Source organism: Enterococcus sp. DIV1283b (assembly GCF_051710965.1).
In the GTDB taxonomy this organism is placed as follows: Bacteria; Bacillota; Bacilli; order Lactobacillales; family Enterococcaceae; genus Enterococcus_B; species Enterococcus_B lactis.
Window position 1 is genome coordinate 288,357 of sequence record NZ_JBIOLR010000001.1, and the last position, 179,144, is coordinate 467,500.

General features: G+C 38.2%; 158 protein-coding genes, 2 rRNA genes, 2 pseudogenes and 1 other annotated feature (2 of these 163 cut by a window edge). Of the genes and pseudogenes, 122 read left to right on the forward strand and 40 right to left on the reverse strand.

What is annotated here, in order from left to right; translation table 11 throughout:
- A protein-coding gene (locus IGJ53_RS01415) for a glycoside hydrolase family 78 protein (protein ID WP_259742040.1) crosses the window boundary here: on the forward strand, window positions 1-2,138 show its 3' portion. 445 nt of this gene lie to the left of the window's left edge; 2,138 of the gene's 2,583 nt are visible here — the last part of the coding sequence; its start codon lies off the left edge, out of view; the stop codon is at window positions 2,136-2,138.
- Window positions 2,139-2,314: 176 nt separating this feature from the next.
- Here IGJ53_RS01415 and IGJ53_RS01420 read toward each other — a convergent pair whose 3' ends face one another.
- Complete coding sequence (locus IGJ53_RS01420; protein ID WP_259742039.1) at window positions 2,315-2,875, reverse strand: TetR/AcrR family transcriptional regulator; 561 nt, start codon at window positions 2,873-2,875, stop codon at window positions 2,315-2,317.
- A gap of 141 nt (window positions 2,876-3,016) precedes the next feature.
- On the opposite strand from IGJ53_RS01420, the gene IGJ53_RS01425 reads away from it, so the two are divergent.
- From IGJ53_RS01425 to IGJ53_RS01480, 12 genes are all read left to right on the forward strand, one after another.
- Window positions 3,017-3,631, forward strand: coding sequence for a GNAT family N-acetyltransferase (locus tag IGJ53_RS01425; RefSeq protein WP_259742038.1), 615 nt, complete (start codon window positions 3,017-3,019; stop codon window positions 3,629-3,631).
- A gap of 190 nt (window positions 3,632-3,821) precedes the next feature.
- Window positions 3,822-5,702: a heavy metal translocating P-type ATPase gene (locus tag IGJ53_RS01430; protein ID WP_010731814.1), complete on the forward strand. Its 1,881-nt coding sequence runs from the start codon at window positions 3,822-3,824 to the stop codon at window positions 5,700-5,702.
- A 78-nt stretch (window positions 5,703-5,780) separates the two neighbouring features.
- Window positions 5,781-6,008 carry a heavy-metal-associated domain-containing protein gene (locus IGJ53_RS01435; RefSeq protein WP_002328330.1) on the forward strand — a complete coding sequence of 76 codons (228 nt, stop codon included), beginning with the start codon at window positions 5,781-5,783 and terminating at the stop codon, window positions 6,006-6,008.
- Window positions 6,009-6,012: 4 nt separating this feature from the next.
- A complete protein-coding gene (locus tag IGJ53_RS01440; RefSeq protein ID WP_002375152.1) occupies window positions 6,013-6,555 on the forward strand; it encodes a ferritin-like domain-containing protein in 543 nt (180 codons plus the stop codon).
- Window positions 6,556-6,798: 243 nt separating this feature from the next.
- The gene (locus IGJ53_RS01445) at window positions 6,799-7,506 is read left to right on the forward strand and encodes a DUF4767 domain-containing protein (protein WP_259742037.1); all 708 of its coding nucleotides are present in this window, start codon (window positions 6,799-6,801) and stop codon (window positions 7,504-7,506) included.
- 341 nt (window positions 7,507-7,847) lie between these two features.
- Window positions 7,848-9,068, forward strand: a complete 1,221-nt coding sequence (gene sstT / locus IGJ53_RS01450; protein WP_002316020.1) for a serine/threonine transporter SstT — start codon at window positions 7,848-7,850, stop codon at window positions 9,066-9,068.
- 151 nt (window positions 9,069-9,219) lie between these two features.
- Window positions 9,220-9,855 (forward strand): DUF998 domain-containing protein, encoded by a 636-nt coding sequence (locus IGJ53_RS01455; RefSeq protein ID WP_002375148.1) that lies wholly within the window; start codon window positions 9,220-9,222, stop codon window positions 9,853-9,855.
- A gap of 219 nt (window positions 9,856-10,074) precedes the next feature.
- Window positions 10,075-11,715 carry a BglG family transcription antiterminator gene (locus IGJ53_RS01460; protein ID WP_098041290.1) on the forward strand — a complete coding sequence of 547 codons (1,641 nt, stop codon included), beginning with the start codon at window positions 10,075-10,077 and terminating at the stop codon, window positions 11,713-11,715.
- Window positions 11,712-12,143, forward strand: a complete 432-nt coding sequence (locus IGJ53_RS01465) for a PTS sugar transporter subunit IIA (protein WP_002292322.1) — start codon at window positions 11,712-11,714, stop codon at window positions 12,141-12,143. Before IGJ53_RS01460 ends, IGJ53_RS01465 begins: the two co-directional genes overlap by 4 nt.
- A gap of 12 nt (window positions 12,144-12,155) precedes the next feature.
- A complete protein-coding gene (locus IGJ53_RS01470) occupies window positions 12,156-12,437 on the forward strand; it encodes a PTS sugar transporter subunit IIB (protein WP_002292323.1) in 282 nt (93 codons plus the stop codon).
- Window positions 12,438-12,441: 4 nt separating this feature from the next.
- A complete protein-coding gene (locus IGJ53_RS01475) occupies window positions 12,442-13,692 on the forward strand; it encodes a PTS ascorbate transporter subunit IIC (RefSeq protein ID WP_010731818.1) in 1,251 nt (416 codons plus the stop codon).
- On the forward strand, window positions 13,693-14,433 hold the full coding sequence (locus IGJ53_RS01480) for a sugar isomerase domain-containing protein (RefSeq protein WP_002375142.1): 741 nt from the start codon (window positions 13,693-13,695) through the stop codon (window positions 14,431-14,433).
- A 164-nt stretch (window positions 14,434-14,597) separates the two neighbouring features.
- Here IGJ53_RS01480 and IGJ53_RS01485 read toward each other — a convergent pair whose 3' ends face one another.
- Window positions 14,598-17,318: a YfhO family protein gene (locus IGJ53_RS01485; protein WP_259742036.1), complete on the reverse strand. Its 2,721-nt coding sequence runs from the start codon at window positions 17,316-17,318 to the stop codon at window positions 14,598-14,600.
- 194 nt (window positions 17,319-17,512) lie between these two features.
- Between IGJ53_RS01485 and truA the strand changes: the two genes are divergently transcribed.
- From truA to IGJ53_RS01530, 9 genes are all read left to right on the forward strand, one after another.
- Window positions 17,513-18,256: a tRNA pseudouridine(38-40) synthase TruA gene (gene truA / locus IGJ53_RS01490; RefSeq protein WP_002375139.1), complete on the forward strand. Its 744-nt coding sequence runs from the start codon at window positions 17,513-17,515 to the stop codon at window positions 18,254-18,256.
- Between the two features lie 241 nt (window positions 18,257-18,497).
- On the forward strand, window positions 18,498-19,301 hold the full coding sequence (gene msrA, locus IGJ53_RS01495; RefSeq protein ID WP_086323696.1) for a peptide-methionine (S)-S-oxide reductase MsrA: 804 nt from the start codon (window positions 18,498-18,500) through the stop codon (window positions 19,299-19,301).
- A 139-nt stretch (window positions 19,302-19,440) separates the two neighbouring features.
- Window positions 19,441-20,397, forward strand: a complete 957-nt coding sequence (locus tag IGJ53_RS01500; RefSeq protein ID WP_002348342.1) for an aldo/keto reductase — start codon at window positions 19,441-19,443, stop codon at window positions 20,395-20,397.
- A 278-nt stretch (window positions 20,398-20,675) separates the two neighbouring features.
- The gene (locus IGJ53_RS01505) at window positions 20,676-21,374 is read left to right on the forward strand and encodes a FadR/GntR family transcriptional regulator (protein WP_002316012.1); all 699 of its coding nucleotides are present in this window, start codon (window positions 20,676-20,678) and stop codon (window positions 21,372-21,374) included.
- 148 nt (window positions 21,375-21,522) lie between these two features.
- Entirely contained in the window at window positions 21,523-22,839 is a 1,317-nt protein-coding gene (locus IGJ53_RS01510) for a PTS sugar transporter subunit IIC (RefSeq protein WP_016853121.1), read from the forward strand.
- Window positions 22,840-22,855: 16 nt separating this feature from the next.
- Window positions 22,856-24,271 carry a glycoside hydrolase family 1 protein gene (locus IGJ53_RS01515; RefSeq protein ID WP_002375132.1) on the forward strand — a complete coding sequence of 472 codons (1,416 nt, stop codon included), beginning with the start codon at window positions 22,856-22,858 and terminating at the stop codon, window positions 24,269-24,271.
- Between the two features lie 314 nt (window positions 24,272-24,585).
- Window positions 24,586-24,906 carry a PTS sugar transporter subunit IIB gene (locus tag IGJ53_RS01520; RefSeq protein WP_010731821.1) on the forward strand — a complete coding sequence of 107 codons (321 nt, stop codon included), beginning with the start codon at window positions 24,586-24,588 and terminating at the stop codon, window positions 24,904-24,906.
- 24 nt (window positions 24,907-24,930) lie between these two features.
- Window positions 24,931-25,248 carry a PTS lactose/cellobiose transporter subunit IIA gene (locus IGJ53_RS01525; protein ID WP_002292496.1) on the forward strand — a complete coding sequence of 106 codons (318 nt, stop codon included), beginning with the start codon at window positions 24,931-24,933 and terminating at the stop codon, window positions 25,246-25,248.
- A gap of 28 nt (window positions 25,249-25,276) precedes the next feature.
- On the forward strand, window positions 25,277-26,530 hold the full coding sequence (locus IGJ53_RS01530) for a PTS sugar transporter subunit IIC (RefSeq protein ID WP_002310633.1): 1,254 nt from the start codon (window positions 25,277-25,279) through the stop codon (window positions 26,528-26,530).
- A 97-nt stretch (window positions 26,531-26,627) separates the two neighbouring features.
- Here the strand turns inward: IGJ53_RS01530 and IGJ53_RS01535 are convergent, their stop codons facing one another.
- A complete protein-coding gene (locus IGJ53_RS01535; protein ID WP_002375128.1) occupies window positions 26,628-27,365 on the reverse strand; it encodes a class I SAM-dependent methyltransferase in 738 nt (245 codons plus the stop codon).
- Between the two features lie 214 nt (window positions 27,366-27,579).
- Between IGJ53_RS01535 and IGJ53_RS01540 the strand changes: the two genes are divergently transcribed.
- A complete protein-coding gene (locus IGJ53_RS01540; RefSeq protein WP_086311223.1) occupies window positions 27,580-28,038 on the forward strand; it encodes a GNAT family N-acetyltransferase in 459 nt (152 codons plus the stop codon).
- A gap of 125 nt (window positions 28,039-28,163) precedes the next feature.
- On the opposite strand, the gene IGJ53_RS01545 is transcribed toward IGJ53_RS01540, so the two are convergent.
- Window positions 28,164-28,478 carry a YrhK family protein gene (locus IGJ53_RS01545; RefSeq protein WP_002292499.1) on the reverse strand — a complete coding sequence of 105 codons (315 nt, stop codon included), beginning with the start codon at window positions 28,476-28,478 and terminating at the stop codon, window positions 28,164-28,166.
- 30 nt (window positions 28,479-28,508) lie between these two features.
- The gene (locus IGJ53_RS01550) at window positions 28,509-29,642 is read right to left on the reverse strand and encodes an alcohol dehydrogenase catalytic domain-containing protein (RefSeq protein WP_002292500.1); all 1,134 of its coding nucleotides are present in this window, start codon (window positions 29,640-29,642) and stop codon (window positions 28,509-28,511) included.
- Window positions 29,643-29,932: 290 nt separating this feature from the next.
- On the opposite strand from IGJ53_RS01550, the gene IGJ53_RS01555 reads away from it, so the two are divergent.
- A complete protein-coding gene (locus IGJ53_RS01555; RefSeq protein WP_259742035.1) occupies window positions 29,933-30,793 on the forward strand; it encodes a hypothetical protein in 861 nt (286 codons plus the stop codon).
- Between the two features lie 38 nt (window positions 30,794-30,831).
- Here IGJ53_RS01555 and IGJ53_RS01560 read toward each other — a convergent pair whose 3' ends face one another.
- Together IGJ53_RS01560 and IGJ53_RS01565 are read right to left on the reverse strand one after the other, a co-directional pair.
- Window positions 30,832-32,526, reverse strand: a complete 1,695-nt coding sequence (locus tag IGJ53_RS01560; protein WP_002375119.1) for an oleate hydratase — start codon at window positions 32,524-32,526, stop codon at window positions 30,832-30,834.
- Window positions 32,527-32,582: 56 nt separating this feature from the next.
- The gene (locus IGJ53_RS01565) at window positions 32,583-32,711 is read right to left on the reverse strand and encodes a hypothetical protein (RefSeq protein ID WP_002287569.1); all 129 of its coding nucleotides are present in this window, start codon (window positions 32,709-32,711) and stop codon (window positions 32,583-32,585) included.
- A 524-nt stretch (window positions 32,712-33,235) separates the two neighbouring features.
- Here IGJ53_RS01565 and cas9 point away from each other — a divergent pair.
- From cas9 to IGJ53_RS01595, 6 genes and pseudogenes are all read left to right on the forward strand, one after another.
- Window positions 33,236-37,257, forward strand: a pseudogene (gene cas9, locus IGJ53_RS01570) (type II CRISPR RNA-guided endonuclease Cas9).
- On the forward strand, window positions 37,258-38,124 hold the full coding sequence (gene cas1, locus IGJ53_RS01575) for a type II CRISPR-associated endonuclease Cas1 (protein ID WP_259742033.1): 867 nt from the start codon (window positions 37,258-37,260) through the stop codon (window positions 38,122-38,124).
- Entirely contained in the window at window positions 38,121-38,465 is a 345-nt protein-coding gene (cas2, locus tag IGJ53_RS01580) for a CRISPR-associated endonuclease Cas2 (RefSeq protein WP_002310648.1), read from the forward strand. The genes cas1 and cas2 overlap by 4 nt, the downstream gene beginning before the upstream one ends.
- Window positions 38,455-39,117, forward strand: a complete 663-nt coding sequence (gene csn2, locus IGJ53_RS01585; protein ID WP_025476983.1) for a type II-A CRISPR-associated protein Csn2 — start codon at window positions 38,455-38,457, stop codon at window positions 39,115-39,117. Before cas2 ends, csn2 begins: the two co-directional genes overlap by 11 nt.
- Window positions 39,118-39,546: 429 nt before the next feature.
- Window positions 39,547-39,912: a DUF1622 domain-containing protein gene (locus tag IGJ53_RS01590; RefSeq protein WP_259742032.1), complete on the forward strand. Its 366-nt coding sequence runs from the start codon at window positions 39,547-39,549 to the stop codon at window positions 39,910-39,912.
- Complete coding sequence (locus IGJ53_RS01595; RefSeq protein ID WP_002292507.1) at window positions 39,909-40,274, forward strand: DUF1622 domain-containing protein; 366 nt, start codon at window positions 39,909-39,911, stop codon at window positions 40,272-40,274. Before IGJ53_RS01590 ends, IGJ53_RS01595 begins: the two co-directional genes overlap by 4 nt.
- Window positions 40,275-40,434: 160 nt before the next feature.
- Here IGJ53_RS01595 and IGJ53_RS01600 read toward each other — a convergent pair whose 3' ends face one another.
- Window positions 40,435-41,862, reverse strand: coding sequence for a helix-turn-helix domain-containing protein (locus IGJ53_RS01600; protein WP_259742031.1), 1,428 nt, complete (start codon window positions 41,860-41,862; stop codon window positions 40,435-40,437).
- A gap of 705 nt (window positions 41,863-42,567) precedes the next feature.
- Between IGJ53_RS01600 and IGJ53_RS01605 the strand changes: the two genes are divergently transcribed.
- Window positions 42,568-45,120: an HAD-IC family P-type ATPase gene (locus tag IGJ53_RS01605; RefSeq protein ID WP_259742030.1), complete on the forward strand. Its 2,553-nt coding sequence runs from the start codon at window positions 42,568-42,570 to the stop codon at window positions 45,118-45,120.
- A gap of 6 nt (window positions 45,121-45,126) precedes the next feature.
- Here IGJ53_RS01605 and IGJ53_RS01610 read toward each other — a convergent pair whose 3' ends face one another.
- Window positions 45,127-46,566: a helix-turn-helix domain-containing protein gene (locus IGJ53_RS01610; RefSeq protein ID WP_259742029.1), complete on the reverse strand. Its 1,440-nt coding sequence runs from the start codon at window positions 46,564-46,566 to the stop codon at window positions 45,127-45,129.
- Between the two features lie 143 nt (window positions 46,567-46,709).
- On the opposite strand from IGJ53_RS01610, the gene IGJ53_RS01615 reads away from it, so the two are divergent.
- On the forward strand, window positions 46,710-47,072 hold the full coding sequence (locus IGJ53_RS01615) for an MmcQ/YjbR family DNA-binding protein (protein ID WP_259742028.1): 363 nt from the start codon (window positions 46,710-46,712) through the stop codon (window positions 47,070-47,072).
- A gap of 185 nt (window positions 47,073-47,257) precedes the next feature.
- Here IGJ53_RS01615 and IGJ53_RS01620 read toward each other — a convergent pair whose 3' ends face one another.
- Window positions 47,258-48,115, reverse strand: a complete 858-nt coding sequence (locus IGJ53_RS01620) for a LysR family transcriptional regulator (protein WP_259742027.1) — start codon at window positions 48,113-48,115, stop codon at window positions 47,258-47,260.
- A gap of 119 nt (window positions 48,116-48,234) precedes the next feature.
- Between IGJ53_RS01620 and IGJ53_RS01625 the strand changes: the two genes are divergently transcribed.
- From IGJ53_RS01625 to IGJ53_RS01790, 34 genes are all read left to right on the forward strand, one after another.
- Complete coding sequence (locus tag IGJ53_RS01625; RefSeq protein ID WP_002292521.1) at window positions 48,235-49,146, forward strand: ACP S-malonyltransferase; 912 nt, start codon at window positions 48,235-48,237, stop codon at window positions 49,144-49,146.
- A 6-nt stretch (window positions 49,147-49,152) separates the two neighbouring features.
- Window positions 49,153-50,799: a malonate decarboxylase subunit alpha gene (gene mdcA, locus IGJ53_RS01630; protein WP_002375084.1), complete on the forward strand. Its 1,647-nt coding sequence runs from the start codon at window positions 49,153-49,155 to the stop codon at window positions 50,797-50,799.
- 101 nt (window positions 50,800-50,900) lie between these two features.
- Window positions 50,901-51,200: a malonate decarboxylase subunit delta gene (locus IGJ53_RS01635; protein ID WP_002292523.1), complete on the forward strand. Its 300-nt coding sequence runs from the start codon at window positions 50,901-50,903 to the stop codon at window positions 51,198-51,200.
- Window positions 51,190-52,866 (forward strand): biotin-independent malonate decarboxylase subunit beta, encoded by a 1,677-nt coding sequence (gene mdcD / locus IGJ53_RS01640; protein ID WP_259742026.1) that lies wholly within the window; start codon window positions 51,190-51,192, stop codon window positions 52,864-52,866. The genes IGJ53_RS01635 and mdcD overlap by 11 nt, the downstream gene beginning before the upstream one ends.
- A gap of 3 nt (window positions 52,867-52,869) precedes the next feature.
- On the forward strand, window positions 52,870-53,463 hold the full coding sequence (locus IGJ53_RS01645; RefSeq protein ID WP_259742025.1) for a malonate decarboxylase holo-ACP synthase: 594 nt from the start codon (window positions 52,870-52,872) through the stop codon (window positions 53,461-53,463).
- A gap of 23 nt (window positions 53,464-53,486) precedes the next feature.
- Complete coding sequence (locus tag IGJ53_RS01650) at window positions 53,487-54,572, forward strand: acyltransferase family protein (RefSeq protein ID WP_010731850.1); 1,086 nt, start codon at window positions 53,487-53,489, stop codon at window positions 54,570-54,572.
- A 21-nt stretch (window positions 54,573-54,593) separates the two neighbouring features.
- Window positions 54,594-55,463, forward strand: coding sequence for a triphosphoribosyl-dephospho-CoA synthase MdcB (gene mdcB / locus IGJ53_RS01655; protein ID WP_002375078.1), 870 nt, complete (start codon window positions 54,594-54,596; stop codon window positions 55,461-55,463).
- 111 nt (window positions 55,464-55,574) lie between these two features.
- Window positions 55,575-56,339: a TIM44-like domain-containing protein gene (locus IGJ53_RS01660; RefSeq protein WP_438749393.1), complete on the forward strand. Its 765-nt coding sequence runs from the start codon at window positions 55,575-55,577 to the stop codon at window positions 56,337-56,339.
- A 244-nt stretch (window positions 56,340-56,583) separates the two neighbouring features.
- Window positions 56,584-56,814 (forward strand): type II toxin-antitoxin system PemI/MazE family antitoxin, encoded by a 231-nt coding sequence (mazE, locus tag IGJ53_RS01665; RefSeq protein WP_042956876.1) that lies wholly within the window; start codon window positions 56,584-56,586, stop codon window positions 56,812-56,814.
- Window positions 56,814-57,155 (forward strand): type II toxin-antitoxin system PemK/MazF family toxin, encoded by a 342-nt coding sequence (locus tag IGJ53_RS01670; protein WP_259742023.1) that lies wholly within the window; start codon window positions 56,814-56,816, stop codon window positions 57,153-57,155. Before mazE ends, IGJ53_RS01670 begins: the two co-directional genes overlap by 1 nt.
- Window positions 57,156-57,872: 717 nt before the next feature.
- Complete coding sequence (locus IGJ53_RS01675; RefSeq protein ID WP_010731854.1) at window positions 57,873-59,954, forward strand: BglG family transcription antiterminator; 2,082 nt, start codon at window positions 57,873-57,875, stop codon at window positions 59,952-59,954.
- Window positions 59,955-59,989: 35 nt separating this feature from the next.
- Window positions 59,990-60,292, forward strand: coding sequence for a PTS sugar transporter subunit IIB (locus tag IGJ53_RS01680; RefSeq protein WP_002292534.1), 303 nt, complete (start codon window positions 59,990-59,992; stop codon window positions 60,290-60,292).
- A gap of 25 nt (window positions 60,293-60,317) precedes the next feature.
- Window positions 60,318-61,607: a PTS sugar transporter subunit IIC gene (locus IGJ53_RS01685; protein ID WP_002341041.1), complete on the forward strand. Its 1,290-nt coding sequence runs from the start codon at window positions 60,318-60,320 to the stop codon at window positions 61,605-61,607.
- Between the two features lie 18 nt (window positions 61,608-61,625).
- Window positions 61,626-62,033 (forward strand): hypothetical protein, encoded by a 408-nt coding sequence (locus tag IGJ53_RS01690; protein WP_010731855.1) that lies wholly within the window; start codon window positions 61,626-61,628, stop codon window positions 62,031-62,033.
- 22 nt (window positions 62,034-62,055) lie between these two features.
- Window positions 62,056-62,925, forward strand: coding sequence for a class II fructose-bisphosphate aldolase (locus tag IGJ53_RS01695; protein WP_002310673.1), 870 nt, complete (start codon window positions 62,056-62,058; stop codon window positions 62,923-62,925).
- A 1-nt stretch (window position 62,926) separates the two neighbouring features.
- Window positions 62,927-63,547: an AAA family ATPase gene (locus IGJ53_RS01700; protein WP_259742022.1), complete on the forward strand. Its 621-nt coding sequence runs from the start codon at window positions 62,927-62,929 to the stop codon at window positions 63,545-63,547.
- A 329-nt stretch (window positions 63,548-63,876) separates the two neighbouring features.
- Window positions 63,877-64,482 carry an NUDIX hydrolase gene (locus IGJ53_RS01705; RefSeq protein ID WP_010731857.1) on the forward strand — a complete coding sequence of 202 codons (606 nt, stop codon included), beginning with the start codon at window positions 63,877-63,879 and terminating at the stop codon, window positions 64,480-64,482.
- A gap of 136 nt (window positions 64,483-64,618) precedes the next feature.
- Window positions 64,619-65,071 carry a MarR family winged helix-turn-helix transcriptional regulator gene (locus IGJ53_RS01710; protein ID WP_010731858.1) on the forward strand — a complete coding sequence of 151 codons (453 nt, stop codon included), beginning with the start codon at window positions 64,619-64,621 and terminating at the stop codon, window positions 65,069-65,071.
- A gap of 36 nt (window positions 65,072-65,107) precedes the next feature.
- Window positions 65,108-65,605, forward strand: a complete 498-nt coding sequence (locus IGJ53_RS01715) for a GNAT family N-acetyltransferase (RefSeq protein ID WP_193754170.1) — start codon at window positions 65,108-65,110, stop codon at window positions 65,603-65,605.
- Window positions 65,606-65,622: 17 nt separating this feature from the next.
- A complete protein-coding gene (locus tag IGJ53_RS01720) occupies window positions 65,623-66,333 on the forward strand; it encodes a B3/B4 domain-containing protein (protein WP_010731860.1) in 711 nt (236 codons plus the stop codon).
- Between the two features lie 140 nt (window positions 66,334-66,473).
- Entirely contained in the window at window positions 66,474-66,896 is a 423-nt protein-coding gene (locus tag IGJ53_RS01725; RefSeq protein WP_002375060.1) for a glyoxalase, read from the forward strand.
- 19 nt (window positions 66,897-66,915) lie between these two features.
- Window positions 66,916-67,140 (forward strand): hypothetical protein, encoded by a 225-nt coding sequence (locus IGJ53_RS01730; protein ID WP_010731862.1) that lies wholly within the window; start codon window positions 66,916-66,918, stop codon window positions 67,138-67,140.
- Between the two features lie 140 nt (window positions 67,141-67,280).
- Window positions 67,281-68,834, forward strand: a complete 1,554-nt coding sequence (locus IGJ53_RS01735; RefSeq protein ID WP_438749399.1) for a hypothetical protein — start codon at window positions 67,281-67,283, stop codon at window positions 68,832-68,834.
- 293 nt (window positions 68,835-69,127) lie between these two features.
- Entirely contained in the window at window positions 69,128-70,441 is a 1,314-nt protein-coding gene (locus tag IGJ53_RS01740) for an NCS2 family permease (RefSeq protein ID WP_002292548.1), read from the forward strand.
- A gap of 326 nt (window positions 70,442-70,767) precedes the next feature.
- Window positions 70,768-72,405, forward strand: a complete 1,638-nt coding sequence (locus tag IGJ53_RS01745) for a glycoside hydrolase family 13 protein (protein ID WP_259742020.1) — start codon at window positions 70,768-70,770, stop codon at window positions 72,403-72,405.
- 148 nt (window positions 72,406-72,553) lie between these two features.
- Entirely contained in the window at window positions 72,554-72,988 is a 435-nt protein-coding gene (locus tag IGJ53_RS01750) for a MarR family winged helix-turn-helix transcriptional regulator (protein ID WP_259742019.1), read from the forward strand.
- A 119-nt stretch (window positions 72,989-73,107) separates the two neighbouring features.
- Window positions 73,108-74,196, forward strand: a complete 1,089-nt coding sequence (locus IGJ53_RS01755) for an NADH-dependent flavin oxidoreductase (protein WP_259742018.1) — start codon at window positions 73,108-73,110, stop codon at window positions 74,194-74,196.
- Between the two features lie 215 nt (window positions 74,197-74,411).
- Window positions 74,412-75,707, forward strand: coding sequence for an FAD-dependent oxidoreductase (locus IGJ53_RS01760; RefSeq protein ID WP_438749403.1), 1,296 nt, complete (start codon window positions 74,412-74,414; stop codon window positions 75,705-75,707).
- On the forward strand, window positions 75,697-77,157 hold the full coding sequence (locus IGJ53_RS01765; protein ID WP_010731868.1) for a helix-turn-helix domain-containing protein: 1,461 nt from the start codon (window positions 75,697-75,699) through the stop codon (window positions 77,155-77,157). Before IGJ53_RS01760 ends, IGJ53_RS01765 begins: the two co-directional genes overlap by 11 nt.
- 136 nt (window positions 77,158-77,293) lie before the next feature.
- Window positions 77,294-78,790 carry a glycerol kinase GlpK gene (gene glpK / locus IGJ53_RS01770; RefSeq protein ID WP_010731869.1) on the forward strand — a complete coding sequence of 499 codons (1,497 nt, stop codon included), beginning with the start codon at window positions 77,294-77,296 and terminating at the stop codon, window positions 78,788-78,790.
- 13 nt (window positions 78,791-78,803) lie between these two features.
- The gene (gene glpO, locus IGJ53_RS01775) at window positions 78,804-80,627 is read left to right on the forward strand and encodes a type 1 glycerol-3-phosphate oxidase (RefSeq protein ID WP_010731870.1); all 1,824 of its coding nucleotides are present in this window, start codon (window positions 78,804-78,806) and stop codon (window positions 80,625-80,627) included.
- Window positions 80,628-81,344 carry an MIP/aquaporin family protein gene (locus IGJ53_RS01780; RefSeq protein ID WP_002292560.1) on the forward strand — a complete coding sequence of 239 codons (717 nt, stop codon included), beginning with the start codon at window positions 80,628-80,630 and terminating at the stop codon, window positions 81,342-81,344.
- 482 nt (window positions 81,345-81,826) lie between these two features.
- Window positions 81,827-83,755 (forward strand): endonuclease MutS2, encoded by a 1,929-nt coding sequence (locus IGJ53_RS01785; RefSeq protein ID WP_010731871.1) that lies wholly within the window; start codon window positions 81,827-81,829, stop codon window positions 83,753-83,755.
- Between the two features lie 120 nt (window positions 83,756-83,875).
- A complete protein-coding gene (locus IGJ53_RS01790; protein ID WP_010731872.1) occupies window positions 83,876-84,430 on the forward strand; it encodes a CDP-alcohol phosphatidyltransferase family protein in 555 nt (184 codons plus the stop codon).
- Between the two features lie 650 nt (window positions 84,431-85,080).
- On the opposite strand, the gene IGJ53_RS01795 is transcribed toward IGJ53_RS01790, so the two are convergent.
- The gene (locus IGJ53_RS01795) at window positions 85,081-85,395 is read right to left on the reverse strand and encodes a DsrE family protein (protein ID WP_010731873.1); all 315 of its coding nucleotides are present in this window, start codon (window positions 85,393-85,395) and stop codon (window positions 85,081-85,083) included.
- A 13-nt stretch (window positions 85,396-85,408) separates the two neighbouring features.
- Entirely contained in the window at window positions 85,409-85,669 is a 261-nt protein-coding gene (locus IGJ53_RS01800) for a metal-sensitive transcriptional regulator (protein ID WP_010731874.1), read from the reverse strand.
- A 169-nt stretch (window positions 85,670-85,838) separates the two neighbouring features.
- Here IGJ53_RS01800 and IGJ53_RS01805 point away from each other — a divergent pair, with 169 nt between their 5' ends.
- The 6 genes from IGJ53_RS01805 to IGJ53_RS01830 all read left to right on the forward strand — a co-directional run bounded on the left by IGJ53_RS01805 (window position 85,839) and on the right by IGJ53_RS01830 (window position 92,978).
- Window positions 85,839-86,153, forward strand: coding sequence for a rhodanese-like domain-containing protein (locus tag IGJ53_RS01805; protein ID WP_010731875.1), 315 nt, complete (start codon window positions 85,839-85,841; stop codon window positions 86,151-86,153).
- A gap of 1 nt (window position 86,154) precedes the next feature.
- Entirely contained in the window at window positions 86,155-87,810 is a 1,656-nt protein-coding gene (locus IGJ53_RS01810) for an FAD-dependent oxidoreductase (RefSeq protein ID WP_438749407.1), read from the forward strand.
- 82 nt (window positions 87,811-87,892) lie between these two features.
- Window positions 87,893-90,028 carry a HelD family protein gene (locus tag IGJ53_RS01815; RefSeq protein ID WP_259742113.1) on the forward strand — a complete coding sequence of 712 codons (2,136 nt, stop codon included), beginning with the start codon at window positions 87,893-87,895 and terminating at the stop codon, window positions 90,026-90,028.
- Window positions 90,029-90,202: 174 nt separating this feature from the next.
- On the forward strand, window positions 90,203-90,712 hold the full coding sequence (locus IGJ53_RS01820) for a hypothetical protein (protein ID WP_010731878.1): 510 nt from the start codon (window positions 90,203-90,205) through the stop codon (window positions 90,710-90,712).
- Complete coding sequence (locus tag IGJ53_RS01825) at window positions 90,709-92,013, forward strand: glycosyltransferase family 2 protein (protein WP_259742112.1); 1,305 nt, start codon at window positions 90,709-90,711, stop codon at window positions 92,011-92,013. Before IGJ53_RS01820 ends, IGJ53_RS01825 begins: the two co-directional genes overlap by 4 nt.
- Window positions 92,014-92,120: 107 nt before the next feature.
- The gene (locus tag IGJ53_RS01830; RefSeq protein ID WP_438749410.1) at window positions 92,121-92,978 is read left to right on the forward strand and encodes an LPXTG cell wall anchor domain-containing protein; all 858 of its coding nucleotides are present in this window, start codon (window positions 92,121-92,123) and stop codon (window positions 92,976-92,978) included.
- 110 nt (window positions 92,979-93,088) lie between these two features.
- On the opposite strand, the gene IGJ53_RS01835 is transcribed toward IGJ53_RS01830, so the two are convergent.
- Window positions 93,089-93,409: a putative heavy metal-binding protein gene (locus IGJ53_RS01835; RefSeq protein ID WP_002292575.1), complete on the reverse strand. Its 321-nt coding sequence runs from the start codon at window positions 93,407-93,409 to the stop codon at window positions 93,089-93,091.
- A gap of 152 nt (window positions 93,410-93,561) precedes the next feature.
- Here IGJ53_RS01835 and dhaM point away from each other — a divergent pair, with 152 nt between their 5' ends.
- From dhaM to IGJ53_RS01885, 10 genes are all read left to right on the forward strand, one after another.
- The gene (dhaM, locus tag IGJ53_RS01840) at window positions 93,562-93,957 is read left to right on the forward strand and encodes a dihydroxyacetone kinase phosphoryl donor subunit DhaM (protein ID WP_002304157.1); all 396 of its coding nucleotides are present in this window, start codon (window positions 93,562-93,564) and stop codon (window positions 93,955-93,957) included.
- On the forward strand, window positions 93,932-94,942 hold the full coding sequence (gene dhaK / locus IGJ53_RS01845; protein WP_179189797.1) for a dihydroxyacetone kinase subunit DhaK: 1,011 nt from the start codon (window positions 93,932-93,934) through the stop codon (window positions 94,940-94,942). The genes dhaM and dhaK overlap by 26 nt, the downstream gene beginning before the upstream one ends.
- Window positions 94,943-94,970: 28 nt before the next feature.
- On the forward strand, window positions 94,971-95,576 hold the full coding sequence (dhaL, locus tag IGJ53_RS01850; protein WP_259742110.1) for a dihydroxyacetone kinase subunit DhaL: 606 nt from the start codon (window positions 94,971-94,973) through the stop codon (window positions 95,574-95,576).
- Window positions 95,577-95,703: 127 nt separating this feature from the next.
- Complete coding sequence (locus IGJ53_RS01855) at window positions 95,704-96,363, forward strand: glucose-6-phosphate 1-dehydrogenase family protein (protein ID WP_259742109.1); 660 nt, start codon at window positions 95,704-95,706, stop codon at window positions 96,361-96,363.
- Window positions 96,364-96,745: 382 nt separating this feature from the next.
- Entirely contained in the window at window positions 96,746-97,267 is a 522-nt protein-coding gene (locus tag IGJ53_RS01860) for a hypothetical protein (RefSeq protein ID WP_259742108.1), read from the forward strand.
- Window positions 97,267-98,628, forward strand: a complete 1,362-nt coding sequence (locus IGJ53_RS01865) for an Mbeg1-like protein (RefSeq protein ID WP_259742107.1) — start codon at window positions 97,267-97,269, stop codon at window positions 98,626-98,628. The genes IGJ53_RS01860 and IGJ53_RS01865 overlap by 1 nt, the downstream gene beginning before the upstream one ends.
- A 16-nt stretch (window positions 98,629-98,644) precedes the next feature.
- A complete protein-coding gene (locus tag IGJ53_RS01870; RefSeq protein WP_259742106.1) occupies window positions 98,645-98,956 on the forward strand; it encodes a hypothetical protein in 312 nt (103 codons plus the stop codon).
- Between the two features lie 18 nt (window positions 98,957-98,974).
- A complete protein-coding gene (locus IGJ53_RS01875) occupies window positions 98,975-99,238 on the forward strand; it encodes a hypothetical protein (protein WP_259742105.1) in 264 nt (87 codons plus the stop codon).
- 234 nt (window positions 99,239-99,472) lie between these two features.
- Window positions 99,473-99,592, forward strand: a complete 120-nt coding sequence (locus IGJ53_RS01880; RefSeq protein ID WP_259742104.1) for a cadmium ABC transporter ATPase — start codon at window positions 99,473-99,475, stop codon at window positions 99,590-99,592.
- 51 nt (window positions 99,593-99,643) lie between these two features.
- The gene (locus IGJ53_RS01885) at window positions 99,644-100,303 is read left to right on the forward strand and encodes a Crp/Fnr family transcriptional regulator (RefSeq protein ID WP_259742103.1); all 660 of its coding nucleotides are present in this window, start codon (window positions 99,644-99,646) and stop codon (window positions 100,301-100,303) included.
- A gap of 79 nt (window positions 100,304-100,382) precedes the next feature.
- Here IGJ53_RS01885 and IGJ53_RS01890 read toward each other — a convergent pair whose 3' ends face one another.
- Both IGJ53_RS01890 and IGJ53_RS01895 read right to left on the reverse strand, forming a co-directional pair.
- Window positions 100,383-101,993, reverse strand: a complete 1,611-nt coding sequence (locus tag IGJ53_RS01890; protein WP_259742102.1) for an ABC transporter permease — start codon at window positions 101,991-101,993, stop codon at window positions 100,383-100,385.
- A 12-nt stretch (window positions 101,994-102,005) separates the two neighbouring features.
- Window positions 102,006-102,887, reverse strand: a complete 882-nt coding sequence (locus IGJ53_RS01895) for an ABC transporter ATP-binding protein (RefSeq protein ID WP_010731890.1) — start codon at window positions 102,885-102,887, stop codon at window positions 102,006-102,008.
- Between the two features lie 253 nt (window positions 102,888-103,140).
- On the opposite strand from IGJ53_RS01895, the gene IGJ53_RS01900 reads away from it, so the two are divergent.
- A complete protein-coding gene (locus IGJ53_RS01900; protein WP_002292597.1) occupies window positions 103,141-103,740 on the forward strand; it encodes a TetR/AcrR family transcriptional regulator in 600 nt (199 codons plus the stop codon).
- A 68-nt stretch (window positions 103,741-103,808) separates the two neighbouring features.
- Here the strand turns inward: IGJ53_RS01900 and IGJ53_RS01905 are convergent, their stop codons facing one another.
- Window positions 103,809-105,110, reverse strand: coding sequence for a polysaccharide deacetylase family protein (locus tag IGJ53_RS01905; RefSeq protein WP_010731891.1), 1,302 nt, complete (start codon window positions 105,108-105,110; stop codon window positions 103,809-103,811).
- A 262-nt stretch (window positions 105,111-105,372) separates the two neighbouring features.
- Window positions 105,373-105,578, forward strand: a binding site (T-box leader).
- Window positions 105,579-105,682: 104 nt separating this feature from the next.
- Between IGJ53_RS01905 and tyrS the strand changes: the two genes are divergently transcribed.
- From tyrS to IGJ53_RS01935, 6 genes are all read left to right on the forward strand, one after another.
- Complete coding sequence (gene tyrS, locus IGJ53_RS01910; protein WP_002315946.1) at window positions 105,683-106,939, forward strand: tyrosine--tRNA ligase; 1,257 nt, start codon at window positions 105,683-105,685, stop codon at window positions 106,937-106,939.
- 290 nt (window positions 106,940-107,229) lie between these two features.
- Window positions 107,230-109,107, forward strand: coding sequence for a tyrosine decarboxylase (gene tdc, locus IGJ53_RS01915; protein WP_002286400.1), 1,878 nt, complete (start codon window positions 107,230-107,232; stop codon window positions 109,105-109,107).
- Between the two features lie 266 nt (window positions 109,108-109,373).
- A complete protein-coding gene (gene tyrP / locus IGJ53_RS01920) occupies window positions 109,374-110,771 on the forward strand; it encodes a tyrosine-tyramine antiporter (RefSeq protein ID WP_002316652.1) in 1,398 nt (465 codons plus the stop codon).
- A gap of 108 nt (window positions 110,772-110,879) precedes the next feature.
- A complete protein-coding gene (gene nhaC / locus IGJ53_RS01925; RefSeq protein ID WP_010731892.1) occupies window positions 110,880-112,247 on the forward strand; it encodes a Na+/H+ antiporter NhaC in 1,368 nt (455 codons plus the stop codon).
- A 243-nt stretch (window positions 112,248-112,490) separates the two neighbouring features.
- A complete protein-coding gene (locus IGJ53_RS01930) occupies window positions 112,491-113,087 on the forward strand; it encodes a hypothetical protein (protein WP_010731893.1) in 597 nt (198 codons plus the stop codon).
- A 91-nt stretch (window positions 113,088-113,178) separates the two neighbouring features.
- Window positions 113,179-113,877, forward strand: a complete 699-nt coding sequence (locus IGJ53_RS01935) for a hypothetical protein (RefSeq protein WP_010731894.1) — start codon at window positions 113,179-113,181, stop codon at window positions 113,875-113,877.
- A gap of 209 nt (window positions 113,878-114,086) precedes the next feature.
- Here IGJ53_RS01935 and IGJ53_RS01940 read toward each other — a convergent pair whose 3' ends face one another.
- From IGJ53_RS01940 to IGJ53_RS01960, 5 genes are all read right to left on the reverse strand, one after another.
- Window positions 114,087-115,841 carry an RNase A-like domain-containing protein gene (locus tag IGJ53_RS01940; protein WP_438749417.1) on the reverse strand — a complete coding sequence of 585 codons (1,755 nt, stop codon included), beginning with the start codon at window positions 115,839-115,841 and terminating at the stop codon, window positions 114,087-114,089.
- A gap of 377 nt (window positions 115,842-116,218) precedes the next feature.
- Window positions 116,219-117,244, reverse strand: a complete 1,026-nt coding sequence (locus tag IGJ53_RS01945) for a LacI family DNA-binding transcriptional regulator (RefSeq protein ID WP_010731896.1) — start codon at window positions 117,242-117,244, stop codon at window positions 116,219-116,221.
- A 21-nt stretch (window positions 117,245-117,265) separates the two neighbouring features.
- Window positions 117,266-118,273, reverse strand: a complete 1,008-nt coding sequence (locus IGJ53_RS01950) for an aldose epimerase family protein (RefSeq protein WP_010731897.1) — start codon at window positions 118,271-118,273, stop codon at window positions 117,266-117,268.
- Window positions 118,266-118,931 (reverse strand): beta-phosphoglucomutase, encoded by a 666-nt coding sequence (pgmB, locus tag IGJ53_RS01955; RefSeq protein ID WP_010731898.1) that lies wholly within the window; start codon window positions 118,929-118,931, stop codon window positions 118,266-118,268. Before pgmB ends, IGJ53_RS01950 begins: the two co-directional genes overlap by 8 nt.
- Window positions 118,924-121,218 carry a glycoside hydrolase family 65 protein gene (locus tag IGJ53_RS01960; protein ID WP_010731899.1) on the reverse strand — a complete coding sequence of 765 codons (2,295 nt, stop codon included), beginning with the start codon at window positions 121,216-121,218 and terminating at the stop codon, window positions 118,924-118,926. The genes pgmB and IGJ53_RS01960 overlap by 8 nt, the downstream gene beginning before the upstream one ends.
- Window positions 121,219-121,476: 258 nt before the next feature.
- Here IGJ53_RS01960 and IGJ53_RS01965 point away from each other — a divergent pair, with 258 nt between their 5' ends.
- Complete coding sequence (locus IGJ53_RS01965; RefSeq protein WP_010731900.1) at window positions 121,477-123,642, forward strand: PTS transporter subunit IIBC; 2,166 nt, start codon at window positions 121,477-121,479, stop codon at window positions 123,640-123,642.
- Window positions 123,643-123,829: 187 nt separating this feature from the next.
- On the forward strand, window positions 123,830-124,660 hold the full coding sequence (locus IGJ53_RS01970) for an endonuclease/exonuclease/phosphatase family protein (RefSeq protein ID WP_010731901.1): 831 nt from the start codon (window positions 123,830-123,832) through the stop codon (window positions 124,658-124,660).
- A 101-nt stretch (window positions 124,661-124,761) separates the two neighbouring features.
- On the opposite strand, the gene IGJ53_RS01975 is transcribed toward IGJ53_RS01970, so the two are convergent.
- Complete coding sequence (locus IGJ53_RS01975) at window positions 124,762-126,462, reverse strand: hypothetical protein (RefSeq protein WP_080114400.1); 1,701 nt, start codon at window positions 126,460-126,462, stop codon at window positions 124,762-124,764.
- Window positions 126,463-126,924: 462 nt separating this feature from the next.
- On the opposite strand from IGJ53_RS01975, the gene IGJ53_RS01980 reads away from it, so the two are divergent.
- Window positions 126,925-128,085 (forward strand): class C sortase, encoded by a 1,161-nt coding sequence (locus tag IGJ53_RS01980; protein ID WP_010731903.1) that lies wholly within the window; start codon window positions 126,925-126,927, stop codon window positions 128,083-128,085.
- A 15-nt stretch (window positions 128,086-128,100) separates the two neighbouring features.
- Window positions 128,101-128,544, forward strand: coding sequence for a GNAT family N-acetyltransferase (locus IGJ53_RS01985; protein WP_002373302.1), 444 nt, complete (start codon window positions 128,101-128,103; stop codon window positions 128,542-128,544).
- Window positions 128,545-128,894: 350 nt separating this feature from the next.
- Here IGJ53_RS01985 and IGJ53_RS01990 read toward each other — a convergent pair whose 3' ends face one another.
- Window positions 128,895-129,425 carry a phenolic acid decarboxylase gene (locus IGJ53_RS01990; protein WP_002314051.1) on the reverse strand — a complete coding sequence of 177 codons (531 nt, stop codon included), beginning with the start codon at window positions 129,423-129,425 and terminating at the stop codon, window positions 128,895-128,897.
- A gap of 104 nt (window positions 129,426-129,529) precedes the next feature.
- Here IGJ53_RS01990 and IGJ53_RS01995 point away from each other — a divergent pair, with 104 nt between their 5' ends.
- Window positions 129,530-130,084: a PadR family transcriptional regulator gene (locus IGJ53_RS01995; protein ID WP_002373300.1), complete on the forward strand. Its 555-nt coding sequence runs from the start codon at window positions 129,530-129,532 to the stop codon at window positions 130,082-130,084.
- A gap of 156 nt (window positions 130,085-130,240) precedes the next feature.
- On the opposite strand, the gene IGJ53_RS02000 is transcribed toward IGJ53_RS01995, so the two are convergent.
- Window positions 130,241-130,714 (reverse strand): MerR family transcriptional regulator, encoded by a 474-nt coding sequence (locus IGJ53_RS02000; protein ID WP_010731904.1) that lies wholly within the window; start codon window positions 130,712-130,714, stop codon window positions 130,241-130,243.
- 137 nt (window positions 130,715-130,851) lie between these two features.
- Here IGJ53_RS02000 and IGJ53_RS02005 point away from each other — a divergent pair, with 137 nt between their 5' ends.
- The 3 genes from IGJ53_RS02005 (at window position 130,852) to IGJ53_RS02015 (ending at window position 133,546) form a co-directional block, all read left to right on the forward strand.
- On the forward strand, window positions 130,852-132,324 hold the full coding sequence (locus IGJ53_RS02005) for an MDR family MFS transporter (RefSeq protein WP_010731905.1): 1,473 nt from the start codon (window positions 130,852-130,854) through the stop codon (window positions 132,322-132,324).
- The gene (locus IGJ53_RS02010; protein ID WP_010731906.1) at window positions 132,321-133,031 is read left to right on the forward strand and encodes a DUF4811 domain-containing protein; all 711 of its coding nucleotides are present in this window, start codon (window positions 132,321-132,323) and stop codon (window positions 133,029-133,031) included. Before IGJ53_RS02005 ends, IGJ53_RS02010 begins: the two co-directional genes overlap by 4 nt.
- A 230-nt stretch (window positions 133,032-133,261) precedes the next feature.
- Window positions 133,262-133,546, forward strand: coding sequence for a DUF1905 domain-containing protein (locus tag IGJ53_RS02015; RefSeq protein WP_002373296.1), 285 nt, complete (start codon window positions 133,262-133,264; stop codon window positions 133,544-133,546).
- 228 nt (window positions 133,547-133,774) lie between these two features.
- Here IGJ53_RS02015 and IGJ53_RS02020 read toward each other — a convergent pair whose 3' ends face one another.
- From IGJ53_RS02020 to IGJ53_RS02030, 3 genes are read right to left on the reverse strand one after another with little or no spacing between them, the layout of a single operon-like run.
- Window positions 133,775-134,194, reverse strand: a complete 420-nt coding sequence (locus tag IGJ53_RS02020; RefSeq protein ID WP_042956878.1) for a hypothetical protein — start codon at window positions 134,192-134,194, stop codon at window positions 133,775-133,777.
- 1 nt (window position 134,195) lies between these two features.
- Complete coding sequence (locus IGJ53_RS02025) at window positions 134,196-134,780, reverse strand: UbiX family flavin prenyltransferase (protein ID WP_010731908.1); 585 nt, start codon at window positions 134,778-134,780, stop codon at window positions 134,196-134,198.
- A gap of 46 nt (window positions 134,781-134,826) precedes the next feature.
- Complete coding sequence (locus IGJ53_RS02030; protein WP_259742286.1) at window positions 134,827-136,302, reverse strand: UbiD family decarboxylase; 1,476 nt, start codon at window positions 136,300-136,302, stop codon at window positions 134,827-134,829.
- 179 nt (window positions 136,303-136,481) lie between these two features.
- On the opposite strand from IGJ53_RS02030, the pseudogene IGJ53_RS02035 reads away from it, so the two are divergent.
- A pseudogene (locus IGJ53_RS02035) lies at window positions 136,482-136,792 on the forward strand (hypothetical protein).
- 221 nt (window positions 136,793-137,013) lie between these two features.
- On the opposite strand, the gene IGJ53_RS02040 reads toward IGJ53_RS02035, so the two are convergent.
- Window positions 137,014-139,350: an ABC transporter ATP-binding protein/permease gene (locus tag IGJ53_RS02040; protein WP_010731911.1), complete on the reverse strand. Its 2,337-nt coding sequence runs from the start codon at window positions 139,348-139,350 to the stop codon at window positions 137,014-137,016.
- Between the two features lie 141 nt (window positions 139,351-139,491).
- Here IGJ53_RS02040 and IGJ53_RS02045 point away from each other — a divergent pair, with 141 nt between their 5' ends.
- The 3 genes from IGJ53_RS02045 to IGJ53_RS02055 all read left to right on the forward strand — a co-directional run bounded on the left by IGJ53_RS02045 (window position 139,492) and on the right by IGJ53_RS02055 (window position 142,105).
- Window positions 139,492-140,160 (forward strand): response regulator transcription factor, encoded by a 669-nt coding sequence (locus IGJ53_RS02045; protein WP_010731912.1) that lies wholly within the window; start codon window positions 139,492-139,494, stop codon window positions 140,158-140,160.
- 2 nt (window positions 140,161-140,162) lie between these two features.
- Complete coding sequence (locus IGJ53_RS02050; RefSeq protein WP_002373288.1) at window positions 140,163-141,206, forward strand: HAMP domain-containing sensor histidine kinase; 1,044 nt, start codon at window positions 140,163-140,165, stop codon at window positions 141,204-141,206.
- Window positions 141,207-141,580: 374 nt separating this feature from the next.
- Window positions 141,581-142,105, forward strand: coding sequence for a hypothetical protein (locus IGJ53_RS02055; protein WP_259742431.1), 525 nt, complete (start codon window positions 141,581-141,583; stop codon window positions 142,103-142,105).
- Between the two features lie 262 nt (window positions 142,106-142,367).
- On the opposite strand, the gene IGJ53_RS02060 is transcribed toward IGJ53_RS02055, so the two are convergent.
- Window positions 142,368-143,249, reverse strand: coding sequence for a LysR family transcriptional regulator (locus IGJ53_RS02060; RefSeq protein ID WP_010731915.1), 882 nt, complete (start codon window positions 143,247-143,249; stop codon window positions 142,368-142,370).
- Between the two features lie 161 nt (window positions 143,250-143,410).
- On the opposite strand from IGJ53_RS02060, the gene IGJ53_RS02065 reads away from it, so the two are divergent.
- From IGJ53_RS02065 to IGJ53_RS02110, 10 genes are all read left to right on the forward strand, one after another.
- On the forward strand, window positions 143,411-144,139 hold the full coding sequence (locus IGJ53_RS02065) for a DUF554 domain-containing protein (protein ID WP_010731916.1): 729 nt from the start codon (window positions 143,411-143,413) through the stop codon (window positions 144,137-144,139).
- Between the two features lie 155 nt (window positions 144,140-144,294).
- On the forward strand, window positions 144,295-144,612 hold the full coding sequence (locus IGJ53_RS02070) for a PadR family transcriptional regulator (RefSeq protein WP_002293224.1): 318 nt from the start codon (window positions 144,295-144,297) through the stop codon (window positions 144,610-144,612).
- The gene (locus IGJ53_RS02075; RefSeq protein ID WP_002373283.1) at window positions 144,605-145,213 is read left to right on the forward strand and encodes a DUF1700 domain-containing protein; all 609 of its coding nucleotides are present in this window, start codon (window positions 144,605-144,607) and stop codon (window positions 145,211-145,213) included. Before IGJ53_RS02070 ends, IGJ53_RS02075 begins: the two co-directional genes overlap by 8 nt.
- Before the next feature lie 14 nt (window positions 145,214-145,227).
- Window positions 145,228-146,058: a DUF4097 family beta strand repeat-containing protein gene (locus IGJ53_RS02080; RefSeq protein ID WP_010731917.1), complete on the forward strand. Its 831-nt coding sequence runs from the start codon at window positions 145,228-145,230 to the stop codon at window positions 146,056-146,058.
- A gap of 137 nt (window positions 146,059-146,195) precedes the next feature.
- On the forward strand, window positions 146,196-146,684 hold the full coding sequence (locus IGJ53_RS02085) for a DUF5348 domain-containing protein (RefSeq protein WP_002293229.1): 489 nt from the start codon (window positions 146,196-146,198) through the stop codon (window positions 146,682-146,684).
- A gap of 49 nt (window positions 146,685-146,733) precedes the next feature.
- Entirely contained in the window at window positions 146,734-147,606 is an 873-nt protein-coding gene (locus IGJ53_RS02090; protein WP_002293231.1) for an SPFH domain-containing protein, read from the forward strand.
- 173 nt (window positions 147,607-147,779) lie between these two features.
- Window positions 147,780-148,142, forward strand: a complete 363-nt coding sequence (locus IGJ53_RS02095) for a YxeA family protein (protein WP_002373280.1) — start codon at window positions 147,780-147,782, stop codon at window positions 148,140-148,142.
- An 8-nt stretch (window positions 148,143-148,150) separates the two neighbouring features.
- On the forward strand, window positions 148,151-148,903 hold the full coding sequence (locus IGJ53_RS02100; protein ID WP_002373278.1) for an ABC transporter ATP-binding protein: 753 nt from the start codon (window positions 148,151-148,153) through the stop codon (window positions 148,901-148,903).
- A 13-nt stretch (window positions 148,904-148,916) separates the two neighbouring features.
- The gene (locus IGJ53_RS02105) at window positions 148,917-150,719 is read left to right on the forward strand and encodes an FtsX-like permease family protein (RefSeq protein ID WP_010731919.1); all 1,803 of its coding nucleotides are present in this window, start codon (window positions 148,917-148,919) and stop codon (window positions 150,717-150,719) included.
- Between the two features lie 275 nt (window positions 150,720-150,994).
- A complete protein-coding gene (locus IGJ53_RS02110; protein WP_438749429.1) occupies window positions 150,995-152,044 on the forward strand; it encodes an aldose epimerase family protein in 1,050 nt (349 codons plus the stop codon).
- 47 nt (window positions 152,045-152,091) lie between these two features.
- Here the strand turns inward: IGJ53_RS02110 and IGJ53_RS02115 are convergent, their stop codons facing one another.
- The 6 genes from IGJ53_RS02115 to IGJ53_RS02140 form a co-directional block, all read right to left on the reverse strand.
- On the reverse strand, window positions 152,092-154,248 hold the full coding sequence (locus tag IGJ53_RS02115; protein WP_259742428.1) for a glucosaminidase domain-containing protein: 2,157 nt from the start codon (window positions 154,246-154,248) through the stop codon (window positions 152,092-152,094).
- A 359-nt stretch (window positions 154,249-154,607) separates the two neighbouring features.
- Entirely contained in the window at window positions 154,608-155,981 is a 1,374-nt protein-coding gene (locus tag IGJ53_RS02120; protein ID WP_010731922.1) for a PTS transporter subunit EIIC, read from the reverse strand.
- The gene (gene rbsD, locus IGJ53_RS02125; protein WP_002373273.1) at window positions 155,981-156,376 is read right to left on the reverse strand and encodes a D-ribose pyranase; all 396 of its coding nucleotides are present in this window, start codon (window positions 156,374-156,376) and stop codon (window positions 155,981-155,983) included. The genes IGJ53_RS02120 and rbsD overlap by 1 nt, the downstream gene beginning before the upstream one ends.
- 21 nt (window positions 156,377-156,397) lie before the next feature.
- The gene (gene rbsK, locus IGJ53_RS02130) at window positions 156,398-157,321 is read right to left on the reverse strand and encodes a ribokinase (RefSeq protein ID WP_010731923.1); all 924 of its coding nucleotides are present in this window, start codon (window positions 157,319-157,321) and stop codon (window positions 156,398-156,400) included.
- Window positions 157,322-157,429: 108 nt separating this feature from the next.
- On the reverse strand, window positions 157,430-158,443 hold the full coding sequence (gene rbsR, locus IGJ53_RS02135) for a ribose utilization transcriptional repressor RbsR (RefSeq protein WP_010731924.1): 1,014 nt from the start codon (window positions 158,441-158,443) through the stop codon (window positions 157,430-157,432).
- An 80-nt stretch (window positions 158,444-158,523) separates the two neighbouring features.
- Window positions 158,524-159,123 carry an isochorismatase family protein gene (locus IGJ53_RS02140; protein ID WP_259742427.1) on the reverse strand — a complete coding sequence of 200 codons (600 nt, stop codon included), beginning with the start codon at window positions 159,121-159,123 and terminating at the stop codon, window positions 158,524-158,526.
- A 184-nt stretch (window positions 159,124-159,307) separates the two neighbouring features.
- Between IGJ53_RS02140 and IGJ53_RS02145 the strand changes: the two genes are divergently transcribed.
- From IGJ53_RS02145 to treC, 3 genes are all read left to right on the forward strand, one after another.
- The gene (locus IGJ53_RS02145; protein WP_010731926.1) at window positions 159,308-160,009 is read left to right on the forward strand and encodes an ABC transporter ATP-binding protein; all 702 of its coding nucleotides are present in this window, start codon (window positions 159,308-159,310) and stop codon (window positions 160,007-160,009) included.
- A 9-nt stretch (window positions 160,010-160,018) separates the two neighbouring features.
- Window positions 160,019-162,730: an FtsX-like permease family protein gene (locus IGJ53_RS02150; RefSeq protein ID WP_010731927.1), complete on the forward strand. Its 2,712-nt coding sequence runs from the start codon at window positions 160,019-160,021 to the stop codon at window positions 162,728-162,730.
- 344 nt (window positions 162,731-163,074) lie between these two features.
- Entirely contained in the window at window positions 163,075-164,703 is a 1,629-nt protein-coding gene (gene treC / locus IGJ53_RS02155) for an alpha,alpha-phosphotrehalase (protein WP_259742426.1), read from the forward strand.
- A gap of 61 nt (window positions 164,704-164,764) precedes the next feature.
- On the opposite strand, the gene IGJ53_RS02160 is transcribed toward treC, so the two are convergent.
- On the reverse strand, window positions 164,765-165,946 hold the full coding sequence (locus IGJ53_RS02160; protein WP_438749435.1) for an AI-2E family transporter: 1,182 nt from the start codon (window positions 165,944-165,946) through the stop codon (window positions 164,765-164,767).
- Between the two features lie 249 nt (window positions 165,947-166,195).
- Here IGJ53_RS02160 and IGJ53_RS02165 point away from each other — a divergent pair, with 249 nt between their 5' ends.
- Window positions 166,196-167,719 (forward strand): zinc ABC transporter substrate-binding protein AdcA, encoded by a 1,524-nt coding sequence (locus IGJ53_RS02165; protein WP_010731930.1) that lies wholly within the window; start codon window positions 166,196-166,198, stop codon window positions 167,717-167,719.
- 67 nt (window positions 167,720-167,786) lie between these two features.
- Here the strand turns inward: IGJ53_RS02165 and IGJ53_RS02170 are convergent, their stop codons facing one another.
- From IGJ53_RS02170 to IGJ53_RS02180, 3 genes are all read right to left on the reverse strand, one after another.
- Window positions 167,787-168,515, reverse strand: coding sequence for a LytR/AlgR family response regulator transcription factor (locus IGJ53_RS02170; protein ID WP_002373260.1), 729 nt, complete (start codon window positions 168,513-168,515; stop codon window positions 167,787-167,789).
- Window positions 168,516-168,527: 12 nt separating this feature from the next.
- Entirely contained in the window at window positions 168,528-169,808 is a 1,281-nt protein-coding gene (locus tag IGJ53_RS02175) for an ATP-binding protein (protein WP_002373258.1), read from the reverse strand.
- Between the two features lie 140 nt (window positions 169,809-169,948).
- A complete protein-coding gene (locus IGJ53_RS02180) occupies window positions 169,949-170,551 on the reverse strand; it encodes an accessory gene regulator B family protein (RefSeq protein ID WP_002293263.1) in 603 nt (200 codons plus the stop codon).
- Between the two features lie 244 nt (window positions 170,552-170,795).
- On the opposite strand from IGJ53_RS02180, the gene IGJ53_RS02185 reads away from it, so the two are divergent.
- Both IGJ53_RS02185 and IGJ53_RS02190 read left to right on the forward strand, forming a co-directional pair.
- Window positions 170,796-171,002 carry a hypothetical protein gene (locus IGJ53_RS02185; protein ID WP_002293266.1) on the forward strand — a complete coding sequence of 69 codons (207 nt, stop codon included), beginning with the start codon at window positions 170,796-170,798 and terminating at the stop codon, window positions 171,000-171,002.
- A 184-nt stretch (window positions 171,003-171,186) separates the two neighbouring features.
- A complete protein-coding gene (locus tag IGJ53_RS02190) occupies window positions 171,187-171,906 on the forward strand; it encodes a deoxynucleoside kinase (protein ID WP_002321450.1) in 720 nt (239 codons plus the stop codon).
- Window positions 171,907-171,985: 79 nt separating this feature from the next.
- On the opposite strand, the gene IGJ53_RS02195 is transcribed toward IGJ53_RS02190, so the two are convergent.
- Entirely contained in the window at window positions 171,986-172,669 is a 684-nt protein-coding gene (locus IGJ53_RS02195; protein ID WP_010731931.1) for a YoaK family protein, read from the reverse strand.
- A gap of 219 nt (window positions 172,670-172,888) precedes the next feature.
- On the opposite strand from IGJ53_RS02195, the gene IGJ53_RS02200 reads away from it, so the two are divergent.
- The 5 genes from IGJ53_RS02200 to IGJ53_RS02220 form a co-directional block, all read left to right on the forward strand.
- Window positions 172,889-175,075: an ATP-dependent helicase gene (locus IGJ53_RS02200; protein WP_010731932.1), complete on the forward strand. Its 2,187-nt coding sequence runs from the start codon at window positions 172,889-172,891 to the stop codon at window positions 175,073-175,075.
- A gap of 348 nt (window positions 175,076-175,423) precedes the next feature.
- Window positions 175,424-175,834, forward strand: coding sequence for a Spx/MgsR family RNA polymerase-binding regulatory protein (locus IGJ53_RS02205; RefSeq protein WP_002286258.1), 411 nt, complete (start codon window positions 175,424-175,426; stop codon window positions 175,832-175,834).
- Window positions 175,835-175,847: 13 nt separating this feature from the next.
- Window positions 175,848-176,204 (forward strand): Spx/MgsR family RNA polymerase-binding regulatory protein, encoded by a 357-nt coding sequence (locus tag IGJ53_RS02210; RefSeq protein ID WP_002310798.1) that lies wholly within the window; start codon window positions 175,848-175,850, stop codon window positions 176,202-176,204.
- 674 nt (window positions 176,205-176,878) lie between these two features.
- Window positions 176,879-178,439: ribosomal RNA gene (locus tag IGJ53_RS02215) — 16S ribosomal RNA — on the forward strand.
- A gap of 229 nt (window positions 178,440-178,668) precedes the next feature.
- A 23S ribosomal RNA gene (locus IGJ53_RS02220) occupies window positions 178,669-179,144 on the forward strand (it continues 2,439 nt past the right edge of the window).
- The 16S and 23S rRNA genes sit together here, the layout of an rRNA operon.

Below are 179,144 nucleotides of genomic sequence, written 5' to 3' on the forward strand. Positions count from 1 at the left end.
GATTAGGATACTATACAACTTATATCAATGGGAAAAGAATAGATGATTACTATTTGAATTCAGATGTAACGAACTATGGTAAACAAGTGTATTATGATACTTATAAGCTTAATCCTTTTGTGGAAGAAGGTTCAAATGAAATTATAGTAGAATTGGCAAATGGTTGGTACAATCCTGCCCCGTTGAAATTATTAGGGAAATACAACATGAGACATCGCCTTTCCATTGGTAAGCCAATGCTCATTTGTTCAATCAGCGAATTGGCGAATGGCAAACAAAGAAATATCGTTGAGAGTAATCATGATTGGTTAGCTGAAGGAGGGAAAATTCTATTCGACAATATTTATATTGGCGAAAGAGTTTCGTTTGTTGAAAATGAGGAAAGTAATCCTGATTCAACTACTCGAGTAAATATGAGGGTAACGGAAATCGTTGGTCCAGCTGGAAAACTTGTGCCAAGTACTATACCAAAAACGAAAAGATTGAAAAAAAGAAAACCAAATGTAATAAAGAAAACAAAATATGGTTATTTGATTGATTTTGGAAAAATTATTTCAGGGCAGATTTCTTTAACTATTTCTTCAAAAAAACAAAATATAAAAATTAATTATGCTGAGAGCCTCAATGATTCACAAACCGAATTGGACTATTCTACCACAACTACAAGCATATATGGAATCAATGATCCGGAACAGGGGATTAATGAATCAGATACAATCATACAGGAAGATCAGTTTCTATGTGGGGACGGTAAAACGACATTTGAAAATATGTATGTTTATCACTCATTTCGATATATGAAAGTTGAGGGAGAATGCGCTATTTTTGATATCAATGATTTACATGCATTTGATACTTATGCTGATCTTACAATAACAAGTGAATTCAATACTTCTAATCAGTTGTTGAATGATCTTCAACGTATTGCGATTCAAACCAAAAGAAATAATATCCGTTCATATTATGAAGATTGTGCTCGTGAAAGACTAGGATATGGTGGAGATATTGTCGCATTAATAGAATCTCAAATTTATTCATTTGATTCGGAACAATTATTGAAAAAAGTGTTGCTTGATTTTATTTTCGATCAAACCCTTGAAGGAGGAATAACACAAACTGCTCCATTTATGGGTATCCAGACGTTTGGACCTAGTAATAACGCTGGTTCGTTAGGATGGCAATTAGTGCTTCCGGTCATTGTCTTAAAATATATGAAATATTATGGAATGTCCATTATTGAGGACAAAAGAATTTCAGTATCTTTGAATAGACATCTGAATTATCTTTTGAAATTTGATTATGAGTACATTAAGTATTGTTGTTTGGGTGATTGGGGTTCTGTAGATACTGTTCTTATTAATAACAAAGAAACACCGCCAGATAAAGAATTTTGTTCAGCAGCAATGTATTTAATAGTATTGCAAAGCTATCAAAAATTAGCTGTGTTTACCAAAGGAATGAGCTTTGAAACAGAAAAGTTAGAAGAAAAAATCAGGTATGTAAAAGAAAAACTAATAAAGGAATATTACAATTCTAAAGGTTATTTTCAAGGTGGCAGCCAATCAAGCTATATTTTTTCTCTCAAAGCTGGATTAGATAAAGAATTCCCAGAATTATTACAAAAATTCAAAAACCAAATTAGGGAAGATGATGGTGTCTTTAAGATGGGGATTTTTGGCATGGCGTGGTCATATGAAATTCTAGATGATCAAGATTTAATTTATCAATGGCTCACAAGGAAAAGTTATCCAAGTTTTTATTCTATGGTATCTAATAATAGTGAAGCGTTGGGCGAGTATTTTAAAAAAATGGATGGATCTTCTTTAAATCATGCTATGTTCACATCATACAGTCAGTGGTTTATCTCTGCTTTATTGGGAATCAAATTTGATCAAGAGACACAAGAGTCTACTGATTTATTAATTGATCCTTATATTCCTGATGATATAGAATTTGCAGAAGGGACTTTAAGAACGATTCATGGAGAAATTGGAATAGGATGGAAAAAAACGCAAGAAAAAACGATGATAAAAGCCCAGATTCCTTCAACTATTAATTATAGATTCTCAAAAGAATTTAAAGTAAACTCGAAAACAATCATCGATAGCAGTTGGTTAATTGAAGCCATCAAAAGATAATTAAGTAATAGTGTACAATCATTATTTTTGTTACAAAATTTGTATGGTTGAAGCAACTAAATATATTTCACTCTTATAAAAAAATTCGAAAAACAGCATAGTTTTTCAAGAATTTTTTCATCTATTATTACCGGAAAAAGGGGCTGCGACAAGATTTTTGTCACAGCCTTTTTTATTCAAGGCATGATTTTCTCTATGTGATCATTCAGTTTCTGTAAGAGTTCTAATAATTCTTTTTTAGAGTACTTGTAACTGCTTTCTACCCACCGATTGAGAACGGATAGACAACCTTGGACGTGGTACGTAGTGAAGAATCTCATTTCTTCTGTGATAATCGTTTTCTTGTCTTCGTATAGCCATATGTTCAGATAATTTTCTTCAATAACTTGTTTAACCTTCTTCTGAAACGAAATATCACCATGGTTGAGGATAAACAAGCGATATAAAAAAGTATTTGCGTAAACATAGTCGATCAAGCGAGTGTATAGTTCCTCATAGCTATGGGCTGGATCATAAGAGAGAATTTCAGTTAGATCCCGAAAAAAGTTGCTTTCTAATTGATCATATAGATCATAGATATCCTTATAATGTGTATAAAAAGTCGAACGATGTACGTCTGCCGTTTCTGTTAGCTCGCGTATAGTGATTGCTTGAATCTTTTTATTTACTAATAATGTGGATAGTGCTTCAGCCAAAGCTTTTTCTGTTTTTTTGACGCGTCTATCTGTCTTTTTCATTTACCTATCTCCTTATCCGACATATCGAAGCAAAGCTGTCGCTTAATCGACAATCTTATAGATGATTGATTATAGATAGTAGACACTGTGTCTATTATAATGTAAGTATAACACAATCATTGAAGTTAAGGAGGCGAAATGATGAAACTAACTTTTAAACCCTTAGAAAAGAAAGATTACAAAAAAGCGATCTATTTTGCTGTTGAAGGAATGAATTTTGAGAGATATATGAAAAATGAACTTCTGCTGAATCTTTACGGAAGATATTTTTTGTATATGGAGTTGAATCGAGCTACTCAAATTCTTGCTTTGTATGCAGAGGACGAGTTGGCAGGTGTTTTGCTGGCGGAGATAAAAGGAGAAAAAAAGAAACATCGTTCTTTTGGACAGCAAATATATGTTAAGATATTCGATTTTTTACAAAATATATTTGCTAAAGAAAGTAAAGGAGCTTACGAGATAGCGAATGAACAAATGCTTGCAGCATATTTAAAAAAGCATTCGCCAGATGGAGAGATCATTTTTTTAGCTGCAAATCCTGATTTGAAAATAAAAGGCATCGGCACCCAGTTGCTAACAGAATTTGAAAAAAGAGAGAAAGGAAAAGAAATATTCCTTTTTACAGATAGTGGCTGTACGTATCAATTCTATGAACGACGTGGATTTGAAAGACTAAAGGAAAAAATTAGCAAGATAAAAATCTTAGATAAAGAAATAGATCTCCGATGTATGCTGTACAGGAAAATCATTCAATGAAAATTTCGATAGAATCGACAATAGTTGGCAAGAACACTTTTAGTGAGTCTTCTTGCTAACTATTTTTTTGTAGTGTATTCTGCCAAAAGAAAACCGCCTTTTTGACTAAACTTGATAGTGGTCAATTTTTTATGATGGATAAGTATCTATACTTAGTCTCGTAAGAACGAAAAGGAAAAGAGGGAGAAAAATGAAATTTCAAAAGTGGATCCAAGAGCATCGAAATCATATTACCGCCTTATCAGCTGTGTTGATTATTTTTGGTTTTATCGGAAAATTTACTGGATTTGTCTTGTTCTATAACATTGCTCTAGCCATAGCTTCTATTATTGCGGTCATACCTATTATGATCCATGCGTATCAGGCAGTAAAAGTCAAAGTTATCTCAATTGATTTACTCGTTACTATTGCTGTGCTTGGTGCCTTTATGATCGGAGAATACAAGGAGTCAGCTATCGTTACATTCTTGTTTTTGTTTGGTAGTTATCTGGAACAAAAAACATTGACCAAAACGCGGGAATCAATCAAGGCTTTGACCGAGATGGCCCCATCGACTGCCAGCGTTGTCCAAGAAGATGGAACAACCGAAGAAGTGGAAATCGATGACGTGGAAGAAGGCGATATCGTCTTAGTAAAAACTGGTGGAGCTATTCCTGTGGACGGACGAGTCATTGACGGGAAAGGGTATGCGGATGAAGCCGCAGTGACGGGTGAATCACGACAAGTCGTCAAAATCAGTGGAGATGACGTATTTTCTGGAACGATTTTAGCAGATGGCTACGTGACGATCGAAGCAACTAAGGTCGGAGATGATACGACCTTTGCCAAAATTATCGAATTAGTTGAAGAAGCACAAGATACCAAATCCCATGCGGAAAAATTCATTGATCGATTTTCTCAGTATTATACTCCAATCGTTTTACTTATTGCGTTGCTTGTTGGTCTGATCAGTCGTGATTTTCGTTTAGCAATCACTGTTTTGGTTCTTGGTTGTCCTGGCGCTTTAGTCATTGGTGCGCCTGTTTCGAATGTAGCAGGAATCGGTAATGGAGCGAAACGGGGCATCTTAGTCAAAGGCGGTGAAGCAATGGATACTTTTGCCAAAATCGATACTTTTGTCTTTGATAAAACCGGTACATTGACCAAAGGAACTACTGCTGTATCCACTATCAAGAACTATACAGAGGATGAAGGGGACAGCTTAGCTTTAGTGGCTCGATTAGAAACGTTATCCGATCATCCTCTGGGGCGCGCCGTGATCCATTATGCTCAGGAGAAAGACATTGATTTTCAACAATTAGCAGTCAAAGATAATCAGACGATCAAGGGACAAGGAATCACAGCTGAGATTGATGGTCATGCAGTTTGTGCGGGCAACACCAAATTGATTGCCGCTCACAAACTTTCTCTCACACCAAATCAAGTACAAGATTTACATCAATTACAACAAACAGGCAGCTCGGTCATTATTGTAGCAATCGACAAAAAAATCACTCAAATCATTGGTGTGTCAGATGTGATTCGACCAGAAGTCGCTGAACAATTAGCTGAGTTGAAACAAGCAGGAGCAAAACAGTTAGTGATGCTGACAGGTGATAATCAGATGACTGCTGATTATGTAGCTGATATGTTAGGTATTGATGAAGTCCATGCTGAATTATTACCAGACGAAAAGGTTCAATTTGTGAAAAAATACCAAGAACAAGGATTGCGCGTTGCTTTCATTGGAGATGGAATCAATGATTCTCCCTCTTTGGCTGCGGCTGATATCGGGATTGCTATGGGATCAGGAACGGATGTCGCTATCGAAACGAGTGACGTTGTCTTGATGCAATCTAGTTTTGGATCGTTGGTTCATGCCTACCGTTTGGCTAAGAAAACTGTTTTGAATACCCGTGAAAATGTAGTGATTGCCATTGGTGTCGTCTTATTTTTACTCATCGGCTTATTTGCCGGGTTTATTTACATGGCTAGTGGGATGTTCGTTCACGAAGCTAGTATCTTGATCGTTATCTTTAACGCGATGCGTTTATTGTATTTTGGACACGAAAGCAAAGAAGAAAAATCGTAAAACTTGATAAGAATCAATTTTTTTATGGAAGCTGTAATCTAGAATAAGACTATCAAGAAAAAGGAAGGAAGAACTACGATGAAAAAAATTATTATGCAATTAGATACACTAGCTTGTCCAAGCTGTATGCAAAAAATCGAACATGCGGTTTCTCAACAGCCTGGGGTAAGCAATACGAAAGTTTTGTTTAATGCGAGCAAAATCAAAGCAAACTTTGATCCAGATGAAGTCCACCCTGAACAATTAGCTGCAGTTGTGGAAAAATTAGGTTATGAAGTCCAATCAACAAAAGTAAAAGAGGCGTAAATCAATGAATATAGTGGAAGAAAAATTTGCTCAAGAAACAAAACAAGCAGATATCGACCATCATAAACCAACTGCTGGCGCCATGGTGGGGCATGTATTAGCAAATTTTAAATTAGAAGAAATGAAATTGATCCAAGCACAATTGTATGTTTTGGGTACATCTTCGCAAGAATTAAGTACCCTTTTTTCAGAATATGCTGATCAAGAAGCGAGATGGTTCAATAAAATCTCTCATGAGTTAGTGATTGATAATGAAATCGTTCCGTCTACTTTAGAAGAAGTCATGCGTTATGGAAAAATTTACGAACATGGTCAAAACAAATATTTACCAGCTTCAACAATGTTGGAAAACTTTGCAAAAGATTTTGATTTCCAAAATGTCTTTATCACACGGGCAATCAAGTTAGCTGAAAAAGAAGAAAAATATGGCTTGCAACAATTGCTTGTTGAACTTTTAAGTTTCAATAAAGAAATCATCTACCAAGTACAAAGACTCCAAGGAAAAACTGTCCGACAAGATTTGGATGAGGAAGACGATGATGACTAAAAGTCTATGTTTCTTCAAATACAAATATAAAGTGTGAGAAAAACAGGAAAAAAACACGAAGTTTTGTCTTAAAAATAAAATAAAAAGAAGCACCCGCTGATGTTGTCTATAAGACATCAGCGGGTGCTTCTTAGTGTTTAAATGGTTTAAAAGATGGATGAGAAAATACAACAAATCAATAAAATCACATTGCTTATTTGATAGAATAAAGAAGTGGGGGAGTAATCGAAAGGAGTTTTTTAATTGAAAAAAAGGATTTTATTAACAATGGGTCTAGCTTTTTTGTTAGCTGGTTGTACCAACGGGAATGATCCAAGAAAAGAATCAACAAAAGAAACAGCGAAAACAACAATTGCAACTACTACAACGACTAGCACAGAGAGCAAGTCAACTGCAACAAGTACAGAAACAGCAGATACCTCTACTTCGTCAGAGTCTTCCAAAACGACTGAAACAACTCAAACATCTACTTCAAGTTCTTCTGTAGAGGCTTCATCTTCCTCTTCAGAAAGCAGCGAACAAGTCGAACAAACACTGTGGAATGCAGACAAAGCCGCACAATTAGAGGCATTTATGACCACATGGGGCCAAACAATGGGACAACAATACAAAAGTTATACGAATCAAATGAGTGTGGACTTATATGGTCTTAAAGTCCCTCAAGCTATTTTGAATGGGGAGTGGAAGATGGCTATTGGTGGAGTGCCTGTTTCTGCAGAATGGTCAGAAAGCGGGACAGGTCAAGCAGATTATCAAATCACAGCCGTCTATTCCGATGCAGAGACAGAACCATATCTGAAAAAGCACGTCTATCTATTCGGGTTTCAGCAAAATCAGCCAAAAGTATTGGTGACACAACAAAATCAGGGGAATCCCGATAATTATCTTTACTTCAACGAGACAGCGAATAATGAATTGAAAAATGGCTTTAATCAAATCGTTTATGGGTAAGTAAACCAGTGAGAGTGAGAGAAAAAAGAGTCTCAGTGGAAAATATTAATTGATTGCTATGTCTAAGAATTAAGATGAAGGATGAAATTTCTAGTTTCATCCTTCATCTTAATTACGTTTTACTTGGATAACTTTAATAATAACGATAAATAGTTTTCTCTCGACTTCTTTAGAGATTGAATAAACCCTCCAATACTAAAATTGAATGTTGTAAGAGCATGAATTGCCAATTATATTATTAGAATTTTTAGAAAATTGCACCTTTAGTTTCTTTAGATAAAATGATACAATGATTGTTAAAATTGTGAAAGGGTGGTCATTTGTTAGAGAAGTTTTTGGATATGTCGTTAGTTCAACGTATTGTTGTTGGTATTTTAGTCGGAATATTGTTTGGTATCTTTTTCCCCACGTGGACATTTATTTCAATATTGGGGACGTTGTTTGTCAGTTGCTTGAAAGCAATTGCGCCTCTTCTAGTTTTTTTCTTGACGATGGCTTCAATTGCCAAACATAAAATAGGAAATAAGACATTTGTGAAGCCTATTTTAGTCTTGTATTTAGTAGGAACATTGCTTTCTGCACTTGTAGCAGTGATTATAAGTTCAATTTTTACTGTTCCTATTACTTTACAAGAAACAGTATCTGAACAAGCACCGCAAAATTTGGAAAGTGTTTTATCTACGATGTTGACAAATGTCACACAAAATCCTGTTCAATCGCTCATTGATGCGAATTATCTTGGTGTCTTATTCTGGGCTGTGTTGTTAGGTCTAGCTTTTCGAGCCCGTTCAGAATCGACAAAAGAATTGGTGGATCAAATATCTGTAGCATTATCACAAGTCGTACAAGTGATTATTGCATTCGCTCCGATAGGGATTTTAGGATTGGTTTATCAATCGATTGCCACGACTGGAATCGCTGGATTGGCAGAATATCTGCAGCTTTTACTTGTGTTGATCGGCACGATGCTGTTTGTCGCATTAGTTGTGTACCCGTTCCTCACGTTTTTGTTTATTAAAGAAAACCCCTATCCATTGATTCTCTTTTGTTTGAAAGAAAGTGCGCTTCCCGCTTTCTTTACCCGAAGTTCTGCCGCAAATATCCCGATAAACATGATGCTGGCTGAAAAATTGAAATTGACGAAAGAGTCTTATTCCATATCGATCCCATTAGGTGCTACGATCAATATGGGCGGTGCTGCGATTACTATTTCCGTGATGTCATTGACGGCTGTACATTCCTTAGGGATTGAAGCACCATTTGTTTTGAAAGTCCTTTTATGTATTTTGTCTGCTTTAGCTGCTTGTGGGGCTTCAGGTGTTGCGGGCGGTTCACTGTTATTGATTCCATTAGCATGTAGTTTGTTTGGTATCTCTAATGATGTTGCGATGCAAATCGTCGGTATCGGATTTATTATCGGTGTTATCCAAGATTCAATGGAAACTGCCTTAAATTCGTCAAGTGATCTGTTGTTTACTGCAATAGGAGAATTAGGCGCGCGTAAAAGAAGTGGAGAAAAAATCAAATTGAAAGACCGATTAGACGGATTAAATGAACGTTGAACATTAGATATTTAGGGATGAACCTTAAGACGATTCAAATTTTTAATGAGTTATATAGATGATCCTGTAAAATAGAGGTTCCTGTTAAATCGAGATAAAGTCGTTTATAATAACAATTAAAAGCATAGGTAATTGTTATTGGAGGCGCATCATGGATTTTTTACGTAAATTTGGTTTTTTCTTTTTACTATTAGGCGTGTTGAGTGATTTTTTGACTCCGTACGTATTAGGATTGTATTATCCTGAATTAGATCAAATGAAGAGTGTGATCAGTGTATTTGGAGAGATTTCCAGTCCTGTAAGAAAGGCGTTTCTTATTTGGTCAGTGGTTTCAGGGATTTTTTTCATCCTGTCATTGCCTGCATTGTATGCTGCATTTGCAAGTACATCTCGTGTGCTAGCTACCCTAGTTACAGCATCTATCGGTTTTTATGGTATAGGTGATTGTATCTTTACAGGTTTGTTCAGTATCAATACCCATGAATCTTCGTGGAATGTCTCGACATGGGTCCATAATATCGGATCAGGTTTAGGTTACAGTGGTTTTTTATTGTTTCCAATTCTTCTTTTCTTGATCTATCGAAAAAATGGGCAAATGGACGTAAGCCACTTATACCTTGGACTGTCTGTGATCAGTTTGCTTTTTGCGGCGATTTATGGTCTGGCAAGAATTCCTTCTATAAATTCTTGGCCATTACTGAATAAAATAGGATTTTGCCAAAGAATCAGTTTTTTCTTTAATTATGTGCCCATTGCCTGGTTGAGTATCTTGCATCTCAAACAGTAAAACTTGAGCCGTCAAATTGAACAGTCAGCGGACATTTCGTCCGTTGGCTGTTTTTTTGTTTTTCTGAAATAAAGTTCCATAAATTTCTTGTAGAGCTTTTGTTTTAGCGTATATTAACTGAGAAAGAGTAGTGTATGATTTCTCAGGTTATTTTAATCTTTTATTTGGTCTAGTTCTCCTTATAAGAAAAAATTATAGTGAATATAGAAGGTGATGGAAATGAGTGTAATACAATATCAAGAAAGCAAACTTCGAAGAGTAGCGATCCTGAACAGACTGTCCAATTTCGAGCATGTAAGTTACCAGCAACTTTCTGAAGAATATTATGTTTCCAGAAGCAGTATCGCAAATGATATTTCTTACATCAAATATGTATTTGCGAAAGAAGGGTTGAATCTCAGTTTTGATCGTTTCGGGACATATTTTGAAGGAAATGAAATACAGGTTCAGAAGGTACTAAAGCGTATGATCCTGAATCATTTTGATGAATTGGAGATCGTAAGAGAAATAGTGGATCGAAAGCTTCTAGCAATAGTCGAACGATCTTTTCGCGAGAGCATTGCAGACAAGCAAATTGAGATACCAGAAAGCTACTTTTCAAGTATCATTGTTTCGATCTTATTGATGATCCAGCGTTCAAGAGAAGGGAAGAAAATCAGTTTAAAAGGTAAAAATCAATATGGAAAGTATTTTTTAGAATTCAACAAATATCCCCTCGTTTGTGAATTGTTACATCAGTTAGAGGAACAGCGTATTTACCAATTTTCGCAAGAAGAAGTACAGTATTTGACTTATGTTATTGTGGGAAGTGGTTTACGCTTTTTCATGAAAAATGAAACGATCCCTTTAGTATTTAGAGAAAAAATCCGGCAATTGATCCAAAAAGTGAGTAGAGGCATTCAGATAGATCTTACCCAAGATAGTCGTTTAGAAGAAGATCTGCTTGTACATCTGTATCAGCTGCTTTTACGTATTGAGGCTCAAACGACCATCGTAAATCCTTTGATAGATGAGATAAAACAAAATTATCCTTCTTTGTATGGTGTTGTCTGGTTTGCGTTAAATGATTTTCGCTGGCCTTATCAAGTAAGCTTGTCCGAAGATGAAGTAGGTTTTGTAGCTATCCATTTCCAAGCAGCAATCGAGCGTGTCAAACGATTAAATAGACTCTTATTCGTATGTCCCAATGGCATGGGAACCAGTTCATTTGTTTCTGCAAAAATCAGAAGAATCTTACCTGATATCGATAGTATCGAAACAGCATCTGTCGATAAATTGAACAGACTAGATTTGTTTGACGTAGATTTGATTATCTCCACTGTCGATATACCTAAACAAATTAGACCAGTAGTAAGAATCTCGCCAATGGTTACTGCTAGAGATATGAAACGTATCATGAATCATTATATCGATCTGGTCATAGATAACGAACAAATAAACATCGAAGGCTCGATATCTGAAAAAGTGAAACATCTTATTTCCTCTAATGTCTATTTTGATCACTTTGATTCAAAAGAAGCTGCTATCCGTTTTTTGGTTGATCAGCAACAGTTTGAGAATGAAGATTCGAAACAGCGATTTCTCCACTCTATTTTTGAACGTGAGGAAATCCAATCAACATACTTGGAGAATGGTTTTGCTATTCCTCATGGCAATCCTAATGTCGTAGAACAAACTTCGGTTGCTGTATTGATAGCAGACAAGCCATTTTCATGGGGATATCAAAAGGCAGATATCGTTGTTCTGCTAATGATCCGAGAAGAAGATGTGAAAGAAGTCGAACCTGTGATGAAAATGGTCATGCAAGGAATAGAGGATAAAAATTGGTTTATTTCAAAAATGTTGGAGGTCAGAGAATGAGTACTATCAATAAATTGCTGCCGAAAAATCAAATCCAAGTAATAGAAACGGCTGAAAATTGGATGAAAGCAGTCGAAATCGCTAGCAATCCATTATTAAAAAACAAAATGATAACGCATACGTATTTAGAAAACATGATCAGAAGTGTAGAAGAAAATGGACCATATATGGTGTTGGCTGATTATTTTGCGCTGATGCACGCAAAACCAGGTCTTGGAGTAAACGAGCAAAGTATGAGTCTTTTAGTCGTAAAAGATGCCGTGGATATGAAAGGGAAACCAATCCATATTTTTTTGGTTTTAGCTGCCAAAAACCACGAAAGCCATCTGGAGAGATTAAAAGATATCATGGAAATATTTATGGACAATGAAAAGTATCAAACGATTTTATCAGGAAATAAAGAAACAATCATTCAGTTATTTGCATAAGGAGGAAGAAAAATGAAAATTTTAGCAGTATGTGGATTTGGTGTAGGGAGTTCTATGGTTTTGAAAATGTCTCTTGATAAAGTAATTAAGGAGCTTGGTTTAAAGGCGACAGTGGAAAATACAGATTTATCCACTGCCAAAGCAACGATGGCAGATGTTTATTTTACAAGTCATGAATTACTTCCAGAACTAAAAGCTTCTGTAAAAGCGCCTGTTTATCCTATAAAAAAGTATATGGATACTTCAGAAATAAAGGCGCAATTGGAACAATATCTAGCTGATAAGGGGGAATAAAAGAATGAATTTCATTAGTGAACACATCTTGAAGAATCCGCCCGTCTTGTTAGGTTTGATTGCGATGCTCGGGCTGATCATCCAGCGAAAATCATTTTCAGAAACGGTTAAGGGAGCTTTGACCGCTGCATTTGGTATGGTTGCTTTGACCGCCGGAGTCAATATGCTGGTCGGTACGATTTCTCCAATCAATATAGCTGTCCAAACACAGTTGGGTGTAGAAGTGACAGAAGGACTATCTGATGTGACGTTTACTGCAGAATATGGCGGGACGGTCGGATTAGCTATGTTTTTAGGATTGATTATCCATTTATTGATTGCTCGGTTTACACCTGTGAAGACGATCTTTTTAACAGGTCATATGCTTTGGTGGTTTCCTTTCGTATTTGTATCAGCTGGTGTGGAAGCAGGACTGTCAGGGGGAGCATTGATTGGAATCAGCGGGATTTTATCGGCTTGTTATTGGTCTTTCATGCCGTGGATCATGCGCAAATATGTCTGGGATGCTACGGGAGATGATTCTTTCCTGATTGGTCATCCAACGGGTGTTTTGTCTTTAGTTTCAGGATTTGTAGCAAAACGAGTAGGAAATAAAGAAAAATCGACAGAAGATATCAAAGTACCTGAGAATCTTTCATTTTTCCGAGAAATCTCAATTACAGGTGCACTCGTCATGTTCTTGATGAATACCGTAGTTGGGATCATCGCACCTGTTTTGATACCAGAAGGGGATAATCTCCTGATGTTTTCGATTGAAGCAGGGTTGAATTTTGGTGCAGGACTACTCATTATGCTATATGGTGTCCGACTACTGATCAATCAAATCATTCCAGCGTTTCAAGGGATTGCAGAAAAAGTCGTACCGGGAGCGAAACCAGCATTTGATGTGCCTATTTTATTCAATTATCGACCAAATGCAGTGATTATCGGTTTTATCGTGGCAATGATCACTTCTACGATTTTAGTTGTTTTGGCGAATTCATTCCATCTATTCGGCGTGTTGCTTGTGCCATTAGTAATCACAAGTTTCTTTGAATGTGGTGGTGCAGCAGTCATCGGTGAAGGTCAAGGTGGCTTTCGTGGAGCGGTTGTCGGAACAATCGCAGCTTCATTTGTCATGGTCGTATTAGCTGGTTTTTCAGCTATTGTTTTTAGTACGACGATCCAAAGCTGGATATTGATTTTCGGCGGAAATGATTTGTCGTTATGGGGAATGATCGGTAGAGGATTCAGCGGTTTGTTTGGAGGGTTCTAGATGTTCAAATATATGGATAAAATCAAACAGTTATTAGATTTGGTTGAAAAGGAAGAAAAAAAGTCAATCAAAGAAGCAATCGATGTATTGACCCAAGCGAATCTGCAAAAAAGTTCGGTCTATATTTTTGGTGCTAGTCATGCTGGTATCTTAGCGGAAGAGATGTATTATCGGGCAGGTGGGATGATGACCATCAATGCTATCTTTGGACGAGAAGTAATGCTAGATCGTTCCCCTATCACCTTTACCAGTCAAATGGAACGTTTAGAAGGATATGGAACGAATTTAGCAAAAACAGTTTCATTTAAAGATCAAGATGTATTGATCCTTCACTCAGTATCGGGAAGAAACCCAATCATTATTGATTTAGCGTTAGCTGCCAAAGCGAAGGGCGTAAAAATCATTAGTTTGACGAATGTCCAATATTCACGATCGGTGACTAGTCGTCATTCATCAGGGAAACGATTGTTTGAGGTTTCTGATATAGTTATCGATAACCATGGGGATATAGGAGATGCTTGCTGTGAGCTGACAGGTATCGTACAAAAAGCCGGTCCTTCCTCTACTGTAATCGGTGCAGCCATCCTCAATACGATCATCGTGGAAGTTTGCGAACAGCTTATTGCAAATGGGATAAAACATCCTCCTATATTTTATTCGGCGAATTTAGACGGGGGCGATCTGCGAAACGCAGAATTATATGAGGAATATAAAGAAGTGATTCATTATGAATTCATGTAATTCATAATGGCAATTTATCTTTTAGAATATAAGTGAAATAAAATGGGACTGCGACAAAAGTATTGTCACAGTCCCTTATTCCGAACAAAGGGTGTTCCAGAAGTATCTTTTGGAAATAAACCCAAATTTCTTGAAGTTGCCCACTTCTGACACAATTTCTTGAATTATTTAAAAGGAAATCGTTTTTTCAAGATAATAGTGAATAAGAAGATGATCCATCCAACGATAGTGAGTATCCAACCTGTCATTAAACCAGGTGTATGATAGATCAGTTTGATTTGATGATTACCTGGATTGAGGAGTAATCCTGTATACATATAATTCGATTGGATAATTGGTATTTTCTTTCCGTTATCATAAGCAGTCCATCCTTTTTCATAAGGGATGGTTAATAAAAGCAGTTTTTCTTTTTCCAGATTTAGTTCACCAGATACTTCATTTGCCGAAAAATGAACATTCTGAAGTGTGTTTTCCCTTAATTTAGCTATTTCCGTACTTAATTGACTATAGTCACGCGTATATAACTCAATAGAATCAAATGTATAGACTCCTTGATTTCTAAAGCTGACTTGAATAGTTTGATTAGGTTGCACTGCCCCTAAATTAAGTAAGGAATTTTTGATCCCTACGTACCATCCTTGATATTGATTTCGAAAATTAAACTCTTTTGACAGTTGTCCATAAGTTACTTTTAAATACGTGGCAGTCTCAGTTGGAAGAAATAATCCTGGTTGTGTATTAGGATAATTTATTCCCTTAAACCGTAGAAACAAATAATTATTTGTCAAATCAGATGGAGCGTCTACAGAGAACGTAACAGTTGCATTGTTCTTAGAAACGATATACTGATTTCCTTTTATCTCTACTCCATCCGTTTGCTGTATATGATCGTTCAGTTTTTTGATTCCTTTATCGGTAATCTGATTTTTCTTTAGACCAGAGATATCTTTATTTACAATAACACTTTTTGTCATACTATCCATAATAGCTAATGAACTAGTTTGAGTATCATTTTGTTTGATATAGGAATCGTACGTATAGCCAAAAGGTAGGAAATTTGTATTCTGATAGATTTCTACATCTTGACCATTTTTATTGATTGTTTGTAAATAAGTATAACCAAAAGGAACATCTTGATTAGTGTCAGTTTTTAGTTTTGCGTAATATTTGCTATTTGCTAAAGTGCCCAATTCTGCACGACTATCTAGCCCATAATATTCATAGTCACTGTTGATATTGTTCTCAATAGACTTATTGAAGGAAAAAATATTTTTATTTGCTAAACTAAAATAAAAATTCGTACTATTTATTCCCCTTAACAAAGCATTGTTTTCTTCGGAACGAGGATTTCCAGTTTTAGACAATTCATACCGAGACCAGTCAGTATCTTTATTGATAATATCTGAGATAGCTGAACTTTTTGGTGCCCAATAATCATTTTCTACGATATTTTTATCAGTATAACTGTTAATGATAAGGGGATTGATTTTGATATTTGTTTGAAAGGCTCCATAAACTAGAGCATTCAAAAATACCAGTATACTCAACGCGATTTTTGTTTTTTTTGAATTAGCAAACAATAAAAAGATAGTTGAATAGAGCAACAGGAAGATCAAACCGATATAAGGCGGTACATTTCGCTTATAGTTTGCAAAAGTGAAAAGGATAAAGAAAAAGAAAACAATAGAAGAAATATGCACAAACCGTTTTCTTTTTGATAAATCAGTTGCGGATTCAACTAAAACAGGTAAGTATTTTGCTGTTAGAAAAGCCCAAAAGAATGCATAACCAAACATCCAACGATTCGTGCTATAAGAGAATCCGTTGAAAAGACTACCAAAAAATGGAAAGAATAAGAAAATAGTCAACAAGCTAATGGCAAAAAGATCAAGTCTTGCAAAATTACTTTTTTGCTTAGAACGATATAAAATAACGGATAATACAAAAATGATGATTGGGAAAAAGGCTGTGACAGTTGAGGCTTCTCCTCCGTAAACTGGTGAAATAAAGTTTTTCACAAAATTCAAATAAAATGATTTCGTGTAAAAAGGTAAGAGCGTTGAATGAATCTCCCCGCGTCCAGCATTGAAAAATTGATTAATTACGGGAATGAAAATAACGGAGCCCATCATTATTCCTAATACGTAACTACCAATAGATTTGAATAAAAGAGAAAACAACACTTTATAGTCTTTTAAAGTATAAAGTTCAAAATATCTGTAAACAGCGTATAAAAAGATTAAGATAGAAAGCATATAAAAGAAATAAAAGTTGCTGATAACAGAAATGAAAATCATAAACGTAAAGAATTTATATCCTCTTTTCTCGAAGATATACTCAAGCCCCAAACATAGCAATGGTAGATAAATCATCGGATTGATGAAGTAAGGGTGTTTCCAAGCAGAACTTAGTACGAAACCAGAGAATACATAAATGAATGTGGCGATAAAAGTTTGATAGTTGGCCATTTTCTTATATCGAAGAAAGATCGATATAGAGATTCCGGAAAAGAAAATGCGTAACATGATTGCTAATGAAAAGGCAAATTCTGCATACTTTGGTTTAGCAAATACTGCTAATAGTGAAAAAGGATCACCAATGATATAGTAATGTAATGTTCCTAAAATATCTTGACCATAACCAATACTAAAATCATAAGTTGGGATAGAAAAGTTATGATCAATCAAAATATTTTTGATTATTTCCCGAATATATTCGCCAAAATAAACAAATGAAACAAAGTGTTGGGATTGACCATCCCATAGCTCAACAGGGGCTTTTCCAGCAATAGGCCACCACATATAAAGACTAACGATAACGACCCATAAGCAGATGCTTAAAATAGAATAGTAAGTGAAAGCATCTTTTTTTAACAGTTTTTTCAAAACAAGTTCCTCCGATAATAGATTAAAGAATATATATCAAGTATAGACAATGAGAATTAGGAAAACTAGCATTATTTTAAAATGAGTATCTGAAAATCAAGGAGACATCAATAGTTTGCAAGCTACGCTATTTAGATTATGTTATACTCATGAAGCAAATAAATTGTAACTGATCATAAAGGAGTTAAATAAATATGAGAAACATCAAGTTGACAATCGAATATGACGGAAAAAGATATTCAGGCTGGCAAAGACTTGGAGATGACGATAAAACCATCCAAGGGAAAATCGAAAAAGTGTTGCATCAGATGACAAATGAAGAGATAGAAATTATTGGATCAGGAAGAACAGACGCCGGCACGCATGCGCGAGGACAAGTGGCAAATTTCAAAACAAACACAGAAATTGGACTGGCAGAAATGATCGACTTTATGAATCGTTACCTTCCGCGGGATATTGTCATCAAAAGAATCGAAGAAATGCCCGAGCGTTTCCATGCAAGATATAATGCGGTGGGCAAAAAATACAGCTATTATGTTTGGAACAACGTGATTCCTTCAGCATTTGAACGAAATCACAGCTTTTATTTTCCTCAAGAGTTGGATATGGATAAGCTGAATGCAGCTTGCGAAAAATTGATGGGTACACATGATTTCATTGGTTTTTCTGCATTGAAAAAATCCAAAAAATCTACGGTACGTACGATTGATGAATTATCTATCGAACGAAAGGGAGAAATGCTTCATTTTACTTTTGTCGGAGACGGATTTCTATATAAAATGGTGCGAATCATCATGGGAACATTACTAGAAATCGGTACAGGTGCCATGCCGATAGAAACAATCGATGAAATATTCGAAAGCAAAGTGCGGCAGCATGCAGGAGAAACCGTCCCTGCACAAGGTCTGTTTTTGGATGAAGTTTATTATCGTTCATAAAAAAAGAATCATCTTTACTCGACTTCTGAGAACTGGAGAACATCCCTTTTTTCAGAGGTCGTTTTTTAGTTAAACCAAACCATAGACCATAGAGTATGCTTTTTAAGATAAAGATCATCTTATATCATCTGAAGCCGCTTATCTTCTTTGAATAAATACGATTCAATCGCTTATTTCCTCACTTTATGATAAATTACAGCTAAAGTCACTAGCTTGTCTTCTTCGGAAAGGAGGAGAGTCTATGGATAAGGAACAAGTATTCATTCAAACACTTTATAATCTGATTTTAAATCCGAATACACGAGATTGGGAACGAAAAGTATTGATTCAGACAAAGAATGACATAAGAGAAAATACATCCGCTAAAGAACAGTTAACAAAACTAGAAGCAACACTACGTCCATTAGCTATCCGGATGAATCTAACGCCTGACGTAATGGATTTTTATTTATTGCTTACAGAAGGAGTTGACACGCAGCAAAAATATGACTTTTCCAAGCATGCTATGCAAGATGCTGACTATCAAGAACGTGCAGTATTTGCAGGGGGATGTTTCTGGTGTATGGTCGAGCCGTTTGAATCGAAAAAAGGGATCCTATCTGTTTTGTCAGGATACACGGGCGGACATGTTGAAAAACCAAATTATGATCAAGTGAGCGGTGGCTACACAGGTCATATGGAAGCTGTGGAGATCATTTATGATACGAGAGAGATAAGTTATAGCGATTTATTGACAATCTATTGGCAAATAACTGATCCCACAGATGCCTTTGGACAATTTCAAGATAGAGGGAAGCAGTACCGTCCGGTGATTTTTTATCAAGACGAACGTCAGAAAAAATTAGCGGAGCAATCGAAACAGGAACTAGTCAGTTCAGGAACGTTCCGCCAACCAATCGTCACAAAAATTGAACCAGCTGGTACGTTTTGGTCAGCAGAAAATTATCATCAGCAATTTTACAAAAAACAACCGAAACGCTATAAAAAAATTCAGCAAGCACGTAAGCAATTTCTGATTTATCAACGAATAAAAAACAAATGGTAAAAAAATACAAGAAAAAAACATTTTGACTAACTCCTTTTCTTTAAAATGTAGTAAACTAAAAGCAGAATAAAAGAAAACGTTTTAAAAATGGTAAGGAGGAGAAAATTTGTATATTGCAGATAGTGCACGTTATGAAAAAATGGAATATCGTAAATCCGGTCATTCAGGTTTGAAATTACCGATTTTATCTCTCGGATTATGGCAAAATTTTGGTGATTATGATCCTATCCATAACCAAAGAGAGATTTTGAGAGGCGCATTCGACATGGGAATTACCCATTTCGACCTTGCGAATAATTATGGAGGCCCTGCTGGAGCTGCAGAGAAAAACTTCGGGCGTATTTTTAGAGAAGATTTTCAAGCCTACCGTGATGAACTGATTATTTCTAGCAAAGCAGGTTATCATATGTGGGAAGGTCCATACGGAGAATGGGGCTCTCGTAAATCTATCATTTCAAGTTGTGATCAGAGTCTCCAAAGAATGGGGCTAGATTATGTCGACATCTTCTATCATCATCGTCCAGACCCTGATACACCTTTGGAAGAAACAGCAGAAGCATTGATGCAACTTGTAAGACAAGGAAAAGCATTATATATTGGTATATCCAACTATAATGGAGAAGATACCAAAAAAATGACTGAAATTTTAAAAAGAAAAGAAGCACCATTCATTATTCATCAGATGCGCTACAATATGTTTTCTCGTGAACTACTAGAAGACGACTTATCTCCAGTATTAGAAGAAGAAGGTCTAGGAGCAATCACGTTCAGCCCGCTTGCCCAAGGTTTGCTGACAAATCGTTATCTGCATGGGATTCCTGAAGATTCTAGAGCACATCGTAAGGAAATACCATTCCTTTCAGAAGAACAGGTTGGATCAACTCTGGAAAAAATCAAAGCACTGCAGACAATCGCCGTATCACGAGGGCAATCATTAGCGCAAATGGCCCTTGCATGGAATTTGCGACAAAAATCTGTTACGAGTGTACTGGTTGGCGCAAGTCGGTTAAGTCAGTTACAAGAAAGTGTTCGAATGATGGATAATTTAGATTTTTCACCAGAGGAAGAATTGAAAATCGACCAAATTCTAGAATAGATACGATGTAATCAAATTTTTTATCCATCTATCAAAAAATGTCATCAAGAATCGAATGAAGATCATCTATTATTGAACATCATACGTTTTGTCGTTCAAAATAAAAATGATCGAAGGCTAGGAGTGAATTTTATCCTAGTCTTTTTTTATGGTAAATAGCTTCGTTTGTATATCCATGAACGGATTAATCGATTTTTTTATACAAAAAATCATCAGATGATTCAAACGTGTTATAATAATTACGAAAAAATACGTCAGATGAAAAGGAGGTATGTGGTTTGGAAGAAAATAAAACCCTAGTAGAAGTAACCACGGACAAGATCCTTAGATATTTAAAGGAAAAGCAGTTGCAAGTAGGGGATAAGTTGCCGAATGAATATGAGTTGTCCGATTATTTAGAGGTAGGACGCAGCACGGTGCGAGAAGCTGTCCGAGCGCTTGCTTCTAGGAATATTCTTGAAGTTCGGCAAGGAGCGGGGACATTTGTCAGTGATAAGCGAGGGATTGCTAATGATCCGCTCGGTTTTTCTTTGATTGAAGATCAGGACCGGATGATACGAGACTTGTTTGAGCTGAGATATTTACTGGAGCCAAAGATGGCAGGGTTAGCGGCGGAATATGCAACGAAAAATCAAATCAGCCGAATGAAAAGCTTAACGCAAAAGATTGAAACGTCTTTTCGAGAAGGTACACAAGATCATGTTCAATTAGACATCGATTTTCATACGACGATTGCAGAAGCTAGCGGAAACGTAGCGTTACTGCATATCATTCCAATCATTAATGAATCGATTGCTTTATTTAACAAAAATTATGATATCCAGCATTTGAAAATCGAGACGATCGATATCCACACAGAAATCGTTCAGGCTATCGAGAGGCGGAATGTACTTGCGGCATTTGATGCGATGACTGTCCATATGGCAACAAATCGGAGAGAATTACAGAAAATAATTGGGAAGAAAGAAACTAATTGACAGTTCATCTGATGTATTTTATGATAAATACATCAGATGAATTTTTGTTTTATATTTGGTAAAACGGACAAGCAAATAGTTTTTATTCACCGAAATGTAAGCGCTGACTAACAGGCAAAAAGAGATGACGCAAGGAGAAGAAGCAGGAATGAGGGGATCTGGAATGAGTTTTATGGATAAATTAGCCAATGTTTTAGGGAACGTGGCAACGAGAATCAATAATTTAAGGTATATCATGGTGATAAAAAACGCATTTGCTGCATTGATTCCGGTAATTATTACGGGTGCTTTTGGCACGTTGTTTTCAGCAATGGTCTTTGATTCGGAAAATGGGTTAGCACAGATAAGTTTTTTGCGTTTTTTAGAAGAATTAAAACCTATCGCATCTGCCATCAGCTATGTCACACTAAGTTTCTTGACCATCTATGCTGTTTTTCTGATAGGGATCGAATTAGCAAAGCTGAATAAAGTGGATGGTGTATTCCCTGGTATCATCGCAGTGATGTCTTATTTATCTGTTAATCCAACTGTTTATGAATTAGTGAATGAAAATCAGACTGTTATAGTCGAAAACGTATTGGCTAAACAATATACAGATACGAAAGGGTTATTTTTGGGAATGTTGGTCTCCATCCTTTCCATTGAACTTTATTGCTGGTTGAGGAAACAGAAGAAACTACAGCTGAGAATGCCTGATACCGTGCCAACGAATGTTTCTGCCAGTTTTTCTGCGTTATTTCCCACGATTCTGACAGTATCAGGTATCGCGGCTGCGGGATTTATCATCAAAGAACTTACAGGGATGTACCTTTATGATATCATTTACAATGTCGTGCAACGACCATTAGAAGGTGTCGTTCAAGGGTTACCGGGTATTTTGTTACTGATGTTCATTGCGCAAGTCTTTTGGGTGATTGGTATCCATGGGAATCAAATGGTGAAGCCAATTCGAGAACCGTTGCTTTTAGCGGCAATTGCTGTAAATACGGAAGCTTTTGAAGCTGGAAAAGAAGTACCAAACATTATCACTATGCCATTTTGGGATATGTATATGAGTATGGGCGGGTCTGGAGTCACGATAGGTCTACTGATAGCAGTATTGCTAGTGGGAAAGCGAGAAGATATGAAACAAATCACCAAGTTATCTCTTGCTCCTGGGATCTTCAACATCAATGAACCAGTTATTTTTGGTATGCCGATCATGCTGAATCCTATTTTAGCTATCCCGTTTATCTTAACGCCGCTTGTTACAGGAACGATCGGTTATTTTGCAACCGCTTTAGGGTTTGCGGCAAAAGCAGTTGTAATGGTTCCTTGGCCAATGCCGCCGATCGTCAATGCTTATCTGGCCACAGCAGGAAATATCGGTGCAGTTATTACGCAACTTGTTTGTATTGTTGTTTCTATTTTGATCTATCTGCCATTCGTAAAAGTAGCAAATCGTGTGGAAAATGATGGGATCTAAAAAACAGGAGGAAATCATGAAAATTACTATTCCGGAAAATTTTATTCTTGGTGCAGCATCTTCTGCTTGGCAAACGGAAGGTTGGAAAGGAAAAAAAGAGGGACAGGATTCGTTTATAGATAGCTGGTATAAAAATGAACATTTTGTTTGGCATAATGGGTATGGTCCAGCCGTAGCAACTAATTTTATGGAGCAGTACCAACAGGATGTAGATTTGATGAAATCCATCCATCTGACACATTATCGGACTTCTATCAATTGGGCTCGTTTTTTCACTGATTACGAGAATTGTATAGTAGATGAAGAATATGCTCAGCATATAAGTGAAATGATCGACTCTTTGATCGAAGCAGACGTAGAACCGATGATTTGTTTAGAACACTACGAAGTCCCTGCTTTTCTTTTGGAAAAATATGATGGCTGGTCTTCAAGAAAAGTGGTTGATTTTTATGCTAAGTACGCAAAGATTGCTTTTGATCGTTACGGTGACAGGGTAAAAAACTGGTTTACATTCAACGAACCAATCGTTCCCCAAACGCGTTGCTATTTGGATGCTGTTCGCTGGCCGCATGAACAAAACACAAAAAAATGGATGATGTGGAATTATCACAAAGTTTTAGCAACGGCTAAAGCTGTAGAAATTTACCATAGTGGCAATTATGGCGGAAGGATTGGCTGTATTTTAAATCCTGAGATGGTCTATGCTCGTTCCAGTTCTCCAGAAGACCAAAAAGCTGCTTATATGTATGACCTGTTTTATAATCGAGTATTTTTTGATCCGATGGTAAAAGGGTACTACACAGAAGAGTTCTTGGAGTTGTGTCGAAAACAATCGATTTATTTCGATCCTGCAACAGAGGATTTAGAAACGATCCAACATCATACAGTAGATTTCCTTGGGATCAATCAATATTACCCTAAACGCGTTCGTGCTCCTCGTTACCAATGGAATGAAGAAACACCGTTTCATCCAGAACGATATTATGAAGTCTTTGATTTGCCTGGGAAGAAAATGAACAATTCCAGAGGGTGGGAGATCTATCCAAAAATCATGTATGATATAGCTATGTATCTAAAAGAAAATTATCGTAATATTCCTTGGCTGATAACAGAAAACGGTATGGGAAGAGAACATGAAGAACAGTATATGGATGAGAAAGGGATCGTGCAAGATGACTATCGTATCGAATTTATCGGACAGCATTTGCGTTATTTGATCAAAGCAGCAGAAGAAGGTGCCAATTGCGAAGGCTATATGCTATGGGCATTCACTGACTGTGTTTCACCAATGAATGCATTTAAGAATCGATATGGATTAGTTCGAATCGAATTGAACGATGAACGAAGCAGAACATTGAAAAAGTCTGCTTCATGGTATCAATCTCTGATTGATAAGAGAGAATTAAGTTTACCTGATGAAGCCTATAAATAACTAGAAGTTTTTCGAAGATATTGATTGTATTTGCTGGTTATTTGAAATAAAAGAGGTTGTGAAAGTAGCATTTTAACCTCTTATTCAAAAAAAGTTATGACAGAAGACTTGTCATAACTTTTTTTGTGCACGTTAAAAGAAATAAACACAATAAAAAAGAATTTGTGTGTTTAGTGTGCGCTTTCTTTTTTAGTGTGTATGCAACTTGGTATAGACCATAAACGTGATAATATCAACTTTTTAAAGCGCTTTTAAAGTTGGCACACTACTTGCTTTATATACAAGTGTAAGAAATAGAAAGGAACGTGTTTAAAATGGAAAAGAGAACAATCATGCTTGTATGTTCAGCTGGAATGAGTACAAGCCTCCTAGTCACAAAAATGCAAAAAGCAGCAGAAGCAAAAGGAATAGAAGCAGATATCTTTGCTGTCTCTGCCTCAGATGCAGATAATCAACTAGAATCTAAAAATGTAGACGTTTTACTTTTAGGTCCGCAAGTACGTTTTATGCAAAATCAATTTGCTGAAAAGCTAGCACCTAAAGGTATTCCTTTAGATGTGATCAATATGGCTGACTATGGCATGATGAATGGTGAAAAAGTACTCGACCAAGCAGAAAAACTAATAAACAAATAATAAAAATATCGGAGGAAACAAGAAATGGAAGATCAAAAAAATCTAGAAGCCATCATGGGTCTGATCATGTTTGGCGGAAATGCAAAAAGCGATGCAATGGAAGCGATTGCTGCTGCGAAAAAAGGAGATTTCACTTTAGCAGATGAAAAAATCAAAGATGCAGAGGAATCTTTAGTCCAAGCACATCACTCTCAAACAGAGATGCTGACGCAAGAAGCACAAGGAAACCACGTTGAAGTAACACTTTTGACAGTCCACAGCCAAGATCACCTGATGACATCTATTGCTTTTACAGATTTAGCAAAAGAGATCATTGACCTGTATCGTCGGTTGGACGCGTAATCCACAGTAAAGAAAAGAGGGAAGATTTATGGATAAATTTGTTGCATTTATGGAGAAACATTTTATACCTGTCGCATCAAAAATTGGTGCACAACGGCATTTAGTTGCGATTCGGGATTCATTTATGGTGAGTATGCCGTTAATGATTTTAGGAGCATTAGCAGTAATGATCAATAACTTACCGATTCCCGGATTCCAAGAATTGATGAATTCAATTTTTGGCGGTGAATCATGGAAAGGATTCGGGGCTGCAGCTTGGAACGGCACATTTGCCATTCTTTCTGTCTTGATTGCTTTCTTACTTGCGTATCATTTAGCTAACGGCTACCGAAAAGACGGTGTTTCCGCAGGTGTGATTTCTTTAGGCTCTTTCTTTGCTTTAGGCGGAGCGTTAGGTATGAGCTCAAACGGTTTGTTTATTGCTATTATTGTTGGGATTATTTCAACAGAAATCTTTGTACGTTTAAGCGGAAATGAAAAATTGATCATCAAAATGCCTGATGGTGTGCCACCAGCAGTTGCGAAAGCATTTGCTTCATTACTGCCAGCAATGATCACTATCTCTGCCTTTGCTTTAGTTGCTGCAATTTTTGCTGCATTTGGGGTTGATGATATCGTAGGTTCGTTCTATACAGTGGTCCAAGAACCATTTATGGGACTTGCGAACTCTTATCCATCTGCATTATTGCTTGCATTTATCACACCATTCTTATGGTTCTTTGGTTTACACGGGGCGAATATGGTCGATCCTTTGATGCAAACGATCAATGCGCCAGCAATCGAAGCAAATGTCAATGCGATCGCAGCTGGACATAGCGCACCATTTATCGTGAACAAACCTTTCTTCGACAGCTTTGTCAATTTAGGAGGAACAGGTGCAACATTAGGTTTACTGTTAGCTATTTATTTAGTAGGACGTAAAAACAAACCGTATATGGTTGTAACAAACTTGTCGATTGCGCCAGGTGTTTTCAATATCAATGAACCAACGATGTTTGGTTTACCGATCGTATTGAATCCAATTATGTTCATTCCATTTATTTTGACACCAATGGTCTTAGTTAGTGTTGCGTACTTTGCGACTTCTACAGGTTTAGTGCCAGCAGCTACTGTTATGCCACCATGGGTAACGCCACCAATTATTGGCGGTGTATTGGCAACGAAGAGTATTGCAGGTGGTGTACTGGCCGCTGTCAATCTGATTCTTTCTATTTTGATCTATCTGCCGTTCGTCAAAGTAGCTACGATCCAAGAAAGAAGAAAAGAAGCTTTGGATGCTTAATGAAAAAAGAAAGCAGAACCGGTTATCTGGTTCTGCTTTTTCTTTTGGTATAGTCAGTGTAAAAAAACGAATCGTGCATATTGCAAAACAGTTTTTACTAGCGTTTCTTATTCACAGCAGAAATGATCAGCATCATTGGGCGGCGCAATTCGTCTTTCATTCCTGGTTGTTCCAACATGTTTTCTGAGGGAATGGGCTCTGCTACATGTTGAATATGAAAGTCGTTAGATAAAAGAGCTTCAAGATAGGTTGTCAACGTTCGGTGATATTTTTTTACAGGCGAATCTAAGAAATTTGTTAATCGTTCTCCTTCATAGAAATAGTCATTTATAGGAAAGTGTTTTATGTTGCCATCTTCGTCATATATCCAATCCTGTTCAGCAATAGAAGTGAATACTGGATGTTCAACTGAAAAGACAAAATGACCGTCTGCTTTTAAATAATTTTTGATTTTTTTGACAAGTGGTTCAAACGATTCGACGTAATGGAAAGCCAGTGAACTTATGACGACATCAAATTGATTTTCTTGAAAATCAACCAGAGAAATATCTTCGTGAAGATAGTCAATAGTTGTAAAAGGTGTATTTTCTTTGGCAACTTGCAACATTTTTTCGGACAAATCAACACCAATCACTTTTTTCGCACCGTTTTCTGCAGCATAACGACAGTGCCAACCGTACCCACATCCTAAATCCAATACTTGCTTATCCCTGAAATCAGGGAGTAATTTTTTCAAGACATGCCATTCCCCAGCGCCTTGCAGTCCTTGTTGGCTACGAGCCATTTGTTTGTATTGTTCAAAAAATTCTTGATTATCGTAGATTGTTTTTTTCATTCATTTTTCCTCCATGCAATAGTTTTTAGATCTAAGAAAGTAGTATTGCATGGAGCAAATCTCTTTTATGTGCAATCATTCTGATCACCCTTTCTTCTGTATTTTAACGAATTTTACGCTACATTTGCAATTAGAATAAAAAATCAAGCGATTGAAAAGCTATTTGAAATACAAGGTGCTATAATAGACCAAATATGAATGGGAGAGAGTACAAATGGAAAGAAGAACAGTCATAAAATTGCGGGATCGACCGACGTTGATAAAAGAAACAGCCGAATGGTTTGCTTCAAAATGGCATCTGCCAGTTGCTGTTTATGAAGAAAGTATCCAAGCAAGCACGAGAAAAAACACATCGGTTCCGCAATGGTATGTGGTGTTGGATGAATTGGGAGAGATTATTGCAGGTGCAGGTGTTGTTGAAAATGATTTTCATGATCGAGTAGATTTGACTCCGAATGTCTGTGCACTGTTTGTTGAAAAAGACTACCGAAACCAACGGATTGCCAAAATGATTTTAGAAACGATTAAGCAGGACTTTGCAGAAATGGGCGTAAAGATGCTTTATCTTGTGACGGATCATACGGATTTTTATGAAAAATACAATTGGCAATTTATCGGGATGGCTCAGGATAATGAAGGAATTCCTGTGCGAGTGTACCAAATGACGCTGTAAGAGTAGGTACATGAAACAGCATATAGAGAAGGAAACCGCAAAATTGTTCTATACTTAGAAATTTTTTCGAATCGCAGTATGCGAAATATGCACAACCCAAGAATAACAAAAAAGCATGGAGAAGGCTAAACTGCCTTCCCATGCTTTTTCCTTGTTCTTTTCTCGTCGTAAATAAAAATGTTCCTAACGATTCTGAGAATAGGACGAATCGTCAAGAAAACAGCACCAGCCAAATAAAAATAGGTGCCATATCGATCGGGGATTTTAGTTAAGGAAGCAAGGCTTCCAAAAATATAGAAAATCCCGGTTAATAAATCGACAGCTAGTGAGATCAATGTGTAACGGTTTTGGAAATAGAAGCGGAAGCGTCGTCCTCGTATTTCGATATCTTCTTCTTTTCCTATTTCGATCTCATGGGTATTTCGTTTGATTTTGGGCATAAAGAAAATCACCTGTATTTTTTACTGATTTCAAGGTTTCAAAACAACTTTTATATTTTTATCTTCTTTTTTGTCAAAGATCTCATATGCTTGTGCGGCTTCTTCCAGTGGTAGCGAATGAGTAATGATTTGTGTAGGATCAAATAGTCCTTCTGCAATCATTTCGTAGATTTTCGGCATCAGATGGATAATTGGTGCCTGTCCATGCTTGACCGCAATATCCCGCATGAAAAACTCTTGAAGCGGGTAAGAAGAAGCTGGCGTCATATACACACCAGTTACTTGGACGGTTCCGAATTTTTTGACAGCTTGCGAAGCCATCTGTAATGGAGAAATCGTGCCGCTTTGTAGGCTCACCAAATTTTTTGCTTTTTCTTTTACAGGCTCTAACCCGTCCATTCCTACACAATCGATGATGACATCGGCACCACCTTTAGCTAACTCATATAATTCCGTTCCAGCTTGGGCCGTGTCTTCTAAGAAATAAGTTTCCACGCCGTTGTAATTAGCCGCTTTATCTAAACGATGTTGTACTGGATCCACTGCAATCACGCGCTCTGCTCCAGCCATTACAGCGAATTTTTGAGCAAATAGACCGACTGGACCAGATCCTAGAATCACAACTGTATCACCTTTTTTTACGCCTGCATTTTCAACGCTCCAATAAGCTGTAGGCAAAATATCTGATAAAAACAAAACTTTTTCATCAGGAAGATTATTATCTGGAACGACAAACGAAGTAGAGTCTGCATAAGGTACTCTTAGGTATTCTGCTTGCCCACCCCAATGATTGCCATTCAACTTGCCAAAACCGAAAAGCCCACCATATAACTGATCTGGATTTGATTCATCACATTGGCTTTCCATGTGATTCAGGCAGAAATGACAATGACCACAACTGATATTAAAAGGGATAACCACTCGTTGCCCTTTTTTCAATGTTTGAACTTGTGATCCTACTTCTTCGACGATTCCCATAGGTTCGTGACCTACAACATATCCTTTTTCCAAAACTGCTTCACCATGATGGTAAAGATGCAGATCGGAGCCGCAAATGGCGGTTGCTGTGATACGGATGATTGCGTCTGTTGGTTCTAATATTCTTGGATCATCTACGTTTCTGATTTCCATTTTTTGTTTTCCTTGCCAAGTGACTGCTTTCATTGGAGATGCTCCTTTCAGATTCACAAAATTGTCTGCATTATTGGTACTACAGATACTTTCATTCTAAAGGAGTTCTTATCTTTTTGATAATGAAACGCTTTTTTCTCAACATAAAAATCCTCAAAAAAGCAAGAGTTCCAAAATTTTTTTTTATTAGAAAAAGAAGGAGTGTGCCTTCATTGTATCCTTACGTACAGTAAAGTATAGTTGAACTATTGAATCATTTTAACTATTTAAACAATAACCAACCATCATTCGTTTCAGTGAAAAAACAAATACGAGGAGGCGTAATGAAACAAATTCAAAATAAATGGAATAAACGGATCATTGTTATGATTAGTTCTGTCTGCCTGTTTTGCCTGACTGTTATGCTTTGTTTAATAAGCACCTTGGCAAATCAACATTTTATGTTAGAGCAAAACATGCAATCGGACTATGCGAAAAAAGTAGCTGCTGAGATCAATCGAGAGATCCAAAGCTATCATTATGAGATCGGAGCTCCGGCTGAAGCATTGGAAAAGATTGTTTCTGAAGAACTAGTACAAAAAAATATCGAGCTTTTCATCCGCAACAGATATGAAAAAGAACCAGTAGAACTGATCGGAGAAAAAGAAGTAGAAGAAAAGCTCCAAGAGATAATCAATACATACAAACAAGAAGAAGCAGAGGATGATCCATTTGCTAGTGAAGAAAACAATTTACTCATCTATATGACTTCTGGGATTTTTCGGCGAGGAATACAATCCATTTATTTGATGTCATTCATCGATCAGATATTGACGATACGAGAGCGAATGGTTTCTTTTCTTCCAGTGATCAGCAGTATCTTGCTTGTATTGCTGAGCGGAGTGTTTTACTTATACAGAATGTCTTGGAAAAAAGTTCTTTGGTCATTTGCAGTGGTGATAGGAGGTGCGGGCTTCCAATTATTAAGTCTGTCAGTCAGTCTCTATTTGTACGATATGGCCAGTCAGTTAGATATTCGAACCCAAGCACTGCAACATTTGTTAGACACATATATTTTGTCATTCATCCAATTTTTTAGTGTAGTAGCAATCGTTGAAGTAGTGATAGCAGCTGGGTTATGGTGGATTGGCAAGAGAGTGAATACTGAAAAAAAGGTTTTTTCAAAAAGAAACGAATATAAATAATAAGAGGTTGTGACGTGAAATCTGTCACAACCTCTTGATTATTCAAACATTTTTTTTGCGGCACGAGCTAGAGTAGGGATGTCTTTGTCGTAACGCGGTGTTTTGACAAGACGGGACATAGGGATGCCCGCAAAATGGAAAGCAGCGATTTCTCCAGAACGTACAGCACTTTGTTCAGTAAAGATCATCTGATAAGGCTGCTCAACAAATTCTCCTGTAAAGGCCAGATTGGTTGAATGTTTAGGAATGACTTTTGGTCGATCACTTTTTGCACGGTTATTGAACAATGCGGAAGCATAAGGCATATAGACAGGGATATTATTTATTACGCTGTCGAAAATCTCTGTTTCTTTTTCCCGAATATTCACTGGACCAGGATCTACTTTTGAAAGTTGTCCAATCAGTTCTTCCAACATTTCTTTTCCGTTCATCTTAATATACTGTTTATCCACAAATTCGCCACGTCGTCTTGGATAAAGGAAATAACCCCAAATAACTGTTTCATTTGGTTTTTGAGACGTAAAATGCGGTTGATGATGCACGACGATAGACATATTGACATCTTTTTGGCCTAATGGCGTGATCGGTGTAGTTGAAATAAATGAATTCAAGGCATTTCCTGGTTCTTGAGTCGTGATACGGGTGATTTCATTCAATAACAGGTGGTTTTTCGTCGTCAGAGTAAAGCTGACCCATTCGCTCGCATCTCGATCCGCGAAAAATTTGTCGGGATTTCCTAAGTTATAGAAACGTTCGCTGGCTTTTTTCCAGAGACTAGAAGCTGCACCATAATCCATATTTTCTACAGCTGGTGTTTCGTAATCTCCCAAAGTAGCTGAATCTGTAATAGAACCATTAGTGAAAATAACCGCTGTATCTTCATCTACCGTGACATGCTCCTCTTCCTGAGTCAATGTATTAATCATTTTCAAACCAGTGACAGTGATTTCATCTTGCATCGGTGTATCTTTGAATTCCCAGTCAGTGACACGGCGGTTCAAAATGATTTTGCATCCTTGTTCTTTCAAGTACTCGATCAAAGGAAGCATGATACTTTCGTACTGATTATAGCGTGTTCGATTGACGCCCACTAAATGTTCGATTTGAGTGAATTCATAAATCATTTGATGCATATAGCGACGCAATTCTTGAGCAGAACTACGTGTTCTGAAAGCAAATGTTGTTTCCCACATAAACCAGAAGTTTGTTTCAAAAAAGTGTGGATCATCTTTGAAATATTCTTCGATAGTGATATTGTCTAGTTTTTCTTCTTCTGAATCAGGCATGGCAATCAGTTTAGTCAGAAGAATACGGTCCTTGTTGTTGAAGCCCAGTTTTCCACCGTCAATGATTCCTTTACCACCTTCCATCAAACGTGCTTTGTCAAAGGTACGGTGTTTTGCATCAAAATCTCTCGTATCTTCTTCAGCAGTCATCCCTGGCTCAGTAACAGAAGGTATTCGACTTAATAGATCCATCAAATCTACATAGGTACGGTAATTAAGCATACGACCGCCCCGAGCAATATAGCCTTTTTGGTTTTCTAATGGATGATTTTTATTCCAATATTCATCCACTACAGTGTCGGTCGGTGCACCATCATTTGAACCGTGATCATCCAATGAATAAAAGGTGATCTGATCCCCTTTCCATTTGCCTTCTTGAATCAAATAAACAGCCGCTGCCATATTGGCAATACCGGCACCAATCATTATTGCTTTACTTTTTCTCATTGTGATTCCTCCAATGTCTTCCAAGTATGTCCGTAGTGATTCAACGAAATAGGATGCTAGATGGATTCAAATTCATCATATAAATGACTATCATCTTCGAATAGCCCTGTTTTTTTTCCTAGATATGCAGCGCCAAGGGCAAGCAAACCTAAACCGATGCCGACTTTGATTAATTTTTTACTCATGAAAAACGCCTCCTTGTTTTCTCTTTCTATATCCAAGGATAGTTCGTTTTTATGAGAATGCCAAATGATAGGGTGAGAAGAAAAAGGAAATTTTGACAAAAAAGAAGAAGTGTCTGAATGCCGTGTAAGAAAACAAGAAGATGGAAGAAGGAAAATAGTAGAAAAGGACGTATAAAAAATAACAATTAATATTTTTGATGAATGATAAAACAACGTACAAAAAGTCTGAATAACAGAAAAAAGTGAATCATATTAAAAAAATTATATGATATAATTTTAGTGAAAATGGCTTCCTGTCTGGCAGGAAGATGAAGGAATGATTTTGAAAAGCAAAGCACAAAAAAAAGCGCCGAGAACAGCGCTGCTTTAAAAAAAGCTGATGACGGACAAAGCCTTATTTTAACTTGCTATATTGATTTGAATGCTACCAATATATTTATTATAGCAAAAATCACAGCTTTTACAATAGGTGTTTTCGTTTTTTCAATTATGATGAGCTGTTGGATGAAAGGATGATTTAGCGCATGAAGAAAGAGTATACGATCGGATTAGATATCGGGACTAATTCCGTCGGATGGTCCGTATTGACAGATGACTATCGATTGGTTTCCAAAAAGATGAAAGTAGCAGGAAATACAGAAAAGAGTAGCACGAAGAAAAACTTTTGGGGTGTTCGACTTTTTGACGAAGGCCAGACTGCCGAAGCAAGAAGAAGCAAGCGGACTGCGCGCAGGAGGTTAGCGAGACGCAGACAACGAATCCTTGAACTGCAAAAAATATTCGCACCAGAGATCTCAAAAATAGATGAACACTTTTTTGCTCGACTGAATGAAAGTTTTTTAGTCCCAGATGAAAAGAAACAGTCGAGACATCCGGTCTTTGCTACGATCAAGCAAGAAAAAAGCTACCATCAGACTTACCCGACGATCTATCATTTGAGACAAGCGCTAGCTGACTCTTCAGAGAAGGCGGACATCCGTCTCGTTTATTTAGCAATGGCTCATCTCTTGAAATATCGGGGACATTTTTTGATTGAGGGTGAATTGAATACGGAGAATTCCTCAGTGACAGAGACTTTTCGACAATTTCTGAGCACATATAACCAGCAATTCAGCGAAGCAGGCGACAAACAAACAGAAAAATTAGACGAAACGGTCGATTGTTCTTTCGTTTTTACAGAAAAGATGTCGAAAACAAAAAAAACAGAAACGCTCCTGAAATATTTTCCTCATGAAAAATCCAATGGCTATCTCAGTCAATTTATAAAATTAATGGTAGGGAATCAGGGGAATTTCAAAAATGTATTTGGATTAGAAGAAGAAGCGAAACTGCAATTTTCAAAAGAAACATATGAAGAAGACCTTGAAGAATTGTTAGAAAAAATCGGAGATGATTACATCGATCTTTTTGTCCAAGCGAAAAATGTTTATGACGCTGTCTTGTTATCTGAGATTCTTTCTGACAGTACGAAAAATACGCGAGCGAAGCTTTCAGCAGGGATGATCAGTCGCTATGACGCACATAAAGAAGACTTGGTCCTTCTGAAACGATTTGTGAAAGAGAATCTGCCGAAGAAATATCGCGCCTTTTTTGGGGATAATTCAGTCAACGGATATGCAGGGTATATCGAAGGGCATGCGACACAAGAAGATTTCTATAAATTTGTCAAAAAAGAACTGACAGGTATCCGAGGCAGCGAGGTGTTCCTGACAAAGATCGAACAAGAGAATTTTTTGAGAAAACAACGTACATTTGATAACGGTGTGATCCCGCATCAGATCCATTTGACCGAGCTGAGAGCAATTATTGCAAACCAGAAAAAGCATTATCCTTTTTTAAAAGAAGAACAAGAAAAGCTGGAAAGTTTATTGACCTTCAAGATACCGTATTATGTTGGTCCGTTAGCAAAAAAACAGGAAAATAGTCCATTTGCGTGGCTTATCAGAAAATCAGAGGAAAAGATCAAACCTTGGAACTTACCTGAAATAGTGGATATGGAGGGCTCTGCTGTCCGGTTTATCGAACGAATGATCAACACAGATATGTACATGCCACACAACAAGGTATTGCCAAAAAACAGCCTGTTGTATCAGAAATTTTCGATCTATAATGAGTTGACTAAAGTAAGATATCAAGACGAACGTGGTCAGATGAACTATTTTTCCAGCATAGAGAAGAAAGAAATCTTTCATGAATTGTTCGAAAAGAATCGAAAGGTAACCAAAAAAGATTTACAAGAATTTTTGTATTTGAAATACGATATCAAACACGCGGAACTGTCCGGCATCGAAAAAGCATTCAACGCTTCCTATACAACGTACCACGATTTTTTGACCATGAGTGAAAATAAAAGAGAAATGAAACAATGGCTGGAAGATCCTGAATTGGCATCAATGTTTGAAGAAATCATCAAAACGCTGACTGTTTTTGAGGATCGGGAAATGATTAAAACAAGGTTGAGTCATCATGAAGCGATTTTAGGAAAACACATAATCAAGAAACTTACAAAAAAACATTACACTGGTTGGGGTAGATTATCGAAAGAACTGATCCAAGGAATCCGAGACAAACAATCGAACAAAACAATCTTAGACTATTTGATCAATGATGACGATTTTCCTCATCATCGAAATCGTAACTTCATGCAGCTGATCAATGATGATAGTTTATCGTTCAAAAAAGAAATTAAAAAAGCACAAATGATCACAGACACAGAAAATCTGGAAGAAATCGTCAAAGAATTAACAGGCAGTCCGGCTATCAAAAAAGGTATCCTCCAAAGTTTGAAGATTGTAGATGAAATCGTTGGCATCATGGGCTATGAACCGGCAAACATCGTGGTCGAGATGGCCAGAGAAAATCAAACGACGGGCAGAGGACTCAAAAATTCACGGTCGCGGTTGAAAGCTTTGGAAGAATCACTTAAAGAGTTCGGCAGTCAATTGCTGAAAGAGTATCCGACCGATAACAGCTCCCTGCAAAAAGACCGATTATATCTCTATTATTTGCAGAATGGTCGAGATATGTATACAGGTGCGCCTTTAGATATCCATCGATTATCAGATTACGATATCGACCATATTATCCCAAGAAGCTTTACGACCGATAACTCGATCGATAACAAAGTTTTAGTTTCCTCAAAAGAAAATCGTCTGAAAAAAGACGATGTACCAAGTGAGAAAGTCGTGAAAAAATGAGCAGTTTCTGGTACGACCTTTATTCGTCTAAGCTGATCAGTAAAAGAAAACTTGATAATCTGACAAAAATCAAATTGACGGAAGAAGACAAGGCAGGATTCATCAAACGGCAGTTGGTGGAAACGCGTCAGATTACCAAGCACGTAGCCGGTATTTTACATCATCGGTTCAATAAAGCAGAAGACACAACTGAACCGATACGTAAAGTTCGGATCATCATGCTCAAATCTGCACTAGTCATTCAATTCAGAAACCGTTTCGGGATCTATAAAGTACGTGAGATCAATGAATATCATCACGCACATGATGCATATCTGAACGGTGTGGTCGCTCTTGCTCTTTTGAAGAAATATCCGCAACTAGCACCGGAATTCGTTTATGGCGAATATCTGAAGTTCAATGCGCATAAAGCAAACAAAGCGACGGTAAAAAAAGAATTTTATTCGAACATCATGAAATTTTTCGAAAGTGACAAACCGGTTTTCGATGAAAATGGTGAGATTTTCTGGGACAAATCAAAAAGTATCGCACAGGTAAAAAAAGTCATCAATAGCCACCATATGAATATCGTGAAAAAAACAGAAATTCAAAAAGGAGGCTTCTCAAAGGAAACAGTTGAGCCTAAAAAAGATTCTTCTAAGCTGTTACCTCGGAAAAACAACTGGTATCCAGCTAAATACGGCGGGTTAGGTAGCCCAAACGTTGCTTACACAGTCGCTTTCACTTATGAAAAAGGAAAAGCGCGCAAACGGACAAATGCGGTAGAAGGCATCACAATCATGGAGAGAGAAGCATTTGAACAGTCCCCCGTTTTATTTTTGAAAAACAAAGGGTACGAACAGGCAGAAATTGAGATGAAATTGCCTAAGTACACGCTATTTGAACTAGAAAACGGGCGTAAACGAATGGTCGCAAGCAATAAGGAAGCACAAAAAGCCAATTCATTTCTCTTGCCGGAGCATCTAGTCACACTTCTTTATCATGCAAAACAGTACGATGAGATTTCTCATAAAGAAAGTTTTGATTATGTGAATGAACACCACAAGGAGTTTTCAGAAGTGTTTGCCCGTGTCCTCGAATTTGCAGGGAAATATACCTTGGCAGAGAAAAATAGTGAGAAACTGGAAAAAATTTACAAAGAAAACCAAACGGATGATCTAGCTAAACTAGCAAGTTCTTTTGTCAATCTCATGCAGTTCAATGCGATGGGCGCATCGGCTGATTTCAAATTTTTTGATGTGACGATCCCGCGAAAAAGGTACACTAGCTTGACTGAGATCTGGCAGTCAACGATTATTCATCAATCAATCACCGGATTATATGAAACTCGTATCAGGATGGGGAAATAAATGGGATGGCGCACAGTAGTGGTCAACACACATTCCAAATTAGCATACGTAAATAATCATTTGATTTTCAAAAATGCTGAAAAAACCGAACGTCTCCATCTGTCAGAAATTGATGTGCTGTTATTGGAAACCACAGATATCACTATCACAACGATGCTCTTGAAACGATTAGTCGATGAGAAAATACTCGTGTTGTTTTGTGATGACAAACGACTTCCTGTTGCTAAGCTGTTGCCGTTCTACAGTCGACATGACAGCAGTTTGCAGTTAACGCGACAATTGGCGTGGTCTCCTGAAAAAAAGGGGCAGGTATGGACAGCAATTATTTCCCAGAAAATCCAGAACCAAAGTAATTTCTTGCAAAAGCAATCATTTACTGAAAAAGCAGAATCAATACAAGAATTGCACGAAGGTTTACTTGAATTTGACCCAACGAATCGCGAAGGCCATGCTGCAAGAATCTATTTTCAAACATTGTTCGGCACGAAGTTTACTCGTGAAGAAAACAATGAGATCAATGCAGGATTAGATTACGGATATACACTGTTATTGAGCATGTTTGCCCGAGAGATCGTCAAAAATGGTTGCATGACACAATTTGGATTGAAGCATGCGAATCAATTCAATGATTTTAATTTGGCTAGTGATTTCATGGAACCATTCCGACCGGTCATAGACGAGATTGTTTATCGCTACCGCAACTGCGACTTTCCTGTGATCAAGCGGCGTTTGTTTGATTTATTTACCAATAAATACAGTTATGGAAAAAAAGAAATGTTTCTTACCAACATCGTATCGGATTATACGAGTAAAGTAATCAAAGTATTGAATAACGAAACGGAAGGAGTCCCTCAATTTCGGATATGAGTTATCGTTATATGAGAATGATCTTAATGTTTGATATGCCTACTGAAACAGCCGATGAACGAAAAGCATACAGGAAATTCAGGAAATTTTTATTGAGCGAAGGATTCATCATGCATCAGTTTTCCGTGTACAGTAAATTATTGCTGAATCCTACAGCTAGCCAAGCGATGCTGAAACGATTAAAAAGCAATAACCCTAAAAAAGGATTTGTCACACTACTCACGGTAACGGAAAAACAATTCGCGCGTATGGTTTATTTGAGTGGGGAAAGAGATACAAGTGTGGCTAATTCGGATAAGCGAGTCATTTATCTAGGGGAGGACGAAGATGCTGAATCTTAATTTTCCATTATTGGAACAGCCTCTGCCACTGGAAAAAGCTACATTTTTAATCGTAGAAGATGTCACTGTGTTTGCAAAAGTCGTGAAATGGTTCTATCAGTACAGTGAATCCCATGAACTAAAGCTGTTCAACGATAAATACAAAGAATTAAAAGAGTCAGATTTACTGATTATCACAGATGTTTTAGGTTTTGACATCAATTCGGCATCGACTTTAAAATTGATCTACGCAGATTTGGAGCGCCAGCTCAATGAAAAAGTAGAAGTGAAATCAATGATTGATAAACTGACAGCGACGATCAGTGAGCTGATCGGGTACGAGTTGTTGGATCACGAACTCGATTTAGAAGGAGACGAGATCACGGTCTTGGAATTATTCAAAGCATTGGGTATCAAGATCGAGACAAGAAGTGATACTATTTTTGAGAAATTACTTGAGTTGCTTCAGGTTTATAAATACTTGTCTAAGAAAAAATTATTGGTTTTGATCAATGTGTGTTCCTATCTCACGGAAGAAGAAATCAGCGAAGTGCAAGATTATATTTCGTTATATCATATGGAAGTGCTATTTGTAGAGCCGCGTTCGATCAAAGGGATAAAACAATTTGTCTTGGATAAAGACTATTTCTTGAACTTGGAAAACATGGTATAATGGTAAAAAAGAGAAGCGTTCAAAGCTGAAGTTTTGCTATGAACGAGTAGCGTGATTATGAAACATTGACGGAAAAATTTTTTCTGCGAGGTTTTAGAGCTATGCTGATTTGAATGCTTCCAAAACAAAGATCCTAGCGGAGAATGGTTCTTTACTGTTTTAGAGCTATGCTGATTTGAATGCTTCCAAAACCCATCACACACCACCCCACACATGCCCCACGTTTTAGAGCTATGCTGTTTTGAATACTACTCTAGCCAAAACAGCCTTGCACTTATCGAAAGAGGATTAGTGTCAAGGCTGTTTTTCATATGAGTGGACGGAAATATCTGTTTTCTTTTACAATAGATAACAGATACTTTGCTGTATAGTCAGTAGCTGATATAAAAGTATCGGCTCTTAAATGGAAAAAAGATAGGTGGCGACGCAATGTTTAACACACAATTGATCGGTTATCTAGAATGGATCATTGCTATTTTAAATATTTGTTCTATCGGTATCTTAGTTGCTGGGATCGTTCTTGTTCTATTCAAACTCTTTGATTGGTCTCATGTCAAGAAAAACTATGCAGAACGTAATACTCGTAATGCAGATACAAGAAAACTGTTAGCAAGTTATATCTTGTTAAGCTTGGAAGTGCTAGTCGTTGCTGATATCATCGAGTCAGTTATCAAGCCGACTTGGACAGATATTTTGAAGCTTGCACTTATTATTATCATTCGAACAGTCATTTCTTATTTCTTGAATCAGGAAATAGAAGACAAAGAGAAACAAAGAAGAGGAGAGGTAGGATGACGACAGAGTTGATGCAGTTTCTTCTTCCATATTTTGAAAAACTTGTACTGGGACTTGATATTTTTGCTATCTGTTTATTGATTTGGGGAGTTTGTCTGTCGATTAAGGATTTCTTGAAATACTTATTTGTCCATACAGAAGCGAAAAACGACCGAGTCAGTGAGAACAATGCTATTAAAAAGATGTTGGGAGGTTATATACTCCTAAGTTTAGAAATTCTTGTTTCGGCTGGGATCATCGAATCGATTATCAAACCTACTTTGCAGGATATTTTCCAGCTAGCTGCATTGGTAGTTATCCGAACGATCATTTCTTATTTTTTAAATAAAGAAATCGGACCAGTAGACGTCCCAAATAAGTGAGGTTGTGAGCCCACCGTTTATCGAGAGGTTGTTAAGAAGTGGGCAGATTCAAGGAATAAGAAGAAATTTACGGAAATTTCGGCTTATTTCCGAAGAAGTTGCTTCTGGAATATTGTTTACTCAGAATAAGAGGCTGTGACATGATGTTTGTCACAGCCTCTTATTTATTTTGCACAGCTGAAACGATTGCTCGTTCGATCGTATTGATTGAAATAGGAATAATATTCTCATATTGGACTGCATCCGGTGTATATAGTGTACGTTCACATAACACTCGGTTCGAGGGTTGCTGTGCATACTTCTTTATATCAGATATACTTGCATAGATTGTTGGTGCAACTTGAAAATCGAAAGTAGTTACAGCTTCCAAGGCTTCCCGATAAATCAGATAATGAACATCCGAATTTGTGACGATATAGATAGTCAGACGCTCTTTTGTCAGACGGAGAATTCCACTCAATTCGATGACAAAAGCTCGCATGCAATTAGGATTAAACCGTAGATCATAAGGGAGCCGTTTGGCCCAACTGGAAACAAGAGTTTGGACTTCTTTATACAAATTTGCCTGTTCCTCATTTAGAAGATAAAATTTTTCCGGCATGAATAATTGATAGTTATCCCAAGCCGAACGCATCAGATGAATCAGCGCACGTTCAAATGGCTGATTCCCGAATAATTCTTGATGGAAATGAGTTTCAAAGGTAGCAACTAGTTCTTTTATTTCGGGAGTATTGTCAATAAACACTTGGTGTAGCTGTTGAAAATCTTCCGCAATCAACTGATAAGAATGGAAACCATAATTACAAAGATTGAACAGTGTCAAAATAAAGACAAATTCTTCTTTTTTATAATAGGTTTGGAAATCAGTGGTTTCCCATGCTGACTCGACATAATTGTAAATAGGACGTTTTTTGATTTCTTCGATAAATGTTGGATCTATTGTCACAGTACACAATTGCTGGCGCAAAAAACTAATAGCAAAACCAATCGATAAGATTTCTTTATTTTCTTTATCATAAAATCTACCGCTATTCTCCGTTACAGATTCAATGAAACGATCCGCACGTTTAAAAAACGATTCAGGTAGCTCCCAGGACTTAAAGCTGCCTAAGCGATAAGCCACATTAAGAAGCAACAGACGTCTTTCCATTTCAGTGAATCGAGGGGAGTAGCGGTCGATTTCGATCCCACAATCATGAAAATAAGCCAATACTTGTTTTTTTAAGGAGTAAGCTTTGCTGACAGAGATGAATTCACACTCAGTTAATTGGAGATAATCAGGTTCATCTTCTTCCAAATAAAGCAGGCAAGTCTTTAAAAACAACGAATTTTGAGTTAATTGCTGCATGATCTTACATCGAGGTATATGTTCTGAAAAATATAAAGTGTAACAATCCTTTTCCCGATGCGTATAAACAATTTGTTCTTCAAATTCTTTTTTTATGTTATTGATATCATTGAGTAAAGTGGTTTTGCAAACATGTAGAAGATTGGAGAGCTTTTCTAGATTGACTTCTTTATTTACATAGAATTGCCCACATAAAAACAGCTGTCTCAAAATATTCTTCTCAATATATTCTTCAATCATAGTAAAGCCTCCATTTTGTAATTTTTTGCACAATATGGAAAATATTATGACATGTTTTCTTTTTGAAATCATCAGTTAATTTCTGAAAAAGCCTATAAATTCCGTTAATAAAAGATTTTTATGTTATAAAAATTGAAAAATAAATATTTTCAGTAGAAAATAGATTGTGAATTTCTAACAAGGGAAAGGAATGCAAATACAGTTGATGAATGAATGATGGTCATTTAAGTTATTTGTTCGTTTTTTTTAGACTATCCATTTTAGAAGTCTGATTTATTAAAAAATTGTTCGTTTTTCTACGTGAAATTATCAGAAAAATCCGACTTTATTTATTTTTGTTTGAAATATTCTACGTGAATCTGATGTTATAAAAAAAATTTTCTCATTTTTGGCGCTATAGTGAAGAGGTGTTACAGATAAGCACATGTATCTGCGAGACATTGACCAACGAAATATGGAGGGAAGAAACATAATGGAAAATAGACAACTGGTTATTCTGGAAAATTAGCTGTATTCCCCCTGTTTTCCATCTATTTTTCCCACGAGATAAGTGCCGTTATCCTATAAGAGGCAACAAGCGCCAATCTAATATTTATGTTTTTTGCTTGGCAAAACGAATTATTTCAGACTTCTCTGAAATAATCGATACGCCTGAAAAATCTCCCTACGTATAATAAAAGTATCAATTAAGTAGGAGGGGATAGGATGAACTGGTACAAATTGACGGTAGAAGATACATTAAAAAACTATCAAACATCAACAGAAGGCTTGTCGCAAGAAGAACGGCAGAAACGCCTGACTGATCAAGGATATAATGAGATAGAAGCAAGACAGCAGACAAAACGATGGAAAAAAATAGCAAAACACTTTACTGATCTGCTGATGATCGTGTTGATCATTGCCTCTTTTTTGAAATTTGCTTCGAGCGAATACATCGAAGGAAGTATTATTTTATTCGTAGTGATCGTCAACGGATTCGTTAGTTATTGGCAAGAAAGAAAAGCAGAAGAATCGTTGAATGGTTTGAAGCAGCTGATGGGACAAGAAGCGATAGTACTATCGAACGGGATGCAAGAAAAAATCCCTGCGAAAGAACTAGTAAAAGGAGATGCCATTGTCTTACGTGCCGGAGACGTCGTTCCAGCAGATGTTCGGTTGATCGAAGTACATGATCTACTAGTAGAAGAATCGATTTTGACGGGAGAATCAGAAGCATCTGAAAAAAATCATTCCGTTTTGGCAGCAGAAGAATCAATCGGTGACCAAAAAAATATGGCTTTTTCAGGAACGCTTGTACAATCTGGTTCTGCAGTCGGTGTCGTTGTAGAAACAGGAAACACGACAGAAATCGGTAAAATCAATCAAGCACTGCAATCGGTCGAACAACAAACGACGCCTCTGATCAAGAAGATCAACCGATTGAACAAACAAATTTTTCAAGGCATACTTTGTTTGATCTTGTTCTTAGTTGTTTTTACAACATTCCGCTATGGCATGGATTGGCATATCCTTCTTTCAGCTATGATCGCTTTGGTGGTGTCAATGGTACCCGAAGGATTGCCAGCTGTGTTGACCATGATCCTATCTGTCGGAGTACATGAAATGGCAAAAGAAAAGGCGATCATCAAAGGACTGCCTTCTGTAGAAACATTAGGTTCTATGACAGTGATCTGTTCAGATAAGACAGGGACATTGACAAAAAATGAAATGACAGTTGTGGATGTAGCAACAAAAGAAGAAACTCGCGTACTGTCTATTATGAAAAATTGTCAGGAATTAAAGACGAAAGAAGAACAGAAAACAGAAAATTTAAGTGGCAATCCGACAGAACTTGCACTGATTCGACACACCGAAACAGCCAATCTGCCTTTGAAAAAAATAGAAGCAAAGATTCCGTTCAGCTCTGAATACAAATATATGGCAACGATGCATACGGAGGAAAAAGGAGCGGTGATTTACGTCAAAGGTGCGCCAGAAGTATTATTGGCTAAATCAACTCTTTCTTCTTCAGAACAAGAAGCATGGGGTCAAACAGCCACAGCGTTTGCGAAAAAAGGTCAGCGTGTTTTAGGATTTGCTTACAAAAAAGTAGATTCGAAACAGGAACTCACGCATGAGTCTTTAACCCAATTAACTTTTGCAGGGATTGCCGGGTTGATCGATCCGCCAAAAGAAAGTGCAGTCAAAGCTGTAAAGGAATGCCAACAAGCAGGAATCTCAGTGAAAATGATTACGGGGGATCACAAAGATACAGCAAAAGCGATTGCGGAACAAATTGGCTTAAAACATACTGCTAAAGTTTTAGAAGGGATCGATTTGGATCTTATGTCTGAAGGAGAGTTGATACGACAAGTACCAAAAGTCGATGTCTTTGCTCGAACGACACCAGAACACAAACTGCGAATCGTGAAAGCTTTGCAGAAAAATGGAGAAATCGTCGGAATGACCGGAGACGGCGTAAATGATGCACCTGCTTTGAAAAGAGCCGATATAGGAATCGCGATGGGAATCAAAGGTAGTGAAGTAAGCAAACAGGCAGCTGATATGGTTTTAGGAGATGATAATTTCCATACGATCGCAAAGGCCGTAAAAGAAGGTCGGCGCATTTTGGATAACTTGCAAAAGACCATCAATTTCTTCTTACCAACTGCGTTAGCTCAAGGATTGATCTTGATTTGGGCGCTGATACTGAATCGGCCGCTACCTTTGTCCCCAGTACAGATTTTATGGGTCAATATGGTAACGACAATCACTTTATCTTATGCATTAGGGTTCGAGTCGCCAGATCCAGAAATCATGAAGCGTCCACCAAGAGACCCAAAGCAAGGAATCCTATCAGGTTATCATTTGTTTCGGATCATCTATGTCGCACTACTGATCATGGTTCCTGCCTATTTATTGGCTATGCAATTTGAAGGGCAAAGCTTACAGCAAACCATTCTTCTGCAAAATATCGTCTTAGCTCAAGCTGTTTACATGATCAATTGCAGAGAGTTGTCCAAGCCGTCATTGAACCAAGGTCTTTTGCAAAACAAATCGCTTTTTCTTTCATTGGGTATCCTTGCTTTATTGCAGGGGATGGTTATTTTTCTGCCAATCGGCCAGCAGCTGATCGGTACAGTAAGTTTAACGATGACACAACAGTTATTGATTGGGGCAAATGTGATTCTTCTATTCTTAGTTGTAGAAATAGAAAAAGGGATCATGAATAAACTGTTTCGCAAAAAAGAAAAAACAGCTAGAGAATTCAGTCGCTAGCCGTTACTATAAAAAAGTTTTGAAAGTGAGTTCAGTCAAACGATTGAGCTCATTTTTCGTTGGAATAGAAGAAATGTATACAATAGGGATATCTAGAGAATCCAGCGGGAAATTGGAAATCAAGATATCTGTTTTTTCAAAAGAAATAGTGGAAAGATCGGTTAGTTCGATAGGTAAGAAGCAGACACGTTTTCCTAAGTAATCTTTTAATTCCTGCTGCAAGAACGCCTTCCAGGAAGGTTCTCCTTGGAAAATAAAATAGACATTGAACAAATTCGGTTTGATAGAAAAAATCGTTTGTTGGATCAGTAAAGATAAGAGTTGAAGGAAGAAATTCGGTTCATTGATTTCCATTTCTTTTTTTAGATCGTTCAGTAAATTCTCTTTCTGCTGATACAAGTGTGCATATTGCTGATCATATGTTTCTAAAAAACGATGGTATTGACGGTCCAATGCTTCAATCAATATCGGCGATTCATGATATTTTAATACGAGGAGAGCCAAGTTATCAGTCAGAGATGTTTTTTTTAGTTGATCAAGAGACAACTCTGAAGCTAGTTCCTCTACAAACGTTTGGAGGACCTCTAAAAACGGAGAATGATGCAGGCAGCGAGCGGTTTCTTGTCCATAGTTATTGTTGTAATTCCAACTTTCCAGAAAGCAGAAAGAAGCAAAAGAAAGCTCAGTGTCTTTAAGATAAATACCTTCCGTTAAATACAATTTTTTCAATGCAGAGTCATACAGGGAGGAGAGTGTGCTGTTGATATAGATAGAAGAATCTAATCGGCAATTCGCTTTTATACGGATCGTATTGATAAAGAACCAACATGTTCCGAAAATCTCTTCTGTTTCAACAGCTAGTTCAGTTTGACTGAGGTTTCTTAAAAATTGAAAATAATGGGATTCATGGATCGAATAATCCTCGAAAAAATAGTTGTTATGAGTGAAAGGAATCAGCAATCGATGATAGAAAGTACGAATCGCACGCTCTTTTCCAAGAATACAAGCTGTATATTTCGTCAAATCGATCTGCAAGTCGTAACTTGCTAAACGCTGATTGATTTTAGTCACATGTCTTTTCAATGTTCCATAAGAAAGCCCATGGTCGGCTAGAAAATCAGGGACAGCAACTTTTTTTGTAAAAAGCAGATTTTTCAGCAGTTCGACACTGACTGATTGTTTGAAAAAAATCTCCCAAAGGTCATTTGTTAATAAATTTTGCTGGTTTTGCAAACTGATCCCTGCTTGATCGCTGAGGATGTCCCAGCCTTCGGGCAGCTGAGAGCGAATAGATTGAAGGTCAGAAAAAATCGTTCGTTCGGTTGTCCCTATGATTTCAGCTAATTCATTTACGGTTATCTTTGTATGATTCAGCAATTGTTCGACTAAAGAAACATGACGTCGAATATCTTTTTCGGTAATGATTTTTTTCATTAGTGAATACATAAATCAGACTCCCTTCTATTCTAAGAATACGGAGAAAATAAACGGTGGTCAAGTTTCATCTGATTTTTCAACCAGTATTCATTTTCCTATTCTTACGTGGTATCTTTGAATAAAGAGAATCAATAAGAAAGAGATGGAAGCAGATGCTAACGAAAAAAGAACTAATCGATTACATCGATGAAACATACAATGTGTCTCCAGAATATATTTTTAAAAAATTCCCTGATTATTGCGTATTCAGACATCAAAAAAGCAAAAAATGGTTTGGGGTACTGATGTCTGTTCCAGAAGAAAAAATCTATGATGATGCAAGTGACCATAGAATCATCGACATCCTTGATTTGAAGGTAGATCCTGAACTTGGCGGAATTTTGCGAGGAAAAGAGGGGTATTTTCCAGCCTATCACATGAATAAAGAACATTGGATCTCTATTGATCTACGTAAAATAGAAAAGCTAGATGAACTAGCAGATTTGATTGATGGAAGTTTCAAATCAACGCAATGAATGTCTAGGAAAAATAGAGAAGAGGTTGTAACAGAAATGTTTAGCTTCAAGAAATAAGAAGGAATTTACGAAAATTGCTTCTCAAATTTTTGGGAAATTTGGGCTTATTTCTGAAGAAGTTACTTCTTGAACACCGTTTATTCGAAAAAAGAGCTGCGACAAGAATTTTGTCCCAGCTCTTTTTTTTATTTTCCTAAATAAAATTCCCGCATCGTTTTTGCAATCATTTTGATCAAAGGATGATCTTCTGTGAAGCTAGAAGATAAATAAATTGTTCGTGTCAAGGGCAAATCTTTGATTTCCCGCAAGACGAAAGGATCATTTTTATCGTAAGACCAAGAAACTTTTGGGAAAAAGCTAACAGCTAATCCTTGCTTGACAATAGAACGTAATGTCGCAGGATCATCTGTCGTCGAACTGATCGTCAATTCGATACTTTTCGCTTCAAGTGCTGCATCCAGTGTATGACGGAAGGCATTGCTCTTTGACAGCATCAAGATGGGGGTGCGTTGGATATCTTCTAATTGCAGATATTCTTTTTTCGCAAGAGGATGTTTCTTAGGAATGGCTACATAAACAGGTTCTTTCATGATAGGAATATTGGTCATGCCAGGCTTCATCTCCGAAGTGATGTACAGTACAGGGTCGGTAATATCATCTGGTAAATGATGTTGCATGATCGTTAATTGGATATCAGGATGCTTTTCCATAAAAATTCGGACTAAGTTCGGAATAGAAACAGAGGCTACTTCTAAATACAAAATGACGGAAGTAACAATCTTCTCATTGACCGAAGACAATAATTTGATTCCTTCTTCTAATGTGTCTAATGTCTTGACTGCATATGGATAGAATTCTTCTGCATAAACAGTTGTCTCAATGTTTCTGCCGCTATGGTAAAACAAAGGGACACCTAATTCGTTTTCCAAATGTTTGATCGCACGGCTCAAGGCAGGTTGAGAAATAAATAATTCTTTGGCTGCTTGGGTAACATTTTTTGTTTCGAACACTTTTTTAAAATACTGTAGATGAAGCAATTTCATAATTATCCATCCCATCCATACCTTTTTGTTATGGTTTTTTCTTTTTTTGGCATTTTTTATTATAGCAGAAATTGACTAAGATAGCAGTGGAAAAAGTAAGTGCTAAGGAGGCGAGGCTCATGAGTACAGGTTTCTTATTTCCTGGGCAAGGCAGTCAGAAGTTAGGGATGTTAGCAGATATCCCTGAAATGTACATGGAACGTTTAGAAAATGTGACGGGGTATCGGTTAGTTGATAAAGAAGAAAACTATCAAGATACGGTTTTTATCCAGCTAGCATTACTGACAAAAGCAGTATTTTATTTAGATGAAATGGAAAAAAACGGTATTCAGCCTGATATTGCAGCAGGACATTCGATCGGTGCTTTTTGTGCAGCTGTTGCTTGTCGATCTTTGACATTTGAGAATGCAGCGGAACTAGTCTATCACCGCGCAGTCTTAATGAAAGAAGCTTATCCAAGCGGTTATGCAATGGGCGTAGTAGTAGGTGTGACGAGAAGCGAAGCAGAGGAAATTGTAGCAAAAACGTTTGATCCTGACCACCCAGTCTATCTGTCAAATGAAAATTGTCCGATGCAACATACGTTATCTGGGAGTATCGAAGGTTTATCCGTTACGTTGGCAGAAGCCAAACGGCACCAAGCGCAAACAGCGAAGCTGCTGAAAGTTCCTGTGCCATCTCACTGTCTCTTGATGAATGATACGGTCAAGAAATTCAAGCCGTATATGCAGTCTGTCCATCTATCTGATGCTAGATGTTTGTATATAAAAAATACGGATGGAAGAGCCACTCAGGACGCAGAAGAGATTCGTAAAGACTTGTTGGAAAACCTAGCTTTCCCTGTGCAATGGAACCAAATGATGGACTTGGCAAAAGAATTAGGAATGGATCTGACGATTGAATTTCCCCCCGGCAATACTTTGACAAAGCTGATTCATACAAAATTTGGTGTAGATAAAGGGATCCGTACGATCAATCTAGACCAACATGGTATTGATGACGCCACGTTTCTATATCAAAAATGGAGATGACTAATTATGGAAAAACCAAACCGCAACTGGGCTTCTAAACGCGAAAAAAAAGCGCAGCGATTGGAAAAAATCAGCAACTTGCTCAATGGCAAGTATGTAGAAACTGAAAAAATCGTAGAAGTAATGGAAAAACTGATTGCTCCCGGCGACAAAGTTGTATTAGAAGGCGACAATCAAAAACAAGCAAGTTTTCTTTCAGAAAGTCTTGAAAAAGTAGATGCAGAAAAAGTGAATGATCTGCATTTGATCATGTCTAGTATCTCACGACCAGAACATTTGAATATTTTTGAAAAAGGAATCGCAAGCAAGATCGATTTCTCTTATGCTGGTGCACAAAGCTTGCGTGTCGCCCAAATGATTGAAGACGGCACAATGAAATTAGGAGATATCCATACTTATTTGGAACTTTATGGACGCTTATTCATCGATTTGATTCCAAATGTTGTTTTAGTAGCTGCAGATAAAGCAGATAAAGACGGCAACTTGTACACAGGTTTCAACACGGAAGAAACACCAACAATCGTCGAAGCTGCAGCTTTCAAAGATGGTATCGTGATCGTTCAAGTCAACGAAGTTGTCGATTCTTTACCACGTGTAGATATCCCTGGTGACTGGGTAGACGTTGTCGTGAAAGCAGATAAACCTTATCAATTAGAAGCTTTATTCACACGAGATCCTCAAAACATCACAGAATTGCAAATCCTAATGGCAATGATGGCAATCAAAGGAATCTACGCAGAACACGGCGTACAATCTTTGAATCACGGTATTGGGTTTAATACAGCAGCTATCGAATTGTTACTGCCAACTTATGGCGAATCACTAGGGTTGAAAGGGAAAATCGCGAAGAACTGGGTATTGAACCCACATCCAACGATGATTCCAGCCATCGAATCAGGTTGGGTTGAAAGCATCCATAGTTTTGGTGGCGAAGTTGGTATGGAAAAATATATTGCTGCTCGCCCCGATGTCTTTTTTGTCGGTAAAGACGGCACGATGCGCAGTAACCGAACATTATCACAAGCTGCAGGACAATATGCCATCGATATGTTTATCGGTTCAACCTTGCAATTAGATTACGAAGGAAACTCTTCTACCGTAACAAAAGGACGTTTATCTGGTTTTGGCGGTGCGCCTAACATGGGACATAATCCTGGCGGTCGTCGTCATTCTACACCAGCATGGCAATCACTTCGCGACAATGATGATCCATTAGGGAAAGGCCAAAAATTAGTTGTTCAAATGGTTGAAACATATGGTTCAAATAAAAAACCAGTCTTTGTCGAAGAATTAGATGCATTAGCTGTTCAAAAACAAGCAGGCTTAGCCAATGCTCCAGTGATGATCTATAGCGAAGATACTACACATATCGTGACAGAAGAAGGAATTGCTTATTTGTACAAAGCAAAAACAAAAGAAGAACGACAAGCAGCAATTGCAGCCATCGGCGGTGTCACACCTCTTGGGATGACAAGCACCAAAGAATCACTAGACCGTTTGCGTGCAGCCGGCATCGTGAAATTACCAGAAGATTTAGGCATCAAACGTAGTGAAGCGAAACGTTCATTATTAGCTGCACAAACCATCGATGATTTGATCGAATGGTCAGATGGCCTATATGAACCACCAATGAAATTCAGAACTTGGTCATAAAATTGGCGAGGAAAACCTTTTGTCGCCATTTACCCAGATGGAAGAAGAAAGACGAATAAGCAGAACGTGTATGCTCTGTTTTACAAAAAGGGGAGAGATCCATGGAACAATTAGCTTATAAATATCCAACGAAACAGCCGATCAATAAGAAAATCCATGTAGGAGTGGTCGGTTCAGGTGATTTGGAAATCTTGATGTTTCCAACAGAAAAAAAAGAATCTACTGTAAAAATCTGTACAGGAAGCGATGGCTTCGGCGAAGTATGGAACAACGTATTAACGAGATTTTTTGATCGTTATCCAATTTCAGCAGATATCGTGATCAATGACTTCGGTGCTACACCAGGAGTTGTGTACCTACGATTGACGCAAGCAATGGAGGAACTTTCAGATGAAAAATAGTTTTGTAGAATTAAACGCCAGAGAACGAGTGAACGCTCTACTTGACAATGGACGTGAATTGATTGGTCCATTCGATCAAATCATCGCGCCAAGTTTGCCAGCACAAGGAATCGTCCCTGAAAGTGATGACGGGATCGTTGTCAGCCGTGGCACGATCAATGGTAAACAAGCAGTAGTAATCGCTATGGAAGGAAAATTCCAAGGTGGCGGTATCGGTGAAGTTTCCGGTGCAAAAATCGTTGCTGCACTCGAACATGTATTAGAAGAAAACAAAAAAGGAAATGAAATTTTTCCAGTCATCGTACTAGATACAGGCGGTGTTCGTCTGCAAGAAGCGAACTACGGACTGTTATCTATTTCAGAAATCGGAAATGTAATCATTGCTCTAAAACAATATGTACCAGTCATCGGTTTGATTCCAGGACGTGTAGGATCATTTGGCGGTATGTCGATTACTTCAGCATTGATGAGTTATTTAATCGCAACAAAAAAAGCGAGAGTCGGTTTGAATGGACCAGAAGTTATTGAACAAGAAGCAGGTGTTCGAGAATTTGATTCTAGTGACAAAGACTTGATTTGGAATACATTAGGATCTCGTCAACGGGTAGAATCAAAAATCATTGATGAATTAGTGACTGATAGTGTAGAAGCAATCAAAGCTGCTGTCATCGCAGCAATGGACGAACGAAAAGACACGCATCGCAGTGAAAGCTCAGCATTTTATTTATCATTACTTGATTCTTTGGATCTTTCAAAACCAATGTCCATTGACGATTACAATGAAGCAATTGCTAACCATCAAGCAAAATCAATGGACTTACCAGAAGTATCAGAAGGAAATGAACCAGCTGCAGCAAGTGTTGGTTACGATTGGTTTGCGGCACTAACTGGCATGAAAAATCCAACTTCTTCTATTAGTACTGTGTATTATGGTAAATCAAGTAAATTCATAGAAGAAGCCATCGTGACATCAATCGTACCTGATCCTAAAAACCCGATGTACCGTGTACGAAACGGTGAAGTTGGTTTAGTTGAAGGTTTCCGCATGGGACAAATTTTGGATCACGTTTACGAAGAAGATAAAGATAAAAAAGTGAAACGGCCAATCGTCGTTGTGATCGATGTACCAAGCCAAGCATACGGCTATAACGAAGAATTAATTGGTATTCATGTGGCTTTGGCTAATAGTGCTGCTGCTTATGCAAAACTCCGTCAAGCTGGACATCCAGTTATTGGATTGATTGCAGGAAATGCTATTTCAGGTGCATTTTTAGCGCATGGATTACAATCAAGCCGCTTGATTGCTTTAAACAATAAAGAAATCACTGTCCAAGCGATGTCTAAAGAAAGTGCTGCACGTGTGACAAAACGTTCGGTTGCTGAAATCGAAGCAGCTGCTGAAAAAGTTCCAGCTATCGCTTACGATATCAATAATTATACAAAACTAGGAGCGATCTATCATTTCCTAGAAGATATCACCGACCAAGCTGCTTCAGAACAAAATGTCAACAAAGTCATCGAAGCAATCAATGAAGCCATTCAAGATGTCCGCAATACAAATGACACGATGCTGACAAATCGATACACGAACGAAACAGCCAAAACATTCGGACGTGTCGAAACAAATAAAGTCCGTGCTAAAATGGACGAAGAATGGGATGCATAAAAAATGATTCAAGCACATGATATTGTTCTTTTTGATAAACATGAAATAGAAAGGTTCCCCTTGCCTGAATGGGTCGTTCTAACTGAAAAGATGTTCGGAACAGTCCGTCGTGCGTCGACAGATCACGCCGAAATACTACCGATTGGATTACGTGGCCCTGCCCGCAATCAGAGATGGGCAACAGAAATCTCAAAACATGCTGTCAAACAAGTCATTCATCCGTGGGACATCATCGAACAAGAATCGTATAGACAAGAGAAAATCATGGATTATCCTGTTTATCAGCAATTTCATGCTGCTAGAAACATATTATCAGGATGCAAGTGGGGAATCGGCGGCAGCTTAGGATTTGAATTATCAACTGGGATTCCGGCAGTAAAAGAAACCAGTGATTTTGATTTGCTGCTGTACGCAGATTCACCGATTGAATTGCCAATTCAGGCAATTCAATCGCATCCTGCTTTTTTTGAGCAATTCGATACCCAAGTAGTGACTCGGCAAGGCGGTTTTTCACTAAAAGAGTATTTGAGAGAGCCAGAGAAAAAAATTCTATTGAAAACAGTCGAAGGACCTAAATTAACCAAAGAACTTTGGTAATAAAGAAAAAGAGAGAGAAAGAGATGTTTGAAAACAAAAAAATCAAAATCAACGTAAGTGACTTCCAGAAAGTATCAGCTGTAACGGCTGTTATGATGCAAACGATATTGAGCTTTGCTTTGGCAAACAGCCACAGCGCAACAAATACAGCTTTTCTTGGTACCTTTTACGTCATCGTTAAATACACAGCACCAATGTTTATTTTTGCAATTGTCTATAATATGGTAAAAACAAGTCAGCATTTGTCTTATTGGGAATTTTTGAAAGAAAAGTTTTTTGAACTAGTCGTTCCGTATCTTCTATGGACGACGGCTTATCTTTGGCTATTTCCAGCAGTCCAACAACAAACTCCGTATACGGATACTGCAAGCTTTTTACTGAAATATGTCACAGGTGATGGAGCGCCTCATTTATGGTATACCGTGATGATGCTGCAGATTCAATTGTTCATGCCGTTTTTTGTTTGGCTCGGTTACAAAGTATTTGCTAATAAAAAATATGTATGGCCAGTATTGATTGGTTCAACGATTTTATATGTTGCATGGTATCTGTTCTATCAAACACAAGTATTGACTGGTCCTTATCATGACAGCTGGTACTTGTTAGATCGGTTTGTTGCTAGTTTCATGATTTACGGGATTTATGGGGTAGCCGCATTTGTTTATCACGAAAAAGTCTATCAATATTTGGACAGAGTACGTTATCTTTTCTTACCTGTTGGCTTAGTTATCGCGTTCTTTTCTGTCCGTTCATTGCTCGCACATCCAGGAGACTTGAGCTTTGCGAATGCGCCTTACTTGAATACGATCCAAAGTTTGTACAGTTTAGTCATCATCTTTGCTGTCTTCATGGGCGCTTCAAAAATGATTGTAAACGATTCGCCAAAATTACCATTGTTTAAATGGTTGTCTGTTTATGCTTACCGTACGTATTTAGCCAATGTATTTGTTTTCCAAGTACTGTTGTTATTGTTTAAAGATAGTTGGCTGCAGTTACCTTCAGGAGTCATGATTCTTGTAGCTTATCTAATGACGGCAAGTTGTGCATTTGCTTTAAGCTGGTTGCTTCACATCATTTGGGTAGCCATCAAAAAAGGGTTCAACAAGTAATAGAAAGAAGGAGTGAGTGTCATGATAAATGACGAACGAAAAAAAGCAGTGACTCAGCAACTCGCTGCGTTGGTAGAGGAAGCATTGCTCGCAGAAGTAACATTAAGCCCAAAACCTGGATTAGTGGATGCACTGGATGCGGGTGCACATTCCGATATGGACTATGCTTTATTTCTTAAGTCTGCGAAGACGCTGACTCCTTTTTTTGAAGAAATGGCTCAAATAGCATGGCAACATGCTATCGATCAGGAGTTAAGAGAAAAGATTGCTGAGATTGGACGGAAAGCGGAAAAAGCAATGTTGATTGCTACAGATGGCATCAATACCCATAAAGGAGCGATTTGGGCAATGGGGCTATTGACCAGTGTGACTGCACAAAAAATCAGTATGGAACAGCCTTTTTCTTTAACGGAAATACTCGGTGATGTCAGCAAGCTTGCTGCTTTTCCTGATACAAAATATCGTCATAAAAAAACAACTCATGGGCATACGGTGAAGCAAAAATACGGCGTAAATGGTGCATATGAAGAAGCAGTGTTGGGTTATCCGCATATCAGGCTTGCAATCCAAGCTGCTAAGGAGCTAGATAATGATTCTGATGTACAGAAACAAATGCATATGTTGTTAGTTTTGATGAGTTCCTTAGATGACACCTGCGTATTGCATCGCAGTGATCAGAAAACGTTAGTGGAAATGCAAAAACTTGCTCATGCTGCTAGTCAAAGTGCTTTACCAAATCGTCCATTTATAGCACTGTTGCACTTTTGTCAGGAAAACCAAATCTCTCCTGGAGGAAGCGCAGATCTTTTGTCTGCCAGTTTGTTCATGCTGAAGATAGAGGAAATATGGACTGCCAACACATATGTCTGTCCGATGTCACTCAATGAGTAAATTAAGACAAAATTGCTAAAAAAACAGTTTATGCATCTGGTTATTGACTCTTCTTTTCGGCAAGGCTATGATAAAAATAGTTTTTTGTAATAAAAGATAACGAGGAAGACAATGAAAAAAATCAATTATTTAGCAATCATTTTGTTCGTGGGCCTATGTTTGTTTGCTCTGCCGACCCAAGGATTCGCTGTCGCGGGTGGTCATGGCGGCGGAACATCTAGCGGTCGAAGTTCGGGCAGAAGTTCATTTGGCGGTCGTTCATATGGGGGCAGTTATTTTGGCAGTCGTTCTTACGGCAGAGATTCTTATGGGTATTATGGTCCAAGTACAGGTACTTCTAGTTATGAGCAAACGGGATTTCTTGCATTAGCTGTTTTGTCAGTAGGAGGGGTTTCTGCATTTTCTATCGTCAAGAATAAAAGACAAAAGAAAAGGCTGAAAGCGGAGATATTGTCCCGCATGTCAGGAACGGTTAAAGAAAAGAAAGCACAGTTTCTGGAAATCCAAAAGATATTCATGAAGATCCAATCCGCTTGGGAAGAAGAAACTCCTGAAAAAGCCAGATGCTGTTATACAGACAAGCTGTTTGCCGAACATCAGAAAGTTCTGCAAAAAAACAAAGCAGACGGTGTAAGAAATCATACTAAAAAAGTAACTATTCAGGAAGTAGGAAATTATCGACAGATCCACGAGAATAGTTTTGCCATCCGAATTGATTTCAGATGCTGTGATTATTTAGTTGATCGAAAAGATGGACGATTGATCTCAGGAAGTATGACGCAACGACAGTATTTCTCTCAGATATGGTATTTTGATTTTTCTGAGAAAGAAAAAAGATGGCAGGCCGATTTTATTCAGCCGATTATGCTGGATTGACAAATAAATAAAACAGCTCACTAAAAAGTTGAGCTGTCAGACTGTAGACAAAGGTATCCCTTGCCTCTTTACGAAGAGTGTAGGTTGTTACTTTTGTCTATTTTTGTATAAAAATAGAAAACATTTGTCTCCATTTCCAAGCTGCTAATTTTTTAAAGTGCACCATTTCTCCATCTAGTTTACAAAGTGTGCTTTTGCGTTACTTAGTGTTGTGTAGTATACTTTTATTGAAGAGGTGATGATGATGCTTGTTACAAAATCTAGATTACAAGGAAGTTCTGTAGTGGTTACTTTACCTTCTGATAACGGAAAGAAACCTTCAGAAAACCAAGAATATATCGTTGTATATTCTGACGATGGGACAATTACGTTAGTTCCAAAAATTGAAGATCCATTTAGTGGTGGAGAAGAGGCCGAATATTATGAAAAAGACGAATGGGAAGATTTAACTCCTGAAGGGAGAGAAATGTTATAGTGTCAGAAGAAAGAATTTATATTCCTAAAAAAGGTGATATTGTGTGGATTGATTTTGATCCTTCGGTAGGAAAAGAAATTCAAAAAAGACGACTAGGACTAGTCGTCTCTCGTTATGAGTTTAATCGTAAAACAATGTTTTCGGTCATATGTCCGATTACTTCCACGATAAAGAATTTACCGACACGTTACTCATTACCAGAAGAGCTAGATATAAAAGGACAAGTACTTATTTCTCAAGTAAAATCACTTGATTTTAAGGAACGAAGACTCAAAAAAATAGAAAACCTGCCATTGCAAGACATGGCTAAAATTGATCAGATTATACAGTATATGTTTTAAGCGTTGTAACTAAACTCTACAATATTTTTATATGCTAAATTTAACAAAATTTTTTGACATTTAAAAAGAAAAGTGACAATAAAAAAATAGCATCTAAATAGCAATGCCCCCAAAATTTAACTCTTGGGGGGGACATTTCAAAAGGGATGAGAAAACAAACATTCTCGTCATATCTGACTAGTGAAAAAGATGGCAGGCCGATTTTATTCAGCCGATTATGCTGGATTGACAGGAAATATTTATGAAAGGAGCTGTGACAAAAATTTTGTCGCAGCTCCTTTTTCTGAATAAACGGTGTTCCAGAGATAGCCTATCGGCAATAAGGCACGATTTTGTAAAATATGGGAAGCTATTTTTCAAAATCGCTTCTTATCGCTCAAGGCTGAACATCTCTGTCACAACCTCTCCACTAAATGGTGTTCAAAAGCTTGCATCTGCGGTAATAAGCCCAACCAAACGAAAAATAGGAAGCACTATTTTTGTTTGGCTGTTCTTATTACTTGATGCAGGACAGCTTTTTCATGACCTCTTTTTTGTATAGATGGGCAAAATTTTTGTAATAATAGGCGTATGTCTTTTTCGTTGAGAAGTTGAAAAAGCATACGGCTTATTTTTTGTTTGCCATGCTTACTTTCTTTCCACTTCAAGTGGCAGAAATATCTACTTTTTATTATGTAAGCGGAACCATATACTTGAAATCAGAAGGAGATCATTTCTATGAAAACAAGAACAATTGAAATACTTCACAGAATCATGACAGCCCAATATCCAGTAAAAGCGGAACATCTAGCAGCTGAGTTCAATGTCAGTCAGCGGACGATCCGTCAGGAAGTTCTTGAAGCGAATATCTGGTTGAGCAGTAAAAAGCTTCCGGAAATCAGAACAATTCGCAACAAAGGTTTTTTGTTGAAACTGGAGAATGACAAGCAAGTTCGATTAGAAACTGAAATAAAAGATGTGAAAGACGGCTTTTTGAATCGGCGGGAACGTATTTTTGATTTAGTTTTAGCCATTGCTTACAGCCGAAACCCGATCCATCTAAACAAAAAAGAAGAAGAATTTCAAATCTCTAAAAGTACGCTAGATGAAGATATGAGACGATTACGAGCAACACTGGTCAGTTATGGAATCGAGATCGTCAGTTATGGAAAGCAGGGACTGGTTTATAAAGGTTCAGAACGATCTATCCGTACGATGATCTATGATTTTATCAATCAGAATCTGGGGATGACCGACTTCTTTATGAATCAAGATGCACAACTAACACCGGCTCAAAAAATCTTTTTTCATTATTTTCCTTTGGTGGAAATCAAAAAAATAGAGGAGATCTATTCCAATAAGTTGTTAAAACAAGAGGATGATATTTATAAAAAGCAAATTCTGCTTTTTACATTGATCTGGATCCAGCGAATCAGGAAACATGAATTCATCTCTGCCATTAATTGGAAAAATACAGAAATAAAAGACAGCAGCTTCTCTGCATTTATTGACTACATGATCACGGAATTTCAATTGGACAATGTCCCACAAGTAGAAAGAAATTATCTTCGTTTCACTATCGAGACGTTCAATGCTAGAGATATTTCCAATTCGATTGAGTGGGTACAAGCTCAACTACTAACGATCCAATTGATCCAATTTGTAGAGAACGAGACACACATACCTTTTCATCTAAAAGAAGAAGCTTTATTCGAAAATCTCTATAAACACATGGCTGCACTAATCATAAGAATCAAGCATGCTATTCAAGTCATGAATCCATTGAAAGAAAACATCCGAACAAATTATTTTCCAATCCACCGCGCAGTCACTCATTTTGTTCCTACGATCGAAGAAGTAATTGGCGGCAAGATACTGGAGGACGAGATAGCTTTTCTTGTCATCCACTTTTCGACGATTGCCAGTGTGATCAAGCGAGACCTGAATTATGTTTATCAATCAGTTGTTGTCTGTAATCACGGCATGGCTACCGGGAATCTGTTAGCAGAAAATCTGAAAGAAAAATTTCCTCAAATCGAGATTACTGCAGTTTTAAGTTCAAAAGAAATCGAATTAGTGGATAAACTGGATGTCGATCTGGTTTTCAGCACCTTTCAATTGAATTATCGAAATAAGCCGCTTTTAGTTGTCGATCCAATTTTGACTGAGACGAATATTTTAGTTATAGAAGACTTTTTGAAAAGAAATGAAGAACTGCAGCGGTTAAAACCTAACAGTCATGAATCGACGCAGTTATTCACTCAAATAATCGGTGTCATGGAAGAAAGTGGTGGCCGAGTGGACCGCATCATCTATGGCAAGTTGGAAAAATTATTTGAAATAAACAATCTAGAAATCAACAAAAGGGAGATCCAGCCTATGTTAAAAGATATTTTGACGGACAGCAATATCATGATCAAAGAAAAAGCCGCTACTTGGGAGGAATCAATTGAACTAGCTGCTAAACCATTGGTCAAAGAAAACATTGTTGAAGAACGCTATGTCGAAGCGATGATTCGTGCAGTGAATGAATACGGGCCATATATCGTGATTGGCAAACACATGGCGCTAGCCCATGCTCGACCAGAAGATGGGGTCAATAAGTTAGGAGTCAGCGTAGCTACGATTGAGCAACCAATCGATTTCGGTAATCCTGAAATGGATCCAGTAAAGATTATTTTTTGTTTAGCGGCAGTAGATTCCTACTCGCATCTGAACATCATGAAAGAACTGATCGAACTGATCAATAATGAAGAGAAGTTGGATCGATTGATCGAGTGCACAAATGTTGAAGATTTCAAACAACTGCTTTTTCAGTAGTTGAGAAATAATAAATGATACGGGGGAGAACAAAGATGAACAAATTGAACATTTTATTCGTATGCGGCGCAGGTTTAGGAAGCAGTTTTGCAGCACAGATGTCTGCTGAGGATGTTTTGAACAAATTAGGAGTAGAAGCCAAACTGGACCATTGTGATATTTCTTCTGCAGTGTCCATGAAACCAGATGTGATCATCACAGCAGAAAATTTTCGCTCGCAGTTCGAAAAATTCTCAGTCGATCCTAAAACAGCGATGATCTATTTGAAAAATATTGTCTCGAAAAATGAAATTGAAGAAAAAATCACCCCAGTTCTACAAGATAAGGGAGTTATCTAAATAAAAAAGAAAAGAGGATAAAAACATGGGCGTTATCAATTTTATCATCGAAAATATTTTGACTCAGGCATCGATCACCATTGCATTGATTGCTATGTTGGGTCTACTGCTGCAGAAGAAATCAGCAGGACAAGTCATTTCTGGCACGTTAAAGACACTCCTAGGATTCCAAGTGTTGAGTGCCGGTTCGAGTATCATTGTTGGAAGTTTAACTTATTTCGGGAAAATTTTTACTGAAGGATTCCATATGCAAGGAATCATCCCTTCTATTGAGTCTATCAATGGTCAAGCAATGAATGATTTAGGTTTAGGTAGAGATATTGCACTGACGTTCTTAGCCATTTTTGTATTCAATATTATTTTGGCTCGTTTCACAAAATGGAAGTACATTTTTCTAACTGGTCAAGCCATTTTATGGATGGCGACGATGACGACGGTCTTTGGTTATTTCGCCGGTCTGCGAGGGATCGTATTGATCTTAGTCGGTGGTTTTATCGGAGCTTGTTTCGCCATTGCTATGCCAGCAGTAGCGCAACCAATTATACGTAAGATTACAGGATCGAATGATATTGCTTTAGGGCATTTTTGTACGATTGGATACTTATTTGAAGCTGGCGTGGCTAAGCTTTTTGGTGAGAAAGGTGAAAATAAAAAATCGATTGAAGATATCAAATTGCCCACGCATTTCGAGTTTCTGCAAGATACTTATTTGTCTGTCATGGTCGTGATGGTCCCACTATATATCATCACTGTTTTGTTTGCAGGTGAACCATTCGCTTCTGAATTATCAGGAGATCAAAACTATATCATGTTTGCCTTTTTACAAGCCATCCAATTCGTAGTGGGTGTGTATGTATTGCTAGCTGGTGTACGTCTACTGTTAGGTGAAATCGTGCCGGCATTTCGAGGGATAGCAATGAAATTAGTTCCTGATGCGATTCCTGCCTTAGATTGCCCAGTTTTCTTTCCCTATAGCCCAAATGCTGTTATTTTAGGTTTCATTACGACAACAATCGGTACGATTATTGCCATGTTCACTTTGCCGATGTTCGGCTTAGCGATGATTTTACCAGGTATGCTAACGAATTTCTTTGCCGGAGGAACAGCGGGGATATTTGGTAACGCAGTTGGCGGACGTCGAGGAGCGATCATTGGCGGTATTGCTCATGGCTTCTTTATTACATTATTGCCTGCTTTGCTAGTAACGATCTTTAATTCGATGGGATTCATCAATGCTACAGCAACCGATGTAGATACAGTAGCCGCCGCACTCTTATATGCATGGATCTTAAGCCCAATTTTGAAAGCATTTTAATTGAAAGTAGGGAAAATGATGTTCGGATTTTTTAAGAAAAAAGAAAATGAACCAAAAAAAAGATCGATAAAAGAGGAAAAAGTCCTCTCGCCAGAAGCGACCGAAAAGATTCAATCAGAGATTACACAATTAAATCAAGAGATTTCAACGACCCAAGAGAAGCCCAAATTAGCGGAACTTTATGAACAAGTTGGACTTAAATTTTCTGAATTGTATGAGAACGATCAAGCCATCCAATATTTAGAAAAGAGCTTGGAAAATAAACAGACGATCGGAGATGGGTATAAAAAACTGATGAGCCTCTATAATCAGAAGCGTGCAGATGCTGCTCGTGCGGGTGATGATCAAGGGATCGATTACTACATGGGCAAAATGGATGAGATGCGACAAATTGCAAAACAAGTAACGATCAAAGGAAACAAATAAAAAGATAAGGTGGCAATAAAAGATGTATACAACATTGAAAGAAGTAACAAAAACAGCAGAAGAGTTGAATTTTACAGTTGGAGCTTTTAATACGCATAACCTAGAAATGCTTCCTGCTATGCTAGGCGCAGCAAAAGAAATGGGTTCGCCGATCATTATTCAAACAAGTGTCGACACCGCAAAATATATTGGCATGCATGTGTTAGTCAATGTAATGACAGCTATTGCAGAAGAAGAAATGGTTGATGCAGTCTTGCACTTAGACCACGCCCGAGACTTTGATGATATCAAAGAAGCAATCGATAGCGGATATACTTCTGTCATGTATGACGGGTCCCATCTGCCTTTCAAAGAAAATATCTTGAAAACGAAAGCAGTGGTAGAATATGCACATGCACACGGTGTTTCCGTAGAAGGAGAACTTGGAACGATCGGCGGTACAGAAGAAGGAATCCATGTCGCTGAAAATGACAAGGTATATACAAGACCGGAAGACGCAGTGAAATTTGTAGAAGCTACAGGTGTGGATGCATTAGCTATTGCTATCGGTACGAATCATGGACAATTCAAATCAAAAACAGAAGTGAACATTCCCTTGCTGAAAGAAATCGATGCAGTAGTCGATGTCCCCCTCGTTATCCATGGCGGAACAGGTGTGAAAGAAGAAGATTATCCCGAATTGATCAATAACGGGATCCGCAAATTCAATGTTGGAACGGAGCTTTTAGTCAACTGGACAAAAGTGGCTAAAGGAACCTTTAGTGAAACAGAAATCAACAAGTCTCTTCGCCATAATGTGATTCCAGCAAATGAAGCAGTAAAAGAAATTGTCAAGCATAAGATTGGACTGTTTATGAACTTGGAAAGTCCAATTAACTTAGGAAACAAATGAGATGAAAAAGTATTTCATTCTTCTAGCTGGTAGTCCTGGTACAGGAAAAACATATCTTATGAATAAACTACGGGAACGATTTCCCGATATGTATGCCATCACGCTCGATGAAATCAAGGAATATTATGCAGAATCCATCGGTTTTAACAACTTGGAAGAACGGGCGGAACAAGAAAGGACGAAAGTTTATCCTTTCTATTACAAAGCACTTGATCTGTATATGGAAGCAGGAAAGAAAGTGATTGTGTCCGAGTATCCTTTTAGTGATAAGCAAAAAACTCGACTCCAAGAATTAGCAGAAAGATACGGATATCAGGTAATGACGATTCGCCTAACAGCAGATTTTGAAGTGTTATGGCAACGTCGGTACAAACGTGATCGTGAACCAGATCGTCACTTGAGCTATATCATGGATCATTATCACTATGGCGACATATTGGAAGATCGAGCGCAAGGGACGAACCACATTACGAAAGAAGCATTCAAAAAGATCATCACTGACCGAAAATATGATGAATTTCAGTTAGGAACACTATATGAATTTGATGTAACAGACTATACTCAAGTGGATTACACTCCACTATTGGATAAATTAGAAAAAGAAATCAATGACAATAAGTAACGAAGAAATGGTTTGATAGTGACAGATAATAAAGACAGGCGGCTCTTCTCTTGAAGTTGTGAAAAAGCTGTCCTGCATCAAGTAATAAGAACAGCCAAACGAAAAATAGCTCCTCCTATTTTTCGTTTGGTTGGGCTTATTACCGTAGATACAAGCTTTTGAGCATCGTTTATTCACACTCTCAGAGGAGTCGAATGCCTTTTTGTTCTAAAATATTTTTTAATATTCTTTTATTTATTGCCGATTTCCTTGTGTTTATTTGCCGTAATTAGGTCAGTCTTCTATACTTGATTACATAGTTATACATTTGCTGAAAAGAAGGGAAGAGAATGAATAACAAGTTGGCTCAATACAAAAGACTGCTCGCACTTTCTCAAGCTGGTCTGTATTATGGAAAAGATGTATTCGATAAAGAACGATTTGAAGAGATTCGGACGATCTCATTGGAATTGATCAGTGAAATAGGAAAAGAAACTTTCGAAGAAATAAAAGCACTTACAGTTATTGAAGAAGGTCATCCCACACCAAAAGTCGATGTTCGTGCATATATCAAAAAGGACGGCAAGATCCTACTAATCGAAGATAAACGGACGAGAGAATGGTCACTGCCAGGCGGATTTGCCGAAATAGGTTTGTCCCCTGAAGAAAATGTGCATAAAGAAGTCTATGAAGAAACGGGTTTAACAGTAGAATCTACTCAGCTGCGAGCGGTTTTTGATACGAATAAACAAAAAGATATTCCGCAGCTTTTTCAGTATTATAAGCTTGTTTTTGCTTGTACGATCCACGACGAAGATGCAAAATTTATTGAGAACAATGAAACTTCCGACATGGGATTTTTTAGTATAGAAGAGCTGCCAAAGCTATCAGAAAAACGAACAACAAAGAAGCAGTTGCTTATTTTAGAAAACAAAAACCAGCTCTATTGCGATTAAGTTTTTTTCGTAAAAGAAGAAAGCTGTTTACTCTGCGAGTTCTCTAAAAAGAACTCGTTCTTTTATTAAAAAAATAGTTGCATTTGCAACAAAAAGAGGTAAACTAGTCTTACAAACAAAATAAAGGTGGGGTGAAATGGCTGAAATTCTTCGAGACATCGGAATGATTGCCCGAGCGCTGGATTCTATCAGCAACATCGAATTCAAAGAAGTTGATTTAACAAGAGGGCAGTATCTTTATTTAGTACGTATTTGCGAAAATCCAGGAATCATCCAAGAAAAACTAGCAGAAATGATCAAAGTAGATCGTACAACGACTGCACGAGCAATCAAGAAATTAGAATCCAATGGGATGATCGAACGTTTGGAAGATAAAGAAAATAAAAAAATCAAGAAACTCTATCCGACTAAAAAAGGAGCAGAAATCTATCCTTTCATCATCCGAGAAAACAACTACTCTAATGTAGTCGCATTAAATGGTCTGTCTGACGAGGAAGCAAAACAATTGGAATATCTTTTAAAGAAAGTATGCAAGAATGTTAGCGAAGATTGGAATTTTGTCAAAAAAGGTAATAAAAGGATCTATTGAAAGGAAGAAGCCGTGAATAAATACGAAATTCGAAAAATGACGCCTTCAGATGTAGACTTACTACAACAAATCAGTATCGAAACATTTACAGATACATTTGGAAAAGATAATTCGCCGGAGCATCTAGCTGCTTACTTGAGACAAGCTTATGCGCCAGAAAAACTTACAGAAGAGCTAAAAGATAAAGAAACCGATTTTTTACTAGTAAGTATCGACCAAGAGCCTGCGGGTTACCTGAAACTAAATATAGGAACGAGTCAATCTGAGGAAATGGATGATCATTTTTTAGAGATCGAGCGAATCTATGTACGAAAAAAATTTAAACATCAAGGTATCGGTACATTTTTACTAGATACAGCTATCAAAAAAGCAAAAGAAAAGCAAAAAACAGCCATTTGGCTCGGTGTGTGGGAACACAACGATGCTGCGCTCGCTTTCTATCGCAAAAGAGGATTTACCAAGTACAGTGAACATGTTTTTTATATGGGAGATGATCCCCAAACAGACTATCTATTCATCAAGCAATTATTCTAATCAAGAGGTGTGAACATATGAAAAAAGTAATAGTGGATGCCAATTTTTGGGAAGTATTTCCTGAAGCAACCATCGAAATCTTATCCGTGAGTGGTATCGATAATCACGTAACAGAAGAAAATGAAGAAACGTATCATCAATTATTGAATAGCGCGGCAAAAGAAGCAAGAAATTACCTTACGGAAGAAACATTCAGCCAAAACGAAGTCATTGCTCAATGGCGTCAGGCTTTTACCACATTCAAGACTAAAAAAGGTGCACGTTCTTCTATTGAAGCTTTACTGAAACGTGCAAATCAAGAACGGGAATTTTTCCCAATCAATCCGCTTGTAGATATTTATAATAGTATTTCCTTGTCTTTTGGTGTACCTTGCGGCGGAGAAGATATCGAAAAGATTTCAGGAAATCTGCATCTAGGAAAAGCCCAAGGTGGCGAATCATTCCTGCCTTTAGGTGCAGATTCCGATGCTCCGGCACTTCCAGAAGAAATCATTTACTATGATGAACAAGGAGCAATCTGTCGCTGTCTCAACTGGCGTGAAGCCCAAAGAACGATGCTGACGGAAGAAACGCAAGCAGCGGTGCTGGTCATTGAATCTATCAATGCTGAACAAGCGGCACGCGGCGCACAGGCAATCGAAGCGTTGAAGGAAAAAATCGATCAAACATTTGGCGTGACCAGTGTCAGACACACACTAACCAAAGATGAATCAGAAGCAGAATTATAAAAGAATCGAAAAAAGAAGAGCGGCATTCATTGCCGTTCTTTTTTTGTAAAAAAAATTGTGGAGGAAAGCAAGTCTAGAAACTATTGCTTTATTTTTCTTGAATAGGATCAAACACAAGGTGTTCGCGCTTTCGTGATATAATGGAATCAGTTTATAGACAGGAAAGAAAATCAACTAGAAAGAAGGGTCAAACGATGATACAAAAAACACGTGTGATGCTTTATGTCAATGACGTAGAGATGATTTGCCGATTCTTTGTAGAAAAAATTGGTGCAGAAATTTCAGAAACGATTGAATTGCCAGAAGAATTTAAGAGTATTGTGCTGAGTATCTCAAAAGAATTAGAATTAGGTGTATTCCCAAAAGTATTTGTGCAGAAATTTTCACCAGAAGTATTGGGACCGCCACCTTCTTTAGTCTTTTTTACGGATGAATTTGAAACTATCTACGAGAACATGGACGAACCTGGAGAAATCACAGACAACAATGGCGTCTTGACTTTTAATTTTTCGGACCCTGAAGGCAATTATTTTGTTATAGGAAAAGCTGAGTCGTCTGATTGAATAAAAAGGAGGATAAACAGTGGATCTAATGGGAAGGCTAGAAGGTTATTTGAAGTATCGGCGAGCAAAACATAGTGAGAAGCTTCGAGCAAAGAATCTCAAATCAGGAAAAAAGAAGACAAAAGGCTGGGGAAAAATGGTCGATACAGGTTTTGGCGGACTAAATAATCTGAATCCTGTCGATACAAAAGAATTCATCAAAGAAGAGCAGAAAAGGATGAATAAAGGGTACGCAAAAAAATGAACGGAAATTTTTGGATAGAAGCTTCATTTCTATCAACCGGATAAATAAAATAAACAACAATAAAGTACTGCTACTTGTTAGTAAGTTTTATTTTTTATAAAATAACTATATGGTTATTGTAGTTATGAAAGGAGTAGCAGATGGAAAAGGGTATCAAAGGGATATATAGATTATTTGCAGTACTAGTTATTTTTTTTATGACTTGGGCGATGGCATCAACTATTTTTTCGCCAAGGATAGGTGCGATATTCTCTTTATTCAGAGATAGTTATTCACCAAAAGTTACTATAGTTATTAATATATTTTGTCTGTTTTTTGCATTCCTTCTATTTTTTATTTTGAAAAATTTATTAAAGAAAATAAGAATAGATTGGGATTTAAGTGACAAACTGCTCTTTTATATATTTGGGTTAGAGTTAGTTATTTACGCAGTCAGCTTATTTCTTTTTATTAGATTTATTGGTTTTCATCAACCAGTCGATGATACTGCTATTACACTAAAATTTTTAGAGCAATTGAAGGATGGAGAAAATTGGGGATATAATTATATGTATTCCAATCCTCAAAACCTATTGCTGATGTATATTTTTAGGGGAATACAATTTTTCTTTGGTACGAATTACTATCCGATCATTGCAGTATTTTGTGGCATTCATCTAATAACGATCATCTTTCTTTTTCTTTCTCTGAGAAATTTGAAAGTTAGTAATTTTGCAACATTGATTACTATTCAAATCATGTTATTTGCCGTCCAGATAACATTACATGTTCCTGTAGCCTATACGGATATACTTTCATTGTTTTTTGGCTCAGCCACATTCTTTTTTATAACTAAATATGTAAATAAGAAGAAACAGTATGTGAATAGAAACATTATTTATGTACTGCTTGCAACAGCAACTAGCACGATTGGTTTTATAAGTAAAGGGACGGGTCTTATCTTGATCTTAGCGATGATTTTATTCTTTGCTTTTTATCATACTGGGAAATGGCGGTTGCTAGCATTCCTTCCTTTAGTTTTTTTAGTTTTAGGAAATTTTGGGTGGAAACAATTTATCGATGCACAAAAACTCTATCCGAATAGTCACTATGGACAGCCCAATACACATTATTTGATGATGGGATTGAACAATACGCCTATTCCTGATAATTTATCTGGAGATGACAAGTATCGTTGGGTAGTGGGTGCTTATTCTAGCGCCGATCAAAGATTTACATGGGATATGTTCTTGGATAAAAAAATGCCTAAAAAAGAAGTGGAAGAAAAGCACCTATCTATCATAAAAGAACGATTGAATGCGATGGATTTTAAGCAATTCTTAGCTGCAATCAATAATAAGGTTGCAGTTACTTGGAGCTCAGGTGATCTAAAATCATCATTTGAAATATTTTTGGGTACAGGAAAAAATGAAAAGAATATGTGGGTATTCAGAAGTAAAACAAGTGGATTGATTTTATACGCTGTAATGATGGTGATTCAATACTTGGTTTATCTTGGAATTATTTTTACCAGTATAAAATTTTTCAAGAATATAAATCCACTAGTTTTTTTGAGTAACATATATATTTCTGGTTATTTTGCATTTTTATTGATCTGGGAATCTAGTCCTAGATACGCTATGGGGATTTTTGTACCTGCGATAATAATGATAGGACTGTTGATTGAAAAAGAGAAGACAAAAAGAATCTCTTAGTTTGTGGTCATTCACTAAATGATGTAATGTAGATAAAAGAAGACAAGTCTAATAAATAAGTTAGGTTTGTCTTCTTTATTTACAATAAAGAAATGTTTCTCTCTATAAAGAAGAATCTCAAATAGTGGAAATATGGATTTTTTAATCAAATAGAACGTTCGGATTTTGCTCAAAATCCGAATTTTTTGTTTACTTATGTTTTGTTTTAGTATATGATAAAACACGTTGTTTTATTAATAAATCGAAATTTTAACGGACTTTATTTATAATGTTCGGATTTAGGGGGATGGAAGATGAAGGAAAAAATACTTTCCTACTTCGAAATAGAAAAATTGAACACCACGGTAAAACGTGAGGTACTGGCAGGATTTACGACATTTATTTCAATGGCCTATATCTTATTTGTAAATCCAACTGTATTAGGCGCTTCTGGAATGGATGAAGGAGCGGTGTTCACTGCGACTGCATTAGCCAGTGCGATCGGCTGTATTTTGATGGGGGTATTAGCCCGTTATCCAATTGGAACGGCACCTGCTCTTGGGATCAATGCTTTCTTTGCTTATTCTGTTTGTTTAGGGATGGGGATTCCATGGGAAACAGCATTGTCCGGCGTATTCGTTGCTTCTTTGATCTTTATTTTGATTACAATCTTCAAACTGCGGGAAATGATCATTGATGCGATTCCAGCAGATTTGAAATATGCAATTTCTGGTGGTATCGGTCTATTTATTGCTTTCCTTGGTCTGAGCGAAGGTGGGATCATTGTTTCGAATGAATCTACATTAGTAGGATTAGGATCACTCAACGTTGGTTCTACTTGGTTGACGATTTTTGGATTAGTCGTCACGGCTATCTTGCTTGTTCGACGTGTACCAGGTGGCATTTTCATCGGGATGGCAGCTACAACGATTTTAGGTCTGGTCACAGGTTTGATTCCAATGCCTTCTGAAATTGTTGCCGCAGCACCAAGTTTGAAACCAACATTTTTAGTTGCGTTAAAACATGTAGGGGACATCAATTCTCTTCAAATGTGGGTCGTAGTACTAACATTCTTGCTTGTGACTTTCTTTGATACAGCAGGAACTTTAGTTGGATTAGCAAATCAAGCAGGCTTTATGAAAGACAACAAGATGCCTCGTGTAGGGAAAGCTTTAGCTTCTGATTCAACAGCTATGCTTGCGGGCTCCTTATTAGGTACTTCTCCTGTTGGTGCATTCGTAGAATCGTCAGCTGGAATCGCTGTTGGAGGACGCTCAGGAATCACAGCTATTACTACAGGGATTTTCTTCTTGTTAGGTTTGTTCTTTTCTCCATTACTGTCAGTTGTTACTTCACAAGTAACTGCACCAGCATTAATCATGGTAGGAGTATTGATGGCTCAATCATTACGTCAAATCGAATGGGGAAAATTAGAAATCGCGATCCCTTCCTTCTTGATCTTGATCGGCATGCCTTTAACTTATAGTATTTCAGATGGGATTGCATTAGGTTTTATTTTCTATCCAATTACGATGTTAGCGGCTAAAAGAGGAAAAGAAGTATCTCCAATCATGTATGGTCTGTTCTTTGTATTCGTGGGATTCATGTGGATATTGAATGTGAAATAAAGAGGTTGTGAAATCAGCGTTCTGGCCTGAGTATTAGAGAAAAAAACGAAAAAATAGTTCCTCCTATTTTGCCGTTTTTTGAGCTAATACCGAGGGACAGCTGAGTGAACACCGTTTATAAAGAGATTGTGAAATCAGCGTTCTTCCCTGCATCAATCAATCCTTTCAAAAAACAGTTGAGGAAATTTCCTCAGCTGTTTTTTTGTTTTATTCTGTTACCGATAACAAGGTGCAATGACTATTTGAAAGCGTTACAATTTTGGTGGACGAAACTAAACTAGATGATTAAGCGAAAAATAGAAACATCCATTTATAGGAGGGAAATCATGGAACGAAAATGGTGGCACTATTCAGTTGTTTATCAAATCTATCCAAGAAGTTTTCAAGATTCAAATCAAGATGGGATTGGAGACTTGCAAGGGATTATTTCCAGATTGGATTATCTGGCATATTTGGGCATTGATGTGATTTGGCTTTCGCCAGTGTACGAGTCTCCAAATGATGACAATGGCTATGATATCAGCGATTATCAAGCAATCATGGCAGAATTCGGTACGATGGAAGAATTGGAGGAACTGATTGAAGAAGCAAAGAAAAGAAACATCCGTATCGTTATGGATCTGGTGGTGAATCATACTTCTGATGAACACCCGTGGTTCATTGAGGCACGTAAAAATAAAGAAAATCCTTATCGTGACTACTATATTTGGCGTGATCCAGTCAATGGAGAGGAGCCTAACGGATTGCGCTCGATATTCAGTGGACCTGCTTGGCAGTTGGATGAGCAAACAGGGCAATATTTTCTGCACTTGTATAGCAAGCGTCAACCTGATTTGAATTGGAAAAACAAACAGGTTCGCCAAGCAATTTATCAAATGATGAATTTCTGGATCGACAAAGGTATTGGCGGCTTTCGTATGGACGTGATCGATATGATTGGCAAAGAACCGGATAAAGAAATCACAAGTAATGGACCTAAACTGCATGAGTATCTTCAGGAAATGAATCAAGCAACTTTTGGCGACAAAAATCTGATGACCGTTGGCGAAACATGGGGAGCAACTACCGAGATTGCTAAACTTTATTCCAATCCTAAAAGAAATGAATTATCCATGATCTTCCAATTCGAACACATAGGATTAGATCAGCAAGAAGGCAAAGACAAATGGGATTTGAAGCCTTTAAGTATCTCTGAACTGAAAAAAGTATTATCGAAATGGCAAACTTCTTTGGGTGATGAAGGATGGAATAGTTTATTTTGGAATAATCATGATCTTCCGCGAATTGTTTCTCGTTGGGGAAATGACGATGTGTATCGAAAAGAAAGTGCCAAGATGTTTGCTATCTTGCTTCATATGATGAAAGGCACTCCTTATATCTATCAAGGAGAAGAATTAGGCATGACGAATTGTCCAATTGATGATATCGCGGAAGCAAAAGATATTGAGACAATCAATATGTATAACGAAAGGATTTCTTCTGGATTTACAAAAGAGGAAATCTTGGAATCAATCAATGCGAAAGGAAGAGACAATGCTAGGACGCCTATGCAATGGAACGCCAGTGAACATGCTGGGTTTACTATGGGAATTCCATGGCTTCGAGTCAACCCAAATTATAAAGAAATCAATGCAGAAGAAGCGTTAGCAGATCAAAATTCTGTTTTTTATATGTACAAGAAATTGATCGATTTGCGTAGAAAACACGACATCATCGTCTGGGGTGACTATGAATTAGTAGAAGAGACGCCAGAGCATGTCTTTGCTTATTCTCGCATATATGAAGACCAGCGATGGCTCGTTGTTTGCAATATGTCCAGTGAAAAACAGGTGTTCACTGTTCCACGTGAAGCTTTAAGGATTATTGTGTCAAATTATCCTCTGAAACAGTTACCAGACGGCAAAGTCGAGTTACGACCATATGAAGCATTTGTGGTGGAAGTAAATAAAGAAAAGCTTATTTGATTGAAACGTATTACCGAGAGGTTGTGACACATTTTTTGTCACAACTTCTTTTTCTCAAATCTAGACAGAGGAGGCGGACATTATTCCGTGTTTTTTGACAAATCATAAAAATCATACTATGATATGTAAGCTGAATAGGGGGAGAGAAATGGAAAAAACAATTGAAAATGCGCTGAATGATTGTCTCTTTTTTAGTGTGAAAAAATTAGATCGGACCTTGAATAAAATGGCAGATGAAGCATTTAGAAAAACAGGGCTTGCGCCAACATATGGGTTTATTTTATTGATATTAAAAGAAAAAGACGGAATACCACAAAAAGATATTGCACAAATGCTCTATTCTGCGCCTTCAACAATCGCTCGTTTTATTGAAAAATTAGAATATAAAGGCTATGTGAGAACAGTAAGCGATGGACGTTTATCTCTTGTTTATATCACTGAGCAAGGACGAGAATTTGCAAAAGAAGTAGCCAGTAGTTGGGAAGAACTACATAAAGCGTATCATACGATTTTAGGACATGAAATCAGTGATAAATTGTCTGCCGAAATGAATGAAATCACTGATCAGTTGCAAAAAAAATAAAATTTTTTAAGTAAAACAGTTGCATGTACAACTAACTATATGTTTTACTATATAAAAGAAACATCTAATACATTTCAATGTACTGCTTGTTTTATCAGAAATAACTGGAGGAATAACTAATGACAGAATTTAACGAAACAATGACCTTTGCTTCTGGTGCAACATTAAAAAACCGTTTGATGATGTCACCTATGACCACACAACTAAGCTTTTATAATGGTGTTGTCACAGATGACGAAATCAACTATTATGCACAACGAGCAAACGGAGTAGGTGCAATTATTACAGGTGCTGCAAACGTTCAAGACGGCGGAAAAGGCTGGCATGGTGAACTAAGTATCGCACATGATGAAATGATCCCTCGTCTTAGCGAGTTAGCAAATGCAATCCAATCCAATGGCGCAAAAGCTATCGTACAGATCTTCCATGGTGGACGTATGACAAACCGTGCAGTTTTATCAGGCGAACAAACTGTTTCAGCTAGTGCAATTCCTGCTGAACGACCAGGCGCTGAAACACCACGAGCAATGAGTGAAGAAGAAATCGTTGAAACAATCCAATCATTTGGAGAAGCAACTAGAAGAGCTATTGAAGCTGGATTTGATGGAGTTGAATTGCATGGAGCAAATACGTATTTGATTCAACAATTCTTTTCTCCACACTCTAATCGCCGAGAAGATAAATGGGGTGGCAACCTAGAAAACCGTTATCGTTTTATTGACGAAGTAATGAAGAGTGTCTTTCAAGCAGTGGATCAATATGCGAAAAAACCATTTATTGTAGGATACCGTTTTTCTCCTGAAGAATTTGAAACACCTGGTATTCGTTTTGAAGATACGATCTGGTTATTAGAACGTCTGCGAGAAACAAAATTAGATTACTTACATGTATCTTTAAATAATTATAGTCGTGTGGCACGTTCAGAAAAATACAACGAAAAAACTGTTTTAGAATATGCTCATGAAACGCTGCAAGGAAAGATCCCATTAGTTGCTGCAGGCGGTGTGAAAAATCGTACAGATGTCCAAAATATTCTAGACAATGCTGAACTTGTAGCAGTCGGACAACAACTGATTGTTGATCCTGAATGGGCAGAAAAACTAATCGAAAATCGTGATACTGAATTTGTGACGAAACCTTTGAACGAAGCAGTTAAAGACCTTTATATACCAAGTCCACTGTATAATTTTTTGAAAATGATGTTTTAGTTTACTGAGAGTATTTAAGTAAAAAAGAATCTTTGAGATGAAGAGAGCTATGGAACTGATACACTTACGTAGGATAAAATAAAAAGCATTTCTTGTTGAATTCAAGCAAAATGAATTTAACAGGGAGTGTTTTTTCTATTTCAAGAGTACATTTTTTGAAACATTGGCTCGGAAATGATACTCTTCAAATAGGACGTTAGAAAAGAGGAATGCAGATGAACATTGTAATTGTCGGCGGGTCGTTTGCAGGGATTCATGCGGCTATTTATCTTCGCCAATTGATACCAACAAGTGAAATATATTTGATTGAAAAGCAATCGAAGTTAGGGTGGATTCCCAGCGGGTTCAATCTGATAGTAAAAGGAAAGGTCACCAGTGAAAAACAACTTTCTTGGATCACCAAAGAAGAGCTGATTGACCGCTATCATATCCATGTTTACACAGAAAAAACGGTAATAGGATTGGAAGAAAAGAAAGTCGTTTTAGCAGGCGGAGACAAACTGGATTTTGATCGTTTGATTTTGGCGACTGGTTCAAATCAAAATTTTCGAAATGTTCCTGCAGAAGCAAGGTTCATTCACCCAGTTAAAAAGATACAAAACATAGCTGCTCTTCAGCAAAAGATCATGGATGCAAAAAAAATTGCCATTATTGGAGCAGGTCAAGCAGGGATTGAAATAGCTGAAGGCTTAGCATCAGGGAAAACACAAATCCATCTTTACGAAAGCCGAAAGTCGATTCTTTTTCGTTACCTAGACCCTGAAATGACGGAACCGTTAGTAAAGGAAATGAAAAATCAAGGGATATCGCTTTTCTTAGAAGAGCAAGTCGTATCTTTGTCCGAAAATGAAACCGCTGTAGTAGAGACGGAAAGAAGAAGGGAAAACTATGATCTTGTTTTGCTGGCTAACCATTCTCGCCCCGACAATCAGATGTGGGAAGAACAATTAACATTGAATGATGATGGAACGATCTGGGTAGATGACTATTTGCAAACGTCTCAAAAAGACGTCTATGCAATTGGCGATGCAATCCAAGTCACTTTTCGCCCAACAAATGAAAAAATGTACGTTTCTCTAGTAAATAACGCTGTCCGTACAGCGCGAAATGTCAGCAAGACAATTAGTGGTTCTGCGACAATGGATCAAGGAACCTATCGACCAGTTGGCAATCAGTGGTTTGGCTATTTCTTAGGAAGCGTAGGTATGACAGAAGAAGAAAGCATTTTTTATCCCCAAAAAATTGAAACAGGGTACGCAGAATACAAGCTTGTAGCAATAACCCAAAGCAAAGTCAAAATCAAATTCCTATTTGATTCTGAAAAAAAGATTCTTGGAGCACAGCTCCAAAGCAGAAAAGAAATGTTTCATCTTCTTGACCAACTGACAATCGCAGTAGAAGAAGGCTGGACGTTCGAACAGTTAGAAGAACATGAGCTATTTTTCCAGCCAGAATATCGTGTGCCTAATATGGTGTGGTCAAAGGTGGCGAATACTGCCTATGAAGATTGAAGCATTATTAGAAAGAAAAGAGCAGTTACAGATCCTGATTTTGCGAAACCTTGTTCTGCAAGGAGGAACAGCCTCTATCAATGGATTGAGAGAGCATGTCCAACTGTCAAAAACCTCTTTTGATCAATATTTGGAAGATATTGAATTGATTGGCCGGATGATGGGAAAAAAAGTAGAAGTACAGCGAAACGAGTATCAGGCGCTGCTTGTGTTGGACGAAGATGTCAGTTTGGAAAAAATTCTTTTGTTTTTATTACAGGAAAGCTTGAAGTTTAAAATGCTTGTCTATTTATTAGAACATCAGCAAGTATCCATCGTTCGATTAGCGACAGCGTTTAATATCAGTGAGTCTTCTGTTTTTCGAAAAATCAAAGAATTGAACCAGCTCTTAGAGGAATTTGGATTACAAATCAAAAACGGTCAATTATACGGAGAAGAGCTACAGATCCGATATTTTTATTATGAATTATTCCAATATATCCCGGAAGATCAACGACCGCTTTTTTTGCAAAATACACCAGAAAAAAGACCATTCATTCTAGGATTGGGCCGCGTATTAGAAATGACGTTTACGGCATCAGCAGAAGCACAGATTGCTTGTTGGCTTGGGATCACGAAAAAAAGACTATTGAATGAAAAAAGTACGTACGCAACTTTGAAAGAAAAGAAGTTGCTCTATCAGTCGGACCGGCTTTATCAAGCAATCGATCCAATCATCGTGATGCATCTTAGTCGAACAGCAGCAGAACTGAATGTATACGAAACAATGATGTTTTACAGCTTTTTTGTTTCTTTTTCGATAGTAGAAGAAGAAATATTTTATCAATATGATTTGACACGGAGCAAAAAGTTACCCACCGCTGTTTTGGATACTTATATTCGGGAAACGATGCTATGGCATTATCGTCCTCGTCGTTTGAAAATCAAAGAGGAAAAAGCAGTAGGCTACCAAATTTCACAAATCAACAATGAATGGTTTTTCTTTGTTGGAAAGATCGAAGTCTACGAGCGTGATCGGCTTTTGGAGCAGCAGCAAAAAATGCTTGGGCATTCCTTAACACAGTTATTGGAGAAACTACAGGAAACAGCGATGCAACAATTGCCAAGGAAAAGTGCCGAAGACAGTGCACTTAGTTATCTGATGATCCAGTATGCCAATGTTCTTTTGATGATTGATTTTTATATTGCGAAACCAGTAGTGATAGGGATCGATTTAGAAAGTTTGCCTATTTACCGTATTGCTTTCCAACAGTATCTGATCAGAGAACTGAGAGGAGTCAGCGGTATTGAGATTGAAAGTTATGAAGAAGGAAAAAACTATGATTTGGTCATAACGTTTTGTCAGAGAAACAAGCAACAGAGTGAATATTATCTATCAGAATTTGCGTCGCCTTATGACATTATCCGATTGAAAAGAAGAATAGAAATGTTGAAAAAAGAAAAGAATTGATCAAAAACTAGCATCATAATAAAAAACTGTCAAAAAAAAGAAAAAAAGAATAAAATTTTGACAGTTTCTTTTTTTAAATGAGTAGTATGATAAAAGTAGTTAAAGAAAGCGTTTGCAGATAATGGAGGGAATCACAATGACAGAACCAACGTATATCATGGCGATTGACCAAGGTACAACTAGCTCACGAGCAATTATCTTTGACAAGAAAGGAAGACATATCGGCAGTTCTCAAAAAGAGTTCACGCAATATTTCCCGCAAGAAAGCTGGGTGGAACATGATGCAAATGAAATCTGGAATTCTGTACAGTCAGTTATTGCCGGAGCGTTCATCGAATCAGGTATCAAACCAAACCAGATTGCTGGGATTGGCATAACGAACCAGCGTGAAACAACAGTAATCTGGGAAAAAGATACAGGACGTCCAATCTATCATGCAGTTGTTTGGCAATCCAGACAATCAGCTGGAATTGCAGATAATTTAAAAAATGAAGGATATCAAGAATTTTTCCACGAAAAAACAGGACTAGTGATCGATGCCTATTTCTCAGCAACGAAGATTCGCTGGATTCTTGATCATGTAGAAGGTGCGCAAGAACGCGCTGAAAAAGGCGAGTTAATGTTTGGAACGATTGATTCGTGGTTAGTATGGAAACTGACCGATGGACAAGCACATGTTACTGATTACTCGAATGCCAGTCGGACGATGTTGTTCAATATCCATCAGCTAGATTGGGATCAGGAAATTTTGGATTTATTGAATATTCCTCGAGTGATGTTACCAAAAGTTACTTCTAACTCAGAAGTTTATGGTTATACGCAAGGTTATCATTTTTATGGAAGCGAAGCACCAATTTCAGGGATGGCAGGAGACCAGCAAGCCGCATTATTCGGACAAATGGCATTCGAACCAGGCATGGTCAAGAATACTTATGGTACAGGTTCATTTATTGTCATGAATACCGGTGAAAAACCGCAATTATCCAAAAATAATTTATTGACGACAATTGGTTACGGCATAAATGGAAAGGTTTACTATGCTTTAGAAGGAAGTATTTTTGTGGCTGGTTCTTCGATTCAATGGCTGAGAGATGGACTTCAAATGTTGCAAAAAGCTAGTGATTCGGAAGATGCGGCAAAACGCTCCACAAACGAAGATGAGGTCTATGTTGTTCCTGCATTTGTTGGACTGGGTGCTCCTTATTGGGATCAGGCAGCACGAGGGGCTATGTTTGGTTTGACACGTGGAACGACAAAAGAAGATATCATTAAAGCTACTTTGCAGTCGATTGCCTATCAAGTGAGAGATATCATCGATACGATGCAAGATGACACTGGAATCAAGATTCCTGTATTGAAAGTGGATGGCGGTGCAGCAAATAATGAATATCTGATGCAATTCCAAACAGATATCTTGAATGTACCGATCCAACGAGCAGAAAACTTGGAAACAACAGCACTAGGGGCAGCATTTTTAGCAGGATTAGCTGTCGGCTATTGGAAAGATACAGACGAGATCCGCGAATTTTATGAAGCTGGCAAGCTATTTGAAGTTCAAATGGAGGAAGAGCGCCGAGAAAAACTTTACAATGGCTGGAAAAAAGCAGTAAAAGCTACTCAAGCATTTGAATAAGGAGGAAATCCATATGTTTTCAAACAAGACAAGACAAGATAGCATTCAAAAAATGCAGCAAGAAGAATTGGATCTATTGATCATCGGTGGCGGAATCACTGGTGCCGGTGTGGCAGTCCAAGCAGCAGCATCAGGAATCAAAACAGGATTGATCGAAATGCAAGATTTTGCAGAAGGGACGTCCTCTCGCTCGACCAAACTTGTGCATGGCGGTATTCGTTATCTGAAAACATTTGATGTGGAAGTAGTAGCTGACACAGTTGGTGAACGGGCAGTCGTACAAGGTATTGCCCCACACATCCCAAAACCAGATCCAATGCTTTTACCAATCTATGAAGATGAAGGAGCAACAACCTTCAATATGTTCTCCGTCAAAGTAGCAATGGACCTTTACGACAAACTGGCAAATGTGACAGGAACTAAATATGAAAACTATACCCTGACACCAGAAGAAGTATTGGAAAGAGAACCATTTTTGAAAAAAGAAGGGCTAAAAGGTGCAGGTGTTTATCTGGATTTCCGCAACAATGATGCCCGTTTAGTAATCGATAATATCAAAAAAGCTGCAGAAGATGGGGCTTATCTAGTAAGTAAAATGAAAGCGGTTGGCTTCTTATATGAGGGCGATCAAATCGTTGGCGTCAAAGCTCGTGATCTGCTGACAGATGAAGTGATCGTGATCAAAGCAAAACTAGTGATCAATACGAGTGGTCCTTGGGTAGATAAAGTACGGAACTTGAATTTTACGCGTCCAGTCTCTCCTAAAATGCGTCCAACCAAAGGGATCCATTTAGTCGTAGATGCGAAAAAACTGCCTGTACCGCAACCCACGTACTTCGATACAGGAAAACAAGATGGGCGGATGGTTTTTGCTATCCCAAGAGAAAACAAGACTTACTTTGGCACAACAGATACGGATTACCAAGGAGACTTTACGGATCCGAAAGTCACACAAGAAGATGTGGATTATCTATTGGATGTAATCAACCATCGCTATCCAGAAGCAAATATCACATTGGCAGATATCGAAGCAAGCTGGGCAGGACTTCGTCCACTATTGATTGGTAATTCTGGTTCTGATTATAATGGTGGAGATAATGGATCGATTTCAGACAAGAGCTTCAATAAAGTGGTTGATACAGTAAGTGAATATAAGGAAAATAAAGTTTCTCGTGCTGAAGTAGAAGATGTGTTGAACCATTTGGAAAACAGCCGCGACGAAAAAGCACCTTCTACGATTTCCAGAGGTAGTTCTTTAGAAAGAGAACCAGATGGCTTGTTGACTTTATCAGGTGGAAAAATCACTGATTACCGTAAGATGGCAGAAGGAGCTTTACGATTGATTCGTCAGCTGTTAAAAGAAGAATACGGAATAGAGACGAAAGAAATCGACTCTAAAAAATATCAGATTTCAGGTGGAAATTTCGATCCAACGAAATTAGAAGAAACAGTGACAGAATTAGCAAAAGAAGGAGTAGCAGCCGGTTTAGAGGAAGAAGATGCTACTTATATCGCTGATTTTTACGGGACTAATGCTCGACGTATCTTTGAATTAGCAAAAGAAATGGCACCTTATCCTGGCTTGAGTCTCGCTGAGTCAGCTCGGTTACGTTATGGCTTAGAAGAAGAAATGGTTTTAGCTCCAGGTGATTATCTCATTCGTCGTACGAATCATCTGTTGTTTGAACGAGATCAGCTGGATGAGATCAAGCAACCTGTGATCGATGCAATTGCTGGGTATTTTGGGTGGACAGAAGAGGAGAAGGCGCAACAGACTAAACGTTTAGAAGCATTGATCGCAGAATCAGATCTGCGGGAACTAAAGGGGGAGAAATAAATGAACAGTGATATGACTCAAATCATGGGGGAGTTTATTGGGACATTGATCCTAGTTTTGCTTGGAGATGGTGTGTGTGCGGCTGTGAATCTAAACAAAAGTAAAGCACAAGCTTCTGGCTGGATTGTCATCGCATTTGGTTGGGGACTCGCTGTAACAATGGCTGTCTATATTTCTGGATTCATGGGCCCAGCTCATTTGAATCCTGCAGTCTCTCTAGCTATGGCGATGACAGGGGCAATTAGTTGGAATCTTGTCGTTCCTTTCATCATTGCGCAAGTTTTAGGAGCTTTTGCAGGGGCCATTCTTGTTTGGCTTTCTTATTTGCCACATTGGAATGCAACGAAAGATGAAAGTGCGATTTTAGGCACGTTTGCAACAGGTCCTGCTATACGGAATTATCCAGCAAATGTAATCACAGAATTAATTGGTACATTTGTATTAGTTCTTGGGTTGCTAGCTTTTGGACAAAACGAATTTGCACCTGGAACGAACGTATTCGCTGTAGGTGGATTGATCTTAGCCATCGGTCTTTCATTAGGAGGACCAACAGGATACGCAATCAACCCTGCTCGAGACTTTGGTCCTCGATTAGCACATGCGGTATTGCCAATAGCTAATAAAGGAACTTCAGATTGGGCATATTCATGGGTACCAATTGCAGGCCCAATGATTGGAGCAATTATCGCGGTAGGTGTCTATTCGTTAATGGTGTAAATCTTATAAAAGAGGTTGTGACAGAAGTGGTCAGCTTCAAGAAATAAGAAGGAATTGACGAAAATTGCTTCTCAAATTTTTGTAAAATTTTGGCTTATTACCGCAGATGCAAGCTTTTGAACACCGTTTATTCGGAAAGAGGGACTTTGACACGACTTTTGTCACAGTTCCTTTTTTTGTACGGTTTTACTCTAAGGTTTGACAATCAAAATGCGTCTTGCTATAGTTAAGTGGAAAATAAATAAGACCTAGAAGAATGGGGAATGTTTTGTGAGTGTAGCTGGTATCTAATCAGTAAGTCGAATAGCCAATAAACAAGGTTTATTTGGTGTGCTTATGAAACGGTACCTGTCAGGAAAACAATATCTTTGTATTCTAATGAGGATAGGACATGACTTTTTTAAGCTGTGTTCTATCCTTTTATTTATCTCTAGGCCCTTATTTATTTTGGGACAGGTATCTCTTCAAGAAAAGGAGAGAGTATGAACAACGAAATGATTAGTCAATTACAATTTGATCAGATCAAAAAGGAAATCCAAGCAAGAGCAATTGGAAACTATAGCAAAAAACGAATCAGCAAGATGACGGCCTCGACAAACCTACAAACCGTCTTGGATCGTCAAGAAGAAACAAGAGAAGCACGCTTGATCTTAGAAAGTAGTCAGCATGTTCCATTTATGGGATTGCCGAGGATCGATGCACTGACAGAACAAGTCAAAAAAGGGTTGGTTCTGTCGCCCGCTGATTTGATCGAATATGCGGATTTTCTAAGAAGCAGTCGGATGATCACAAAGTTTTTTGATAAGAATCAATACCAAGCACCTTTGTTGTTTGCTTATAGCAAGCATCTTCCTGATTTGATAAATGTAGAAGAGTTGATTGACCAAAAAATAAAAAATAATAAAGTCAGTGACGATGCTTCACGTAATTTGCGTAAAGTACGCAAACAATTACAAATAATAGAAAAAGAAATCCAGTCAAAATTGCTGAAATTCTTGCGTCATCCGAAAAACAAAGAAATGATCCAAGAGGCATTAATCGTTCAAAAAGGTGAATGCTATACGATTCCTATCAAAGCCAGCTATAAAAATAAAGTAGATGGGACGATCATCGATGAATCGAACAAAGGAACGACGGTTTTTATTGAACCGACTGTGGTTTCTAAACTGAATGAACACTATCAGTTGTTAAAAGCTGAAGAAATCAGTGAAGAATATCAAGTTCTGGCTGCATTGACTGGTGCTATTGCAGAAAATGAAGAAGCAATCGACTTATTGATCGAAGCGATGACGGTATTAGATATCATTTTTGCTCGGGCAAAATTCAGTCGAGAAATCAATGGGATCACGCCTAAAATCAATAAATCAGAACATATCGTCATCAAACAAGGCAGACATCCATTTTTACCTGATCATGCGGTACCATTGGATGTTGAAATCGGTAAAGACTATCGAGGCTTGATTATTACCGGAGCAAATGCCGGCGGCAAAACAGTCGTGTTGAAGACGGTCGGTTTATTGACTTTGATGGCGATGTTCGGCATGCAAGTTCCGGCAAAAGAAGGGACGGAGCTTGCTGTCTTTGATGAGGTTTTCGTCGATGTCGGTGACCACCAAAATTTAGAAAATGCGTTGAGTACATTTTCTGGTCATATGCAAAACATCGCTGCTATTTTGAAAAAGATAAAAAGGAATGCATTGGTACTTCTGGATGAGATTGGCAGTGGAACAGAGCCAAATGAAGGGGCTGCATTAGCGATTGCGATCATGGAATCTATGTATGAGCAGGGGGCATTGATCATTGCCACGACCCATTATGGAGAAATTAAGAAATTTGCCAGGGATCATGAAGATTTTGTGCCGGCTGCTATGGCTTTCGATCGGGAAGCACTTCGTCCTAAATATCAATTGCGTGTTGGAGAAACGGGAGAAAGCCAAGCTTTATGGATTGCACATAAAATGGCTATGTCTATGAAATTGATCCAGCAAGCAGAGCGTTATCTGGAGGAAAAAGCCTATCGGACACAGAAAAAAGAATTTCCTCCTAAGACAGCAGTTATAACTAGGGAGGACAATAAAAAAGAACGCCAGCTCTTTGCAAAAGGCGATCGAATATTTGTGAATGAATACCAAAAAGAAGCATTAGTTTATGAGGATATAGGTGAAGATACGATTGCCGTATATTTAGAAAAAGAAATGATCCATGTGCCTCGTCAGCGTGTTCGTCTGGTGCGTTCAGCAGAAAATCTGTACCCGACAGGTTACGATTTAGACAGTCTGTTTATCGATTTTAAAACACGAAAACAGCAGCGTGACCTAGAGCGAGGATCAAAAAAAGCCCATAAAGCGTTAGTAAAAGAAATGCGTAAACGACAGGAAGAAAGAAGAGCAAAAGATGAAAACAGCAAGTGAGTATTTCAGACCAACTCATATGATCAGTGATTGTAAAAAATGACAGCAGTAAAATCATTGGTTTTATTCTCTATGTAAGCTAAAATAAAAAAAAGAGTGCTGAGGAGGTGGGACGGTCAAATGAAAATAAGCACAAACTGGCGTAAAGAAATCCAAACGATTCCGAATCTTTTATCGATATTCCGTATTCTCTTGCTGCCGATTTATCTTTATTTTGTGCTGAGACAGTCGTTTTATGTAGCAGGAGCAGTTATTGTTGTCTCAGGCTTGTCTGATTATTTAGATGGGGTCATTGCTCGGAGATATAATCAGGTAACAGACTTAGGGAAGGTGCTTGATCCGTTTGCAGATAAATTGACACAACTTTTCCTGATTTTGTCTATGGCATGGTATCGACCGTGGCTTTGGCTGTTGTTTGGTCTATTCCTGATAAAAGAAGGCTTTATGTTTGTAGCTGGATTAATCGGGCTATCTAAAAATATCAAATTAAGTGGTGCGAAGTGGTATGGCAAAGTAGCGACTGCTGTCATCTATGTTGGCATGATCCTTTTGCTGCTTTTCCCAGAATTACCAACGCTGTGGGTGAGAGTCATTTTTGCCGTCATCACTTACGGTCTTTTACAATCTTTTATCTTGTATGCTATCGAGTACCGAAAGATGTTTCAAAGAAAATAAAGAAGGGGTGTGACCTATGTCGCACTCCTTTTTTTGATAAATAGACTCCCAATAGCTACTTCTCGATAATAAGCCAACCAAACCAAAAATATGAGAAGTTGTTTTTAAAATTATTTCTTGTAACTCGGAGTTAAATGGTAGGCTCACAACCTCTGGGTAAACGGTGTTCAAAAGCCAGTTTCTCGGTATTAAGCCAAATTTATGCAAAAATGTGGAAAGCCATTTTCACAAAATTTTTCTTAATACTCGAAACTAAGCGACTTTTTCACAACCTCTTCCTTAAACGGTGTTCAAAAGCTTGCATCTGCGGTAATAAGCCCAACCAAACGAAAAATAGGAGGAGCTATTTTTGTTTGGCTGTTCTTATTACTTGATGCAGGACAGCTTTTTCACAACCTCTTCCTTAAACAGTGTTCAATCAGCTGACCTTCGGTATTAGCTCAAAAAACGGCAAAATATGAGGAGCTATTTTCCCGTTTTTTTCTCTAATGCTCAGGTCAAACCGCTGATTTCACAACCTCTGATTCACGGTGTTCCAGAAGTAGCTTCTTCGAAAAATAAGCCGAAATGTTACAAAAATTTGAGAAGCAATTTTCGTCAATTCCTTCTTATTTCTTGAAGCTGATCACTTCTGTCACAACCTCTACTGACTAAGGCTTGATATAAGCATAACCTTGGGATTGCAGTTCAACTAAATCAAGTACACCTGCTGGTACAACGATTACTTGTTCAGGTAAAGAACTTTCTGAAATATGATTAGCACGCATAGCATTCGCGCAAGCGTGAAAAACGACTTCTTTCAAATCTAAGAATTCTGCATTGGCAGAGTCTAGATAACCGGTAATCGCGATGCCGTTGACGGAAACGACGATCGTCGTTTCAGGAGAAGCTTTTATCAGTTTTTTTACGTTTTTCCCTGTTTCTGACCATTTTTCTAATTCATCAATATGGAAAACGACTTTCATTGAAATCATTCCTTTACTTTTTAATAATCATCTTGATCGCTTGCTCTAATTTAGCCGCTTGCTCTTCTGGATTACTATCAGGATTTTCAAAGCAATTTTTCAGATTGTCTGCAACGATCATTCCCATTACGCGATCAATGCTAGAACGAACAGCGCTTAATTGAGTGATGACATCCATACATTCTTTATCATCTTCGATCATTTTTTGGATACCACGAATTTGTCCCTCTGTACGTTTCAAACGGTTCAGGATATTTTTATTCTCAATCTCCATAGCACATTCACCTCTATTTTTTATAACTCGATAATACCCCTAATCGGTATTTTATGCAAATATAAAAAGCAGTAAAAAAAATGAAGAGTCATTCTGGTTGACAGAATAAGGAAGCTCCTGTTTAATATACCCCGTAAGGTATTCATAAAATATAAACGAGGTGCAGAAAATGAGTTTGTTATTTCAGCCAATAAAATCGATAACAGTCCCAGAATTAAAGGAAAAGCTTTTAGAAAAGCCAGTATTACTTGATGTTAGAACACCTGTAGAATACCGGGGTGGGCATATAAAAGGAGCTAAAAATATTCCATTACAAAGCATAAACAGATATGATGGAGACAAAGAAAAGACCGTTTATGTGATTTGTCAATCAGGGATGAGGAGTAAACAAGCAGCAAAAGAATTAAAGAAATCTGGTTATGATGTAGTGAATGTACGTGGCGGTATGAATCAATGGTTTGATCGAACAGTAGGAGGGAAATAAGATGAAAATCGTTATTGTCGGAGGTGTAGCGGGTGGGATGTCTGCTGCTACACGGCTTCGCCGGTTAATGGAAGATGCAGAAATCGTTGTTTTTGAAAAAGGGCCGTATGTTTCTTTTGCAAATTGCGGCTTGCCTTATTATCTTTCGGGTGAAATCAGTGACCGGGAAAATCTCCTTGTCCAAACGCCAGAATTATTAACTGCTCGTTTTTGTTTAGATGTGCGTCCAAATCATGAAGTGACAGCTATCTTTCCTGAAAACAAAACGGTAGAAGTCGTACATGGAGGTCAAAAACACTTGGAACAGTACGATGTATTGGTTTTATCTCCTGGCGCAAAACCAGTTGTTCCGTCGATTCCAGGGATAACAGAAGCCAACAATGTTTTTTCTATTAGAAATGTACCAGACATCGATAAAGTGATGCATGCGTTAGAAAAACAGCCAAAGCGTGCCGTGATCGTTGGTGCAGGATTCATCGGATTGGAAATGGCAGAAAACCTAAAAAAAAGAGGTTTAGAAGTCATGGTGATCGAACAAGCGCCGCATATTCTTCCGACACTAGATGAAGAAATGGCAGCTTTTATAGAAAAAGAATTATCTCATCAAGGAGTAGAAGTGATTACTTCTCATGCTGTCGCTGGATTTGAAGACCACGGGAAACGATTGCGACTGGATGACGGGCGTACCATTCCTGCTGATTTAGTTATTTTATCCATTGGTGTTCGTCCTGATAACCAGTTAGCAGTGACCGCTGGAATCGAATTAGGCATACGCGGGGGTATCCTAGTAGACGAACGTTATCAAACGAATATTCCTGATATTTATGCGGTGGGGGATGCTATCGTTGTAAAACAGCAAATCACTGGAAAAGATGCACTTATTTCTCTTGCTTCACCAGCCAATCGTCAAGGTAGACAAGTTGCAGACACGATTTCCGGAATTTCTCGAAGAAATCAAGGCAGTATTGGAACAGCAATTATACGAACATTTGGAATGACCGCCGCATCCACCGGATTAAGTGAAAGAACAGCCAAAGAAAACGAGCTGTCTTTTGAAGTCGTTCATGTGTCAGGAAAAGATCATGCAAGCTATTATCCAGAAGCAACAGATATTTTACTGAAGTTGATCTTCCATCCAGAGACTGGCGAGATTTATGGTGCACAAGGTGTTGGGGCAAAAGGTGTGGATAAACGGATCGATATTTTAGCAACAGCAATCAAAGGGCATTTGACGATCTTCGATTTGCCGGAGTTAGAATTGACGTATGCACCGCCATTTGGCTCAGCCAAAGATCCAGTAAACATGCTAGGATATGCAGCAATGAACATTGCAGAAGGGCTTAGTGAAACCGTACAATGGCATGAATTGCCGACAGAATTAGCAAAAGGAAAAATTTTATTAGATGTGCGAACAGCAGAAGAATTGGAAAAGGGCAAATTCAAGGAAGCCAAACATATCCCTTTGAATGAACTTCGGGACCGATTAAATGAATTAGACAGCCAACAAGAATATATCGTCAGCTGTCATAGCGGATTACGTAGCTATCTAGCGGAAAGAATCTTGAAGCAGTCTGGCTACCACGTAAAAAACCTTGATGGTGCATTTTCTTTATATCAAACTGTCCGACCTGAAGAACTGATATATCCTAACAAATGATACTCGTTAAAAAGCTTGCATTCGACTCTTAAAAGAGGTAAACTAATCGGTTCCACCACTTTAAAAAAAGAGGAGAATGTGTATGGTCAACACACAAAAGCAGTTAGAAGAAGCATATCTGAAGAACGTGTATCAAAAGTTAATCGATAAAAAAAACGAACTGCGTGAATCGATGGATACGGCAAAAATAGAAGGAAACCAGTCGTTGAAAGAAATGGCTGGCGAGCTTCGATTGAATTTTGACAGTTACTTAGATAATCTGGATACTTTTTCGATGATTGAAATGAAAAATAGAGAAATCGATCAGATGAATATCAAACAGAAAAACGCAGAAAATCAGCTGGCAAAGATCGAACGTTTATTGAAAAGTCCCTACTTTGGAAAAGTCGTTGTAGATTTTCTGGATAATGAGCCAAAAGAATCCTTTTATATCGGTACAGCAAATTTCACAGATGATGCAGATGAAAATCTTGTTTATGATTGGCGTTCGCCAATTGCCGAACTTTTTTACAATAACATGATTGGTCCGTCTTCTTATACGGTTCGTCAAAATAAAATCGATACGGTTATCAAAGAAAGACGACAATTTATTTTGGAAAGAGATCGTTTGGTCAAGTTTTTTGATACGTCTGTAGCTATCCAAGACGATGTGCTATTAGAAGTGTTAGGTCAAGATGAGACCAATGAAATGAAGGCTATCACTGCTACGATCCAATCGGAACAAAACACAATCATTCGGGATGTGAAAAGTCAAAATATCTTGGTAAATGGCGTAGCAGGAAGTGGTAAAACCTCTGCTATCATGCAGCGTATTGCGTATCTGCTCTATTTATATCGAGATACGATGACATCTGATGACTTGCTGATTCTATCGCCTAATCATCGGTTCATTGACTATATTTCGAATGTCCTACCATCATTAGGCGAAAGAAATCCACTGAATCTAACCATCTTGCAGCTGGTTTCACAGCTTTCAGCAGAGGAAATAGAAGGTGAAGAAGCTTATTTCAAACGTATCACGAAAGAAAATGTATCAGAGCAAGCAGAACATTTGCGTAGTAAAGAATATATCGATGATCTAAAAGAATCCGATCTTTTGTTTCTAGATCATCCTGATTTTATCCGTGGACTTACTAAAAATGGAAAAACAGTTCTTTCTAAAAAAACGATCGAAAAAATATATGAGAAAGTCCCTGCTCATCCTAAATTGACCGATAGGCTTCAAGCAACGAAAAAGGCACTGATGAGCGAATGGAAGAATCATCTTTTGAAACAAGCAAAAAGTCCTGCTGTGCAGAATCAGGTACTCTCGTTGACAGAAGATAGACAGTTGAAATTATTCGGTGAATTGATTTCTGATGATTCGGAACAAAGTATCGCAGCTTATGCAAGGAAACTTTTACAAAAAAACTATCGAAAAATAACCAGACAGATCGAAGAAATGGCATGGGTGGATGAGCACCGATTGTTTGAAAGAATTTATGAAAAACGCTATGGCTCAGCTTATGTTTGGCAACACACACGTACTGTTGATGAAGCAGTCATTTTATTAGCTATTCATCATTTGCTTGTTGAAAAGGTAAATGTACCAGCGTTTCGCTATCTATTGATTGATGAAGTACAAGATTATACCTTGGCACAATTAGGTCTATTGATCGAATTATTTCCAAAAACTCACTTTACTTTAGTAGGTGACGAGAATCAAGCAATCTTTAATTCTTCCACTACTTTTGCTGATATTATGCGTTGTTTCGACGACTACCATCTGCCAATCCATCGGTATGATCTTAGAAATAGTTACCGTTCTAGCGGAGCAATCACAGAGCTTTTCAAAACCTATGCTGTGGATCAAGAGAAGATCGACATCGTATCGATCCGACCGCAAGGAAAAGAACCCGAATACCGCTCTTTTCGATCCTCTGAAGAATTGTTGGAAATATTAGATGAGATTTTGGATTCTCTAAAAGGAGAAAAAGCGGCAATTATTACCCAAACAGAAAAGGAAAACCAAACGCTGCAAGAATCGATTAAAAAAAGTTCATATGGATTAAAAAACTGCCAGATCATCCCTTTGAGTCTAGCAAAAGGACTGGAATTTGATCATGTAATCTTGTATCCATTTGAAAACGATAGAGATGAGCAAAGAAGACGCAGACAAATGTACACGGCGATATCTAGAGGAATGAAAAGCATTGTCGTATTGGAAAGAGAAACATAATTAAGAGATAAAAAAATAAAAAGAATAACTGATAAAAAGAACAAAATATTTTTCATTTGCCGATGAGAGATGTTTTGTTCTTTTTCTTAGGAAAAATTTAGGAACACTTTATGTGAAAAGAAATGAAAAGTATGGTAAACTCCTACGTCGTAACAAAAAATGTGAGGTGAGGATATGAAAAAAGTAACAAGAGAAGAAGTTGCATCGATTTTGGTGAAAGATAAGTATTTTTCAAAAGGTAATTATTGGTTAAAAATTTGGCAAACGCTAGTGGCTCTTTTCGGTTGGATGATCGTTGTTCTTCCTTTTATATGGGTGTTTTTCCCATTAACGAGACCAGAAAGAGCCAAGAATTTTTACTTGTACGCTTTTTTATTGGAAAAGAAAATGCTGTATTTCTTCATCGGCTTTTTTGCATTGATCTTTTTCAGCTTCCTGATTATCTCATTTGTGTTGACTAGATGGAACAATCGAAATTTGTATAGAAAAGTAAATAAGTCTTTTGAATATGAAGATGAAGAATTGGAAAAAAGACAAGAATTACTTGAAGAAATGTATACGGAACGTTTTGGAACAAAAGAAGAGAGAGAAACGGTCCGTTTTTATTCTGTCTCCGAAGAGAAAAATCTAGATACGACACTCATTGCAGATTTGTATAAAGAAAATGGGGTGGAACTGAAATGACCTCAATCACTCATACAGGTAATCAATTCCTAGATACTTGTTTGTCTATCATGTATTTTTTTCTCGTTTCTTACCCGATTTTAGGCGGATTTGCATGGTTTATTGGAGTCTGGTGTTATGTTTTTTTATACAAACATAAACAAAAAGAATGGGTAGATGTTCCATCGGGTGTCGAACCGTTCATTACGATCATGGTGCCAGCCCATAATGAAGAGATCGTGATCGAAGATACGATCGAGTATTTGATGACGAAATTGAATTATCACAACTATGAAGTATTAGTGACCGATGATGGTTCAACGGACCAAACACCAGAAATATTAGCCAGACTGATGAAAAAATACGCTAATCTTCGTGTGGTTCGGATCGAAAAAAATAAAGGGAAAGCCCATGCGTTTAATATCGGACTTGCCTTTGCAAAAGGGAAATTGATTTTAAGTAATGATGCAGATACGGTACCGGAGCCAGATGCACTGAACAGGTATGTGAATTATTTCATTCGCCCTGGTGCAAGACATATTGCTGCGGTCACTGCAAATATGGATGTCCAAAATCGTACAAAGTTGATTGCAAAATCGCAAACGGTTGAATTCTCAAGTATCGTTGGTATCATCAAACGAACACAGTCAGCTGTTTTCGGTGGTCTTTATGCGTACAGTGGGGCAAATACGATGTATCGAAAAGCAGCCTTGATCGATGTGGGCGGATTCAGACAAGATCGAGCGACAGAAGACATCAGTATTGCGTGGGATCATCAGTTGAATGGCTGGGTATCTGTTTTTGCTCCTGGGATCATCTTTTTCATGGAAGTACCTGTGACGTTGAAGATGCTATATCGACAAAGAAAACGTTGGGCAAAAGGTGGAACAGAAGTCTGGCTGACGAATTTCAAAAAAGTGATGCTCCACCCTTTTAAACATATCGGAAGAACAATCATCTTCATTGATCAAACATTGAGCATTGTCTGGTCAATATTCTTTTGTATTTCTATGGTTCTTTTTATTGGATTGATTGGGCATTATGTGTACCAAGGAAACTATGAACAGATCTATGTCACTTTTACATTCAGTTTTGTGTTCATCTGCTTTGAAATGGTCGCAGGATTTTTCCAGTTGCTAGCTTCGCTGATTGTAGATGATCGACGAAGAAAATTGAAATATCTTCTTTTCGCACCACTATATATGCTTTTGTTCTGGATAGTGAACGCGATAACAATCGTGACGACTTTCATTCCAGCAGTCAAAACGATTTTAGGTTATGGAAGCGGGACATGGAAAAGTCCGGAACGTACAAAAAAATAAAAGATGCACCGCTTTTTAGACAAACAGCCTGTTGTGTTTATGGTTCTTCCAGTCATTTTTGCTTATAATAAGAAATTAGTTAAAAAGTAGTAAGGATGGGGAAAGTGATGAAAAAAAGAATGAAGCCGTTAATATGGCCGATTGCTGTTTCCGGTATTTTCTTCTTCGGACACACGGCTTTTGCAGAAACTTCTGAACCTGCTCAAACAGAGCCTTCAACAACTATAAGCTCTTCTGATGCTGAAAACGGAACCTCGGAAACAGAAATGACTTCCAATGTACCGACAGATAATTCAGGAGAAACGATTTCGTCTTCAGAAGATACATCAACGAATAGTTCTACCTCTTCTGATCCAATCGATCATTTGCAAGACTTGGAAAATAAAAGAAAAGAACTCGAAGAAGCATTAGAGGCTGCAAAAAACAAATTGAAAGAAGACCAAGCAGCAATCGATCAAGATTTAGCTGATCTTAAAAATAAAGCGGGAAATGACCGTGCACAACTTGAGAAAAAGCTTGCCGAAGCGAAAGCAAAAGCGGAAGCTGTCCAAACAGATCTTGACGGGAAGATCCAACAAGCAAAAGAATTCAATCAACAATTAGATCAGGTTGCTCAAACAGCTTCTGGAAAGCTAAGTCAAACTCAAGCGGATATCACAGCGGCCAGTCAAGCGATCCATGGAAAGATCAGCGAAGCGCAAACAGTTGCTAATGATTTTGAAGCAAAAAAAGCAGACTTAGCAGCTAGTTTCCAACGAATAAAAGATATTTTGCATTCGGCAGGAGAAAAATCAGTGGCCTCTGGAACCACGACAGAAACAGTTCATCAAACGACAGAGCCATCCGAATCAACAAGTCAGACTTTACCAAAAACAAATGAAAAAACAGCTTCTGTCAATTATTCCTTCGTAGGCACAGGTGTGCTAGTTGCAGCAGCTTACGGAATCATTCGCAAAAAGAAATAAAAAAGAGAGAATGGGAAGGTAGTGAACCTCGAAGTTAGACTGAAAAATCTAACTCTTGGGTCCCACTACATGTCCCATCTCTTTTTATTTATTCAGACAGCTATTCCTACTTATCTTGTGGAGACAGCTGTTCCACTACATGTGACCATCAGCATGCCATTGTCGCTGCCTAATACTTCGTAGTCCATTTTTACGCCGATGATTGCATCAGCTCCTAATGCTTTTGCACGTTCGGCCATTTCCGCAAGGGCTTCTTCTCTTGCGCCCATTAGTTCATTTTCATAACTTTTTGAACGGCCGCCGAAGACGTTTCGCAAACCAGCCCCAAAATCTTTCAATACATTGATCCCAGTAATAACTTCACCAAAAACGATTCCTTTATAAGCTACTACGGTTTTTCCTTCCACACTATTCGTGGTTGTTGTAATCATTCGATCACTCCTCTCTTTAATAAAAGTATAACAAAGTTCAAGATGCGCAACACATATTTTCCCAAAATTAGGAATTTATTATATACTTGAATTGTTCATTAATGAAAGCGAAACCAATCGTTAGCAACTATGTAAAAGAAAGGAAGATTCTTGTGAAAAAGAGTATTTTGCTTATTTCTCATAGTCAAAAAGTAACAGATGGTATTAAAGAAATGATTGAGCAGATGCAAAAATCCGAAGAGGTGCAGATCTTTTCTCTCGGCGGAATAAATGGCGAGATTGGATCAGACCCGATGAAAATCGTAGAAGCTGTCAATGAATCAAGTGATGCAGCTAGTTATTTTGTTTTTGCGGATATCGGCAGCGCGGTATTGAATTCGGAACTGGCAAAAGACATGTTGGAAGAAGAACAGCAGCAACGTTATCATCTGGTGGATGCGCCTTTAGTGGAAGGAGCTTTTGCAGCAGCCATCACTGCCGGTATAACGGATGATACTCAGCAAATCTTAACAGAAGCACAAAATGCCGGAAAGAAAGGATGGGAATAAATTGAAAAAAATCATGAATGATCCAAGCAATATTGTCGAAGAAATGCTGGAAGGATTAGTAAAAAGCTATCCAGAACTTGTTCATCGTGTAGAATCTTCCCGTGTTGTAGCCAAGAATCAGAAAGCGGAACAAGTTGGTTTGGTTTCTGGTGGAGGAAGCGGACATGAACCATCCCATGCCGGGTTTGTAGGGGAAGGAATGTTAAGTGCAGCGGTGCTTGGTGATGTGTTTACTTCTCCAACTCCAGATCAGATTCAAACGGCTATCAAGGAAGCGGATAGTGGAAAAGGAGTTTTACTGATCGTTAAGAATTATACAGGTGATGCATTGAACTTCGATATGGCAAAGGAACTAGCTGCTATGGACGATATTGAAGTAGAAAGTGTGATCGTAGATGATGATATCGCCGTTGAAAATAGTACGTATACTGCTGGAAAACGCGGAGTTGCGGGTACTGTCCTTGTACACAAAATCGTGGGCGATGCAGCAAGAAACGGTGCTTCCCTAGCAGAGTTGAAAGAATTGGGAGAAAAGGTCGTACAGGCAACTAAAACGATCGGTGTAGCGCTTCGAGCAGCAACTGTACCAGAAGTAGGGAAACCAGGATTCGAACTAGGAGAAGATGAGATCGAGTATGGTGTTGGTATCCACGGTGAGCCAGGCTATCGTCGAGAAAAGATGCAGCCTTCTAAAGTACTGGCAAAGGAACTGGTTACTAAGATTTTAGATGATTACTCGAATTTGCCAAAAGAAGCAGGTGTATTAGTCAACGGAATGGGCGGGACGCCTTTGATGGAACAGTTCGTATTCATGAATGATGTTTTAGCTCTGTTGGAAGAAAGAGGCGTCAATGTAGTTTTCCGAAAAGTCGGTAATTTTATGACCTCACTAGATATGCAAGGCCTTTCTCTGACGCTGATCGACTTGACGGAGACACAATGGAAAGATTCTTTAGAAAGCAATGTACAGACGATTTCATGGTAAGACAATCTCAAGATAAAAGGGTGATAATATGAAACTAACCGTTCAAGAAATCCAAGAATGGCTCTCGCAATTTGTAGAGGCAATCAATCAGAACAAACAACATCTCAGTGATCTAGATACCCCGATTGGCGATGGAGACCACGGAAATAATATGGGAAGAGGGGTTTCAGCTTATGAAGAAGCTTTTCAAACCGATCATCCTGAAACAATTAGTGATACATTCAAAGTATTCTCTATGGCGATGATATCGAAAGTCGGTGGGGCTTCTGGTCCGTTATACGGATCTGCATTCATGAACATGATGAAAGCGACAAAAGAGGTCGATTCTATTGATTCTCAAGAAAAATTAGGAGAAGTGATCGAGCAGGGAACAGCGGGTATTCAAAGCCGAGGAAAGGCAGAAGCTGACGATAAAACGATGTTAGATGTTTGGCTACCAGTTACAGAGGCGTTGAAAGCAGGGAATCTAACAAAAGAAATCATTGACCAGGCAAAAGAACACACCAAAGACTTGGTAGCTAAAAAAGGACGAGCTTCCTATCTAGGAGAGCGTGCAATCGGACATATCGACCCGGGAGCTGCTTCCAGTGCCATTTTATTTACGACACTACTCAATGTGGTCAAAACTTCATGACCGTTCCTGTATAAATGGAAACAGAGGCTGAAATCGAAAAGCAAGCAGTTGCTTTTTCGATTCAGCTTTTTTACAGTTGTTTCTTTTAAATAAGATAGTTAAAATAAAAAAGAAAAGAGGGAACAAAATGGATCTAATGAAAGAGGACTATCAGTTATTTGACAGAGACAATTATGCATTCAAACAACTCAAAGAAATACATACACCAGATGAAGTCGAACAAATCAAACAAGAATACAAGGCACGTTGGCAAAAATGGAAAGAGATCCAGCTCCAGACAGCTGCACTTTTGCCTGATACGTATGGCATGAGCAAACCTAAAATCGAAAGCTGGACGAATGGCTGGAATTTACGCAGTCATTTTTGGAGTGCTTATCGAAGTGAAAATCGGCAAAACGAGAATGCGTGTTTAGCAGTTTTGTTGAATCAAAAACAATACCAAATCTATTTGATGTATCAGCACTATAAAAGTGACACGAGAGAAGGAAGCGTTGAAGGATACAATCAATTGCTATCTTTACTGCAGGAATGGAGTACCCAGGTAGCGATTGAAGAATATTATATCTGGCCTCAGCCTGAAAATGAGCTGGAAGATCATTTGCCTTTATCCGTTTATTTATCAGATAAGAGCAAGCAAGAAGAGCTGCGAGAAATAATGGGCGATCGAACCTTCCAACTTGGCAAACTGTTTTTTTCTCCAAATGAATACACAAACATCGAAGAGAAAACTGCTGAGGCGCTCAAAGAACTAGCGCCATTGTATCACGCGATAAAAAAGAAGTTATGAAAAAGCTGATTTGTGTTGCGTACTAAATAGATGGCACATCATCGAATCCACTGCTCTCATGAGGCAACATAAACAGACACCTGCGAAAAAATCATTTTTTTCGCAGGTGTCTGTTTGGTTTTTCCATCAGCCAAATCAGAATAAAAATTTAAACAAATCTAAAAACATAACGGTTAACGATCTCTAAAAAACAACGATTGCTTGTGTCCCGCTCATTCTTTTGTATATGTGTTTCGAATTACATAACAGAAAAAATGAAAAAATATTCATTTAGTTATCAAACAAGGAAAAGTAAGAAAAAGGCTTCTTTTTTCACTGATAGGTCTATGGTAAAATCCATTTAAAGCGTTTTCTTTGTGGAGAGAAGTAAGAAGGAGCAAGCATGAAAAAAATCATTTTCAGAGGACTCATAGTTGTCATTGCACTGAGTATAGGAGGGAAAATATTGATGGATAAAAGAGAAAAAGACAATGAAGAACTGCGTACCATCCAAACCGATTTGGCCGATTATTTGTATAATCATTATGAGATTTCAACAGTGGATGAAAAGCGAGAAAAGGAAATCTTCAAAGAATTTAATCAAGGTAAAGGAGACATGACTGAACAGGAATTTTTTGAAAGATTAGATTCTATAACTGAGTATATGGATATTGAGAAAATAGAATTTACAGGTTTCTCTGTAACCCCTATGAAATCTTTAGAGGTACACTTCGAAATCAATAACCTGCTTTCCCACACTGCGACATTAGGAGTAAAGTCTGCAGAAACAGGTCAGTGGATCTATAGGATTGATAGTGGTATAGAAAAACAAGGGCAAGATCATTATCTCAGTAGAAAAGACCAAGAGACCAATATGAGCATACTCATGAATATCGTCACATTCTATGATGGGGGGATCGACTGATGGATCAGAATCGAGTTTTTTCAGAAACAGTTTATCAAGTAGAAGTAGGAAATATAAAAAAGCTGGATAGATTTGGCGTGAAAAACGAATATTTAATTCTTGATATGGTAAACACCGACAAACATACGATTGGAAAAGAAAAAACACCAAAGAAAAACGGTATGCAAGCCATGGTCGTGGCTGAAATCAAAGATGAATATAAAAGTAAGAAGCAAAATCAATTACAGCAAATTTCCGGCTACCCCAAATCCGTCATCAAAAAAGACCTGACTATCGCCTACGCAGGTACCAAAAGTTGGCAGGACTGGAAAACGAACATCCGAGAAGTCGGCTTCGAGGACAAACACGACAACGGCGCCTTCCAGTCGGCTTTAGCGTATGCCGATGCAATCGAAAAGACCTATTCTGTCAAAGACGGCTACACCATTTCCACGACCGGTCATTCCTTAGGTGGAGCACAGGCGATCTATGTCGCTGTTTTAAAAGGCTATCACGGATTTACATATGCAGCGGCAGGCCCAGGCCTGAGTGAGAAACAGCTCAAGAATTATGAAGGGCAGATCATCAATCTGTATGACACATCAGACATTGTGACTAGCGGCTGGCTGACTGGCGGGAAAGGGCAACTGCCATTTCACAGTTTCGAAATCGACAACGCCGGCTGGAAAAACTATGGACACGATCTAAATCAGTTCAATCTCGACAAAAACGGGAATTACATCGATAAATATGGCGATATCGTCATCTATTCCGACCAACATGGAGGAATCGCCCTCGAACAGACCTTACTCGCCCAGCAAATCATCAAAAACAAAGCTATGATTCGTCAAATGGAGACATATGGCGAAAAAAATCAGTGGGAGAAAGAACGGATCAGTCAACTGAAAGAAGAAAACAAGTGGCTCCAACTACAAATCAGTGCTTTCTCCAAGCTAGTGACTTGGCGGAAAAGATTCACAGCGAGCAGCGGCGGTTTATCGACTAGTGAACAAATCTATTTAGACGACCAACAGGCGCTGATGATCGTGAAACACGCGGCTTCCGTCTTCGATCAAGCGATGGAACAAGTGCTAGTCATTTACCAGCGTGGGATTCGTGATTTGGAACAGCTGTGGGCAGATGGTCTTGCGATGGTCCGCAGACAGACACCCCTTTTGTCTCAGAACGAACTGTTCGATGCCCTGCGAGAAGTCGGTTGTACAAAGCAGACGATCGTTGATGAACCTACGCAGGAATTCCGGGAAAAGATCTTCAAAATCAAGCAGCTTTCAGCAGAATTCTCTACCTTGGCAAAAGAGATCGAAGCGAAAATCAATGAACTGGTCCAGCGTGATCGGGACTTGGCACGACAATTATTTTAAAACAAGGAGTAGTGAGATGGAAAAAGAAAACCAGATTCATGAAACATACCGAAAAGAACGACTGCAGCTAGAAGTTCAGGAAGATCAGCTCAGACAGATGCAAAAGAACATGCAGCAGATGGCAGAAACGACTTATTCCAATATACGTTTTTCGGTACGTTCCTTTGAATGCCCGAAGGATTCTTTGTATTTTGCACAAAAAGAACTCAGACGTTTAGAAGAGAGGTTCTCTCATGAATTGATGCAGAAACGAAAAAAAATCTATGATCAGCAAGATGAAGTCGAACGCCGTTATCGTGCTGATCTGCAACGATTAAACAAAAAGTAACAGGAAAGGAGATAATAAGTGATCGTTCTAGAGGAAAAAAATTGGGAAGACTACCAGAAAGAGATACAAAAAATCTCAGCAAGAGCTTTAGGAATTGCGATGACTCAAGACAAAGTCACGAAATGCAAAAAGGCGAAACAAGCCGCAGAGGTGGAAGCAAGCACGGCAAAAAAAGCGGTATCCTCTGCAACGACTGGATTGGAAAAAGCAGTAAAGGGTCGTTTCGGCAAAAAAGTAACAGCGGCATTTAGTAAAAAAAGCCGAATGTTAGTAAGTTTCTAGAAAATCAGCTACTCATGTTTGATGAACATCGTGACTTGTGCCCGAGGAGTTGGCAGGAGAACACCGTTTATTCAAAAAATAGGAGTTGCGACAAGGCGTTTGTCACAGCTCCTATTTGACATAAGAGGCAATTTTCAATTTTACTTATAGATAGTATGATAGTATCAAAAAATGATTTTAGGACATAAAGCACTCATTACCATTATTACCGAGAGTCTGATCCTGGTGGCCGAGGTGGCAAGCGGTATGCTTTTCCATGAAATGAGTATTCTGATCGTGGTCATAAACGGCATGTGTCTGCTTACTTATCGCACAAAAAGAAAAATCTTGATACAAATCAATTACCCAAGTTAAAAGAACAAGTAGAATAACAAACAAGGAAGAAATCCAAAGGAGGAATCTGCAATGAGACATGAAGGATTGTGTGTTTCACTCGTTCCGTTATTCAATCATCTCGAGATAGAAGATCAGCAAAAAATCCACTCGTTAGTGACACACAGAAAAGTGGAAAAAGGAGAACAGATTCTTGCGCCGAATGGAGAGTCTCAATTAGTAATCGTGGCTTCCGGCAGTATGAAAGTGTATCAATTATCTGCTAGCGGAAAGGAACAGCTTTTACGAGTAGTAGAGCCGGGCGGATATGAGGGAGAGAGCCAGTTGCTAGGCGTTCCCAATGAGTCTTTATTTGGCGAAGCACTAGAAAAAACGGAAATTTGCGTATTGAGACAAAAAGATTTCTCGGAACTCTTACTGCATTATCCCGCCCTTAGTCTGAAACTTTTAGCAATCAACGCTGAGAAATTAACAAAAGTACAGCAGCAGACAACTTTTTTGATGATGGAAAAAGTAGAAGAACGAGTCGCTGTCTATCTGCTTGACTTAGCTAAAGCGACAGGGAAGGATCACTTTTTCCTGCCAATGAAAATGAAAGAACTTGCTGCATTTATCGGTACGACCCCCGAAACTTTATCTAGAAAATTTAAATTATTAGAGGAGAATGGTTATGTAAAAAGAGAGAATCGGGAAGTCTGGATCATTGATAAAGAGCAGTTAGAAGACTTGTAAATACAAAAATGACCTCCAAATGTTGGATTTTTGATCCCAATTTGGAGGTTAGCATGAAATTGAACATGCTCTTTTTTTGTTATCCTTCCACTAAATCTCTTCTCCTATAACCGATAGCACCAAGGACGATCAGTGCAAGGCTGATACAGGATAACGTAAGGAATACGGAAAGATCGAAAGAATCGTTTGGCATGCGTGGTACCCAGCTAGGGACTGCTGTTTTGGAGAACCATTCTGGTAAATCCAAAATCCCGCCAAAGTAATTGAGCGCAAAGGAGTAAGCTAAGTAGATATAAGCAAATTTACCCATTCGAGGAAGCCAGCCGAATAGAAAGCCACTCACCCCGATAAACACTAAAACAGAAGGCAGAAAGTTGAATCCGGCTTTAAGAAACAGCAATAGATCCATATCTTTCGCATCCTTCATCGATGTCAAAGCAGAAAGTCCTAGCGCACCAGAACTAATCAGAATCGACAATATAGAAAACAGGATCGCTAGTAACAGACTTGTCCAATAAAGTTGGTTCCTAGAAATTTTTGTTGCGAACAGCTGATTCATACGTCCGTGGGTTTCTTCTGTAAATAAACGATTGATGCTAGCAATTGGTAAAATAGCAGCTAGACAAATCAAGACGACTATGATCGTGCTTGTGAAGTTTTTTTCAATTGAGACGCCAGATTGGATAAACATCTGTTTCATTAAGTCGTTACTTTCTAAAAACTGTTGCATATTCCCGTAGATAGAGCCGTATGCCGCCCCCATCAAACCAAAAGTGATAAGCCAACTGATTGTCATCCCTTTATTTAGATAGAATAATAAACCACGCAAGGATAAAAGAGAACGTTTAGCATACGGTTTTCCTTCACGTTCGGGGATATAGCCGGTGTTCAAGTCTCGATGTTCCTCTAAAACAAATGAACTGATTATCAAGATTAGACTGAACAAAAACAAATAAAGCAAAGGAATCCAGTTGTTAGTTGTAAATGGATAGGTCAAATAAGACCAGCCTAAAGGATTCCACATCGAAAGGGAGGAATCAGCTACATCTGTTATTGCTCGTAGAAGGTAAAGTCCACCTAAAAACGCTAAAGACAGACCATTCGAACTGGTTGAACTTGGCATCAGTTGTGCAGCAAACAGTGCAACGGCACTCCCAAAAATCCCCATACTACCTACAGATAGCCCAAAAAGCCAAGCACCTTCTGCAGTGATTGAATCTGCTTGAAAAAAAATCATCGTACAGCTGATTGATATTGCTAAAAGCAAATTGATCAGAATACTTTCAGCGATGACAGCTAAAGAGTTTGCTTGACGTCCGACTCGAAAGGAACGAATAAGTTCAATCAGACCAAGTTCTTCTTTTTTTCTCGTTTGGCTCACCACATGCAAAACAGAGATAACAGCAGCAAACAAACTGCAAAAAAGCAACATTTCATTTGCATACATCGCTCCTAAAGTATACTCAGCATCATTCGAAGCTGGAGTTGGTCCGACCATTGCAATCATTGCCGGGTTTTGCAAGGTTTCGTATAATCCAGCTAATCCTTGTCCTGAAGTCAATTCTTCAAACGCAGGGACAAAACCACCAGAAAAAGCAGTGACACCGACTAGCCATATCAGGATCTTTTTCCAGTCACGGCTAAGGTTTTGAGAAAAAAGGGTGGACCAGCGTGAAAATTTATCAGTCATTTCGATTCCTCCTCATCCTTCATAGTGCCTCATGAATAAATCTTCAAGAGTCGGTGGAATAGATTCAAATTTTTTCACACCTAATTTGGAAGTTTCAGCTAAAATCACATCGAAAGCTTCGTTGTCAGCAGCAAATTGAGCAAGGTGGTCTTTTTGCACAAAATCATGGACACCGTTCAATTGTGCTAAGTGGCTGTTATCTGCTTCTGTTTCTATAGTAATGGTCGAGCGGGTCAAATGACGTAATTCATCGAGTGTTCCTTCTTCTACGACTGTTCCCTCGCGGATGATCACGACTTTATCTGCCAGCCGTTCGACTTCACTGAGAATATGAGAAGAAAGCAGGATGGATTTGCCCTGTTCTTTCAGTTTTTCAACTTCTTCTTGAAAAATAGTTTCCATCAAGGGATCTAAACCAGAAGTAGGCTCATCAAATAAATAGAGATCCGAATCAACAGCTAAAGCAGCAATCAAGCCCACTTTTTGACGATTTCCTTTTGAATAGTTTTTTGCTTTTTTCTTAGGATCAAGAGAGAAACGTTGAATCAGTTCGTCCTTTTTTTGAGCGTTCCCTTTTCCATGAAGCTTCATGAAGAGATCGATGATCGCTCCTCCAGTCAAATTTCCCCATAAAGAGATGTCACCTGGAACATAAGAAAGACGTTCATGGATAGATAAACTATCTTCCCATACATCTTGACCAAAAATCGTTGCCGTTCCGCCGTCTTTTTTTATAATCCCTAAAAGTGTCCGAATCGTCGTGGATTTTCCAGAACCATTTGGTCCGATAAATCCAACGACTTCACCTGAATGTACGGTGAAAGAGACGTCTTTTAAAGCTTCGAAACGACCAAAGCTCTTTTTCAAATGTGTGACTTTGACGATTTCTGCCATAAAAACCCCACTCCTTTTTCTGGAAATATATACTAAATAAGGTTAAATAGTTTAATGAAATGGTTTTACACCTTTTTATAAAACTTTTTTTATTATTTTAGTACATAATATTCTTTTTATAAATTTCTGTCAATGAATTCATAAACAAGGAATTGCTGGCTTGATACTTTCTCAATAGATAGTTATAATAAACCTCAGAATAAATTTGAACTATATATATTATAAAAGTTTAAAATTACGGGAGGCTCTACAAATGAACGGTTTTGAAAAGAGAGCACAAGAGAAAAAGAAAGAGATTTTACAAGCCGCTTTTGACTTGATGAACACAGACATAGGAACCGCTGGAGTGACGATGGATAAGGTAGCTGAGAGCGCTCAGGTAAGTAAAGCGACTATTTTTAAATATTTTGGCAGCAAGGAAGGGCTGATTTATGAAGTATTTTTTACATTTATGAATGATTTAGGGCAAGAAGCGAAAGCGTTGATTGCAGAAAATCTTCCATTTGAAGAAACACTGATTGCCATGAGTGAAAACAAAATCCGTTATCTCAATCGAGTGAACAAACAATTTTATATCGATTTGATGACATACTATACAAAAAAAGAAAAAAAAGAATTTTCTGACGCGATGGATGCGTATACGCAAGAAAGTTTCAGTATCATGCTTGATCTTTTCCATCGAGGGCGTAAAGAAGGAAAAGTGGATTTGAAATATTCGGATGAGTTCTTGATCCTCTATTTTCAAGCAATGGTAGAAGGAATTTCTAAGCCGGAGATATACGCAAAACTGCTTCCATATACAGCAGAATGGACAGAAGTCCTGATCAAGGGAATCGCGCCGAAGAAGAAATAAAGCATAAAAAAGCCGAAACTGACGATAAAATGTCAGTTCGGCTTTTTTGGTTTATAAATGATGTAAAATCAAGCGGATTCGCGTGCTTCTTTGTCGTAGACATCATGAACGTTGATGAATGGATCAAGAATAGGGTTTTGTCCGTCTAAATCTGATTGGAACCGAATGCCATCGATATTGATTCGAGCATTTCGATAGAAATCCGTACCTAATTGTCCCCAAGCGGGAGTAGAAGCATCTACATTGCAGAAAATATCGAAACCTTGACTCTTTAAGTAAGCAAATTTTTGATTTTCTGCTGAATAAGGCTGCCAGTCGCTAATATCTGCACCAAATGGATAAATCAGGATATTTGTTTTTCCTAGGATAGGTGCAACTTCTTGCTGCCATAATTCATTGTCTTTTTTGACATCCTCTAATGAAGCTTGAGTCATATTCAAGTGTCCCCAGGTATGGGAAGCAAAGCTCCAGCCATCTTTCTTCAACTGATCAGCCACTTTTTTAGCTTCTTCGATCTCTTTTTTTGTTTTCTCGTTATCTCCGTATTGAGACTTGGATGTTCGATAACCTAAAACACCGTTGTAACCTGTCAGGGCCAAGGTGCCTTTTGCACCTCGATAAGAAAAATCAGGATGTTTCTTGACAAAAGCATCGATCAGAGGAACCATGTCAAAGTCCCCAATTTCTTCCTTATCATTCTCTTTATAAACATTTTTGATTTCATTGTTATTTGATACGACTAATCGGCTAGGAAAACCGGAATTATCCATATATTCATAATAACTGACATCATCTTGTGAAAGAACTAATGGTTTTTTTCCTTCAGGTAGCGCAAGCCCGTTAAAGGAAAGATTTCCTTGTTCGTCTTTTTGGATCAAATCATTCAAATTGACTAAAACAAAATCATTTTGATAGAGTTGTTCGATCGAACGGTTGAATTCTTCAACAGTTACCATATAGTCTTTGTATCCTTGCGCCTGTTGAGAGTGGAAGGCCTTTTGCGGGTCCACGATCAAGCTGTGAAAAAAGACGTGAGAGATCTGAGTAGGATCAGACCAGTCAATCAGTTGTTCTTTCTCCTTTTTCAGTGTTTGAAGAAGCTGCTGTGTTTCTGCAGATCCGTTTTTACTGTTTTTCTCCAATAAAGCAATCGCTTGGTCATAATCATAGCTTTGTGCCAGATTTTTTGCTTGAGTAACTAGCTGTTGCTTATCATCCATTGGCTCTTTTGTCTTTTCTGTTATTTTTTTTTCAGGAATGATCGGTTCTTTTTTTGTGTATGCCCGGATGACAAAAAACAGACTTAAAATTAAAATAACGACAGTTAAAGCAGAAGTGGCTCCTAAAATAATTTTTTGCTTTTTTTCCATATACCTCGTCCCTTGCTTTTTCATTTTTTTACTCGTCCCATTGTTCATTGTAACGAAGAAAGAATAAGAGGAAAAGTAAAGTGACTTCTCGATAGATTGCAGAAAAAATACAGAAAAAATAGTTTCTTTTAACAATAGTTAAAAATAAAATGTTCGGGATTAGAGCGGATTCAAAAAAGAAAAAATGAGGAATTTAAAAAAAATATCCTTTTTCTGTTGACAAAGAAAAAGTTGCGCTCTATGATAGACACATATTAATAATAACAAGACGAAGATCGAAACGAAGTAGTTGTTAAAGCCAATGTTTCAGAAAGCTGGTGGTTGCTGCAAACCAGTACATGCTTTAAAGCGAATTACATTTCAGGAGTCTCTGGCAGTGATTGCCACGCGACAGCGTTAAATGTTCGAGAGGTATGTTGGATATCTAGACATACAAATTGGGTGGTACCGCGAGATTTCGTCCCTTGGCTATATGCCAAGGGACTTTTTTTATTTTCCATCCCGAAGAAATACGTAATGACACATGCTAGCAGGTTCCTGCTTTCATAAAAAACTACACGGAGGTCAGTAAAATGAATATTATTGATGAATTAACTTGGCGCGACGCCATTAATCAGCAAACAAACGAAGAAAGACTTCGCGAGCTCGTTGAAGAAAAGAGCATTTCACTTTATTGCGGCGTTGATCCAACTGGTGATTCGATGCATATCGGACATTTGATCCCATTTATGATGATGAAAAGATTCCAATTGGCTGGCCATCATCCATATATTCTGATTGGTGGCGGAACAGGAACGATCGGCGACCCAAGCGGCCGTAAAACAGAACGTGTGTTGCAAACGATGGAACAAGTGCAACATAACGTGGATGCACTTTCCAATCAAATGAGAAAATTGTTTGGTAAAGACGCAAATATCACATTTGTGAACAACTACGACTGGTTGTCAAAAATCTCTTTACTTGAATTTTTGAGAGACTACGGTAAAAACTTCAACATCAATACGATGTTAGCAAAAGATATCGTTGCCAGCCGTTTGGAAGTAGGGATTTCATTCACAGAATTCACTTACCAAATCCTGCAATCCATCGACTTTTTACATCTGCATAAAACATACGATGTACAACTACAAATCGGTGGAGCAGACCAATGGGGAAATATCACAGCTGGTTTAGACCTGATCCGAAAATTAGAAGGACCAGAAGCAGAAGCGTTCGGTTTGACGATTCCATTGATGTTGAAAGCGGACGGAACGAAATTCGGAAAAACCGCAGGCGGTGCCGTTTGGCTTGATCCTAAGAAAACTTCACCATTTGAATTCTACCAATTCTGGTTGAATCAAGATGATCGTGATGTAGTGAAATACTTGAAATTCTTTACGTTCTTATCTCAAGAAGAAATTGAAGAATTAGCGAAAAAAGTAGAGACAGAACCTGAGAAACGTGAAGCACAACGCCGTTTGGCAGAAGAAGTTACAAGATTTGTGCATAGTGAAGAAGACTTGAAAGAAGCGCAAAAAATAACACAAGCATTGTTCTCTGGAAATATTAAAGAACTAAATGCGGAAGAAATCGCGCAAGGATTCGGTAAAATGCCGAACGTTGAAATTTCAAGCACACCTGAAAATATCGTGGAGCTACTTGTTTCCACAAAAATTGAACCATCTAAACGTCAGGCACGGGAAGATGTTTCAAACGGAGCTATAAGTATTAACGGTGACCGCGTTACCGATTTAAATTTTGTCATAAATCCATCCGATGAATTCGATGGTAAGTTTGTGGTTATTCGAAAAGGTAAGAAAAATTACTTTTTGGCCAAAGTAATTGATTAGAATTTAGTAAGTTTTTGCCTTGAAAAAGGGGAATACTATTACAACATTCCAATTTTGAAACCCATCCTAAAATAGAACGCTGGTTGTCGTTAATACAATCTTTGCGAGGGAGTTTACTTTTGTAAATTCCCTCGTTTTTTTTAATTATTTCAAAAGTGTGAATAATTCGGATAATTGATACATATTAAAATACGATTAAAAAACGGGCGAAAGCTTAGTTTACAGAATAGGAGAACAGGTGTAATGTAGGGCTCGACAAAATTTAAATATTTTTTTAGGAGGGTTTCACTATGAGTGAATCATTGTCGAAAGATCTAAACCTAAATGCCCTATTCATTGGGGACAAAGCTGAGAACGGCCAAATCTATAAAGCTTTGTTGAATGAATTGGTGGACGAACATTTAGGCTGGCGTCAAAACTACATGCCTCAAGACATGCCTATCATTACGCCAGAAGAAAAAAGCAGTGCTAGTTTTGAACACACTGTGAATAAAACAAAAGATGTTCTATCAGAAATTTCAGCGCGGATGCGTACCCATTCCGTTCCTTGGCATAATGCCGGACGCTACTGGGGTCATATGAACTCTGAAACATTGATGCCATCTTTACTAGCGTACAATTTTGCTATGCTATGGAATGGTAATAACGTTGCTTACGAATCTTCTCCTGCAACAAGCCAAATGGAAGAAGAAGTAGGCATGGAATTTGCAAAATTAATGAGCTATAAAGATGGCTGGGGACACATCGTTGCTGATGGTTCTTTAGCAAACTTAGAAGGACTTTGGTATGCCCGCAACATCAAATCATTGCCACTTGCTATGAAAGAAGTGACACCTGAACTAGTTGCTGGAAAAAGCGATTGGGAATTGATGAACTTGTCAACAGAAGAAATCATGAACTTGTTAGACAGTGTTCCAGAAAAAATCGACGAAATCAAAGCTCACTCAGCACGTAGCGGAAAACATTTAGAAAAATTAGGAAAATGGTTGGTTCCACAAACAAAACACTATTCATGGCTAAAAGCTGCCGACATCATCGGTATCGGTTTAGACCAAGTAATTCCAGTGCCAGTTGACCATAACTATCGCATGGACATCAACGAACTTGAAAAAATCGTTCGTGGTCTAGCAGCTGAAAAAACACCAATCTTAGGTGTAGTCGGTGTTGTAGGATCAACAGAAGAAGGAGCAATCGACGGTATCGATAAAATCGTTGCATTGCGTCGCGTATTAGAAAAAGACGGTATTTACTTCTACTTGCATGTAGATGCTGCTTATGGCGGATATGGCCGTGCGATTTTCTTAGACGAAGACAACAACTTCATTCCATTCGAAGATTTAAAAGATGTTCATTACAAATACAACGTCTTTACAGAAAACAAAGATTATATCTTAGAAGAAGTACACAGTGCATATAAAGCAATCGAAGAAGCAGAATCTGTAACGATCGACCCACATAAAATGGGCTATGTTCCATATTCTGCCGGTGGTATCGTCATCAAAGATATCCGCATGAGAGACGTTATCTCTTACTTCGCAACATATGTATTTGAAAAAGGTGCAGATATCCCAGCATTACTTGGAGCGTATATCTTGGAAGGTTCAAAAGCAGGGGCAACAGCAGCCAGCGTTTGGGCAGCACATCATGTCTTACCTTTGAATGTCACAGGATACGGTAAATTGATGGGTGCATCAATCGAAGGGGCACATCGTTTCTACAACTTCTTGAATGACTTGTCATTCAAAGTAGGTGACAAAGAAATCGAAGTTCATCCATTAACTTATCCAGATTTCAACATGGTAGACTACGTATTCAAAGAAAAAGGCAACGACGATTTAGTTGCGATGAATAAATTGAACCATGACGTATACGATTATTCTTCATACGTGAAAGGAAGCATTTACGGTAATGAATTCTTAACTTCACATACTGACTTTGCTATCCCAGACTATGGCAACAGTCCATTGCAATTCGTGAACCAACTAGGATTCTCAGATGAAGAATGGAACCGTGCCGGAAAAGTAACTGTATTGCGTGCTAGCGTAATGACACCATACATGAACAAAGAAGAACACTTTGAAGAATATGCTGAAAAAATCAAAGCAGCTCTTCAAGAAAAATTGGAAAAAATCTACGCAGACCAATTATTGGCAAGCGAAGCAAAATAAGCAAGGTAATCATGTTAGAAAACAGCTTGAATGCTAACTGTTTCTGACGCATGTTTGGATCTGAAGAGCAAGGGGTGACCTAAGCTCTTCGATCCCTTTGTTTTGAGGTTGTCTTTGAAGAACTCCTTCAAGCAATAGACTCAAAGAATCCCCTCAAATATTCGCTGAATTGTTTCGTTTATTGCTGAAACTACTTCAAAGACACCGTTATTTTATCCAAAAAATCAAGGAGAGTGTCAACGGTGAGTAAATCTGAAGTAAGTAAAATGGGTCTTGGGACCTTTATCGGTCTGACAATGGCACTGTGTGCAACGGTTCGGAGTATTCCTACGTTAGCCGCAGTCGGTTGGACATTGATTTTTTATTCAATTTTTGCAGTTTTGTTTTTTGCCGGTCCGATATCAATGGTTTCCGGTGAGCTTTCAACGATGCTTCCTCAAGAAGGCGGTCCTCAGTTATGGGTAAAAACAGCACTGGGCAGCAAATGGGGATTTGTCGTTGCATGGCTATTATGGGTGCAAATGTTCCCAGGTATGGTAATGGTCGCTTCTACTTTAGGACCATTGTTAGGAAACACATTTGGTAATGTAGAACTTGGCAATAATCATTGGTTCGTTTTAGGTTGTATTTTAGTTATCTACTGGATCATCACGATCTTGAACTTGAAATTCGATATGGCAAAAGTCGGCGGGAACATCGGTGTATGGCTAGGGGTATATATCCCAGTAGTCATCATGTTCGTTTTAGGTGTTTTGGCAGCCTTCAAAGTCGGACTAGTCTCAAACGGCTATCTAGGTGACTTTTCATGGTCAAAAGCTTTCCCTGACTTGGAACATATTGATTCATTGAAATACTTAGCTGGTATCACATTTATTTTTGTTGGGATCGAAATGAGTTCTGTTTACATGCCTCGTTTGAAAGACGCAACAAAAAATTATACAAAAGGCGTATTTATCGCTTTGATCGGATTAGTTTTATTGAATGTCATCAATGCGATGCTTGTTGCCAATGTCGTACCAGATGGAAAAATGGAATTAGCAAATATCACGCAGCCAATCTTGATTGATTGCCAAATCCTAGGCTTACCAGAAGTGATTGGAAATATCTTCAGCTTCATGGTATTTATTGGTGTGCTTTTACAATTATCAGCTTGGGTTACTGGACCATCAAAAACAATCATCCAAGTAGCTCGTGAAGGATTCCTTCCACCAAAATTCGGATTCCATAAAGAAAACAAATACGGCGTATCTAGAAATGTCGTTCTAACACAATCAATCGTTATTTCATTATTTGCTTTGCTTTATGGTGTAATGGATGACGTAAGTGCTGTGTTCTTGACACTTACAAATGCTACAACTGTTATTTATTGTATCGTGTACATTTTGATTGCTGTTTCATTGCTTAAAATGCGTAAGAAACATCCAGAATTTGAACGTCCTTACCGAATTGGTAAAAACGGAAACGGCTTAGCTTGGGTAGTCAGCTGCATGCTGATCTTCTCTATCATCGTTGTCGTATTTGCTACATTAGGTACAGCGACATTGAGTGATGCATTATTAGTAGCAGCTATCACAGTGGTCATGTTCGTTATTCCATTGATCATCAATCACTTCAAGAAAGATTCTTGGGGGATTGAGGTAGAAAAAAGTTTAGAAGAAAAATAAAAAAATAAGTCTTTCAGCCGACGATCTGTCGCTGATTTAGTAGGAGGTCCTGCCAAGTGAATAGTTTTTTCATGGCAGGGCCTTTTCATTTGAAATAGGAGATCGACGATGAATAAAAATATTTCTTTAAAAGAAAGTATCGCTGTATTGATCGTGTTGTTGGCACTCCTAGGAGTACTAATCATCGGATTCCAACTCTCGCCACATATCCCGATCCTTGCAGCTTTCATGTGTTTGTTGTTTTATGGCAGATTTAAAAAGTTTTCATGGGATGAGATCCATGATGGGATCATCAAAGGAATCACTCCGGGGATCATTCCGATCCTGATTTTTCTTTTGATTGGCGTCTTGGTTGCCTCTTGGATTCTATCTGGAACCATCCCTACGATCATGGTTTATGGATTCAAACTTGTCTCTGTACGTTTCTTTTTACCGACAGCATTTCTTGTTTGTGCAATTGTCGGAGTGACAGTCGGCAGTTCATTTACGACGATTTCGACGATTGGGATTGCTTTTTTGGGAATCGGTCATTTGCTTGGATTCAACGATGCAATGACTACAGGTGCGGTCGTTTCTGGTGCATTTTTAGGGAATAACTGCTCGCCTCTATCGGATACGACGAACTTGGCGGCTGGTATCGGCGGAGTCAATCTATTCGAACATATCGCTGGCATGCGTTATACGGATTTTCCGGCATTCGTCCTTTCGTTGCTTTTTTATACGATATTAGGACATAACAGTCATTCAGCCGACCTAGCGAGTATCAATGAAATGATCCAAAATATGAAAGCAAGCTTTTGGATTTCTCCTTGGACATTGATTCCGTTAGTTATTTTATTTGGCGGGGCAATCAAAAAAATCCCAGCTATCCCTACATTATTAGCAGGATCGACAGCCGCCCTCGTTCTTTCCTTTATCCATGAGAAAAGTTTGACGATTGGAAAAGCAGCAGACATCTTGATGAATGGTTATGTCGCGCATACACCTGATCCCAAGCTAGATGAACTGCTTTCTCGAGGCGGGATCATGAGTATGTTGGGTTCAGCCAGTTTGATTTTACTGGCATTGGCATTAGGTGGTTTATTGATCAAATATTTGATTGTTGAGACCATCGTGCAAGAATTAAAAGAAAAGATGGACCGACCTTCTCGTTTAGTCGGGTTTACTGCCTTGAGTTGTATCGGAGTCAATCTGATCGTTGGAGAGCAGTACCTGTCCATCATTCTTCCGGGAGAAACATTCAAACGCTCCTTTGATGAGGTTGGCTTATCAAAAAACTATTTGACACGGACGTTAGCAGATTCAGGAGCAACCGTTAATTCTCTTGTACCGTGGGGAGTTAGCGGCACATTCATTATGGGGACGATGAAAGTTAGCGCGTTGCATTACTTGCCATTCGCTTTTTTCTCGATCCTTGCTCCTATCTTTACAATAATAGGCGGTTTTTTATTGAATCGCCGACATGTGAAAAATTGAAGAAAAGATCAAAAGGTTGTGACTATTTTTGTCACAGCCTTTTTTGCGAAACTAGCGATTTATACGATTGAAAAACTATCTTTTCTTCAAAAAGAAATAATAGGAATAGAAGCCTTGATAATTGCGATAAAATAAAAATGGATAGATAAAATTCGAGAGAAACATGTATTGACGTAGCAGATGAAAGGGTCAGATTTGTTGGTGTATCATGAGTGCCGTTAGAAGAACACAAGGAGAGAGAAGATGGAACTATTAGAAAAAGAAAGTATTGATTTTTATTTGGAGCGTGCTTGGACCGTGTTACGGTATGCTTTTTTCAAGGAAGAAGAGTATGACGGACTAAATAGTCATCAGGAGGCAGTTTTAGAATTTCTCAATTACTCAAATAGATTGCGTACTGCCAGGTTATGGCGGAGCAAAGAAGGGCTTATAGTTTCTAAAAAAATATATGCACAGAAACTTTACGAATTCAGAGAAGAAAAAATCAACTATACGGATATCCGATTTTTTGACAAGATGAAAGAGTATCCTATTTATGTGAATAAAGAAATGATGAGGGCGAAAAGAATCACGCCTGAATCATTCTGGGCTGAGGATAGTATCTATCGGACTTCTTTTCTTGATGCGCCTCAAGGAGCGGCAGGAACGGAAGAAGAATTTAACCAGTTGAATGATCGTCTTTTCCCAGATAAAGATCATCTGCATATTTACCTTTGGAACAATGAATTTACGAATTATTATAATAATGGTCGTTATTGGGATGGCGCTTATGTGTGGTCAGTGTATGACGAAAAGAGAAAGCGATTCACTGTTTTCGATGCTATACTGGTATTGGATTGAATTACTTCATAATAGTGAGATAGCGAGAATCTACATCTTTAAAATCCTCATGTAATGAAACGAGAGGTAGTAAAAATCGGAGGAGGACAAAATGAAACTTTTGAAGGAGGTAACAGATCGATTATACAAGAAGTATATTCTAGATTTAGATTATGTTATTTTATCTGTATCAGATTATCAAGGATTAGATAGCCATCAAGAAGCTGCAATCATATTACTGAAATATGTAAATAATGAATGGTATAAAGGTGTTAGAGGGACAAAAACTATACGTAAACCTACGCCGTTTGTAGAGTTCATATTCCAAAAATGGTTACAGCAAAAAATGAAAGGTAAACCATCGGGTATGACTTTTCATGAATATTTACGTGAGCGTCGGAGTTTAAAAAGAACTGTAGATAACTATTGGCGAACGGAGAAGCCGATAAAAACGAGATTAGTACATACCGACTGGATATCTTTTGATCATGTGGCTGGTTACCCAATTTATTTGAATAAAGAGCGAATGATTCCATCTCCCATCGATTTTGAAGAAATGCTTCAGCCAGAAAGTCTTTATGAAAAGGTTTTTTTTGAAACGCCTTATGGACTTTATGTAACAAAAGAAGAATATTTAGAGCTGAATAATTATTTGTTCCCTAATAAAAAGAACTTAGTAGCCTATAGCTGGAATGACAGTTGGTCTAGTTATTTCACACCTGGGAGAGGATGGCGTGGAGCGCATATGTGGACGATTTATGACTCGTTAGAAAAGAGGATGGTTGTCATTGGTGCTTCAACGACGGATTAGTTTATATCTGTAAGAGTTAGCTAATGTTACTAAATATAAAATGTATCAAAATAAAAACCCGCAACGCGGGTTTTTTGTAGTTGCCTTTCTAAATCTGGAAAAGCGGTTAAAATATAGTATCTTCGATTTTTTCGAACGATAGTCTCAGTTTTTTGAATAATCACTCTAGCGTAGACAATATGATTATGACGATTGAATATATCGTCAATTCAGGCTACACGTATGCGTTCTACACCTCTTCCTAAAGATAATCCAAAGGATAAGTAACCGTAAGATTCATAACGTATACGCTTTTGATTATTTGGTTGTAAGTGACAATGACCGAAATTCAACTTGGAACTACCCGTTAGTAATCCTTGGTTTTTTGCAGACCATATCCCATAATTGATCATTACCAAAGCTTGAAGAGCATTGTAAAAGCTAGCGTGGTTTGATATATACGAGTTGGCATCCAAACGCCTTTCTAAGTCTGACCAAGATTGTCCAGAATGGAGTTCTAAAGTATGACCTTTCCCCCCATCTGCAAAGCGTTCATCATAAATCAAATCAAGTGGGGTATACCACCTGTCTTCGTTTTCCTCATACTGCTTCAATTGTTCCACTAATGTGTTATAGAGTTCGCGTGTCCATACCCCTAAAGGCGCAAATACTAAAATATGTCCGAATTGATCAACAATATTTCCTGTATCAGGATCGAATACACCTCTTCGCCCATCGATCGTGATCGAGTCATCTATTGGGATGGCTGCTTCACTGTAAGCAAAATCGATCGCTCCCCACTGGTATTCTGGAACGGCTACGCGAGTGTCAGCGTACACGAACTTTCCTGTTGCATCAAGGACAACCGTTTGTCCGTATAAGGTAGCGATTATACCAGAAGGATCGAAGCTCAATCCGTTTTCAGTCGGTGCCAAGACTTCCGCTAAGTTCTCTTGTATATCGGCAGTGCGTGTATGATAGGCTTGCGCCATTTGCTGAGCCGTCTGGACAGCGACTTCTCTTGAGGGTGTTTCGATCACCCCAAATTCAAAAGTGGTGTTTTGCTGGATATATTCCAGAAAGTCTTCTTGAGTCGCAATCTGGCTCATCAAGACAGACATCGGGACACTTAATTCGACTTCATGGACGAAGGAACCGTTGCTACCCCGATGGCCATAATTGTGACCGGAGATCGTTAGTAATGTTGTATCACTGCCGACTCGAGTTTCCATGACACGAACCATTTCCAGTAAGAAGAATTGATCTTCGATGAACATTCGATCAGCTACCGAGGCATCACGTCCGATCACGCCAGTTCGAGCGCTTTCGGTAAAAAGAGAACCATAAGAGATCAGTTTACGGAATGCCGGATGGTCATTGATCGAAAAGCGATAAGCACCATGATCCGTTGTTCCTGTCAAATATTCCCGCATCAATGCATGACTGGTCACGTCTTGCGCGTATCTTTTTTGCAGACCTTGCGAGAAATTATAGGTACTAGTAGTAGAATCAATTCCCGAAGTGGCAAAAGCGGCCAATTCTTGTTGCAGGGCAGGATTATTGGAAGATAATTCATACAAGCTCGCATTCGTTTTGAGTAAGTCTGCAGTGGCGACGCCTAAGGAGGAACCTAATTGGTAAAAACTATAACCAAGTCCTGCTCCTAGGATAGCAGAAACTACTGCAGCAGAAGCAGGGAGGGAAACCAATGCAGAACTTAATGTAGCACCAACAGCAGAAAAAGGAGAGAGGAAAGAGGATAAACTGAAGCCATCGGTGAAAGAAACCAATGCTGCGTTATGCGGATCTGGTTCTTGGGTAGTGACAGGGATACGAGAGATAGACGGGAGTTCAGGAACAACTTCGGTCGTCGCATGTTGTTCTGCTTTAATCGTATACGTTTCTTGGGCGTGCGTTTGGACAGGCGTGGCAGCAAATGGCAGAAGTGTCAACACAACAAAAAACAAATGAGTGCGTTTTTTCATGTTTTCTCCTTTCAAGAACACGTGCGGCTGATCGACAAGGGGGTCTTTTGCACCTCCATTCATTCCTATTCGATTACACATTTAATTATTCTTGAAAAAACAAAAGAATACAAGGCGTAATAGAAAAATCAATTTAAAAAAATGTTTTTTATATTATTGGTGTTTCCTTTGTGTATTCTTATGGAAGACAGTAGTTATGTCAAATAATCGTTTGTTTTTGACGCATAATCGTTCACACAACTGATAAAGAAAAAGAAGGGATAGATTTATCTATTTTAATATTAATGTTATTTAATATTTGGTTTTTAAACTTATAAAAATAACGTATTTTATGTAAAAAACTGACCATAGGATAAATGGTCAGCAAATTCAGTGATTTAACTAAGTTTCGTGCTTTCTAAAGGAACGACTGTCTCTCTTTTGATCAAGCGATGAGGGATGACCAAGCGTACGCCGCTACTTAATTCTTCATGGATCAGTTCACGCAGTTTTTGCATAGCGACACGTCCTAATTCGGAGATATCGATATCGATGCTTGTAAGGTAAGGATGTGTCAATGTTGAGAAGATCGAGTTGTTGAAGCTAATGACGGAAAGTGTCTCTGGAATGACATAACCATACATTTGTGCCAACTGCATCGTGCGAAGGGCGAAGATATCGTCAATGACTACCAATGCTGTGGCTTCGTTTTCTTTCAACGTTTTCTCAAAGGTCAGATAATCTTCTGTATGTTCCAGTACTACACTGGAAAACGCAGGAAGATCAGCCATCATCATCGCTTTTTGATAACCGAAATATCGTTCGAAATACAAACTCTCATGAGTCGTATTCGTCACGAATAGGATATTCTTATGTCCATTCTGGATCAAAAATTCTGTTGCTTGTTTGCCTAGAAGCTGGTTGTCATTATCTACATAAACGATTTCGTTTTCGTGATGATAAGGCTGTCCGATCAAAGTGAAAGGGATGTGGTTTTGGTATAAATAATCAATGACAGGGTCTTGACTATCTGAATACACTAGAATAAAACCATCTACTTGTTTTTGTAGATGCATACGCTGGACGTTCTCTAACAGTAAATCAAAATTTTTAGCAGTAGCAATCGCTGTCGTCATATCATAATTCCGAGCTTCTTCGTTGATTGCTTCCATGATCTCAAGATAAAAGGGATTCCCAATCCGCTCTTTTGAATCAAGAGGGGGTAAGATCACGCCGATGGCACTGGAAATGCGTTTTCCTAGATTGCGGGCAGTCATGTTAGGAACATAACCTAGTTCATCCATGATTTTTCGGACTTTCTTCTTTGTTGCTTCGGAAATACTAGGATGATCATTGATAACACGAGAGACGGTCGAGGTAGCAACACCGGCTTTTTTCGCCACATCTTTTACGGTAATAGCCATGATAAAAACACCTTTCTCTTGTTATTGTGCAGAGAACCGATAAATCGTCTGACTGATCCGTTCTTGACCAGGATGGAGGTTGATCGATCCAAAGTTGGGGAAATGAACGATATCAGGGATTTCTTGCGGTTCGATTGCTAATCCGTAGTTTGAATGCATCTGTTTTCCGTTGACAGAGAAATCAGCTTCAAATCCAGTCGTAGAAAATAATACCATACTTTTATTGGAAGTTGCTATAGTCATTTGACGACCAGAATGCTTCTCGAATAATTGTAAGGAAGTTCTGGAAAGCCTAGGATGATGCAAAAGAAACACATCATCTAGTCCAGCTGGATAACAAGCAAGGATTTCTTGCAGTGTTGGAGATTTTCTAAAGTCGATGGGCAGGTCTTCTTTTTTCGTCCAATTTCCAGTAGGTAGTTTTTCTTGATCTAATTCAAGTATACCATCTAAGAAGACCGTTAACTGATGGTCGTAGATGTCTCTTTTTCCATTTCCTGAAAGGTTGAAGTAGGCATGATTGGTCGGATTGCAGATGGTTTCGACCAGGCTACTGGCAGAGGTCGTCATCTCTAATTCGTTTTTTGTCAAACGGTAAGTGATCGTAGCAGTGATTGGTCCTGGATAGGTAGAAAATTCATCTTTTAAGTAAAAGACCACGCCTATTGATGAAGGAGTTTTGAAAACTTCTACTTCCCAATATTGGAAAGACCAGCCTTTCGTGCCACCGTGGATATGGTGTGATCCGCAGTTTTTCTCCAATCTATGCTCACCCCAGGAAGCATCTCGGATCCTTCCAGCTACAGGTCCGACAGTTGCGCCAAAAAAGTTTTTATCTGTTAGAACATCTTCGAAATGATCGTAAGACAATAAAATATTTTCTGATTTTCCTTCTTTGTCTGGCGCGAAGATTTGATGCAGGCGGGCACCATAGTTGAGAAGAACGACTTCTAAATAGTCGTTCTTCAACGTGATTTTCTTTATTTCAGTCTCTGGGACTGGTACGACGGAGATTTCTGGATTATCCATGGTCATGCCACTTTTCTTTTAAGTAATCAATCGTAAGAAAAGTCGTATCAGGGACAAGCGGGATCTCCTCTCCAAGGTCTTCAGCACGTCCCACGCCAATTGGTTGAGCACCACTTGAGAGGATGGCTTGGATACCAGCTTGCGCGTCCTCAATCCCGATACATTCTTCTGCTTTTAGTCCGACAGCTTTTGCTGCAAGGAGGAAGATATCTGGCGCAGGTTTTCCGCTTGCTGCTTCTGCCGGGTCGGCAATAGCGTCAAAGTAAGGTGTGAGACCCATTTTTTCAAGTAGGAAAGGCCCATTTTTACTTGCAGAAGCAAGAGCAATCTTGATTTTTTCTTCTTTTAAAGAATCTAGTAAAGGGACGACCCCAGAGAAAACATCTTTTGGTTCGATCGTCTGGATCATCTCTAAATAATAATCATTTTTTCTTTTTGCTAATTCTGCAAATTCTTCCTTTGAAAAAGAGTGTTCTTTTCCGCCATAAGCTAAAAGCAAAGAGAGAGAGTCTTCTCGGCTGACGCCTTTTAGCTGTTCGTTGAATGTGCGGTCGATCGTAATGCCGATTTCCTGACCAAGCTTTTGCCAAGCACGATAATGGAATTCGGCAGTATCGGTAATGACGCCGTCTAAATCGAACAATACCCCTTTAAACATTTGCTTCCTCCTTTCTTAGCGTTATTTCTAGGCGATCCTCTAAAGTGTAAGACTGTTCATAGACGAAAAGTTCCAGAGGCATACCTTCTAATAACTCGAAAGTAACTTGTTCATCTGTAACTGAGATGAATAATAAACGTCCGCGATAATTGATATGGAAAGAATAAGCATTCCAGGTTTTTGGCAGAAATGGTGCGAATTTCAATTGATCATGGGCGGTTTTCATTTGTGCAAATCCTTGGACGATCGACAACCAGCTGCCAGTCATGGAAGTGATGTGCAAGCCGTCTTCTGTGTCGTTATTGTAATTATCCAAATCCAAGCGAGCTGTTCGTTGGTACATTTCTACAGCTTTGTTTTCCATTCCTAATTCTGCTGCTAAAATCGAATGGATACTTGGTGAAAGGGAAGACTCATGGACAGTCATTGGTTCATAGAAATCAAAGTTTTTTTGTTTTTCTTCTTTTGTAAAAGTATCGTTGAAGAAATAAATCCCCTGTAATACATCTGCCTGCTTGATGAAGCAAGATCTAAGGATTTTGTCCCAAGACCAATGTTGGTTCAGAGGAAGATCGCTTGTGGGAATATCGGATACAGGCATGAGATCTTTATCTAAGAATGTGTCATGCTGGACAAAAATACCTAATTCTTCGTCCACTGGGAAGTACATGTTCTCTGCGATGTCTTTCCATTTGGCTAGTTCTTCTTCGCTGATAGTGATAGCAGCTTCTTCTTGATAAGTTAAATAATTTTCTCGCGTGTAACGCAAGACCCAAGCTGCGATCGTATTTGTATACCAATTGTTATTGATGTTGTTTTCATATTCGTTTGGTCCAGTCACTCCGTGGATCATGTATTTATTTGCTCGTTTTGAAAAATGGACACGGTCTGCCCAGAAGCGGGCGATTTCTGCTAAAACTTCCAGACCTTCATTTTTCAAATATTCCGTATCACCGGTGTAATTCGTGTAATTGTAGATTGCATAGGCGATTGCACCATTTCGGTGAATCTCCTCGAAAGTGATTTCCCACTCGTTATGACATTCGACGCCAGTGAAGGTGACCATAGGATAAAGCGCGCCTTTTAATCCTTGCTGCTGAGCGTTGTGGATCGCTTGCGGCAGCTGGTTATGGCGGTATTTCAGAAGATTTTTAGTTACTTCGGGTTTGGCTAAAGCGAGATAAAGAGGGACTGCATACGCTTCTGTATCCCAGTAAGTGGCACCGCCGTATTTTTCTCCTGTGAATCCTTTGGGTCCAATATTCAATCGTTCATCTTCGCCGTAGTAAGTAGAGAATAGTTGGAACAAATTGAACCGAATACCTTGCTGTGCTTCTTCGTCTCCTTCGATGACTACATCGGCAAGCTTCCATCGTTCTGCCCAAGCCGCTGTTTGTTCTTCTTTTGCTTGGATATAATTGTTTGTCTGATTTGCTAATTCTGAGACGGCTTTTTCTGCTTGCTGCGCTTCTGGGATATCTCGACTAGTAAGAACGATGATTTCTTTCTCTACTGTCCATGTCTCGCCTTGAGATAATTCAGCAGACAGGCAACCATGTAAGGCTAAAGTATCTTCGTGATAGTCAGGAACGACTGCTTTTCCGTTAACGAAATGACGCATTGTTGCAGTAACAGTGAATTGTTCGATCCCGAAGTTGTTTGGAATAGTTTTAGTTGTCAAATAGCCGATTTCTTCTATGGTTCCACGATCGATCTCATTCCAAAAATGTTCATCATAGTTGCTGTCTTCGTTTTGGACATTTCCATCCAATTTCGATACGAGGTCGACTGTTCCATTACCTTCAAGCATTTCTATAGTCAAATGGATGTAAGCCGCTTCTTTTTTGACAATGCTTAAAAAACGTTCAAAGGAGATACGTACTTTATTAGTAGAAGTAGTGATTGTGAACGTACGAGATAACACACCATTTTTCATATCTAGTTCCCAATAAAAATCTTCTGGTTCCAAAGAAGCCAAGTCGATCAGCTGATCGTTGATCGAAATATCTATTGCGATAAAGTTCAAGGCATTGATTACTTTTCCAAAGTACTCTGGATAACCGTTTTTCCACCAGCCGACACGTGTCTTATCAGGATACCAGACACCGGCCAAATAAGTACCTTGATGGTGGTCCCCTGAGTAAGTTTCTTCAAAGTTCCCACGCATCCCCATATAACCGTTTCCAATACTTGTCAGAGATTCTTGCAGTCGAAGATTTTTTTTATCTAATTGGGTCGTGCTGATTTTCCATGGATCAATAGCAAATAGTCGTTTGATCTGTTTCATTGTTCTCCTCCTAATGAGCTGTTTTATACGTTCATAATAAGCGCAACCGATTGCGTAAGTCAATAGACAATAGGAAATATTTCATAGAAAAAAGCATAAAAATAAATTTTTTTCGAGCTATTTATAGAAGGGAACTTATGTATTATGGGTTTTAAAGAATGGTATAGACAGAAGAATAAAAAATAAAGCATTTACAAAAAAGAAAACGCACGCTATAATACATTTAACGAAACCGATTGCGTAAAGGAGCTAAACGGAATGAAAAAGATATTTAGTTTTGAGTTTTGGCAAAAATTTGGAAAGGCTTTAATGGTTGTGGTGGCAGTGATGCCGGCAGCTGGATTGATGATCAGTATAGGGAAATCAATTCCTTTGATCAATCCTGAGTGGACGCCGCTTGTTACAACAGGCGGAGTAATAGAAAATATTGGTTGGGCAATTATTGGTAATCTTCATATTTTATTTGCTTTAGCAATAGGAGGAAGTTGGGCAAAAGAACGAGCAGGTGGGGCATTTGCTGCTGGGATCTCATTTATTTTGATCAATCGGATCACTGGGGCCATCTTTGGTGTCACAAGCGACATGCTTGCGAATGAAGATGCGTTTACTCACACTCTTTTCGGTACGAAAATCATGGTAAAAGGGTTCTTTACAAGTGTGTTGGAAGCACCAGCTTTGAATATGGGTGTATTTGTAGGGATCATCGCTGGTTTTGTCGGGGCAATGGCTTATAATAAGTACTATAATTATAGAAAATTACCGGATGCTTTGTCTTTCTTCAATGGAAAGCGCTTTGTTCCGTTTGTCGTTATCTTATGGTCAACGATCGTGGCATTGATTCTTGCTGTTGTGTGGCCAAACGTACAGGCCGGAATCAATAATTTTGGTTTATGGATTGCAGAATCACAGGAAAGCGCACCGATTCTAGCACCGTTTTTATTTGGTACATTGGAACGTTTGCTATTACCGTTCGGATTGCATCATATGCTGACGATTCCTATCAACTATACACAGCTTGGCGGATCGTACGAGATTTTATCAGGTGCACAGGCAGGAACACAAGTTTTTGGACAAGATCCGTTATGGTTAGCTTGGGCCACTGATTTAGTGAATCTTAGAGGTGCAGGGGATATGTCACAATATGAATTTGTGTTGCATAACTGGACACCGGCTCGTTTCAAAGTAGGACAAATGATTGGTTCTTCGGGTATTTTGATGGGGATGGCATTTGCGATGTACCGTAATGTCGATCCTGATAAGAAAGCAAGATATAAATCAATGTATTTTTCAGCAGCGTTAGCTGTCTTTCTAACAGGTGTAACAGAACCATTGGAGTTCATGTTCATGTTTGCGGCTGTACCATTATATGCCATTTATTCAGTCATTCAGGGAGCTGCATTTGCGATGGCAGACATTTTACCATTGCGGGTCCATTCATTTGGAAATATCGAATTGCTGACGCGGACACCATTAGCTATCAAAGCGGGTCTAGGTGCAGATCTTATCAACTTCGTGTTATGTGTGATCGTTTTTGGTGTTGTTACGTATTTCTTAGCAAATTTCTTGATCAAAAAATTCAACTTTGCTACACCTGGGCGTAACGGAAATTATGACAATGACAGTGAAGAAACCACTGTATCTAACAGTGGAACAGGAACAGCAGATCAGCAAGTGGTCCAGATCATTCATTTGTTGGGCGGAAAAGAAAATATCAAAGATGTCGATGCCTGTATGACTCGTTTACGTGTAAGTGTAAACGATCGGGAAAAAGTTGGGACTGAAGAAGCCTGGAAACGAGCAGGAGCAATGGGGCTAATCGTCAAAGACAATGGAGTCCAAGCAGTTTATGGACCAAAAGCAGATGTCTTGAAATCAGATATCGAAGATTTGTTGCAATCAGGAGCAGAGATTCCAGAGCCGCAAATGGTTTCTACAGGAAATGGACAAGCAGATAGTAAGCATTACTTAGGTATAGAACAAGAACTAGTTTCCGCAGCTTCTGGGGAAGTGATTCCTTTAGCTGAAGTAAAAGATCCAGTATTCTCACAAAAAATGATGGGTGATGGCTTTGCTGTTATTCCAACGTCAAGAGAAGTTGTTGCGCCGATCGCTGGAAAAGTGACAAGTATTTTCCCTAGCAAACATGCAATTGGGCTAGAAACGAAAGATGGCGTCGAAGTTTTGATCCATATGGGGATTGATACAGTCCAAATGAATCAGTCAGCTTTTGAGATTGCTGTCAAAGAAGGACAAAAAGTAGGAACAGGAACGAAATTAGCTGAGATGAATCTTGAGGTGATCCAAAACGAAGAAAAAGATCCAACGATCATGATCGTATTTACGAATGATAAAGTGGAAGAAGTAGTGATCAAGCAATTAGGGACAGTGGCAGCTGGTAAAGTGATCGGCTCCATTAAAATATAAGGGGAGGTTGTGAAATCAGTGTCCTGACCTGAGTATTAGAGAGACAAAACGGCAAAATAGCTTCTCATATTTTGCCGTTTTTGAGCTAATACCGAAGGTCAGCTGATTGAACACCGTTTATCGAGAGGTTGTGACAAAATTTTGTCACAACCCCTTTTGTTTCGAAATGAAGAGAAGGAGAAGAACCATGAAATTCATGACATTGAACACACATAGCTGGCTTGAGCCAGAACCAGAGAAAAAATTACAGGAATTAGCAGAGAAGATCCTGTTAGAAGATTATGAAGTGATCGCTTTACAAGAAATCAACCAATTACTAGAATCTGAAGAAGCAGACCCTGCAAAACTAATGAAGTTCTGTCCAGTAGAGAATCAAGTTCCTATCCGCAAAGATAATTTTGCCTACTGTTTAGTCCAGCTTTTAAAAGAACAAGGAAAAGAGTATTTTTGGAGTTGGGAAATGAGCCACATCGGTTATGATAAATATGAAGAAGGAAATGCGTTGCTTGCGAAAAGACCATTGGAAAGTCAGGTCCTCACCGTCTCCGAATCTCAAAAGAAAGAAGATTACCGGACGCGCAAGATCTTGATTGGAAAAACAAAAATGGATGATCAAGATATTTTTGTCTCTAGCTGCCACTTTTCTTGGTGGACAGATAAAAAAAGCGGCTTTTATTTTGAGTGGAAAAACTTGGAAAACTACTTTTTTGAAACTCACGCACCACTTTTTTTCCTAGGTGATTTCAATAATCCAGCAAATTCTGAAGGTTATCATATAGTAAAGGAAAGCGGTCTTCTTCTTCGAGATTCGTATGTTATCGCGAATGAAAAAGGCAAGGCTGCTACTGTGGAAAAGAAGATTGATGGTTGGGAACAAAATACAGAAAAATTGCGTATAGATTTCATTTTTGTCCCTGAAGGAGTACAAGTAAAAAAATATCAACGGATTTTTGACGGGATCGATAGTCCAATCATCAGTGATCACTATGGGGTTGAAATCGAAATAGCTGTACGATGAACGAACAAAAATATGACACAAAAAAACTAAACAAAATAAAACTCTCCGATCGATCCTACCGTTCGGAGAGTTTTTTTGATTGGATGTATCATCCGTTTTGACTAAGCATGTAGATGCTTGTATCTATGATAAATAAATAAGCACAGCAAGGTAAACCAACCAATCAAAGTAAGAGAAAGAATGAAATAGAAATAGATCGGCGTTCGATAATGAAGCGTGAGCTCGTTGATCCCTTTTTGCTGATTCACAATCGGGGTCCCGATATCCGTTAATTCATAATCAGTCAATGTTTTTCCATTTTGCTGTAGTACAGTCCGATCATAAACGATAACAGGGATATGAACCGTTTTGTCCCCAGTATTTTTCCACTTGATTGTCAAAAGACCGCCTGGATGTGTTTTTATGAAAGTTGTTTCGTTTTCTAATATTTCTTCGTTATATCGGTCATATTTGTTGTCTTTTGTCTCCTTATAGATTGGGAGATAGTCAGGGGTGGTTTTTTGAAAAACGAATAAGCTGGTAGACATATCTTTACTGAAGAATGTTTTCCTTGCTTCTTCCGGTGTATCGAAGAGATAAGTATGTCGACTGACAAATGTTTCATTCTCCCACTTTTCTAGATGCTGGTATAAGTTTTGGATCGTCTGTGCAGAAAAAATAAGAATACCCAATATACCTAAAAGACGGAACCATTTTTGCTCAGACCATTGATTTAGTGAAAGGGCAAGGTAAAGCAGAAGCAATAGCGTAAATGGGACGAAAAATCGAAATGGAAACTGAATTAAGCTAATAAAAGGCACATTTTTTTCGATCAATGTCGTCCAGGGAATCAAGCTAGTAGAAAGAAAAAAGAAAACAAGACTTGTATACAACACGATTTTTTGGAACAAGGTGTTCTTTTGTTGAAAGAAAATAAAAAGCAAAAAACCTGATAATATCAATATCGGAAAGGCTTTAGGGTAATGAAGCCAATAACTGCCATCTAGGTCGATCGCCTTTTGACTCATTTCTCTGTTAACAAAGGGAGGAAGAATCTTATTCCCGCTGTAAACAATAGCCAGTCCTGCCCAAATATTTGCTGTCAGAACAAAATAAAGCAAGACCGACTTGATCAGTTGAAGCAGTGCTTTTCCTTTTTCAGTCTGGTTAAAAAAGTAATAAAGATAAAAAGGAATATACATCAAAGCTAACATGATCGAAGACAGTAGATGAATCTGCGTCATAAGTCCAACTGATATCGCAACTTTGATCACAGGAAACTTTTTATGAAGGACGAAATCAGCAATAGGGATCATGCATAAAGGGTAGAAACAAGTTCCCCAACTAGTGAATCCTTGATTGATAGACCAATATTGAATAGAATACGTACTCATGAATAAAACGGCTACTGGTACACTTACCCAGTTCCGAACATTGACATATCTCAGTAAAATCAGCATAGAAAATCCTGAAATAAGATAAAGAATAAAATTTGAAAGAATCTGATAGTGAAACCAACTACCTGCAAGCAACACGATCAATCCTTGTAAATAAGCAAAAAATGGGCCGTAAACGGCATTAACGATCCTACCGCTTTGCTGGAATCCATAAAGGGAAGGAAAATAATGGAAATCCCCATGTTTGATTTGTTGCGCAGCATCGTAGAACCGATTGTAATGGAAGGGGGCATCAGCACCCAAAATTAGTTTATGTGTGAATAAATGAGGCATGAGAAATGCCAAAGCAATGAAAAAAATTGCTAAAAACGGGCCATATTTTTTCAATTGTCGAACTCCTTTGCAAACTTTAGATAAATTCATCATATATCCTATGCGGTAGGGAGGCAAGAAATTAGAAAATTTATGAAAATATTTATGAATTTTACAATAAAAACATAAGTGAAATTTCTAAGGAGAGAGGATGTGACAAAGCCATGTCGCCTCCCTTGTTTTGAGTCAAAATTTTTCTTAATACTCGAAACAAAGTAGTTTTTTTCATGACCTCTCGGTAAACGGTGTTCAAAAGCTTGCATCTGCGGTAATAAGCCCAACCAAACGAAAAATAGGAGGAGCTATTTTTATTTGGCTGTTCTTATGACTTGATGCAGGACAGCTTTTTCACAACCTCTGATTCACGGTGTTCCAGAAGTATCTTCTTCGGAAATTTCTTCTTATTTCTTGAAGCTAACCACTTCTGTCACAACCTCATCGGCTTTCATTTTCTATTTTTTTCCTGAACCCATATAATAAAAGAAAGAACAAAAAAACTTGCAAGGGAGGACACATGTGAAGCAGAGAAAACAAAAACAGTCTCGTCGGCTTTTGTTTCGTTTATTTTTATTGATATGTATCGTCGTAGGGTTACTAATCGCTTTGTATCCATTTTATGTGGATTCTTTAAATAGTCTTATGGATCAAAAACGAATGGAACAAGTACAAAAACGAACCGCAGCCGAAAATGAAGCGCAGCGAAAGAAAATGGAGGAGCAAAACCAACGATTAACTGACCAAGGATTCAATCCCGGGGCTGATCCTTTCGATGAACAGAACAGAAATGAAAGCACGACATCCAGCCAATTAGAGGAATGGCTGATCGGAAGTGTCAATATACCTAAAATCCAAATAAATATTTCACTTTATGACCGGCTTAACGGCATGATTCTTGAGAATGGAGCAGGCGTCTTGCAAGGAACTTCTTTCCCACTTGGTGGAAATTCGACGCATTCAGTGATTTCTGCTCACAGCGGGTTACCCAATCGACGATTATTTACCGAGTTAGATCGTTTAGAACACGGAGATACGTTTATTTTGACTGTTTTGGGGGAGAAATTGGCTTATCAAGTTGAAAATATACAAGTGGTACTGCCAGATGACACGTCTGTTCTAACGATTGAAGAAGGAAAAGACTTAGTTACCTTGCTTACATGTACACCGTATATGATCAACACGCATCGTTTGCTAGTGACGGGACATCGGATTCCTTATAGTGAATCGGTAAAAAAAGCAGAAGAAAAAGGAAATCAGGAAAGAACTTTGCGACAGTTGCTTATTCTTGCAGGAACGATAATAGCTGTAATCATACTGTTACTGTTTATTGGACGACTGATTTATCAGTATCGGTTAAGTAAAAAAGTGCTTGATTTTTCATTTATTATAAGTGATTCAGCAGGAAATCCAGTAAATGGTGGCTCATTTATTTTGAAACATAAGAAAAAAACACTTACTAGAAACGGTGTGCCGTTTTCAGTGCAAAGCGATCATTATGGGAAAGTCAAGCTGGATCAATTACCTGGTGGGACTTATCGAATCGTATCAGTTGATGATCCTAAAGTCGCTGCATCTTTTGGTATCAGAAAATTAAAACAAGAAAAGATGTACTTTTTTGAGGGGCGAAAACTAGTGAAAGAACTTCAAAAAAATGGTTTTTGGTTTAAACTCAATGACTAAGTAAGGAGAGAAAAAATGATTCGTACAACAACAGAATTGTCTGCTGAAGAACTGGAAACTGTTCTATCGATTTGGCTGCATGCTAATTTGGATTCTCATGGATTCATCTCACCAACTTATTGGGAGAGTCAAATAGAATCTGTTAAGAAAGCTTTGCCAGAGGCAGTGATTTATTTAGCAGAAATAGATCAGGAAATCATCGGTTTTGCTGGGGTGATCGATCAGTTCATCGCAGGGATTTTTGTAAAGAGGGAATACCGGCAACAAAAAATCGGTACGCAACTAATGAAAAAAATAAAAGAAACCAATAAAACACTGACTTTGACAGTCTATCAAAAAAATCAATCAGCTATTCATTTCTATCTTTCACAAGGCTTTACCATTCAAATACTGCAAAAAGATGAAGCAGTAAACGAGGAGGAGCTTGTGATGCAGTGGAATCAAACCAATGATTTTTGATGAACAGAGTAACGAAATAATGCTCCCAGCCTAATTTTTGCTGGGAGCATTATTTCATTTTGAAGTCACTATTTTAACTGTGTGAAGATGCAGATGTTACGACCTTTGATAAACGGTGTTCAAAAGCTTGCATCTGCGGTAATAAGCCCAACCAAACAAAAAATATGAGTAGCTATTTTTATTTGGCTGTTCTTATTACTTGATGCAGAACAGCTTTTTCACAACCTCTCCACTAAACGGTGTTCAAAAGCTTGCATCTGCGGTAATAAGCCCACTAGCCTAGAAAATATGAAAAGCTATTTTCTGACTAGCGTTCTTATTACTCAAAGCATAACGCAGTTTTCACAACCTTATTTTACTCGTTTATAATTTTCATCGAAGTATTTTCCGCTACGGATATCATCAGGCATTCCATCATATGGTGCTTCACTAATAACATCTTCATTGTCTATACCTGCATCACCCATATAAGTGATCGTAGCAAATTCAGGAACAAGTAATTTTGGATAAGTTTCATATTTTTCACGAGCTGCTTCCATTTCTGCGATATGTTCATTTTGGAAAGTAACAGTGATTTCTGGATGTTCTTCAACCCATTTAGGGAAAAAGATCATTCCGTGAAGTTTCTTTTCATTTGGCATAAAGTCTAATGCAACGTCTGTCCCTGTTGGTTCTGTCCAAGTAATTTTGAATACGCCATCTGTCAATTTAACGATATCAGCTTCTTGGTCTTTTACCCAACGACCTTTGACCATTCCGCCGTGGATACGGTAATCGACAGTATGGTCATTTTTTGCATACCATTCATATTCCCAACCGTTGTCATACGTATAAATAAAGTGAGTTCCAATAAAATCTTCCAATTCTTTAAATTCTTTCATGATTAAGCATCTCCTTATAAATTAAAACATGTAATAAACTACATGTTTTTGATTACTCGTTTATGATAGAATGGATTTAAAGATTTGTCAAGGAGGAAAAACTGATGGCAAGAAAAAATACACTTCGCTATATTTTATTAGGGTTATTGAGTAAGAAGCAGATGACAGGATATGAATTGAATCAATCATTCAAAAATGAAATAGGAGAATTTTGGCAAGCAAAACATAGTCAGATTTATCCTGAGCTGGCAAAAATGGAAGAGCAAGGAATCATTCAGCATCAAGTAGAGATCACAGGCGAAAAATTGGAAAAAAAAGTTTATGAATTAACAGAAGAAGGGAAGGAACAATTAGCAGAGTGGATTCATACACCGACCAATGAACTGCCGGCTAATCGAGACGAATTCGTTTTAAAATTGTATTTCGTCAAAGACGTGAATGATCCGGCATTAGTAGAAATCATCCAGCAGCAGCGTGATCTTCATGAAGAAAAACGACTTCATCTATTAGAGCGGAAAAAAACAATCTTTCCTACAGAAAAAGAAAAACATGAAAATTACGGACATTACTTGATTTTAGCGCATGCGATCAATCGGGAAACAGAATATGCAAGTTGGCTGACGGATGTATTGGAAGAAGAAAACAACCGAAAAAAATAAACTAAAAAATATCCGAACAGTGATGGATGCTTCCTTTCTATGTGAAAGAAATACAGATCACCGTTCGGATATTCTTATGTTCAAACAGGCTTTTTCTAAGTGTTATATGTATCATCTACTTTTTAAAAAGTCTGATGTTTAGGAGATTAGCGGGGCTTAGAATTCTTTTAACAGCTGATCGTAGTCAGCTTTTTCATCGACAGGAAGGAGTTTGTAAGACAATTCGTCTGTCTCGTTGTCATGAATGATGTACATCTTAGCATTCTCTTCTTTGAAGTTACCAATTTGTAAAATCGTATAGCGTTCGTCGATCAATTCGATATCTTTGATTGCTTTTGAAAAAACTTTGCGGACATGATGCATTTTCTTTTGTCGGATTTCTGCCTTTTCTGCAGCTTTAGATAAGGTAAATCCGTCATCTAAGTATTTTTTGATCAGTTCTACTTTTATAACTGTAGGCAAACGATATTTTCTAGGACAATTCGCATCAGCTTCGATCGAACGAATGAATCCCTTTTGTTCCCAATACCTTAATTGACGTGGAGACACACCGACGATATCACTTAATTCACTGATGCCAACAACCAATTGATCGTTTTCCAACAAACGTTTAAGGGAAGCCCCAACCATTTTTGTCACTCCTTTTGTCCTCTTACTTTCCTTAATTATAGCTGTATTAACTAATGTGTCAAGTAGGTTGACAAATGGTAGATTTAGGACTAAAGTATTCTAGTAGTTTCAGAAAAAATTCAGAAAGAAGGAGAAATATGAGTAACAACCAACCCGTAGATATTTACGGAAAACCATATAATCGGACACTTTTAGTTGTTGTCTTATTAATTGGTACATTTTGTACCGTTTTGAATCAGACCTTATTGACGACAGCTTTTCCTACATTGATGAAAGCTTTCGATATTTCAGCGTCTGATGTGCAATGGTTAACGACTGGTTTCTTGCTAGTCAACGGGATCATGATCCCAATAACAGCATGGCTGATCAATAAATTCAGTTCAAGAAATTTATATCTTTCTGCCATGACGATCTTTTTGATCGGAACGATTACTTGTTTTACAGCACCTAATTTTAGTACATTACTAATCGGTCGCTTGATCCAAGCTTGCGGTGTGGGAGTATCGATGCCATTATTGCAAAATATCATGTTGTCTATTTTCCCACCAGAAAAAAGAGGATCAGCAATGGGGATGTCAGGAATCGTTATTGGGCTTGCTCCTGCTTTAGGTCCTACATTATCTGGTTACATCATTGATAACTATCATTGGCGTGACTTGTTTGGTATGGTACTGCCAATCGTTGTTCTTGTCTTGGTTTTAGCATTCTTCCTAATGAAAAGTGTTATTCCATTGTCAAATCCTAGCATTGATATTTTATCAGCTATTTTGTCAACGATTGGATTCGGTAGTTTGCTTTACGGATTTTCTAGTGTAGGTGATGATGGCTGGGGAAGCTTGAAAGTAATTGGTTTCTTAGTCGTTGGTGTGATTTTCATCGCCTTGTTCTCATGGCGTCAATTACATTTGGAACATCCATTCTTGGAGCTCCGTGTATTCAAATCATCTACATTTACGATTGCAGCTGTTTTAGCCGGTGTAACGAATATGGCGATGGTAGGGGCAGAAATGGTCGTGCCATTGTATATCCAAAACATTCGCGGAGAATCAGCATTCCATTCTGGCTTGATGTTGTTGCCAGGTGCTTTGATTATGGGGGCTATGATGCCTATTACGGGTGCGATTTTCGATAAATACGGCGCGAAACGTTTAGCCATTACAGGGATGTTCATTTTAACAGCCGCAACTGCACCATTTGCTTTCTTGACAAAAACGACTCCAGTTTTATATATCGTGATCCTTTATGCGATCCGTATGTTTGGGATCTCCATGGTCATGATGCCGGTAACCACTTCTGGTATGAATGCATTGCCAAATAACTTGATCAGTCACGGGACAGCGGTAAATAATACATTCCGTCAAATTGCAAGCTCGATCGGTACAGCTATTTTGATCAGTGTGTTGACGAATGTGACAAAAGCAAATATCCCAAGCAAATCTGTATTGGACAATACACCATTAGCTTATAAAGATCAGGCAATCAATGCCACACTGTCAGGTTACCATGCCGCGTTTATCGTAGCAATCATCTTTGGGATCCTTGGCTTTATTATTGCCTTTTTATTGAAGAAAAAAGAACCTGTTCTAACGAAAGCGGGGGATAATGCATGATTATTGGAGTTTTGATTGTCAGCTTGCTTGCTTTTGCTTTAACGAACGTGTTCGCTAAAAAAACATGGCAAACCTTTTTATCTTTGATTTTCGGACTAATCTTCGTCGCTTCACTAAGTTTGATCGTCGCTAATTTGTCCAATCACTTTGGAATGGAAAAAGTAACGGAAACGAAAACAGAAAAAATTGTTTCCAGTGCTGATTCCCAAGGAGCAGATATGCTTTTGTATAAAGCTTTAGGGAATGGAAAAGAAAAAGTGTATCTTTACCGAACGAATGAAAAACAAGAGAAACCAAAAGCAACTGGTACGGATAACGAAACAAATAAAGTAGAAAAGACAGACGGCGATGCTGAAAAAGTGACGAAAACTACTTATTGGGAATACAAAAACGATATGTATAAATTCTGGTTCAATATTGCTGATAACAATCACGAATATGACAGCCGAGTGAATACATTCAAAATCCCAGAGACATGGGTAGAATTAAGTACGGACCAAGCAGCCAAGTTAGCTGAATTAGTGAAGAAAGAGCAAAGTACGATGGAAAGTGAAGCAAAAGCTTATGTGCAAGACGGTATGGTAAAAGCAATGACTGAAAATCCGCAAATGAGCAAAGCAGAGCAAGAACAACGTACGAAAGCCTTAGCTGCTGAATTCCAACAACAAGCATTCGCGAAATTAGTGAAAGAAGCAAAAGGCGAATAATATTTTGAACACCGTTTAAGGAAGAAGTTGTGAGCCTGCCGTTTCACTCTGAGTCACAAGAAGCAATTTCAAAAAACAGCTTCTCATATTTGTTGAATATTGTGACTTGTGACCGAGGAGTTGGCAGGAGAACACCGTTTATTCGAAAAAAGGAACTGCGACAAGACTTTTGTCACAGTTCCTTCTTTTTTTGCTATGCTATACTAGATGTAAAAAACAGGAGAAATAAAATGAGGAAAACTTATTCTTTTGAATCAAAAATCTATGCTTCCGAAGTCGGCAAGGGTGGCGCATATATTGTTTTTCCATATGATATAAGAGAAGAATTCGGTGCTGGAAGAGTGAAAGTCAAAGCAACTTTTGACAATGTGCCGTACGAAGGCAGTATCGTGAATATGGGCGTGAAAAATTTAGATGGTTCGGTCTGCTATATCCTTGGACTACGAAAAGATATTCGTAAAAACATTGGTAAAGATATTGGTGATATCGTAGCAGTTACAGTGAAGCAAAAATAAAAACAAAAGGTTATGACAAAAGATGTGTCACAACCTCTTGGTAAACGGTGTTCAAAAGCCAGTTTCTCGGTAGTAAGTCAAATTTATGCAAAAATGTGGAAACCCATGTTTACAAAATTTTTCTTACTACTCGAAACGAAGCGGCTTTGTCACAACCTCTTGATAAACGGTGTTCAATCAGCTGACCCTCGGTATTCGCTCATAACGCTGATTTCACAACCTCTTCTTTCATGATGGTTTTTCACCATCTTTATAATAAATTGGTTCTTTGATATGGAACTCTGTTTTTTCTAACCAATCTAAAATCTTGTAACCTAACTCTTCTGACATCGGAAAAGAGGCGTTGATTTGTGCATTGGAGATATGGTCAACATGGATACCGGAAGTGATCGTACAGCTTCCCGGAACGGCATTTTTGATGATCACAGCTATTTTTCCGGCTAAGACATCGTCTTTATGGAACCGACCATCGTGGCTAGGGAAACGTACAGTTTGGATCTCTGTATCACGAGAAAATGTAGTGACTGTTCCGATATGTGGTGTATCTCCGCCTGTTAAAGTAATCAATAAGTCTTTACCAATTACTTTAACAGCAGCTTGGATCGTGAAACCTAGTTTTGTTACTTCAACTATCGTTTCTTTTTCCATATTAATCACCTTGCCAACGTTTTGAATGCTCATTTACAATCCCAAATTGATCCATAAGTTTCATTGTATGGTGATCAACAAGATCTTGGATCGTTTGAGGCTGATTATAAAAAGCGGGGATCGGTGGTATGATTTGCACACCTAGTCGTGCTAATTTAGTCAAGTTTTCCAAGTGAATGGCATTTAATGGCGTTTCACGAGGAACAATGACTAACTTTCGCTGCTCCTTCATTGTTACATCAGCAGCACGTGCAATCAGGTTGTCGCCTAAACCAACAGAGATACCTGCGACTGTTTTCATACTTGCCGGTACGATGATCATTCCATCAGTCAAAAATGATCCGCTGGCGACAGCAGCACCTAAATCTTTGTTTGAATAATGGTAATCAAACAGGCTTTCGAATTCAGTTAGTGATAAGTCAGATTCCAGCTTTAAGTTCTGTTTTGCCCATGGACTGATGATTCCGTGTGTTTCTACCATCGGATATTCTTTTAGTTTCTTCACTAGGTTGATGGCATAAATGGTGCCTGAAGCGCCACTTACACCAATCACGATTTTTTTCTTCCGTTGTGCCAATTGTTCCATTTTCCGCACTCCTTTTTATGATGTCAAAACAGTTGCAGATCATTCATTATTTCAAATATTTTTCCCAATCTTCTACTTCTTGGAATTTTGCACGTACAAAATGTTCTTTCATATCGAAAGGAACTGTACCGTCAAAGATAGTTTTTGCACTCATCCCACGGAAACGAATAGAGCCAGGATTATATTCTGGTAATTCTGATGGGTCCAATGGATGGTTTCTCATTCCTGGGATCACAATGACGTCTTTATCTCCTTGGAAACGAGTGTTGAAAGTCCAAACTACATCGTTCATGTCGAAAATATCAACATCTTCATCGACTAAAATGACTGTCTTCAATTCTTTGAAGGCTGATAAAGCAAGAATAGCTGCTTGGCGTTGAATACCTTCATCCGCTTCGTTTTCTTTACGGATCTGCATGATGGTCATCAATTTACCGCCACCTGCAGGAGGATTGTAGACATTTACTACTTTTCCTGGAATAGCTTTATCAACCAAGGCAAGAATACTTGCTTCTGTAGGAATACCGGCCATAGATACATGTTCTTCACTGGGACCAATCGTTGTTTGCATGATTGGATTGTCTTTTCGGTGAGTAACTGCTTTGACTTTCACTACTTGCACAGCTGGATTAGCATCCCCAGTATAGCCAGGAAATTCTGGCATTGCTTTCCCTGAGTTCGTGTTGATATCTTCTTGCATTGTTTCATTTGGCATGATTTCTGCTTCAATAATGAATTCAGCACGAGCAACACCCACTTCATCGACTGCTACACCATCAACGATTTGAATAGGTTCGTTACGCAAAGCTCCTGCACACCATAGTTCGTTGTAGCCAAGTGGAGTGGTAGGTGGTTCGAAAGTCGTACCAATGGCAATTGCTGGATCTAAACCAATATTGATAGTGATAGGCATTGGTTTATTCAATGCTTCAAATTGTTTTTGGAAGTGACCAATGTGGCGCCCACCAGGCATGATGTACATACCGATCGTATCTTTGTCTTCTAGGACCATACGATGTATCGTTACATCGCTCATTGTTTTTTCTGGATCTGATCCTAAGACTACACCCATTGTGATGTATGGACCTGCATCTTCAGGAGTGTTTTTAGGTGCAGGCAAAATGTTGCGAATATCGAAGTCTGCATCGGTAGATAGATGAACGACTTCTTGTGCTGGAGCGTCTGCTTTGTCTACTTTCACAGGTTCGATTGGATTTTCTACAGCGTCTTTCAAGAAACGGCCAAGTGTTCGATAATCATGGTGCAAAATTTCGCCTACACGTTTACGACTAGCCATTGTCCCGATGTTCACACGTGTGCCGGGGAAACCTTTGATATTGTTGAAAGTCATAGCTGGTCCTTCTTGAGTCGGACGTTTTACTGTACCGCCAGCTCCGATATAACGGTAAACACCAGATAATTCTGCTTCAGGATCGATTTCAATATCTGTTTCGTGATATTGACCTGGAAGTGTTTTTAGTTCTTCGATGACTTTTCTTAAATCATATGGTTGATCTGTCATGAGAAATTCCTCCTTAGTTGTCTTTACCTATCTATAGTAAAAGGTGCAAAGGAGGAAAACAATTCAACTTGTTTGATAAAATATTCCTTAATGGAATGAATACGTTTTTTGATAATAGAATAAACTATGATATACTTACAACAATAAGAAAGCGCATACTAAATGCTAATGGAAGGAAAGTGAAAAAAATGGAGGAGTCGTTTCCTAAAGCAGTAAAAGTAGAAAATATAGCGAATATTTTGAAAGTTATATTTGAAAACGGGGAAGTAAAATACGTGAAATCTCATTGGACAGAAGAGATAACCGATGCCTTGCAATTTGGAAAAAAGGAAGAGGAAAAAGAAAAAATCTTCTCGCTCTGTCTACTAACATGTGGATTGGGACTGAAGTAACGATTGAAGCAGATGGAACAGTATTCATAAATGGAAAAGACAAATATACACCGCAAGAGCTGTGGCTCGAGGGGGAAAATCATATTCCAGAATTATAAATAGACAAGAGGTTGTGACAGAAGTGGTCAGCTTCAAGAAATAAGAAGGAATGTACGAAAATTGCTTCTCAAATTTTTGTGACATTTCGGCTTATTTCCGAAGAAGTTACTTCAGGAACACCGTTGATTGGGAGGTTGTGAAAAAGCTGTTTATTCAAAAAAAGGGTTGTGACAACAATTTTGTCACAACCCTTTGTAGTAATTGGAAAAAACGAATAGCTTTATTCTGCACGCAAAGCGATAGCGGCGTCTTTTTTCGCTGCCATTCGTGCAGGAAGATGACCGCCAAGCATCGTCAATACAGTAGAGACAATCACTAGAATGATCGCATGGACAGGATTTAGTTGCGCAACATTTTTTAGATCCGTCATGCTGTACAAGATGCTATTGATAGGGAATGTAGCTAGCCAGGCAATAAACACACCTAGTATCCCAGAAGAAATACCTAAAATACACGTTTCTGCGTCAAATACGCGAGTGATGTCTTTTTTCCGTGCACCTAAAGCTTTTAGTACACCGATTTCTTTTGTCCGTTCAATCACAGATGTATAAGTAATGATACTGATCATGATCATACTTGTTACTAAAGAGATCCCTGCAAAAGCAATGAGGACATAAGTGATAGCATCCATCAATCCGCCAGTCAGTTCAGTCATCGTTCCAGCTAAATCAGTATAAATGATTTTATCTTCATCTGATTTGCCTTTATTGTAATCATCTAAATAGTCCAAGATTTTTTCTTTGTCTTCAAAATTGTTCGGATAAATCATGATACTTGAAGGCAAGCTGTCTCCACCTAAATAACTAAGCAATGTTTGTTTGGTATTTTCGTCAACTTTTTCAGTAGTTAAGACATTTACATCACTGTCTTTTTGGGCTTTGACGATTTCTGATTCTTTGTTCTCATTGACGATTTGAGTCGTTAATTGATCACTATAAGCGATTCCTGGCGATAAGAGATTCATTGTAGAAGAAGACTTCACGCGTAGGATTCCTGAAATCTTCAATTCATCTGAAGAATTCTGGTACATCGAATCATAATCTGTATTAGGAATGAAATTCCCAGTTGGAAGTTTTGTATAGTAAGTATTGTTGTTTACTAACTTGAATGTTGTACCGACGATATCATCGAAATCAAGTTTTTCGTCTTCCTTCACATCAAATCCAAGATTTTTCAATGCATTGATATTAGTATTATTGTTGCCGTCTACGATCAGCACGACATCTGTTGCTGAGGCTGGATAACTTCCGGCAAGTAAAGAATAATTGTCTTTTAAAAAGTTTTCTTTGCTAGTGTCAAGCTGTGTAGGGAAACTTGACACTCCCACACCTGTCATTGCTGACATCGTACTAGACAAGGAAAGAGATTCCGTATCAGGGTTTTGATTCGAGAAGCTGACAGGCTGTACTTTGCCATTTACATCACGTAAAAGATTGATTCCTGTTGTACGAGTAAACCCAATATTATTACTTAAATTAGGATCGATGTCTGTTACATAATCGACATATGTTTGATCGATTTTATTCGTATGCTGTGCTTTGTCTTCTTCGCTGACTTTTGCTGTGATCGTTTTGCTGTCTGGATACTCTGCTTTGCTTGCACCCAATCCAGCATCGTCACGAGTCTGGTTAGTTGTTACCTTAGAAATAGTGATCGGAAATTTCGCCATCGTTTCAGCTTGCGTGTTATCGATCTGCTTTTGGAAACCAGAAGAAAGGGAAAGGACGATCGCGATTCCGATGATCCCGATACTGGAAGCAAAGGAAGTCAAGAAAGTACGTCCTTTTTTTGTTCGGATATTGTTGAAAGAAAGCTTCAACGCTGTCCAAAAACTCATCTTCGTTCTGCGTAGGTTAAATTGATCATCCTTTGGTCGTTCGATGTGAGGATGGGAATCCGTTAAGATCTTACCATCAGAAAATTCAATGATCCGGTCTGCATATTGATTGGCCAGTTCAGGATTATGTGTGACCATGATTACTAATTTTTCTTTCGATAACTCTTGGATCAGTTCCATGATCTGAATACTTGTTTCTGTATCTAAAGCTCCGGTTGGCTCATCACACAAAAGGATATCTGGATCATTGGCTAGTGCTCGAGCGATTGCTACCCGCTGCATTTGTCCACCAGATAGCTGATTTGGCTTTTTGTGCATATGATCTGTCAAGCCGACCCGATGCAAGGCATCTTCTGCCCGTTTTCGTTTTTCGTCTTTAGAAACACCACTTAATGTCATCCCAAGTTCAACATTTTCAATAATGCCTAAATGACCAATCAAGTTGTAACTTTGGAAAATGAACCCGATAGAATTGTTTCGGTAGGCATCCCAGTCGCTGTCCTTGAAGTCTTTAGTAGACTTTCCGTTGATCACCATATCACCGGAATCATAATTATCTAGTCCACCAATCACATTCAGCATAGTCGTTTTACCAGAACCACTAGGACCTAAAATCGCTACGAATTCTTTTTGTCTGAAAGCGACAGACACACCATCCAATGCTTTAGTGGTGGTTTCGCCGACTTTATAATATTTTTTTATATCTTTTAATTGAAGCATAATCACCCTTCTCCCGTATTGAAATATTCGGTATACTAATAAGTATATCAGAACAATAATCGTAGTATACGAAATAAATGTTAACTGAAGATGAACTGCAAGAAAAAATCTAGAAATTTTTCAAAAAACAGAGGGAGAACAATGAATCGTATTTTAATAGTAGAAGATGATCCGCAATTACAGTTGCTTTACCGTTCTGTGTTGGAACGAGCGGGCTTTTCAGTTATCACTGCACTGAATGGAGAGGATGCGCTGAAAAAACTAGAAACGACACGTATAGAATTGATCATTACAGATATCATGATGCCGAAAATGGATGGCTATGACTTGCTAGACTCATTACGTAGCACCAGATTTGACACACCTGTTCTAATGATTACGGCAAAGACCGATTTTGAGGATAAGAAACGCGGGTTCAAATTAGGGGCAGATGATTATATGACAAAACCCATCGATGTCAATGAGATGATCCTACGTGTGGAAGCATTGCTTCGACGTTCAAAGATCAATTACAGCAGTAGCTTGATAATCGGACAAACAAAATTAGAGCTGGATACTTATACAGTGTTACAAGATCAGCATTCGTTGATTCTGCCTCAAAAAGAATTTCTGCTTCTGTATAAATTACTGTCTTATCCCAACAAGATCTTCACTCGCCAACAGTTGATGGATGATATTTGGGGATTAGATACGAATACAGAAGAACGAACGATCGATGTACATATCAAACGTTTAAGGACCCGTTTTGAAAAGACGGAAGATTTTCAAATCATGACAGTACGGGGACTAGGCTATAAGGCGGTTATTTAAAGATGAAAAAAAAGCTATTTTCACAATTATGGATCTATTTTGCTAGTATCGTCTTCATTTCGATCTTAGTGACACTGCTGTGTTTTCTCGGTTTTATTTTCTTATTGTCTCGACATTCTATCTCACCTGCTGAATCGGCTGGAAAACCAACGCTATACCCGTTATTCGTCTTTGCAGGGTTCAGTATGGTCGTGGGTACAGGAATATCGATTTTTGTTGGGCGGCGTATTCTGCATCCAATCAGTGCACTAGGGACAAATATGAGTCTAGTAGCAACGGGAGATTTTTCGATTCGAATGGATGAACAGCAGAAAGTAGCAGAAGTACAGCAACTGTATAAAGATTTCAATGTTATGGTCCAAGAACTCAATAGTATCGAAACATTGAGGAATGATTTTGTGTCCAGTGTATCCCATGAATTCAAAACACCATTAGCAACGATCCAAGGATATGTACAATTGTTACAAGCCCCAAATCTCTCTGACGAAGAACGCCAAATATTTTTATATCGGATTATCGAAAGTATCACGCAGCTTTCACAATTAACAGAGAACATCTTAAAATTGAACAAACTGGAAAACCAGCGTATCCAACTGGAAAAGAAAGAGTACCGATTAGATGAACAAATTCGAGAAGTAATCGTTTTTTTGCAGCCTAAATGGGAGAAAGAACAGCTAGAATTGGATATCGAACTTGCTGCAGTAAATTACACAGGCAATGAAGAGTTTTTGTACCAAGTGTGGTTGAATATCATGGATAACGCCATAAAGTACAATCAAGTCAATGGACAGATTCATATCAAACTATTTGAGACAGCCACAGAGATTGTACTGGAAGTGACCGATTCAGGTGTAGGAATGAATGAAGAGACCAGAGATCGAATGTTTGAAAAATTTTATCAAGGAGATACAAGTCGTCAAATTTCTGGGAATGGGCTAGGACTTTCACTGGTCAAAAAAATTCTAGAACTGCATGATGGACGTATTGATTATAGCAGTATCGAAGGAGTAGGAACGACAGCAATGATACGGTTAAGTAAACAATAGGAAAAAGAATAAAACCCCTAAAAATTCTATTGAAGGTTTTTAGAGGTTTTTTTTTTTTTTTTTTTGAAAATAAAAGTTATTTTATTTGTGTTTAACCCTTTATATTATGAATATTTTTTATATGATTAGTTATTTAACGTTTATGAATCTAAAACGTTTTTTTATTATTTATTTTTATTATTTATCAAATTAAATGCTATGATTTTCTTGTGAAAAGGAAAAAGGAGGGCTGTTGAAGAAGAAAAAGGAAAAGTTAATGTACTTATTTGCAATACGAACAATGAAGGCGGGCAGGAACAATTTTGTGAAGAAGGGTTTTTATAAAGACTGGAAAAAATAGGAAATAAAAATAAAAAAACAATTAGGAGTCTTCCATGAAAAAATATTTTGTAGCTGGTTTGTCGTTTATTGTCTTTAGCTCGGTGGGTTTGCAAAATATGCCTGTTTTTGCTGAAAGTCAAGTTATTAAAGAAGAAGGCACAGTTAAATCTGAAGATATCTCTCAAGAAGACATTGAAAAAATTGATAACGTCACAGCTAAAGATGTGGTTGAACATGCAAAAAAATTAGGTTATAACCCAGAATTAATATGGACACGTCAGGAATTGCAAGAAGCCTATCAATCAATTCAGACAAGAGCTGGTGTAAATAGACTAATTACTATGAGTAATGATTTAAAATATTTGTATATGAGCAGTTTTACAGCAAAATTGGCTCTTTCTGGAGGGGCTGCAGCAGTTGCTGCATTGTTTCCTGGGATTGGAGTTTCAATAATTGCCGCAGCGGTTACCATTATTATTGCAGAAAGAATTAATCTTGACAGAGGGATTATTGTTAGACTTTCTAGAAATAAAACAACAAATTTACTTGTTCCTACAGCAGTATGGCAACAGGGATGAGGGCTCAATCCATTTTATCAAGTGTGATTTTTGTGTTTGGTCTATTTTGGGCAGGAGTAGGTGATGGAGATTTTTCTTTAGACAATTTTTTTGTATTTAGTGGCTTGTTCTTACTGTTCTTTAGGCATAAAATCGCTGCTTTCCTATTGAACTACGAGAAATGATAGATGTGTCATTGAAACAAGGACATGATGCAAGAAAGAGAGCGAAAGTCATAAGTCGCTCTCTTTTTGGATGGATAGATAGACAGAAAATGAAGGGCTTAGTTCTCTTCTTGTCTCAAATACTCCCAAAATGTGTCTGAAGCCAAAGAATGTTCACCGATTTTACGCGTAAATGCGAGATAACTTTCTTTTGTTGGAGAGATGGGGAGGATCACAGTATTTTCTTTTAACAGATTTTTGACTGTTTTTTCCATAACAATAGCAATCCCCATGTCATTTGCAATCATATTGATGATCAAGTCGATCCTTGATCCTTTATAAGAGATTCTCGGTTCAAATCCAGCTTCGCGACACAAGTCCAGCACAGGTTGATACAAGTTCGTAGTAGGGCCAAGAACCAAAAAATTCTCCTTTTTCAGTTCACTTAGATCCAATTTCTTTTTAGCAGCTAAAGGATGGGTTTTAGGCAGAACTGCTACAAAATCGTCTGTTTCAGTAGGTAGCCACTCAATCGAACTTGGTGGGGCCTGGAAGCTTCTGGCAAAGTGGATCGTATCACTATGTTCATTTGTATCGTCATAAGTCAGTTCGATACTTTCCACTTCTTTCAACTGGACCGTAAATTCAGGATGGCGTTTCAAAAATTCGGTAATTTTGGAAAAGCCTTGGTAATTGATCATGGTTGGTATCGTTAAGATATTTAATGAAAGATTGTTTTCTTGCGTATAGGTTTCAAGCACTTCTTGCATGGCATGGTATTGTTCTACGACATTTTTTACATAAGGGAGCAACAAGCTTCCAGCTTCGGTCAACTCGATTTTTCTATGGGCACGTTCGAATAATTTGACGTCTAATTCTGTTTCTAACGAAAGAATCTGTTTAGAAATGTTTCCTTGGGTGGTGAATTGTCGTTCAGCAGTTTTGGTGAAATTCATTGTTTCGGCTAAATCAAGAAAAACTTCAAATTTACGGATATCCATCATATTCCTCCTACTTATTCCAATAAAGAATACCTTAACACAAAAAATGAATTGGTGTAACCTACTCTGTCTGGTACAATCTTTCTTGCAGTGAAAGCAATGATTGCAGAAAATTTTCTGTAATAATTTTCGCTTTGTAGAGAAAGAGAGGAGTTTTTTTGATGCCAACTGGAGTTTTGATCAATGTAGGTTCCGTTTTGCTTGGCGGACTAATTGGCGGATTAGTAGGAAATAAATTAAGCGAACACTTTAAAGCGCAGCTGACGATGGTTTTTGGCGTGTGTTCGATGGGGATGGGGATTTATTCCATTGCGCCAATGAAAAATATGCCAGCTGTTATTTTTGCTTTGGTGATAGGAACAGCGATTGGACTGATTGTTCATTTAGGTAATGGGATAAACAAGGGTGCTGCATTGATGCAGGTACCTATTTCTCAAATCTTCCCTAGCGAAAAGCTTGGTATGACCCACGATGAATTTATCAGCACATTAGTGACGGTCATTGTTTTATTTTGTGCAAGTGGTACGGGGATTTATGGAAGCTTAGATTCTGGGATGACTGGAGACAGTACGATTTTGATTTCTAAATCTGTTCTTGATTTTTTCACAGCAGCAATTTTTGCATGTAATTTAGGATATGTCGTTTCTGTAGTAGCGATTCCCCAATTCATTATTTTTTATATCTTATTCTTATTAGCAAAATTTATTTATCCATTGACTACACCAGATATGATCTTAGACTTTAAAGCTTGCGGTGGATTCTTGATGGTTGCTACCGGTTTTAGAATGATCAACGTGAAAATGTTCCCAGTAGCTGACATGATACCAGCGATGATCGTTATTATGCCACTAAGTTGGATGTGGACGAATTGGATCATGCCACTGTTATAATAATAATCAAAGAGAAGCCATTTTTTGCTGACTAAAAGGGATCAAACCTTTTAGTCAGTTTTTTTGTATTTGACAAACTGATTTTGAAACTATATTATATGTTGTATAATATAGATTGGAATAAAATATTACACTTGAGAATAGAAGGTGACGTAATGCACATCCAGATTCCAACTGTTCTTCTTGATGGCACTGTGTTAGCAGCATTAAGCAAAGAAGATATGTATGGTTATGCCTTAACAAAAATCGTACAAGAAAGTCTCTCAGTCAGTGAATCTACACTGTATCCGGTTTTGAGAAGATTGAAAAAAGAAGGGTATCTTGAGACCTATGATGAACCTTTTGAAGGCAGGAACCGTCGATATTACTCGTTGACACCAATAGGAAGTCGTCATTTAGAAGAAATTATTGATGAATGGATTGTTTTTCGAGATTCTTTAGACCGGTTATTGGAGGAGAGCACAAATGAATGATTATTTGAATGAAGTTGTGGATCATCTTCAAGAAATTCCTGAAGACGATCGTTTTGATTTGATCCAATATTATGAGGAATATTTTTTAGATTCCGGAAAAACATTAGATCAGGTCATTGATGAATATGGTACACCAAAGCAGTTTGCTTTAAAATTAAAAATCAGTTACTTTTCAGAAGAAGAACAAGCAGAAGACGAGTTAGTGAGAAGTCCAAAAAGACAAATGCGTCTGATTTGGTTGATTATTATCGGTTTATTTGCTTCTCCTGTCCTCATTCCACTAGCATTGGGGTTTATATTGGTTATTGGGGGACTATTGATTGCTTTGCTAGCGCTCATTTTTAGTATCTATGTCCTATGTATCAGTATCTTAGGTATTGGCTTATTCATGATCATCTCAGGAATCAGTGTGTTTGGTCAATCGATTCTGAGTGGGTTGTTCTTTATCGGTGTCGGTCTGTTCGCCACGGGAAGCGCAGTATTTATTTCGCCACTGTTGCTGAAAGGAACAAAAGGGCTTTTTTATGTCATGATGAACTTTGTTAAATGGATGGGACGGCGTTTTATTACAAAAAGAGATCTGCATTCAGCGGGCGTTTGAAGGAGGACAGATAAATGAGATTAAAACATTTTTTGATTACCGGTATTATCCTGATGGTTACTGGCGGACTCCTAGCAGGTGCAACTTATACATTAGGTGCTCAAAAGAGTCTGACTTGGGATAATGGCCCTCGATTGATCGATATGGTGACGGAGACGAAAAAAATCAAAGAGGCAAACAAAATCGTCATCCATGCAGAACATCAAACCGTGTCAGTTATACGCGGATTGGATTTTGAGATAAAAACGACCTACGATAAGACAGAAAAGCCAGAAATAAAGGAGGAAAATGGTGTATTGACCGTGAATGCGGTCAAAAAATCAGAAGGTGCGATTATTAGTTTGGAAGACACCAGTGCACAAATCACTATTGTTGTCCCTGCAGATCAGGAATTATCTGAATTGACGATCGAAGGGAATAATAGTGCGATCGACATCAACGAAGTATCGATCAAAAAAGTGAATACTACGACACACGATGGTTGGGTATCATTCAATGAATTTACGGGAGGAACAATAACGGCGAAAGATGAATTAGGTTCTCTTCGTTTAGATGAAGTCAAGGTGGATAACTTGACCGTCATAGGAGAAAGCAGCAATTTACATCTAGAAGACAGTTTGGTCAGCAAAGAAGGAAAAGTTACTTTAAACAGTAGTAATTTATCTTTGCATGAGATGGAAAACAGTGGCTATACTCTCCAAACATCTGGTGAATCTCATATTGAAAAAGACTACCAGCCAATAACAAATACGTTGTTAGAGCAAGGACAGAAACGGCTGAAGATCACTGCCAAAGACACTTCTATCAATATCACGACAGATCAAGAGGACAATGAAACAGATTGATCGAGCAATCAACTGGATATTTTAAGAAAAAACAGCAAAGATCGGAAGGATCTTTGCTGTTTTTCATCGCTTAACACACATAACTATAGTAAAATAAGTAAGAACATATCTATAAAGAAAACAGGGTGAAAAAGTATATGAAGGCAGAAGAAGGTCAAAGAGAAAAGTTAAAAACAGAAATGGAAAGATTACATACTTATATCACTCAACTAAGTCAAACCTTCTATGATCCAGATAAAGAAAAAGTGATGGTCAACTATCCGAACAATTCAGAAGGTCGTCAATTAGAGCAAGTGTACCATGAAGTTTTCAAACATTTATTGACGGTGAAGAAAGAACTGGACTATTATTCTTTACCGATTATCGATACAGGAATATTGAAGTATGATGGGGAGAAGGAACGATTTATCTTTAAATCTGTTCGGGAAGATTTGCCTCTTTCAGCAGGGATGGATCTAGAAATCTTGGTAGAAGACTATTTTACAGAAGAAAAACACTGGGTTCGAACAAGATTGGATTATTTGCCGCAAGCAGCCGGAGGAACACAGGCAAGCGGTTGGTACATCACTGAAGACAAAGATTTGGAACTAGAAGGTGCAATGGCGCGAATTCGAAAAAAGGATTAAAAAGCAACACTATATATTTATTGAAGGATAAAGGAGCGCAGAAAGTAGAATGAGAGAAAAAAGAGCAATTTATATCAATGGTTATGCAGGAATTGTCGGTTTGGTCGTATTAGCTTTAGTTGGTTTATTTTTCTTCTATTTAGGCATGTGGCAAGCGAAAGTTTGGGCACTATTTTTAAGTATTTTTCTTTGGCTGATCGCGTTACTGTTGCTAAGTTCGGCAACTGTAGTCAGCCCTAATCAAGCAAAAGTGATTTTGTTTTTTGGACAATATTTAGGTACGATCCGGGAAAATGGCTTTTTCCTTACGATCCCTTTGGCACAAAAAATGACTGTTTCGTTGAAAGTTCGGAATTTCAACAGTTCTGTTTTAAAAGTCAATGATTTAGACGGAAACCCCATCGAAATCTCAGCGGTAGTCGTGTTTAAAGTCATTGATACAGCAAAGGCATTATTCGATGTAGCGTATTATCAAGATTTTGTAGAAATCCAAAGTGAGACAGCCATCCGGCATATCGCTAGCCAATATCCGTATGATACCTTCAATGATGATGATTTGACGCTTCGAGGAAACACTACGGCAGTGTCTGACGAGTTGAAAAAGGAGTTGCAAGAGCGTTTAGCAGTAGCAGGTGTCGAAGTAATCGAAACACGTTTGAACCATTTAGCCTATGCAACAGAAATCGCTAGTGCCATGCTGCAACGTCAACAAGCAAGAGCTATTTTGTCTGCTCGACAAACCATTGTTGAAGGAGCTGTCACGATCACTCAAATGGCTTTGGAGCAAATCGAAGAAGGACAAGAAATCAATTTCACCGATGATCGGAAAGTCCAATTAATCAACAATTTACTTGTCTCAATCATTACAGACAAAGGAACGCAACCTGTTATCAATACAGGCGACATGAAAGACCGTAAGTGACATACTTTTTTTAAGATAGGAAGAAGGAGTTTAGGACGGATTATTGTCTTGAACTCTTTTTTAGTTGTTTAAAGAAAATGACAAAATTGAAAGAAGAATGATAGATGATTCGAAGGCAGAATTGTTCGTTTTTTTCTATAATCAATATATAAAGTAAGAGAGAAGGGGAAAAAGTGAAAAAACTTCTGATCGGACTACTTGTTTTCATCGTTGTGGCACTTGCAGGGGTGAAAATCGCAGATTACGTAGTGATGGGCGGAGAAGAATACTATGTACAGATTACGACAGATGGTGCAAAAACAGTATCCAAAGCAGACACTGGACAAGAAACAGTCAACTATAGATATATCCTGCCTGGTTATACGAAAGAGGGTAAGGAAAAAGAACTAGATTTCAATGGGCAATTGACTCGACCGCTTCGTAAAGGAGCATATTTAAAAATCACCTGGAACAAAAAGAAAGGTGTCACTTCATATGAAGAAGTCGAAAAAAAAGATGTGCCGAAAACAGCACTGGAAAAACTAATTAAAGGGTAGGGAAAGAAATGAACAAAATAGTCGAAGTTCAGAATGTAACAAAAGTATACGGGAAAAACAATGAGAAAAAGACGCAAGCATTAAGCGGCATCAGCTTCGATGTAGAAAAAGGTGAATTTATTGGGATCATGGGCGCTTCTGGTTCTGGTAAATCAACGCTTTTGAATATTTTATCCACATTAGATAAACCAACAGATGGGCATATTCGAATCAATCAAAAAGATGTGACGACATTAAAAGGAAATCAACTAGCAGATTTTCGTGCGAATGAAATCGGCTTTATTTTCCAAGATTTCAATTTATTAGAAAGTTTGACAGCACAAGAAAATATCGCTGTTCCTCTTTCTTTACAAGGTGTCAGACCAAAAGAAATCAAGCAACGTGTCCAAAAAATTGCAGAACGTTTATCGATTGCTCATATTTTGGAAAGCTATCCTTCTGAGATTTCCGGTGGACAAAAACAACGGGTCGCTGCTGCACGTGCATTGATTACCCAACCAACGATTTTATTAGGCGATGAGCCTACAGGTGCGCTGGATTCTAAAAGTGCCCGGGATCTTTTAGATACGATGGATGAATTGAATACAAAAGATCATGTATCGATTCTTCTAGTGACGCATGATCCGTTTTCTGCAAGTTATTGCCAACGTATTTTATTCATCAAGGATGGCGGTATCCATCAAGAAGTGAAACGTGGAGAGCAAAGCCGGGATTCCTTCTATCGGGAAATACTATCTATTCTTGGAAACTTGGAACAGTAGGGGGAGATTGACTATGCTTTGGAAATTATCACTTACTGGGATCAAGAGCCGTTTAAGAGATTACTTGGTATTATTCTCAGGATTAGTTATGGCATCTGCTATTTTTTACATGTTTGAATCAATGGCGAGCAACGAAGCCTTTTTGAAAAGTAATACGATCGTTGCAGCTACAGTTATCATTTTCCGATTCGGTTCTGTTTTGCTAGGGATCATTACCTTCGTTTATATTTTATATGCGAATTCTTTTTTGATGACGATGCGGCAAAAAGATTATGCAATGTTTATGATGCTAGGAGCAAAAGGCAGAAAAATCGCACAGATGATTTTTTCTGAAACATTCTTAGTAGGAATCGCGGCTACTTTAGTGGGTTCAGCTGTCGGTGTAGGATTGACAAGTATTGTCCACCAATTATTAGTGGATCAGTTAGATATCAATATTTCGCATTTTACACCTTTTAGCATTCATGGATTGTTGATCACCGTTTTGTTTTTTGCTATTTTGTTTTTATTAGCAGCTATTGTCAATGCTTTTTCAATTGTCAAAAAACCGATTTTAGCATTAATTCGTGCGGATCAGACACCAACAAGAATCAAGCAGCATAAATTCTTGTTCTTCCTTGAAGTAGTACTAGGGATTGCTTTTCTAGGCTGCGGTTATTATATGATGAAGCACGTGGGCACCTATCAAGTTTTTGGTATAGGAGTAGCCTTAGTTACGATCGTATTGGGAACTTATTTCATTTTCCATTCTGTGATCATTTTCTTTTTATCATTACTAAAGAAATCAGAACAGATTTCGTTGAAGAAATTGAACAATTTCACATTGTCACAGTTAAGTTTTCGTATTCGTGAATATACACAAATGCTCTCCATGGTTGCTATGCTGTTTGCCTTAGCACTGGGCGCTTTGACGGTAGGATTAGGTTTTAAAAATGAAATTGCAGACTTGACAGAAAATAATTCTGGGTATGATCTAGTGATGAATAATCCTCGGGCAGAAGATCAGCAAAAAATCAAAGAACTTTCACCAACACTTTCTGCTTCTTATACTCAAAAAGAAGATGCGGGAACGATTTACTATAATGCAAGTGAATTTGCAGCTCAACCATTAGTCATGATAAAACATGAAGATGGAACACCGCCGAAGATCACGAAAGAAAAAGTTCCTGCTGAAAAAATGAATGAACTGACTGTACAAGACGAGCTTCGAAGCTATGAATTGCCGGAACAGCAAGAAAAAGAAATCAAGGTAGTCAGTCAAACAGAATTTGATCAACTGAACTTGCCGCAATCCACTTTACAGCTAGTTCAGGTAAAAGACTTCCAAGCAAACTTGGAACCAATCAAAGCACTTGCTACACAAAATAAAACAAATAATCCATCTTTGCAAAAAGTAGAGTACAGCAACCAGAAGTATGAAATGTATGAAGTATACAACAGTCTATTCTCTGGTTTTGAATTTATGGGATTCTTCTTAGGTTTAGCTTTCTTGACTATGCTTGCTAGCTGTCTGATGTTCAAGATCTTGTCAGGAAGCAAGAGTGACATCGCTCGTTATGAAATGCTTGAAAAGATAGGAACACGACGCGGATTGCTTAAACAATCGATCCGTAGAGAAGTAGGTGTGTTATTCTTAGCACCAGGAATCTTAGGTGTAGTCCATGTCTTATTCGGATTACAAATGTTTGGTCTATTCATGCAAAATCCATACAAAGATATTTGGGTGCCATTTACGATCTTCTTCGTATTGTATTTCATCTACTATGTACTGACGACATGGTTGTATACTGGAATCGTATTGAAAAAGAGGGTGTGAAAAAGCTGTCCTGCATCAAGTAATAAGAACAGCCAAGCAAAAATAGCTCCTCCTATTTTTCGTTAAGTTGGGCTTATTACCGCAGATGCAAGCTTTTGAACACCGTTTGTTCGGAAAAAGAGGTTGTGACAAAAATATTGTCACAACCTTTTTTCGCGGTCTTTTATTAGAATATAGTAAATTTTTTCTCGTTACTCACGGAATAAGCTGTTAAGAAAACGGTTTCCATGTATACTGGAATCAGTACAAATGAAAGAAAAGAGGGTGCAAGTAACATGGAAATCAATGAACAAAATTTTGGCGGAAATTATCACTTGATTACGATCACGAATCAAAATGGGACATCTTTGTCTGTAAGTGATCTAGGTGCACGAGTCGTCCATTTTCAAACAATGATCGATAATGAAAAACGAGAGTTGGTTTTAGGATTTGATGAAACAAAAGAATATCTGGAAAAAGATCCTTATATCGGAGCTTCAATCGGACGTATGGCTGGACGGATCACGAATGGCACATTCAAATTAGATGATGAAACATTCAAAGTAAAAACAGACCCAGATACTGGCCATTGTTTACATGGCGGTGCACCTAGCTTTGAAGCCAAGCAGTGGCATTATACAGTTATTAATGGTGAAAACGAAGACTCGGTCATTTTCTATCAGACTAGTCCAGACATGGAAAATGGATTTCCTGGCACGTTAGACGTAGAAGTACGGTATACACTGACGAATGATGATACATGGCGAGTGACAGTCCAAGGGATCAGTGACCGGAAAACGGTATTCAATCCGACGAATCATGTTTATTTCAATTTAACTGGTGATCCAGCACAGCCAATCGACGAACATACGCTTTGGTTGAACAGCCGATTATTCGCTACGCTCAATAAAGATACGACGCCTACAGGAGAAGTGGTTTCAGTAAGCGGTACAGTATTTGACTTTCAACATCCTAAAAAATTAGGTGAGGTATTCGCCAGTGATTTTCGCCAATCAATGATGGTAGGCGGTATCGATCATCCATTTTTATTGAAAAAACAACCCGATCTGCTAAAGGCAGCGGAATTGATAAGCCCTGATGAAAAAGTGTCAATCCAAGTAAAAACAGATGCTTCGGGAATCGTGATTTTTACCGCAAATTTTGGAGAAGATGGGCCAGAAATGCGTGGGAAGAAATTAGTAGATCATGGCGGTATCACATTTGAGACTCAAGAATTGCCAGGTGCGGAGCGGCTTGAAAGCTTTGGAGATGTCACTCTGGAACCTAACCAAGTACGCGAATTTGTAACGGAATACAAAATAAATAAATATAAAGAAATAGAATAAATTAAAAAAGGGGATGTGACACTGTCACACGCCCTTTTTTATTTATTCTATTTCTTTAAAGGCAGATCAAGCCAGAATGATTTGTCTAAACTTAACAAAGTTAGTACAGGAACAGTTGCAGCTTTAACTGTACGAGTAGTTGTTTCTGGTATCTGTCTTGCCGTGAACGTGTTCCACAAATCCCAGATTGAAGCGACACGGAAGATGGAAGAAGCATTGTTGACGCGTTTTATCGTTGAAAATTCTAATCCTGTGATTGGCACGCCATCTGTTGTCCATTTGATTGGCACATCGAATCGCTTAGACATATTGAGGATTTCAGCGTTTGCTTCTTCAGTTGTTGCTGCTTCTTTTTTCGGTTCATCATATTTTGTCAGGTCGTACGCTTCGATGATCGCATTCAATTTTTGTGAATATTGGCGATCTGTAGCATAACGTCCTTCCAAATATTTGGTTGCTTCTTTGTAGTCTTTTGTTTCCGACTTCCAAGTTGGTTTGTAGAAATCAGGATTGCCAGTCAGTCCATTTTTGATCAAGTCGGCATAGTCTTCCAAACTTTCCTTGTAAGAAGGATACTTACGGAATTGTGCGCGGATTTGGTAGCTTTGTCCGGAACTATCTTGTTCAAGTGTATTGAAGGTCACGCTGCTTCCTTTATACGATCCTTTGATACCAAAAAGGTTATGATTTGGTTCGCTTGATAATAAGCTGTTTCCAGATCCACTTTCAAGGATAGCTTGAGCCATCATGACTGATGCGTAGATTCCTTCTTTTTGGCCGATTTCCTGTGCATCATCTGCAATCTTTTTCAAGAACTGATCAGTTGTTTGGTTTTGACTGAAATGGAACGAGCCATCTAATCCATCTAAAATAGATGAGCCGCCTGTCAGCGAACCTGAAGCAGCAGGTAAACCTGCTAAGTTTACTCGGACAGCAAAATCAGGCGTGAAATCTGAAATAGAAGTTACTCGAACTTTATCTCCTGGTTGGGGCGCATGGATAAATTGTCCGTTCCCAATATAGATACCTACATGGTGAGTAACACCGGAAGAAGGTCCCCAGAAGACGAGATCGCCAGGTTGGGCCTGACTTACTGGAATCTGCGTACCTGCATATTGCTGTTCGCCTGTCCAGCCACCGATATAATGACCGGTTGCTTTCATATATACGTAATAAGTCAAACCAGAACAGTCAAAAGTATTTGGACCTTTTGCTCCCCATACGTATGGTTTTCCAAGATGCTTGAATGCTTCTCGAACGATTGCTTGTTGGACATTCGTTGCATTTGTAGGCAATACAGCATCAATTGGTGATTTTACAACAAAATCAGAAGAAACAGAAGATGGATTCTCTATACCGCTTTGATTTGCTGTATTTGGACGAGACGAAGCATTGTTCGTTCCGCCATTCGATGAACCATTGTTTGGATGGTTTGGTTCTCTCTGAGTATTTCCATTGTTATTCGATCCAGATGGGTTTGTTTGATTCGAAGAATTCCCGCTGTTCGAATTATTGTTATTATTGTTTGAATTATTTGAACCATTATTATTGTTGTTATTGTTGCTATTGTTGTTATTACCCTCATCTGGTTTATTTGGCGTTTCCGGATCTGGTGTACTAGGGACTTCTTCACTAGGATCAGTTGGTTCCTCTGTTGAAGTATCCGGTACAGGTTCAAATTCTGCAGTAATAGATAAATTGTTCGTACCTACTGTAAAAGTCTTTGCCTCATAGTTCACTTCTTTAGCACCATTCACAGCGACTGAAGCAATTTGTTCACCTTCAGCTGGCGTAATAGTGTAAGTCACCTTCATTCCTGCTGATAAACCTTCTACCGTTCCGCTTTCTGTGATATTCAAAGGTTGCTGTTCAGCGGTATCCTCTGACGAAGCAGTTAGTTGAATCTTCCCAATCAAAGAAGGAGCAATCGTAAGGGTATATGTCTCGGCTGGCTTTTCATTTTCTGATGGATCAGCCGGATCAGTTGGTTCGGTCGATTCTGTTGATGAGTCAGTTGTTCCGGTTGTGCCTTCTGTAGAAGAATCCGTTGTTTCGCTAGTAGCTGAGCTGGAAGTAGATGTACCTGTTGTGACTGTTTGATCGGTTGTTTGATTATCTACAGCAAATACGGCATTAGTCGACAAAACAGTAGGAGCAATCAGCCAAGTAGCAGCTAGCAAACGCATCGTTTTTTTGTTTTTCATAATAAACTAGTCCTTTTCCTTTCATTGATTTTCTGTTTTATTCAGCATTCATAAGTTATTCGATTGAACAGATAATCGTGTCGAAAAGCTTTTTCTTTCTATGAATCTGCTTGTGTATTCTAAATAAAACAAGTTGTAAAAAAGCAACGAGCAGTCATTCGTTGTGGTTTGATGTTCATTTTATTGCATAAGCCATCTTTGTTTGGGGATAAACAAGTGGGGATAAAAATGGTCATGCATATGTAAATTATACCAAAGATTGGAGAGTATCACAAAAAATTTATAAAAATAACGATCCTAAAAAAGAAAAAGACTGAAATATGTGATAAGCATCTCACACTTCAGTCTTTTTTCGTTCATTATTCGTACGACATTAAGTCTTCATCAAACCCGCTAACAAGGGTGGTGATCATTGCCACGACTAGACTAACAGCCAATCCTGCTAAGTACCAGAAAAAAGTACCGGAAATAAAGGCTGGCAATGTGGTCAGGCTACCAAATACAAAAGCGATCGCTTTCACTTGAGCAAATCCCATGACAGCTCCACCAGCAGCTGCACCGATGCAAGCAGCAACAAATGGTTTTTTCAATGGAATCGCGATTCCGTAAACAGTAGGCTCGGTCACTCCCGCAAGTAAAATCGAAGCGAAAGCAGAACCAGAAATCGAACGTGTCTTTGAACGTTTACTTCGGAGGAATACCCCTAAAGCTGCACCAGCCATTCCAAAATTAGCTGCTCCTGTCAACGGAACGATACGGTCGAACCCATAAGCTGAGATATTGCTGATCATGACAGGATTTACAGCCCATTGGATACCAAATATCACCAAAATATTCCAGCCTCCAGCGATGATTGCTCCACTGATCGGACCGTTAATATCCATCATCCAAGTAATTGCTGCAGCTAAACCTTCACCAAGATAAACACCGGCAGGTCCGAAGACCATTAATGTCAAAGGAACCGTGATGACTAATGAAAGTAAAGGTACAAATACTAATTGCATGTTTTCACGAATATATTTTTTAAGGAATCTTTCGACAAAAGAATAAAAGAAAATACCTAAAATCGCCGGCATGACAGTAGAGGTGTACTGCATCAGCACTACAGGAATCCCCAGAAAATCAGTAGCTGCTTTACCACTATCTGAAAGTAAAGAGGTCAAATTTGGCTCAATCAGCGCTGCAGCAATGACAGCCGCGATATATCCATTCACTTTGAACGTTTTGGCGGCAGAAAAAGCGAGAAAGATTGGCAGAAAATAAAAGACAGCATTCGACGCAGCAGACAAAATATGATAAGTCCCGCTCGTTTCACTAAGCCAGCCAATCGTAGTCGCTAAAACAACCAGACCTTTTAATATACCAGAACCGGCAAATAGGGGAATGATTGGCGTAAAGATTTCCGATATCAAACCAAATAGTTTTTCGATCGGATTTAGCTTTTCTTTCGGAGCTGTATGATCGATTTGACGTGTCAATTCCTTATAAGCAGGAGCCAATCCCTGATCCATAATTACTTCTGCATATCTATCGAGTAAAATGAAATATTTGATGGAAGGGATTTGCTGCTTTAATTTTTCTACATTTGCTGCTGGCTGTTTTTGTAATTTGATACGAAGCCGAGTCGCACATGGGAGGACAGAATCAATATTGTCCTTTCCTCCTAACTGATCAATCAGCATATGAATCTGCTCGGACAGTACCATCTGTTCAGGATTCATTGTCGTTTCCATTAGAAGACCACTCCACTCACTAAGATAATATTGGCATAAGGTGTCATCTCGCCTGTACGAATAAATGCATGGCAGTTATTCAAATCTTTTTTCATTTCTTCATGTGGGATAAAGCTAATCGGTGTATCTGGTAACAGGAATTTGATTTTTTCCAATATTTCCGGATTCATTGTCTTTATTTCTTCCGCCAATTCAATGGATTGTACTTCAAGTTCTTCTAAAACGTTTTCTAAAACAGATAAAAAGCTTGGAAGTCCGTTTGAAACAGCTAAATCTATTTTTTCAGTACCAAAGGGAACAGGCATGCCTGCATCCCCGATACTTAATTTGTCAAAGTGTCCCATTTGTGCGATTACTCGTGAAATATCTGAATTGATGACTTTTCCTTTTTTCATGTTTGTTTCTTCCTTTCGTTGTTAATTTATGACTGCTGATTGTTCTAAAGCTTCACGGTAAGGGATAGAAGGTTGCGCACCATAAGACTGTACGGCAATAGAAGAGGCTAGATTTCCATAAAGGATCGCTTCTTTCAAGTTACCAAGGTCTGGCTGAAGTGTGCTGCTCAATGCCCCAATAAATGTATCACCTGCGGCTGTCGTATCGACAGCATCTACTTTAAAAGCAGGGACAATACCGTGTTCTTTTTTTGTGTGGTAGAAAGCACCGACACTGCCCAATGTAATGATTACTGTTCCAATGCCTAATTCATGCATTTTTTCAGCTGCTGCGACCAAACTGTCATGGTCTGTAACTCTGATTCCTGTAATAATTTCTGTTTCTGTCTCATTTGGTATAATGATATCTGTCTTTTCGAGTAGTTCAGTAGGAATGGTTTCTCTAGCTGGTGCAGGATTCAGGATCGTTGTTTTTCCTGCGTCTTTTGCAATAGAAAAAGCTAGGATCGTCGCATCTAAACTACTTTCGAATTGAGCAATAATAAAGTCACTGTTTGTAATCAATTCTTTGTTCTTTCGGACTTCTTGTTCATGGAAAGCATTATTTGCGCCTGCATGAATCAAGATACTGTTTTCTCCTGCTGCGTCCACCATAATCATTGCTTGTCCGGTTGCGGCGCCCTCGATTTCAGCAATTCCAGATGTATCGATGTTTTCTTTCGTCAGTAGATCCAACAATTGCTGTCCTTCACTGTCAGTTCCAACACCTCCAATAAAAGATGTTCGTGCGCCTGAACGTTTGGCTGCCACTGCTTGGTTGGCACCTTTGCCTCCGCCAGCGTGAAAAATCTCATGTGCATGCATCGTTTCTCCTGGTTTTGGCATTTTGGTTAAACGAAGGGTAGTGTCCATATTAATACTTCCAATTACTGTAACCGTGTTCATTTCACAAACCTCCAACTATCTCATTTATTTTGATGGGAAGAATTATTTTTTAAAACGTTTTAGTAAAACGTTTTAATAGTTCGATAAAAATATAGCACACCTTGAAAGCTATTTCAAGGGTGCAGTCGAAAATCTTTTTTCTAGTCGTACAGGTAGCCGTTTTTCTTCCCACTCTTTTTCTGGGAATTGGATTCGATCTAACAATAATTGGGCAGATGTTTGCCCCAATTCGAAGATTGGTTGTGCAATCGTCGTCAGTTTTGGCTTGATATATTCGCACATATCTATATTATCATAGCCAATAATGCTATAGTCTTCTGGGATGCTTTTTCCAGCTTCCTCTAATCCGCGATATAATCCAAAAGCTAATTCATCATTTAAAGCAAACACACCAGTTGCAGCAGAATCAAGAAGTTTTGCCGTGATTTGGTAGCCGCCTTGTTTTGAGAACTGTGTAGGCAAGAGGATCAGTCGGTCGTGAGGGATTTGGTAAACATCAAGAGCAGATTTAAACCCATCAATCCGAGCGTGGACATTTTCCGGAAGATTTTCAGGATAGACAAGGGCAATCGTTTGATGTCCTAGACTAAGCAGGTGCATACCTGCCAGGTAACCACCGCGAAAATCGTCTGTTCGTACGGCATCACTAAATCCTTCAGATTTTTTTTGATCCAAAACAATGAAGGGCCGGCCTTGTTTTTTTAAATTTTCGTTGATTGCATCTGTAGAGACAGCAGAAGTCGCGATAATGAATCCATCCACACCTCGACGTGTGAGCTCGGCTAGGTACTCGATTTCTTTTTGATGATCAGAATCAGCATTACATAATATCGTGACGAAGTTCTGATTGTACAAGATATCTTCAATTCCTCGCATCAATGTACTGAAGAATGGATTCGTGATATCAGGAACGAGTACGCCAATCGTTTTCGTTTCCTTGGTAATCATTTGTCTAGCAAAATAATCAGGTTGATAACCTAATTCTTCTTTAGCAGCTAAAACTTTCTGAACGGTTTTCGGACTGAATTTCTCCGTATTTCCATTTAATATCAAGGAGACGGTTGTGATTGAAACGCCGGAAAGTTTAGCGACTTCTTTGATTGTGATCTTTTTTTTCACCATGTTCATACTCCTATCTAAATCCTGTGGTTATTTTCCCATGAAATCAAAAAGAAGTAAATGGAAATCACATATGCCAGTACTTATTTGCTTTGTTGGATCGCTTCGATTATTTGTTTCGTTGAGCGTACTCGTGCAGTTTTCGGAAATATCTTTTTTATGAACAATTGATGCGATTCTTTGTCACGATCACTGCAAGCATCTTCAGCAAGCACGATATGGTACCCGTGTTGAAAGGCATCTAATGCAGTAGCATATACACCGTTTGTTGTCGCTACACCGCTTAAAATGATGGTCTCGATTCCACGACGGCGAAGTTGAAGATCAAGAGAAGTACCAAAAAAAGCACTTGGATTGTATTTTGTGATAGTCAACATATTATCTGTATCTTTCAAAGAATCCTTCAAAAGTAAATCAGTGAATTCTGGAGGTACAGAAGCAGTCATTCCACCCATATCAGTTTGTTGACTCAAATAAGGGAAAGTGGAGATGTCTACGTTCACTAAAACTTTCAAGGCAGCGGTACGTTTCAATGTACTTGCTAACAAATCATTGTTTGTCAGAATAGATGCTGCAGTGTGTGGAGAGAGTGTACCGTTATTTACGATCCCTTTTTGCATGTCGATCGCGACAAAAGCAGTTTTTGATAAATCAAAAATCATATTTTTCTTTAAATCATTCATGATGTTCCTTCTTTCAAATAACAATGTTTTTTATGTAAGTAAATCATAAATCGTTTATTTGTCAACTAAATAAAGGATTCCTTTCTTTAGTCTAGAGAAATTCAATGGTAAAATAAATAAGTGTGAGAAAACGCATTCGATGCATAGATATAGCGAGAAATATCGTGAAAATGGAGGAATCAGAGTGAAGTATGTCGAAGTAAAAAATGAATACAAACGATACAAGATGGGAGAAACGACCATTATAGCAAATGACGATATTTCTTTTTCAATTGAAAAAGGCGAATTAGTGATTATACTTGGCCCTAGTGGAGCGGGAAAGTCAACGATTCTTAATATTTTAGGTGGGATGGACACACCTGATGAGGGGCAGATCATTATTGATAACACAGATATTGCACAATTTTCAGACAAGCAGCTTACTGCTTACCGACGAACAGATGTAGGGTTCGTCTTCCAATTCTACAATCTCGTTCCTAATCTAACAGCAAAAGAAAATGTGGAATTGGCAACGGAAGTTTCCCCTGATGCGCTTGATCCTGTAGAAGTATTGACGCAAGTGGGCCTAGCTCATCGATTGAATAACTTTCCGTCCCAATTATCAGGAGGCGAACAGCAGAGGGTTTCCATTGCTCGAGCATTAGCCAAAAACCCTAAATTGCTTTTATGTGATGAGCCGACAGGTGCACTGGATTTTGAAACAGGAAAGCAAGTATTGAAATTATTGCAAAATGCTAGCAGACAACATGGCAATACTGTTTTGATCATTACACATAATTCTGCTTTAGCGCCCATCGCTGACAGAGTCATCCACATCAATGATGCGAAAGTAAGGTCAGTTGAATTGAATGAGCATCCTTCATCTATTGATGAGATTGTATGGTAGGGGGATTTTATGAAAACAAAAACATATCTTAAAGCAGGTTTTCGCGAAATCCGGCAATCTAAAGGGCGGTTCATTGCAATCATCCTCATTGTCATGCTAGGAACACTTTTATTCGTAGGTGTCAAAACTGCTGGACCTGTCATGCAAAAAACGATGGATCACTATGTTGGGACAGCAGGACTTTCTGATTTGCAAATCGTTTCTACTGGTGGTTTGACACAAAAAGATATCGCTCAAGCAGAAAAGATCCCAGATGCAAAAGTAGAAACAGGAAAACAGTTCTATTATTCCAATACTGGCAAAAATGAAGTGATCCAAATCTTTTCTTATAACAAAAATAGCAGGCAGAACAAGCTACAATTAATTGATGGAAAACGCCCGGAAAAACCCAACCAACTTTTATTAGATGAAAAAGCGGAGAATGCAGGGTATAAAATCGGTGATGTCTATCAGATTGATTCAGATGAATTGAAAGAAAAAGAGTATACCATCACTGGATTTGTCCGCTCTCCATTGTTCATCAACAATTTGGAGAGAGGATACGCGAATGTCGGAAATGGTAGCGTTGATTATTTTGTCTATTTGCCTGAATCCAATTTCAAGACGGATATTTATTCTGTCTTATATCTTGATTTTACGAACGTAAATAATTTGAATACGTACAGCAAAGCTTACAAAGATAAAATGGAGCAAAATCAAGAAAAGGCAGAAAAGTATTTACAAGATCGACCCGAAGAACGCTTAGAAGAGCTGAAAAAATCGGCAAACGAAGAATTAGAACCAGCACAGCAAAAAATAACAGAAGGCAAAGCACAAATAGCACAGGGAAGAACACAGTTAGAAGATGCTAAAAAACAGTTAGCGCAGCAGTCAGCAGCTATCCAGCAGCTTCCTGAAGCGCAACGGACAATCGCTGTACAAACTTTGTCTCAACAAGAAGCTCAACTCGCTGATCAAGAAAGGCAGTTAGTTGAGAAAGAAAGAGAACTAGCTTCTGCGGAGGAAGAGTGGAACGAAAATGCAGAAAAAATTGAAAATTTAACTAAACCATCATACCTATACAATGAACGTTCAGAAAATGTCGGGTTTCAAGAATTTGGTGATCTGGCTGAACGTATCGCAGCAATCGCCAATGTTTTTCCTGTCTTCTTTTTCTTTATTGCCGCATTGATCACCTTTACGACAATGACGCGTATGGTAGAAGAAAACCGCAGGGAAATCGGAACATTGAAGGCGTTAGGTTATACGAAAGTTGAAATCGCAAAAAAATATGCAATCTATGCAAGTCTAGCTTCAGGAATAGGCATTGTTTTAGGAACGATATTAGGAACGAATCTTTTACCAAGGATCATTTTTGAACTATCTAACGAGCGATATGACATCGGGAGTGCCCTTGTTTTTTATGACTGGCCACCGATTTTACAAGCAGCTGCCGCATTCTTCATTGCCGCATTTGGCGCTGCAATGATTGTTTTGTTCAAAGATCTAAGAGAACGGCCTGCTGCATTGCTTCAGCCGAAAGCACCGAAGCCAGGGAAACGTATTTTTCTTGAATACATCACTCCGCTGTGGTCACGCCTTAGCTTTAATCAAAAAATCAGTTATCGAAATCTCTTCCGATACAAGTCAAGAATGCTTATGGCGATTATCGGAATTGCTGGCTGTGCCGGTCTGATGGTTGCGGGCGTGGGATTGAAAGATTCTCTAAGTTCTGTCTCAGCCAAACAATTTGGACCAATCATTGACTATCAAGCAATCGTTACATTAGATTCATCCACGGAAGAGAATCATCAAAAAGCAGCGGATATGTTGCAGCAGCAAGAAAAAGTAAATGAGATCCTAGCTATTCATACTCAAACCGTAGAATTGAGAAAAAAAGGGCATGCTTCGCAAAGTCTGACAGTGATTGTACCGAGTAAAACAGCTGATTTTGATCGTTTTATCCATTTAACAGATCTTGAAGAGAACCCACGTTCCTTACCTAAAGCAGGAATCGCTATTACGCAAAAAGCAGCAGAACTATTTGACTTATCTACAGGAGATCATATGTCGCTTTATGATGAAAATCAAAAAGAATGGAAAGTCGAAGTAAAAGAAATCGTGAAAAACTATCTAGGCAGCTTTATTTATCTGTCCCCTGAATATTATGCTTCAGTGACCGATCAATCGATGACGGATAATGCATTTTTGCTGCGTACAGATAAGATGACAACGAAAGAAGAAGAAATGCTTTCCGAGAAACTGCTTGCTACAGACGCCGTGACAAATACGTCTTTCATGTCCAAACAAATCGAAACGCAAGAAGAATCAATGGCGAACTTAGACTCGGTTGTATTAATCTTTGTCGTATTGTCAGGATTGCTGGCTTTTATCGTCTTGTATAATCTAACTAATATCAATATTTCCGAACGTGTACGCGAATTATCTACGATAAAAGTCCTTGGATTTTTTGATAAAGAAGTCACGATGTATATTGTTCGAGAAAATATCATCTTTACTCTCTTAGGGATCATTGGAGGATTTGGTGTAGGATATGTATTGACTGACTTTATCTTACAACAAGCATCTATGGAGAATGTCATCTTTCCACTAGTGATTACATGGTGGGCTTATGTTTTATCAGCAGGATTAACCATCGTATTCACGGTTATTGTGATGATTGTTACCCATTTCAAATTAAAGCATATCGATATGATTGATGCGTTGAAATCGAATGAATAAAAACAGAGGTTGTGAAATCAGCGGTTGTGAGTCTGCCGTTTCACTCTGAGTCACAAGGAGCAATTTCAAAAAACAGCTCCTCATATTTTTCATTTGAAAGGACTTATTGTCGTAGATGAAAGCTTTTGAACATCATTTATAGAAGAAACAAGAACATTTTGCTATTTTAAACAAGAGACTAGACAAATACATGTCTGATCTCTTGTTTTTTATTGGACAACACCCTCTTAGGAAGTATAAAGATAAATTTTACAAACGCTTTCTGTTCAGTTATAATAATAAATGATAACTTGTATATATAAGTTGTAATAGGTAAGAAATCAGTTGAATGGAGGCAAATATCCATGACATTTAAAGACAAAGTCATTTATCAAATCTATCCCAAATCTTACAAAGACAGTAATGGTGATGGAATTGGAGATTTAAAAGGAATTAAAGAAAAACTGCCATATTTGAATGATCTAGGGATCGATATGATCTGGCTAAATCCTATTTATCCAAGTCCTCAAAAAGACAATGGTTATGATATCTCTGATTACACAGCCATCGATCCTATCTTTGGTACGATGGAAGAATTCGAGCAACTAATAGCTAAAGCAAAAGAATACCAAATAGAAGTCATGCTCGATATGGTACTGAATCATGTTTCGACAGAACATGAGTGGTTCAAAAAAGCACTAGCAGGGGATCAGTATTATCAGGACTTCTTCATTTTAAGAGAAGAACCAACGGACTGGGTATCAAAATTTGGTGGGAGTGCTTGGTCGCCCTTTGGAGATACAGGGAAATATTATCTGCACTTATATGATCAGACACAAGCTGACTTGAACTGGCGGAATCAAGCAGTAAGAGAGGAATTATTCAAAGTAGTTCGTTTTTGGATGGAAAAAGGGGTAAAAGGATTCCGTTTCGATGTTATCAATGTTATCGGTAAAGACGAGCAATTGAAAAATAATAAAGAAAATGATGGTAAACCTGAATATACGGACAAACCAATCACCCATACGTATCTAAAAGAATTGAACCAAGCAACGTTTGGGACGGATTCCACTATCATCACAGTCGGTGAAATGAGCTCTACGACGATCGAAAATTGTATCTTGTATACAGAACCTAGTAGAGAAGAATTATCAATGGTCTTTAATTTTCATCACTTGAAAGTTGACTATGAAAATGGCAATAAATGGTCAACTCCCCCATTTGATTTTGCAGAATTAAAGCGACTGTTCCATACTTGGGGAGAAAAGATGAGTGATGGTAATGGCTGGAATGCTTTATTTTTTAATAACCATGATCAGCCACGTGCGCTCAATCGGTTTGTAGCTATCGATCAGTATCGAAAACAAGGAGCAGAGATGCTAGCAACCATGATCCATTTAAATCGTGGAACACCATACATTTATATGGGAGAGGAAATCGGCATGGTCGATCCAGACTATTCCTCAATTTCCGACTATATTGACGTAGAAAGTTTGAATGCTTACAAGTTGCTCCTTGCACAAGGATTCACAGAAAAAGAGGCGTACCGTCGAATCAAAGCAAAATCTCGTGATAACTCTCGAACACCCATGCAATGGTCCGATGCAGAACAAGCAGGTTTTACTACAGGAAAACCTTGGTTAAAAGTTGCAGGTAAGCTAGAAGAGATCAATGTAGAGAAAGAACGATCTTCTGAGGATTCTATTTTGTCCTATTATAAGAAATTGATTCGATTGAGAAAAACATATCCAATCGTTGCACAAGGCGATTATCATGCTTATGGAGCAGATCATCCGCAAGTTTATGGCTATCTTCGCCAATTTGAAGGGCAGCAACTGCTTGTATTAACAAATTTCTATGATAAAGATACAAGGATCACCATTCCAGAAGGATTCACAGAATCCGATATTCTTATCGATAATTATCCTGATACTGTTCTCCATCAAAACCTGGAGCTAAAACCATATCAGGCAATTGCTTTACTGAAAAACTAAAATAAAAAAGTATAAAACGCCGATCCTACGAGTTATTCTCGTGAGATCGACGTTTTGTATTTTATTTAAAATAATCTTCTTCAGAAAATGAAGAGTGTTCATACTCTCCTTTGTCGCCATAAAATTTATTGTAGCGTTGTTTGAATTTACGGAAAATAAAAGTAACGAGTAATTTGACTAACGTATAGATAGGAATACCGAAAATAACGCCCACAATTCCCATTAGATCACCCATGACAAGCAAAACGATCAAGATCGTAATCGGATGGATCTGCAAACGATCACCCATTACTCGAGGAATCACCAAGTCACCATGGAGAAGTTGTACGGCAAACCAGACAATGACAAATTTGACAGCCATAAAAGTAAAGTCTTGGAATGCAATGATCAAACCCGGGAAAAAAGCGATAAACGGTCCAATATATGGAATAATACATAATAACCCAGCAGAAATAGCTAAAACACTGGCAAATTCTAATCCGATCAGTAAGAAACAAACCCAGTAGACTGCTCCAAGGATAAATGAAGCAATGATCTGCCCCTTTAAAAATGAACCCAATTGTTGATTAGCAATCTTTGTCAAATTTTTAAAGTCTGTACGAAATGCTGGTGGGACAATGGCTAAAACTGACTGATAAAATTTTTGAGGATTTCTCAAAAGGAAAAAAGTGACAATGGGCCCAGTAAATAAAGTAATGAAAATAGCTGTAACAGTTGAAAAAATATTGCTGATCCGTTGTGCGCCACTTTCCCAATAATTTCCAATAAAGCCAGCTATATCAGACGTCACGTCATCAATAGAAGTAAAAAATTGATTAAATGAATCGGCAAAAGGTGTTTTTTCCAAAAATTGACGGAGACTCTCTTGGAAATCTTGAAATAAATCTGGCAAACTGCTAATCAATGTTTTTGTCTGTTCTTCAAGAAAAGGAACAAGCCATACGCTTCCAAGCCCCAATAAAAATAAAATAATCACATAAACAATAATGACTGACAGGTTCCTCGAAAGGTGCTTGCTTAAACGTTTGATGACTGGTTCCAAAAGATAATATAAGATCAGCGCAAACAATAATGGGGGCAAGATAGTAGCGATAATAATCCCAACAGGCTTGAATATAAATGAAATCTGATGGAAAAAATAAATGATCAGTGCCAGCAGGATCACCATACCTAAAACATAGTAGGAGGTTTTGCCTCCCAAAAAGCGGATCAAACGATTCGTTGTATCTGTTTCTTTTTTCACTCATTTTCCTCCTTTGTCTATAACTTTATTATAGACAAAAGAGGGGATAAAAGGAAAATGATAGAGGTTGATTGAAAAAATATCGGGAACCATCCATACGAATTTTCTCCTCAATTAAAATAAGAAAACGCTTGACAGCTCTTTTAGCCCTATGATAAATTAAATTCTGTTGCTAAAGCGTAACTATTACGATTTGATAGAGGCGAATCGGAACATTCAAATGAAAGAAGATGAGAAGGAGTGTTATAAATGAAACGACTGATAGGTATATTGGCTACACTGGTTTTAACAGGTATGTTAGCTGGTTGCGGGGCAAGTGGAGAAGCAGGGGACAGTAAAGAAAAACTGAGCGTGATGACGACCTTTTATCCTATGTATGATTTTACAAAAGCAATCGTCGGGGATGAAGGAGAAGTAGAATTATTGATTCCAGCAGGGACTGATTCCCACGATTATGAACCTTCTGCTAAAGACATGGCAAAGATCCAAGATACAGATATCTTTGTTTATAATGATGAAAACATGGAAACATGGGTCCCCGCAATCCAAAAAACATTACAAGAAGGCAACGTCCATACGATAAAGGCGACAGAAGGTATGCTTTTACTTCCGGGAAGTGAAGAAGGACATGATCATGACCATGAACACGGGGAAGAAGGTCATACACATGAGTTAGACCCGCATGTATGGCTAGCACCAAGTTTAGCAATCAAGCAGGTAGCAAGCATACGTGATCAGCTGATTGAAGCCTACCCAGAAAAACAGGAAGTATGGACAAAAAATGCAGCAGCCTATACCGAGAAACTTCAAGCACTCCATCAGCTTTATCAAGAAACATTTAAGCAAGCAAAACAAAGATCTTTTGTCACGCAACATGCTGCATTCAACTATCTGGCATTAGAATATGGATTGAATCAAGTATCTATTGCTGGTCTTTCTTCTAGTGAAGAACCGTCTGCGGCGAGAATCGCTGAACTGAAACACTTTGTTAAAGAACATGGGATCAACTATATTTATTTTGAAGAAAACGCCAAAGATAGTATTGCCAGAACGTTAGCAAACGAAGCAGGTGTATCTTTAGAAGTATTGAATCCTTTGGAGGGGTTGACGAATGAACAAATAGAAAATGGAGAAAACTATCTTTCTATCATGGAAGCAAACCTCGAAGCGTTGAAAAAAACGACAGAGACAGAAAACCCGTTAGAAGATACTTTGACCCCCAAAAAAGAAAAGAGCGTCTATAACGGTTATTTCGAAGACGAGGATGTACAAGATCGCTCTCTTTCAGATTGGTCAGGAACTTGGCAGACAGTAGATACGTATGTAGAAGATGGGACATTTGATCCTGTTTTTGAATATAAAGAAAAATTGAATCAGGATAAGACAGCACAAGAATATAAAGAATACTATACGAAGGGCTATCAAACAGATATTGCTTCAATCAAGATCGGTGAGAAAGAGATGGCATTTACGTTTAAGGATGGAACAACGAAACGTTCAAATTATCGTTATGTAGGAAAAGAAATCTTAACCTACGAGGCAGGAAACCGTGGTGTAAGGTATCTATTCGAAGCAGAAGATAAGGAAAGTGGCGCGTTTAGATATATTCAATTCAGTGATCACACGATTGCACCGGCTGACTCCGAACATTTTCATTTATATGCAGGAAATGAAAGTCAAGAAGTATTGCTAAAAGAAATGGAAAATTGGCCAACATTTTATCCAGACACAATGGATGGCCGTGAAATTGCACAGGAAATGCTTTTGCACTGAGAGACAAAAAGAACCGAAGGGTTTGGATCGGCTGATTATTTAGTCGATCCAAACTATTCGGTTCTTTTTATGAAATTAACTTTTTTAATCCACGGATAGAGACAGGGATAGTCTCACCGTTTGCCAACGTGACTTCTCTGGTTTTTTTATTAATCGACCGCACGTTTTGTGTATTGATAACATAAGATTTATGACAACGAATAAAATTCCGATGCATTTTCTCGATTTCTTTGATCTTCTCGTAGAATTGCAATTGAGCATGAGTCAAATGAACTTCCAATTTATGTGGTGCGCCTAACGAAGTAGAAAAATATTGGATTTCTTTGATCGGTAAAAATTTGATCTCATCATTGAACTCTATTTTGAAGATATCTTTTTGGATCTGGGACATTTGAAAATCTTCAAAAATTTTGCTCAGAATCTGCTCGACATTTTCTTTTAAATCATAAAGGTCTTCTTTCACAATATAGTCAGTCGGCTCAATGTTGCTTTTTAAGATTGTCATCGACATTTCCGTATGAGAAGTCACATAGATTATTTTTCCTAAAGGATCTAATTCACGGATCAATTTACCAATCGCTACGCCATCCATTTCACTGTCTTCTAATTCAATATCTAAAAAGTAAATACCAAAAGAAGAAGTTCTGATCTTGGCCGCATTGAGAAGTTCTTCCGGATCAGAGGTAGAAATATGAACATAACTGTCTAAGTTTTCAATCATGATCCTGTTTTTGATCACCGTTGATAAAACTTCCAATTGTTTTGGATCGTCTTCACAAATATAAATGGGAATCATATCATTACTCCTTTATTTTATTTGTATATAAATCGTTTGAGAAAAACGTTGGTTTTCAATTGATGTTTCAAGGAAAAGATAAGGGTTTGTCTTTGTCAATTCATCCAAGATAAACAACCCAAGTCCTTCGTTTTTTGGATTTGTTTTTGTTGAGAAACCTTTTTGTTTCAACTGGTTTAACGGTAATGTATTTGTTGTTGTATTGATTACACGAATCATCACAGAATGATTTTTCTTGATGATTGTCAATTCGATCTTTTTCTTCTTTGCAGCACTAGCTCCTTCAATCGCATTGTCTAAGATAATACCAAGCATACGTACAAGGTTTACCGTATGTTTCGTATCCAACTCGATTGGCTTAGGAAAATGAAGCTGGACGATCAATCCTTTTTCCTGTGCCATCATGAGTTTTAATGACAGCAAACTGCGTATTTCAGGAACTTTCATATTATCCAACATACTTAGATTGGCCGGGAAAAGGTTCATCATCTGGCGTGTAGGCAATATCGTTTGATCGTAGTACGACCGTAATCCTTCCAAGTCGCCTTCTGCAATATAGCTGTGAAGAGAAAAGAGCAGATTTTGGTAATCATGTTTGAATTCTCTCAAGTCTTGATAGTTTTTTTCCAGATCTTTGATATAATCCTGCTGCATCCTGACTTGTTGCTCTAACAACTGATCAGCTAATTTCTTATTAGAGATTTTCCAATAATAAACCAAGATGATCAAGCCGACACACAGATAAAGAATGAAAAAACTAGTATTCAAAGCTAAGACATCAGGTGTTTCACCAGAAAAACGGGTATAAAAAATAATGATATAGTATGTAAATAATATCAACGTCCCAATCGTACCAATCATACGGCGGTCCACTGTGTGAAACCAAGTCTCTAACGATTTTTTAAAACAAAAAGCTAATAAAGCAGATAAAAGAGCGGATAAGGCGATGTGAAAATACTGCAAGGAATCTCCTGGTTCAACAACCGCAGATTTCAAAACAAAAAAATCGCCGATGCTTGTTAAATGATCTCCTAAAAGCGACGTCAATAATCCAAAAGGAAGCGCGTAAACTAATTGTTGACGCGAAGTCGAAAAGAAGAAAAAAGTAAGCATCAGCATTCCTATAGCAATTAGAGCAGTAAAAATCCCTAAAACTGAGTAGACCCATCCAATCAAAACGCAAGAAATCAGAGTGACTCCTGCAAACAGATAGTTGTATCGGATATGATGGTCAATCAATAAGATACAAATTGTGTAAATCAAATATTGCAACGCTATGGACCATAAAAACATAAAGTACAGCTCCCATTGATTTTTACCAAATTATAGCACAATTAGCGTATTATTTTTTTAATTTTTCAGGGATTTTGAATTCAGAACTCATACCAAAGCAGCAGCCAGATACAAAAAAGTCAGATAAGTTAGTTAATTGTTTAATGATTGTTTTTTTCATGAAAGATTCCTCCAAAATTCATCAAGTAGTTTGTAATAGGAAGCAACGTAGCTATTTCTAAAACAATCCCAAGTAGCAAATAGGTAGAAAAGTAAGAAGCTGAGAAAAATAAAGTGATGAGAGAAAAAATTAGAAACATGCTGATCGCCTTCTTTAATAATGGTGGACGTTTCTCGGGTTCAATGGGATTGATTGCTGTACCTCTTGATCCATAGCGAAGCAGTAACAAAAAGCAGCTGATTAACAAAAAGACCATCATTGGGAAGGAGATAGTCAATTGCAGATGTTTCATCACCAAGGGAACGCCCCATAAATAAAGCAGTGTCCACAGCAGACAAACGAATTCAGAGTCGGAATGCAATCCATAAGCATATCTGCGGATGCAGATATAGGAAAGAAAGGTAATTCCTGTTTCCGCCCATGAGCCCGTCACCAGAGAAAAGACTAGAACGACCGCTAGTTTTCCAAGGTTGTTCAATAAAACTTCTAAGGCAAATTTTACTTGGACATACACCATATCTTCTTCCGATTTGTCTCCGCTGAATAAGGTTTCTAATAATTTGTTCACAACTTTATCTTTCATCTCATACGTACCTCCACCACAAATTCTATGCTAAAAAAAATAAAAAACGTGTTTTGTTTCATAAAAAGTGGTTTTGGCATCAAAACCGTCATGATTTCCTTAAAAAAATCTTCATTTTTTAAATCCTTTCCAAAAAAGGTGACAGTTTTGATACGAAAAGTACTTTTTATGACAAGTTTGTGTTTTTTCGAGTATTTTATGTTAAAAATTTACTGACCTTAGAAAAGGTGATGGAGGGATTCTTATGGAAAATGAACAATTGTTTGAAGTCGGCGAAACATATGCATTTAAATCTGATTTATTTGAATCACCAATAAAAGGAAAAATAGAAAAAATCTATGAAAATAGCGTGATGATACGTGTCATGAATTGCGCAGCAGAAGACAATGATACCGCTCATAATCTGCACTGGCAGTTAGTCGTACGCAAATCAAGTACAATAGAAGAATAAAAACAGATAAAATGTTGAGAGCATAAAAGAGTAGAAGTTCATACATTCTACTCTTTTATTTTCATGAATAGGCGTGACTTCTAGCTACTATTGGCGAAGCAGCCTGTAAGGAGCAGATAAAGTCAAGGCTTTTATTTCTATCAATGAAGTAGTAAAATGAAGAACAGATTTTATTACAGGAAGGATGCCGATAATTGTGATTATTGTTGCAGGAACGATCGGTGCAGGGAAAAGCACACTGACTGAAATGCTTGCCCAAGATTTAGAAACAAAACCTTTTTATGAGAACGTGGAGGATAATGAAGTATTGCCACTGTTTTATTCTAATCCGGAAAAGTATACTTTTTTATTGCAGATATTTTTTTTGAACAAACGTTTTTTGGCGATTAAAGATGCTTTCAGCCATGATGACAATGTACTAGACCGCTCCATCTACGAAGATAGTATGTTGTTTCATCTGAATGCCGATTTAGGGCGTGTTTCTGAAGTAGAAGTAAAGCAGTATGAAGGGCTTTTAGAGACGATGCTGAAGGAATTAGAAGAAATTTCGCCGCAAAAGAAACCGGATCTGCTGGTTTATATTCGTGTATCCTTTGAAACTATGTTAGCAAGAATCAAAAAACGAGGTCGGGAATATGAACAGCTAGAGCAAGATCCTGAACTCTATTCCTACTATAAAGAACTCAATCGACGTTATGAAGAATGGTATGAACAGTTTGATATATGTCCCAAAATAGTAATCGATGGGGACAAATACGATTTCGTAGCCGATCCAGCATGTGGAGAACAAATCGTACAAGAAATCAAGATGCGGGCAAAGAAAATGACAGAAGAGGCAGATGCCCAGTCAATCCGCTACACTACAAATAACCCGAAAGCAAAGGGTATCTTTACAACTAAATAATAAAAAAACTAAGCAAATTGCTCACTCACAAAATTTCTTTGTGAACAGCATCCTGCTTAGTTTTTTTGATTCAGGGGAATCAAAAGGTGAAACGGTTCGTATGATAAAACTGCCATAACTGAAATGTCTGAGTGAGGGCCATGATCAAGAATAAAATAGAAACGACCAAAATCGAATGGGTGCCAAACAAATGATGACAGAATACAAGGACAATAGCCCCTGCGATAAAGGCAAGAACGACAGTTAAATAGTGGAAAAATCGATCAAAATCTGCTTTTTCTTTAGTAATACAATAATCATATAAATTTGTTGCTACCCCTTTTAAATTTCCTGTTGTGAATAAATTGGTGTAGGCACGCCCGTTGATTTTATCAAAAGCCACCCACTGGATCGAGGCCGTAAAAGCAATTAAAATCGTTACTAATGCGGGATGCTCATGGACAGGTGTCAAACTGACAAAGAAAAAAATCACCGCTTCATAATATAGAACAAATAAACGCCAGAAATGTTTTTCTTTTTTTCTAAAATAATCAATCAAATACTTTGTTAGAAGAATCCCTAAGAAAAAGAAAAGGGTAGATAATACTTTTTTGCCAACGCTTAGCCACTCTCCGTCAAAAGCTTGGATGATCGATAGGATGATATTGCCAGTTTGAGCAGAGGCAAAAGCACCATACTGGATATAAGTATAACTGTCCATTGCTCCTCCGATAAATGTCAGCAAAAGACCTATTGTACGCCCCTCGTGAAAGGAAGTTTGCATTTTTTTCATCACCTTTTATGAATATAATTTTGTCTTCCTTATCTTAGCATAAACGATTGAAAAAAAGGAAAAATTTTCAGAAAACTAAAATCATCTCGCTCCCCATTTTCATTTTTAGAAAGGTCTGTTAGTATAAAGAAAAAATAGACAACGAGATTTTAAATAATCAAATTGGAATAAACAACTTCAAAGAAGAAAGATGGGAAGGAAATCAATCAGTTGGATGAAAAAGAAATTCTCCGATTACAAAAAGAACTGAATCGTTGGGAGAACAAATATAAAAAGCTTCAACAAGTCTTTCGGCTACAAGAAGAAATTATTGCTACCTATGAAGCGGCTTATGGAGAAGCCCCTGGACTTATTGAGGAAGAAATGCAGGAAAAAGAAAGCAAAGAAAACAACTCTTTCTTTAAAATGATGGAGAAACGTTCTTATAATCGCTTCAATCAAGAACAAAAAGCAGCTATCACATACGATATGCAGAAACATCTTCGAATCATAGCGGGAGCTGGGAGCGGCAAGACGCAAACAATCTGTGCAAAAGCTGTGTACCTGATGACACAAAAACAAGTAGACGAAGAACGCATACTGATGATTACTTTTACACGGAATGCTGCAAATGAACTAAAAAAACGAGTAGATAATTTCAGCCAAAGGAAAACTGCTGTCCATATCGGAACATTCCACAGTATCTTTTTCAGGATATACAATGAGATTTGTCGAAAATTCCCTGATGTGGCAATGCAAGGGATACAAGGAGACTTTTCAAAAGATACTGCGCAAAAAGTAAATGCTGTTTTGCAACAGCTGATACGTAAATATAATCTTTATCTATTTGATCAATATGGAGAAAAAACGATTGCTTCTCGCTTAGACTATTGGCAGAATATGAACCTATCAATAGAAGAAATGATTCAGTTAGTTAAAGAAAAATATGATTCCATTGATAAGAATGCAAGACAACCGATATCAGAACGACTATATGGATTGCTTACAGAACTCCAAGAACAAAAAAGAAGGCAGCAATTGTTAGAGTTCAATGATGTACTCCAAAATTTGAAAAGCGCTTTGGAGAATGACGAGATTCAGCGCTATATTGGACAGAAATATGATTATCTATTTATTGATGAATTTCAAGATACTAATCCACTTCAATGGGAAATCGTGAAGCGGATGACAAAGGAAAACGGAATCAAGTTAATCGTTGTTGGAGATGATGACCAAAGTATCTATGGATTCAGAGGATCAGAGCCAGCATATATCAAGAACTTTGAAAAAGAATATCCTACTAAAACTCTTTTCTTATTAACTAATTACCGCTCTCGGGCAGCTATTGTCCAAGGAGCGAATAGATTGATCAGCTATAACAAAAATGATCGGATACCAAAGGCGATGATTCCAGCACAAAAAGAAGCGGGCATTATGGAGGCTTATTTGTTCTCAGATACAAAAGCAGAAAGCCAGTGGCTGATAAGTCAAATTCAGTCATTTATTCAAAAAAATGGGAAATATAAGGAATCGATTATATTATACCGATCGGCTTCGCAAACACAGCAACTTGTCCAATCTCTGCTGAAAACGAATATTCCTTTTGTACTGGAAGCAGATAGTCCATATGAAGGTATCTTTGGCATCAAGTCTTTCCAACAGTTCTATCAAAAAATCGTTCATTGGCAAACAGCGCAGAATCCGCAAAAGAAAAATCAAACCTATCAGCAATTGCTGCGGCAGCTGATGGTAGACTGCTATCTGAAAAAAAGTGAATGCGATCAATACTTTTCTCCTAAATATCAAAATACAGCCATTACGGATTATATTTTGTCGGTAAGGCCCAATTTAAAATCCAAATCTGCAGAAATCCGCCAGTTTGAGGAAGCGTTGCGTAAAACAGACCAGCATCAAGAAATCTATTCGCTTGTACAAAGCTATCTTCATCTGCCACGTATAGCTAAGGAAATCGATCAGAGTGATCAAGAATGGATACGAGAAGAAGTAAAGCAGCATGCTACTTTTAGAAGTCTCCAAGCCTTATCGCAAGAAACCCAAGCAACAGCTAAAGAATTAAAAACCCGCTTGATTGCTTACAGACAAGGAAAACTTGATGCGCTATGTATCCAGAGCATTCATAAAAGTAAAGGTCTTAGTTACAGAAATGTCTTTTTAATTGGCTGTAACGAAGGAAGTTTGCCTTATAACGGAGCAACAGAAAAGAAAGTCGTCGACTCTAATGAAATAAAAGCAGAACCAGTGACGACGATAGAAGAAGAACGAAGACTATTTTATGTTGCGATGACTAGAGCAAGAAATCGTCTGTATCTATGTGTACCTCAAATGAAAAATACAAGAAAATTGAAAGTATCGAGATTTGTCAAAGAAACCGGTAGTCGTATGAAAAAAGGAAAGTGATGAAAGAGAGGTTGTGACAGAAGTGGTCAGCTTCAAGAAATAAGAAGGGATTTACGGAAATTGCTTCTCAAATTTTTGTAAAATTTCGGCTTATTTTCGAAGAAGCTACTTCTGGAACACCGTTTATTCGGAAAAAGGAGGTGTGACAAGATTTTTGTCACACCTCCCTTATTTATTTTTGAAAAATGAGAATACTATTATTAAAATAGGGAATACATAGAATAATTCTCATTATTTAAATGTAAATAATCGATTTTTTTCGACTTTTTTTATTTTTTATTAGCTAATAATTGGTATTTTAAAAGAAATTGCTGTAGAATTGGATTATAATTAAAAAGGAGTGAGAAAATGATAAAAGTGTATACTTCGCCTAGCTGTACTTCCTGTAGAAAAGCAAGAGCATGGTTGCAAGCGAATCAACTTGAATTTGAAGAGAAGAATATTTTTGCCGAACCGTTAACAGAAAGTGAGATCAAAAAGATCTTAGCAGCGACTGAAGGAGGAGTTCAAGATATTATTTCCACTCGGTCGAAAATTTACGAGAAGTTGGGAATAGATTTTAACGAATTAACTTTAAAGCAAATGATCGTCCTATTCAAAGAATATCCTTCATTATTGAGACGACCTATTTTGATTGATGAAAAAAGAATACTAATCGGATTCAATGAAGATGAAATCCGTTCATTTGTCCCTCGTGAAATTCGGTGTGTTGCTAGAAACCTAATCTATTTACAAAACAATAACATCTTAAATTCATAGGGAGGGAGTCTTCGTGGAAGTGAAAGTCTATGGATCGGCGCACTGTGTAACCAGTCTGAAGGCGAAACAATGGTTAGAATACCATCAATTGCCTTATCAATTTGTTGACTTAGAAGAACGCGATCTAAGTACAGAAGAAGCAGAAGAATTATGCAGTTTTGAAGAAGTGCAAGCAGAACAGCTATTTGCGACTTGGTCTGAGGCTTTTCACAACATTGCGATAGACCTTTCCTGTGTAGGTAAAAAACAACTGATTTCTTTATGTACACAACATACAAAACTCCTCAGACGTCCGTTGATCATTATCGATGAAGTTCTATTTATTGGATACAATGAGCAGTTGATGGAGCAACTTATCCTAAATAAATAGTCTTTACCTATTTTAATCAAATTTCTGAGCGCTTCGTACAGTTGGAACAGTCGAACACTTAACATCAAGTGTGTTATGTGTTCTTTTTTTGTCTTTATTTTTCTACTATAAAAGATATGCTCGATTTATGTGGTCAAAATTCAAATGTACGAGGGAAAATAGGCTGAGAAATATATTGACATGTGTAAATTTACATGATATATTCATTTTTGTTGTTTTAAGTAATACGCAAATAAAGCAGCATTTAAAAAAACTTAAAAAATAGTTATTGACATGTTGATGACGACATGATAAGATAACTGAGTCGTTAAAAAAGAACAGCTTGCGAAGCTTGATTCTATCGAAAAAAACTTCAAAAAAAGTTCTTGACAAATAACAAACGATAAGTTATGATAAATGAGTTGCTGAAAGATTTCAAAAAACGAAATCGAAAAAAACTTTTAAAAAAGAGTTGACAATCACTTGTCACTCTGATATGATATAAAAGTTGCTACGGCAGCCAAAACAAATCGGAGAAACACTTCCGATGAAGTAGACCTTTGAAAACTGAACAAAGTAAGACAAACCAAATGTGTAGGGCGTCTTGATTCAATTCAAGACAACAAACATTTTTAACAAGCAAGCAATATGCTAGCAAACAAATTGAGCTTAACAATCGCAAGATTGTTCGAACTTTTTATGAGAGTTTGATCCTGGCTCAGGACGAACGCTGGCGGCGTGCCTAATACATGCAAGTCGTACGCTTCTTTTTCCACCGGAGCTTGCTCCACCGGGAAAAGAAGAGTGGCGAACGGGTGAGTAACACGTGGGTAACCTGCCCATCAGAAGGGGATAACACTTGGAAACAGGTGCTAATACCGTATAACAATCGAAACCGCATGGTTTTGATTTGAAAGACGCTTTCGGGTGTCGCTGATGGATGGACCCGCGGTGCATTAGCTAGTTGGTGAGGTAACGGCTCACCAAGGCCACGATGCATAGCCGACCTGAGAGGGTGATCGGCCACATTGGGACTGAGACACGGCCCAAACTCCTACGGGAGGCAGCAGTAGGGAATCTTCGGCAATGGACGAAAGTCTGACCGAGCAACGCCGCGTGAGTGAAGAAGGTTTTCGGATCGTAAAACTCTGTTGTTAGAGAAGAACAAGGATGAGAGTAACTGTTCATCCCTTGACGGTATCTAACCAGAAAGCCACGGCTAACTACGTGCCAGCAGCCGCGGTAATACGTAGGTGGCAAGCGTTGTCCGGATTTATTGGGCGTAAAGCGAGCGCAGGCGGTTTCTTAAGTCTGATGTGAAAGCCCCCGGCTCAACCGGGGAGGGTCATTGGAAACTGGGAGACTTGAGTGCAGAAGAGGAGAGTGGAATTCCATGTGTAGCGGTGAAATGCGTAGATATATGGAGGAACACCAGTGGCGAAGGCGGCTCTCTGGTCTGTAACTGACGCTGAGGCTCGAAAGCGTGGGGAGCAAACAGGATTAGATACCCTGGTAGTCCACGCCGTAAACGATGAGTGCTAAGTGTTGGAGGGTTTCCGCCCTTCAGTGCTGCAGCTAACGCATTAAGCACTCCGCCTGGGGAGTACGACCGCAAGGTTGAAACTCAAAGGAATTGACGGGGGCCCGCACAAGCGGTGGAGCATGTGGTTTAATTCGAAGCAACGCGAAGAACCTTACCAGGTCTTGACATCCTTTGACCACTCTAGAGATAGAGCTTCCCCTTCGGGGGCAAAGTGACAGGTGGTGCATGGTTGTCGTCAGCTCGTGTCGTGAGATGTTGGGTTAAGTCCCGCAACGAGCGCAACCCTTATTGTTAGTTGCCATCATTTAGTTGGGCACTCTAGCAAGACTGCCGGTGACAAACCGGAGGAAGGTGGGGATGACGTCAAATCATCATGCCCCTTATGACCTGGGCTACACACGTGCTACAATGGGAAGTACAACGAGTTGCGAAGTCGCGAGGCTAAGCTAATCTCTTAAAGCTTCTCTCAGTTCGGATTGCAGGCTGCAACTCGCCTGCATGAAGCTGGAATCGCTAGTAATCGCGGATCAGCACGCCGCGGTGAATACGTTCCCGGGCCTTGTACACACCGCCCGTCACACCACGAGAGTTTGTAACACCCGAAGTCGGTGAGGTAACCTTTTTGGAGCCAGCCGCCTAAGGTGGGATAGATGATTGGGGTGAAGTCGTAACAAGGTAGCCGTATCGGAAGGTGCGGCTGGATCACCTCCTTTCTAAGGAATATTACGGAGACTACACAATTTGTTTTTACTTTGTTCAGTTTTGAGAGGTTTACTCTCAAACACTTTTGTTCATTGAAAACTGGATATTTGAAGTAAATGTAAGTAATACAAACCGAGAACACCGCGTTGAATGAGTTTTTTAATAAGTTCAATTGCTTATTTTCTTGATCTAACTTCTATCGCTAGAAGAAGGATCAAAACCCAACCGCAAGGTTGATAAGGTTAAGTGAATAAGGGCGCACGGTGGATGCCTTGGCACTAGGAGCCGATGAAGGACGGGACTAACACCGATATGCTTTGGGGAGCTGTACGTAAGCTATGATCCAGAGATTTCCGAATGGGGGAACCCAGCATCTTTAATAGGATGTTACGATTGTGTGAATACATAGCACATTCGAGGTAGACGCAGAGAACTGAAACATCTAAGTACCTGCAGGAAGAGAAAGAAAATTCGATTCCCTGAGTAGCGGCGAGCGAAACGGGAAAAGCCCAAACCAACAAGCTTGCTTGTTGGGGTTGTAGGACTCCAATATGGTAGTTCTTTCAGATAGTCGAATGACTTGGAAAAGTCAGTCAAAGAGGGTAAAAACCCCGTAGACGAAATGTGGAAGACACCTAGGAGGATCCTGAGTACGGCGGAACACGAGAAATTCCGTCGGAATCCGGGAGGACCATCTCCCAAGGCTAAATACTCCC

What these genes read in the sequence shown, in the direction of transcription:
- IGJ53_RS01420 (WP_259742039.1), bottom strand. Translation starts at nt 2,875, where the DNA reads ATGAAAAAGACAGATAGACGCGTCAAAAAAACAGAAAAAGCTTTGGCT.
- IGJ53_RS01425 (WP_259742038.1), top strand. Translation starts at nt 3,017, where the DNA reads ATGAAACTAACTTTTAAACCCTTAGAAAAGAAAGATTACAAAAAAGCG.
- IGJ53_RS01430 (WP_010731814.1), top strand. Translation starts at nt 3,822, where the DNA reads ATGAAATTTCAAAAGTGGATCCAAGAGCATCGAAATCATATTACCGCC.
- IGJ53_RS01435 (WP_002328330.1), top strand. Translation starts at nt 5,781, where the DNA reads ATGAAAAAAATTATTATGCAATTAGATACACTAGCTTGTCCAAGCTGT.
- IGJ53_RS01440 (WP_002375152.1), top strand. Translation starts at nt 6,013, where the DNA reads ATGAATATAGTGGAAGAAAAATTTGCTCAAGAAACAAAACAAGCAGAT.
- sstT (WP_002316020.1), top strand. Translation starts at nt 7,848, where the DNA reads ATGTCGTTAGTTCAACGTATTGTTGTTGGTATTTTAGTCGGAATATTG.
- IGJ53_RS01455 (WP_002375148.1), top strand. Translation starts at nt 9,220, where the DNA reads ATGGATTTTTTACGTAAATTTGGTTTTTTCTTTTTACTATTAGGCGTG.
- IGJ53_RS01460 (WP_098041290.1), top strand. Translation starts at nt 10,075, where the DNA reads ATGAGTGTAATACAATATCAAGAAAGCAAACTTCGAAGAGTAGCGATC.
- IGJ53_RS01465 (WP_002292322.1), top strand. Translation starts at nt 11,712, where the DNA reads ATGAGTACTATCAATAAATTGCTGCCGAAAAATCAAATCCAAGTAATA.
- IGJ53_RS01470 (WP_002292323.1), top strand. Translation starts at nt 12,156, where the DNA reads ATGAAAATTTTAGCAGTATGTGGATTTGGTGTAGGGAGTTCTATGGTT.
- IGJ53_RS01475 (WP_010731818.1), top strand. Translation starts at nt 12,442, where the DNA reads ATGAATTTCATTAGTGAACACATCTTGAAGAATCCGCCCGTCTTGTTA.
- IGJ53_RS01480 (WP_002375142.1), top strand. Translation starts at nt 13,693, where the DNA reads ATGTTCAAATATATGGATAAAATCAAACAGTTATTAGATTTGGTTGAA.
- truA (WP_002375139.1), top strand. Translation starts at nt 17,513, where the DNA reads ATGAGAAACATCAAGTTGACAATCGAATATGACGGAAAAAGATATTCA.
- msrA (WP_086323696.1), top strand. Translation starts at nt 18,498, where the DNA reads ATGGATAAGGAACAAGTATTCATTCAAACACTTTATAATCTGATTTTA.
- IGJ53_RS01500 (WP_002348342.1), top strand. Translation starts at nt 19,441, where the DNA reads ATGGAATATCGTAAATCCGGTCATTCAGGTTTGAAATTACCGATTTTA.
- IGJ53_RS01510 (WP_016853121.1), top strand. Translation starts at nt 21,523, where the DNA reads ATGAGGGGATCTGGAATGAGTTTTATGGATAAATTAGCCAATGTTTTA.
- IGJ53_RS01515 (WP_002375132.1), top strand. Translation starts at nt 22,856, where the DNA reads ATGAAAATTACTATTCCGGAAAATTTTATTCTTGGTGCAGCATCTTCT.
- IGJ53_RS01520 (WP_010731821.1), top strand. Translation starts at nt 24,586, where the DNA reads ATGGAAAAGAGAACAATCATGCTTGTATGTTCAGCTGGAATGAGTACA.
- IGJ53_RS01525 (WP_002292496.1), top strand. Translation starts at nt 24,931, where the DNA reads ATGGAAGATCAAAAAAATCTAGAAGCCATCATGGGTCTGATCATGTTT.
- IGJ53_RS01530 (WP_002310633.1), top strand. Translation starts at nt 25,277, where the DNA reads ATGGATAAATTTGTTGCATTTATGGAGAAACATTTTATACCTGTCGCA.
- IGJ53_RS01535 (WP_002375128.1), bottom strand. Translation starts at nt 27,365, where the DNA reads ATGAAAAAAACAATCTACGATAATCAAGAATTTTTTGAACAATACAAA.
- IGJ53_RS01540 (WP_086311223.1), top strand. Translation starts at nt 27,580, where the DNA reads ATGGAAAGAAGAACAGTCATAAAATTGCGGGATCGACCGACGTTGATA.
- IGJ53_RS01545 (WP_002292499.1), bottom strand. Translation starts at nt 28,478, where the DNA reads ATGCCCAAAATCAAACGAAATACCCATGAGATCGAAATAGGAAAAGAA.
- IGJ53_RS01550 (WP_002292500.1), bottom strand. Translation starts at nt 29,642, where the DNA reads ATGAAAGCAGTCACTTGGCAAGGAAAACAAAAAATGGAAATCAGAAAC.
- IGJ53_RS01555 (WP_259742035.1), top strand. Translation starts at nt 29,933, where the DNA reads ATGAAACAAATTCAAAATAAATGGAATAAACGGATCATTGTTATGATT.
- IGJ53_RS01560 (WP_002375119.1), bottom strand. Translation starts at nt 32,526, where the DNA reads ATGAGAAAAAGTAAAGCAATAATGATTGGTGCCGGTATTGCCAATATG.
- IGJ53_RS01565 (WP_002287569.1), bottom strand. Translation starts at nt 32,711, where the DNA reads ATGAGTAAAAAATTAATCAAAGTCGGCATCGGTTTAGGTTTGCTTGCC.
- cas1 (WP_259742033.1), top strand. Translation starts at nt 37,258, where the DNA reads ATGGGATGGCGCACAGTAGTGGTCAACACACATTCCAAATTAGCATAC.
- cas2 (WP_002310648.1), top strand. Translation starts at nt 38,121, where the DNA reads ATGAGTTATCGTTATATGAGAATGATCTTAATGTTTGATATGCCTACT.
- IGJ53_RS01590 (WP_259742032.1), top strand. Translation starts at nt 39,547, where the DNA reads ATGTTTAACACACAATTGATCGGTTATCTAGAATGGATCATTGCTATT.
- IGJ53_RS01595 (WP_002292507.1), top strand. Translation starts at nt 39,909, where the DNA reads ATGACGACAGAGTTGATGCAGTTTCTTCTTCCATATTTTGAAAAACTT.
- IGJ53_RS01600 (WP_259742031.1), bottom strand. Translation starts at nt 41,862, where the DNA reads ATGATTGAAGAATATATTGAGAAGAATATTTTGAGACAGCTGTTTTTA.
- IGJ53_RS01605 (WP_259742030.1), top strand. Translation starts at nt 42,568, where the DNA reads ATGAACTGGTACAAATTGACGGTAGAAGATACATTAAAAAACTATCAA.
- IGJ53_RS01610 (WP_259742029.1), bottom strand. Translation starts at nt 46,566, where the DNA reads ATGTATTCACTAATGAAAAAAATCATTACCGAAAAAGATATTCGACGT.
- IGJ53_RS01615 (WP_259742028.1), top strand. Translation starts at nt 46,710, where the DNA reads ATGCTAACGAAAAAAGAACTAATCGATTACATCGATGAAACATACAAT.
- IGJ53_RS01620 (WP_259742027.1), bottom strand. Translation starts at nt 48,115, where the DNA reads ATGAAATTGCTTCATCTACAGTATTTTAAAAAAGTGTTCGAAACAAAA.
- IGJ53_RS01625 (WP_002292521.1), top strand. Translation starts at nt 48,235, where the DNA reads ATGAGTACAGGTTTCTTATTTCCTGGGCAAGGCAGTCAGAAGTTAGGG.
- mdcA (WP_002375084.1), top strand. Translation starts at nt 49,153, where the DNA reads ATGGAAAAACCAAACCGCAACTGGGCTTCTAAACGCGAAAAAAAAGCG.
- IGJ53_RS01635 (WP_002292523.1), top strand. Translation starts at nt 50,901, where the DNA reads ATGGAACAATTAGCTTATAAATATCCAACGAAACAGCCGATCAATAAG.
- mdcD (WP_259742026.1), top strand. Translation starts at nt 51,190, where the DNA reads ATGAAAAATAGTTTTGTAGAATTAAACGCCAGAGAACGAGTGAACGCT.
- IGJ53_RS01645 (WP_259742025.1), top strand. Translation starts at nt 52,870, where the DNA reads ATGATTCAAGCACATGATATTGTTCTTTTTGATAAACATGAAATAGAA.
- IGJ53_RS01650 (WP_010731850.1), top strand. Translation starts at nt 53,487, where the DNA reads ATGTTTGAAAACAAAAAAATCAAAATCAACGTAAGTGACTTCCAGAAA.
- mdcB (WP_002375078.1), top strand. Translation starts at nt 54,594, where the DNA reads ATGATAAATGACGAACGAAAAAAAGCAGTGACTCAGCAACTCGCTGCG.
- IGJ53_RS01660 (WP_438749393.1), top strand. Translation starts at nt 55,575, where the DNA reads ATGAAAAAAATCAATTATTTAGCAATCATTTTGTTCGTGGGCCTATGT.
- mazE (WP_042956876.1), top strand. Translation starts at nt 56,584, where the DNA reads ATGCTTGTTACAAAATCTAGATTACAAGGAAGTTCTGTAGTGGTTACT.
- IGJ53_RS01675 (WP_010731854.1), top strand. Translation starts at nt 57,873, where the DNA reads ATGAAAACAAGAACAATTGAAATACTTCACAGAATCATGACAGCCCAA.
- IGJ53_RS01680 (WP_002292534.1), top strand. Translation starts at nt 59,990, where the DNA reads ATGAACAAATTGAACATTTTATTCGTATGCGGCGCAGGTTTAGGAAGC.
- IGJ53_RS01685 (WP_002341041.1), top strand. Translation starts at nt 60,318, where the DNA reads ATGGGCGTTATCAATTTTATCATCGAAAATATTTTGACTCAGGCATCG.
- IGJ53_RS01690 (WP_010731855.1), top strand. Translation starts at nt 61,626, where the DNA reads ATGTTCGGATTTTTTAAGAAAAAAGAAAATGAACCAAAAAAAAGATCG.
- IGJ53_RS01695 (WP_002310673.1), top strand. Translation starts at nt 62,056, where the DNA reads ATGTATACAACATTGAAAGAAGTAACAAAAACAGCAGAAGAGTTGAAT.
- IGJ53_RS01700 (WP_259742022.1), top strand. Translation starts at nt 62,927, where the DNA reads ATGAAAAAGTATTTCATTCTTCTAGCTGGTAGTCCTGGTACAGGAAAA.
- IGJ53_RS01705 (WP_010731857.1), top strand. Translation starts at nt 63,877, where the DNA reads ATGAATAACAAGTTGGCTCAATACAAAAGACTGCTCGCACTTTCTCAA.
- IGJ53_RS01710 (WP_010731858.1), top strand. Translation starts at nt 64,619, where the DNA reads ATGGCTGAAATTCTTCGAGACATCGGAATGATTGCCCGAGCGCTGGAT.
- IGJ53_RS01715 (WP_193754170.1), top strand. Translation starts at nt 65,108, where the DNA reads ATGACGCCTTCAGATGTAGACTTACTACAACAAATCAGTATCGAAACA.
- IGJ53_RS01720 (WP_010731860.1), top strand. Translation starts at nt 65,623, where the DNA reads ATGAAAAAAGTAATAGTGGATGCCAATTTTTGGGAAGTATTTCCTGAA.
- IGJ53_RS01725 (WP_002375060.1), top strand. Translation starts at nt 66,474, where the DNA reads ATGGAATCAGTTTATAGACAGGAAAGAAAATCAACTAGAAAGAAGGGT.
- IGJ53_RS01735 (WP_438749399.1), top strand. Translation starts at nt 67,281, where the DNA reads ATGGAAAAGGGTATCAAAGGGATATATAGATTATTTGCAGTACTAGTT.
- IGJ53_RS01740 (WP_002292548.1), top strand. Translation starts at nt 69,128, where the DNA reads ATGAAGGAAAAAATACTTTCCTACTTCGAAATAGAAAAATTGAACACC.
- IGJ53_RS01745 (WP_259742020.1), top strand. Translation starts at nt 70,768, where the DNA reads ATGGAACGAAAATGGTGGCACTATTCAGTTGTTTATCAAATCTATCCA.
- IGJ53_RS01750 (WP_259742019.1), top strand. Translation starts at nt 72,554, where the DNA reads ATGGAAAAAACAATTGAAAATGCGCTGAATGATTGTCTCTTTTTTAGT.
- IGJ53_RS01755 (WP_259742018.1), top strand. Translation starts at nt 73,108, where the DNA reads ATGACAGAATTTAACGAAACAATGACCTTTGCTTCTGGTGCAACATTA.
- IGJ53_RS01760 (WP_438749403.1), top strand. Translation starts at nt 74,412, where the DNA reads ATGAACATTGTAATTGTCGGCGGGTCGTTTGCAGGGATTCATGCGGCT.
- IGJ53_RS01765 (WP_010731868.1), top strand. Translation starts at nt 75,697, where the DNA reads ATGAAGATTGAAGCATTATTAGAAAGAAAAGAGCAGTTACAGATCCTG.
- glpK (WP_010731869.1), top strand. Translation starts at nt 77,294, where the DNA reads ATGACAGAACCAACGTATATCATGGCGATTGACCAAGGTACAACTAGC.
- glpO (WP_010731870.1), top strand. Translation starts at nt 78,804, where the DNA reads ATGTTTTCAAACAAGACAAGACAAGATAGCATTCAAAAAATGCAGCAA.
- IGJ53_RS01780 (WP_002292560.1), top strand. Translation starts at nt 80,628, where the DNA reads ATGAACAGTGATATGACTCAAATCATGGGGGAGTTTATTGGGACATTG.
- IGJ53_RS01785 (WP_010731871.1), top strand. Translation starts at nt 81,827, where the DNA reads ATGAACAACGAAATGATTAGTCAATTACAATTTGATCAGATCAAAAAG.
- IGJ53_RS01790 (WP_010731872.1), top strand. Translation starts at nt 83,876, where the DNA reads ATGAAAATAAGCACAAACTGGCGTAAAGAAATCCAAACGATTCCGAAT.
- IGJ53_RS01795 (WP_010731873.1), bottom strand. Translation starts at nt 85,395, where the DNA reads ATGAAAGTCGTTTTCCATATTGATGAATTAGAAAAATGGTCAGAAACA.
- IGJ53_RS01800 (WP_010731874.1), bottom strand. Translation starts at nt 85,669, where the DNA reads ATGGAGATTGAGAATAAAAATATCCTGAACCGTTTGAAACGTACAGAG.
- IGJ53_RS01805 (WP_010731875.1), top strand. Translation starts at nt 85,839, where the DNA reads ATGAGTTTGTTATTTCAGCCAATAAAATCGATAACAGTCCCAGAATTA.
- IGJ53_RS01810 (WP_438749407.1), top strand. Translation starts at nt 86,155, where the DNA reads ATGAAAATCGTTATTGTCGGAGGTGTAGCGGGTGGGATGTCTGCTGCT.
- IGJ53_RS01815 (WP_259742113.1), top strand. Translation starts at nt 87,893, where the DNA reads ATGGTCAACACACAAAAGCAGTTAGAAGAAGCATATCTGAAGAACGTG.
- IGJ53_RS01820 (WP_010731878.1), top strand. Translation starts at nt 90,203, where the DNA reads ATGAAAAAAGTAACAAGAGAAGAAGTTGCATCGATTTTGGTGAAAGAT.
- IGJ53_RS01825 (WP_259742112.1), top strand. Translation starts at nt 90,709, where the DNA reads ATGACCTCAATCACTCATACAGGTAATCAATTCCTAGATACTTGTTTG.
- IGJ53_RS01830 (WP_438749410.1), top strand. Translation starts at nt 92,121, where the DNA reads ATGAAAAAAAGAATGAAGCCGTTAATATGGCCGATTGCTGTTTCCGGT.
- IGJ53_RS01835 (WP_002292575.1), bottom strand. Translation starts at nt 93,409, where the DNA reads ATGATTACAACAACCACGAATAGTGTGGAAGGAAAAACCGTAGTAGCT.
- dhaK (WP_179189797.1), top strand. Translation starts at nt 93,932, where the DNA reads ATGCCGGAAAGAAAGGATGGGAATAAATTGAAAAAAATCATGAATGAT.
- dhaL (WP_259742110.1), top strand. Translation starts at nt 94,971, where the DNA reads ATGAAACTAACCGTTCAAGAAATCCAAGAATGGCTCTCGCAATTTGTA.
- IGJ53_RS01855 (WP_259742109.1), top strand. Translation starts at nt 95,704, where the DNA reads ATGGATCTAATGAAAGAGGACTATCAGTTATTTGACAGAGACAATTAT.
- IGJ53_RS01860 (WP_259742108.1), top strand. Translation starts at nt 96,746, where the DNA reads ATGAAAAAAATCATTTTCAGAGGACTCATAGTTGTCATTGCACTGAGT.
- IGJ53_RS01865 (WP_259742107.1), top strand. Translation starts at nt 97,267, where the DNA reads ATGGATCAGAATCGAGTTTTTTCAGAAACAGTTTATCAAGTAGAAGTA.
- IGJ53_RS01870 (WP_259742106.1), top strand. Translation starts at nt 98,645, where the DNA reads ATGGAAAAAGAAAACCAGATTCATGAAACATACCGAAAAGAACGACTG.
- IGJ53_RS01885 (WP_259742103.1), top strand. Translation starts at nt 99,644, where the DNA reads ATGAGACATGAAGGATTGTGTGTTTCACTCGTTCCGTTATTCAATCAT.
- IGJ53_RS01890 (WP_259742102.1), bottom strand. Translation starts at nt 101,993, where the DNA reads ATGACTGATAAATTTTCACGCTGGTCCACCCTTTTTTCTCAAAACCTT.
- IGJ53_RS01895 (WP_010731890.1), bottom strand. Translation starts at nt 102,887, where the DNA reads ATGGCAGAAATCGTCAAAGTCACACATTTGAAAAAGAGCTTTGGTCGT.
- IGJ53_RS01900 (WP_002292597.1), top strand. Translation starts at nt 103,141, where the DNA reads ATGAACGGTTTTGAAAAGAGAGCACAAGAGAAAAAGAAAGAGATTTTA.
- IGJ53_RS01905 (WP_010731891.1), bottom strand. Translation starts at nt 105,110, where the DNA reads ATGGAAAAAAAGCAAAAAATTATTTTAGGAGCCACTTCTGCTTTAACT.
- tyrS (WP_002315946.1), top strand. Translation starts at nt 105,683, where the DNA reads ATGAATATTATTGATGAATTAACTTGGCGCGACGCCATTAATCAGCAA.
- tdc (WP_002286400.1), top strand. Translation starts at nt 107,230, where the DNA reads ATGAGTGAATCATTGTCGAAAGATCTAAACCTAAATGCCCTATTCATT.
- tyrP (WP_002316652.1), top strand. Translation starts at nt 109,374, where the DNA reads ATGGGTCTTGGGACCTTTATCGGTCTGACAATGGCACTGTGTGCAACG.
- nhaC (WP_010731892.1), top strand. Translation starts at nt 110,880, where the DNA reads ATGAATAAAAATATTTCTTTAAAAGAAAGTATCGCTGTATTGATCGTG.
- IGJ53_RS01930 (WP_010731893.1), top strand. Translation starts at nt 112,491, where the DNA reads ATGGAACTATTAGAAAAAGAAAGTATTGATTTTTATTTGGAGCGTGCT.
- IGJ53_RS01935 (WP_010731894.1), top strand. Translation starts at nt 113,179, where the DNA reads ATGAAACTTTTGAAGGAGGTAACAGATCGATTATACAAGAAGTATATT.
- IGJ53_RS01940 (WP_438749417.1), bottom strand. Translation starts at nt 115,841, where the DNA reads ATGAAAAAACGCACTCATTTGTTTTTTGTTGTGTTGACACTTCTGCCA.
- IGJ53_RS01945 (WP_010731896.1), bottom strand. Translation starts at nt 117,244, where the DNA reads ATGGCTATTACCGTAAAAGATGTGGCGAAAAAAGCCGGTGTTGCTACC.
- IGJ53_RS01950 (WP_010731897.1), bottom strand. Translation starts at nt 118,273, where the DNA reads ATGGATAATCCAGAAATCTCCGTCGTACCAGTCCCAGAGACTGAAATA.
- pgmB (WP_010731898.1), bottom strand. Translation starts at nt 118,931, where the DNA reads ATGTTTAAAGGGGTATTGTTCGATTTAGACGGCGTCATTACCGATACT.
- IGJ53_RS01960 (WP_010731899.1), bottom strand. Translation starts at nt 121,218, where the DNA reads ATGAAACAGATCAAACGACTATTTGCTATTGATCCATGGAAAATCAGC.
- IGJ53_RS01965 (WP_010731900.1), top strand. Translation starts at nt 121,477, where the DNA reads ATGAAAAAGATATTTAGTTTTGAGTTTTGGCAAAAATTTGGAAAGGCT.
- IGJ53_RS01970 (WP_010731901.1), top strand. Translation starts at nt 123,830, where the DNA reads ATGAAATTCATGACATTGAACACACATAGCTGGCTTGAGCCAGAACCA.
- IGJ53_RS01975 (WP_080114400.1), bottom strand. Translation starts at nt 126,462, where the DNA reads ATGATGAATTTATCTAAAGTTTGCAAAGGAGTTCGACAATTGAAAAAA.
- IGJ53_RS01985 (WP_002373302.1), top strand. Translation starts at nt 128,101, where the DNA reads ATGATTCGTACAACAACAGAATTGTCTGCTGAAGAACTGGAAACTGTT.
- IGJ53_RS01990 (WP_002314051.1), bottom strand. Translation starts at nt 129,425, where the DNA reads ATGAAAGAATTTAAAGAATTGGAAGATTTTATTGGAACTCACTTTATT.
- IGJ53_RS01995 (WP_002373300.1), top strand. Translation starts at nt 129,530, where the DNA reads ATGGCAAGAAAAAATACACTTCGCTATATTTTATTAGGGTTATTGAGT.
- IGJ53_RS02000 (WP_010731904.1), bottom strand. Translation starts at nt 130,714, where the DNA reads ATGGTTGGGGCTTCCCTTAAACGTTTGTTGGAAAACGATCAATTGGTT.
- IGJ53_RS02005 (WP_010731905.1), top strand. Translation starts at nt 130,852, where the DNA reads ATGAGTAACAACCAACCCGTAGATATTTACGGAAAACCATATAATCGG.
- IGJ53_RS02010 (WP_010731906.1), top strand. Translation starts at nt 132,321, where the DNA reads ATGATTATTGGAGTTTTGATTGTCAGCTTGCTTGCTTTTGCTTTAACG.
- IGJ53_RS02015 (WP_002373296.1), top strand. Translation starts at nt 133,262, where the DNA reads ATGAGGAAAACTTATTCTTTTGAATCAAAAATCTATGCTTCCGAAGTC.
- IGJ53_RS02020 (WP_042956878.1), bottom strand. Translation starts at nt 134,194, where the DNA reads ATGGAAAAAGAAACGATAGTTGAAGTAACAAAACTAGGTTTCACGATC.
- IGJ53_RS02025 (WP_010731908.1), bottom strand. Translation starts at nt 134,780, where the DNA reads ATGGAACAATTGGCACAACGGAAGAAAAAAATCGTGATTGGTGTAAGT.
- IGJ53_RS02030 (WP_259742286.1), bottom strand. Translation starts at nt 136,302, where the DNA reads ATGACAGATCAACCATATGATTTAAGAAAAGTCATCGAAGAACTAAAA.
- IGJ53_RS02040 (WP_010731911.1), bottom strand. Translation starts at nt 139,350, where the DNA reads ATGCTTCAATTAAAAGATATAAAAAAATATTATAAAGTCGGCGAAACC.
- IGJ53_RS02045 (WP_010731912.1), top strand. Translation starts at nt 139,492, where the DNA reads ATGAATCGTATTTTAATAGTAGAAGATGATCCGCAATTACAGTTGCTT.
- IGJ53_RS02050 (WP_002373288.1), top strand. Translation starts at nt 140,163, where the DNA reads ATGAAAAAAAAGCTATTTTCACAATTATGGATCTATTTTGCTAGTATC.
- IGJ53_RS02055 (WP_259742431.1), top strand. Translation starts at nt 141,581, where the DNA reads ATGAAAAAATATTTTGTAGCTGGTTTGTCGTTTATTGTCTTTAGCTCG.
- IGJ53_RS02060 (WP_010731915.1), bottom strand. Translation starts at nt 143,249, where the DNA reads ATGGATATCCGTAAATTTGAAGTTTTTCTTGATTTAGCCGAAACAATG.
- IGJ53_RS02065 (WP_010731916.1), top strand. Translation starts at nt 143,411, where the DNA reads ATGCCAACTGGAGTTTTGATCAATGTAGGTTCCGTTTTGCTTGGCGGA.
- IGJ53_RS02070 (WP_002293224.1), top strand. Translation starts at nt 144,295, where the DNA reads ATGCACATCCAGATTCCAACTGTTCTTCTTGATGGCACTGTGTTAGCA.
- IGJ53_RS02075 (WP_002373283.1), top strand. Translation starts at nt 144,605, where the DNA reads ATGAATGATTATTTGAATGAAGTTGTGGATCATCTTCAAGAAATTCCT.
- IGJ53_RS02080 (WP_010731917.1), top strand. Translation starts at nt 145,228, where the DNA reads ATGAGATTAAAACATTTTTTGATTACCGGTATTATCCTGATGGTTACT.
- IGJ53_RS02085 (WP_002293229.1), top strand. Translation starts at nt 146,196, where the DNA reads ATGAAGGCAGAAGAAGGTCAAAGAGAAAAGTTAAAAACAGAAATGGAA.
- IGJ53_RS02090 (WP_002293231.1), top strand. Translation starts at nt 146,734, where the DNA reads ATGAGAGAAAAAAGAGCAATTTATATCAATGGTTATGCAGGAATTGTC.
- IGJ53_RS02100 (WP_002373278.1), top strand. Translation starts at nt 148,151, where the DNA reads ATGAACAAAATAGTCGAAGTTCAGAATGTAACAAAAGTATACGGGAAA.
- IGJ53_RS02105 (WP_010731919.1), top strand. Translation starts at nt 148,917, where the DNA reads ATGCTTTGGAAATTATCACTTACTGGGATCAAGAGCCGTTTAAGAGAT.
- IGJ53_RS02110 (WP_438749429.1), top strand. Translation starts at nt 150,995, where the DNA reads ATGGAAATCAATGAACAAAATTTTGGCGGAAATTATCACTTGATTACG.
- IGJ53_RS02115 (WP_259742428.1), bottom strand. Translation starts at nt 154,248, where the DNA reads ATGAAAAACAAAAAAACGATGCGTTTGCTAGCTGCTACTTGGCTGATT.
- IGJ53_RS02120 (WP_010731922.1), bottom strand. Translation starts at nt 155,981, where the DNA reads ATGGAAACGACAATGAATCCTGAACAGATGGTACTGTCCGAGCAGATT.
- rbsD (WP_002373273.1), bottom strand. Translation starts at nt 156,376, where the DNA reads ATGAAAAAAGGAAAAGTCATCAATTCAGATATTTCACGAGTAATCGCA.
- rbsK (WP_010731923.1), bottom strand. Translation starts at nt 157,321, where the DNA reads ATGAACACGGTTACAGTAATTGGAAGTATTAATATGGACACTACCCTT.
- rbsR (WP_010731924.1), bottom strand. Translation starts at nt 158,443, where the DNA reads ATGGTGAAAAAAAAGATCACAATCAAAGAAGTCGCTAAACTTTCCGGC.
- IGJ53_RS02140 (WP_259742427.1), bottom strand. Translation starts at nt 159,123, where the DNA reads ATGAATGATTTAAAGAAAAATATGATTTTTGATTTATCAAAAACTGCT.
- IGJ53_RS02150 (WP_010731927.1), top strand. Translation starts at nt 160,019, where the DNA reads ATGAAAACAAAAACATATCTTAAAGCAGGTTTTCGCGAAATCCGGCAA.
- treC (WP_259742426.1), top strand. Translation starts at nt 163,075, where the DNA reads ATGACATTTAAAGACAAAGTCATTTATCAAATCTATCCCAAATCTTAC.
- IGJ53_RS02165 (WP_010731930.1), top strand. Translation starts at nt 166,196, where the DNA reads ATGAAACGACTGATAGGTATATTGGCTACACTGGTTTTAACAGGTATG.
- IGJ53_RS02170 (WP_002373260.1), bottom strand. Translation starts at nt 168,515, where the DNA reads ATGATTCCCATTTATATTTGTGAAGACGATCCAAAACAATTGGAAGTT.
- IGJ53_RS02175 (WP_002373258.1), bottom strand. Translation starts at nt 169,808, where the DNA reads ATGTTTTTATGGTCCATAGCGTTGCAATATTTGATTTACACAATTTGT.
- IGJ53_RS02180 (WP_002293263.1), bottom strand. Translation starts at nt 170,551, where the DNA reads ATGAAAGATAAAGTTGTGAACAAATTATTAGAAACCTTATTCAGCGGA.
- IGJ53_RS02185 (WP_002293266.1), top strand. Translation starts at nt 170,796, where the DNA reads ATGGAAAATGAACAATTGTTTGAAGTCGGCGAAACATATGCATTTAAA.
- IGJ53_RS02190 (WP_002321450.1), top strand. Translation starts at nt 171,187, where the DNA reads ATGCCGATAATTGTGATTATTGTTGCAGGAACGATCGGTGCAGGGAAA.
- IGJ53_RS02195 (WP_010731931.1), bottom strand. Translation starts at nt 172,669, where the DNA reads ATGCAAACTTCCTTTCACGAGGGGCGTACAATAGGTCTTTTGCTGACA.
- IGJ53_RS02205 (WP_002286258.1), top strand. Translation starts at nt 175,424, where the DNA reads ATGATAAAAGTGTATACTTCGCCTAGCTGTACTTCCTGTAGAAAAGCA.